The organism is Klebsiella sp. RHBSTW-00484 (assembly GCF_013705725.1).
In the GTDB taxonomy this organism is placed as follows: domain Bacteria; phylum Pseudomonadota; class Gammaproteobacteria; order Enterobacterales; family Enterobacteriaceae; genus Klebsiella.
The window spans coordinates 3,322,864-3,553,549 of record NZ_CP055481.1; the positions used below are offsets into that span (position 1 = coordinate 3,322,864).

Annotated in this window: 220 protein-coding genes, 9 pseudogenes and 1 other annotated feature (2 of these 230 running past the window's edge); of the genes and pseudogenes, 94 read left to right on the forward strand and 135 right to left on the reverse strand. The window is 51.9% G+C overall.

Annotation, left to right across the window (positions count from 1 at the left end; genetic code table 11):
* Positions 1–751, reverse strand: partial view of a LysR substrate-binding domain-containing protein gene (locus tag HV213_RS15835; protein ID WP_112215697.1) — the 5' portion only. 164 nt of this gene lie to the left of the window's left edge; 751 of the gene's 915 nt are visible here — the first part of the coding sequence; the start codon lies at positions 749–751; its stop codon lies off the left edge, out of view.
* Positions 752–1,237: 486 nt separating this feature from the next.
* On the opposite strand from HV213_RS15835, the gene HV213_RS15840 reads away from it, so the two are divergent.
* Genes HV213_RS15840 through HV213_RS15855 form a run of 4 tightly spaced genes read left to right on the forward strand, consistent with a single transcriptional unit; the run spans position 1,238 to position 5,248 of the window.
* Entirely contained in the window at positions 1,238–2,758 is a 1,521-nt protein-coding gene (locus tag HV213_RS15840; protein WP_181482438.1) for an amino acid ABC transporter permease/ATP-binding protein, read from the forward strand.
* 27 nt (positions 2,759–2,785) lie between these two features.
* Positions 2,786–3,658 carry a phytanoyl-CoA dioxygenase family protein gene (locus HV213_RS15845; RefSeq protein ID WP_181482439.1) on the forward strand — a complete coding sequence of 291 codons (873 nt, stop codon included), beginning with the start codon at positions 2,786–2,788 and terminating at the stop codon, positions 3,656–3,658.
* A 23-nt stretch (positions 3,659–3,681) separates the two neighbouring features.
* Positions 3,682–4,512: an ABC transporter substrate-binding protein gene (locus HV213_RS15850; RefSeq protein WP_181482440.1), complete on the forward strand. Its 831-nt coding sequence runs from the start codon at positions 3,682–3,684 to the stop codon at positions 4,510–4,512.
* A 4-nt stretch (positions 4,513–4,516) separates the two neighbouring features.
* On the forward strand, positions 4,517–5,248 hold the full coding sequence (locus HV213_RS15855; RefSeq protein WP_181482441.1) for a class II aldolase and adducin N-terminal domain-containing protein: 732 nt from the start codon (positions 4,517–4,519) through the stop codon (positions 5,246–5,248).
* Between the two features lie 59 nt (positions 5,249–5,307).
* On the opposite strand, the gene HV213_RS15860 is transcribed toward HV213_RS15855, so the two are convergent.
* On the reverse strand, positions 5,308–6,807 hold the full coding sequence (locus HV213_RS15860) for an aldehyde dehydrogenase family protein (protein WP_181482442.1): 1,500 nt from the start codon (positions 6,805–6,807) through the stop codon (positions 5,308–5,310).
* Positions 6,808–7,042: 235 nt separating this feature from the next.
* Between HV213_RS15860 and feaR the strand changes: the two genes are divergently transcribed.
* Positions 7,043–7,951 (forward strand): transcriptional regulator FeaR, encoded by a 909-nt coding sequence (feaR, locus tag HV213_RS15865; protein ID WP_181482443.1) that lies wholly within the window; start codon positions 7,043–7,045, stop codon positions 7,949–7,951.
* Here the strand turns inward: feaR and HV213_RS15870 are convergent, their stop codons facing one another.
* From HV213_RS15870 to HV213_RS15880, 3 genes are read right to left on the reverse strand one after another with little or no spacing between them, the layout of a single operon-like run.
* Positions 7,952–8,275 (reverse strand): YdbL family probable chaperone protein, encoded by a 324-nt coding sequence (locus tag HV213_RS15870; RefSeq protein WP_181486430.1) that lies wholly within the window; start codon positions 8,273–8,275, stop codon positions 7,952–7,954.
* A gap of 7 nt (positions 8,276–8,282) precedes the next feature.
* Positions 8,283–8,468: a YnbE family lipoprotein gene (locus HV213_RS15875; protein ID WP_181482444.1), complete on the reverse strand. Its 186-nt coding sequence runs from the start codon at positions 8,466–8,468 to the stop codon at positions 8,283–8,285.
* Positions 8,468–11,107 (reverse strand): YdbH family protein, encoded by a 2,640-nt coding sequence (locus tag HV213_RS15880; protein WP_181482445.1) that lies wholly within the window; start codon positions 11,105–11,107, stop codon positions 8,468–8,470. Before HV213_RS15880 ends, HV213_RS15875 begins: the two co-directional genes overlap by 1 nt.
* A gap of 195 nt (positions 11,108–11,302) precedes the next feature.
* Here HV213_RS15880 and HV213_RS15885 point away from each other — a divergent pair, with 195 nt between their 5' ends.
* From HV213_RS15885 to hslJ, 3 genes are all read left to right on the forward strand, one after another.
* Positions 11,303–11,803 carry a DedA family protein gene (locus HV213_RS15885; RefSeq protein ID WP_181482446.1) on the forward strand — a complete coding sequence of 167 codons (501 nt, stop codon included), beginning with the start codon at positions 11,303–11,305 and terminating at the stop codon, positions 11,801–11,803.
* A gap of 146 nt (positions 11,804–11,949) precedes the next feature.
* Positions 11,950–12,939, forward strand: coding sequence for a 2-hydroxyacid dehydrogenase (locus tag HV213_RS15890; RefSeq protein WP_181482447.1), 990 nt, complete (start codon positions 11,950–11,952; stop codon positions 12,937–12,939).
* 125 nt (positions 12,940–13,064) lie between these two features.
* Positions 13,065–13,505, forward strand: coding sequence for a heat shock protein HslJ (gene hslJ, locus HV213_RS15895; RefSeq protein ID WP_181482448.1), 441 nt, complete (start codon positions 13,065–13,067; stop codon positions 13,503–13,505).
* Here hslJ and HV213_RS15900 read toward each other — a convergent pair.
* Complete coding sequence (locus HV213_RS15900) at positions 13,502–13,774, reverse strand: putative hemolysin (protein ID WP_110273417.1); 273 nt, start codon at positions 13,772–13,774, stop codon at positions 13,502–13,504. The genes hslJ and HV213_RS15900 overlap by 4 nt on opposite strands.
* Positions 13,775–14,053: 279 nt before the next feature.
* Between HV213_RS15900 and HV213_RS15905 the strand changes: the two genes are divergently transcribed.
* Positions 14,054–15,025, forward strand: a complete 972-nt coding sequence (locus HV213_RS15905; protein WP_181482449.1) for a restriction endonuclease — start codon at positions 14,054–14,056, stop codon at positions 15,023–15,025.
* 101 nt (positions 15,026–15,126) lie between these two features.
* Here HV213_RS15905 and HV213_RS33270 read toward each other — a convergent pair.
* From HV213_RS33270 to HV213_RS15975, 15 genes and pseudogenes are all read right to left on the reverse strand, one after another.
* Positions 15,127–15,276 (reverse strand): annotated as a pseudogene (locus HV213_RS33270) (HNH endonuclease); the annotation flags it as partial.
* Between the two features lie 102 nt (positions 15,277–15,378).
* On the reverse strand, positions 15,379–16,872 hold the full coding sequence (locus HV213_RS15910; RefSeq protein ID WP_181482450.1) for a hypothetical protein: 1,494 nt from the start codon (positions 16,870–16,872) through the stop codon (positions 15,379–15,381).
* Between the two features lie 143 nt (positions 16,873–17,015).
* Positions 17,016–17,375 (reverse strand): hypothetical protein, encoded by a 360-nt coding sequence (locus HV213_RS15915; RefSeq protein WP_442788102.1) that lies wholly within the window; start codon positions 17,373–17,375, stop codon positions 17,016–17,018.
* 73 nt (positions 17,376–17,448) lie between these two features.
* Positions 17,449–17,721, reverse strand: coding sequence for a hypothetical protein (locus tag HV213_RS15920; RefSeq protein ID WP_228288540.1), 273 nt, complete (start codon positions 17,719–17,721; stop codon positions 17,449–17,451).
* 176 nt (positions 17,722–17,897) lie between these two features.
* Positions 17,898–18,503, reverse strand: coding sequence for a hypothetical protein (locus HV213_RS15925; protein WP_181482451.1), 606 nt, complete (start codon positions 18,501–18,503; stop codon positions 17,898–17,900).
* Between the two features lie 88 nt (positions 18,504–18,591).
* Complete coding sequence (locus tag HV213_RS15930) at positions 18,592–19,686, reverse strand: hypothetical protein (protein ID WP_181482452.1); 1,095 nt, start codon at positions 19,684–19,686, stop codon at positions 18,592–18,594.
* Between the two features lie 299 nt (positions 19,687–19,985).
* The gene (locus tag HV213_RS33750) at positions 19,986–20,186 is read right to left on the reverse strand and encodes a hypothetical protein (protein ID WP_442788103.1); all 201 of its coding nucleotides are present in this window, start codon (positions 20,184–20,186) and stop codon (positions 19,986–19,988) included.
* Positions 20,187–20,555: 369 nt separating this feature from the next.
* A complete protein-coding gene (locus HV213_RS15940; protein ID WP_181482453.1) occupies positions 20,556–22,079 on the reverse strand; it encodes a right-handed parallel beta-helix repeat-containing protein in 1,524 nt (507 codons plus the stop codon).
* 30 nt (positions 22,080–22,109) lie between these two features.
* Positions 22,110–22,626: pseudogene (locus HV213_RS15945) on the reverse strand (site-specific DNA-methyltransferase); the annotation flags it as partial.
* A 61-nt stretch (positions 22,627–22,687) separates the two neighbouring features.
* A complete protein-coding gene (locus HV213_RS15950; protein ID WP_181482454.1) occupies positions 22,688–24,352 on the reverse strand; it encodes a hypothetical protein in 1,665 nt (554 codons plus the stop codon).
* A gap of 206 nt (positions 24,353–24,558) precedes the next feature.
* Positions 24,559–25,101 carry a glycoside hydrolase family 108 protein gene (locus HV213_RS15955; RefSeq protein WP_181482455.1) on the reverse strand — a complete coding sequence of 181 codons (543 nt, stop codon included), beginning with the start codon at positions 25,099–25,101 and terminating at the stop codon, positions 24,559–24,561.
* Between the two features lie 7 nt (positions 25,102–25,108).
* Positions 25,109–25,381: a phage holin family protein gene (locus tag HV213_RS15960; RefSeq protein ID WP_181482456.1), complete on the reverse strand. Its 273-nt coding sequence runs from the start codon at positions 25,379–25,381 to the stop codon at positions 25,109–25,111.
* Entirely contained in the window at positions 25,371–25,763 is a 393-nt protein-coding gene (locus tag HV213_RS15965) for a phage holin family protein (RefSeq protein WP_139538035.1), read from the reverse strand. The genes HV213_RS15960 and HV213_RS15965 overlap by 11 nt, the downstream gene beginning before the upstream one ends.
* A gap of 77 nt (positions 25,764–25,840) precedes the next feature.
* Entirely contained in the window at positions 25,841–26,203 is a 363-nt protein-coding gene (locus HV213_RS15970; RefSeq protein WP_181482457.1) for a transcriptional antitermination N peptide, read from the reverse strand.
* Positions 26,204–26,634: 431 nt separating this feature from the next.
* On the reverse strand, positions 26,635–27,336 hold the full coding sequence (locus tag HV213_RS15975; protein WP_181482458.1) for a S24 family peptidase: 702 nt from the start codon (positions 27,334–27,336) through the stop codon (positions 26,635–26,637).
* 454 nt (positions 27,337–27,790) lie between these two features.
* Here HV213_RS15975 and nifJ point away from each other — a divergent pair, with 454 nt between their 5' ends.
* From nifJ to ttcA, 6 genes are all read left to right on the forward strand, one after another.
* Complete coding sequence (gene nifJ, locus HV213_RS15980) at positions 27,791–31,318, forward strand: pyruvate:ferredoxin (flavodoxin) oxidoreductase (protein ID WP_181486432.1); 3,528 nt, start codon at positions 27,791–27,793, stop codon at positions 31,316–31,318.
* 355 nt (positions 31,319–31,673) lie between these two features.
* The gene (gene ompC / locus HV213_RS15985) at positions 31,674–32,780 is read left to right on the forward strand and encodes a porin OmpC (RefSeq protein ID WP_181482459.1); all 1,107 of its coding nucleotides are present in this window, start codon (positions 31,674–31,676) and stop codon (positions 32,778–32,780) included.
* A gap of 155 nt (positions 32,781–32,935) precedes the next feature.
* Entirely contained in the window at positions 32,936–33,148 is a 213-nt protein-coding gene (locus HV213_RS15990; RefSeq protein ID WP_181482460.1) for a KTSC domain-containing protein, read from the forward strand.
* A gap of 82 nt (positions 33,149–33,230) precedes the next feature.
* Positions 33,231–33,665, forward strand: coding sequence for a universal stress protein UspF (gene uspF, locus HV213_RS15995; protein ID WP_110273437.1), 435 nt, complete (start codon positions 33,231–33,233; stop codon positions 33,663–33,665).
* A 319-nt stretch (positions 33,666–33,984) separates the two neighbouring features.
* Complete coding sequence (locus HV213_RS16000; RefSeq protein WP_181482461.1) at positions 33,985–34,275, forward strand: Bor family protein; 291 nt, start codon at positions 33,985–33,987, stop codon at positions 34,273–34,275.
* Between the two features lie 323 nt (positions 34,276–34,598).
* Positions 34,599–35,534, forward strand: coding sequence for a tRNA 2-thiocytidine(32) synthetase TtcA (ttcA, locus tag HV213_RS16005; protein ID WP_112215673.1), 936 nt, complete (start codon positions 34,599–34,601; stop codon positions 35,532–35,534).
* A 43-nt stretch (positions 35,535–35,577) separates the two neighbouring features.
* Here the strand turns inward: ttcA and dbpA are convergent, their stop codons facing one another.
* From dbpA to tnpA, 4 genes are all read right to left on the reverse strand, one after another.
* A complete protein-coding gene (dbpA, locus tag HV213_RS16010) occupies positions 35,578–36,951 on the reverse strand; it encodes an ATP-dependent RNA helicase DbpA (protein WP_181482462.1) in 1,374 nt (457 codons plus the stop codon).
* Between the two features lie 19 nt (positions 36,952–36,970).
* Positions 36,971–37,156, reverse strand: coding sequence for a proline-rich small protein YnaL (ynaL, locus tag HV213_RS33590; RefSeq protein WP_275944289.1), 186 nt, complete (start codon positions 37,154–37,156; stop codon positions 36,971–36,973).
* A gap of 277 nt (positions 37,157–37,433) precedes the next feature.
* Positions 37,434–38,417 carry a zinc transporter ZntB gene (gene zntB, locus HV213_RS16015; protein WP_110273443.1) on the reverse strand — a complete coding sequence of 328 codons (984 nt, stop codon included), beginning with the start codon at positions 38,415–38,417 and terminating at the stop codon, positions 37,434–37,436.
* 216 nt (positions 38,418–38,633) lie between these two features.
* Positions 38,634–39,092 (reverse strand): IS200/IS605-like element IS1541B family transposase, encoded by a 459-nt coding sequence (gene tnpA, locus HV213_RS16020; protein WP_141132629.1) that lies wholly within the window; start codon positions 39,090–39,092, stop codon positions 38,634–38,636.
* Between the two features lie 213 nt (positions 39,093–39,305).
* Here tnpA and HV213_RS16025 point away from each other — a divergent pair, with 213 nt between their 5' ends.
* The 3 genes and pseudogenes from HV213_RS16025 to HV213_RS33275 form a co-directional block, all read left to right on the forward strand.
* Entirely contained in the window at positions 39,306–39,587 is a 282-nt protein-coding gene (locus HV213_RS16025; RefSeq protein WP_181482463.1) for a hypothetical protein, read from the forward strand.
* 175 nt (positions 39,588–39,762) lie between these two features.
* Positions 39,763–40,182, forward strand: a complete 420-nt coding sequence (locus tag HV213_RS16030; RefSeq protein WP_181482464.1) for a DUF3788 domain-containing protein — start codon at positions 39,763–39,765, stop codon at positions 40,180–40,182.
* A gap of 43 nt (positions 40,183–40,225) precedes the next feature.
* A pseudogene (locus HV213_RS33275) lies at positions 40,226–40,350 on the forward strand (hypothetical protein); the annotation flags it as partial.
* Between the two features lie 236 nt (positions 40,351–40,586).
* Here the strand turns inward: HV213_RS33275 and HV213_RS16035 are convergent.
* The gene (locus HV213_RS16035) at positions 40,587–40,985 is read right to left on the reverse strand and encodes a fimbrial protein (protein ID WP_228288541.1); all 399 of its coding nucleotides are present in this window, start codon (positions 40,983–40,985) and stop codon (positions 40,587–40,589) included.
* Here HV213_RS16035 and HV213_RS33280 point away from each other — a divergent pair.
* Positions 40,879–41,226 (forward strand): hypothetical protein, encoded by a 348-nt coding sequence (locus HV213_RS33280; protein WP_228288643.1) that lies wholly within the window; start codon positions 40,879–40,881, stop codon positions 41,224–41,226. The genes HV213_RS16035 and HV213_RS33280 overlap by 107 nt on opposite strands.
* On the opposite strand, the gene fhuE is transcribed toward HV213_RS33280, so the two are convergent.
* A complete protein-coding gene (gene fhuE / locus HV213_RS16045) occupies positions 41,214–43,379 on the reverse strand; it encodes a ferric-rhodotorulic acid/ferric-coprogen receptor FhuE (RefSeq protein ID WP_181482465.1) in 2,166 nt (721 codons plus the stop codon). The two genes, HV213_RS33280 and fhuE, sit on opposite strands and share 13 nt — an antisense overlap.
* A gap of 405 nt (positions 43,380–43,784) precedes the next feature.
* On the opposite strand from fhuE, the gene HV213_RS16050 reads away from it, so the two are divergent.
* From HV213_RS16050 to HV213_RS16060, 3 genes are all read left to right on the forward strand, one after another.
* Positions 43,785–44,873: a YncE family protein gene (locus tag HV213_RS16050; RefSeq protein WP_181482466.1), complete on the forward strand. Its 1,089-nt coding sequence runs from the start codon at positions 43,785–43,787 to the stop codon at positions 44,871–44,873.
* A 78-nt stretch (positions 44,874–44,951) separates the two neighbouring features.
* The gene (locus tag HV213_RS16055; RefSeq protein WP_181482467.1) at positions 44,952–45,695 is read left to right on the forward strand and encodes a DeoR/GlpR family DNA-binding transcription regulator; all 744 of its coding nucleotides are present in this window, start codon (positions 44,952–44,954) and stop codon (positions 45,693–45,695) included.
* Positions 45,688–46,779, forward strand: coding sequence for an oxidoreductase (locus HV213_RS16060; protein WP_181482468.1), 1,092 nt, complete (start codon positions 45,688–45,690; stop codon positions 46,777–46,779). Before HV213_RS16055 ends, HV213_RS16060 begins: the two co-directional genes overlap by 8 nt.
* On the opposite strand, the gene HV213_RS33595 is transcribed toward HV213_RS16060, so the two are convergent.
* Together HV213_RS33595 and umuC are read right to left on the reverse strand one after the other, a co-directional pair.
* The gene (locus tag HV213_RS33595; protein ID WP_275944288.1) at positions 46,771–46,899 is read right to left on the reverse strand and encodes a hypothetical protein; all 129 of its coding nucleotides are present in this window, start codon (positions 46,897–46,899) and stop codon (positions 46,771–46,773) included. The two genes, HV213_RS16060 and HV213_RS33595, sit on opposite strands and share 9 nt — an antisense overlap.
* Before the next feature lie 53 nt (positions 46,900–46,952).
* Positions 46,953–48,089 (reverse strand): annotated as a pseudogene (umuC, locus tag HV213_RS16065) (translesion error-prone DNA polymerase V subunit UmuC); the annotation flags it as partial.
* Between the two features lie 61 nt (positions 48,090–48,150).
* On the opposite strand from umuC, the gene HV213_RS16070 reads away from it, so the two are divergent.
* Both HV213_RS16070 and HV213_RS33285 read left to right on the forward strand, forming a co-directional pair.
* On the forward strand, positions 48,151–49,158 hold the full coding sequence (locus tag HV213_RS16070; RefSeq protein WP_064181645.1) for a tyrosine-type recombinase/integrase: 1,008 nt from the start codon (positions 48,151–48,153) through the stop codon (positions 49,156–49,158).
* Positions 49,142–51,352, forward strand: a complete 2,211-nt coding sequence (locus tag HV213_RS33285) for a tyrosine-type recombinase/integrase (protein ID WP_228288542.1) — start codon at positions 49,142–49,144, stop codon at positions 51,350–51,352. The genes HV213_RS16070 and HV213_RS33285 overlap by 17 nt, the downstream gene beginning before the upstream one ends.
* 39 nt (positions 51,353–51,391) lie before the next feature.
* Here the strand turns inward: HV213_RS33285 and HV213_RS16080 are convergent, their stop codons facing one another.
* Both HV213_RS16080 and HV213_RS16085 read right to left on the reverse strand, forming a co-directional pair.
* Positions 51,392–51,910 carry a hypothetical protein gene (locus tag HV213_RS16080; protein WP_014839975.1) on the reverse strand — a complete coding sequence of 173 codons (519 nt, stop codon included), beginning with the start codon at positions 51,908–51,910 and terminating at the stop codon, positions 51,392–51,394.
* A 7-nt stretch (positions 51,911–51,917) separates the two neighbouring features.
* Positions 51,918–52,778: a WYL domain-containing protein gene (locus HV213_RS16085; protein ID WP_017900684.1), complete on the reverse strand. Its 861-nt coding sequence runs from the start codon at positions 52,776–52,778 to the stop codon at positions 51,918–51,920.
* A gap of 136 nt (positions 52,779–52,914) precedes the next feature.
* Between HV213_RS16085 and HV213_RS16090 the strand changes: the two genes are divergently transcribed.
* Positions 52,915–54,096: a ComEC/Rec2 family competence protein gene (locus tag HV213_RS16090; RefSeq protein ID WP_017900685.1), complete on the forward strand. Its 1,182-nt coding sequence runs from the start codon at positions 52,915–52,917 to the stop codon at positions 54,094–54,096.
* Positions 54,093–56,321 (forward strand): Mov34/MPN/PAD-1 family protein, encoded by a 2,229-nt coding sequence (locus HV213_RS16095; protein WP_014839974.1) that lies wholly within the window; start codon positions 54,093–54,095, stop codon positions 56,319–56,321. The genes HV213_RS16090 and HV213_RS16095 overlap by 4 nt, the downstream gene beginning before the upstream one ends.
* A gap of 44 nt (positions 56,322–56,365) precedes the next feature.
* On the opposite strand, the pseudogene HV213_RS16100 reads toward HV213_RS16095, so the two are convergent.
* Both HV213_RS16100 and umuD read right to left on the reverse strand, forming a co-directional pair.
* Positions 56,366–56,494 (reverse strand): annotated as a pseudogene (locus HV213_RS16100) (Y-family DNA polymerase); the annotation flags it as partial.
* Positions 56,494–56,916 carry a translesion error-prone DNA polymerase V autoproteolytic subunit gene (gene umuD, locus HV213_RS16105; protein ID WP_181482470.1) on the reverse strand — a complete coding sequence of 141 codons (423 nt, stop codon included), beginning with the start codon at positions 56,914–56,916 and terminating at the stop codon, positions 56,494–56,496. The pseudogene HV213_RS16100 and the gene umuD, both read right to left, overlap by 1 nt.
* 288 nt (positions 56,917–57,204) lie before the next feature.
* Between umuD and HV213_RS16110 the strand changes: the two genes are divergently transcribed.
* The 4 genes from HV213_RS16110 (at position 57,205) to HV213_RS16125 (ending at position 58,779) form a co-directional block, all read left to right on the forward strand.
* The gene (locus tag HV213_RS16110; RefSeq protein WP_110273449.1) at positions 57,205–57,399 is read left to right on the forward strand and encodes a hypothetical protein; all 195 of its coding nucleotides are present in this window, start codon (positions 57,205–57,207) and stop codon (positions 57,397–57,399) included.
* 168 nt (positions 57,400–57,567) lie between these two features.
* Positions 57,568–57,759, forward strand: coding sequence for a hypothetical protein (locus HV213_RS16115; RefSeq protein WP_110273450.1), 192 nt, complete (start codon positions 57,568–57,570; stop codon positions 57,757–57,759).
* Positions 57,760–57,928: 169 nt separating this feature from the next.
* Positions 57,929–58,243: a PTS sugar transporter subunit IIB gene (locus HV213_RS16120; RefSeq protein WP_110273451.1), complete on the forward strand. Its 315-nt coding sequence runs from the start codon at positions 57,929–57,931 to the stop codon at positions 58,241–58,243.
* Positions 58,244–58,395: 152 nt separating this feature from the next.
* On the forward strand, positions 58,396–58,779 hold the full coding sequence (locus HV213_RS16125) for a hypothetical protein (RefSeq protein WP_181482471.1): 384 nt from the start codon (positions 58,396–58,398) through the stop codon (positions 58,777–58,779).
* A gap of 50 nt (positions 58,780–58,829) precedes the next feature.
* Here HV213_RS16125 and HV213_RS16130 read toward each other — a convergent pair whose 3' ends face one another.
* From HV213_RS16130 to cspE, 4 genes are all read right to left on the reverse strand, one after another.
* A complete protein-coding gene (locus HV213_RS16130) occupies positions 58,830–59,411 on the reverse strand; it encodes an outer membrane beta-barrel protein (protein WP_181482472.1) in 582 nt (193 codons plus the stop codon).
* 125 nt (positions 59,412–59,536) lie between these two features.
* Positions 59,537–60,166 (reverse strand): winged helix-turn-helix transcriptional regulator, encoded by a 630-nt coding sequence (locus tag HV213_RS16135; protein ID WP_181482473.1) that lies wholly within the window; start codon positions 60,164–60,166, stop codon positions 59,537–59,539.
* Between the two features lie 287 nt (positions 60,167–60,453).
* Positions 60,454–60,642: a cold shock small protein YmcF gene (gene ymcF, locus HV213_RS33290; protein ID WP_142514262.1), complete on the reverse strand. Its 189-nt coding sequence runs from the start codon at positions 60,640–60,642 to the stop codon at positions 60,454–60,456.
* Positions 60,643–61,077: 435 nt separating this feature from the next.
* Entirely contained in the window at positions 61,078–61,293 is a 216-nt protein-coding gene (gene cspE / locus HV213_RS16140) for a transcription antiterminator/RNA stability regulator CspE (protein ID WP_110273456.1), read from the reverse strand.
* A 314-nt stretch (positions 61,294–61,607) separates the two neighbouring features.
* Between cspE and HV213_RS16145 the strand changes: the two genes are divergently transcribed.
* Positions 61,608–62,174: a DJ-1/PfpI family protein gene (locus HV213_RS16145; protein WP_181482474.1), complete on the forward strand. Its 567-nt coding sequence runs from the start codon at positions 61,608–61,610 to the stop codon at positions 62,172–62,174.
* 297 nt (positions 62,175–62,471) lie between these two features.
* Here the strand turns inward: HV213_RS16145 and HV213_RS16150 are convergent, their stop codons facing one another.
* Positions 62,472–64,088 (reverse strand): peptide ABC transporter substrate-binding protein, encoded by a 1,617-nt coding sequence (locus HV213_RS16150; protein WP_181482475.1) that lies wholly within the window; start codon positions 64,086–64,088, stop codon positions 62,472–62,474.
* 188 nt (positions 64,089–64,276) lie between these two features.
* On the opposite strand from HV213_RS16150, the gene mpaA reads away from it, so the two are divergent.
* On the forward strand, positions 64,277–64,990 hold the full coding sequence (mpaA, locus tag HV213_RS16160) for a murein tripeptide amidase MpaA (protein WP_181482477.1): 714 nt from the start codon (positions 64,277–64,279) through the stop codon (positions 64,988–64,990).
* Here the strand turns inward: mpaA and ycjG are convergent.
* The gene (ycjG, locus tag HV213_RS16165; RefSeq protein ID WP_181482478.1) at positions 64,981–65,946 is read right to left on the reverse strand and encodes an L-Ala-D/L-Glu epimerase; all 966 of its coding nucleotides are present in this window, start codon (positions 65,944–65,946) and stop codon (positions 64,981–64,983) included. The genes mpaA and ycjG overlap by 10 nt on opposite strands.
* 101 nt (positions 65,947–66,047) lie before the next feature.
* Here ycjG and tpx point away from each other — a divergent pair, with 101 nt between their 5' ends.
* Positions 66,048–66,554 carry a thiol peroxidase gene (gene tpx / locus HV213_RS16170; RefSeq protein ID WP_139538013.1) on the forward strand — a complete coding sequence of 169 codons (507 nt, stop codon included), beginning with the start codon at positions 66,048–66,050 and terminating at the stop codon, positions 66,552–66,554.
* A gap of 44 nt (positions 66,555–66,598) precedes the next feature.
* Here tpx and HV213_RS16175 read toward each other — a convergent pair whose 3' ends face one another.
* From HV213_RS16175 to HV213_RS16200, 6 genes are all read right to left on the reverse strand, one after another.
* On the reverse strand, positions 66,599–67,654 hold the full coding sequence (locus tag HV213_RS16175; RefSeq protein ID WP_181482479.1) for an AbrB family transcriptional regulator: 1,056 nt from the start codon (positions 67,652–67,654) through the stop codon (positions 66,599–66,601).
* Positions 67,655–67,770: 116 nt separating this feature from the next.
* Complete coding sequence (gene tyrR, locus HV213_RS16180; protein ID WP_181482480.1) at positions 67,771–69,312, reverse strand: transcriptional regulator TyrR; 1,542 nt, start codon at positions 69,310–69,312, stop codon at positions 67,771–67,773.
* A 232-nt stretch (positions 69,313–69,544) separates the two neighbouring features.
* Positions 69,545–72,052: a PEP/pyruvate-binding domain-containing protein gene (locus HV213_RS16185; RefSeq protein ID WP_228288543.1), complete on the reverse strand. Its 2,508-nt coding sequence runs from the start codon at positions 72,050–72,052 to the stop codon at positions 69,545–69,547.
* Positions 72,052–72,951 carry a phosphatase PAP2 family protein gene (locus HV213_RS16190; protein WP_181482481.1) on the reverse strand — a complete coding sequence of 300 codons (900 nt, stop codon included), beginning with the start codon at positions 72,949–72,951 and terminating at the stop codon, positions 72,052–72,054. The genes HV213_RS16185 and HV213_RS16190 overlap by 1 nt, the downstream gene beginning before the upstream one ends.
* Positions 72,948–74,030, reverse strand: coding sequence for a lysophospholipid acyltransferase family protein (locus HV213_RS16195; RefSeq protein ID WP_181482482.1), 1,083 nt, complete (start codon positions 74,028–74,030; stop codon positions 72,948–72,950). Before HV213_RS16195 ends, HV213_RS16190 begins: the two co-directional genes overlap by 4 nt.
* Before the next feature lie 103 nt (positions 74,031–74,133).
* Positions 74,134–75,450, reverse strand: a complete 1,317-nt coding sequence (locus tag HV213_RS16200; RefSeq protein ID WP_181482483.1) for a 6-phospho-beta-glucosidase — start codon at positions 75,448–75,450, stop codon at positions 74,134–74,136.
* A gap of 159 nt (positions 75,451–75,609) precedes the next feature.
* On the opposite strand from HV213_RS16200, the gene HV213_RS16205 reads away from it, so the two are divergent.
* A complete protein-coding gene (locus tag HV213_RS16205; RefSeq protein WP_249415952.1) occupies positions 75,610–76,530 on the forward strand; it encodes a LysR substrate-binding domain-containing protein in 921 nt (306 codons plus the stop codon).
* 192 nt (positions 76,531–76,722) lie between these two features.
* On the opposite strand, the gene HV213_RS16210 is transcribed toward HV213_RS16205, so the two are convergent.
* From HV213_RS16210 to pspA, 7 genes are all read right to left on the reverse strand, one after another.
* Entirely contained in the window at positions 76,723–77,784 is a 1,062-nt protein-coding gene (locus HV213_RS16210) for a YcjF family protein (RefSeq protein ID WP_181482485.1), read from the reverse strand.
* Positions 77,781–79,178 (reverse strand): YcjX family GTP-binding protein, encoded by a 1,398-nt coding sequence (locus tag HV213_RS16215; protein WP_181482486.1) that lies wholly within the window; start codon positions 79,176–79,178, stop codon positions 77,781–77,783. Before HV213_RS16215 ends, HV213_RS16210 begins: the two co-directional genes overlap by 4 nt.
* A gap of 100 nt (positions 79,179–79,278) precedes the next feature.
* Entirely contained in the window at positions 79,279–79,596 is a 318-nt protein-coding gene (pspE, locus tag HV213_RS16220) for a thiosulfate sulfurtransferase PspE (protein WP_181482487.1), read from the reverse strand.
* A gap of 33 nt (positions 79,597–79,629) precedes the next feature.
* Positions 79,630–79,860, reverse strand: a complete 231-nt coding sequence (gene pspD / locus HV213_RS16225) for a phage shock protein PspD (protein ID WP_181486435.1) — start codon at positions 79,858–79,860, stop codon at positions 79,630–79,632.
* 18 nt (positions 79,861–79,878) lie between these two features.
* Complete coding sequence (pspC, locus tag HV213_RS16230) at positions 79,879–80,238, reverse strand: envelope stress response membrane protein PspC (RefSeq protein ID WP_110273476.1); 360 nt, start codon at positions 80,236–80,238, stop codon at positions 79,879–79,881.
* On the reverse strand, positions 80,238–80,462 hold the full coding sequence (gene pspB, locus HV213_RS16235) for an envelope stress response membrane protein PspB (protein WP_110273477.1): 225 nt from the start codon (positions 80,460–80,462) through the stop codon (positions 80,238–80,240). Before pspB ends, pspC begins: the two co-directional genes overlap by 1 nt.
* Positions 80,463–80,513: 51 nt before the next feature.
* A complete protein-coding gene (gene pspA, locus HV213_RS16240) occupies positions 80,514–81,182 on the reverse strand; it encodes a phage shock protein PspA (RefSeq protein ID WP_181482488.1) in 669 nt (222 codons plus the stop codon).
* A gap of 153 nt (positions 81,183–81,335) precedes the next feature.
* Between pspA and pspF the strand changes: the two genes are divergently transcribed.
* From pspF to osmB, 14 genes are all read left to right on the forward strand, one after another.
* Positions 81,336–82,325, forward strand: a complete 990-nt coding sequence (pspF, locus tag HV213_RS16245; RefSeq protein ID WP_181482489.1) for a phage shock protein operon transcriptional activator — start codon at positions 81,336–81,338, stop codon at positions 82,323–82,325.
* A gap of 138 nt (positions 82,326–82,463) precedes the next feature.
* Positions 82,464–82,748: a hypothetical protein gene (locus HV213_RS16250; protein ID WP_181482490.1), complete on the forward strand. Its 285-nt coding sequence runs from the start codon at positions 82,464–82,466 to the stop codon at positions 82,746–82,748.
* Between the two features lie 569 nt (positions 82,749–83,317).
* The gene (gene sapA / locus HV213_RS16255; RefSeq protein WP_181482491.1) at positions 83,318–84,961 is read left to right on the forward strand and encodes an ABC transporter substrate-binding protein SapA; all 1,644 of its coding nucleotides are present in this window, start codon (positions 83,318–83,320) and stop codon (positions 84,959–84,961) included.
* On the forward strand, positions 84,958–85,923 hold the full coding sequence (sapB, locus tag HV213_RS16260) for a putrescine export ABC transporter permease SapB (RefSeq protein WP_181482492.1): 966 nt from the start codon (positions 84,958–84,960) through the stop codon (positions 85,921–85,923). The genes sapA and sapB overlap by 4 nt, the downstream gene beginning before the upstream one ends.
* The gene (gene sapC / locus HV213_RS16265; protein ID WP_181482493.1) at positions 85,910–86,800 is read left to right on the forward strand and encodes a putrescine export ABC transporter permease SapC; all 891 of its coding nucleotides are present in this window, start codon (positions 85,910–85,912) and stop codon (positions 86,798–86,800) included. The genes sapB and sapC overlap by 14 nt, the downstream gene beginning before the upstream one ends.
* Positions 86,800–87,792, forward strand: coding sequence for a putrescine export ABC transporter ATP-binding protein SapD (sapD, locus tag HV213_RS16270; protein ID WP_181482494.1), 993 nt, complete (start codon positions 86,800–86,802; stop codon positions 87,790–87,792). Before sapC ends, sapD begins: the two co-directional genes overlap by 1 nt.
* Position 87,793: 1 nt before the next feature.
* On the forward strand, positions 87,794–88,603 hold the full coding sequence (gene sapF, locus HV213_RS16275) for a putrescine export ABC transporter ATP-binding protein SapF (protein WP_110273484.1): 810 nt from the start codon (positions 87,794–87,796) through the stop codon (positions 88,601–88,603).
* An 18-nt stretch (positions 88,604–88,621) separates the two neighbouring features.
* Positions 88,622–89,164, forward strand: a complete 543-nt coding sequence (locus tag HV213_RS16280) for a HutD/Ves family protein (RefSeq protein WP_181482495.1) — start codon at positions 88,622–88,624, stop codon at positions 89,162–89,164.
* A gap of 211 nt (positions 89,165–89,375) precedes the next feature.
* Positions 89,376–90,164 (forward strand): enoyl-ACP reductase FabI, encoded by a 789-nt coding sequence (fabI, locus tag HV213_RS16285; protein ID WP_112216491.1) that lies wholly within the window; start codon positions 89,376–89,378, stop codon positions 90,162–90,164.
* Positions 90,165–90,347: 183 nt separating this feature from the next.
* Entirely contained in the window at positions 90,348–91,505 is a 1,158-nt protein-coding gene (locus HV213_RS16290; RefSeq protein WP_181482496.1) for a carboxymuconolactone decarboxylase family protein, read from the forward strand.
* A gap of 81 nt (positions 91,506–91,586) precedes the next feature.
* Complete coding sequence (locus tag HV213_RS16295) at positions 91,587–93,521, forward strand: exoribonuclease II (RefSeq protein ID WP_181482497.1); 1,935 nt, start codon at positions 91,587–91,589, stop codon at positions 93,519–93,521.
* A 175-nt stretch (positions 93,522–93,696) separates the two neighbouring features.
* Positions 93,697–93,879 carry a YciZ family protein gene (locus tag HV213_RS16300; protein WP_181482498.1) on the forward strand — a complete coding sequence of 61 codons (183 nt, stop codon included), beginning with the start codon at positions 93,697–93,699 and terminating at the stop codon, positions 93,877–93,879.
* A 74-nt stretch (positions 93,880–93,953) separates the two neighbouring features.
* Positions 93,954–94,703 (forward strand): DNA-binding transcriptional regulator YciT, encoded by a 750-nt coding sequence (yciT, locus tag HV213_RS16305; RefSeq protein WP_181482499.1) that lies wholly within the window; start codon positions 93,954–93,956, stop codon positions 94,701–94,703.
* A gap of 278 nt (positions 94,704–94,981) precedes the next feature.
* Positions 94,982–95,200, forward strand: coding sequence for an osmotically-inducible lipoprotein OsmB (gene osmB, locus HV213_RS16310; RefSeq protein WP_434664125.1), 219 nt, complete (start codon positions 94,982–94,984; stop codon positions 95,198–95,200).
* Between the two features lie 94 nt (positions 95,201–95,294).
* Here osmB and yciH read toward each other — a convergent pair whose 3' ends face one another.
* From yciH to pgpB, 5 genes are all read right to left on the reverse strand, one after another.
* Complete coding sequence (gene yciH, locus HV213_RS16315) at positions 95,295–95,621, reverse strand: stress response translation initiation inhibitor YciH (protein ID WP_110273493.1); 327 nt, start codon at positions 95,619–95,621, stop codon at positions 95,295–95,297.
* Positions 95,621–96,358 carry an orotidine-5'-phosphate decarboxylase gene (gene pyrF, locus HV213_RS16320; RefSeq protein ID WP_181482500.1) on the reverse strand — a complete coding sequence of 246 codons (738 nt, stop codon included), beginning with the start codon at positions 96,356–96,358 and terminating at the stop codon, positions 95,621–95,623. Before pyrF ends, yciH begins: the two co-directional genes overlap by 1 nt.
* A 192-nt stretch (positions 96,359–96,550) precedes the next feature.
* Positions 96,551–97,720, reverse strand: a complete 1,170-nt coding sequence (gene lapB / locus HV213_RS16325) for a lipopolysaccharide assembly protein LapB (protein ID WP_181482501.1) — start codon at positions 97,718–97,720, stop codon at positions 96,551–96,553.
* Between the two features lie 6 nt (positions 97,721–97,726).
* The gene (locus HV213_RS16330; protein WP_110273496.1) at positions 97,727–98,035 is read right to left on the reverse strand and encodes a LapA family protein; all 309 of its coding nucleotides are present in this window, start codon (positions 98,033–98,035) and stop codon (positions 97,727–97,729) included.
* A 135-nt stretch (positions 98,036–98,170) separates the two neighbouring features.
* Positions 98,171–98,938, reverse strand: coding sequence for a phosphatidylglycerophosphatase B (pgpB, locus tag HV213_RS16335; protein ID WP_181482502.1), 768 nt, complete (start codon positions 98,936–98,938; stop codon positions 98,171–98,173).
* A 161-nt stretch (positions 98,939–99,099) separates the two neighbouring features.
* Between pgpB and ribA the strand changes: the two genes are divergently transcribed.
* Positions 99,100–99,690, forward strand: coding sequence for a GTP cyclohydrolase II (ribA, locus tag HV213_RS16340; protein ID WP_110273498.1), 591 nt, complete (start codon positions 99,100–99,102; stop codon positions 99,688–99,690).
* A gap of 60 nt (positions 99,691–99,750) precedes the next feature.
* Here the strand turns inward: ribA and acnA are convergent, their stop codons facing one another.
* The 4 genes from acnA to topA all read right to left on the reverse strand — a co-directional run bounded on the left by acnA (position 99,751) and on the right by topA (position 107,259).
* On the reverse strand, positions 99,751–102,423 hold the full coding sequence (gene acnA / locus HV213_RS16345) for an aconitate hydratase AcnA (RefSeq protein ID WP_181482503.1): 2,673 nt from the start codon (positions 102,421–102,423) through the stop codon (positions 99,751–99,753).
* A 394-nt stretch (positions 102,424–102,817) separates the two neighbouring features.
* Positions 102,818–102,985, reverse strand: a complete 168-nt coding sequence (locus HV213_RS16350) for a YmiA family putative membrane protein (protein WP_110273500.1) — start codon at positions 102,983–102,985, stop codon at positions 102,818–102,820.
* A 370-nt stretch (positions 102,986–103,355) separates the two neighbouring features.
* Positions 103,356–104,330 carry an HTH-type transcriptional regulator CysB gene (gene cysB / locus HV213_RS16355; protein ID WP_181482504.1) on the reverse strand — a complete coding sequence of 325 codons (975 nt, stop codon included), beginning with the start codon at positions 104,328–104,330 and terminating at the stop codon, positions 103,356–103,358.
* A gap of 331 nt (positions 104,331–104,661) precedes the next feature.
* Positions 104,662–107,259, reverse strand: coding sequence for a type I DNA topoisomerase (gene topA / locus HV213_RS16360; protein WP_181482505.1), 2,598 nt, complete (start codon positions 107,257–107,259; stop codon positions 104,662–104,664).
* Positions 107,260–107,671: 412 nt separating this feature from the next.
* Between topA and HV213_RS16365 the strand changes: the two genes are divergently transcribed.
* A complete protein-coding gene (locus HV213_RS16365) occupies positions 107,672–107,923 on the forward strand; it encodes a YciN family protein (protein WP_004101388.1) in 252 nt (83 codons plus the stop codon).
* 56 nt (positions 107,924–107,979) lie between these two features.
* Here HV213_RS16365 and sohB read toward each other — a convergent pair whose 3' ends face one another.
* On the reverse strand, positions 107,980–109,026 hold the full coding sequence (gene sohB / locus HV213_RS16370; RefSeq protein ID WP_110273653.1) for a protease SohB: 1,047 nt from the start codon (positions 109,024–109,026) through the stop codon (positions 107,980–107,982).
* Positions 109,027–109,280: 254 nt separating this feature from the next.
* Here sohB and HV213_RS16375 point away from each other — a divergent pair, with 254 nt between their 5' ends.
* Together HV213_RS16375 and cobO are read left to right on the forward strand one after the other, a co-directional pair.
* Entirely contained in the window at positions 109,281–110,042 is a 762-nt protein-coding gene (locus tag HV213_RS16375) for a YciK family oxidoreductase (protein ID WP_110273503.1), read from the forward strand.
* The gene (cobO, locus tag HV213_RS16380; protein ID WP_181482506.1) at positions 110,039–110,629 is read left to right on the forward strand and encodes a cob(I)yrinic acid a,c-diamide adenosyltransferase; all 591 of its coding nucleotides are present in this window, start codon (positions 110,039–110,041) and stop codon (positions 110,627–110,629) included. Before HV213_RS16375 ends, cobO begins: the two co-directional genes overlap by 4 nt.
* Here cobO and HV213_RS16385 read toward each other — a convergent pair.
* From HV213_RS16385 to rluB, 4 genes are all read right to left on the reverse strand, one after another.
* Positions 110,601–111,575 carry a helix-turn-helix transcriptional regulator gene (locus tag HV213_RS16385; protein WP_181482507.1) on the reverse strand — a complete coding sequence of 325 codons (975 nt, stop codon included), beginning with the start codon at positions 111,573–111,575 and terminating at the stop codon, positions 110,601–110,603. The genes cobO and HV213_RS16385 overlap by 29 nt on opposite strands.
* Positions 111,576–111,598: 23 nt before the next feature.
* On the reverse strand, positions 111,599–113,950 hold the full coding sequence (locus tag HV213_RS16390) for a beta-glucosidase family protein (RefSeq protein ID WP_181482508.1): 2,352 nt from the start codon (positions 113,948–113,950) through the stop codon (positions 111,599–111,601).
* 18 nt (positions 113,951–113,968) lie between these two features.
* A complete protein-coding gene (locus tag HV213_RS16395; protein ID WP_181482509.1) occupies positions 113,969–115,333 on the reverse strand; it encodes an MFS transporter in 1,365 nt (454 codons plus the stop codon).
* Between the two features lie 179 nt (positions 115,334–115,512).
* Positions 115,513–116,400, reverse strand: coding sequence for a 23S rRNA pseudouridine(2605) synthase RluB (rluB, locus tag HV213_RS16400; RefSeq protein WP_110273507.1), 888 nt, complete (start codon positions 116,398–116,400; stop codon positions 115,513–115,515).
* Between the two features lie 537 nt (positions 116,401–116,937).
* On the opposite strand from rluB, the gene HV213_RS16405 reads away from it, so the two are divergent.
* Positions 116,938–117,201: a hypothetical protein gene (locus HV213_RS16405; RefSeq protein ID WP_181482510.1), complete on the forward strand. Its 264-nt coding sequence runs from the start codon at positions 116,938–116,940 to the stop codon at positions 117,199–117,201.
* Between the two features lie 496 nt (positions 117,202–117,697).
* On the opposite strand, the gene HV213_RS16410 is transcribed toward HV213_RS16405, so the two are convergent.
* The 4 genes from HV213_RS16410 to HV213_RS16425 form a co-directional block, all read right to left on the reverse strand.
* Positions 117,698–119,599 (reverse strand): DUF2207 domain-containing protein, encoded by a 1,902-nt coding sequence (locus HV213_RS16410; protein WP_181482511.1) that lies wholly within the window; start codon positions 119,597–119,599, stop codon positions 117,698–117,700.
* Positions 119,600–119,629: 30 nt separating this feature from the next.
* Positions 119,630–120,250 (reverse strand): L-threonylcarbamoyladenylate synthase, encoded by a 621-nt coding sequence (locus HV213_RS16415; protein ID WP_181482512.1) that lies wholly within the window; start codon positions 120,248–120,250, stop codon positions 119,630–119,632.
* A 9-nt stretch (positions 120,251–120,259) separates the two neighbouring features.
* Entirely contained in the window at positions 120,260–121,129 is an 870-nt protein-coding gene (gene rnm, locus HV213_RS16420) for an RNase RNM (protein WP_181482513.1), read from the reverse strand.
* A 66-nt stretch (positions 121,130–121,195) separates the two neighbouring features.
* Complete coding sequence (locus HV213_RS16425; protein ID WP_181482514.1) at positions 121,196–122,473, reverse strand: SEL1-like repeat protein; 1,278 nt, start codon at positions 122,471–122,473, stop codon at positions 121,196–121,198.
* A 163-nt stretch (positions 122,474–122,636) separates the two neighbouring features.
* Positions 122,637–122,732: a sequence feature (Trp leader region), on the forward strand.
* A gap of 35 nt (positions 122,733–122,767) precedes the next feature.
* Here HV213_RS16425 and HV213_RS16430 point away from each other — a divergent pair.
* The 5 genes from HV213_RS16430 to trpA are packed head-to-tail and all read left to right on the forward strand — an operon-like array spanning position 122,768 to position 129,299.
* Positions 122,768–124,330, forward strand: coding sequence for an anthranilate synthase component 1 (locus tag HV213_RS16430; protein WP_181482515.1), 1,563 nt, complete (start codon positions 122,768–122,770; stop codon positions 124,328–124,330).
* Positions 124,330–125,925, forward strand: a complete 1,596-nt coding sequence (trpD, locus tag HV213_RS16435; protein WP_181482516.1) for a bifunctional anthranilate synthase glutamate amidotransferase component TrpG/anthranilate phosphoribosyltransferase TrpD — start codon at positions 124,330–124,332, stop codon at positions 125,923–125,925. Before HV213_RS16430 ends, trpD begins: the two co-directional genes overlap by 1 nt.
* Positions 125,926–125,928: 3 nt before the next feature.
* Positions 125,929–127,287, forward strand: a complete 1,359-nt coding sequence (trpCF, locus tag HV213_RS16440) for a bifunctional indole-3-glycerol-phosphate synthase TrpC/phosphoribosylanthranilate isomerase TrpF (protein WP_181482517.1) — start codon at positions 125,929–125,931, stop codon at positions 127,285–127,287.
* 9 nt (positions 127,288–127,296) lie between these two features.
* Complete coding sequence (trpB, locus tag HV213_RS16445) at positions 127,297–128,490, forward strand: tryptophan synthase subunit beta (protein WP_181482518.1); 1,194 nt, start codon at positions 127,297–127,299, stop codon at positions 128,488–128,490.
* Entirely contained in the window at positions 128,490–129,299 is an 810-nt protein-coding gene (gene trpA, locus HV213_RS16450) for a tryptophan synthase subunit alpha (RefSeq protein ID WP_181482519.1), read from the forward strand. Before trpB ends, trpA begins: the two co-directional genes overlap by 1 nt.
* Before the next feature lie 32 nt (positions 129,300–129,331).
* Here trpA and HV213_RS16455 read toward each other — a convergent pair whose 3' ends face one another.
* On the reverse strand, positions 129,332–129,787 hold the full coding sequence (locus HV213_RS16455) for a MarR family winged helix-turn-helix transcriptional regulator (protein WP_181482520.1): 456 nt from the start codon (positions 129,785–129,787) through the stop codon (positions 129,332–129,334).
* A gap of 74 nt (positions 129,788–129,861) precedes the next feature.
* Here HV213_RS16455 and HV213_RS16460 point away from each other — a divergent pair, with 74 nt between their 5' ends.
* Entirely contained in the window at positions 129,862–130,809 is a 948-nt protein-coding gene (locus tag HV213_RS16460; protein ID WP_181482521.1) for a quinone oxidoreductase family protein, read from the forward strand.
* Between the two features lie 252 nt (positions 130,810–131,061).
* Here HV213_RS16460 and HV213_RS16465 read toward each other — a convergent pair whose 3' ends face one another.
* Positions 131,062–131,934, reverse strand: coding sequence for a helix-turn-helix domain-containing protein (locus HV213_RS16465; RefSeq protein WP_181482522.1), 873 nt, complete (start codon positions 131,932–131,934; stop codon positions 131,062–131,064).
* A gap of 334 nt (positions 131,935–132,268) precedes the next feature.
* Between HV213_RS16465 and HV213_RS16470 the strand changes: the two genes are divergently transcribed.
* A complete protein-coding gene (locus HV213_RS16470) occupies positions 132,269–132,892 on the forward strand; it encodes a helix-turn-helix transcriptional regulator (protein ID WP_181482523.1) in 624 nt (207 codons plus the stop codon).
* Here HV213_RS16470 and HV213_RS33755 read toward each other — a convergent pair.
* Positions 132,882–133,055 carry a small membrane protein gene (locus tag HV213_RS33755; protein ID WP_442788106.1) on the reverse strand — a complete coding sequence of 58 codons (174 nt, stop codon included), beginning with the start codon at positions 133,053–133,055 and terminating at the stop codon, positions 132,882–132,884. The two genes, HV213_RS16470 and HV213_RS33755, sit on opposite strands and share 11 nt — an antisense overlap.
* A gap of 431 nt (positions 133,056–133,486) precedes the next feature.
* Here HV213_RS33755 and HV213_RS16480 point away from each other — a divergent pair, with 431 nt between their 5' ends.
* The gene (locus tag HV213_RS16480; RefSeq protein WP_181482525.1) at positions 133,487–133,732 is read left to right on the forward strand and encodes a YmjA family protein; all 246 of its coding nucleotides are present in this window, start codon (positions 133,487–133,489) and stop codon (positions 133,730–133,732) included.
* 137 nt (positions 133,733–133,869) lie between these two features.
* On the opposite strand, the pseudogene HV213_RS16485 reads toward HV213_RS16480, so the two are convergent.
* A pseudogene (locus HV213_RS16485) lies at positions 133,870–134,004 on the reverse strand (OmpW family outer membrane protein); the annotation flags it as partial.
* Positions 134,005–134,382: 378 nt separating this feature from the next.
* Here HV213_RS16485 and HV213_RS16490 point away from each other — a divergent pair.
* Together HV213_RS16490 and HV213_RS16495 are read left to right on the forward strand one after the other, a co-directional pair.
* Positions 134,383–135,019, forward strand: a pseudogene (locus HV213_RS16490) (SOS response-associated peptidase family protein).
* Between the two features lie 156 nt (positions 135,020–135,175).
* A complete protein-coding gene (locus HV213_RS16495; RefSeq protein WP_181482526.1) occupies positions 135,176–137,893 on the forward strand; it encodes an NB-ARC domain-containing protein in 2,718 nt (905 codons plus the stop codon).
* A 224-nt stretch (positions 137,894–138,117) separates the two neighbouring features.
* On the opposite strand, the pseudogene HV213_RS16500 reads toward HV213_RS16495, so the two are convergent.
* The 27 genes and pseudogenes from HV213_RS16500 to HV213_RS16635 all read right to left on the reverse strand — a co-directional run.
* A pseudogene (locus tag HV213_RS16500) lies at positions 138,118–138,374 on the reverse strand (DUF4113 domain-containing protein); the annotation flags it as partial.
* An 81-nt stretch (positions 138,375–138,455) separates the two neighbouring features.
* The gene (locus HV213_RS33760; protein ID WP_442788107.1) at positions 138,456–152,096 is read right to left on the reverse strand and encodes a carbohydrate binding domain-containing protein; all 13,641 of its coding nucleotides are present in this window, start codon (positions 152,094–152,096) and stop codon (positions 138,456–138,458) included.
* A gap of 63 nt (positions 152,097–152,159) precedes the next feature.
* Positions 152,160–152,750: a tail assembly protein gene (locus tag HV213_RS16515; RefSeq protein WP_181482527.1), complete on the reverse strand. Its 591-nt coding sequence runs from the start codon at positions 152,748–152,750 to the stop codon at positions 152,160–152,162.
* Between the two features lie 57 nt (positions 152,751–152,807).
* A complete protein-coding gene (locus tag HV213_RS16520; protein WP_132467586.1) occupies positions 152,808–153,215 on the reverse strand; it encodes a hypothetical protein in 408 nt (135 codons plus the stop codon).
* 41 nt (positions 153,216–153,256) lie between these two features.
* Positions 153,257–153,967, reverse strand: coding sequence for a C40 family peptidase (locus HV213_RS16525; RefSeq protein ID WP_181482528.1), 711 nt, complete (start codon positions 153,965–153,967; stop codon positions 153,257–153,259).
* A gap of 1 nt (position 153,968) precedes the next feature.
* A complete protein-coding gene (locus HV213_RS16530; RefSeq protein ID WP_181482529.1) occupies positions 153,969–154,724 on the reverse strand; it encodes a phage minor tail protein L in 756 nt (251 codons plus the stop codon).
* On the reverse strand, positions 154,721–155,059 hold the full coding sequence (locus HV213_RS16535) for a phage tail protein (protein ID WP_181482530.1): 339 nt from the start codon (positions 155,057–155,059) through the stop codon (positions 154,721–154,723). Before HV213_RS16535 ends, HV213_RS16530 begins: the two co-directional genes overlap by 4 nt.
* Positions 155,059–158,031 carry a phage tail tape measure protein gene (locus HV213_RS16540; RefSeq protein WP_181482531.1) on the reverse strand — a complete coding sequence of 991 codons (2,973 nt, stop codon included), beginning with the start codon at positions 158,029–158,031 and terminating at the stop codon, positions 155,059–155,061. Before HV213_RS16540 ends, HV213_RS16535 begins: the two co-directional genes overlap by 1 nt.
* Before the next feature lie 223 nt (positions 158,032–158,254).
* Positions 158,255–158,599, reverse strand: coding sequence for a hypothetical protein (locus HV213_RS16545; RefSeq protein WP_181482532.1), 345 nt, complete (start codon positions 158,597–158,599; stop codon positions 158,255–158,257).
* Between the two features lie 60 nt (positions 158,600–158,659).
* Positions 158,660–159,124, reverse strand: coding sequence for a phage tail protein (locus HV213_RS16550; RefSeq protein WP_181482533.1), 465 nt, complete (start codon positions 159,122–159,124; stop codon positions 158,660–158,662).
* A gap of 35 nt (positions 159,125–159,159) precedes the next feature.
* On the reverse strand, positions 159,160–159,564 hold the full coding sequence (locus HV213_RS16555; RefSeq protein WP_327021765.1) for an HK97-gp10 family putative phage morphogenesis protein: 405 nt from the start codon (positions 159,562–159,564) through the stop codon (positions 159,160–159,162).
* Entirely contained in the window at positions 159,561–159,950 is a 390-nt protein-coding gene (locus HV213_RS16560; RefSeq protein ID WP_181482534.1) for a hypothetical protein, read from the reverse strand. The genes HV213_RS16555 and HV213_RS16560 overlap by 4 nt, the downstream gene beginning before the upstream one ends.
* Complete coding sequence (locus HV213_RS16565) at positions 159,931–160,269, reverse strand: phage head completion protein (protein ID WP_181482535.1); 339 nt, start codon at positions 160,267–160,269, stop codon at positions 159,931–159,933. The genes HV213_RS16560 and HV213_RS16565 overlap by 20 nt, the downstream gene beginning before the upstream one ends.
* Positions 160,266–160,583: a head-tail connector protein gene (locus HV213_RS16570; RefSeq protein WP_181482536.1), complete on the reverse strand. Its 318-nt coding sequence runs from the start codon at positions 160,581–160,583 to the stop codon at positions 160,266–160,268. The genes HV213_RS16565 and HV213_RS16570 overlap by 4 nt, the downstream gene beginning before the upstream one ends.
* A complete protein-coding gene (locus HV213_RS33300; protein WP_181482537.1) occupies positions 160,564–161,022 on the reverse strand; it encodes a hypothetical protein in 459 nt (152 codons plus the stop codon). Before HV213_RS33300 ends, HV213_RS16570 begins: the two co-directional genes overlap by 20 nt.
* Before the next feature lie 67 nt (positions 161,023–161,089).
* Positions 161,090–162,376: a phage major capsid protein gene (locus tag HV213_RS16580; protein ID WP_181482538.1), complete on the reverse strand. Its 1,287-nt coding sequence runs from the start codon at positions 162,374–162,376 to the stop codon at positions 161,090–161,092.
* A gap of 72 nt (positions 162,377–162,448) precedes the next feature.
* Positions 162,449–163,369, reverse strand: a complete 921-nt coding sequence (locus HV213_RS16585) for a S49 family peptidase (protein WP_181482539.1) — start codon at positions 163,367–163,369, stop codon at positions 162,449–162,451.
* Between the two features lie 35 nt (positions 163,370–163,404).
* Positions 163,405–164,664: a phage portal protein gene (locus HV213_RS16590; RefSeq protein ID WP_181486439.1), complete on the reverse strand. Its 1,260-nt coding sequence runs from the start codon at positions 164,662–164,664 to the stop codon at positions 163,405–163,407.
* Positions 164,642–164,839, reverse strand: coding sequence for a hypothetical protein (locus HV213_RS16595; RefSeq protein ID WP_181482540.1), 198 nt, complete (start codon positions 164,837–164,839; stop codon positions 164,642–164,644). The genes HV213_RS16590 and HV213_RS16595 overlap by 23 nt, the downstream gene beginning before the upstream one ends.
* Entirely contained in the window at positions 164,833–166,554 is a 1,722-nt protein-coding gene (locus HV213_RS16600; protein ID WP_181482541.1) for a terminase large subunit, read from the reverse strand. The genes HV213_RS16595 and HV213_RS16600 overlap by 7 nt, the downstream gene beginning before the upstream one ends.
* A complete protein-coding gene (locus tag HV213_RS16605; RefSeq protein WP_181482542.1) occupies positions 166,554–166,988 on the reverse strand; it encodes a phage terminase small subunit P27 family in 435 nt (144 codons plus the stop codon). The genes HV213_RS16600 and HV213_RS16605 overlap by 1 nt, the downstream gene beginning before the upstream one ends.
* Before the next feature lie 523 nt (positions 166,989–167,511).
* Positions 167,512–167,955, reverse strand: a complete 444-nt coding sequence (locus tag HV213_RS16610) for a hypothetical protein (protein ID WP_181482543.1) — start codon at positions 167,953–167,955, stop codon at positions 167,512–167,514.
* Positions 167,956–167,957: 2 nt separating this feature from the next.
* On the reverse strand, positions 167,958–168,284 hold the full coding sequence (locus tag HV213_RS16615) for a hypothetical protein (protein WP_228288544.1): 327 nt from the start codon (positions 168,282–168,284) through the stop codon (positions 167,958–167,960).
* Entirely contained in the window at positions 168,245–168,607 is a 363-nt protein-coding gene (locus HV213_RS16620; RefSeq protein ID WP_181482545.1) for an HNH endonuclease, read from the reverse strand. The genes HV213_RS16615 and HV213_RS16620 overlap by 40 nt, the downstream gene beginning before the upstream one ends.
* A 38-nt stretch (positions 168,608–168,645) precedes the next feature.
* Complete coding sequence (locus HV213_RS16625; protein WP_181486440.1) at positions 168,646–169,119, reverse strand: DUF2514 domain-containing protein; 474 nt, start codon at positions 169,117–169,119, stop codon at positions 168,646–168,648.
* Positions 169,120–169,154: 35 nt separating this feature from the next.
* Positions 169,155–169,694 (reverse strand): lysozyme, encoded by a 540-nt coding sequence (locus tag HV213_RS16630; protein ID WP_181482546.1) that lies wholly within the window; start codon positions 169,692–169,694, stop codon positions 169,155–169,157.
* Between the two features lies 1 nt (position 169,695).
* On the reverse strand, positions 169,696–169,944 hold the full coding sequence (locus HV213_RS16635) for a phage holin (protein ID WP_181482547.1): 249 nt from the start codon (positions 169,942–169,944) through the stop codon (positions 169,696–169,698).
* Between the two features lie 808 nt (positions 169,945–170,752).
* Between HV213_RS16635 and HV213_RS16640 the strand changes: the two genes are divergently transcribed.
* Positions 170,753–171,873 (forward strand): IS3 family transposase gene (locus tag HV213_RS16640; protein WP_181482548.1). Its coding sequence is split into 2 segments (ribosomal slippage): positions 170,753–171,011 and positions 171,011–171,873, totalling 1,122 coding nucleotides; the frame shifts between segments, so codons are not numbered across the junction.
* 327 nt (positions 171,874–172,200) lie between these two features.
* On the opposite strand, the gene HV213_RS16645 is transcribed toward HV213_RS16640, so the two are convergent.
* The 4 genes from HV213_RS16645 to HV213_RS16660 form a co-directional block, all read right to left on the reverse strand.
* On the reverse strand, positions 172,201–172,806 hold the full coding sequence (locus tag HV213_RS16645; protein ID WP_181482549.1) for a hypothetical protein: 606 nt from the start codon (positions 172,804–172,806) through the stop codon (positions 172,201–172,203).
* Positions 172,807–172,818: 12 nt separating this feature from the next.
* Positions 172,819–173,856 (reverse strand): DUF968 domain-containing protein, encoded by a 1,038-nt coding sequence (locus tag HV213_RS16650; protein WP_181482550.1) that lies wholly within the window; start codon positions 173,854–173,856, stop codon positions 172,819–172,821.
* A 199-nt stretch (positions 173,857–174,055) separates the two neighbouring features.
* Entirely contained in the window at positions 174,056–174,448 is a 393-nt protein-coding gene (locus HV213_RS16655) for a LexA family protein (RefSeq protein ID WP_181482551.1), read from the reverse strand.
* 342 nt (positions 174,449–174,790) lie between these two features.
* Entirely contained in the window at positions 174,791–175,024 is a 234-nt protein-coding gene (locus HV213_RS16660; protein ID WP_181482552.1) for a DinI-like family protein, read from the reverse strand.
* Positions 175,025–175,344: 320 nt separating this feature from the next.
* Between HV213_RS16660 and HV213_RS16665 the strand changes: the two genes are divergently transcribed.
* Both HV213_RS16665 and HV213_RS16670 read left to right on the forward strand, forming a co-directional pair.
* Positions 175,345–176,736 carry an ATP-binding protein gene (locus HV213_RS16665; protein ID WP_181482553.1) on the forward strand — a complete coding sequence of 464 codons (1,392 nt, stop codon included), beginning with the start codon at positions 175,345–175,347 and terminating at the stop codon, positions 176,734–176,736.
* Positions 176,736–177,725: an O-methyltransferase gene (locus HV213_RS16670; RefSeq protein WP_181482554.1), complete on the forward strand. Its 990-nt coding sequence runs from the start codon at positions 176,736–176,738 to the stop codon at positions 177,723–177,725. Before HV213_RS16665 ends, HV213_RS16670 begins: the two co-directional genes overlap by 1 nt.
* Here HV213_RS16670 and HV213_RS16675 read toward each other — a convergent pair.
* The 9 genes from HV213_RS16675 to HV213_RS16715 all read right to left on the reverse strand — a co-directional run bounded on the left by HV213_RS16675 (position 177,693) and on the right by HV213_RS16715 (position 183,018).
* Positions 177,693–178,847, reverse strand: a complete 1,155-nt coding sequence (locus HV213_RS16675) for a DNA cytosine methyltransferase (RefSeq protein WP_181482555.1) — start codon at positions 178,845–178,847, stop codon at positions 177,693–177,695. The genes HV213_RS16670 and HV213_RS16675 overlap by 33 nt on opposite strands.
* 155 nt (positions 178,848–179,002) lie before the next feature.
* Positions 179,003–179,206, reverse strand: a complete 204-nt coding sequence (locus HV213_RS16680; protein WP_181482556.1) for a hypothetical protein — start codon at positions 179,204–179,206, stop codon at positions 179,003–179,005.
* Positions 179,203–179,469 carry a DUF977 family protein gene (locus HV213_RS16685; protein ID WP_181482557.1) on the reverse strand — a complete coding sequence of 89 codons (267 nt, stop codon included), beginning with the start codon at positions 179,467–179,469 and terminating at the stop codon, positions 179,203–179,205. The genes HV213_RS16680 and HV213_RS16685 overlap by 4 nt, the downstream gene beginning before the upstream one ends.
* The gene (locus HV213_RS16690) at positions 179,462–180,256 is read right to left on the reverse strand and encodes a ParB/RepB/Spo0J family partition protein (protein WP_181482558.1); all 795 of its coding nucleotides are present in this window, start codon (positions 180,254–180,256) and stop codon (positions 179,462–179,464) included. Before HV213_RS16690 ends, HV213_RS16685 begins: the two co-directional genes overlap by 8 nt.
* Before the next feature lie 2 nt (positions 180,257–180,258).
* Positions 180,259–180,699, reverse strand: a complete 441-nt coding sequence (locus HV213_RS16695) for a PerC family transcriptional regulator (RefSeq protein WP_181482559.1) — start codon at positions 180,697–180,699, stop codon at positions 180,259–180,261.
* Positions 180,700–180,712: 13 nt separating this feature from the next.
* Positions 180,713–181,258, reverse strand: a complete 546-nt coding sequence (locus HV213_RS16700) for a replication protein P (protein ID WP_228288546.1) — start codon at positions 181,256–181,258, stop codon at positions 180,713–180,715.
* Positions 181,170–182,189, reverse strand: coding sequence for a DnaT-like ssDNA-binding domain-containing protein (locus HV213_RS16705; protein ID WP_181482561.1), 1,020 nt, complete (start codon positions 182,187–182,189; stop codon positions 181,170–181,172). The genes HV213_RS16700 and HV213_RS16705 overlap by 89 nt, the downstream gene beginning before the upstream one ends.
* A 44-nt stretch (positions 182,190–182,233) precedes the next feature.
* The gene (locus HV213_RS16710) at positions 182,234–182,746 is read right to left on the reverse strand and encodes a toxin YdaT family protein (protein WP_327021766.1); all 513 of its coding nucleotides are present in this window, start codon (positions 182,744–182,746) and stop codon (positions 182,234–182,236) included.
* A gap of 44 nt (positions 182,747–182,790) precedes the next feature.
* Positions 182,791–183,018, reverse strand: a complete 228-nt coding sequence (locus tag HV213_RS16715) for a transcriptional regulator (RefSeq protein WP_181482562.1) — start codon at positions 183,016–183,018, stop codon at positions 182,791–182,793.
* Between the two features lie 121 nt (positions 183,019–183,139).
* On the opposite strand from HV213_RS16715, the gene HV213_RS16720 reads away from it, so the two are divergent.
* A complete protein-coding gene (locus HV213_RS16720; RefSeq protein ID WP_228288548.1) occupies positions 183,140–183,562 on the forward strand; it encodes a helix-turn-helix domain-containing protein in 423 nt (140 codons plus the stop codon).
* 399 nt (positions 183,563–183,961) lie between these two features.
* Here the strand turns inward: HV213_RS16720 and HV213_RS16725 are convergent, their stop codons facing one another.
* Complete coding sequence (locus HV213_RS16725; protein WP_181482563.1) at positions 183,962–184,432, reverse strand: hypothetical protein; 471 nt, start codon at positions 184,430–184,432, stop codon at positions 183,962–183,964.
* Positions 184,433–184,976: 544 nt separating this feature from the next.
* On the opposite strand from HV213_RS16725, the gene HV213_RS33600 reads away from it, so the two are divergent.
* From HV213_RS33600 to HV213_RS16745, 5 genes are all read left to right on the forward strand, one after another.
* Positions 184,977–185,099 (forward strand): hypothetical protein, encoded by a 123-nt coding sequence (locus HV213_RS33600; protein WP_327021767.1) that lies wholly within the window; start codon positions 184,977–184,979, stop codon positions 185,097–185,099.
* Complete coding sequence (locus tag HV213_RS16730) at positions 185,096–185,290, forward strand: DUF1482 family protein (RefSeq protein ID WP_181482564.1); 195 nt, start codon at positions 185,096–185,098, stop codon at positions 185,288–185,290. The genes HV213_RS33600 and HV213_RS16730 overlap by 4 nt, the downstream gene beginning before the upstream one ends.
* Before the next feature lie 174 nt (positions 185,291–185,464).
* Positions 185,465–187,525 (forward strand): 3'-5' exonuclease, encoded by a 2,061-nt coding sequence (locus tag HV213_RS16735; protein WP_181482565.1) that lies wholly within the window; start codon positions 185,465–185,467, stop codon positions 187,523–187,525.
* A gap of 51 nt (positions 187,526–187,576) precedes the next feature.
* Positions 187,577–187,825 (forward strand): excisionase, encoded by a 249-nt coding sequence (locus HV213_RS16740; protein WP_181482566.1) that lies wholly within the window; start codon positions 187,577–187,579, stop codon positions 187,823–187,825.
* Positions 187,803–188,930 carry a phage integrase Arm DNA-binding domain-containing protein gene (locus HV213_RS16745; protein ID WP_181482567.1) on the forward strand — a complete coding sequence of 376 codons (1,128 nt, stop codon included), beginning with the start codon at positions 187,803–187,805 and terminating at the stop codon, positions 188,928–188,930. Before HV213_RS16740 ends, HV213_RS16745 begins: the two co-directional genes overlap by 23 nt.
* Before the next feature lie 45 nt (positions 188,931–188,975).
* Here the strand turns inward: HV213_RS16745 and ompW are convergent, their stop codons facing one another.
* Positions 188,976–189,614: an outer membrane protein OmpW gene (gene ompW, locus HV213_RS16750; RefSeq protein ID WP_181482568.1), complete on the reverse strand. Its 639-nt coding sequence runs from the start codon at positions 189,612–189,614 to the stop codon at positions 188,976–188,978.
* Between the two features lie 313 nt (positions 189,615–189,927).
* On the opposite strand from ompW, the gene HV213_RS16755 reads away from it, so the two are divergent.
* The 4 genes from HV213_RS16755 (at position 189,928) to yciA (ending at position 194,208) form a co-directional block, all read left to right on the forward strand.
* The gene (locus HV213_RS16755) at positions 189,928–190,671 is read left to right on the forward strand and encodes a YciC family protein (protein WP_181482569.1); all 744 of its coding nucleotides are present in this window, start codon (positions 189,928–189,930) and stop codon (positions 190,669–190,671) included.
* 51 nt (positions 190,672–190,722) lie between these two features.
* A complete protein-coding gene (locus HV213_RS16760; protein WP_110273526.1) occupies positions 190,723–191,262 on the forward strand; it encodes a septation protein A in 540 nt (179 codons plus the stop codon).
* 266 nt (positions 191,263–191,528) lie between these two features.
* Entirely contained in the window at positions 191,529–193,709 is a 2,181-nt protein-coding gene (locus HV213_RS16765; RefSeq protein WP_181482570.1) for a TonB-dependent siderophore receptor, read from the forward strand.
* Between the two features lie 100 nt (positions 193,710–193,809).
* Positions 193,810–194,208 (forward strand): acyl-CoA thioester hydrolase YciA, encoded by a 399-nt coding sequence (yciA, locus tag HV213_RS16770; RefSeq protein ID WP_181482571.1) that lies wholly within the window; start codon positions 193,810–193,812, stop codon positions 194,206–194,208.
* A gap of 35 nt (positions 194,209–194,243) precedes the next feature.
* Here the strand turns inward: yciA and HV213_RS16775 are convergent, their stop codons facing one another.
* Positions 194,244–194,780, reverse strand: a complete 537-nt coding sequence (locus HV213_RS16775; protein WP_181482572.1) for a YniB family protein — start codon at positions 194,778–194,780, stop codon at positions 194,244–194,246.
* 274 nt (positions 194,781–195,054) lie between these two features.
* Between HV213_RS16775 and hxpB the strand changes: the two genes are divergently transcribed.
* From hxpB to HV213_RS16795, 4 genes are all read left to right on the forward strand, one after another.
* On the forward strand, positions 195,055–195,723 hold the full coding sequence (gene hxpB, locus HV213_RS16780; protein WP_181482573.1) for a hexitol phosphatase HxpB: 669 nt from the start codon (positions 195,055–195,057) through the stop codon (positions 195,721–195,723).
* Between the two features lie 149 nt (positions 195,724–195,872).
* On the forward strand, positions 195,873–196,634 hold the full coding sequence (kduD, locus tag HV213_RS16785; RefSeq protein WP_181482574.1) for a 2-dehydro-3-deoxy-D-gluconate 5-dehydrogenase KduD: 762 nt from the start codon (positions 195,873–195,875) through the stop codon (positions 196,632–196,634).
* Positions 196,635–196,726: 92 nt separating this feature from the next.
* Entirely contained in the window at positions 196,727–197,317 is a 591-nt protein-coding gene (locus HV213_RS16790) for a metal-dependent hydrolase (protein ID WP_112216774.1), read from the forward strand.
* A gap of 133 nt (positions 197,318–197,450) precedes the next feature.
* Positions 197,451–198,842, forward strand: a complete 1,392-nt coding sequence (locus HV213_RS16795; protein ID WP_181482575.1) for an L-cystine transporter — start codon at positions 197,451–197,453, stop codon at positions 198,840–198,842.
* Between the two features lie 79 nt (positions 198,843–198,921).
* Here the strand turns inward: HV213_RS16795 and cedA are convergent, their stop codons facing one another.
* The gene (gene cedA / locus HV213_RS16800; protein WP_249415954.1) at positions 198,922–199,161 is read right to left on the reverse strand and encodes a cell division activator CedA; all 240 of its coding nucleotides are present in this window, start codon (positions 199,159–199,161) and stop codon (positions 198,922–198,924) included.
* 196 nt (positions 199,162–199,357) lie between these two features.
* On the opposite strand from cedA, the gene katE reads away from it, so the two are divergent.
* The gene (katE, locus tag HV213_RS16805) at positions 199,358–201,616 is read left to right on the forward strand and encodes a catalase HPII (protein WP_181482576.1); all 2,259 of its coding nucleotides are present in this window, start codon (positions 199,358–199,360) and stop codon (positions 201,614–201,616) included.
* A gap of 39 nt (positions 201,617–201,655) precedes the next feature.
* Here the strand turns inward: katE and chbG are convergent, their stop codons facing one another.
* The 8 genes and pseudogenes from chbG to osmE form a co-directional block, all read right to left on the reverse strand.
* Positions 201,656–202,414 (reverse strand): chitin disaccharide deacetylase, encoded by a 759-nt coding sequence (chbG, locus tag HV213_RS16810; protein ID WP_181482577.1) that lies wholly within the window; start codon positions 202,412–202,414, stop codon positions 201,656–201,658.
* Between the two features lie 12 nt (positions 202,415–202,426).
* Positions 202,427–203,773, reverse strand: coding sequence for a 6-phospho-beta-glucosidase (locus tag HV213_RS16815; RefSeq protein ID WP_112216771.1), 1,347 nt, complete (start codon positions 203,771–203,773; stop codon positions 202,427–202,429).
* Between the two features lie 109 nt (positions 203,774–203,882).
* Complete coding sequence (gene chbR, locus HV213_RS16820; protein WP_112216770.1) at positions 203,883–204,707, reverse strand: transcriptional regulator ChbR; 825 nt, start codon at positions 204,705–204,707, stop codon at positions 203,883–203,885.
* A 27-nt stretch (positions 204,708–204,734) separates the two neighbouring features.
* Positions 204,735–205,082, reverse strand: a complete 348-nt coding sequence (gene chbA / locus HV213_RS16825) for a PTS N,N'-diacetylchitobiose transporter subunit IIA (protein ID WP_181482578.1) — start codon at positions 205,080–205,082, stop codon at positions 204,735–204,737.
* A 53-nt stretch (positions 205,083–205,135) separates the two neighbouring features.
* Positions 205,136–206,494 carry a PTS N,N'-diacetylchitobiose transporter subunit IIC gene (chbC, locus tag HV213_RS16830; protein ID WP_181482579.1) on the reverse strand — a complete coding sequence of 453 codons (1,359 nt, stop codon included), beginning with the start codon at positions 206,492–206,494 and terminating at the stop codon, positions 205,136–205,138.
* Positions 206,495–206,506: 12 nt separating this feature from the next.
* Positions 206,507–206,584 (reverse strand): annotated as a pseudogene (locus HV213_RS33765) (hypothetical protein); the annotation flags it as partial.
* A gap of 77 nt (positions 206,585–206,661) precedes the next feature.
* Positions 206,662–206,982 (reverse strand): PTS sugar transporter subunit IIB, encoded by a 321-nt coding sequence (locus HV213_RS16835; RefSeq protein WP_142514216.1) that lies wholly within the window; start codon positions 206,980–206,982, stop codon positions 206,662–206,664.
* 284 nt (positions 206,983–207,266) lie between these two features.
* Entirely contained in the window at positions 207,267–207,605 is a 339-nt protein-coding gene (gene osmE, locus HV213_RS16840; protein ID WP_110273541.1) for an osmotically-inducible lipoprotein OsmE, read from the reverse strand.
* A 230-nt stretch (positions 207,606–207,835) separates the two neighbouring features.
* On the opposite strand from osmE, the gene nadE reads away from it, so the two are divergent.
* Both nadE and cho read left to right on the forward strand, forming a co-directional pair.
* A complete protein-coding gene (gene nadE, locus HV213_RS16845) occupies positions 207,836–208,663 on the forward strand; it encodes an ammonia-dependent NAD(+) synthetase (protein WP_181482580.1) in 828 nt (275 codons plus the stop codon).
* A gap of 230 nt (positions 208,664–208,893) precedes the next feature.
* Positions 208,894–209,754: an excinuclease Cho gene (gene cho, locus HV213_RS16850; RefSeq protein ID WP_181482581.1), complete on the forward strand. Its 861-nt coding sequence runs from the start codon at positions 208,894–208,896 to the stop codon at positions 209,752–209,754.
* Positions 209,755–209,840: 86 nt separating this feature from the next.
* On the opposite strand, the gene HV213_RS16855 is transcribed toward cho, so the two are convergent.
* The 8 genes from HV213_RS16855 to astC all read right to left on the reverse strand — a co-directional run bounded on the left by HV213_RS16855 (position 209,841) and on the right by astC (position 219,605).
* Positions 209,841–211,880: a DUF2207 domain-containing protein gene (locus HV213_RS16855; RefSeq protein WP_181482582.1), complete on the reverse strand. Its 2,040-nt coding sequence runs from the start codon at positions 211,878–211,880 to the stop codon at positions 209,841–209,843.
* A 4-nt stretch (positions 211,881–211,884) separates the two neighbouring features.
* Positions 211,885–212,427, reverse strand: a complete 543-nt coding sequence (locus tag HV213_RS16860) for a LemA family protein (protein ID WP_181482583.1) — start codon at positions 212,425–212,427, stop codon at positions 211,885–211,887.
* Positions 212,428–212,755: 328 nt separating this feature from the next.
* The gene (gene spy, locus HV213_RS16865; protein ID WP_110273546.1) at positions 212,756–213,235 is read right to left on the reverse strand and encodes an ATP-independent periplasmic protein-refolding chaperone Spy; all 480 of its coding nucleotides are present in this window, start codon (positions 213,233–213,235) and stop codon (positions 212,756–212,758) included.
* Positions 213,236–213,584: 349 nt separating this feature from the next.
* Entirely contained in the window at positions 213,585–214,547 is a 963-nt protein-coding gene (astE, locus tag HV213_RS16870; protein ID WP_181482584.1) for a succinylglutamate desuccinylase, read from the reverse strand.
* Positions 214,548–214,556: 9 nt separating this feature from the next.
* Positions 214,557–215,882 carry an N-succinylarginine dihydrolase gene (gene astB / locus HV213_RS16875; protein ID WP_181482585.1) on the reverse strand — a complete coding sequence of 442 codons (1,326 nt, stop codon included), beginning with the start codon at positions 215,880–215,882 and terminating at the stop codon, positions 214,557–214,559.
* Positions 215,879–217,357, reverse strand: a complete 1,479-nt coding sequence (astD, locus tag HV213_RS16880; RefSeq protein WP_181482586.1) for a succinylglutamate-semialdehyde dehydrogenase — start codon at positions 217,355–217,357, stop codon at positions 215,879–215,881. Before astD ends, astB begins: the two co-directional genes overlap by 4 nt.
* A complete protein-coding gene (astA, locus tag HV213_RS16885; RefSeq protein ID WP_181482587.1) occupies positions 217,354–218,388 on the reverse strand; it encodes an arginine N-succinyltransferase in 1,035 nt (344 codons plus the stop codon). The genes astD and astA overlap by 4 nt, the downstream gene beginning before the upstream one ends.
* Positions 218,385–219,605: a succinylornithine/acetylornithine transaminase gene (gene astC / locus HV213_RS16890; RefSeq protein WP_181482588.1), complete on the reverse strand. Its 1,221-nt coding sequence runs from the start codon at positions 219,603–219,605 to the stop codon at positions 218,385–218,387. Before astC ends, astA begins: the two co-directional genes overlap by 4 nt.
* A gap of 444 nt (positions 219,606–220,049) precedes the next feature.
* Between astC and xthA the strand changes: the two genes are divergently transcribed.
* The 9 genes from xthA (at position 220,050) to HV213_RS16935 (ending at position 227,910) form a co-directional block, all read left to right on the forward strand.
* Positions 220,050–220,856, forward strand: coding sequence for an exodeoxyribonuclease III (gene xthA / locus HV213_RS16895; protein WP_181482589.1), 807 nt, complete (start codon positions 220,050–220,052; stop codon positions 220,854–220,856).
* Between the two features lie 183 nt (positions 220,857–221,039).
* Complete coding sequence (locus HV213_RS16900) at positions 221,040–221,705, forward strand: TVP38/TMEM64 family protein (protein WP_181482590.1); 666 nt, start codon at positions 221,040–221,042, stop codon at positions 221,703–221,705.
* Entirely contained in the window at positions 221,692–222,390 is a 699-nt protein-coding gene (locus tag HV213_RS16905; protein WP_181482591.1) for a TVP38/TMEM64 family protein, read from the forward strand. The genes HV213_RS16900 and HV213_RS16905 overlap by 14 nt, the downstream gene beginning before the upstream one ends.
* On the forward strand, positions 222,387–222,938 hold the full coding sequence (locus HV213_RS16910; protein ID WP_181482592.1) for a carboxymuconolactone decarboxylase family protein: 552 nt from the start codon (positions 222,387–222,389) through the stop codon (positions 222,936–222,938). Before HV213_RS16905 ends, HV213_RS16910 begins: the two co-directional genes overlap by 4 nt.
* Before the next feature lie 9 nt (positions 222,939–222,947).
* Positions 222,948–224,108: an ABC transporter substrate-binding protein gene (locus tag HV213_RS16915; RefSeq protein WP_181482593.1), complete on the forward strand. Its 1,161-nt coding sequence runs from the start codon at positions 222,948–222,950 to the stop codon at positions 224,106–224,108.
* Complete coding sequence (locus HV213_RS16920; protein WP_181482594.1) at positions 224,081–225,616, forward strand: ABC transporter permease subunit; 1,536 nt, start codon at positions 224,081–224,083, stop codon at positions 225,614–225,616. The genes HV213_RS16915 and HV213_RS16920 overlap by 28 nt, the downstream gene beginning before the upstream one ends.
* Complete coding sequence (locus HV213_RS16925) at positions 225,616–226,248, forward strand: ATP-binding cassette domain-containing protein (RefSeq protein WP_181482595.1); 633 nt, start codon at positions 225,616–225,618, stop codon at positions 226,246–226,248. Before HV213_RS16920 ends, HV213_RS16925 begins: the two co-directional genes overlap by 1 nt.
* 78 nt (positions 226,249–226,326) lie before the next feature.
* The gene (locus HV213_RS16930; RefSeq protein ID WP_181482596.1) at positions 226,327–227,625 is read left to right on the forward strand and encodes a rhodanese-like domain-containing protein; all 1,299 of its coding nucleotides are present in this window, start codon (positions 226,327–226,329) and stop codon (positions 227,623–227,625) included.
* A 63-nt stretch (positions 227,626–227,688) separates the two neighbouring features.
* Positions 227,689–227,910, forward strand: coding sequence for a hypothetical protein (locus tag HV213_RS16935; RefSeq protein WP_181482597.1), 222 nt, complete (start codon positions 227,689–227,691; stop codon positions 227,908–227,910).
* A gap of 339 nt (positions 227,911–228,249) precedes the next feature.
* Here HV213_RS16935 and HV213_RS16940 read toward each other — a convergent pair whose 3' ends face one another.
* On the reverse strand, positions 228,250–228,921 hold the full coding sequence (locus tag HV213_RS16940) for a CDP-alcohol phosphatidyltransferase family protein (RefSeq protein WP_181482598.1): 672 nt from the start codon (positions 228,919–228,921) through the stop codon (positions 228,250–228,252).
* Between the two features lie 86 nt (positions 228,922–229,007).
* On the opposite strand from HV213_RS16940, the gene HV213_RS16945 reads away from it, so the two are divergent.
* Positions 229,008–229,418: a pyrimidine (deoxy)nucleoside triphosphate diphosphatase gene (locus HV213_RS16945; RefSeq protein WP_181482599.1), complete on the forward strand. Its 411-nt coding sequence runs from the start codon at positions 229,008–229,010 to the stop codon at positions 229,416–229,418.
* Between the two features lie 182 nt (positions 229,419–229,600).
* Positions 229,601–230,686: the 5' portion of an NADP-specific glutamate dehydrogenase gene (gene gdhA / locus HV213_RS16950; RefSeq protein ID WP_181482600.1), read on the forward strand. Its footprint extends 258 nt past the window's final position; only the first 1,086 of its 1,344 coding nucleotides appear in the window; its start codon is at positions 229,601–229,603; its stop codon lies beyond the right edge, outside the window.

Consider the following 230,686-nt stretch of genomic DNA (forward strand, 5'->3'; position numbering starts at 1 on the left):
CGCAAAGCGGGCGGGTAACCAGTACCGAAAAGCCTAATCCCTGCCCGACCATGCAGCGCACCATTTCAATAGATGGCGAACTGTAGGCAACTTCCGGGTGATAACCTTTCTCTTTAAATATCGAGACAAAATAGTTTTTGCTGGGAACCGCATCGAGCAAAATCATCGGTTCCCGGCTTAACTCCTGAAGCGTGACGCATTTTTTCTGCGCCAGCGGATGAGACGCAGGCAACAAAGCATAAGGTTTATGCGGCGCATTCAGCAGCTCTTTATGAATGGAGTGCCCTAATTCCAGATCGTAGACCAGCGCCAGATCGAATCGCCCACGGTGCAGGCCATGCATCAGTTCGTGCTGTTCGCCATCGTAAAGCTGGAGGGTGATTTCGGGATACATTTTTTTAAACCCGGCCACCAGCTTTGGCATATACAACGGCGCAACGGATTCAAAGCAACCCACAGAAATAGTCCCGGAAACCAGCTCTTTATCCGCCCGCGAATTCTGTTCAAACTCATACGACAGCCGCAGTAGCTCTTTGGCTTTATCGTAGAAACGCCGTCCGCCAGAGGTCAGGGAAACGCCCTGCGCATGATGGCGGATAAACAATTGCTGGTCGAAAGTGCTTTCAAGGTTTTTAATCGCAATCGAGATTGATGGCTGAGCAATGTGCAGCTGGCGGGAGGCCTCGGCAATACTCTCCGTTTCCACCACCGTCACGAAATACTTTAGTTGTTTGAGGGTAAATCGGTTCATAGCATCACCATTGATAAAATATTGTCTTACTGCAATCAGGCTTAGTTTTCCGATATGCAACTTGCAAGCCTCGTGCCATACCGATTTTGATTAAAATATTGATTGGCCAGTCGCTAACTCTATTTCTTCGCTTCTTATTTCTCGGGCGATATTTACCGGATTGCACCATAACGTCTCGCGCTGCACCTTATTGGCTCACAACACGCCCCACTATTGCGCAAATTTTCATCTCATGGGAAATTCGGGTTAAAAATAACAGTGATTGTTTTTAAGTTGTTTCAATACTGTTTCGCATTAATTGCGTTGAATTACTTAAGGTTAATATTACTGTATAGTTTTTTTAAACTTAAAGACCAAAAATTTACTAATTGCCTCCAGTGGAATACTGCCAGCATAGTGTCATTGCAATATGAACGCTGGCGACTCCCCATTTTAGAACATTGGAATCGCCTTAATTTCCGTTAATGATGGCGAGTGAAATAGCCCATGACGTTTAACTGGAACTATATGTTAAGCCTGCTCAGCGATGTCGATTTTTGGCAGGCCACCTGGACCGTCATCAAATTAAGTTTGCTGACCTGGGCTTTCAGTATTGTGCTGGGATTTATTCTGGCGCTGGCAAAACAGTCGCCGCGCAAGCTGTTTAATGTGCCTGCCCGCCTCTATATCTGGCTGTTTCGCAGTATGCCGCTGCTGGTGCTGCTGATTTTTGTCTACAACATGCCCCAGGCGCTGCCGTCATTTGCGCCGGTGCTGAATGACCCGTTCTGGGCCGGGCTGCTGGCGATGGTACTTAGCGAGGCCGCCTACATCGCTGAAATCCATCGCGGCGGGCTGCTGTCGATCCCGAAAGGGCAAAGCGAAGCCGCTCGCGCACTCGGACTGCGCTATGCCGGAACCCAGTGGCGGGTGGTGATCCCACAGGCGCTGCGCGTGGCCCTGCCTGCATTGGCCAATGAGTATATTGCCATCGTCAAGCTCAGCTCGCTGGTATCGGTCATATCTCTGACCGAAATCTTAATGGTCGGCCAGCGCCTCTATTCGCAGAATTTCCTGGTGATGGAGACCATGGCGGCGGTGGCGTTTTATTACATCCTGATCGTCACAGTCTTTGATTTCCTGCTCAAACGCCTGGAGACCTGGCTCGATGTCACTCAGCGCAAAACCACGCGCCCGGTGGATGAGGAAATGCAGCGACTGGCGACGGTCCGGCGTCCGGCGATGGCCCGCAGCGTCAGCGTGGCGCAGGAACCCGCGCTACAGGCCTCAAAGCTGCATAAAGCCTATAACAATGTCGAAGTGCTGGGCGCGGTCAGCCTGCAAATTCAGCCCGGTGAGGTAGTTTCCGTTATCGGCCCGTCTGGTTCCGGTAAAACGACGCTGATTCGCCTGCTAAACGGTCTTGAGCAGATCGATAACGGTGAGATCAAAATCAACGGACAACCTTTTATTCACCTGGATCGGCAGGGACAACAGAAGCCGCGTTTTATGGAGAACAGCGAACATCGCCAGAATATCGGCATGGTATTCCAGAGCTTCAACCTGTTCCCCCACCTGACCGTTCTCGGCAACCTGCTGCTGGCGCCGCGCTATCACCATCTGGCCAGCGAAGGCGAGCTGAAACAGCACGCCTGCGAACTGCTGCATAAAGTCGGCATGCTGGAACACGCGTGGAAGTATCCGCATCAGCTTTCCGGCGGCCAGCAGCAGCGGGTAGCGATTGCCCGCGCGCTGATGATGCGCCCGCAAATTATGCTGTTTGATGAACCGACCTCGGCGCTGGATCCGGAAAAAGTTAACGAGGTGCTACAGGTTATCGAATCGCTGGCTCATGAAGGCATCACCATGGTGATCGTCACCCATGAGATGAACTTTGCCTTCAAGGTTTCCGACCGAATTGTGTTTATGGAAAAAGGTCGCGTGGTCTGCGACGACACGCCTGCGGCAATGCGCGACGGCCAACACCCGCGCGTGGATGCCTTCCTGAAAGATGTCTCTTTGGCTTAACGCCTCCGTTCCTCAAAGGAGAAGATTATGATTGCGCAGTGGCAAATCGAACAGTTTCATCAGCAGGGTTTTCTGGTCGTCGAAGAGGTGCTTAACGCAGAGGAGGTCGCCCTGTTGCAAGCCGATTTCGACGCCTGGGTCGAAGAGAGTCGGCAGCATAGCGAAGTCTGGGGGGAAACTCTCGACGGTCGACCGCGTTTCGATCTGGAAAACGATCATGCGGCCCACCACCCTTCGCTGCGCCGGGTAAGTTCGCCCACGGAGATTTCCGCCGCCTTCCGCCACGCCGCGCTAGATTCAAAGATGGCGGCGATTGCCGGTCAGCTTATCGGCGGCAGCGGAACGCGTTTTCATCACAGCAAAATTAACTCCAAACTGCCGCACACCGCAACGCAGGTAAAATGGCATCAGGATTTTCTGTTTACCCCGCACAGTAACGACAACATCATCACCGCCCTGCTAATGGTCAGTGAAGTGACGCCGGAAAATGGCCCGCTCAACGTGGTGCCGGGCAGCCATCAGGGACCGCTGTGGTCCCACTGGCAAAACGCGCGCTTTACCGGCTCGGTGGACCCGCAGGTTGAAGCGGCCCACTGCCAACAGCCGCAAGCCTGTTTTGGGCCATCGGGATCGGTATGTTTTATGCACACTCGCCTGCTCCACGCCTCCAGCCCGAATGAAACCGACCTGCCGCGTACGCTGTTTATCAGCGTGTATGCCGCGGAGGACGCCCTGCCGTATGGCGAAAATCCGCTGCCCAGCATTCATGCCGGGCAGATGGTTGCCGGTGAAGAGAGCGGCCTGGTGCGCAGTACCGTTAATCATTTACGCCTGCCGCAAAAACCGCGCGGCGCATCCTTTTTCGTCCAGCAGGCCGGTACCGATCGCGCCAGCATGTAATTTGCCCACTCCCTGGAGGTTGTATGAAACGTATTAATGCTTTGCGCCCTTCTGCCCTGCTCCTTTGCGCCACCGGTGCCCTGACGTCCTTTAGCGCGCTGGCCTTCCAGCAGCCGGGAAAAATCACCGCGGGTTCGGATATGACCTTTTTCCCGTATGAATATATGGAAAACAACAAACCCGCCGGATTCGACATCGAGTTCCTTGCCGGACTGGCGAAAACCATGGGCCGCGAGGCGGTGAATATTGATACCCGTTTTCCGAATTTAATTCCGGGCTTACAGGGCGGGCGTTTTGATATCACCAACTCGTCGATGTACATCACCGCCGAACGTCTGAAGGTTATCGATATGGTGCCCTATCTGAAGAGCGGCGAAGCGATCCTCGCGCTGAAAGGCAGCGATTATCAGCCGAAAACGCCGGAAGAGTTTTGCGGCCACAAAATTGGTTCCATGGGAGCCACCTCATGGCTGGCGCAATTGCAAAAGCTCTCCACCGATTACTGCGTGAAAAAGGGCCTGAAGCCGATTGCGCTCAGTGAATACACCACCGACCCGCAAACCACTCAGGCGCTGCTGTCGCGGGCGGTAGAGGCGCAAATCACCGATGCGGCGGTGGCGCGCGGTGTCATTGATAAGCTTGGCGATCGGGTGGTTATCTCATCGGAAACCCTGATTTACCCGGTGCTGAACGGTTTTGGGGTGAAAAAAGGCAACAGTGAGGTGAAGACCGCACTGGAAGAAGGCCTGAAGAAATACAGCGCCACACCGGAATACGCTGCGTTGCTGAAGAAATACAACTTCCAGGCGCCGACGCAAGAGGATCTGCAAACCCTGATGCCAAAAGCGGAGTAATTGTATGGCCCGGTCTTATGAAGAACAGACGCGTATCGACCTGGCGGCTACCTTTCGCATCATCGCCCATCTCGGGATGCACGAGGCGGTGGCCAACCACTTTAGCGCGGCCATCTCGGCGGACGGCAAAAAGTTCCTGCTGAACCCGAAGTGGAAACACTTTTCGCGGATCCGCGCCAGCGATCTGCTGCTGCTGGATGCTGATGATGAAACTTGCGCCCATCGGGCGGACGTAGACGCGACGGCGTGGGCGATTCACGGGCAAATCCACCAGCGTCTACCGGAGGTGCGGGTGGTGCTGCACCTGCATCCAGTTTACACCACCAGCGTGGCTTGCCTGGAGGCGCCGCATATCCCGCCGGTTGATCAGAATACGGCGCGCTATTTTAACCGCATTGCCGTCGATACGCTTTATGGCGGCATGGCAGACACCACGGCGGAAGGTGCCCGACTGGCGTCGCTGCTGGCCGATAAGCGCCGACTGCTGATGGGCAACCACGGCGTGCTGGTAACCGCCCCGTCTATTGGCGAGGCATTCGATGATATCTGGACGCTGGAACGCGCCTGCCAGATTCTGGTGACCGCCTGGTCAACGGGGCAGCCGCTGAAGCAACTCTCTGATGAGGTGGCGGAGAAAACCGCTCAGGATTGGGAGGGTATCGCCGACTTTTCACGTCAGCATTTCGAAGAGATGAAGCAGATAATGATCGACGCCGATCCGTCGTTGCTGGACTGACGGCTTATTCCCGGAGAAAGGCGCCCGGTGAGGCGTTAGCCGCCACCGGGGAAAACGGATTAATACCGTACGCAGACCGATTTCGTTTCGCACCAGTCATTCAGCCAGTCCGGGCCAAAATCGCGCCCGGTGCCGGACTGCTTCATGCCGCCAAACGGCAGGTTGGCGTCAATCAACGTATGGCTGTTAACCCACACCGTGCCCGCCTGTAGACGGTCGGTATAGTTCAGCGCCTGCGTCAAATCGCGCGTCCACACGCTGGCGGTCAGGCCAAAATCGCTGTCGTTCGCCAGACGCAGTGCTTCTTCGCCGTCGGCAACGCGCACCAGGTTGACCACCGGGCCAAACACCTCTTCACGAGTGAGGCGCAGGTTAGCATCCGGGTTAATCACCAGCGTCGGCGGTATGTAGAAACCCTGCGCATCCGGGCCAACGTTGCCGCTGATCAATTCCGCGTTCTGCTGGCGGGCTTCGTCGAGATAAGCCGCCACTTTAGCGCAGTGCGCTTTCGATACCACCGGGTTAATCTGGGTAGTTTCCAGCATCCCAGGTCCCACCTGCATCGATTTCACCGCCTGCTCAAAACCACTGACCAGCGTATCGAACAGCGGCGCTTCGATATAAATCCGTGAACTAGCGGCGCAAACTTGCCCTTGGTTGAGGAAGCTGCCGGTCATCAACCCTTCGATCACCCACTGGTGGTCGGCATCTTTGAGCACGATAGCCGGGTTTTTACCACCTAATTCCAGGGTTACGCGGGTCAGGCGGTCGGCGGCCACGCGGGCAATCTGTTTACCGGTGGCAGTCGAGCCGGTAAAGCTCACCTTCGCCACCTGCGGGTGCGAGGTTAACGCCGCGCCACACTCGGCACCGCTGCCGGTGACCACGTTGAACACGCCATCCGGCACGCCCGCTTCCGTTGCCAGTTCCGCCACGCGCAGCAGGGTCAGCGGCGTGGTTTCCGACGGTTTAATGACAATAGAGCAGCCAGCCGCCAGCGCGGGCATCACTTTCCACATGCCAATCATCAGCGGGAAGTTCCACGGCACGATCCCGGCCACCACGCCAACCGGCTCTTTTTTGGTCCACGCCTGATAGCGTGCGCCCTGCGGGAACGGAATCGACACGTCCAGCGTGCGGCCGCTGATCTTGGTGGTCAGCCCAGCGGTGTAGCGCATCCAGTTCAGGGTGCAGCCCACTTCAAAGGCGCGGGAAATGTTGATTGATTTGCCCTGCTCCAGCGTTTCAAGCTGCGCCAGTTCTTCGCCATGCTGTTCAACCAGATCGGCAAAGCGCAGCAATATGCGTTCGCGATCCGCGGGCGTTCGCCCGGCCCAGCAGCGGGAGACAAACGCACGCCACGCAGACATCACCGCGCGGTCGACGTCTGCGGCATTAGCATCCGCCGTGCTGGCGATGGCCTGCCCGGTGGCCGGGTTCCAGACGGTTAAGCGCTTTTCACTCTCTGCCGTCTGCTGCGCCCCATCGAGATACAAACCATGCTGTCTGTCTAAAAACTGCTGCACGCTGGCAAGTAGCGCGACCTGTGATGTGGACATACCCCTTCCTTATTGTTCGCGGATAGTGGTTTCAGTCTAAGTCGGGGTCGCCATTCGCGCTTTTTTCTCTGTGACATTCGCTTGTGCCGCTGTGACAGGCTCCGCAATTAAGCCGATTACGCAGACAGAAAATGTGCCGCAGGTAATAGTTCTTTCATATACTCCGCCTCCGGCCCTTGCCTCCAGAACCATAAATGCAACAATACAAAAACATTATTATTACAAGGGATGCGCGATGAGTACGGCAAATCGTGGGCAGGATTACCAGCATTGGTTAGCAAAAATCAATCAAGTCTGCGGGCAATTCGCCGCCCGTCCGCTGGATGATAATTTTCACGGTGAGATAGACGCCAGCTATGCGGGCAGCCTGAAAGTCAGTACCGTTACCGCTCGCGGCATCAATCTGTACCGTACCCGGCAAGAAATTAAGCGCGACAACGACGCCTGGTTTTATACCGTTTTCCAGCTTTCCGGTCAGGCGACCGTCGAGCAGGATGGCCGTCAGGCGCTACTCGAAACCGGTGATATCACGCTGATTGATGCTTCCCGTCCGTGCTCGATTGTCTGGCAGCAGACCTCGCGTCAGGCCTCCTTGTTATTGCCAAGAACGCTGCTCGAACAGCAACTGCGCGGCAGCGAAATCCGCATTGCCACCCGGCTGGCGAAAAGCCTGCCGATGGTTCAGCTAAGCCAGCGTCTGCTGCGAGAAAGTATGAACAGCCCTGAGCTGTCGGCAAGCGAAAGCGAAGCGGCGCTGGAGGCGATTGTCTGCCTGCTGCGTCCGATGCTGCATCATCAGGAGGCTCAGCCATCGCGGCGCGATAAGCAGTTTCGCAAAATCATGGATTTAATCGATGAGTCAATTCAGGCGGAACACCTGCGCCCGGAGTGGCTGGCCAGCGAAACCGGGATGTCGGTACGCAGTCTGTATCGGCTGTTTGCTGAAAAGGGGCTGGTGGTCGCGCAGTACATTAAGAATCGTCGGCTCGATCTGTGCGCCCGCGCGTTGCAGAACGCACATGATGACGAAAAGCTGGCGGGGATTGGCTACAGCTGGGGTTTCAGCGATCATAGCCACTTTTCCACCGCCTTTAAACAACGCTTCGGCATCTCGCCGGGTGAGTATCGCAAGCGCTGCCGTTAGCTATTTTTTCAGCCATTTGCCGTTAAGGCCCTGCACATATTCCCCCGGTTGCGCCCTGGCGACCAGCTTCTGCCCAGCCATTTTCGCTACCTGATCCACTGGCAGATTGTTGTCATCCGCCAGTTGCTGATAACTTTCGCTGCGGGCAGCATTAATCTGTTTAACCAACGCCAGGGTTTCCTTATCCTGTCGCAGCGGTTCAAGATAGCCGTTGAGGGTTTCGCCTACCCGCCCCTGCTGGCGAGCCTCGTTCAAGGTTAAAGCCAGTGCCTGAGTGCTGAATAACACGAGTGCCAGCGCCGCAGTTAACAGTCTTTTTCTCATCATCGCCTCAGAACAGATCGCTACGCGATTTGAGCAGATTCTCAACATCTTTATCCACCTTGATATGAATTTCATGCTCAATTTTGACATTCATATTGATGGTAATCGGCTCCTTTGACGCCGCAATCTCAATGCGCGGCGTGCAGCCCGCCAGCAGCATGGTCGCCAGAAAAACGGTGAGTAGTTTGATCATTATTGTTGTTCCTTACAGGTGTTACTGTCCTGACAGTGCTGCGCGGGCAGCCTGGCATTTTGTTCAAGCCACGCTTGCAAATTGTCACCAAAACGCAAGCTGCGCCACAGGTCAAAAATATTCTCTTCATGGGAATAGTTTAAGTGCACCGTGTTGCTTTTGCCCTCTACCCGGCTGGTGCCGCTAATCGTCGCCTTCAGCGTCAGTACGCCAAGGTTATCGAGGTTGATGCGCGTCCACGAGGTGGCGACTTCCATATAGCGCAGCCAGTTTATCGCCGCCCCGGCGGAGACGTTGTCGGCCACCAGCGCATCCGCTGTGTCTTTATCCAGGCGCATTGTCATCGGCCCCGGATTATTGAACCAGCCGTCCTTGATTATCCATTTATCGTTATTCAGCCACAGCGGCAGCGCACCGTTAAACGGCCCGGAAACCGCAAACTGCTTCACTTTGATAGCACTAACCAGTTCGCTGCTGGAGATGTTTTGCAAACGCAGCAGCGCCGGATCATGCTGCGGCATCCGCAGCTGCTGCATGGTCAGCTTGCCGCCGAGTATATCGACGCTGACGTTGCTGAGCTGCAACGGGGCGTCTTCGCTCCACGGGTAAGAGCCCTGGAGATCCGCCGTCAGATTACGCGAAGTGAACTGGTTGACGATTTCCCCAATGCGCAGCGATACCGGATGACGGGTACCGAGCTGCCAGGTACCTTCACTAAAGCGGAACGGCAGAACGAAATCGACACCGTTAATCTGGTTATCCGGCATCCAGGCGCTACCGCCTTTCAGGACGCCGTGCCCGCCCGCTTCAAAACCCTGATCGGCGGCGGCAGAGAACGCTACCTGAGCGTACAACTCGCCTTCGCGCAGATTCATTTTCCACTCGGGCGGCACCAGCGGCTGGAAGACGGTTAAAGACTGTTTTGGCCACCACGCCTGTCCACGCAGACGTTCGCCGTCCCAGCGCCCGGTAACGCGCACCGGACCAATGCTTTGCGCATGCAATGAACCGTTGAACTGAAACCAGGTCGGGTCGCGCCCATCGACGTTAAATTTGAGCGTCGAGGGCGGCAGTTCGCTGCCGCCGCTAAAGGTGGTTTTTCCGGCGTCCAGCGACAGCGCCCCGGTCAGTTTCGGGTGCTGTTCATCGCGCAGCCAGTGGATCGGCTCTTCCAGCGTCAAACGCGGCGTGCTGACCAGCATGGAGCCGTATTGCAGCTTATCGAAGCCCGTAGACAAGCTGTTGAGCACGATGGCGCTGTCGGTCCATTCCCCTGCGCCTTTGACATCCCAGCGCGCCTGCATCGGCGTGAAATGGCCCTCGCCCCAATAGCGCCACTGCCAGCGACCGCGGTCGGGCATAAAGTTGTCGGCCTGACCGTCAAGATGCAGGGTAAAATCGCCCATCTCCTGCTCGTGGGCGCGCAGAATGGCCTGCAAGCGACCATCCACGCCCTGTTGGGTCACTTTAACGCCCGCCAGCGGCCAGCGGATCTCATCAATATTGAGCGAATCAATCACTCGCCCGCGCGAACGCAGCAGCGCGCCGGGATGAAAATCGAGCACCGGCGCGGTGAGCGGACCACTCAGCTGTGCGGGCAGTTTGGCATAAAAAATCAGATCGCCGAGCTTGGCTTCACCGGTCAGTTGGAGCGGCATGTCGCTGTTATCCATGCTCAACTTACCGGGACCGATATTCAGCACCGCGTTGCCCTTACCGGCCTGACCCTGAGTCAGCACGTTTAGCCGCCCGCTCACCTGCATCTGCTCGGTACCCTGCTGCCAGTTGCCTACCGACAGCGCGACGCGACCGCTCAGCGCATTACCGGCGTATTCGGTGTGCCAGCGGCCATCGCTGATGGCGATACGATCGGGCGTAATTTCCCACGGCAGGTCAAGCATTGGCTCCACTTCACCGCGCGGCGTAACCAACAGCTGTCCGCGATTCTCTTGCCACTCGAGTTCGGCATCCACCAGCCCGGGCGCTTGCGCAAACTCGAAGGTGCTGAACAGGTGACCATCGACCGGGAAGCCGTCCGGCACCAGCGGCATATGAAACTCGCCCACCAACTTCACCGGGGCCTGATCTTCCACTAAACGCGCGGAAAAGTTGCTGACCGTCAGCGCCTGGCCGCGCAGCCGCGCCTGAACAGAAATCTCTTTTCCGGCATAGCCAATATCCTGCTGCTCTGGCGTCAGCGACATCACCAGCCGCCCTTGCCATTTTTCCCACGGCGACAGGCGCAGGTTTTCAATGGTCAGCCAGCTATAAGGAAGCATCGATTGCCATTCGGCGAGGGTTTTCGGCGCACCGGGAGCGGCTTCGCTCTCCGGCAGCTTGTTCAGACAGGCGCTGTTAATATCCAGCTCAGTGATATGTAAACGCCAGCGGCTGGGACGGGACAACTCGGCATTAGTGACGCGAGCAATTTCGCAGTCGCCCACCAGGTAGCGCAGATCGGGGATACGCAGCGAGGTGCGCGTCAGGCGCGGACTGTCATTCAGAGCGATCCGGGTTCCGGCAGGCAGCCAGATCCCCGCCAGCGTGGGGACCCAATGGGTGAGCGTCAACAACAAAGCCAGCGGTAGCAACACGAGTGCTAATAATAGCGCGATGGCGGCTTTATATTTACCCTTCATGGGCAGCTAATATCCTGATTCAAAATAAGTAAAAGCCGAGAGGCCGTTATTGTGGCACGTTCGACCTGCGAGTTAAAGTTTCCGTCCCGTTTAAGCGTAGTCGCCGTCGCGTGATTCTCCAGCAAGCTATTGAGCCGATGTTTAGTTTTCCCCTGCGACACTGATTAGCATCTGCAATCACAAACGGGCGATCCTGTGGAGTTGATTATCTCGCTGGTGGAGCACGCTCAGCGCCATTATTCATTGGTATTGCTGATGGTTTTCCTGCTGACGTTCACTAAATCCTGCGCCGTTATCTCGCTGCTGATACCGGGCACCTCGGGGCTGCTGCTGTTTGGTACCCTGGCCTCCGCCAGCGTCGGGCATTTCTTGCTAATGTGGCTTAGCGCCAGCCTCGGCGCAATCGGCGGATTCTGGCTCTCGTGGCTGGCAGGACGCCGCTACCGACACCATCTGCATCGCATTCGCTGGCTTAATGCCGAGCGTCTGGCCCGTGGCCAGCTGTTTCTGCGTCGTCACGGCGCATGGGCGGTCTTTTTTGGCCGCTTTATCTCCCCGCTGCGCGCCACCGTCCCGCTGGTGACCGGCGCCAGCGGCACTTCTCACTGGCATTTTCAGCTCGCTAACGTCAGTTCCGGTTTGCTCTGGCCGCTAATGCTGCTGATCCCCGGAGCATTCAGCCTTAATATCTGGTAAAAAACATTACCTTTCAAAGAGATTCCTGAACTTGTCGATATGCTCTAGAATTATCACTATAACCTGATGATTAAACTAATTTTGAGTATTTGTAAGATTATTTTAATTATGCTACCGTGACGGTATTATCACTGGAGAAAAGTCTTATGAAAATCGCTGTGTATAGTACGAAGCAGTACGACAAGAAGTATCTGCAGCATGTTAATGATACATACGGCTTTGAACTTGAATTTTTTGACTTCCTGCTAACCGAAAAGACCGCGAAAACTGCCAACGGCTGCGAAGCGGTATGTATTTTCGTTAACGATGACGGTAGCCGCCCGGTGCTTGAAGAACTTAAAGCTCACGGTGTGAAGTACATCGCCCTGCGCTGCGCCGGGTTCAACAACGTTGACCTCGATGCCGCCAAAGAGTTGGGGCTGCGCGTGGTACGCGTACCGGCCTATTCGCCGGAAGCGGTCGCAGAGCATGCTATCGGCATGATGATGTCGCTGAACCGCCGCATTCACCGCGCCTATCAGCGTACCCGCGACGCTAACTTCTCTCTGGAAGGGCTGACCGGTTTCACCATGCACGGTAAAACCGCAGGGGTTATCGGCACCGGTAAAATCGGCGTCGCCGCGCTGCGCATTCTTAAAGGCTTCGGTATGCGCCTGCTGGCATTTGATCCCTACCCAAGCGCCGCCGCGCTGGATATGGGGGTGGAGTATGTCGATCTTGAGACGCTGTACAGAGAGTCCGATGTTATCTCCCTGCACTGCCCGCTGACGGATGAAAACTATCATCTGCTGAACCACGCCGCTTTTGATCAGATGAAAGATGGCGTGATGATCATCAATACCAGTCGCGGTGCGCTGATCGACTCTCAGGCAGCGATTGACGCCCTGAAGCACCAGAAAATTGGCGCACTGGGGATGGACGTTTATGAGAACGAACGTGACCTGTTCTTTGAAGATAAGTCTAACGACGTTATTCAGGACGATGTTTTCCGCCGTCTCTCCGCATGCCACAACGTGCTGTTTACCGGCCATCAGGCGTTTCTGACCGCAGAAGCGTTGATCAGTATTTCGCAAACTACCCTCGACAACCTGCGCCAGGTGGATGCTGGCGAAACCTGCCCGAACGCGCTGGTCTGATTTTCCTTTCCCTTTTGTGCTCCCCTCTCACGGGGGGCACATTCAGATAATCCCCACAGAAATCGCCTGCGATACAGTTACAATCCCCTTCATTTATTGATGTGATAAATATTTTTGGAGATTAAATGAACAAATTTGCTGCACTGCTGGCGGCGGGAATGTTGCTATCGGGCTGCGTCTATAACAGTAAGGTGTCGACCGGAGCGGAGCAGCTTCAGCACCATCGTTTCGTGCTAACCAGCGTCAACGGGCAGCCGCTGAATGCAGGGGATAAGCCGCTAGAGCTGAGCTTCGGCGAAAAGATGCCGATAACTGGCAAGATGTTCGTTTCAGGTAATATGTGCAACCGTTTCAGCGGCACGGGCAAAGTCTCTGACGGCGCGCTGAAGGTTGAAGAGCTGGCAATGACCCGAATGTTATGCGCGGATCCGCAGTTGAATTCGCTGGATGCTACGCTCGGTAAAATGTTGCGCGAAGGCGCACAGGTCGACCTGACGGAAAATCAGCTCACGCTGGCCACCGCCGATCAAACGCTGGTATACAAACTCGCCGACCTGGTGAATTAATAGTTACCGCAGCTTCCGCCTGCCAGCGCCTGCTCGCTGCAGCGCTTGCCGTTTGGCAATGCGCACATGCCGATAGCGGAGCCATCGAGCTGGCGGGCCACCGATAACGAGCCGCCGACCATCGCGCAGTTTGCCTCACCGCTGCTGCTCATCGCAGCACGCATCCCTGGCGGCACGTGCGCCGCTGTTGCCTGCTGAACAGGTTCATCGTTACTGCTACACGCCGACAGTAACAACGCGGCACATCCGACTAAAAAAGCTGCTCGCATTCTCTCTCCCCTCAGATACATCTGAAAATGAACAAACCCAAGAATAATAGGCAGCACAGCGAGCGGCGTCGAGAGGCAAAGTACGTATTTATGCGCCGTATTAACATTTTCTAGCAATTTTTTTGCGCAAAGGTTGATCTTATCGAGAAAGCCTGCAAGCAATCGACCCCACTAATAAATAGGGGGTATGGTGAAAATACACGTTGAGATATTTCTTAAGTGGCCGACGCGTTGCAAAATGAGCGCATGATTACGCGCACGTAAAAATTCAGGATCGCCATGTTACGCAATTTGTTTAAATCTGAAGCAGATAAAACCAGAGACGAACTTACCACATTCAGGATCTCACTTTTACCTTTTATCAAACAGTATCAGTTGGAAGATCGTTGGCAGGAAGCGTGTGAGGTCGCGTTTCGGGGCGATGATGCCATAACCTGGATCGAAAAAAATAGCCAACTCACGCGTTCAAGCCTCTTTTTTCAACGAGCCAAAGAAGAGATGGTTGCTGGTGCATTTGCCGCTTACTTGCTGGCGCATGCGCTGCCTCCTCTTTATTCATCGCATCTGAATACGCTGAAGCGTAAAGAACGTACGTTGACCGTTACCGACGATTATGGTGTTGAGCACTATGAAAAGTGGTTTAGCGAGCTGGAATACTTCTTCGAACACGTCATTAAATACGACCTGAACCACTGGATTGAACAACACCAGCAGCAGCTTAATCAGCTATGGCCGGACAACAACCCTGCGGAGTCAGTATGGGGGTCTGGTCGCGTGAGCTATCGCGCGTTCACTTTACCCGGGCAGTTCGAACGTATAGTCAGGCGCGAGATCATGCGCGTGGTCGACGAAATGCCCGAACCGCATACGCCAGGCTATAGCCCCTATTTAAGCGGAATCGACTATGAGCATTTTGTTGCCAGCTGTTTTGAAAAAGCAGGTGCCGCCTGCCAGGTGACTCGCGGCAGCGGCGACCACGGTCTGGATATTCTGGTCGATTACCGGGGATGTCGGCTGGCGGTCCAGTGTAAACACTATCAGGGAAAAGTTGGCAATAAAGCGATTCAGGAAGTCTTCGCCGCTAAACAATTCTACGATTGCCTGCTGGCCATGGTGGTCAGCAACAGCGAGTTTACTCCCCATGCCAGACAAGCGGCGCAAAAACTGGATGTGTATCTTTACCATCATGATGAAATAGCCGCGTTTATTCAGATTCTCGATGAGTGGATTGATGCGCCTGACGTTAGCTAACCAGTTTGCGGCTGCTGACTCAGATCGCAAAACTGATCCTACCCGCGAATATTGGATACGGCACTAAGTGAGTAAACTCTCAAATAGAAGTGACTGACAAATAGTTTGTGCGGAACAATATGGTCAACCACTGTTGCAGCTGCCACCCTGCCCTGTTCATGGCACATAACACACAAAGGGTAAGCATGAAGGAAGGTAAGACGTTCACGATCCCATTTGCTGCTATATATAATACGGGGCTCTTTGCTCATACTTTCATCCTGCAAAATGCATCTCAATTATGCTCGGGTCTGAATAATATATTTTCCAACCTGATTTCTTATTAAAACCGCCCTGACATCGGGCGGGATTTTTTATTGTAAATAGCCACGCACAACAAAATTACCTGTATTAGTTGCCTTAGCCTTGAATATCAAATCAAAAGTGCTACCATCGGTTGCCACATTTCCTACGGTAAGCTGGTAGTTTCTTCCAACAGGAGGCGGTAGGGTCGTACTGTTTACATCATCTTCTCCAATTATATCTCCTTTACATTGAATGCCTATGACATTCATTGTAGCGGGACCTGTTCCCCTTGATGTAACAACAGTAACAGTAGCCCCATTTGACGTGCCAGTAGAGGTATGCCTCCAAAGAAGATTAATAGTATTAATATCATTAGAGTCCGTATTCACTCTACGTGTTGAGAAAGATAACCTAACAGGAATATTACCAGCAACGCCTTGTGATTGGACGTGTTGTATATATCTTCTGCCACCACTAATGAGAGCATTACCCTCATTAACAAAATCGTCCAACGACTTACAATCTATCACTCTGCGAGTAGCAGCCTGACTTGATGTCGTATTCTGTACCCCAGCAGTGAATCCTGAAAAATTACATCCGAGAGCATCAAAAGTACTTGAATTAGCAGCGCCGACCCACTGAATTGTATAGGCAGGTGATGCATCAACCATATTACCGCCAGTGTCATCGACTCCCGAAGATGTCTTAACGCCAATCATTTTGACTGTAGAAGATTCGATATAAAAATGGGCACTGTTATTTCCAGTTGCTGTTTTTCCACTTCGTCTTATATCAACATTGCTTAATGTTACATTAGCGTTAGAAATCCTGAAGCCATAACTATATGCTCTATCGCATATTTCATTCAGAACCTGAATTGAAGTACATCCGAAGAAACTCCAGTTATTTCCCTCGTTCCACTCACAGCGGCAATTTAAAAAGGTGTTACTGTCAGCTCCGGTTTCTAAACGAACCCCATCACTCTTGTTGGCATTAATCACACAACCTATGTGGTTTCCATCAACCGTATTATAAATACCTATTGTATTTTGGTTGAACCCACAAAGTTGAAAACTACAACCAAGATATGCACCAGTTTTATTACCAACTTTGGCCCAACGATAAAAACCACACTTAAAAAACCCTACAGTAATTTTACCTCCGGACTGAGATTCTATTGCAGGAGTACTGCGATCAACCCCATCGAAAACAATTTCCTCTGCGAAGCAACTTGTATTCCAGAAAAACATATTCGTAGAGCCGTTTTTTTTACGAATTACTGACCCAACATTATTAAAACTAGCATCACTGGTTACATTATATGGACGCCACCCTATTTTACCTATCATTTTAACACCGAAAGGTATAACAACATCGCCAACGATATAACGTCCTTTAACCGGAGGGACGAAAATAAGACGATAACCTGAGTCAAAGGCTTGTTTGAAAGCTGCACTATGATCTACTGTCCCAGATGGGTTATCTGCTGATACTTTTTCAGCATCAGTCATATAGTCCTGAACACTAACCATTTGATAGATATCATCAATCTCTATAGACATATCTAGTCTCCAAAGAAACCGCCCTACGGGGTGGTTATTTTAATTTTAAAAAAATGTGTCAATTATGAATTGAATTGAATTGAATTGAATTGAATTGAAGAGAGGATACTAACCGCAACTGTTTGCCTTTAACGCTCTTATCTTCAGGATTCTGTTAGTGCTGGTATAACGCTGTCATCAGCCTGCAGAACGCTTTCCGGCAAACGGTCAACCAGAGGAGCATTCTCAAATACTTTGAGACCGTACTGCCCCACCCAGATGGTTTCATTCCCAATGCTGCCAGAAATGAAATCCATCACTTCTGCCAGCAAGTCTTTCACCTGAGCTTCTGTACCGCTACGCCAGTGGCTTTCAATCGCAACAAGAAGAGGATCGGAACCATTCGCGAGACTTTGCTTCCCCACGGAGTACGTTTTCTTTTTCGCTTTATCTGTCAGACAGTGCAGTTGCGTTTTCAGAACTGGCTCTGCAAGTGGGACTGTATCGCGAACCTCGATTGTCATCGTTGCCAGCTTATTACCTGATTCAGCATCGGTGGACGACGCGTAGTAGTTAAATCATCGCGACTGAACATGATTAATGGCTCCGGTTGCGGTTTCTGTTGCTGTTACGCTGGGGACGCGGTGCAATTTCGGCTGGTAGCAGTTCACCTTCCTGCGTTGATGGCTGAGGTAGGGGCTTAGTAACAACTGGTCTTCCTCCTTCTACCTCAAATTTCAGATGAGGCTGTTTCCCCAAAAAGTGATCAAAGCTTAACCCTGTAAATCCAGCGTCAAGCATTGATACGCCCTCAACAACAACGGTGACGAGTTGGCCATCAACGTATTCAATTTTTAAATTATTCATCATGTTCTCTCTGTGGCTGTTTTCATTTTGTGGCATGGCAGCGACGCAGCTCTGGCCCGAGTGGTGTAATACACGTCAAATTCATGTGAATCTTTTCTTACTATCCCCGCTTAAGGATTTTTATCGTAATATCCTCAAGCAGGGATAGATGCCAGTCCCTTAATCGTGTTCAATCAAAATTACGGCACATTGGCACAAACAAGCCGCGAAATATTAAACTCACCAAGAAATTGGCTAAATTCCATTTGTGGGTAAGCAGCAACAGCTCCGGGAGGTGCTACACGTGGAGTAACCGTCGCAGCAATATATCTTGAATTACCTTCAGAATAATTAGGCAATGACTTGTTATCATATACTGTTCTCATGTCAGCATTGTATACAGACTTATCAATACCAATTATATTCCCATCGCTATCAAGCCAGCGAATTCTGGCCACTAATCGCATACGTCCGGTGGCGGATAGAGCCTGAATTGCAGAAAATACATGATATGAACAACCAGGCTGAACAGAGATTTTCTCACAATTTAATACAAGATTGCCGTTCAAGGAAGTGCTATTTACAGTCAACTGATTGCCTTTCCCATCATTCCGGGTAGTAATGACTCCCTCCATAGAGTTATGATATCCAGCAGAAATACTAACAAATTCATTCGCCGATAATGAAGCGCCTACAACCTCATTACTAAAATCCCATCCTCTGTTCAAAATACAATTCCGGGAGGGAACTTGTCTGAATGGGTCTTTCAGATAGTTTGAGACGGTGACTCCTGGATAATCTGTCATAAAAATATCTTCAATGTATGGAGGATACTCATGCCTTAGCTCCAAACCATTCAACAATAATTGTGTAGGGGTATTTGTTAAAGGTCGGCTAGGCGAAGCCTGATACAGCTTTACGGGCTCTCGGAAGTAACAGCGGCTGTTCAATCATAACGATGGTGTTTGATAATGCAGTATCTGGACCACCAAGGAGATATCCGTCCCATGCTTCAATGTGAGTTGAAACAATCCTTATTGATAAATATGTAGCTGACCTACCTAACTTAATAACATCACCATTTGTGAAATCAAAGTTACACAAAGTAAAGCACATATCCATCGCGGGTGTATTGTTATAAATATGGCTCTCAATAGAATGAGATAAAACCACATTGTAAAACTTCATGGTCTCTCCAGAGTTCGTTGATGAGCTATTGGGAGATGACACGTTGATATAATTATACTCTAAATGACAATCACTGAGCATTGTCATATAGGTATCAATAGAGCCAAAACAAACTGCGCAATTGGTATTCTTGACCGCTACATTTCTTATTTTTACATTACGACACGGCGCTTTTCCCTGTACTGTATTTCCAATAAAAATTCCGTTAGGTGACGTAGCATTCTGACCCGGTCCCGTAATGAAGATAGTCCCACCAATTGAAGATAAGTTGTCACCCTTGTAGTGAACTGTATCGACCCCGACCACTGTATTTGTGATACTAATGACATGACCAGAAGTCACTGCGGTTGCATTTAACTCTACATTCCCATAAGCAACTAAAGATACCCATGAAGGCATTGTAATATTTTGGGATAAATAATAACCTCCCGATTTAATTGAAATAATAGGCCTATTTTTAAAGCCATACTTACGAACATAATTATCTACGTAATTAATTGCCTGCATTAAGGGTACAGAAATATCATCTCCAGATTTAATACCTGCAAGCTCGAGATTGAGTGACATCCCTTTAATTACTCTTTTCCAACGTTTTCCTGAAGAAGTGACAATGCACAGCCAGTTATCATCAACTGTGGTTGTATCAGTCAAGTCTGAACGAAACTCCGCACAAGTATTGGTCTGCTCTGTATTCAAAAGATTAGATAGCATTTCACTGCAAATAGTAATTAACTGACTATTGGAACCAGGCTCAATGGTACGCAATGTTTCAATATCAGGGCAAAATTCTAAATTCGTCATACTCTTTCCTGTTAAAGAGAGTTGCTTAAATTTTGACAGTTCAACTGCCAAGTTTTGTTATGAAATAGGATGTCGCGCTTGGTCTGCTTATCCATCACATTGATGTCGTGTTCGGTGAGATAGATAATCCGCACCCAGGCGCAGGCGGTATCGACGACTTCAGGTTTTGCGGGTAAAGTTTTCGCTCAACTCGCGATCAACATCCCTATCAGAGATATGGCTAACAATTGTACATCGCTGGTCCTTTTCGTGACTTCCGTTTTACGTTCTGCTACAGCAATATTAGCAGCGACGTTCTCTTAGGTGTGCTGCCGCTCGACTTTTGCTTCCGCTTTATTGGTGTCACGCATATGACCGAATCCAAATGCACCAGCAATAACTCCGAACACGGCAGTTACCAGGAAGATAATAAATTCATCCCCCATCCGCACCTCATGCCATAACTGTATTTTTCCGGTTAAATATTTAGATTTAACTCCAAATTCTCCAGTATGTTCCATCGAATTCAAGCTTGTATTTTTCCCCGCAGTGGAGTCCATGACTGAGTAGTATAATTTCCGCCATTCTCAATAGAAACAAAATTACACTGGTTATATGAAGCAACAATAAATGGTGTTGATTTTCATATTTTAAGATATTACTCATAACCAGATGAAATGCCATAATTATTTGGCAGTGTTAATACTTACCCAACAGAAGACATATTAATTCTATAACTTTTTATATTGGCGGATAGCCCCTCACTTGAAGTGATAACTTTACTAACAATAGTAGCTATAGCAATTTCATTGCTGATATTGCTCGTTGCAAGCTGAGATGATAATTATCTAATCAAAGGTTAGTACCCCCGATAAGCGGGGGCTTAATTATTAAATATCAGTTAAGGTAACTTTCTTCCACTGATTAGTAGCAACACATACAAAAAGCGTTTTAGTGTCTTTGTCAACTCTCAATTGACCAACAGACCCTACGTCGCTAGTCGTAGCTATACCTTCTCCCATTGTCGTAACAGGAGTTGCACCAACACTGATTTTTCCTGAAAAGAATCCATCCCTGAATTTTCGAGCGCTACTACCAAGATCGACTACACTATCCTGTTTAGGTCTTAGCATTGTGTCGCCGAAAACATAACCTGTTCCAGCATTTGAAGGTGAAGAATCCAGGTTGAGATTATATGTTTTGGCTACTGTGGTGATTCTAGAACCATCATGGTCAAACCAAAAAGTTGGGATAAAATCGGTTATCCCTGAGTTATAGGCAATATGTCCAAAGTAGAATGAATTACCAGTTTGGTTATATGTTGCCAGTCCCAACGATTCAACATCAGAAGATTTGATGTGAAAAATAGATGGAAATATCCCATTTCCATTTTTATCTGCAAAATTTGGAACAAACGGCAAAAACCTAGAATTAGCTGGTAGTCTGCTCGCAGAGTTAGTCATCGGGGTATTAAGCAAGGAGGTCAAATTTTCGAAAACGAAACGACCACCAGTTTTAGTTGACTCGCTAGGGCAATCAAAAGTAAAAGGACTAATCGAATGGAATTTACCGTGAAAATCCCATCGACTTGAACCATCAGACCTAAAGATTAGGTTTGCTTCACCAGTCAGCTTTCCACCATTGTAATCGGTATTGCAATTGATGAGATCAATCGCAATACAACCTGCCCCACCGAAAAATTGCATTTGCCAGTATTGGTTGTACAAATAACAGACACCAGTCTCACCATTGACCTGAACACCAATACCACCATTTGGCATAACTTGGTTTTGGATGTTCTCAAAATTGTTGCCATGAAAACTTGGATCGCCGCCATTACGATAAAACTGGATATTGATTGCATTCCTGAACAATCGACCATTTTTAAAATAGTTAAATTCTGTAAAATGCCCAAGGGCCCCTGAATTCTGAATTCGAATCCCAACCATCAGATTAACAATCAGGAACTCATCAACATGCCCAAAGCAGACGTTATTTATTAGCAGGCCAATACCTTTATACATTGTATCAGCATGAGCATTAATGCATATGTTGCTTAATGCTTTCGATGTATGAGTGCCCGGGGAACCGCGAAAGGAGATACAAACATCATCATCATTAGTTGCCTTGAAGATTATTTGCGATTTATTCCAGTTAGCCCCTCTTAGGCGAATCCCCTCTCTCGTTGTTCTACCTTCACCACCGAGATTGATTTCTTTGGTCACAAGATAGTTACCAGCAGGGACATAAACCTCCTGATATCCAGCCGAAATAGCTGCTGCAATTGCATCAATAAATGCCTGTGAATCGTCGGTTCCTTGTTTTGTAGTAGAGTTATAGTCTGCTTTAGCACCAAACTGTTGAGGTGTAATACAAAAGTCTGAAGCATCATTTTCTAATTGTTTAGTATCCATATGTATCTCCTTAAAACGGCTTAAAAACGATTAATTCAAATCGATTACTATGGGCCTGAAGTACTTTTCAATTTTCCATACTGTCTGCCCAAATCTTTCGATTTCAAGTTCCACGCTAATGCTGCGGCGACCAAGGGATGCTGCAGCCTTCAATGTTGAACTGGATCCCATAACGAAGTCGGCCGCGAGATCACCCGGACGACTGCTGGCCTCGATAATCTGCTGCAGCATGCCAGCAGGCTTTTCGCATGGATGCTTGCTAAGGTAAAACTGAACCAGCTTATGCGTCCAGACATCGGTGTATGACACCGAGACAGAAACCGCAAAATGACGCCGGAGAGATTTATACTTCTCCAACAACTCAGAATATTTTCAATTTAAAGAATGTCAGGTAGCCACCAGTTGATTTTGAAGCTTCTTTAGTTCATTGAACGAATGTTTTTCCTCAGGGATATCCTGAAAAAGCCCCTGCAAATTCAGGTAATCGGCCTCAATTTGGCAATTGCCACTGGCTCACACTAAACCAGTGAGACCCCTGATCTTCTTTCCGATGGAGCAGGTGTTTCTATGGTGCAAAAAAATGTATAAACTGTATCACTACGTTTCTATCAATTCTTAATAAAAAGATAAGCTGGATATTTTTTGCCACCTTCAACGACGACATGGTTTGCAGTATCGTAAAAAAGTTCATAATCAGATCCTGAAACCGTATTTTTCATTTTTGGGAATAAAGAATATGTCGTTTGATCTTGATTGAAGCGACCAAATGTACGGATATAAGAGTTGTTAGTATTGAATGTCCCTCCGGCAGTAATCGCTGCCGTATCGACAAATTGAGTACAGGTAAATCGATATGAATTGGTTTTTGATACCAGGTCAATATCCACACACATCGTTGACGTGATAGTCCATCTGTTAGTTGCACCACGTATGCTACCATGTACACGAACTACGCAAGCAGCATCCGAAGTGTTGTTACCCGATGCCCAAAATCCCTGATATGCATCCGTAGGGTTTATCCAGATATCCCCATCAACAAGCCCATGCCAGCGAGTAGGTGCCCCTGTTGCTGCAGCCCCGCCGTTATCACTTTTAGATTGATGCCGAATGTTCAAACCTTTTATTTTATTTGTACTAGATTGGTTTTCAATATAAAGCCCATGATGCCCACAATTGCTAGTATGAACATCAAGATTAATACCAAACATGTCAGTAGACGCATTGCTAGCGAGATAAACGTAACATCCTATCCATGAAACAGCGTCCACTATCACTCGGCCACTAATAGACGTTGATGTGTTATCAGAAAATCCCCCTCTAATATAAACACCACAGCCGTTAACTACATTTCTGGCGGTCCAGTCAACATGAACAAAGGAGTTCCCAAAAATAACGATAGAATTACTGTAGTCAAGATTCGACCACCCCTTAACTTGCACATTATTATTAAGCGATTCAATTTCTGCAGTGCAATTTACATTTCTATAGCCAAAAACTTCGATAGAAATATTGCTTGAATTGAGAATCTTACACCCCCCGCCATATGCAAGATCTGTAGGAGTAACACGTTTTGCGGCTTGTGCTGCATACTCAACCCTGACAGCTGTTGCATAAACACCATCACAGCTGTCAATATAGACAGGAAACACTGAATTTTTGAAGATACCACCTTTAATTGTTACATCAGCACAGTTATCCAGAATAAGTCCGAAGTCCATACACTGACCAACAGCATAATTAGTCTGTCCAGTCACGCTTCCGTCAACAGTTACTAATGGCCCCAAGGGTATACCACTATCAAAGTTAGCATCTTCGATAATATAAGGACCACCACTCAATCTTAATAAAGCAGTATGATCATCAGTATAGTATGCCCCGGAGTTCAAATTGTTATTTTTATTATTATCATTCCAGGCAGGAACGCGTCTTGTGAGTTTTGCATTATTAAATCTGAAATTACATGCTTCAGTTCGCCGCCATTCCTGACGCTCTGTAAGTGGCATCCATGGATCTGATGCTTTTTTATTCCCGAAGGCATTGAAATAGGTTTTGCTACCGTCAAACACAAATGTACACCCAATCGGGCCAACTTCTAACATGGTTTTTATAGCAAGGTAATCATCAGTAACTCCATCACCAACGGCACCAAACATTTCAGGAGTGAAATAGGTCATCTCATCTTGCGATGCACTATATTTATTAATTCCTGCGAAAGTGTGTTCACTGACCACTTGGTTATCATAATTGTCATTACTGTTTATAATATCACTCATATTAATCCTTTTATTGAAATTTTAAAGAAAAATAGAAAATCATGCATTAACTGTTACAGTTCACTTCAATCTGCGGTCATATGTTCGAGTAAACAAACAACTTATAATTAGATGTATACATTTATTTTCTCCAGGTGACAGTTACGGTACTAATTATAGTAGTAAAATAGTTGAGTTAATCGTATTCAGAGGTTCGTCATTAAATATTACATAGCTATTCTCGCTTTCAACCAGCCATATACAAATGATTCATTGGAATCATACTTTTCAACCAGCTCCAGATAATACTGTCCCTGGCTACAATTCAGTGCTCGAAGTAATACATTCTCTCCCTCTTTCCCTCTGCGGATAAGATAAAGACTCAACGCATTTAAGGTTCTGGGGCCAATAACTCCATCCGATATGAGATCCGGATAGAGCATTCCGCGATGATTAAAAGCATTTAGCCACCGTTGAAGCCACTTGCTTGGTAATGACGGTCCCATGTTGACACCAGCATCACACAACTTTTCAGCGATAGTGGCAGATATGTCAGCAACCTGATCGAACCGGGGCGCAATCCAGTAGTCAGCATTGAGAATATCCAGCGCTCGCTGACGCGTCAGCTTTCGCATATCGCCATCATAGCCATGGGCCCGGGCGGTCACCTGAGTAATTCCCCAGTTTGTCGCCCCACCTTTATCATCCGGATGATTTACATAACCGCCCTCCTTATCCAAAATGGTATTAAAAATATCATCTTTGTTCATACATGCCTCATTTATCAATTAAATGTGCAATATTCCCTTTCGCACGAAATACAGCCATAAAAACGAAAAAGTTGACTACAACAACCAACCAGTGGGTCGACTCATATAAGCCGAACAAATAGCGAAACGGTATGCTGGCATAGGTAATCACGAGTAAATATGCTGTACACGATACCCATGGCCGATATCTCCTGAGCTGTGCACGTCGATAAAACATCAAATTCAGGGTAATAAAAGCGCAGAGAACTGAATTAACCAGCGCAGAAAGATTATTTTCCATTCGGACGCTCATTATTATGCCGGGTTAATATTTTGTACAAATCGGTCAGTTCTTGATTATTCAGAAACGTGAGGATCTTAATAATAAGTGCAGATATCAGCACCGCGCCCAGCGCGTCTAATGGCCTTTCACTATACCCTGTCCAGGATGCCAGTTTCGTCCCGATTAACCCGGCTCCCAGGACACCAACAATAAAGGAAGTCATGAAATAAGCGGCCAATCGAAAGCGGGTAATATTTACCGCAGTTGCCACATAAAATACCGCACCAGCAAAAGCCCCAAAAACAACGCCATAATCAATACCTGTTACCAACCCAAACATACCAGCTCCCATTAATCCACCAGCAACAACTAGCGATGTACCGGAAACAGGATCAGACATTTATCCTCCCTTCTTTCACTGTGAGTGATGATGGTGAATACCGAAGTGCAGAATAATTTTTCATACTTACACTACGGTTACCTCGCCGTTATTTTCTTTCTTTTTTGTAAACCAAGTGCATAGATCGCCCGATGGCAAAGATAATCAGCGGATTCTATATATTTATGCCCGAACTCTTGTTGATAAATAATTGCCGCTCGCTCAATTTGGCGTTTGTATTCTTCGCGTTGCCAGATGACATCCTGAGCAATAAATTTTATAGGCGCAGCGTTATCAATAGAGTCCGGCGTATGATGTACTCCTTTGGCCTGAATCTGAGCGCGACCAGGCGTCGGTCGATGCAGGACGTCTGCAGTGAGGGTTTCAGGATTTTGCAAGTGCGCGCGACGTTCACGGCGTCGGCCTGCTGCAGAACCCTTAAACGCGGTTCGACGGGACATAACGGCCTCCTAAATGATCTTTGGTGGTACGGTCATAGCGGAGACATTCGCTTAAGCGAGCCTTATTGAAAACCCCATCCCAAAGTTCATTATTTGAGGAAACTGGCTTTTCAGCCACGTAGATTCATTACTGAATCGTTGTATCTCATCATCAGGATGATTGAGGTAAATCGTGTTGATGAAATAAAGATACCTTAAGGTTATTTAAAAATAAATACCCTTGGGTATATTTTTCTATTAAAACTTGTAATCGCATGAAAAAAAAGGATTTTTATGCGTAACTCATTTGACGGAGAGTCGTAAAGGAGATGGAAGAGTACAAGTGTTGCCTATGCGATAGCCTAAGCAACCCTGATAGCGGAGCCCGTGGAACATTCTCAACAAGGCTTTGACACGACGCATCTGCACGCCTGACGTGCAGATGGCTGCATTTACACGAAGCGTTTAACGCTGTGGCTATAGATAACGCGGCCGATAATTTTCAGATATTGTTCATGGCTTTCGCCAATCGTCCAGTCGGCATATTTGCTGTTATCTGAATGCACAAGCAGGCCATCGGCAGTGAACTGGAGACGTTTTACCAGCACCGCGCCTTTAAATGAGAAGACATAGATGCCGTCACCTTCGAAGTAATCTTTCGATACATCAATAAAGATGTAATCGCCAGTTTCAATCGTGCCTGACATGCTATCGCCGGATACCGTGATCACTTTGATATGCTCTGCGGGCCGGTTACCAAAAAGCCTGAGCGCGCCGACGGAGTCATAGGTGATACTGCTGACGGTTTCATCAACTTCACTTGAGACAATGCAACCGGGTCCGGCGCTGGCTTGTGCATCCAGAACTTCAATAACGTATTGTATCTGTGGTGAATTTTCCACTCGTTCGCTCACGCTATCAATACTCCCGGTAATACCGTCCATCCATCCACGCGGCAGATTGAATGAAGATTCAATAAGTTCGACCATCTCGTCAGCTATCCTTTTCTTTTGCTTCTTACCTTCGGGGTAGAGCATCCGTGAGACATAAGAAGGCTCCCGACCAATGGTTCGGGCCACATCAACGGCTTTTCCGCCACATAAATTATCGCGGATATAGAGCAGGCGTTGCCGCCGGATTTCGTATTTGTCCATAGAAGCGATTTTAACGTCATTTACCATCAGATGGGCAAAATATAGCAAACACTCATAAAATTACCTACAGGTAATTATCATCAATGTCCACGCTTCATCATCTTCCTGGTGCCGAACGGAAATCGGCAACATTGCTACTTATGGAAAAATGGCGCACTCAATTTTGGTGTAGGGTGTCGTCCATACGCGAGTCTCTATGCTCAAGCTGAACTAATTTATCTAACTTATGGATTTTGTAGCGCCTGGAGATCAAAAAAGCCGGGTTCTTTGGCGTCTATACTAAAACAAGCAGTCGCAAACGGGGTAACACAGCGCTCGTCAAAAATGAATTGATAAGAATCCTGTAAGGTTGCGCTGATGTCGGGTTGCAAGAAAAACATAAGCAAATGCTCAGGGAGTGTCCTTGAGCATAAATTTTATATTTATCAAACATTAAGCAATGTGAGTATTGAATATGATCACTATCGACGGTAATGGCGCGGCCGCCTCAGTCGCGTTTCGCACCAGTGAAGTTATCGCCATCTACCCGATTACGCCCAGCTCCACGATGGCGGAGCAGGCGGACGCCTGGGCTGGCAACGGGCTGAAAAACGTCTGGGGCGACGTTCCCCGCGTCGTCGAAATGCAGTCAGAAGCCGGGGCAATTGGTGCCGTACACGGGGCGCTGCAAACCGGCGCCCTCTCGACCTCTTTTACTTCATCGCAGGGTTTACTGCTGATGATCCCGACGCTGTACAAACTGGCAGGCCAACTGATGCCGTTTGTTCTGCACGTCGCTGCCCGTACCGTGGCAACCCACGCGCTCTCTATCTTCGGCGATCACTCTGATGTAATGGCTGTGCGCCAGACCGGCTGCGCGATGCTCTGCGCCAGCAGCGTCCAGGAAGCGCAGGATTTTGCCCTGATTTCGCATATCGCCACGCTGCAAAGCCGGGTGCCATTTATTCATTTCTTCGATGGTTTTCGCACCTCGCACGAAATCAATAAAATCGCCCCGCTGGCCGACGATACCCTTCGTAGCCTGCTGCCGCAGGATAAAATTGACGAACATCGCCAGCGCGCGCTGAATCCGGAACATCCGGTGATCCGCGGTACCTCCGCTAACCCGGATACTTACTTCCAGTCCCGCGAAGCAACTAACCCGTGGTACGACGCGGTTTACGATCATGTCGAAACCGCCATGAACGATTTCGCCGCCACCACCGGACGCCAGTACAAGCCGTTTGAGTTCTACGGCCATCCGCAGGCAGAACGCGTCATTGTGATCATGGGCTCGGCCATTGGTACCTGTGAAGAAGTGGTTGAAGAACTGCTGAGCCGCGGCGAAAAAGTCGGCGTGCTGAAAGTTCGTCTTTACCGCCCCTTCTCTGCCGCTCATCTGTTGGAAGTCCTGCCGGAAAGCGCCCGCGCCGTGGCGGTACTGGACCGCACTAAGGAGCCTGGGGCTCAGGCGGAACCGCTGTATCTCGACGTGATGACCGCCCTGGCGGAAGCCTTTAACCGCGGCGAGCGCGAAACTCTGCCGCGCACCATCGGCGGTCGTTATGGACTGTCCTCCAAAGAGTTCGGCCCAGAGTGCGTACTGGCGATCTTCAACGAACTGAGCGCCGCCAAACCGAAACCGCGCTTCACCGTCGGCATCTACGACGATGTCACCAACCTTTCCCTGCCGCTGGTGGAAAATACCCTGCCGTCGGAAGCCAAGCTGGAAGCGTTGTTCTACGGTCTCGGCAGCGACGGCAGCGTCTCGGCCACCAAAAATAATATCAAGATTATCGGCAACTCAACGCCGTGGTTCTCGCAGGGCTATTTCGTCTATGACTCAAAAAAGGCCGGCGGCCTGACGGTTTCACACCTGCGCGTTAGCGAGAAGCCGATTCGTTCTTCTTATCTGATTTCACAGGCGGACTTCGTCGGCTGTCATCAGCTCCAGTTTATCGACAAGTATCAGATGGTCGAGCGTCTGAAGCCTGGCGGCATTTTCCTGCTCAACACACCTTACAGCGCTGATGAAGCCTGGTCTCGTCTGCCGCAGGAAGTGCAGGCGACGTTGAATCAGAAAAAAGCACGGTTCTATATTGTCAATGCGGCAAAAATCGCCCGCGAATGCAGCCTCGGCGCGCGTATTAACACCGTTATGCAGATGGCGTTTTTCCATCTGACGCAAATTCTGCCGGGCGATAGCGCGCTGGCGGAATTGCAGGGCGCTATCGCCAAAAGCTACAGCAGCAAAGGTCAGGAACTGGTCGAACGCAACTGGCAGGCGCTGGCGATGGCCCGCGAGTCGCTGGCGGAAGTGCCGTTGCAGCCAGTCGATGGCAACAGCCCGAATCGCCCGCCGGTGGTGTCCGATGCCGCGCCAGACTTTGTCAAAACGGTGACCGCCGCGATGCTGGCCGGACTCGGCGATGCGCTGCCGGTTTCCGCTCTACCACCGGATGGCACCTGGCCGATGGGCACTACCCGTTGGGAAAAACGCAACATCGCCGAAGAGATCCCGATCTGGAAAGAGGAGCTTTGTACTCAGTGTAACCACTGCGTCGCCGCCTGCCCACACTCGGCTATTCGCGCTAAAGTTATCTCCCCGGAAGCGATGGAAAACGCTCCGGCCAGCCTGCACTCTCTGGATGTGAAGTCCCGCGATATGCGCGGGCAGAAATATGTATTGCAGGTGGCGCCGGAAGATTGCACCGGTTGTAATCTCTGCGTCGAAGTGTGCCCGGCAAAAGACCGGCAAAACCCGGAAATCAAGGCCATCAATATGATGTCGCGCCTTGAGCATGTTGAAGAAGAGAAAGTGAATTATGACTACTTCCTCAACCTGCCGGAAATTGACCGCAGCAAGCTGGAACGTATTGATATCCGAACGTCACAGCTGATTAGCCCGCTGTTCGAATACTCCGGGGCCTGCTCCGGCTGCGGCGAAACGCCGTATATCAAACTGCTGACTCAGCTGTACGGCGATCGGATGTTAATCGCCAACGCTACGGGCTGTTCATCTATCTATGGCGGCAACCTGCCCTCCACACCGTACACCACCGATGCCAACGGTCGCGGCCCAGCGTGGGCCAACTCGTTGTTCGAGGATAACGCCGAATTTGGCTTAGGCTTCCGCCTTACCGTCGATCAGCATCGTCAGCGCGTGATGCGTCTGCTATCAGAGTTTTCCGGTAAGCTTCCGGCGGAGCTGAACGACGCGCTGCATGCAGAAGCAACGCCTGAGGTGCGCCGTGAACAGGTTGCCGAACTGCGTAAGGTTCTGGCAAATGAAGCGGGAGCGAAGGAGCTGTTAACCGACGCCGATGCGCTGGTGGAGAAATCAATCTGGCTGATTGGTGGCGACGGCTGGGCCTATGATATCGGCTTTGGCGGTCTCGACCACGTGCTGAGCCTGACCGAAAACGTCAATATTCTGGTGCTCGATACCCAATGCTACTCCAATACCGGCGGCCAGGCCTCGAAGGCTACCCCACTGGGCGCGGTCACTAAGTTTGGTGAGCACGGCAAGCGCAAAGCGCGTAAAGATCTCGGCGTGAGCATGATGATGTACGGCCATGTGTACGTCGCACAGATTTCTCTGGGTGCCCAGCTTAACCAGACGGTAAAAGCGATTCAGGAAGCAGAGGCTTATCCGGGACCGTCGCTGATTATCGCCTACAGTCCTTGCGAGGAGCATGGTTACGATTTGGCCCTGAGCCACGATCAGATGCGTCAACTGACCGCTACCGGATTCTGGCCGCTGTACCGCTTCGACCCGCGTCGCGCCGATGAAGGCAAACTCCCGCTGGCGCTGGATTCTCGGCCACCGTCAGACGCGTTAGCAGAAACGTTGCTTAACGAGCAGCGCTTCCGTCGCCTGAATGCACAGCAGCCGGAAGTGGCGGAGCAGTTGTGGAAGGATGCAACGAAAGATCTGCAAAAACGCTACGACTTCCTCGCGCAGTTGGCCGGTAAGGCGGAAAAACCAGCGACTGAAAGTTAAACCGCGGACGTTTTTTCAGCATATAAAAAAAGCCCGAATATCAATTCGGGCTTGTCATTTAACCGACCAATAAAAGCCATTCTCAGGAACGGACGGCAGCAAAAAAAATTTTGGATAACAATAAAGGCATATAACGGGCGGATAATACGACATTAATATTGATGTGTATAATTTTTATTTTATATATTTCCCATCAAAACATTCACTATAATTATCATCATTTCATTCGTATTATTTGTTTTAGATTTTACTTATATCGTAACAATTGATACTTACCATATATTAATTCGCTCCTTTAGCATGAGTTCACTTCCCTTGAGGAAGCTAAAACAAAAACAGCTAAAGGATTGTCTAAATGAAAAGAAAAGTACTGGCCCTCGTTATCCCGGCATTATTAGCTGCTGGCGCGGCTCATTCCGCTGAGATTTATAATAAAGACGGAAATAAACTGGACCTCTACGGCAAGGTAGACGGTCTGCATTATTTCTCTGATGACTCTTCTAAAAATGGCGATCAGTCTTACGTTCGTCTTGGCTTCAAAGGCGAAACCCAGATTAACGATCAACTGACCGGTTACGGCCAGTGGGAATACAACGTCCAGGCGAACAACACCGAAGGGACTGACAACCAGTCCTGGACCCGTCTGGCGTTTGCTGGTCTGAAATTCGCTAACTACGGTTCATTCGATTACGGCCGTAACTATGGCGTGCTGTACGACGTAGAAGGTTGGACCGATATGCTGCCAGAGTTCGGTGGCGACTCCTACTCTCAGGCTGACAACTTCATGGCTGGCCGCGCCAACGGCGTAGCAACCTACCGTAACAATGACTTCTTCGGTCTGGTTAACGGTCTGAACTTTGCCCTGCAGTATCAGGGTAAAAACGAAAACGCCGGTAGCGGCGAAGGCACCAACAACGGCGACCGCAGCGTGCGCAACGCAAATGGCGACGGCTTTGGTCTGTCTACTTCTTATGATTTCGGTATGGGTATCAGCGCCGCTGCCGCTTACACCTCTTCTGACCGTACCAACGATCAGATGACCCAGACCACTGCTGGTGGCGACAAAGCTGAAGCATGGACGACTGGCCTGAAATATGATGCCAACAACATCTATCTAGCAACCATGTATTCAGAAACTCGCAACATGACTCCGTACGGCAACGGTAACGGCGTCGCGAACAAAACGCAGAACTTTGAAGTGACCGCTCAGTATCAGTTCGACTTCGGTCTGCGCCCGGCTGTTTCTTTCCTGATGTCTAAAGGTAAAGACCTGAGCAATACCGATGGCGACAAAGACCTGGTGAAATATGCTGATGTCGGCGCAACCTATTACTTCAACCGTAATATGTCTACCTACGTTGATTACAAAATCAACCTGCTGGATGAAGACGATAGCTTCTATTCTAACAACGGCATCTCTACTGATGACGTTGTAGCATTGGGCCTGGTTTACCAGTTCTAATGTTAAGGCCCGCTGGTAACGGCGGGCTCTCTCCTTCTCTTGCCCCTCCAACAGCCTCAGTCAAATCAAAACAATATATCTAATGCCTTAAAATAGTCGTCCGATGAATGATATATTGCTATCAAGAACTGCCGTAGCCGTAGAGGACGCCCGTTATGAATCATCAGCCCGTAAAATCTTCCCGAATCACCTCCGTCGCCTACGACGAGTCCTCTGGCATTCTTGAAATACGCTTTCGCGATAACCAAACGCTGCAGTATATCGGTGTCCCGTCGCGTATTTACCGTAATTTCCTGCAAGTTGTTTCTAAAGGTCGTTTTTACGATGGCGTCATCAAAGGTAAATTTACCGAACGCCGCTGCGCCTGATAGTAAAAGTGTGATTGTGGTCAATGTACAATAATCGCCCGGATGGCCTACACTTTTAGTGGTTACTTAAACAGGAGGTTTTATGAACAGAATGATTCTTGTGCCCATCGATATTTCCGATACAGAATTAACTGACCGCGTTATCAAGCATGTTGAAGCAGAAGCCAGAATCGATGATGCCGAGGTGCATTTCCTGACCGTCATTCCCTCCCTGCCCTATTACGCTTCGCTGGGAATGGCCTACACCGCTGAGCTACCTGCGATGGATGACCTGAAAGCGGAATCTGAATCGCGGCTGAAGGAAATTGTGAGTAAGTTTAATATCCCGGAAGACCGCATCCATTTCCACATTACGGAAGGTTCGCCGAAGGATAAAATCCTCGCAATGGCGAAATCGCTACCCGCAGACCTGGTGATTATTTCATCGCATCGCCCGGATATTACTACCTATCTGCTGGGTTCTAACGCTGCCGCTGTCGTGCGCCACGCCGAGTGTTCGGTGCTGGTCGTGCGTTAACCCTCTTAGCCCGCCATTGTGCGGGCTTTTTGTCTTTATTTCACACCCTAAGCCGTGAATTATCGTTATATACCCGTCATACTTCAAGTTGCTTATGTGTTGGCTACGTGCGCTCACCCCAGTCACATAGTTATCTATGCTCCTGGGGACTCCCTCCCTTGCCGCCTTTAAGCAACTCGAATTATTTAGGGTATATATCGGCTGATATTATGACTATTTTTAACGTGCTATTAAATTTAGTAAGTTGTTACTTTCTCTTTTTGCTGTATAAAATCCCTCTCCCACTGGGGGTTTGTTATACAACAATTATAGGGATGATATGAAAAAGTTAATGATGGTAGTTTTAGCCGCAGCCGCTATTTCTGGCTGCGCCCAGCAGAGCTTTACGGTAAATCCTGGCGTTACCATTCAGCCTCAGCAGGTCACCACCCACCACTTCTTTGTTAGCGGAATTGGCCAGGCCAAACAAATCGACGCAGCTAAAGTGTGCGGCGGCGCGGACAAAGTCGTCCGTACCGAAGTTCAACAGACTTTTGTTAATGGCCTGCTGGGTTTCGTGACTCTGGGTATTTATACCCCGCGTGAAGCGCGCGTCTATTGCGCTAAATAATCGCCTGCGGCAGGGATCGTCTGATGCCTGCCGGTTTTACCTATGCCACAAAGCCCTTCTATATTTACTCCCGGCGGATTAAATTGCCTTAAATGTGCTGACATATTCCTCGCTAATCCGTACCATACACGCCACACTTTTTACTCATCATCATTCAGGTTGTAGACGCGCTGGCGATGTTCATTTCGCCCTCAAGCCGCCCTGGCTTACCGCCTTTCTACAACCTAAATGCAAATGAGTAGATGTTAGACCGAATTCATCGTTATCCTCAGCCAACCGCTGTCAGGGTACGTATGCCACACTATGAATTGAGCCACTATTAAATGCTGCAAAATCAAGAAATTAGCAAGAAAGAAAAATACAACATCGACAAGCTGCAAAAGCGCCTGCGTCGCAACGTCGGTGAGGCAATCGCCGATTTCAATATGATTGAGGAAGGCGACCGTATTATGGTCTGCCTTTCCGGTGGCAAAGACAGCTACACCATGCTGGAAATCTTGCGTAATTTGCAAAGAAGCGCGCCGATTTCCTTCTCGCTGGTCGCGGTAAACCTCGATCAAAAACAGCCGGGCTTCCCAGCGCATATCCTGCCGGAATATCTTGAGCAGTTGGGTGTTGAATACAAAATTGTTGAAGAGAACACCTACGGCATCGTTAAAGAAAAAATCCCGGAAGGCAAAACCACCTGCTCGCTGTGCTCTCGTCTGCGCCGCGGTATCCTTTATCGTACTGCCACGGAGCTGGGCGCGACCAAAATCGCCCTGGGCCACCACCGCGACGACATCTTACAAACGCTGTTCCTCAATATGTTCTACGGTGGGAAGATGAAAGGCATGCCGCCGAAGCTGATGAGCGATGATGGCAAGCATATCGTTATCCGCCCGCTGGCCTACTGCCGCGAAAAAGATATCGAGCGCTTCTCTCAGGCGAAAGAGTTCCCGATCATTCCGTGTAACCTGTGCGGTTCACAGCCTAACCTTCAGCGTCAGGTGATTGGTGATATGCTACGCGACTGGGATAAACGCTATCCGGGACGCATCGAAACGATGTTCAGCGCGATGCAAAACGTGGTGCCATCTCACCTCAGCGATACCAACCTTTTCGACTTTAAAGGGATTAACCACGGTTCGGCGGTGGTTGACGGCGGCGATCTGGCATTCGATCGCGAAGAGATCCCGATGCAGCCTGCGGGCTGGCAACCGGAAGAAGACGAAGCACAGCTAGATGAACTGCGTCTGAACGTGGTGGAAGTTAAATAATGACGAGCGTCTCAGGCCGCAGCCTGAGACGCGTTTTTAACGCTTATTTCAGCAGACGAACCCGGCAGGCTTTACCTTTGATTTTACCGTTTTGCAGTTGCTTAAACGCCTTATGCGCCACGCCCTGACGAACGGCAACGTAAACATGCGCCGGATGGACGTTGATTTTACCGATGTCCGCACCATCAAGACCGATATCACCAGTTAACGCTCCCAACACATCGCCCGCGCGCATCTTGGCCTTTTTGCCACCATCAATACATAACGTCGCCATTTCCGCCTGTAGCGGCACAATATTGCTAGTTGCCGGACCGTTCATCCAGTTCAGCTTTATTTGCAGCATTTCCGCGAGAATATTCGCGCGCTGCGCCTCTTCCGGCGCGCAGAGGCTGATTGCCAGGCCACTTTCACCGGCACGGGCAGTACGACCAATGCGATGCACGTGAACTTCCGGGTCCCAGGCCAGTTCGTAGTTCACCACCAGCTCCAGCGACTTGATATCTAATCCGCGAGCGGCAACATCTGTCGCCACCAGCACGCGCGAGCTGCCGTTGGCAAAACGCACCAGCGTCTGGTCACGATCGCGCTGTTCAAGATCGCCATGCAGCGACAATGCACTTTGTCCGGCAGCGTTCAGGGAATCGCAAACAGCCTGACAATCTTTTTTAGTGTTACAGAACACCACGCATGAGGCGGGCTGATGCTGACTCAGTAGCTTTTGCAGCAGCGCGATTTTACCGTGTTGCGAAGTTTCGAAGAACTGTTGTTCGATAGCCGGAATGGCATCAACGGCATCAATTTCAATGGTCTGCGGATTGTTCTGCACACGACCGCTAATCGCCGCGATAGCTTGCGGCCAGGTGGCAGAAAACAGCAACGTCTGGCGCGAAGCCGGAGCAAAGCGGATCACTTCGTCAATAGCGTCGCTAAACCCCATATCCAGCATGCGGTCTGCCTCATCCATCACCAGGGTTTGCAGGGCATCCAGCGACACGGTGCCTTTTTGCAGGTGATCGAGTAAACGCCCCGGAGTGGCAACGATAATATGCGGCGCATGCTGTAGCGAATCACGCTGCGCGCCAAAAGGCTGTCCGCCGCACAAGGTTAAAATTTTAATATTTGGCAGGAAGCGTGCCAGACGGCGCAGTTCACCTGCAACCTGATCCGCCAGTTCACGCGTCGGGCACAGCACCAACGACTGCGTCAGGAACAGCGACGCATCAACGTGCTGGAGTAATCCGAGGCCAAATGCCGCCGTTTTACCGCTGCCGGTTTTCGCCTGCACGCGCACATCTTTACCGGCCAAAATCGCGGGCAAAGCCGCCGCCTGAACCGGAGTCATCGAGAGATATCCCAGTTCATTCAGGTTATCTAGCTGGGCGGCGGGCAAAACATTCAGAGTAGAAAAAGCGGTCACAATTATTTCTCGCATTACATTAAAGGGCGGACAATCTGCTGGCGCGTATCCTCGCAGATCTCCGCTTGCGATGCGACAATTTAATCGGTTCATCGTCAGGCGGAGGATCAGGTAACGGATGCGGTCGCGGTCTGGGATCGGGCACCGGAACCGGATCGTTAGGTTCAGGTGAGCCAGGTATTGAGTTCAGTGGCTGATAACGCATATTGACTCCCGGTTATGGGCGGGTACACCAATTAAGCGTAGAAGCTGACAAACAGAGCGCAAAAAAAAGCCGACTCATTAAAGTCGGCGTCGTACGAATCAATTGTGCTATGCAGTAATTCAAAAAAGGAAGTAAGACAATATGGAGCGCAACGCCCATCGCTTGACGTTGCATTCACCTGCGAGAGAGATATTGCCCTGAATGGGTAGGTGATTTATTGATTTCGCTCAAACATTGCCGGGTTTTCACCATCATCATTATGAAAAAAGGCGATTCTTTACAGCCATTTACTACGATGCAACCACCATGTAACACCACCAATGAGAACAACTAACATTATGCAAAAAATAGAAAAACCCATATGCCAGCTGTTGCCTGGAATACCGCCGAGGTTGACGCCAAACAGCCCGGTTAAAAAGGTGCTGGGTAGAAAGACCATCGCCATCAGCGACATCGTGTAGGTTCTGCGCGATAGCGACTCCTGCATAATCTGCGCTATCTCATCGCTCATAATCGCCGTGCGAGCAATGCAGCTATCAATCTCATCAAGCCCGCGTCCCAGGCGCTCGGCAATATCCTGCATCCGCCGCCGCTGGTCATCGGTTAGCCACGGCAGACGTTCGCTGGCAAGCCTTGCATAGACATCCCGCTGCGGTGCCATATAGCGGCGCATGACGATAAGCTGTTTACGCAACAGCGCCAGAAAACCGCGCGGCGGCACCTGCTGATCCAGGAGGTCATCTTCCAGATCGATAATGCGGTCGTGAAGCTGCTCGATAAACTCGCTCGCGTGATCGGTCAGAGCATCGCAAACGTCTACCAGCCAGCTGCCGCCGTCTGTCGGACCATTACCCTCACGTAAATCGCCAAGCACATCGTCCAGCGCCAGGACTTTACGCTGCCGGGTCGAGACGATTAAACGCTCATCCATATAAAGGCGCATTGCCACCAGCTGGTCTGGCCGCTCATCGGTACTGCCGTTGATACAACGCAGCGTGATCAGCGCCCCATCACCAATCCGCGTAACCCGGGGACGAGTGCTCTCCCCGGATAGCGCATCACGTACGTTATTGGGCAGCAGCGGCGTTGAGGCCAGCCATTCCGCACTATCAACATGGGTATAATTGAGATGCAGCCAGCAAGGATGCTCTTTATCGATGGTGTCGCTGTCGGCCAGCGGTTTAACGCCGCCCTGCCCGTCGAATACCCATGCAAAAACGGCATCCGGCACGTTCAGTTCCGATCCCTTAATGGCGTCCACTGGACCTCCGTAAACTCATGCACATTTCCGTAGTCTAGCCTTACACTACGGTTACGCAAGAGTTAATCAAGGCATGCTGCTGAATTCGCTGGTAAAACGGAGGGGAGAAATAAATATCCTCCGGCATAGCCGGAGGTTTTTCATATGCGCCTATAAGGCTCTGTTGCCAGCCGCGCCCTAACAGGCGCATCGCGATCTGACATTTGCATTTATGGATTACTTACGGCCCGTAAACGGGCTGCCCGGATAGGGGATCGAGAGTTGCTCACCCATTTTATCCTCTTCCAACTGGTGCTTTATGTATTCTTGTATCCTGGCTGTATTTTTCCCAACCGTATCAACGTAATACCCTCGGCACCAGAATTCCCTGTTACGGTATTTGAACTTCAAATCGCCAAACTGCTCATAAAGCATCAGGCTGCTCTTTCCCTTCAGGTATCCCATAAAGCCCGACACACTCATTTTGGGCGGGATTTCCAAAAGCATATGGATGTGATCCACACAGCATTCTGCTTCCAAAATATTCACGTTTTTCCATTCGCACAGCTTTCTTAAGATACTGCCTATCGCTTTGCGCTTTTCCCCGTAGAACACCTTTCTTCGGTACTTCGGCGCAAAAACTATGTGATATTTACAGTTCCATCGCGTGTGCGCTAAGCTCTTTTCGTCCCTCATTGGGACCCCCTTTTGATTTCTTGTTGAACGTTTGCAGTTGCCAGACCGCAAACTGTTTTAACAAATCAAAAGGGGTTTTTATAACTGGCTCAAAGCTGAAAGCTTTACAGAACCTCCAGCCTAGCTGGAGGTTTTCTGTGCACAAAAAAGAACCCGCCGTCGGCGGGTTGTGGATGTGCTTTGCGATACTGTGGGAGACGGCATTTCGCCGACGTGATGGAAATATACAGGGCTTGCCCCAGCGCGGCGAACCTGCGTGGTTACGCACAGCGCGTTAATGCCAACTTTGAACAGCACCAGGCCAATGAAGCAATGATCGAGACATACAACCGTATTGAAACCGGCAAGCTGGAAATCACCGATGTACGCGTGGAGAAACTGAAGCACATTCCACGCTCCGGAATTATTGTCGAAGGCTACTCGGCCGCGCGGGAGGCAACAGGCGGACAGTACGATCCGTTCCTGTGGTATCGGAAATTGTGGGTATCGACTTAGTTCGTATTTAATACATTACTTAAATAAAGGTTAAACGAGGCTTTCGTTTGAGAATTTTCGTCTATTACATTTGTGTTAGTCTGCACAAGGAATATCTACATTATTATATACAACGCATGGCCTGATTCCACTTATCGCCTCCGTTAAAAATGGAGGATCACCGAGGTAATAAATTATGAAAAAAGAAATCCCCTCACAAAAAGAATTGCATAGCTTGTTAGGTAAGGAGCGGTTTGAAACATGGAATGCCGTATGTTCTGCCATTGATTCCATGTATGAAATGGATAAACTCTGGAACGATGGTGGTAATAAATGGGACTATGAATACAAATATCGCAGGGGTGGTAAAACTCTGTGCGCCCTTTATGCACGCGATAATTGCTTTGGGGTTCTGATTATTTTCGGCAAGGATGAAAGAGCTAAGTTTGAGGCATCACACAGCCAGTATTCTGATGCGGTTCAGAGCATTTACAATGCGGCGACAACCTACCATGATGGAAAGTGGATGATGGTCGAAATGAAAGACGATTTATTGCTTGATGAAGTAATGAACTTATTGAGAATAAAGAGAAAACCTAACAAGAAGCAATCATAAGGCTTAGTTGGTTTCAGCGTCAGTAACCTAATGAAAAAATAAATCGGCAAAGCGTCGAGCCGGGCTGAAATATCGCAATGCTTATCAGTCGCGTCACACATACGCATGCTGGCCATTAACCGCCGAGCCCACCCAAACTTTGTAGCAAGCCAAATGGGGCATGCTAATTTAAAATCAAAGAATACCCAGTCTGTGGCTGAACCCGGCCTATACAGAAATGAGGACTGAACACCCTGCGCCCGTCAACGGGACGGTTCTTGCGATACTATCGCTGCTGATCTGGCAAGGTGCTGCAACAATCTTACCTTTGATATTCAACGCAACCGAATCGCCCCCGAAAGCTGTAGCGGAAATAAATGTCAGGCCCGGGAGAAAATATTTAAACTTAGTTATCATTTCTCCTCCTACTGATAAGTCATATCCAGCGTTGCCGTGGCATTTGCCTCGCCTGCTTTCACCAGCGATTTAGTCTGGTAATAGCGCGCCATAATCGGGAAGCTTTCCAGTCCGCCTGGTGACTGTTTTAACATCAGTCGATTGTTTAACTGTATCGGGGCATTATTATAAAGCAGCTGCACTGCGACGTTATCTCCCCCTTGCCCGGTTAATGCCAATACGCTGGCATCAGGGTTTTGTACGCCGTTAAGCTCAACGTTAATATTGACACCCGGATTGCAGTTAAGCCCTAAACTCTGCGTGTCCGTATGCGAAGGTGTAAACCCAGCTGCAGAGCCAAATTCTGCGGCACTGACGGAACCCAGATCAAAATTCAATACCTGGCTCGAAATAGAGCAACTGAGCACATTTACTTGTGAGTCGGAATCAGCTCCTTATGTTTTTGGTTTAAGTAATCAGCTTGCGGCTGCTGACTATCTTTATATGCAAACGATGGAGCCTTCCCGCATTGCCTGCCTGTCTTATTTACAGCAAACGCAATTATTGCCGAAAGCGATTTATTTTACCCAACCGCTTTTAAACGCCCAACCTGGTTACCCACCTTTGCAGATAGTCAGTATCGGCTGGGCAAATTTTCAAAACGTGTAGTTCATACTCACTGAAACGTTACGGGGTTCGCCATAAACCGCCGAATCATCCAGATACGAGTAATATTCACGATCGAACAAGTTATTAACGTTCGCCTGCACGGTCAGTTGCTTCGTTAACTGGTATTGCGCAAACAGGTTAACCAGCGGATAGCTGCCCTGATACAAACGCTGCGTTTCACCATCCGGGCCGGTCACATCCTTATAAACCCGATTTTGCCAGGTTGCACCGCCGCCGACGGTCAGCTTTGGCAGCACCGGAACACGGTAGCGGGTAAACAGTTTGAGCTGTGTTTGAGGAGCGAAACTGTTGTAGCGGCCGCTGCTATCAGTAGCGACGTAGCGAGTGGCGCTGAAGGTCATTTGCATGTTGTCCGTCACCGCGCCATTAACTTCAAACTCCGCCCCCTTACTCACCGCGCCTTTTGTCGCGCGATAAGCCTGTTCGCTGGAGCCATTGACAAAGACCCCGCTGATGGCTTCCGACGCGTTCTCCTGCTCGATGCGGAAAATGGCGAAGTTGGTGGTTAATCGGCTATCCATCCAGTCGGCTTTTAGCCCGGTTTCGTAGTTCTTGCCGGTGATTGGCGACAGCCATGCCCCATCAGCGGATCGTTTAGTTTGTGGCGAGAATATTGACGTATAGCTGGCGTAGGCCGACAGGCTTTCCGTGATGTCGTAGACCATGCCGCCGTATGGCGTCATGTTGTATTTGCGCATATCGCCACTGCTGCCGTTAGCGCTGTACTGCGTATAGCGAGCGCCAAGAATGAGCGACAGCGGATCGGCCAGAGAGAAACGCGCGGCGGTATAGGCTGATTTCTGCCGCACAATATCATCGGCATTAAGATACCAGTCCCCCCATTCCGGCTGAGCGACGCTGCCGTTCCAGTTGTTATTAAAGATGCCCATCTGGTCGCTATCCATCGGCCCATCCTGGCTATAGCTCGCGTTGTGCTGTCGGCTGTAGCTGGCCCCGGCCATAAGCTGATGCTGGCGGCCAAATAAATTAAACGGCCCGCTGGCGTAGGTATCAAAAGAGTCAAGGGTCCGTTTGCCGCGGTCTTTACTGCCCCAGCCGGTGGTACCTTCACCGGTGGTCGCATCGGGGTTACCCATCACGTACAGCAAGGTGTCGTTAAACGTCTGCTCGCCATGAGTACCGTTGAAACGCAATGACCAGCCGTTATCCCAGTCGTGGGTCAGATTGGCAAACACCTTGCGCGATTCGACAGCGTAGCGCGTCCAGTCGGCTGCCGTATTGGTGCTACGATCGTAATGGGTGCGCGAGCCGTCGCTATACAGGCTCGGTAGCCCGCCCCACGTTGGATTACCGGTATTGGTTTTTTGATAATCCCAGCCCAGCGACAACGTTGTCCTGTCCGTTAAATCTGCATCCACGACGCCGTAAAGAAACTTTTTAGTCTTATGATAGCGATCCAGCCAGCTATCCTGATCCTGATAACCAGCAATCACCCGTCCGCGTACGCTGCCGTCGGCGTTGAGTGGTGTCGAGAAATCGCCGACATAGCGCTGCTTGTTCCAGCTCCCGTAACTGGCGCTGACGTTGCCGGTTACAGTTTTGCTGTCGGCTTTTTTGCGCACCATATTCACCGTCGCGCCGGGATCGCCCGCTCCGGTCATCAGCCCGGTTGCGCCACGTACAATTTCAATACGATCGTAAATAGCGGTATCTTCCGCCGCATCGCCGTAATTCCACGCATCGCCCAGCGAGGTGGGGATATCATCGTAGGAGAAACTGGTGATTTCAAAGCCGCGGGAGTAGTAATACGAACGTTCGCTGTCGATTTCCTGCGATGACACACCGGTAGCGTTGGTCAGTACATCATCGATAGTTTGCAGGTTTTGATCCTTCATACGCTGCTGGGTAACGATGCTGACAGACTGCGGCACATCACGCGGTGCCAGCAGCATTTTGGTGCCCGCACGCGTGGTTTTAGCGGCGTAATCCTGCGGGTCATCCGCGGTATTTTCAGTACTGCCGTACACCACCATATTCTGCTGAGTATTTTCTGCTGCCTGAGCAGGGTGAATAAACGCGTGTACGGCCAACGCCAGCAGCGAAACGGTAAACGGTTTTACTATTTTGTTTATGGATGCGTGCCCTGAACTTCCCTTGCCATTGAGAAACATAACTTTTTTCCATCAGGAATTATTCTTGTGAATGCAGCTGTTGCGCCGGCAGCGCTGATGAAATAGCCCTCTATTCCATGAGGTTTAGCGCCACAAATAACGTGAAACAGCAACAATTGAGAATGGAAATGATAATTATTTGTTTTATTAAACTCATAGTGTTTTGTAAGTTAACTGTAAGGAAATGTATACTTGCATTAAATCAATGTATTAGCCTCTCCCTACCCCGCATTCCCACTCACTACCGCTGAAAAATACCCATCCAGGGTCTTAGAAATCAGCGATCTCCCCTCTCCCGCTCCGTTAGCCAATTTGCTCAACCCAAACAAATGATTATGATTCTCATTCTTGTTTTAGCGACGTTGCTCTGCCTTAGAGCACGTAAACCCAATGATGGAGTTCAGAATGAAATCGTTGTTCAGCCCGCATAAAACCACGCTTTCCGCTGCGCTGGTTACGGCATTGACCCTGACCACGTTGCATGCCATGGCAGAGACATCGCCACCAGCCACTGCCGCCGTCCACCAGAAAACCACATCACCTCTGGTCCAGCGTCAACTGGGGGATGGTTTATATGAGTTGGCTCTGATACCCGGGCAAAATGCCCTGTTTGTTGCCAGCGCTCAGGGGTTCAAAGACGTTAACGGCGGCATGCTCTACCGACTTGACCCGACAACGCTGACCACCACGGTCGAGACCCATACCGATCTCAAAAACTTTGGTATGGCGGTCGATGATAACGGTCAGGTTTTCTACACCACTAACTCGCTGGACGGCGGCGTGTCAAAAGTGGATGCCCATAGTGGGAAAGTACTGCAACGCCTGATGTTCGAGGGCAAGGACAAAGATGGAGATCCCGTTGGCGCGCGGGAAGTTCTGTTTCACGACAATCAACTCTACATCGGCCGCGTGACCGATCCCGGCTACATTTCCGTGGTTGATGCAAAAACCATGACCCTGAAAACCCAGATTGAAAAAGCCGGCAAATGGGTGACCGGAATCATCTACTCTCCGCTAACCAAACGCATCTATGCGGCTAACGGCGGCGGCGAAATTCTGGTGATTAATCCGGCCACCAATAAAATTGAAAAACGCTGGACGCCGGGCGACGGCAAAGAGTACCTGTTCCTCAACATGGCGGAAGATCCGGCGACTGGCCGCCTGTTCGTGACTGACGATTCAAAAGCGAAAACGACGCTGGTGTTTGATGAGCGAACGGGCAAAGTGATTAAACGTCTTGAGGGCGATGCGCTGGGGATCAAATTCAACGCCAAACGCAATGAAATTTATATCAGCCAGCGCGAGTCGAAAAAGGTATTACAGCTCGACGCCACCAGCTATGCGCTGAAAAATACATGGTCTTTCGATAGCCATCCGAACAGCCTGCTGATTTCTCCTGACGGCAACACGCTTTACGTCACCATCAAGCAGGATTTCAACGAGGATAACACCACCAAAGGCCCTGACAGCGTGGCGCGCATTGCGCTGAACTAACCCCCGCATCATCCGATTTCTTTTGCCGCAAAATACTGTATTATGCGAGATATTGCAGTATTTTGCGGAATTTAAAAGATGCATAAAACGGCCAGGCAAAAATACCTGCTTGATATTCTTAGCGAAAAGGGTGAAGTCACTATCAGCGAGCTGGTAGATAAACTGCAGGTTTCTGCGGATACCCTGCGCCGCGACCTTACCGACCTCGAAAAACAGGGTCTCGCACAGAAGAATCACGGCGGCGCTATCGCCCTGAATCTCTCGTTGATGAATCGCCAAAGCAGAAACGCTCTGCTCGCGGATACCAAACAGCGCTTGGGCAAAATGGTGGCCGAGAAGATCCCCAGCGGATCGACTCTGTTTCTTGACGCAGGCAGCACGGTACTGGCCGTTGCGAGCCAGGTAACCGGCCCCATGACGGTCATTACCCACTCTCTGGACATTGCCCAGCACTTCAGCGATCGCCCGGATATTCAGCTTATTCTGCTGGGTGGCAAATGGGATATGCAGCAGCGCTTGTTCGCCGGTCACGCCACCCTGTCGCTGCTCGAACGCTATCGTGCGGATATCGCCATTCTTGGCGCCTGCGCGCTTCATGCCGAACTTGGCCTGAGCGCCAGCCAGGAAGCCGATGCCCAGGTGAAGCGCGCCATGCTGGCGGCCAGCGCTGAACACTGGCTGGTCGCCGACCATATGAAACTGAACCACTGCGAACCCTGGCTGGTCGCTGAACTCACCGATATCCATCAGCTCTTTCTCGACCGTCCGTGGAAAGAGTTGAAGGATAACGGCTCAATACACCTCAACATCGCTGATGCTTAATGACGCGGAGACGCTTATGAATAACGCTAAGAACATCAATATCGCCCTGATTGGCTATGGTTTTGTCAGCAAAACCTTCCATGCGCCGCTGATCCAATCCGTTGACGGCCTGAATCTGGCGATTGTCGCTTCCCGCGATGAAGAAAAAGTGAAGCGCGATTTGCCGAATGTGACCGTAATTGCCTCACCTGAAGAGGCGATTCAGCATCCGGATATCGATCTGGTGGTCATTGCCTCCCCAAACGCGACCCATGCCCCGCTCGCCCGGCTGGCCTTAAACTCTGGCAAGCACGTGGTGGTAGACAAACCGTTTACGCTCGATATGCAGGAAGCCCGCGAGCTGATTGCGCTTGCGCAAGAGAAACAGCGAGTGCTGTCGGTGTTCCATAACCGCCGCTGGGACAGTGATTATCTCGGCGTTAAGCAGGTTATTGAGCAGGGACTTATCGGTAAGGTTAAACATTTTGAATCGCATTTCGACCGCTTCCGCCCGGAAGTCCGTGTTCGCTGGCGCGAGCAGAATGTGCCGGGCAGCGGCCTGTGGTTTGATTTAGGCCCGCATATGATTGACCAGGCGCTGCAGCTGTTTGGCCTGCCGCAATCCGTGCAGGGGAATATCGCTATCCTGCGCGATGGTGCGCAAATTAACGATTGGGCGCATGTGGTGCTGAATTATCCGCAGCATAAAGTGATTCTGCACTGCAGCATGCTGGTGGCCGGCGGCGTATCGCGCTTTACCATTCATGGCGATAAAGGCAGCGTGGTCAAACAAAAAGCGGACCAGCAGGAGAGTCAATTACTGGCAGGTGTGGTTCCTGGCAGCGAAGATTGGGGTCATGACGACGATAGTCTGGTGGTTTACGATGCCGATCTCCAAACCCAGGAAATCAGTACACCGCAGGGCGACCAGCGCCAGTACTATATTCACGTCCGTGATGCGCTGACCGGGAAAATCAACAACCCGGTATCACCATTAGAAGCGCTCGCCGTGATGGCAGTACTGGAAGCCGCGGTGCAATCTGCCGAGAGCGGAATGACGCAAACTTTAGCGCTGACCGCCGATGAGCTGGCTGGCCTAAAATAAGCCAGGTTCTGTGACCAGAGAAATCGCCGGGCAGGCAATAAAAACCACAGCCAGCACGGACCGGTAGCCAGGACAGGTGCGCAGCAGCGCCTCCGGGAAACCGCCACGCCGTGTCGACATTATGCCCCGTCGTTACAGGCGCTTCAGCGCCGTCTTCGGGGAATCTATCCGGTCTACAGTTTCACCCGCATCAGATCGCTAAAACGGGTGGTGTAGGCCGGAGAAAGCATGTTTCGTTTCATCTCCCAAGCACGCTCTATTCCCTGCGCGGCAAACCAGAGATGCCCTTTTCCTCGTTGGTTAACGTGATCGAGTACCGTCATGAGCTGTTCGCTATTGGCTCGCGGCCGATAGTCATCAAACAAGCTCAACTGAGCCACCCCCTGGCTAAAGAAGTCGCCCAGCATTACGCCACACTTTTGAAACCGATACCCCTCCCGCCAGATGGTATCCAGACACTTTATCGCCGCAGCGACGATATCCCGGCTATCCTGCGTTGGGATCTGGATTTTGGTCCCGGCATCTTTACCGTAATAGACTTCATTACCTGCAAACGGGCTGGTTTTAATAAAGGCGGAAACATAGCGGCAATATTGATGATCTGCACGGAGCTTCTCGGCGGCGCGAACCGCATGGCTGCATATTGCTTCACGCATCGGTTCATATTCGCTCACCTTTTGGCTAAACGAACGCGAGCAGATGATTTGCTGCCTCGTCGGCATAAACTCTTCTGGTTCAAGACAAGGCTCGCCGCACAACTCTCGCACTGTGCGCTCCAGCACGACGCTGAAATGTTTTCTGATAAGCGACGCGGGCGTTTCAGCAAGCTGAAGCGCCGTTTTAATGCCCATATCATTGAGCTTTTTCGCTATTCGTCGACCAACGCCCCAGATCTCGCTGACCTCAACCTGAGCCAGCAGTTTTCGCTGCCTGGCCAACAAAGAGAGATCAACCACGCCTCCAGTTTGCGGCCATCTTTTCGCTGCATAATTAGCCAGCTTAGCCAGTGTTTTAGTCGGCCCAATTCCCACACCTACCGTCAAGCCAGTGCACTGGAGTAATGTCGTTCGCACGTGGCGACCAAATGCCTCGAGTTCCCCAGGACGATTAAGCCCGGTGAGATTCACAAATGCTTCATCAATGGAATATTGGTGAACTGATGGAGCCAGCTCTTCAAGAAGGGTCATTACACGGTGCGACATATCGCCATACAATGCGTAGTTACTGCTAAATGCCGCGATCTGGTAACGCTCAAACTGAGATTTTACTTTGAAATACGGCGCGCCCATGGGGACTTCAAGCCGTTTAGCTTATATGTTATTTGGAATTGACTATCCTTAGGTTGTGCTTTCTGACTCGGAAGGAAAGTGTATGCGTGCATCGTTGCTGGCATCTTTACCTTACATGATGGCTGAGCCTACAGCTTTTCGCTGGTTATGCTTACAGGAAAGTTTGCTGAAGGCGCCAAATACGGTTGAAGCTTATGCCCGTGGGATCGATGATTGGCTGCGTTTTTGTCGCCAGAATGATGTGAGCCCTACAGAAGCCAGCCGGGAGATCCTGGCTTTGTATGTTCGTCATCTTAATATCTCCCGCAATCTGGCGGCTGCCAGCCTTCGTCATCGACTCACTATCGTTCGATTATATTGTGACTACCTGCGAGAAGAAGGATTAATAGTACTGAACCCCGTAATGAGAGGCAGCTGGCATCCTGGCGGAGGTGGGCGCAGGGGGTTCATTCAGGCACAGCGACGCCTGCCATGGATACCGAGTGACCGTGACTGGGAAAACTTACTTATCGCGGCCCGCCAGACCACAATACGTAATCGTTTTATGCTATCTCTTGCGTACGACTGTGCCCTGCGCCGGGAAGAGTTGTGCTCCGTTGCTACCGGCGATATTGACCCTTCTCGTCGCTTGCTAACAGTTCGGGCTGAAACGACAAAAACTAAGCGAGGTCGGGTTGTGCCCTATTCTGTCGTAACCGGAGAGTTATATTTCCTCTGGTTAGCAGAACGGCGACAATTAAATACTTCCCGTGGCCCACTGTTTCTTTCTTATTCCTGTCGCAACAGAACTGCGCCAATAACCCGGTGGACCTGGTCCAAGATCGTAAGGTCGTTGGCAATGCAGGCGGGGCTACCCCAATTGAGTACGCATACCTTCAGACATCTATGTCTGACCGATCTCGCCAGAGCTGACTGGGATATTCATGAGATCGCTACGTTTGCCGGCCATCAGAGTATCCAGTCAACGTTACTTTATATCCATCTTAGTGCGCGTGATCTTACGGAAAAATTTAACGCAGGTATGGCGTCGATACATGAACATCGGTTACACAATTTAAAGGGGGACAATACGGATGGCAATGAAAACTGAATATGATGCGCCAGCCCCTTTTGACTACGAAGAATGGCAACCTGATCCTGACTGGGATTGTTCTCCCAAATTACAGCCGATTGAACGAGATACTTTGATAAACCTGGCTCAGTATGTTGTTGGACGTCATAAACAAAACTGGTCGAACTGTGTAAGACAAAGGCTTTCTCGCCTGATAATTCCACTCAGAGCAGCATTAAAGTGGATGAATGCCGCATCCACAACAACCAATTCTGCAATTCATGACATCATTCTGGAAATGCACCGGCTGGAAAAAAACTACTGGTCATGGACCCAGGACGACTGGCTCGAAGTGCTGTGCAGCAGTGAAGAGGTATTTCGCAAAAAATATGGCAGCTGTGGTAATTGTCGACAGTATATCCTCGCGATTGCTTGGTTACTGTGCGGATTTAATCGACTTGAGGCGGCTGGCTGCTTTTATCATTATCGGCTTTCTGTCAAAGTTTTTGGCCGCCCGGCGACAGAGGCGGCGGTAAACAAGCTTCAGGAGAACATGCAGCGCCTCGGCTTTGTCGCTGCTGACAATAACATTCGTAATGCGCTACTGCTGTCTATGCTTTGTCAGCGGCAGGTTGATCCTGAAAAATTGGAACTGGAAACACTTAAGCGAGTAATAACTTACGGGCCTGTTTATATGCGTCGCTCTGCGGCCACCTTGTCAAGGATATTTGCTGCGATGGGGCTGTTCCCCGCGGGCATTGACCATCGTATTCTTGAGCGCAGACGGCCTCACGGGGAATATCGTGCAACCAGTAACGTTCCGGAAGAATGGTTGCGATGGTGTGAACGCTGGCGTAAAACCGCTATTAAAGCACCATCATCTGAACTCAGTACATGGTACCGCATCCTGCAGTGTGGGCGCTGGCTGAAAGCCACTCACCCTGATATACATTCTCCTGCAGACTGGAGCCGGGACATCGCACTTGAATACGTAGCTGCAGTGTGTCAAATGAAAATAGGCCAGTGGTCTGAACCGCGCCATATGTATCAGAATCGAATAGGCCAGTTAATGACAGCCTCTGCACGGGCGGGGATTTTACAGGCTATCAGAGTTTTTTTTCGAGACCTTCAGGAATGGGGGCTTATTATCGTCCGATTTGATCCTGTCAGAACGTTCCGTTTACCCCGCGCTATCCGGGCCAGTATTGGCCCTGCACCAAGAGTCGTTGCTGATGATATATGGAGTAAACTTGTCTGGGCAGGGTTGAACCTGCAGGAGCAGGATCTGCATTATGGTGAACAACTTTACTATCGCTACCCATTTTCTATGGTTCGTGCATTATGTGTTCTCTGGCTGTTTGGTGGGTTGCGTCGTGATGAAATTTTGCGGATGCGAACAGGCTGTATACGCTGGCAAAATGATGAACATCAGGGCGGCTCTCGGATATGTTTGCTGGATGTCCCCGTGAACAAAACCAGCACGGCCTTCACCAAACCTGTTGATCCAATCGTAGGGGAATACATTGATTGCTGGGAAAAAGAACGAAATATACAACCAGACCAACTTGATTTAAAAACGGGTGAACTTGTCAGTTATCTTTTTATGCATAAAGCTGCTCGGATTAGCCAGACTTATATTAATAAATCCTTAATTCCGATGCTTTGTCGGAAAGCTGGTGTTCCAAACGAAGATATCAGGGGGACTATCACTAGCCACAGAGCGCGGGCAACTATAGCCAGCCAGCTGTTTAATGCCCGGGAACCACTAGGATTATTTGAGTTACAGCGCTGGCTCGGACATTCCTCTCCCAGTTCGACACAGCATTATATCGATATCACACCGACAAAACTGGCAGGGTCTCTGTCTAAAGCAGGATACTTTGAGCGAAACCGTCGTATGGTTTCGGTGCTGATCGATCAGGATGCAATTTCGTCCGGACAAATGCAGAAAGGAGAACCATGGCGATATTATGACCTTGGGCACGGATTGTGTAGTTATGACTTTTTTGAACAGTGCCCACACCGTATGGCTTGTGCAAAATGTTCGTTCTACCTGCCTAAATCATCATCAGAAGCGCAATATATAGAGGGGCGTCAGAATTTACTCAAAATGATGCAGGAGATCCCGTTGACGGATGATGAACAGGCAGCAGTAAATAATGATATTGGTGCGATAGACAAATTATTAGAGAAATTAAAAAACATTGAAACACCAGACAAGCAAAAAAGATAAAATAGCGAAAAAATATCCCGGTTAATTTGAATATCCAAGTTATTCTTTTTTATCTAAGTCTTTTACCTCATGATTAGTTGCACTTCTTGTTTTTTCAATCCCCCACACGGCCTTTGCAACTTCCTCAATTTTCGCGACAAACTTATCGACATTAAAGCCTGCAATAAACGCCAATGCAAAGAAACCCATTTCACTGGACCCTGCATTGGAGCTAGATTCCAGAACTAACAATCCTGCTTTAAGAAATAAGTAACTGATTGCACCTGCAATTGTACTGGTAAGTGGGCGGATGAAATACCATACATGCCAATCTGGATCCCATTGTTTTCTAATGCATTTATTGATGTAAATTGCACGAAAACAATATAAACAACCACCAATATAGGCAATGGTGCCACACATCAGTGGCACCCTTAATGGTGCGTAAGGTGCAGGCAACCACCCCAGAGACATAGCCCCAATAGCGTATGTTGCCAGACATAACAGAATAAAAAGGTAGGTGATTATTATCGCAATCATCCATTCCTTATTGTTTTTATTAATACCAGTTACATTCATGTTAACTTTATCCTATAGAATCTTCAGGTTTTTCTATTCTTAGCATGATGATTTGCTGCTTATCATCTATTGAAGAATCGATTTTCACATCCAAATTTAACCGACGGTTAAGATAATATAATTGTGCTTGACGTATCCGAATTTTCGCCTCGCCATGCACCATTTGGTAATCATGCTCAATAGATAGCCGTCTATTCGTATCGTAGTTAGGATTTGGACCTATCACCACATCAATAAATGTATTCCAGTCAACATCTTGTGGAATTGATGTCGGTGGGGAAACAAATTCAATAATATTAAAGAATCTGCCAAGGACAAAATCTTTAAACATTGCAGATTTAAAACAATAGGCGCGAATATGCCACCGATGACCATCATGTGCAAATGCAGTTGGGTATAACATACGAACCGCTGGTTCATTAGTCATCGAACGATAATCAACAACCAAAGCCTGTTCTCTTTGCATGGCCCGGATTAAATCAATCAATATTTCAGGTTGTACTTTCCTAGCCGGAAGAGGAAGGCTGGCAACCGGAGGGGCCCATCCAATGAAACTATCACAAGGATCCACTATTCCATTTTCTCGCCCTAATAGTTCATTCAGGTAATGATTACTGTCAAAACTTGAAAAAACAGGTTTGAAATCTGGGGTAGTTACATAAGCCTTCTGAGTTCGATCATACACCATGTTTCTTGGTGCAATCTCTTGATATTTAGCCAAATCTAATGAAGCCTGCGGCACAGAAATTCTGAAAAATGTAGTGATATCTGCACGGTTAAGTCGACCTTCCCACAGTAGGCGAAAATCGATGAATTCAAGTCGTCTCTCTTGGCCCCAATGACCAGTTCGCACCATTTTATCAATCATTTATCAATCATTTCCTGTGCTTACAATTTGAGTCTAAAAAATATACGTATAGTTACTAGACTCGAATAATTACTAGATGTATCTTAGCAACAGATGTTCTTAACCTCAATCTTTCGTATCCCTGAAGGAGATGTCGATGGCAGCAAAAGTTACTTTTTTCCAGGTCGGCAACGGTGATATGACACTGGTGCGTTTGGCTGATACCCCGGGTACATCCATTCTGACTGATGTACATATCCGTTCTGCTGCTGATGACCCCAAAGATGACACACCTGATGTTGCCTCGGCGCTACGTAACAGATTGAAGTACGATAATAACGATCGCCCTTTTGTTGACGTCTTTATGCTGAGTCATCCGGATCAGGACCATTGTGGGGGGCTACGTAAACATTTTTGGCTGGGCCGTCCTGAAGACTATCCAGATGACCATCTGAAACGTTCAGAAAAACGCATAATCATCCGAGAGTTGTGGTCATCACCATTGATTTTTCGACGTCGTTCGAAAAATCACACACTTTGCGAAGATGCTCAGGCATTTAATACGGAAGCTCGGCGCCGTGTAAAATACTGGCGGGAACATGGTTACGCATTTAGCGGTAATCGCATTCTTATCATGGGTGAAGATATTAACGGTAAAACGGATGATCTGAGTGCCATTCTTATTAAAGCTGGTGATACATTCACCAGAATTGACGGGCAAGTTTCAGACGTTTTCTCTGCACAGCTTCTGGCACCCGCACCACATGAAGATGATGAAAATCTGGAAGAAGCCCTTTCTAAAAATGAATCCAGTATCATTATGAATATGAAAATACTGCCTTCCGCATATTCTCGTAATCCTATGCACTTTTTACTCGGTGGGGATGCAGAAGTTCTCATCTGGGAGCGATTATGGAATCGTTACAAAAGCAATCCTGAGGTGCTGGAGTATGATCTTCTCCTCACACCACATCATTGTTCGTGGCATTCACTTTCCTATTATAGCTGGTCACAATGGGGAGAAGATGCTCTGGTTTGCGATGCGGCCCGTAATGCTTTAGGGCAAGCGCGTTCTGGAGCGACAATAGTTTCCAGCAGCAAACAGATACTTGATGACGATTATGATCCTCCGTGTATTCGAGCTAAACGTGAGTACGATGATATTCTGGATAATGTTGATGGTTGGTTCAGTTGCACGGGCGACCTTAAAGATAAAACTGTTCTTGAGTTTGAAGTGGCACGAGATGGAAAATTGATTCCCGCTATTGTTGGTGCAGTTTCTGCTGCGACAAGCGCTGCTACGGCAGCCGCACCCCGGGCAGGTGTAATAAACCAATGATCGAATATTTCGAATTGGGTAAACGCCTCGATTCATCGGGGCGTGATAGCCTATATCCGCAAACAATCTCATTGCTTACAGCATGCGAACAGCATCCCTATATAACTGTTCGAGAATTACGTTTATCTGAGCAAAACAATGACCGCTCGGAATACCTAGTCATTGATGTTGCTGATGGTACAGTAACTTCTGGCAATAAGGCCGGCATTCGTCGTAAAGAACGATTAGCTATTGAGATAAACCCTAAGTTCACTATCCCGATCCTAGTTCATGCATTGCGTAAAGATTTTCCTGTTTTATCTCATCAACATGCAGGTGTACCAGACTCTCCAAAAATTCTTTGCCTTTATGATGTATCTTGGAACGCCGTCGAACGCAACTGGACACCTGAAAGATTTATTGAGCGAATATTTTGGTGGCTCAGAGAATCAGCTGAACAACGTTTGCATCGAGAAGACCAACCTCTTGAGCAACTTTTTTATATGAGCCCCTATCAACTTATTTTACCAGCGAATTATCTTGATTATAATCATGCCGCAGCTCATAAACTCAGCCTCCAGATGGTCAGCAATGGTAAGCCGATAATTTTAAGGGCTGTACCTGAACATTCTAATCAGGGCATCAGACCATTTCGCTTATTAACCATTGCCGTCCCACCAGTTGAAGCCTCATTAGTTGCTTCATATCCTGACAATCTGAAAAAACTGGAAGAGCAGCTTCAATCCTGGGGAAGTGAACTTCTCCAGCCACTCGCTGATGCTGTTTATGATGCTATACCTGATACAGGTCTTCGCCCTAGCTCTGGTGAAAAGGAAGGTTTGCTAATTCTGCTATGGGTTCCTCGTTTAAGGGATGGTAAAACAGAACGTACTGATGTTATGGGCTATATCGTGGAACGCTCACTCTACGAACTTGCCAGCGTATTAGACATACTTGCCCCCAGGAATGAGCGGGGAATACAGCACCGTTTCCGACTACTTGGTGGCGTAAGAGGTACACAATGGCAACAGTTACCACTGTTACCTGTCGAAATACGTTCTGCTATGAATGCTGCACGAGCAAGAGACATTTCTGCTGTTGATTCTGATAATGCATCTTTCTATGGTGTTCTGGCTGGCGTTGGGGCTCTTGGCGGCACATTAGCTGATATCTGGATACGAATCGGCTGGGGACACTGGACATTTATCGATCCTGACAAACTCCTTCCACATAATCTGCCCCGCCATATTGGGGTTGATGATCATATTGGATACCCTAAAACTGATATTCTTCGGCACCTCGCAGGTAGTATTTATCCACATGAACCTCTCCCCGGAGCGATCAATAAAAGTATTCTTGATGACGATCATGATATTGCCAGAGCTGTGAATGAGGCTCACTTAGTTGTGGATGTCAGTACCACCTTTGAGGTGCCTAGGACCCTAGCGTTAAAAGATGATATACCCAGAACAGTTAGTCTGTTTCTGACACCATCAGGCAAGGCCAGCGTGATGTTAATAGAGGATACAGACAGACAGTGCCGAATTGATGCAATTGAGGGGCAATACTACCGGGCAATTTTGAGCAGCGAGTGGGGAAACACTCACCTACAGCACAATTATGGTGATCGTTGGGTCGGTGGTGGATGTAGGGATATTTCTGTACGTATGTCTAACGAATGTATTCACGTTCATGCTGGTATCCTGTCGCGCCAACTACGGCAGACCGTCCTTAAGGATGATGCTCGATTATGTATCTGGGTGTCTGATGAAAATTCAGGTGCAGTGAGCGCTCATGAAATTGAGCTTTACCCTGTGGTATCTGTAATTGCTGGCGAATGGATTGTTAGATACGATCAAGGCTTAGAACAAAAACTGAGACATACCCGTTTACAGGCCCTACCGAATGAAACCGGGGGCGCTATTGTGGGCATAACTGATTTTAAGAACAAGACTATTATTCTGGTTGATGTGTTCCCAGAACCTATCGACAGTAAATCCTCACCAGCCTTCTTTGTCCGAGGAGAAGAGGGACAAAAGGAAGCATTAGAACGGGTTCAGCAGCTGACCGCTCGTGTTGTCGATTATGTTGGTGAATGGCACTCCCATCCTCAAGGATTTTCAGCGAAAGCCAGTAATGAAGATGATAATTTAATCAAAAAGTTACATCAAAAAATGAGTGTGGAAGGTTTACCTGCTGTGATGCTGATTGTTGCGGAAAACGATATCAACATTATAGTCAGATGAAGTTCGCTTCATCTGCATCACAGTGTTACTTGCAATTCCACATAATCGCTATTTCGGGCAATCACACAGCCATCATTATTGCTTAATACCACCACCGGACGCCCGCGCAAATCGGGGCGAAAGGCCATTTCACAGCTGGCGTAAAATGAATTCACATCTACCAGGGCAAACATTAGCGAAACCGATTAATGCTGAACGTGACGACGCCAAAAATCTCCAGCTCTTCACCACCATCGTGTAGTTCAATCGGAGGAAAATCAGGGTTCATCGGCATCAATTGCATCACGGGATGCGTGCAGAGGCGTTTGACCGTGTACTCACCGGCCAACGAGGCAATGATGATATCGCCATGCGTTGCTTTCAGGCTGCGATCCACCACCAGTAGCGAACCCTCATAAATACCGGCATCAACCATCGACATGCCTGTCGCCATCACAAAATAGGTCGCCGCAGGATGGCTGATACAAAGCTCGTTGAGATCAATCCCCTTCTCAATATAATCCTGCGCCGGACTGGGAAACCCACACGGGACAAGATCGCTAAACAACGGAATTGATATGACCTGACGCAATTCAACTGGCTTGTAGAACATCATGATAAACTCACCTGCACATACTGTATTTATATACAGTATCAATACTTCAATGGCGTTAATCAAGCCACATGCAGGGCATTAACGCGAACACATTGAAGTTGTGGAGAATTTAGCATCCGTACGCTAATCATATCGTCGATATTGTGTAGGGGCCCCTATACGTATTCCCGATGGTTTTTTATTGCTCTCTGGAAATTTCGGTCAATTGGGAGGAGGATAGAATCCGCCAATCGGCTCTTTGCTCACAAATTGTGGCGATCCATCCGACATACTGAACGGGAGATTCTTATGTATTACACGTTAGGAGACACCACTCTCCACTTTTATCGCTATCAGTGCCGCTTCTACGTCGCTCATTGGGACGGTGGCCATGTGATGACAGAGAAGTTCAAGCCGTTCATTGCCTCGATCACGGAGAAGACGGGCATTGATGCAAAGAACGTTGAGGCAGTCGCACGAGACTACTTCACTAACGTTGATTAAGATTGCACTGGCTACCATCGCTATCGGGTCTCCTGAAGCGATGGTGATCGTGTTACGTAAGGCCGAAAAACTTACCTCGCAGAAATAAAACGCCAGTGTCGCATGATTGTAAAACTTAGGCCGTAAGATGAAGCCCGGACGCCACCAGCGCTAAAACGAGGTGAAGAGATGGGAATAGTCAAAGCCAGTGATTTGGAACAGGCAAAGCAGCTTCTGCAATCCAGTGAAACCATTAAAATCGAACTGGATTTTGAACTCGACTCTGATGAGTTTTTTAATTTTGCCATTGAGCACTGCACCAATGGAGCAAAGCTCACGCGCGTTGACGATCGCTTCGTGATTTCACGCAAAAAAAAGTAACCCAATAACCATACCCGATCGTTCACAACATCACAGAAGCTTTTGTTTCTGGCTTCTGTGATAGTGAAGATGCTGTCTAATAAATTAGTATTAGAATATTGACGTATCGCGCATTTTCATCAGCCATGGAGGAATAATGTAGCTTCGGTATCTCACCGAGGATTAAATTGTGAAAAAGTTATTAATATGTTGCCTGTTCGGCGAAACGGCAGGAATTATTGCCAGAAAAATGCAAAAAATAGCCGATACTCAGGGTTTAGATCTTTTAATCAGTGCCGTTGGTGTTGAGAATTTCTTTAGCGTAGCACCTGCCTATGACGGCGTTTTGATCGCTCCGCATATTCAATATAAGATCCCAGAATTCATGAACTCATTGAATTCGGAACAAGAAATTGCAGTGATCGAAAGTTTGCCTTACGCATCATTTGATGGTGAGAAAATCCTCACGTTCGCAATGAGTACGATTCCTCAATCACTAACATAATGTGGTTTAGTATGCGCTATGCAGAACCCGTGAAATCACGGGTTCCTTCCACAACCCGCATGCTCATAATTTTAAATTAAACAAATAAACTCTCGCAGAGTTCCAGGTAAAAAAGATAATAAGCACGACCATTATTTATACCAGGAAATACCATGCGTAAGCTCTCCCTTGTTATGCTGGCTACAATGCTAACTGCCTGTAGTTCACAGCCTCCCAAAACCTTAACTAAAATAGATGCGTTACACATCCCCGTCGTGCAAAACAATCCACTAGCCAGCGACCCGGTTGCCACAACGATGCTGCATCAGAAAAATAAGCAAATTATTGATAATGTATCATTCAGTTTAAAAACAGATTATCTGTTAGATGTGAAAACTAACGATATTTTTGATGTCCATAGCCAGACGTATCGGGTTTATGCTTCGCTGACAAAATTGGATCAAATGCGCTTAATGAATAACTACTATCTGAAAGAGCAGAATATCGCTGGGTTACAGAAGATGAACGACTCTCTGCAATCACTCACTCAGGGATAAAAAAGAGCCCCCTTATTAGCAATAAGGGGGCTCTTTCCAGGCCGTTGAATTTACTGACCAAATCGATAGCTAACGCCAGCCATCACGGAGCTCACATCGCTGCTCATGCCAATCTGGTTTTCGTTGCCCACATTGTTAACCCACTGATACTCCAGACGCCCCGACCAATTGTTGTTAAAGGCATACTCAGTACCAATCGCCACCACCGGACGCACGCCGGTATCAAAACGGTTATGGCCATTCACGTCAGACTCCGCGCGATAACCCATCAACCCTGCGCGGCCATAGAGGTCCCAATCGCTGGTCAGGCCGTAACTGGCTTTCAATGAGAGCTGCAATCCCTGACTTTTCATCTGCGAACCGGATGCACCATGGCGACCGTTGATCCCCATATTACCTAAATAATCATACCCACCTTCTACCGCCAGCCACGGGTTAATCTGATAACCGGTAAACACACCGCCGCCGACGTTATCACGGTCTACATCGACAGAGTGATCGGAGCTTGAGTCACCATAATGCGACCAGCCAAATTTAGAACCCGCATACCAGGTTCCCTCCTGCGCAGCAGCAAAAGCAGTGGTCGCGGTAAAAGCATTAGCAATAATTAACGTAATAAGCGTCTTTTTCATAAAAATCCTGGTGTCGACCCGTTGTCGAATAAGTGAGATACTTAAGAATTAAGTGGGTCTACAATAGAATATTAATGCGGCAATGATAACCGCTTTATTATTTAATTTTGGACAAATCAACCAACCTAAAAACGCTCAGGTAAATTATTCAATTCAATCAAATAACCACCGCGTTTAAAAACGATATAGTTACCACTTTTTAACGCAGAAAGCACATTTAATACACTACTTCGGGATAAATGTGTGCGTTCCTGAATATAATCCAGAATAGATACGCGCATTCGAGTTTCCTCCGGGAGCAGGCTCATTTCTATTAAATGATTGCGAATGACGGCATAGGTTCGTTGCTGTACCACTAAGGCATCACGATAAAAAAGATAGGCCGTATGATACGACAACAATGAGGCGACATCTTCCCATACGCCGTGCTGACGAAAGGCCTCCATCGCTTTTTGCGCATCGACGCGCAGGATTGTCGATTCAGTTTCCGCCCGCAGTTGATGGCCGCGCACCGGCTGGATCATTTCAGCGATGCCAAACAGATGTGGGTTGTAAACGGTGACAATTAGCAGACCGTCTGATGCCCTGAGTATCGAAAGTTCGCCTTCCTGAAAAAGGTACAACTGAGGTTGATTTTTGTGCGTCCAGGTAATGCGTTTTCGCGGCACTACTTTCATTTTTTCGGCAATCGGCTCCAGCAGTGCCGTCAAGCGTTGGATACTCTCTTCCGGGCGAACAGGTGGTAAAATGTGCATAGAAATACCTGATAAGTTTCAGTCAGCACAATTATAGAACGTCATAATGTTTTCGTAAAAATTGCGCAACTCAGTATTTACTCATATCAGGACACACTAAAAAACCACGATTGTATTTAAATTTAAACAAACCCAAAAGCCAGGCGCAGGCAATTCGACCATAAAAAACACAAATAAATACAAAAAGTTACACTTTGGCGAGGGGTCGATTGGTGTCTTAAAAGGAATCGAGACGGAAAAAGATATGACACTATAGACGTCAAAAGGCCCCTTCCGGGGCCGATTCGTTATTTCCTTAACTCCAGCGATGCTGAGTTTTTAGAAATATGTATGGCGATGTTATCGAGTGTAATCATTGAAGATTTACAAAAGATACATTTCGCGCCAAACGGATTTGTTGCAGACACATCGTAAGCCGATGTTCTGTACTGTGACCCATGACAGCATGGGCACCTGAAATGAATGTGGTCAGTCATGATGTTAGCCTCTATTTGCTACAACATTCACTACCGCAGGGACATTTAGCCATATTCAACTGAAAACGCTTTCCTGGTTTTCAATGACAACGCAAAAAGCATTGTTCTGAATGGTCGATAATAACAAAGACATCATTGTCATTAATTCTTAAAGATAAACCCGAAACTCTTCGGATTAAAATCTATACTGCACCAGCGATCTTTTGGATGTTGTTTGTTTTTTAATGTGCCTTCGGCACGTAACGTTAAGTAAAATTTAATACAAAAATATTAAGTGTATTCGGGATGTCGTATCTCTCATACACTTTCGATCATTTTAAATGGATACACTGGAACCGTCTGCTTCAATATACCCTTTACTACTATCTTGTAAACCTGTCTACTCGGGCTTAGACCGTCATCGTTGTCGCAGGTTCAAAAGATTTTAGAAAATTATTAATCGCGCAAAATGACATTTGCAGCAGCAGGACCTTTGGCGCCATTCTCGATAGAGAAATCAACTTTCTGCCCTTCAAATAAGGTTTTGAAACCATCACCCTGAAGTGCAGAAAAATGTACAAAGACATCCTTACTGCCATCCAGTGGAGAAATAAAACCAAAACCTTTGCTTTCGTTAAACCATTTTACTAAACCAGTCATCTTCTCAGACATAAATATTACCTCAATAATCAGCGCCTTACGGCGAAAAAGTTCGCATCACAGAATTTAATTAATAACGATAAGGAGGCTCGAAAAAAGGATTATCTATGGATAACGCTTGAGATGAGAACTGCTTTACTAAACCGCTTTATTTTTAGGTCTGTGTACCAAACCAACCACCTATTGATCGCACAGATAACAATTGATAGCAAGCTTTATTTTTATAGAGACTCTGTTCAGCTGGCAATATTGCGCCAACTACGGTTCGCATTCCCTCTTCTACCAGGCTATATCTTAGACACCTATTTCACACGGGAGTGGTTGTGATGAGTAAGAAAATTCTAATGCTGGTCGGCGATTATGCTGAGGACTACGAAACGATGGTGCCATTTCAGGCATTGCAGATGATTGGTCATCAGGTTGATGCAGTCTGCCCTGACAAAATCACAGGCGACTACATTATGACCGCAATCCATGATTTTGACGGTGCCCAGACTTATAGCGAGAAGCCTGGTCATCGTTTTATTCTCAACGCCGATTTCAGCGCAGCGAAGGAACAGGATTATGACGCTCTGCTGATCCCCGGTGGACGCGCGCCTGAATACCTACGATTGAATGATGAAGTACTCAAACTGGTACAGTCGTTTGATGCTGCACGTAAACCGATTGCCGCAGTTTGCCACGGACCCCAACTGCTGGCCGCAGCAGGGATACTAAAAGGACGCACCTGCAGCGCCTACCCAGCCTGTGCACCGGAAGTACACCTCAGCGGTGGTCATTATGCCGACATCGGCATCGATCAGGCGCACGTCGATGGCAATTTGGTCACCGCCCCTGCCTGGCCAGCGCACCCGCAATGGCTGGCGAAATTTGCCGAATTGTTGCAGCAGTAACGGCTGCAGTCCTCCTGATGAATAAAACGAACGTGGCCAGGTGACGCCAAGAGATAATCAGAAAAGACAGGCTGGCGCTGAAAACAGCGCCAGTTGCGGGTTTTGCGGTGGTGCACTTATCAGTGCTTCAGATTGCTGACAAAGTGCACCTGGCTGGAATTGCCCGGTGGCGGCTGGCGCCTTACCGGGCCTACGAAAAATTCACAATTTATTGATATTGTGGGTTTTGTAGGCCGGGCAAGGCGTCAGCCGCCGCCCGGCAGAAACGCGAGCACAATCTTTAAACCTGGTTTGTCATCAGTGCTTCTCAATATACATCGTGCGGCTATACGCCACGTCTTCCGGGTTGGTTATCGGATATCCTTTCAACCACGGTTTAATCAGACGCCCGTTGGTGTATTGATAAATCGGCGCGATAGGCGCTTTCGCCATAATGATTTTTTCCGCAGCGTTGTAATCATCGTTGCGCGCTTTTTCCGAGTTTTCCAGCGCTGCCTGTGTCAGAATTTTGTCATAGGCCGGATCGTTAAAGCGCGAAATATTGCCGCTGTGGGTTGAGGTCAGTAGCGACAGGAAAGTCGACGGTTCATTGTAATCCCCTACCCACGAAGCGCGGATCACATCGAAATTCCCGGTATTTCGACTGTCTATATAGGTCTTCCACTCCTGATTTTGCAGCTTCACATCAACACCAAGGTTTTTCTTCCACATCGACGCCACCGCGATAGCGATTTTCTGATGATTTTCCGAGGTGTTATACAGCAGAGTCAGCTTCAGCGGACGGTTTGGGCCGTAGCCCGCCGCCTGCAGCAGCGCTTTCGCCTGAGCATTCAGCTCGGCCTGACTCATGCTCTCAATTTGCACCGGCTGCGGAGTAAAGCCTGCGGTGACATCCGGGGTAAAGCGCCAGGCCGGTTTCTCGCCGGTTCCCAGAATTTTCTCTGCCATCAGACGACGGTCAATCGTCATGCTCAGCGCCAGGCGCACGCGCTCATCGGCAGTTGGCCCCTTCTGCGTGTTAAACGCATAGTAATAAGTCCCCAACTGCGGCGGGGTATAGACCTGTCCCGGGATGTCCTTCAGCAGCTTCTGATACAGGTTTTTCGGGAATGACTCAGTGATATCGATATCGCCCGCCAGATAGCGCTTGGTCGCCGCCGACTCCTGGTTGATCGGCATAAACGTAACCTGCTGAATGACCGTTTTGGCGTTATCCCAATAGTGCGTATTGGGAACCACCACCAGCTTTTCATTCACCACGCGATCTTTTAAAACATACGCGCCGTTACCGACCAGATTACCCGGGCGCGTCCAGTTATCACCGCTTTCCACATTGGCTTTCTGCACAGGATAAAAGGCGAAACTGGCCGCCAGATTGCTGAACCACGGCAGCGGTTTATCCAGCTGCACGCGCAGGGTCCGCGCATCCACCGCGGTGACACCGAGGCTATCCGGCGCGGCTTTACCATCAATAATATTTTGCGCGTTGCTGATGCCCGCCAGTGCGGCAAACCACGCGAACGGCGAAGTCGTTTTTGGGTCCACCAGCCGCCGCCAGCTATAGACAAAATCCTCTGCCGTCACCGGCGTGCCGTCGGACCAGCGGGCGTTGTCACGCAGGGTGAAGGTCCAGACGCGGTTATCATTGCTCTGCCAGCGAGTCGCCACGCCAGGAATCAGGTTGCCTTTCGCGTCCTGATTGACTAAACCTTCAAAGAGATCGCGGATCACCTGAATTTCTGGCAGGCCCACGGCTTTAGCGGGATCTAATGTGGCGGGTTCATCTTTAATGTGCCGCACCAGCATCTGTTTTTCAGCTAATACGGTGCCCGGAGGGACATCCGCCGCCCAGGCAAGAGAAGAGACGCTGGCTAACCACAGCGCGCCGCATGTCAATGTGACAGGATACTTCATAAGATCCCCTTTAAAATAAAAAAACCAGAGCTGGTAGTGCGATAATTATTTGTTTCATCACCTGAAATTGCAAACTGCTTGTGATAGAAAATTGACATATATGCTGATTTCTCGATCGCAGGAAACTATTTGATTCCGGGACGGTTTTACACAACACTGCTCAAAATAACCTGATAACAGGATGCCCTATGCCCGTTTCTCGTCCCCGCCCTCAACGCGGCGCTTTTCCGCCAGGAACCCAGCGCTACGGCCAGTCTCATCTCGGCGCACCGCTGCTGTGGTTCCCTGCACCGCTGGCCGATAGCCGCAGCGGTTTAATTCTTGCCGGCACCCACGGCGATGAGAACTCATCAATCGTCACCCTCTCCTGCGCGTTACGCACGCTCAAACCGGAGCTGCGCCGTCATCACGTGGTGCTGGCGGTAAATCCCGACGGCTGTCAGCTAGGGTTACGTGCCAACGCACGTGGAATCGACCTGAACCGAAATTTTCCGGCGGCGAACTGGAAGGAAGGGGAAACGGTTTATCGCTGGAACAGCGCGGCAGAGCAGCGTGATGTGGTTCTGCTCACTGGCGAAAAGCCCGGTTCAGAGCCAGAAACCCAGGCGCTGTGCCAGCTGATCCACCAGACCCATCCCGCCTGGGTCGTTTCATTTCACGATCCGCTAGCCTGCATTGAAGATCCCGGCCACAGCGAGCTGGGACGCTGGCTCGCCAATGCCTTTACTCTGCCGCTGGTGGGCAGCGTCGGCTATGAAACGCCCGGCTCCTTTGGCAGCTGGTGCGCCGATATCGGCCTGCCGTGCATTACCGCCGAATTTCCGCCGATATCCGCCGACGAGGCCACGGATAAATACCTGTCGGCAATGATTAACCTGCTGCACTGGCACCCTCAAAGATGAAGTACGCCGGTGCTGAAATGCAGCGCCGGCTCAACATCGACCGCCAGCCAGGTTGGGCCATCAAGATCGGCAAAACGGGCCAGCGGCACCAGCGGCAACGCGGCGCTAATGGCTCGCGAGGTACACAGCATGCAGCCCAGCATCCGCGCAAATCCCTGTCGCTCCGCCTCCTCCGCCAACAGCAACGCTTCGGTCAGACCGCCGGTCTTATCGAGTTTAATATTGACCATTTCGTAGCGACCGCGTAACGCCGCGAGGCTGTCGCGGGTATGGCAGCTTTCATCAGCACAAACAGGCAACGGATGAATAAAATTCTCCAGCGCCGCATCGTCCCCCGCCGGAAGCGGCTGCTCCAGCATCGCCACGCCGATATCCGCCAGAAGTTGACAACGCTCAGCCAGACCATCGCTACGCCAGGCTTCGTTGGCATCAACAATTAACGTCGCCTGCGGCACCGCTTCGCGAATCGCTATCAGCCGTTCGCTAATCAGATGATCATCAAGCTTCACTTTCAGCAACGTGGCCCCTTTCTGCCACAGCGCCGCCGCGCTGGCTGCCATCTGCTCTGGCGTACCAATGACCACCGTTTGCGCGGTGACCACCCGGTTAGGCAGCATGACGCCTGACTGCTGAGCAATGCTCTTACCCGCACTGCGCGCTTGCCAATCCCAGAGCGCGCAATCGACGGCATTACGCGCGGCTCCCGGGGGGAGCAGACTTTGAATCTGTTCACGCGAGATGCCGCATTCAATCTGTTCGCCAATCGTCATAATCTGCGCCATCACCGAGGCGATGCTCTCGCCGTAGCGGGGGTAAGGCGTGCATTCCCCCACGCCTTTCACGCCATTTTCTTCGATCTCCACTACCACCACTTTGGCCTCGCTGCGGCTGCCGCGGGCGATCACAAAAGGAGTATGTAACGGCCAGGCTTCTTCATAGACTCGCAGATTTCGCATTCCCTGAACCTCGCAGGTAAATATTAAAAGGATTTGCCGTGCTGATGACTGATGTCATACACTAGCCAGAACGTTAACTATATGTAAACAGGAAGATAACCATGTCACAAACCGTGCATTTCCAGGGCAACCCCGTTTCTGTTCAAGGCACCATTCCGCAGGCAGGCGCTAAAGCGCAGCCGTTTACGCTGGTCGCCAAAGATCTCTCTGACGTCGCGCTGAGCCAGTTCGCAGGCAAACGTAAAGTGCTGAACATTTTCCCAAGCATCGATACCGGCGTTTGCGCGGCATCGGTACGTAAGTTTAACCAACTGGCGTCTGAACTGGACAACACCGTAGTGCTGTGCATCTCCGCCGACCTGCCGTTCGCCCAGTCTCGCTTCTGCGGCGCTGAAGGCCTGAACAACGTTGTCACGCTGTCCACCCTGCGCGGCGCGCAGTTCCTGGCCGACTACGGTGTCGCTATCTCCGCAGGCCCGCTGGCCGGTCTGGCGGCGCGCGCTGTGGTCGTCATTGATGAAAACGACCAGGTTGTTTACAGCCAACTGGTGAATGAAATCACCGAAGAGCCGGACTACGACGCCGCTCTGGCCGCGCTGAAAGCGTAATAACACAGCTAAGCACCCTGAGCCCTCGTTGATCGGGGGCTTTTTTATTCCCGCGCCGCATAGCGGGAGATAAAACGTGCAATCGCCGGACCGGTCAGCAAGATGGTGAACAGACGCAGCGTCTGCATCGCCATAATAAAAGACATATCCGCCCGCGTACCTGCAGCAATAATCGCCACCGTATCCAGCCCGCCGGGACTGGTTGCCAGATAAGCAGTCATAAAATCCAGCGGCAGAACCTGCGTTAATCCAAAAGCCATCAGCGCACACAGCAGAATCAAGCCAATAATCGACGCCAGGATCTGCGGTAAGGTTTTCAGCGCCAGCAAGAAAATCTGTTTATTAAACTTTAGACCAACGCTCCAGCCAATGGCGGCATAGGCCAACGCCAACAGCCATTCCGGGAGTTCGAGTACCAGCCAGCCTTCTCCCTGCACCAGCGCGCCGAGCAACATCGGAAAGAGCATCGCCCCCGACGGAAAGCGCAACCGCAGACCCAGCCACCCTGCCGCCGCGGTCAATAATAGCGTGAGCGGAAGCTGCCAGCTTATCGGCGGAAACCAGATAACCTGCTGAGTCATCTCCTGAGCATCGCCGCCGAGAGCGACGCGAACGACCAGCGCCGCAGCCCCGGCGACGAACAGCACCCGCAGGTACTGCATCAACGCCACCAGCCGGACATCGGCACCGTAATCCTGAGCCATAACCACCATCGCCGACGCGCCGCCCGGCGAGCTTCCCCACGCGCCGGTGGCACCAGGTAACGCGCTATAACGCACCAACAGCCATCCCGCCAGCGCGCTAATGGCGAGCGTAGAAAAAAGAATCAGCAGCACCAGCGCCCAGTTTGCCAACAGAACGCCGAAGATCGAGGGCGTGAGGCTGCGGGCAATCATGCAGCCAATAATCGCCTGGGCAGCAATAAAAAACGGGCGGGGTACGCGAATTTCTGCGCCGCGAAGGCTAAGAGTAATCCCGGCAATCATCGGCCCCAGCAACAGCGCGGCGGGGAGATGAAACCAGAACAGAACAAAGGAGAGCGCACCGGAGAGCGCCAGCAATTTCATCCACTGAAAGAAGTGACTACGCGAAATCCACATGCGTATTCCTGAGAGAAAAAGAGTAAAAGTGGAGTATATACAAGATAATGCTACGGGAAGAACCCCTCCCTTTTCTGGAAATGCAAACCGGCTGCACAAGCAGCCGGTGGCAATGATTACTCGTCGTTTTTCTTCTGGCTCAAGCCATATTCGCGCAGTTTATTGGCGATCGCGGTGTGCGAAACGCCAAGGCGTTTGGCCAGTTTACGCGTGCTGGGGAAGTTGCGATAAAGCTGGGTGAGCACAGAGCGTTCAAAGCGGCGAGTGATGTCATCCAGCGAACCTTCCATCGCTTCTTCGCCCACAGGCAAGGAGGCCACATCGTGATCCGGTAACAGGATATCCTGCGGACGCAGTTCAAAACCGTCCAGCTGCGTCAGCGCGCGATAAACCGCGTTCTTGAGCTGGCGCACGTTGCCCGGCCAGCTATAGCGCGTCAATACGCTATTCAAATCCGCAGAGAGTTTAGGACGCGGGATCCCCTGCTCATCGGCAAAGCGCGCCACGAACAGTTCGGTCAACGGCATGATATCCTGCGGGCAGTCGCGCAGCGGCGGCAGATACAGGGTCAGAACGTTGAGACGATAATAGAGATCTTCACGGAATAGTCCTTTCTGTACCAGCTCCACCAGGTTTTTCTGGGTGGCGCAGATCACCCGCACATCGACATGAACCTCATGATCTTCACCAACCCGGCGGAAGGTACCATCGTTGAGAAAACGCAACAGTTTGGTCTGCATTCTCGGCGACATCTCACCGATTTCATCCAGCAGCACCGAGCCGCCGTTAGCCTGCTCGAAGAAGCCTTTTTTACCCTGAATCGCATCGCCAAACAGCTCGCTTTCCACCGCGTCTTCCGGAATAGAGCCGCAGTTCAGCGCCAGATAGGGTTTTCCTGCGCGCGGGCTGGCCAGATGGCAGGCTTGAGCCAGCAGATCTTTACCGGTGCCGGTATCGCCAACAATCAGCAGCGGCGCACTAAGCATTGCCAGCTTGCGGGCCTGCTCCACGACATGGCGCATTTTTGGACCAACGGCGAGGATCTGACTAAAGGCGCTGGTATCCTGAATGGTCATGGTTTGCAGCTGGCGGCCCATACGGACCGTCGAACGCAGCATTGCCACCGCACCGGTGAGCACTCGCTCGCCGTGCTCACCTTCCAGATAGACCGGGGTGATTTCCAGCAGGAAATTCTGTCCGTTAACCACAACATGCTCAGCATGCGATTCCTGCGGGCTATTTTCCAGCCAGCGCTGCACGTTAAAATCAGTGATCAATTGCGCGACCGGATGGCTGCGTAGCTTATCCTGGCTCTGGGCAAACAGCTGGCAGCTGGCCGGATTAGCCAGTTCAACTTTCCCCCTGGTGTCCAGAGACAGCACCGGTTCCGGCATCGCCACCAGCAGTGCGCTAAGTGCGAGATGTTCACGTTCTGATGGCATCCACGGCACGGTACGCACATCTGTCACTCCAGCAATACGGCGAATTTCCGCCATCAGGCTGCTGAAGTTGGCAAACTCCAGTTCGGCGAAATTGAGATAAATTCGGCCAATAGGGTCGATATCGATACCGCGCAGATCGATACCACGCAGCACCAATAAATCGAGTAATTCACGGGTCAGACCAAGACGGTCTTCACAAAAGACTTCAAGACGCATAGGAGTTTTCACCCTAAAAAGGCCAATGACGGATGAATAATAGGACAGTTATTTGCTGGCGTGAAGATAGCTGTCAACAATTATTGACAGCATGGCGGAAAAATGGCCTTTCTGCCGTAAAGTTATACGTTCAGAGCGGACACATGACCAGAATCGTTCAGACGAGTCATCAGCCCTCAAACCGGCAAGGTACCTTATGCTGGTTTGAGGGCAGCATCATCGAACCGCTCCGTTAACGCAAAATATCGACCACTCCCGTCCTTCCGTTCACCCTGACCCGCATTCCATTCTCCAGCAGCGTCATGACCCCGCGCACGCTCATCACTGCCGGAAGCTGCAGCTCCCGCGCGGTGACCGCCCCATGTGACAACGGTCCGCCGCTTTCGGTGATCACTCCGCTCGCGCGGTAAAACAGCGAGGTCCACGCAGGATTAGTCGTGCGAGCCACCAGAATCGCGCCTTTTGGAAAAGCAGCAAACTCCTCCGGCCCATGAACCAGAAAGACCTCACCTTCCACCTCGCCAGGGCTGCCAGCCATCCCCTGTAATCCCTCACCCTGCCGCAATTCGCGGATCGCATCATCTTCGCCAAGATTCCATGACGGACTACGCTGTTTCGCCGCCTGCCAGGCAGACTTATTGGCGTGCACCTGCGCGGCCAGATCTTCGAAAGCGTTCTGCGCCACCGCAGCGTCAAGATCGGCGAATGACGCGAAATAGAGATCATCCGCTTCTTGCAGAATACCCGCAGCCGTCAGCCGCTCCCCCATCTCGCGCACACCGCTGCGGAACGGCAGCGTAAGACGCGTGGTCTGATAATGCTCAAGGTCGTCCAGCCAGGTATAAACGCGCGCCAGGCGAGTCACCTCTTCAACAAAGTAGCGCAGATCTTCCGGCACCTGAGCCAGCCATGCGTGCTGCGCCGCTGAGGCAGCCAGCTTGCCGTTAAGCGCCTGCGCCGCCAAATCATCGTCCGGCAGCTCCACCAGCATTTTCAGCTGATCCAATACAATATGCGGCGCTTCAAGCCAGGTCGGATAATAAGCGTCGAAATCCAGCTCGCGATGGCCGTGGCGTTGCAGGAACTGGTTGAAGTCAGTATCAAACGCAGGATACGCGCTAAGACGTGAAACAAGCGCCAGCGACGGGGTATCGGCGAACTCCCGCAGCAGCTCTGGCTCGTTACGAACCTGCCGCGATAGCGCCCACAGCTCAGCGTTAACTTGCCCGGTTTTAGTCTCGGCGACCGACAGCAACAGATCGAACATCGATTTGGCTTCTGCCGCAGGCATCGACATTTGCAGGATCTGGTAGAGCACGGCATACAAGGTGCGCTGGGTCAGGGAAATAGCAATATTTGGCAGGAAGTAACGTTTACCCGCATCGCGTACCCGCAGCAGATAATCCCAGCACTGCGCCAGCGTGTAGCTCGCCAACGGCTCGCGCATCAATGCGCCGATTTCCAGCAGATAAGTATCCAGATCGCGCATCCAGCGGATCGGCAACTCCTGCACCCAGGCATAGCGCTTTGCCAGCGTCGGCAGAGCCGCTCGCAGTTGCTCCAGCGAACTGATGCCGCCGGGCATTCTGCCAGCATACAGTTCCACCGCATTCTGGTTGCCATAGACATAGCACTCTTTTACCGCGAACCATTTACCCCCAAAACCAGGCAAGCCCATCAGGGAAAAAGAGAAGTTGAGCGATTCATGGAAACCTTCCTCTACCAGATCCCAGGTCAACGGCGTTACCGCATTAGGAAAGCGTTCAGCGGATTCATCGCGCGTCCAGCGTTCCGGCACGAACGTGACCGGACGGGATTGCAGCAGATAGAACGACGCACCGGAAAATGCCCATTCAATATCCTGGGGAAAACCAAAAAACGCCTGCGCCTGCCGGGCGACGCTCGCCACCGTCAGACATTGTTCATCGCTAAGCGAACTCTGCGATTGCCGGGATGCGGGCAGGACCACATCGTGTACGCCCTGGCTGTCTTTCAGCAAAATCGTCGTTTTTTGTCCGATACTACGTTCCGTGACTTCTCCCTGCGGCATGGCAACGCGGTATTCATCCACCTCCCGCTCGCCGCCGACGACGCTCTCGCCTAATCCAAAGCAAGCGTTAATCAACACTTGCTCCAGCTCCCCGCGTACCGGATCGATGGAAAAGGCCACACCGGCCGCATCGCTTTCCGTCATCTCCACCATCTGCTGGATCACCACCGCCATCGCGGCGTCGAGGTGAACGAGTTGCAGATGCGCGCGATAGCGCATGGCGTGTTCATGCCATAACGAAACGTAGCATTCGCGCACCGCGTTGAGGATCGCATCAGCGCCGCGCATATTGAGCAAGGTATCGTGCTGTCCGGCGAAAGCCGCGCCGGGCAGATCTTCAAACGTCGCTGAAGAGCGCACAGCAACGTTCCAGTCCTTCGCCCCAAGCGCGTCCAGCCGTTGCGTTACCGCCACGCGTAGCGCTTGTGGCAAAGCTTGTCGACGAATGAGCGCCTGAATTTCGCGGCTGCATATGCCGAAATCGTCATATTGTTGCAGTAGAGTCTGGATTTGCTCTCTTAGCGGTGCCAGAAACAGCTGATAAGCAGAAGCCGACACAATCAGACCGGGCGGCACCGGCAGGCCCCCTGCGGTCAGACGCGCGAGGTTGGCGCCCTTCCCCCCGCTCAGCGCCAGTTCGCTGGCGTGCGGATCGTGAAAGGTAAAAATCATCGAGTCTTCCGTTAGCATTATGCTTTCCTTATCATGTTGTTACGGCGGGAGAAGCCGCAGCGGCGCAGCCATACCAGCACCAGAAACGCCAGCAGAGCACCAAAAATCAGATCGATACCGTAGTGATAGCGCAGATAGAGCGTCGCCAGGATCAACCCCACCACCAGCGGCGACAGCAACAGCGCGCAAAGATAGCGACGCTGTAAAAGCAGATAACCAAACACATAGAGGCTAATCCCGCAGTGCAGGCTGGGAAAAACGTCCATACCCGTTCCACCACTCGCCACCAGCGAAACCAGCAGCGCGGTCAGCGCGCCGCCTTGCGGCGGATAGGAAAAAACGTCCGGAAAGGCAAGATAAGGCCCGGCGGCAGGCACCAGTAAATAGCCGATAAATCCAAAGAGATACATCAGCATCAGACCATAGAAGAAACCACGGCTGGCAAGTTCATGGCGACGGAAAGCGCAAAACAGCACCGGCAGCAGAATAATGAAATAGAATGAGAGATAGCACAGGCTCATTACCTCACTTAACCAGACCCTCTCCCAGCCGAGCAGCCGTTCAGTCAATCCGCTACCGAATAGCCAACGATCGGCCGCCAGCAGCCAGGCGTCCATTGAGCGCGGCATCGCCAGCTGAATCGCCTTAAACAGAGGGAAAACCAGCCAGCTGGCGGCAAACTGCAGTACGCCAATCCAGCTGCGCCAGCGCGACGACGACGAACGCATTGATTGCAGCAACAGCAGCCAAACCATCACGCTGGCGATTACCGGCGCAATAAATTGGGGGTCACGCAGTTGCCAGGCGGAAAAAATCCCCAACCCGGAAATCAAGGCGATCAGGGCTAAATAGATCCCATACCCCGGACGGTTCCGGGGAGCCAAACCGACAAAATGGGCATTCTTTATCAGGCTCAAACGTTTTCCTCCCCCCAAACAGAACGTTGCCGCCACCCCAGGTAAGCCGCTGTATAAAGCAGCCACAGCCAGGGAAAGAGAATACCCAGCACAATCAAACAGGGCAGCCACAGCAGCGCGACGGCAAAACCGCTCGCCAGACGAAAAAAGGCCACCGTATTGCGCCCGTCGGCCTGTCTGCCAACCCACCAGGCGCAGAGCAGAACCGGAAAAAGTACCAGCACAAACGGCAGTTGCAGCGCGCAGGCCCAAATGTTTCTTTGCCGATGCCGCTTATCAGATGGTTTTTCAGCATGCGTTCCGCTTGCCGCTCGTTTAAAAGCCAACGCCCAGGATTCGCTATGCCGCCACTGGTGGGCATAGCCTTCGGCGTCCGCCATGGTCGCCTCGCTGTCGCAGTTGACCGAAACCTGATTCAACGCATTACTCACACATTCAGTGATTTCCGTTTCCCAGGCCTCCTGGGATTTATCCTCCCGAGCGGGAAATACCAGCGCTTCGCCAACCAGCAGCTCAACCCGCGAACCAAAGCGATCCGGAGCCTGATAGAAACTCCCTACCGGGATCACCCGAAAGCGCTGGCCTTCCTGCAACAGTCGGCGAATGATTTTCACCGTTCCCGGCTGATAAGGCTGTGGTGCATAGCTCCATTCGCTGGTGCCTTCCGGAAAGATCACCAGGCTGCCGCCCTGCTTGATATGAGCAATGGCGTGCAGCACCGGGTTTCCCGCCTGCGTCCGGCTAAAACCGTAGCGAGCACGATCCTTGTCGCGCACAACCGGAATGCCGGTAAATAGCAGGCGCAAAAAACGCGATCTCAGCAGCTGAACGGAGGCAAGAAACTGGCCATGCGGCAACAGCGGGCTAACCACCCAACCGTCGGTGGCCCCGTTACGGTGGCTGGCAAGCAGAATCGTGGGAATATCATCGTCCAGCGGTAAAACACGGTGGCCACGCTCGTCAATAAAGTCGATCGAAGCGTAGTAGAAATGGCTCAATAGCCTGGCGATAAAGCGATACCAGCGCGGTAGCGCTCTGCCCGGAGTGAAGAGCAGCCAGGGAAGATTACGTTTATCCATAACGTGCGGTTGTCATCATGTCCTTGTTTAACATTTCCGCACAATAATCGCTTCGCTGGGGGATTACAATAAGCAGTTTGGGGGCATCATCGCCCCCTCAGAATTACTGTGGATGAAATGCGGGCATCAGCTTCCGGTTATGTTCGATAACCTCATCCAGCGCCTGTTCAAGCTTCTCACCGCTGACGATCAGCGGGTTCAGCACCAGCGCGCGCCAGGCGGTATGCCGGTTACCCGTTATCGCCGCTTCGATGGTCAGCCGCTCGAAAGACTTCATCAGTTGCAGCAGGCGCAGCGTATCTTCCGGGAATGACGCCACGTTCAGCGGCTGCGGGCCGGATGCGGTAATCAGCGAACTCACCTCGACCGCGCAGTCGTCCGGCAGGCCGTTAATCGCGCCATTGTTACGCGTGTTAACGTGCATAATAATGCGCTTGTCATTATAAATACCGTTCATCAATTCACAGGCGGCTTCAGAATAATATTGCCCACCGCGCCCCTCCAGCGCCTTCGGTTTTACCGCCAGATTCGGGTCGCTGTATTGGGTGAAAAGCTCTTTTTCCAGCAACTTCACCACCTCGCCGCGAGTCCCTTCACCATCGGCCTCGGTCAGCTCCTGGCGCAGCATGTCATCCTTCATATAGTAATAACGCAGGTAGGCGCAGGGGATCATCCCCAGCCCTTGCAGCAAATGCTGCGGCCAGCGGAACGGCGGAATATTGCGCGGCACCAGCGGATCGTTACCTGCGCTAATCTGCGCAATGGCTTCCGGCAGCCACTCTTTGCCTTTATGCAGAATCTGCCGCACGAAGATGAAATGGTTCAGGCCCGCAACCTGCATGATGAAATCATTTTCGTTGGCGCAATTAAGCAGCTGTGCGACGCCCTTTTGCATAATCACCGGCACGTTGCACAGGCCCACGGCTTTAATTTTGCTATGACGCAGCACCGCTTCCGTCACCATGCCCGACGGGTTGGTAAAGTTCAGTAGCCAGGCGTCCGGGCACAGGCGTTCCATATCTGCCGCAATCTCCAGAGCAATCGGGATTGTCCGGCAGGCATTGGCAAAACCGCCCAGCCCGTTGGTCTCCTGGCCAATCAAGCCATATTTTAACGAGATGCGCTCGTCGCTGATGCGCGCATCCAGGCACCCGGCACGGAACTGCGAGCAGACAAAATCCGCGCCCTGCAAGGCGCTTTCGCGGTCAAGCGTCGCCACCACTTCAATAGACAAACCCGCTTTGGCAATCATTCGCCGCGCCAGCCCGGCGATAATTTCAACCTTTTCTTTGCCGTCTTCAATATCGACCAGCCACAGCGCCTTAACCGGCATCTCAGCGTGCCGTTTAAGTAAACCTTCGATCAGTTCCGGGGTATAGCTGGAACCGCCGCCAATCACCACAATTTTGAGTCCTGACATGGTATATCTCCATTTGATATAGGGTATAACTATTTAAAACCGTCATAACTGGCGGAACAAACGAAATAAAATGGCTCATGCATGAATATGATTAATGCATAACGGAGAATGACCATGCTGGAGCAACAAAGCATCCTGGCGCTACTACAAACCTTCGAAGTGACCGCGCGCCACCTTAGCTTTACCCTTGCAGCACACGAAATGAACCTCACCCAGGGAGCGGTGAGCCACCGAATTCGCAAACTGGAGATGCACATCGGCTTTCGCCTGTTTATCCGGCTAACGCGTAAGCTGGCGCTAACCGAAGAAGGCAAGCGCCTGCTGACCACGCTAAGCCACTCGCTGCGCGCTATTAATGATGAAATCGAAGATATTCGCGAACAGGATCTGCGCGGGACGCTGCATGTTGGCATCGCACCGACGCTGGCGCATTTGTGGTTGATGCCGCGCCTGTCGCGCTTTCAGGCGCAGTGGCCGGGGTTGAACTTACAGTTTCGCGTGCGGGCCGGAGTGATGGACTTTAACGAAGAGCGTGTGGACCTGGCTATTTACTACGGCGCGACCCAGTATCCCGATCTGTATCAAGAGCGGTTGATGAGTGAGAACCTGCTCCCGGTGTGCTCGCCGGAATATCAGCGTCAACATCAGCCGCTGAGCGCAGGAGCATCGTCGGGAGTGCTCTGGATCCACGCGTCTGAATCGACGGATGTCCAGGATCAGTTCAGCGAGTGGCGATTATGGTGTCAGCAAACGGGGGCGAATTTACCTTTTGAGGGGCGTTATTACGCCGTGAATAACCACTCCATCGCGATTCAGATGGCGGAGAACGGTTTAGGGGTGATGATGGGCCGTCAGACGCTGATTCAACCTCTGCTCGACAGCGGTAAGCTGGTGGCATTGAGCGAGGAAAAGGTGCCCTCGCCGTTTGGATATGACCTGATTTGCCCGCAAGAGAACCGCTCGCGCCCGCGTTTTCTCGCCTTTAGTGAGTGGTTACAAGATGAGTGTGGTCAGGATCAATCCCCGGTAACGCAGTTGTATGACCGGGATACAAACCAACAGCAGTCTGCTGGACGGTAGCCCGGACAGGTGCGCCAGCACCGCCTCCGGGAAACAACGCGCAATGCTGCCTCTGATTCTCTCCCCGGTGGCGGCTAGCGCCTTACCGGGGCTACGGATTCACAGCTATCTGCGGGTTGGTAGCCCGGACAGATGCGCAGCATCGCCTCCGGGAAAACAGCCGTCTGCGGGCCGGGAAGCCCGCAAAAACCGCTATTTCTCCGGACTGTTTTTACTCTTCTGTAAGGTATCTTTCAGTTGACCAATCAGCTCGCGGCGAAAATCGCCCAGCCGCGGCTTATCATCGGCGATCCATGGCAGCGGGCGACAGAGTTCCATCGCTTTAATCCCCAGCCGCGCGGTCAGCAGTCCGGCGCCAATGCCCTGGGCCGCGCGCGCCGACAGCCTGGCGGCCAGATCCTGCGACATCCAGTCCATCCCCACTTCCCGCACCAGCTCGCTGGCTCCGGCAAAAGCGATATTCAGCAGCACCAGACGGAACAGGCGCAGACGGCTGTAGTAGCCCAGCTCAATGCCGTACAGCGTGGCGATGCGGTTGATCAGACGTAAGTTACGCCAGGCGATAAACGCCATATCCACCAGCGCCAGCGGGCTGACGGCAATCATCAACGTCGACTCCGCCGCCGAGCGGCTGATTTCGCGCCGAGCCTGAGCATCGAGCACTGGCTGCACGATCTGCGCATACAGGCTGACCACTTCGCGATCGTTCTGCGTCTCATGGATCGCCGCATACCAGCGCTGTAGCGCCGGATGCGATTGATCCAGCCCCGCCTGCTGCGCGAGTTTTTCACAAAACGTACGCCCTTTGCCAACTGCATGGCTGTGCATCAAATCCCGCGCCTCATCGCGTTCGTGCGCTCGTTGACGCAGACGCCGCAGACGCCGCCATTCAGTCGCCACTGAACCGACGCCAGCGCCAATAATCAGCGCCCCGGCAGCGCAACCGCCAAGCGCGATCCAGTCCTGCGTCTGCCAGGCGGTCATTGTCCACTGCACGCCCTGCGCGACTACGCTCACGCCGAAAATAGTCAACCCGGCGCTGACCATTTTCCGCCACAGGCTACGTTTGGGCCGCAGAACTGATTCAACAACTGCCTCCGCCGCCCCCTCTTCTTCTTCCACGACATCAAGGCGCGCCGGAGCAAACTTCCCGGCATCCACGTCATCAAAAGCGCGGGCGGATTTGAGAATTTGCGCCTTTTCCGCCTCCAGCGGGCCGTCGAAATCGATACGCGGCTTTAACGGTTCGGTCATCGCAACTTATCTCCAATTAAAAATTCCAGCGCCGCATCGAGGCGAATATGCGGCAGCGGCTTATCAACATCCATCACCTGCGGACGGAAGTTTTCAAACTGAAAGCCCTGTTTCTCCCAGAATGCCTGGCCCGGCAGACGTGCGGGCACCTCGCCGGGATAGACGGTCAGCGGCTGGCCGTCGCTCAACCGGTTACCCCGCAGCGCGGGGATCTTTTCGCCGTTCACCTCGATAAGCCCGCTCTGGGTCGCCTGAATAGACGCCAACCCCAGGCAATCCATACTGATCCCCTCGAACGCCGCGTTTTGCCAGGCGTCCTGAATCAGCTGTTGCAGCAGCGACACCATATTACTGTGCTGATCGACGGTCACGTGATCGGCTTTGGTGGCCGCAAACAGCAGCTTATCGATAACTGGCGAGAACAAGCGGCGGAACAGCGTGCGCTGGCCATAGTGAAAACTTTGCATCAGCTGCGTCAGCGCCAGGCGCATATCGTTGAACGCCTGTGGCCCGCTATTGAGCGGTTGCAGGCAGTCCACCAGCACAATTTGCCGATCGAAGCGCAGAAAATGGTCTTTATAGAAACCTTTGACGACTTTCTCGCAGTAGTATTTAAAGCGCTCGCGCAACATCCCGGCATTGGTGTGTTTGTCCGCCTGAGCCAGCCTGGCCTCCCCAGTCGCATCAACATCCGGCCAGGGGAAAAATTGCAGCGCAGGCGCGCCGGCCATTTCGCCGGGCAGCACAAAGCGCCCGGGCTGAATAAAGTGCATCCCTTCGCGTTTACAGGTGTGCAGATAATCGGTCCACGCGCTGGCAATCTCCGCCAGGCGGGTTTCATCGGCCGGAGCCAGCGGGTCCAGCCCTTCACAAAGCTGCCGCCAACGCGTCGACCATTCTGCCCTCTGCCCTTGCAATAGCCCGGTCATCTGTCGTGACCAGGTGAGATAGTCCTGGGCCAGCATTGGCAGGTCCAGCAGCCACTCGCCGGGATAATCGACGATTTCCAGATACAGCGTTGAGGTCTCTTTAAAGTGGCGTAACAACGAATCGTTGGAACGATAGCGCAGCGCCAGGCGGATTTCGCTGACGCCGCGAGTGGGCGTAGGCCAGACCGGCGGCTGACCATACAGCTGGGCCAGCCCTTCGTCATAGGTGAAACGCGGAATGCCAAAGTCCCGCTGCGGTACGCGCTTGACGCCCAGCAGACGCTCTTCTCTGACCGCGCTAAGTAGCGGTAGACGCGCCCCGGTGTGAATATTCAGCAGTTGGTTGACCAGCGCGGTGATAAAAGCGGTCTTTCCGCTGCGGCTAAGGCCGGTAACGGCCAGACGGAGATGCCGATCAACCCCACGATTAACCAGCGCATTGAATTCAGTTTTGAGTCGCTTCATCGCCATCCTGTTGTGCCTGAAGAACGAGAGAGAATAATATGGGGGCTATACGGATAATTATCAATGGCTTGCATTAGCCCCACGACCGCGGGGCTGAAGATTACTTACTGGCGCTTTTTGGCATATCTATCTGATTAAGGCCACCCGCATTAACTACCTGAGTGTAGCCCATCTCAGTCAGCATCTGCTGGGCCTGACCCGACTGTCGCCCGACGTTGCAATAGACTTTAATGGTATCGTTTTTATCCGGAACTTCACTCGCAATCCGCGTTTTTATATCAGCCAGCGGGATGTTAATCGCCCCTTCGACGTGTTCTTTTTGATACTGCTGCGGAACGCGAACATCGATCCAATGCTCCGCCGCAGACACCGGTAAGGCGACGGCAAGAGCTAAACCCAGAAGTAGTTTTCGTAGCATTTTATCATCCTGATATGTTGAGTTTTTAGGCACTCATAACATACGCCATCCGCGACGTTTAGAAAACCGTTGTGCAGCTCGACTAAGCATGGGTTCAAGAACAAGTAGCAGCAGCATTTTTAGCGGCCGACGGGCGACGGATTTAACCGCCCAACCAGCAACGCCGGCCGGGCCATAACGCAGCGCGGTCAGCAGAACCAGCTTGCCCGCGAATTTCAGACCTGGTTTCACTTTTTGCCCTGCCTGCTGCCATTTCATGTTCATCATTAACCTCACGTTCAATTACAGCTGGCGAAAACGACTGCGCAGCGAAAAGGTATCGGAGGTGACGTAACGTTCCATTTCACGTAAACGACGCTCCCCCGCCGCCAGTTCCTTATCTGCGGCAGCCAACAGTTCTCCACTGCTCGGCATTTTTTCACCATTCAGTTCGCTTTCCGGCATCGGATCCAACACGAATGAGAGAATAATGTAGGCCACGACCACAAACAGGAACAGGCCAAAAATCATTGCCAGCACGGTAATCAGGCGCACCAGCTTCACCGGCACGTCCAGATACTCCGCGATACCGGCGCAAACCCCTTTCACCATGCCGTGCTGCGGAATGCGCCACAGTTTTTTACTCAAATCCAGTCCGCCCATTATTGGTCTCTCCAGTTCGGATGCTCAGCATCAAGAATGGCTTCCAGCGCCTGAATACGCTCGCGCATCCGCTTAGCGTCATCGGTCAGTTGCAACAGACGTTGCTGTTCGTTCTGCGATAAGCTGCCGCTGGCGGTGCGATTGTTGTAGTGCAGCCAGAGCCAGACCGGCAAAACAAACAACACAAACAACGTCAAAGGGATGGCGAGAAAAAGCATGCTCATGTCGACTCCTTGCAGGTGGCAGCGGCACATCTCGGTGCCGCCCAAAAACGATTACTGGTTATTTTGATTCATTTTGGCTTTCAGCGCCGCCAGTTGCTCGCTGATTTCATCATCCGCTTTCAGGTCGGCGAACTGCTGATCCAGCGATTTGTCTTTGCCAAAACGATGGCTTTCCGCTTCGGCTTCCATATGATCGATACGGCGTTCAAACGATTCAAAACGCGCCATCGCCTCATCAATCTTGCCGCTATCCAGCTGACGACGAACGTCGCGGGAAGAGTTGGCAGCCTGATGACGCAGCATCAACGCCTGCTGACGTGCGCGGGTTTCGCTCAGTTTGTTTTCCAGCTCGCCGATCTCTTTTTTCATCCGCGTCAGGGTTTCATCAACCAGCTGCGCTTCATGTTCAAGGCTACCAATAAGATCGGTCAGCTTCTGTTTTTCGATCAGCGCGGAACGGGCCAGGTCGTCTTTCTCTTTACGTAACGCCAGCTCAGCTTTGTCCTGCCATTCACCCTGCTGGGCGACGGCCTGCTCAATACGACGACTCAGCTGTTTCTTTTCAGCCAGCGCGCGCGCCGAAGTCGAACGGACTTCAACCAGCGTGTCCTCCATCTCCTGAATCATCAGTCGAACCAGCTTCTGCGGGTCTTCTGCTTTCTCCAGCAGGGAGTTGATGTTGGCGTTCACGATGTCGGCAAAACGAGAAAAAATACCCATAATTTCAATCCTCATAGTTCTTGGTGTCAGGCATCGGCCTGTGCAATGACTAATACAAATGCCGTGCCAACTTTTTATCTTATTGATTTTAAAAGATGAGGTTGTTATCTGCGCAGTGGATTGCTAAAGTGACTTGGTGAATCACACTACTAAATGGCGAAATTCATCATGGCGGAATACAAGGACAACCTGCTCGGCGAAGCCAACAGCTTTCTTGAGGTGCTGGAGCAGGTCTCACGGCTGGCACCGCTGGATAAACCAGTGCTGGTGATTGGCGAGCGCGGTACCGGCAAAGAGCTTATCGCCAGCCGCCTGCACTTTCTCTCTTCCCGCTGGCAGGGGCCGTTTATCTCGCTGAATTGCGCCGCGCTCAATGAAAACCTGCTCGACTCCGAGCTGTTCGGCCACGAGGCCGGGGCGTTTACCGGCGCCAGCAAGCGCCATCCGGGGCGTTTTGAACGTGCTGATGGCGGCACCCTGTTTCTTGATGAACTGGCAACCGCGCCGATGCTGGTGCAGGAAAAACTGCTGCGGGTGATTGAATATGGCGAGCTGGAGCGCGTTGGCGGCAGCCAGCCGCTGCAGGTTAACGTTCGCCTGGTGTGCGCAACCAATGCCGACCTGCCGCTGATGGTAGAAGAAGGACTATTTCGCGCCGACCTTCTCGACAGGCTGGCCTTCGATGTGGTGCAACTTCCGCCGCTGCGCGAGCGGCACAGCGATATCATGCTGCTCGCCAGGCAGTTTGCTATCCAGATGTGCCGCGAACTCGGGCTGCCGCTGTTTCCCGGCTTTAGCGAGCGGGCGACGGAAACGCTGCAAAACTACCGCTGGCCCGGAAATATTCGCGAATTGAAAAACGTGGTTGAGCGCTCGGTCTACCGCCACGGCAGCAGCGACAGCGAGCTGGATAACATCATCATTAACCCCTTTCACCAACGGCAAACCTCACCGGTCGTCGCAGAAAAAGATAGCGCCGGGCCAGCGCTGCCGCTCGATTTGCGTTCTTTCCAGCATGAGCAAGAAAAAAAACTGCTGGAGATGAGCCTGGAGCAGGCAAAGTACAATCAGAAACAGGCAGCGGAATTGCTTGGTCTCACCTATCACCAGCTACGGGCATTGCTTAAGAAACACCAGCTCTGAACTATACACAGGAGCAGAAATTCTGCCCTCTAAAAGTGACAGCGTCACCAAACAATCAGTTAATTATTTGTAACTAGCAAGATACTTCAATGTGAATTATCATCTGCACCATGACCATTCAACGGACTGAAAATACAGATGATTCCGGTTAATTCCTTGACGCTTAGCCGCTATGCCGCGCACGTCAGCTTGATCCATACTATGAAAGGCCATAAGGCCCCTGCGCTGTCGGTGATGATGATCTTTTCAGACCTGTGCATCCGGTCAACCGAGGATTCCTATCGCCAGCAAGGCTGGGAAATTACGCAGAAAAAAAGTGGTCTGGTATTGCGAACCTATGTTGCCACCCATCACGACGGTGATAAGTTTGAAATTACCCCCAAAGATTATATCGCGCGATATAACCAACTCCTTCCGCTGTAGCCCTCCCTGTCCAGCCGCTGTGGAAACACGGCTAACTGGAGAAACCCCCAATAAAAAGATACCATGTCGCAAATATAGAGGGGTCTGGTGCGAGTAAGTACCACGGCAATTGTGAATAATCGTCCTCTCAAAGTGCCTGGACGTGCAGTCCTCGATTAAGAACCTATCCCATTAGGGCTATCTTATTTGCCAGTTTGGCCCTGGGCAGTGCTCAGAACCCTCACGTACTACGTGTACGCTCCGGTTCTTGCGCGCTGTCCGTGTCCAAACTGCCTGCAACGATTACGCCTACTGGGATAGGCTCTAAACCTTCTGAACCCTTTGTAAAGCATCACGATCGTTCCCGTTTGCCTGATGACAGGCTTTACGTGTTTAGCGAAATTGCGGGATATAAAACGCGTTGCGGTTTACGAGGTATACTCGAAGTTAATACGCGGTATGAATTTGAATCAGTTGGCTAAATAACCGACACAGCCGTCGCTCACATTATCCCATGAGCAATTAAGGTGGTGGTAAATGTTATTTAATATTAATAAGATAGAGCCTTGCTCTATAATCAAAAAGATACTATGCGCCTGAAATTGTCATCTCTCCTGGCAGCAGTCTCTATGCTGTGCGGGCAGGCCTTTGCCGCGCCAGCGCTGCCTGCTCACGCCGATATCCGTGATAGCGGCTTTGTTTATTGCGTCAGCGGTCAGGTCAATACTTTTAATCCGCAAAAGGTCAGCAGCGGACTGATTGTCGACACGCTAGCCGCCCAGCTCTACGACCGCCTGCTTGATGTCGACCCTTATACTTACCGTCTGGTGCCTGAGCTAGCGGAAAGCTGGGAGGTACTGGATAACGGCGCGACCTACCGTTTCCATCTGCGCAACAACGTGCCATTCCAGACCACAGCCTGGTTCAAACCCACCCGCAACTTCAATGCCGACGACGTTATTTTCACCTTCGGACGCATTTTTAACCGCGACCATCCATGGCATAACGTCAACGGTAGCAGCTTCCCTTATTTCGACAGCCTGCAGTTCGCCGACAGCGTTGAAAGCGTGCGTAAGCTGGATAATCAGACCGTCGAGTTTCGCCTGAAACGCCCGGACGCCTCGTTCCTTTGGCACCTGGCGACCCACTACGCCTCGGTCATGTCGGCGGAATATGCCGCGAAGCTGGCGCAGGGCGATCGTCAGGAGCTGATTGACCGCCAGCCGGTCGGCACCGGTCCGTTCCAGTTGGAAGAGTATCGTAGCGGTCAGTACATCCGGCTACAGCGCCATTCAGCCTACTGGCGCGGCACGCCGTTGATGCCGCAGGTTGTCGTCGACCTCGGTTCTGGCGGGACAGGTCGCCTGTCGAAATTGCTCACCGGCGAGTGCGACGTGCTGGCCTGGCCCGCCGCCAGCCAGCTCTCAATATTGCGTGACGATCCGCGACTGCGTTTGACCCTGCGTCCAGGGATGAATATCGCCTGGCTGGCGTTTAACACTGCGAAACCACCGCTCGATAACCCGGAAGTTCGTCATGCGCTGGCGCTGGCGATTAATAACCAGCGTCTGATGCAATCGATCTACTACGGCACGGCGGAAACCGCAGCGTCGATGCTGCCACGCGCCTCCTGGGCCTACGATAATGACGCCAAGATTACCGAATACAATCCAACGAAAGCGCGCGCCCAACTGAAAGCGCTGGGGCTGGAAAAGCTAACCCTCAAACTGTGGGTACCAACCAGTTCGCAAGCCTGGAACCCCAGCCCGCTGAAAACCGCCGAGCTTATTCAGGCGGATATGGCGCAGATTGGCGTAAAGGTGATTATCGTGCCGGTTGAAGGTCGCTTCCAGGAGGCAAGATTGATGGATATGAACCACGATCTAACGCTCTCTGGCTGGGCAACGGACAGCAACGATCCGGACAGTTTTTTCCGCCCGCTGCTGAGCTGTGCGGCGATTACCTCGCAAACCAACTACGCTCACTGGTGTAACCGCGAGTTCGATGAAGTGCTGCAAAAAGCGCTGACCTCGCAGCAGCTGGCATCGCGTATTGAAGCCTATAAAGAGGCGCAGCACATTCTCGCCAACGAACTGCCAGTATTGCCGTTGGCTTCTTCGCTGCGTTTACAGGCTTACCGTTACGATATGAGAGGACTGGTGCTGAGCCCGTTTGGCAATGCTTCCTTTGCGGGCGTCTCGCGCGAGAAAGAAGACGAGGTGAAAAAACCATGATTATTTTTACCCTGCGCCGCTTCCTGCTGCTGCTGATTACGCTCTTTCTGCTAACCTTCGTCGGCTTTAGTCTGAGCTATTTCACGCCGCACGCCCCGCTACAGGGCGCTTCGCTGTGGAACGCCTGGTTATTCTGGTTTGAAGGGGTACTGCACTGGGATTTCGGCGTCTCCAGCATCAACGGTCAACTGATCTCCGAGCAGCTCAAAGAGGTTTTCCCGGCCACCATGGAGCTGTGCATCCTCGCCTTCGGCTTCGCGCTGTTGGTCGGCATTCCCGTCGGTATGCTGGCAGGAATTATGCGTAATAAATGGCCGGACACCCTGATTAGCGCCCTGGCGCTGATGGGCTTTTCTATTCCGGTCTTCTGGCTGGCGCTGCTGCTGACCCTGTTCTTCTCCCTGACATTAGGCTGGCTCCCGGTGTCAGGGCGCTTCGACCTGCTGTATGAAGTCAAAACAGTCACCGGTTTTGCGCTGATTGACGCCTGGCTTTCTGATTCGCCGTGGCGTCATGAAATGATCGTCAGCGCTGCGCGTCATATGGTGCTGCCAGTGCTCACCCTGGCGGTGGCGCCGACTACCGAAGTGATCCGCCTGATGCGTATCAGCACCAGCGAAGTCTACGACACGAACTATGTCAAAGCCGCTGCGACTCGCGGCGTTTCACGGCGCACCATTTTACACCGTCACGTGCTGCACAACGCCCTGCCGCCAGTGATCCCGCGTCTGGGATTACAGTTTTCCACCATGCTGACGCTGGCGATGATTACCGAAATGGTCTTTAGCTGGCCGGGTCTTGGCCGCTGGCTGATCAACGCCATTCGTCAACAGGATTACGCGGCGATTTCGGCGGGGGTGATGGTCATTGGCGCGCTAGTGATCATTGTGAACGTGATATCCGATATTTTGGGTGCTATGGCTAACCCACTGAAACATAAGGAATGGTATGCCCTACGATAGCGTTTATCTGGAGAAGCGCCCGCCCGGCGCGCTGCGCACCGTATGGCGAAAATTTTATGGCGATACCACCGCGATGGTGGGTCTGTACGGCTGCGCGGCGTTAGTGCTGTTATGCGTTTTCGGCAGTTGGTTCGCCCCGTACGGCATCGACCAGCAGTTTCTCGGCTATCAGCTCTTGCCGCCGTCGTGGTCGCGCTACGGAGAAGTTTCGTTCTTCCTCGGCACAGACGATCTCGGTCGCGACGTCCTTAGCCGCTTGTTGAGCGGCGCGGCGCCAACGGTGGGCGGCGCGTTTGTGGTGACCCTTGGCGCAACCCTGCTGGGTCTGGTGCTTGGCGTGATTGCTGGCTCTACCCATGGTCTGCGCTCGGCCATCATGAACCATATCCTCGACACTCTGCTGTCGATCCCATCCCTGCTGTTGGCGATTATCGTCGTCGCCTTTGCCGGGCCGCACCTCAGCCACGCCATGTTCGCCGTCTGGCTGGCGCTGCTGCCGCGTATGGTACGTTCGGTTTACAGTATGGTGCATGACGAGCTGGAAAAAGAGTACGTCATCGCCGCCCGCCTCGACGGCGCGTCGACGCTAAACATTTTATGGTTTGCGGTGCTGCCGAATATTACCTCCGGCCTGGTCACTGAGATTACCCGCGCGCTGTCGATGGCCATTCTGGATATCGCTGCGCTGGGCTTCCTCGACCTCGGCGCTCAGCTCCCCTCTCCGGAATGGGGAGCAATGCTCGGCGACGCGCTGGAGCTGATTTACGTCGCGCCGTGGACGGTGATGCTTCCGGGGGCGGCAATCATGCTAAGCGTCCTGCTGGTTAACCTGCTGGGCGATGGGATCCGCCGCGCAATCATCGCCGGGGTGGAATAATGCCGTTACTTGATATCCGTAATTTAACCATCGAGTTCAAGACCAACGAAGGCTGGGTCAAAGCCGTCGATCGCGTCAGTTTGACCCTCGCTGAGGGCGAAATCCGCGGTCTGGTCGGAGAATCTGGGTCGGGAAAAAGCTTAATCGCCAAAGCGATTTGCGGCGTCACAAAAGATAACTGGCGGGTGACCGCTGACCGTATGCGCTTCGATGATATCGACCTGCTGCGCCTCTCGAACCGAGAGCGCCGCAAGCTGGTGGGCCACAACGTATCGATGATTTTTCAGGAGCCGCAATCCTGTCTTGATCCTTCTGAACGTATCGGCCAACAACTGAAGCAAAACATCCCCGGCTGGACCTTTAAAGGTCGCTGGTGGCAGCGCCTGGGCTGGCGTAAACGTCGCGTCATCGAGCTGTTACACCGCGTAGGGATTAAAGATCATAAAGACGCCATGCGCAGCTTTCCCTACGAACTCACTGACGGTGAGTGCCAGAAGGTGATGATTGCTATCGCGCTGGCAAACCAGCCGCGGTTGCTGATCGCCGATGAGCCAACCAACGCCATGGAACCGACGACCCAGGCGCAAATCATCCGCCTGCTGACGCGGCTCAATCAGAACAACAACACCACCATTTTGCTGATCAGCCATGATATGCAGATGCTGAGTAAATGGGCGGACAAAATTAACGTCATGTACTGCGGGCAGACGGTAGAGAGCGCTCCCAGCGAAGAGCTGGTGACCATCCCTCATCACCCGTATACCCAGGCGCTGATTCGCGCAATCCCGGATTTCGGTAGCGCCTTGCCGCATAAGAGCAGGCTCAACACCATGCCGGGGGCGATCCCATTGCTTGAACAATTACCGATAGGCTGCCGCCTCGGCCCGCGTTGCCCCTATGCCCAGCGTGAATGCATCGAAACGCCCCGGCTGGTGGGCGTGCGTAACCATCTCTACGCCTGTCATTTCCCGCTGAACATGGAGAAAGAGTGAAATGGTCGAAACATTGCTTGAAGTGCGCAATCTGAGTAAGACCTTTCGCTACCGTACCGGCTGGTTTCATCGACAAACCGTGGACGCGGTCAAGCCGCTGAGCTTTACCCTGCGTGAACGCCAAACCCTGGCAATTATTGGCGAGAACGGCTCAGGGAAATCGACGCTGGCGAAAATGCTTGCCGGAATGGTCGAGCCCAGCACCGGCGAACTGCTGATTGATGACCATCAACTGGAATTCGGCGATTACTCTTATCGTAGCCAACAGATTCGCATGATCTTTCAGGACCCGTCGACTTCACTCAACCCACGGCAGCGAATTTCTCAAATTCTCGATTTTCCGCTGCGTCTGAATACTGACCTCGAGCCTGAAGCACGACAAAAACAGATTATCGAAACGCTCCGTATGGTCGGGTTGCTGCCGGACCATGTGAGTTACTATCCGCATATGCTGGCGCCAGGGCAAAAACAGCGCCTCGGTCTGGCCCGCGCGCTAATTCTGCGCCCGAAGGTGATTATTTGCGATGAGGCACTGGCGTCGCTGGATATGTCGATGCGTTCACAGTTAATCAATCTAATGCTGGAGTTACAGGAAAAACAGGGTATCTCCTATATCTACGTCACCCAGCATCTGGGGATGATGAAACATATCAGCGATCAGGTTTTAGTGATGCATCAGGGGGAAGTGGTCGAACGTGGCAGCACCGCAGATGTACTGGCCTCGCCGCTGCATGACCTGACCAAACGTCTTATCGCCGGGCATTTTGGCGAGGCGCTAACTGCCGACGCCTGGCGTAAAGACGGCAAATAATCCGAGGCGCACGTTACGATGATTATTCCGGTTCAGTTTTCCTCTTTACCCGTGACGCCGTGGAAAAACGGCGGCGGCGAAACTCGCGAAATTGTCAGTCTCCCCTCACCTGATGCGCCTTTTATCTGGCGCGCCAGTATTGCCACCCTGAGTAATGATGGGCCGTTTTCCCTCTTTCCTGAGGTTGACCGGGTGATTACCCTTCTTGAAGGGCAGCCGCTGTGGCTGCATGGCGACAACATCGCGCAGCGCCTTGAATTATGGCAACCGTGGGCTTTTGCCGGAGAATGGCCCCTCGTCAGCGAGGGCATTTCCGGACGCGGCCTCGATTTCAATATCATGACCCAGCGCTCGCGCGCCGCCGCTCAGGTCACGGTAGTCGCAGCGCAACAGCAGCCCGGCGCGGAAGGTATCGCCTGGGTGCTGCAAGGTCGCTGGCAGCTGGCTGGCAAGACCTGTACAGCCGGTTCAGGGATCTGGTGGCACGGTGAGTCGCCGGGAGAGCTGCTCCCGCAATCTGCGGATGCCCGGCTTTTACTGGCCGAGATTGAACGCCGCTAACAACGGATGTCTGTCATATCAGAGGGTATACTCTCTTGTATGCACGGTAACCCTTACGTGATAAGGCGTAAGGGACGACAGAAAAATATCGTGACACAAGGGGTCGTCAGTGGGATATAATTCCCGGCTAAATTTGAGTTATTTTGAAATAACAACGCTAACCAAATGATTGTTATAGTAAAAATACGCAATAACGATAAGGATTAAAGCTATGGGTTTTCTTTCCGGTAAGCGCATTCTGTTGACTGGCCTTGCCAGCAAACTGTCCATCGCCTACGGTATTGCGCAAGCAATGCACCGTGAAGGGGCTGAACTGGCGTTCACCTATCAGAACGAAAAACTGAAAGGTCGTGTGGAAGAATTTGCTGCGGCACTGGGTTCCAACATCGTACTGCCGTGCGACGTGGCTGAAGATGAGAGCATTGAATCTCTGTTCACCGAGCTGGAAAAAGTATGGCCGAAGTTCGACGGTTTCGTGCACTCCATCGGCTTCGCTCCGGCGGATCAGTTGGACGGCGATTATGTTAACGCGGTCACTCGTGAAGGCTTCAAAATCGCCCACGATATCAGCGCCTACAGTTTTGTGGCGATGGCTAAAGCCTGCCGCGGCATGCTGAACCCAGGCTCCGCCCTGCTGACGCTGTCCTACCTGGGCGCAGAGCGCGCGATCCCGAACTACAACGTAATGGGTCTGGCGAAAGCGTCCCTCGAAGCTAACGTTCGTTATATGGCGAACGCTATGGGTCCGGAAGGCGTTCGCGTTAACGCCATCTCAGCTGGTCCTATCCGTACTCTGGCGGCATCTGGTATTAAAGATTTCCGTAAGATGCTGGCGCACTGCGAAGCGGTCACCCCGATCCGTCGCACCGTCACCACTGAAGACGTGGGTAACAGCGCAGCATTCCTGTGCTCCGACCTGTCTGCGGGCATCTCCGGTGAAGTCGTTCACGTTGACGGTGGTTTCAGCATCGCTGCAATGAACGAGCTGGAACTGAAATAAGTTCTTTGCCCTCCTCGCGTCCGTGAGGAGGGTGCTTTCCCCCCGCGCTTTCCTTCTGTTATTCCAATCCGCTATTTGTTAGCACGTATCAATATTTTCTCCCGCTCCAGGGTTAAGCCAGGATAGTTCAGCATAGCGCAACCGCGAAACGGTGGTTTGCCACATACCGAACAAGGATCCCCCATGGAGCAACGCCGCGTTAACGGCAAAAACCACTGGTATCATGAGACCCAGTCAACAATCTGCCCAGTGGATGTATTGCCGCTCGTCCCTGAAGCCGCCCATGTCGAAGATCGCTTTCTACTCGACCTGACTCTGCCCGAAGATCTTTTCCAGGCGCATGCGCGTTGGATAGCACCTGCCCGTCAGTTGGCCGATGCCCTCTTCCCGACCTCAGTTATTGTTAGTCGCTTGCAAACATTTAATGCCTATGACCGGCTAAGTACCGCGCTGACCGTGGCACAGGTTTACGGTGTACAGCGCCTGTGCAACCACTATGCCGCCCGCCTGGCACCGCTTCCCGGCCCGGACTCTTCGCGAGAGAGCAACCGTCGTCTGGCACAGATCACACAATATGCGCGCCAGCTTGCCAGTTCGCCGTCGGTCATTAATGCGCTGTCTCGCAGCCAACTGGATGAAGTGGGCTTGACCAACCGCGATATTATTCTGATCAATCAAATTATAGGTTTTGTCGGCTTTCAGGCCCGCGCTATCGCCGCGTTGCAGGCGGCGCTGGGATATCCGGTGCGCTGGATCCCCGGCATGCCGCAGCAGGAAGATGCACCAGAAGAGCCGTTTACCGCGCTTAACGTTGAGTGGCAGCCAGATCTCGACGATTCAGATTTACGCTATGCCAGTGATGAGCGTCAATCGCTGTTAGCTGACTGGCAGAAACATCCGGGTTTGTTCGAACTGGCATCGCTGCTGGCAACCCAAGAGCCGCCGCTTGATGTGCTGGAACAAATCCTGTCGCATCTCAGCGATGCGCAACAGTTTGTCAGTCAGGTGGCACTGATAACCGCACGCATTAACGGTAGCACCAGCTGTTTTAACGCCTGGGTCGCACGATGTCCGGATTTGCCAGACCTTATTGAGGCTTTGCGTGGCCATGAGGCAGACGCTCAGGCATGGGGGCAGCAACATCCCCAGGAGCGCGTCATTTTACAGGCCGTCCAGCTTTTGACCCGAGCCCCAGACCGCTTCAGCGCCGCCCAGTTAACTCCCCTTATTGAATACGGACTCTCTCGCACTTCGGCTATCGACCTTCTTGCCTGGTGCGGGCTGTGCGGTTGGATGAATCGACTGAAAATCGCCCTCGGGAATGTGTGTCAGCAGACGTAAAATGCTGAAACAGCGCTTGCTGAGGCAGGCATATTCGCGTAAAAATGTCAGCCGCTCTTTTAGCCACGAAAATAAGAAATTATGTTTCAGGACAACCCGCTGCTAGCGCAGCTTAAACAGCAACTGCATTCCCAGACTCCGCGCGTTGAAGGGGTCGTTAAGGGGACGGAAAAAGGCTTTGGCTTCCTGGAAGTCGACTCGCAGAAAAGCTATTTCATTCCGCCGCCGCAAATGAAAAAAGTGATGCACGGCGACCGTATTATTGCCGTGGTCAATACTGAAAAAGAACGCGAAAGCGCTGAGCCGGAAGAGCTGGTTGAGCCTTTTCTGACGCGTTTTGTCGGTAAAGTTCATAAGAAAGATGACCGTCTTTCCATCGTTCCTGATCATCCGCTGCTGAAAGACGCCATTCCCTGCCGTGCCGCTCGCGGCGTTGAGCATGATTTTAAAGAGGGTGACTGGGCCGTTGCTGAAATGCGCCGTCATCCACTGAAAGGCGATCGCGGCTTCTATGCCGAGCTGACCCAGTTCATCACCTATGGCGATGACCATTTTGTACCGTGGTGGGTTACCCTCGCGCGCCACAATCTGGAAAAAGAAGCGCCGGATGGCGTAGCAACTGAAATGCTCGACGAAGGTCTGGAGCGCCGCGACCTAACGGCTCTGACTTTTGTGACCATCGACAGCGCCAGCACCGAAGATATGGACGATGCCCTGTACGCAGAGCTTGCCGCGGACGGTAAACTGCACCTGACCGTCGCTATCGCCGATCCGACCGCCTGGATTGCTGAAGGCAGCAAGCTGGACAACGCGGCGAAAATTCGTGCCTTTACCAACTATCTGCCGGGGTTCAATATCCCAATGCTGCCGCGCGAGCTGTCTGACGACCTGTGTTCCCTGCGCGCCAACGAAGTTCGTCCGGTTCTGGCCTGCCGTATGATTCTGGCCGATGACGGTACCATTGAAGACAATATCGAATTCTTCACTGCCACCATCATGTCCAAAGCGAAACTGGCTTACGATGATGTTTCCGACTGGCTGGAAAATAACGGCAGCTGGCAGCCAGAGAGCGATGCCATCGCGCAGCAAATCAAACTGCTGCAGGATGTCTGCCTACGCCGTAGCGAATGGCGTAAAACCCACGCGCTGGTGTTTAAAGACCGCCCGGACTACCGCTTTGTGCTGGGTGAGAAAGGTGAAGTGCTGGATATCGTTGCCGAACCACGTCGTATCGCCAACCGCATTGTTGAAGAGTCGATGATTGCCGCCAATATCTGCGCTGCCCGCGTGCTGCGCGATAAACTCGGTTTCGGCGTCTATAACGTCCATACCGGTTTTGATCCGGCAAACACCGAGCAACTGGCTGCGCTGCTGAAGACGCACGATGTGCACGTTGACCCGGTGGAAGTACTGACGCTCGAAGGCTTCTGCAAGCTGCGTCGCGAGCTGGACGCACAGCCGTCTGGCTTCCTCGACAGCCGCATTCGTCGCTTCCAGTCGTTCGCGGAAATTAGCACCGAGCCGGGACCTCATTTCGGTCTGGGCCTCGAAGCTTACGCGACCTGGACCTCTCCGATCCGTAAGTACGGCGACATGATCAACCATCGTCTGCTGAAAGCGGTTATCAAAGGGGAAACCATTGCGCGTCCACAGGATGACGTTGCGGTACAGATGGCGGACCGCCGTCGTCTTAACCGCATGGCAGAGCGCGATGTCGGAGACTGGCTATACGCCCGTTATCTGAGCCCAAAAGCCGGAACCGATACGCGTTTTGCAGCTGAAATCATTGATGTCAGCCGCGGTGGAATGCGCGTGCGTCTGGTCGATAACGGTGCTGTCGCCTTTATCCCTGCTCCCTTCCTGCACGCCGTTCGCGATGAACTGGTTTGCAGCCAGGAAAATGGTACCGTGCAGATTAAAGGTGAAGTCGTCTACAAAGTGACCGACGTAATCGACGTCACGATTGCCGAAGTTCGCATGGAAACCCGCAGCGTGATTGCGCGTCCTGCCGCCTGATAGACTGCTCTGTGCGGCTCCCGTTCGGAGCCGCATCCTGGCCCTTCCCGTTGTTTTCCTGCGCGTTTTCCGCTAATAACAGTAGATGAGTTAGGTTGTGAGTTTTTTTCGCTTCTCTTTTTCATCCGTTTTTAGCATCATTGATTTTATTCACATTTGTAACCAGGATTACGCCATGCCAGATCTGAATGCCCGCCTGCTCGCCCAACGTATTGATACCGTGCTGGATATCCTGGTTGCCGGAGATTATCACTCCGCCATTCATAACCTGGAAATTCTAAAAGCTGAACTGCAGGCGCTTTCTAGTGACGAACAGGAAGCCAAACCCGGCCAAACTAAAGCGCCGTGGGAAATCTAAAAACCTTTATCGCCGCGGTCGGCCGTTCAGCGCCGATTGTCAGCCTCAAATAGCCCTTTAACTGTGATGTTGCTATGAACGCCCGACAACAAAGTATTTTGCAAATGGTCATTGATAAAGGCCGTATGAGCGTGTCCGATCTCGCGAAGATGACCGGTGTCTCTGAAGTCACTATTCGCCAGGATTTAAATTTGCTGGAAAAGCAGAGCTATCTGCGACGTACCCATGGTTTCGCTGTTCCTCTGGATAGCGAAGATGTGGAAACCCGCATGATGACCAACTTTTCTATCAAACGAGAGCTGGCTACGCGAGCCGCTAAGCTTGTCTCTTCCGGCGAGACGGTGTTTATCGAAAACGGCAGCTGCAACGCCCTGCTTGCCCGTACGCTTGCCGAGCGTGGCGATATCACCATCATCACCGTCAGTAGCTATATCGCTCACCTGCTTAAAGAGACGCCCGGAGAAGTCATTCTACTGGGGGGGATTTACCAAAAACGCAGCGAAAGTATGGTTGGTCCACTGACGCGGCAGTTCATTCAACAAGTTCACTTCAGCAAGGCCTTTATTGGTATCGATGGCTGGCAGGCTGAAACCGGGTTTACCGGCCGGGATATGATGCGCGCCGATGTCGTCAATGCGGTGCTGGAAAAAGGCTGTGAAGCGATTGTGCTAAGCGACAGCTCGAAGTTCAGCGTTGTTCACCCCTATCCGCTAGGCCCTGTAGAACGATTTAATCGCATTATTACCGACGACAACCTAAACGATGCCGTTCGCGATCGGCTGGCTGCGTGCGGGTTAATCGTCGATATCGTTAATCACTCCTAATTCCCTATTTCGCTGCAACTCCTCACTCTGCCGGGTAAATACCCGGCTCATGCTTCGTCTGAGACTTTTCTGACACCTGAATTAAGACTTTTTACCTCCCTGAAAATTTTATAGAAAGTAAAATTAATGTTAGCGATATAACAGGAAGTGACTATCACCTGCGTGATTAGAGTAACACCTGCGCAACTTAGCTTCATGGAATACCCCTTAAGCAGGAGTAACAAGCTATGCTTATAGGAAGTTGTATCCGTGAATAGATTATTCAGGAGAAAATTATGATGACTTCAATGAACAAAAAAATGGCCGCTGCGGTCCTGGCAATAACAGTTGCAATGTCTCTGAGCGCTTGTTCTAACTGGTCTAAACGCGATCGTAACACCGCTATCGGTGCGGGTGCCGGTGCAATCGGTGGTGCAGTGTTAACTGACGGTAGCACCCTGGGTACGCTGGGCGGCGCGGCAGTCGGCGGTATTATTGGCCACCAGGTTGGTAAATAATATTTATTGGATTAAAGAGAACAAAAATAAATTAACTGACTAGTACAGCAGCAAAATTTAAGGCCGCGATATTTATCGCGGCCTTATTTATTGATTAACCGCCAGCAAGCTTAACCTTCATACCTTTCGCTTCCAGAAGCGATTTGAGTAAATCACGCTTATCGCCCTGAATCTCAATCACGCCATCCTTCACTGAACCGCCGCAGCCACATTTCTTTTTCAGTTCAGCAGCCAACTTAGCCAGCGCCTCGTCGTTTTCATCGATACCTGTAATCAAGCACACACCTTTGCCTTTGCGACCGCTGGTCTGGCGCTGAATGCGCACAATGCCATCACCTTTCGCACGCTCTTGTACCTGTTTGGGCTCATCGATACGCCCGCTGTCCGTCGAATACACCAGACGACTGTTGGAATCGCTCATCACGCCCCCTTGTTCAATGATGCATTAATACTGCTTAGGGTGGCGGCCGGATCGGCAGACTGAGTCACCGGGCGACCAATGACCATATAATCAACACCAGCGGCCAGCGCCTGTTCCGGCGTCATGATCCTCCGCTGATCGCCTGCATCGCTGCCTTGCGGACGAATGCCTGGCGTCACCAGCTTAAATGCCTGACCTAGTTCCTGTTTGAAGCGCACCGCTTCCTGCGCTGAACAAACAACGCCATCCAGACCACAGTTCTGGGTCAGCGCCGCCAGCTTCGCGGCATAATCGGCCGGGGAAAGCGTAATGCCCAGATCCTGTAGGTCGCTGGCTTCCATACTGGTTAATACGGTCACCGCGATCAGCAGCGGCGCATCATTACCAAATGGTAGCAAGGCTTCACGTGCGGCGGTCATCATGCGAGCGCCGCCGGAGGCATGAACGTTGACCATCCAGACGCCGAGTTCTGCCGCAGCAGCGACCGCCCGAGCCGTGGTATTTGGAATATCGTGAAATTTCAGGTCGAGGAAAACCTCAAAACCACGCTGGTGCAGACAGCGGACAAACTGCGGCCCCAGCAGAGTAAACATCTCTTTGCCAACCTTCAGGCGGCAGTCGCGTGGGTCGATGCGGTCGACAAATGCCAGCGCTTTATCACGGTTATCATAATCGAGAGCAACAACAATGGGAGAGGATGTGACAACGCGGGAAGAAGATGTAGCAGTAGACGTCATGACCGGACCTTAATTGTTGATGGGCGCCAGTGTGGCGCAAAAAAGGTAAACGGGCAGCATTCTACCTGCGATGAGGCGAAAATGACAGGTTGTATTTCCCGCCCTGCCAGGCGGGTTTACTTCCGATGCCAAAGGAAATGGAGAATAAAAACGCCTTAGTATGTTGTAACTAAAATGCGGATTTTTTTTAATCTACTGCCCATCAAGGCCGCGAATTGGCTTAATTGTTGCCCATGAGCGACAGGATGGACAGTGCCAGTACAGGGTATGGGCGGTAAAACCACATTTCTGGCAGCGGTATCGCGGCTTACTGCGAACCTGTTCACCGACCATCTGGCGTAAAACGCCCAGGCTCTCTTTCGCTCGCCCCTCTTCAGCCTCGTTGATATGGTAGTCAATCAGCTTATGGAACACGCGCATCGTTGGATGACGCTCCAGCTGACGCGTGACGTAGTTTTGCGCCGACTCCATACCTTCCCGCTGTTCAAGGATTTGCGCCAGCATTAAGTCAGCGGTCGCCCCGGTATTTTCTTCTGCACAGCGGCGCAAAAACGCTTCCCACTCATCAGTTTTGCCCAACTGCTGGTAACAGGTTTGCAGCATATCTAACGTTTCGCCGACCAGTTCTTTGTCCTGCTCGATGACGCGCTCCAGGCTCTCTACCGCTTTGGCATAATCGCCCTTTTCCATCCATACCCGGCCCATCATAATGGAGACACGAGCGCTATTACGATCGGCAGCAGCACCTTTTTTCAGTAACGTCATGGCCTTATCCAGATCGTTACCCGCCATTTGCTGTAAGGCAAGCTCACACCAAAAATTGGCAATTTCGCCGCGATGTTTATCTTTGCCCAGCTTAACCAGACGTTCTGCCATTTCGATAGCGGACTGCCAGTCGCTGGTTGCCTGATAAATTTGCAGCAGCTGTTGCAAGGCACCAAGACGAAAATCGGTTTCATCCACCAGCTGTTTAAACATGCTTTCCGCACGGTCATACAGACCAGCGGCCATGTAGTCGCGACCGAGTTGCTGTACGGCCAGCAGTCGCTGGTCATACGTCAACGAAGCGCTTTCCATCAGGCTTTGGTGAATGCGAATGGCCCGGTCAACCTCGCCGCGGGAGCGGAACAGGTTACCAAGCGTCAGGTGGGCTTCAACGGTACCGGTATCCTCTTTCAGCATATCGAGGAACAGATCAACGGCTTTATCCTGCTGATTGCTCAGCAGGAAGTTGACCCCCGCCACATAATCACGTGACAGACGGCTCGCATCGTCCTGTTTGGACTGTTGTGCACTTCTGCGCCCCATATACCAACCGTAGGCAGCGGCAACGGGCAAAAGCAGAAACAACAACTCCAACATAAATGATTATTCCTTCACCGCGGGAACACCAGCTTGCGCAGGCGTAGCGCTGGTTGGCGCGATCTGGTGTTCCAGACGCTTGATTCTACGTTCAGCACGCGCCAGCGAGACGCGAACGCGCAGCCAGAAAAGGCCGCAAATCAGCCAACCAATAGCAAAACCAGCAGCAAACAGGACGGCCAGCAATGTCGAAATCCGGAATTCACCCTGCGCGAGCAAATAATTGAATGTGACTACCTGGTCATTTTGCGCACCCAGCGTCACTGAAATGACAAAGATCGCTAACACCAGTAAGAAAATGAGTAAATATTTCACATTACTTCCCGTTATGTGGGTTGCGCGAAAAAATCCCGCGTTCAGCCCTATAAAGTATCATTTTCGCCGCAGCGGTGAAATGGAAATGCACAACGCCAGTACAGGATATGCGGCCTGATGGCGGTAAAATCAACATTACTCCGGGGCTGCAGCCCTTTTTTTAATGTCCTGAGCCTCTTCTCCCGGCGGCGATAGCGGACCACAAAACCGTTGCGTAAGCCAGGTCGCCAGGGTAACCAGCAGCCAGGAAATCACGGTTGCCACGATCAAGTCCAGCGGCCAGTGCATACCAAGCGCCAGGCGGCTGCCCATCACCGCAGTTGCCCATGTTAGCAGTAGCGCCAGAGTGACCCAACGACGCCGCGGCCACAGCAAACCAACACCGAGTAATGCCCAACTGGCGGCAAACATCGTGTGACCGGATGGGAAAGCGAATCCAGTCTCTTTCTGCCAGTGCTTACGCAGAAATTTAGGAATTTGCTGCTCTTGCGCTAACTGCTCATGCACCAGTTTAGCGCGATCTTTACGTTTCAATGCGTAGAATTGATTCACTGGCACTTGTTGCGTCTTTTCCAGCCAAATGACGAAGGGCCGAGGCTCCTGCACGCGATCTTTAATCCACGATTTCATGCCCTGCCCGATCAAAATTGCAGCCGCCAGAATCAGAAACAGCACGATTGCCGCCCGTAGACGAAAACGCAGGCACCACAGGAACCAGCCGCACAGGATAACATGGGTAATGACGCCCCAGGGTTGAGTTACCGTTTCGGTCACCCAATACAACAGCTTCATCACCCCTTCCGGCAACCCTGGATGCCATTTCCAGCCGGAAATCCAGACTACAACAGGCATGACTAATAACAACGCCGCGCCAACGGCGGTTCGTCTGGCAATCAACAGCATCTCGTCTCCTTATCATTGACCTGGATATCATAACGGAAAGTGGTTCGTTTGTGCGCTTTGCACGCAAGCAGCCGTGCGCAATTAGGAGAACGTCACGCCGTTGTGGCAAAATAGCGGCAAACAGAAGCACAGTCAGGTGCTGATAGAATCTGGAGAATCACATGCAGCTTAAACGTGTGGCAGAAGCCAAACTGCCAACCCCATGGGGCGATTTTCTCATGGTGGGTTTTGAAGAACTGGCTACCGGGCAGGATCATGTTGCCCTGGTTTTTGGCGATATCTCGGGGCAGATCCCCGTTCTGGCTCGCGTACATTCAGAGTGCTTAACGGGCGATGCCCTTTTTAGTCTGCGTTGTGATTGCGGGTTTCAGCTAGAAGCGGCATTGTCGCACATTGCCGAAGAGGGCCGCGGCATCCTGCTATATCACCGTCAGGAAGGGCGCAATATTGGACTGCTGAACAAAATCCGCGCCTATGCTTTACAAGATCAGGGTTATGACACGGTCGAAGCTAACCATCAGCTCGGTTTTGCCGCCGATGAGCGCGACTTCACGCTGTGCGCCGATATGTTTAAGTTGCTCAACGTCGATCAAGTGCGTCTGTTAACCAACAATCCGAAGAAGGTCGAAATTCTGACCGAAGCAGGAATCAACATTGTTGAACGCGTACCGCTGATCGTGGGTCGTAACCCGAAAAACGCGCACTATCTGGATACGAAAGCCGCCAAAATGGGGCACTTGCTCAATAAATAATCCGGGCAGAAAGATTCAGGGCCAGCATACGCTGGCCCTCTTTGTTTAAAGCATCGTGGTTTATAGCATATTGCGAATGACATAATGCAGAATGCCATCGTTCTGGTAGTACGTCAGCTCAGTGGCGGTATCGATACGACAGCGGCAGTCTATAACGTCCAATTTGCCATCTGCTCGGGTTAGGGTCACCGGAACGGTCATCCCCGGCTGCAGTGATTGCAGGTTGCTGATATCGAGCCGCTCCTCGCCAGTGAGTCCCAGCGTTTTACGCGTAACTCCCTGCGGGAATTCTAACGGCAATATCCCCATCCCAATCAGGTTCGAGCGGTGGATACGCTCGAAAGATTCGGCAATAACCACCCTGACGCCAAGTAGACGCGGTCCTTTCGCTGCCCAGTCGCGGCTGGAGCCTGAGCCATACTCTTTCCCGGCGATCACCGCCAGCGGCGTGCCTTCATCTTTGTACAACATTGCCGCATCATAAATCGCGACAGGTTCACTATCGGGAAGATGGCGCGTCATCCCTCCTTCCACTCCGGGCACCATTTCGTTGCGAATACGGATATTGGCAAACGTACCGCGCATCATCACTTCGTGGTTTCCGCGTCGCGAACCGTAGGAGTTAAAATCGGTGCGTTCAACGCCATGATTTTGCAGATAGCGACCCGCCGGGCTGTCGGCTTTAATACTGCCTGCGGGAGAGATGTGGTCAGTCGTCACTGAGTCGCCCAGCATCGCAAGAATACGCGCGCCATGAATGTCTTCTACCGGTTTGGGTTCAACGCCCATGTCATCAAAGAACGGCGACAGGCGAATATAGGTTGAGTCATCCTGCCAGTCGTAGGTATCAGAGCGATCGACTTTTATCGACCGCCATTCGGGCGTCCCTTCAAACACCTCGGCGTACTCCTTATGGAACATCTCCGTCGAAACCTGCTCAACCGCACGCGCGACTTCTGCTCCACTTGGCCAGATATCTTTCAGATACACAGGCTGACCGTCTTTGCCGATGCCCAACGGATCGCGGGTCAGGTCGAGGTTCATATTACCCGCCAGCGCGTAAGCTACAACCAGAGGTGGCGAGGCCAGCCAGTTAGTTTTCACCAGCGGATGAATTCGCCCTTCAAAGTTACGGTTACCGGAAAGCACGGCCCCGACGGTCAAATCGCCCTGTTTGATTGCGCGCTCAATCGGATCCGGCAACGGCCCGGAGTTACCGATACAGGTAGTACAACCATACCCCACCAGGTTAAAGCCCAACTCATCAAGATATGGCGTCAACTTTGCGTGGGCCAAATAGTCGGAGACCACTTTCGAACCCGGCGCCAGCGAGGCCTTCACCCACGGCTGCGGCTTGAGTCCCCGCTCGACAGCATTTTTTGCCAGCAGGCCAGCGGCCATCAGCACGCTGGGGTTAGAAGTGTTGGTACATGAGGTAATCGCGGCAATCGCCACCGCACCATCCGGCAGCGAATATTGCTGTCCGTTCAACGTATAGTCGATGGGCCGTTTGTCTTTCTGCGCATGGTTAACTTCCAGCTCGGCGCTGGCGGCAAAAGCTTTAGGGACATCACCCAGAGCAACGCGATCCTGCGGGCGCTTCGGCCCTGCCAGGCTAGCTTCTACGGTCCCCATATCCAGCGCCAGAGAGCTGGTGAAGACCGGTTCGTCCCCTGGCTGTCGCCACATCCCCTGCGCTTTCGCATAGGCTTCCACCAGCGCCACCTGCTCTTCGCTGCGCCCGGTCAGGCGCATATAGCTCAGCGTGACGGCATCAATAGGGAAGAAACCGCATGTCGCGCCGTACTCCGGCGACATATTAGCGATGGTGGCACGGTCTGCCAGAGGTAATGAATCAAGTCCATCGCCGTAGAACTCGACAAATTTACCCACTACGCCGTGTTTGCGCAGCATTTGCGTCACGGTTAGCACCAGGTCGGTGGCGGTGATACCTTCACGCAGCTTGCCGCTCAGCTTGAAACCGACAACATCCGGGATCAGCATGGAAACAGGCTGCCCCAGCATCGCGGCCTCCGCTTCGATGCCGCCAACGCCCCACCCCAGTACGCCGAGGCCATTGATCATCGTAGTATGCGAGTCGGTCCCGACCAGGGTATCCGGGTACGCCACCCATTCGCCGTTTTGCTCTTCACTCCATACCGCCTTGCCAAGATACTCAAGGTTAACCTGGTGGCAAATCCCGGTGCCCGGCGGCACCACGCTGAAGCGGCTGAACGCCTGCTGTCCCCAGCGCAAAAATACGTAGCGTTCGTGGTTACGCTCCATCTCAAGACGGACGTTCTCTTCAAATGCATCATCATCGCCAAAGCGGTCTACCGTCACCGAGTGGTCAATGACCAGATCGACGGGAGAGAGCGGATTCACTTTGGCGGTATCGCCTCCCAGGCGTTTTACCGCTTCACGCATCGCTGCCAGATCCACCACTGCGGGAACACCGGTAAAATCCTGCATCAGCACACGCGCTGGTCGGTAGGCGATCTCTCGATCAGCATGAGCATTTTTCAGCCATCCGGCCAGGGCGTGAATGTCTTCGGCGGTCACCGAATCACCGTCCTGCCAGCGCAGAAGGTTCTCCAGTAGTACTTTGAGCGATTTAGGTAAACGTGATAGATCGCCCAATTCTTTGGCGGCCAGCGGTATGCTGTAGTAATGCCAGGTCTTATCATTAACCTGTAAGGTTTCCTTGCTGGCGGCTCGTAGGGTTGACGACATAGCTCCTCCTTAACATAGGGATAGCAAGCCCTGATCCTCCTCAGGGACATTATTAAAGATAACACATCTTTGACGTAACATTTTGATAACAACCCAAATTGCTAAAATCGATGAAACGCATCAAAACAGAAATTTTGAATAATGGGTGCTAAAAATATTGAGAAGGTTTGAATGAGGTGCGTTTTATTACTGCGGAGTTGTATTAGTACACGAGTACAAAAGAAGAACTAATCGCCACTATTTTGACGATTAGTTCAGCAGAGTAAATTTATAGAGAGAGACCAAAAAGACAAAAAATATATACTCCTTATGACTGTTATTTTATCGAATGGAAATAGTTCTCAAATCCAGTTTGTCATAAAAAAGACACAATTAATTTGACTGGAAATGTGCTCTAGTTAAGTAACCACACGTTGCAGACAACCAGAGCAATGACGCTCCAGAACATCGCAAGCCCAAGGATAACGGCGCTCCAGGCCTTACTTCTCAAAACCGGATCTATCTCAGTCTTGTCACGTTCCTGTGACATCGCATACTTCATATAATCGATATCACTAATCATTTTTTCACCACCAATCGTTAATAACAACTAAGTACAGATAAATCTTAATTATGGATTCAGTATTAATCCAGTGAATTTGCCTCTCGGAAGATAAATTTCATCAATACTTTGATCGTGACGGGTATATTTGCAAATGTGGTAGGATGAGTTAGCAAAAATTGTGATTCAGACGAGGTTTAGATATTCAATTATAGGCCATCATAGGATTTGGCATCCCCTTGAGGATGCCATTATTATTTATACCCGTCATACTTCAAGTTGCAGGTGTGTTGACTGCGCTCGTTCACCCGAATCACTTACCAGAGTAAGCTCATCGGGATTCACTCCCTTGCCGCCTTCCTGCAACTCGAATTATTTAGGGTATATACGCTTATTTTTCCGGTAACTTAATATCTTTGAACATCGCTTCAATATCTTCATTTGAACGCAATGCCACAGCGGTATCGACGACATCACGCGTCAGATGCGGGGCGAAACGTTGAATAAAATCATACATATAGCTTCGCAGGAAGGTACTGCGACGGAAGCCGATTTTAGTCGTGCTGTGGCTGAAAATATCGTTGGCATCAAGTTTGACCAGATCCGGATCGGAGACAGGATCTACCGCCATGCTAGCAATAACCCCTACCCCAAGGCCCAGGCGCACGTAAGTTTTTATTACATCAGCATCGGTTGCGGTAAAGACAATGCGTGGCGTCAACCCGGCACGGTTAAAAGCAGTGTCCAGCTCGGAACGACCGGTAAACCCGAAGGTGTAGGTCACCAGCGGATACTGCGCCAGTTCCTCGATAGATACCGAACCTCGGGAAGCCAGCGGGTGCTCCGGCGTCACAACCACGGAGCGGTTCCAGTGATAGCATGGCAGCATGACTAAATCATCATAGAGATGTAGCGCTTCTGTGGCGATCGCAAAATCTGCATTCCCTTTCGACACCGCCTCGGCTATTTGCGTTGGCGAGCCCTGGTGCATATGCAGCGAGACACGCGGATAGCGCTCGATAAACCCTTTAATTACGCCAGGAAGCGCATAGCGAGCCTGAGTATGAGTGGTCGCAACGTACAGCGAACCTTTATCAGGCCAGGTGTGCTCACCCGCCACAGCCTTTATCGCATCCACTTTCGATAAGACTTCACGAGCAATGCGGATGATCTCCTGCCCGGCGGGAGTCACCTGAGTTAAATGTTTGCCGCTGCGGGCGAAAATCTGAATTCCCAGCTCATCTTCCAGCATGCGGACCTGCTTGCTGATGCCTGGCTGTGAGGTATACAGCCCTTCGGCAGTAGAGGAGACGTTCAGATTATGGTTAACAACCTCAACGATGTAGCGGAGCTGCTGTAGTTTCATGGCTGATATCCGATAACGCGTAAAATGAACCCGCTTAATACATTTTACGTTCAGGCGACTTCCTGGCAGGCAAGCAATACCCTACCATCCCTGCGACTCGCCATGCTGGCGCCACAACGCATCCTGAAAACGATGATGTATAAGACGATTTGATAATAAAAAAGAGATTAGCTATAACCACTATATCATTTATATCTACAGTGTATAGATACTAACGAAAAATAATAAGCCGGTTATAAGGCGGGGAAAATACAGGATTAAATGTTGTAGATCAGTGACCTGTGATGTTAAAGAAGGGCCGCGATGCGGCCCTTCTTAGCGGTCATAGCGCTTACTTCTTCGCTTCAGTCCATTTGCCATCAATATAGAAGGCTGACCAGCCGGTCGCTTTACCGTCTTTCTCTGAAGCAACGTACTGTTGCTTAGTCTTACGGCTAAAACGCACCATTGTTTTGTTGCCTTCCGGATCCTGCTGCGGCGCATCGGCCAGATAACGCAGTTTCTCAGCCAGACGATCGCGGAAGCGATACAGCTCCTCCACTAACGGCGCGCGAGTTTCACGCGATTTAGGGAAGGTGTTCGCAGCCAGGAAAACACCTGCTGCGCCATCACGCAACACAAAGTAAGCGTCTGATTTCTCGCACGGGAGTTCTGGCAGCGGAACCGGATCTTCTTTCGGCGGTGCAACTTCCCCGTTACGCAGGATCTTACGCGTATTTTTACACTCATCGTTGGTACAAGCCATGTACTTACCAAAACGCCCCATCTTCAGGTGCATTTCGGAACCACATTTTTCACACTCAACGATCGGACCATCATAGCCCTTGATGCGGAACTCGCCCTCTTCGATCTCGTAGCCATCGCAGGTCGGGTTATTACCGCAGACGTGCAGTTTACGTTTCGGATCGATGAGGTAGCTGTCCATCGCCGTGCCGCATTTCTGGCAGCGACGTTTGGCGCGCAACGCGTTGGTTTCGGCGTCATCACCTTCCAGCACGTTCAGCACTTCGTTTTCTGGCACCAGGTTGATGGTAGTCTTGCAGCGCTCTTTCGGCGACAGCGCATAGCCTGAGCAACCAAGGAAAACGCCGGTCGTCGCGGTACGGATGCCCATCTGACGGCTACAGGTCGGACAGTCGATGCTGGTCAGCACCATCTGGTTCGGCTGCATACCGCCCTCTTCAGGGGCTTTTTCTGCTTTTTCCAGCTGGTTGGTGAAGTCGCCGAAGAAGCTATCGAGCACCTTCTTCCACTCGGCTTCGTGGTTAGCCACCTGGTCAAGACTGTTTTCCATCTGTGCGGTAAAGTCGTAGTTCATCAGCTCGCGGAAGTTGGCTTCCAGACGATCGGTAACGATCTCACCCATTTTCTCTGCGTAGAAACGACGGTTTTCACTGCGCACATAACCGCGATCCTGAATGGTCGAAATGATCGACGCATAGGTGGACGGACGGCCGATACCGCGTTTTTCCAGCTCTTTAACCAAAGAAGCTTCGCTAAAGCGCGCAGGCGGTTTGGTAAAGTGCTGTGCCGGGAGCAGTTCAACCAGGCTTAAGCTATCGCCCTGTTTAACCACCGGCAAAACCCTGTCTTCATCGCCTTTACGCAGCGCTGGCATCACTTTCGTCCAGCCATCAAAGCGCAGCGTACGACCGCGCGCCTTGAGCTTAAAATCACCCGCTTTTACGGTCAGCGTGGTGGAGTCGTATTGCGCAGGCGTCATCTGACAGGCGACAAACTGACGCCAGATCAGTTGATACAGTTTCTGCGCATCCGCTTCCATATCTTTCAACGATTCCGCCACCACGTTCACGTCGGAAGGACGAATCGCTTCGTGCGCTTCCTGCGAATTCTCTTTGCTGGTGTACTGATTGGCGTTTTCCGGCAGGTATTTCTTGCCGAAATTATCGCCAATATAATCACGAACCATATTTACTGCATCCTGACTCAGGTTGGTGGAGTCAGTACGCATGTAGGTGATGTAGCCCGCTTCATACAAACGCTGCGCCATCATCATGGTTTTCTTCACCCCGAAGCCCAGACGCGTGCTGGCCGCTTGCTGCAGAGTGGAGGTAATAAATGGTGCGCCAGGCTTGCTGCTGGTTGGCTTGTCTTCGCGCTCAAGGACGCTATAACCCGCTTTTTCCAGCAGGCTGACCGCCGCCATGGTTTCGTCACGATTGACCGGACGGAATGGCTTGTCGGCTTTATGCGTTACCTGCAACGCCAGAGCGTCGCCACCAGGCGTGGTGGTGTTGGCGTCAATTTCCCAGAACTCTTCCGGAACAAACGCTTTAATTTCGCGTTCACGCTCAACAACCAGACGTACGGCAACGGACTGAACGCGGCCTGCGGACAGACCACGAGCAATTTTTTTCCACAACAGTGGAGACACCATGTAACCCACAACGCGGTCCATAAAACGACGCGCCTGCTGGGCGTTAACACGGTCAATATTCAGTTCGCCCGGCTTTTCAAAAGCCTGACGGATAGCATTTTTGGTGATCTCATTGAACACCACGCGACTATAGCGCTGCTCATCACCACCGATAACTTCCCGCAGGTGCCATGCAATGGCTTCCCCTTCGCGGTCAAGGTCGGTTGCGAGGTAGATGTGGTCGGCTTTTTCTGCCAACTGCTTGAGTTCCGCGACGACCTTTTCTTTACCCGGAAGTATTTCATAGTGCGCATCCCAGTCATGCCACGGGTCCACGCCCATACGATTGACCAGAGCACCACGTTCATCCTTCTTAGGCTTTTTAGCCCCTTTGGTGGCGGTAGAGTCGGCGCTCTTTTTGGAAGCTGAGCCACTGGTCGGCAAATCGCGGATATGACCGACGCTGGATTTCACCACGTAGTCATTACCCAGATACTTATTGATCGTTTTGGCTTTTGCCGGGGACTCAACGATAACGAGAGCTTTACCCATATTCACCTTTACCTAATTTGATTCATCCAGGAATACATCGCACATTGATTCACCATCCACTGGCGACACGTCACAACCTAATGTTGCGTCGTTGTCGATGGATATCAACCCTTTGCATTGGTTTCACATCCATAAAACCAGATTGCTGAGTTTGCTGGCTTTATCTTGCCAGGCGACATAGCACGAATAATTTTTGGCCGAATGTCAAGCAAATCTGCTGCCAGATCGCTGAAAGCGTCACACTGTACCTGATAAAATTCGTTACGCAACTTTATTAGCATGCAAAAGCAAATCCCGCCACTAAACTGATGTTTATTAGGCCCTCTGCGGTTCCCCCAACAAGATTAATGGAAAATTTGCCCCTCGCCGCCGCGCGGCGTAGACTACCGGCGAAGAACCACAGGAGGCATTTATGCAAGGTACAACCCAACCCATCGATCGCCAGACGCTGCTTGAAAAAGCCAATAAACTCATTCGCGAACATGAGGATACGTTAGCCGGGATCGAGGCTACCGACGTCGTTCAGCGTAACGGCGTGCTGGTGTTCAGCGGCGAGTTTTATCTTGATGAGCAGGGTCTGCCAACGGCAAAAAGTACGGCGGTATTTAATATGTTCAAATACCTCGCACATGAGCTGTCTGATAAATATCACCTGGCAGATTAACCATTACCTGCCGGGCTAATGCGACAACGCGAGGCTTGAGCCTCGCGTTGTTTTGTTTACATCAGCGGTTTTTGCCCGCGCTGCCACCATCGTAGCAGCAGTTTGTCAGCACTTTCAGCCGCGCTGCCGGTAAAGCGGTCGAGCATCTTCTTACGTTGTTGATAACGCACGCTGATGACCTCGTGCTTATCCATCAGTCCCAGCAGCAGTTCATCACTGGTTTCCACCTCGTCCACCAGGCCTTTTTCCAGCGCCTGAGTACCGTACCAATGTTCGCCGGTCGCCACCTGCTCAATATCCAACGAGGGACGCATCTGGTGAACAAAATCTTTGAACAGCCGATGCGTATCGTTCAGGTCTTCGCGGAATTTCTGTCGCCCTTCTTCGGTATTTTCGCCCAGCATCGTCAGGGTACGTTTGTACTGTCCGGCCGTATGCAGTTCAATGTCGATATCTTTGTTTTTCAGGAAGCGATTGATGTTAGGGATCTGCGCCACGACGCCAATAGAACCAAGGATGGCAAACGGCGCAGAGACGATTTTATTCGCCACGCAGGCCATCATGTAGCCACCGCTGGCCGCTACTTTATCTACCGCTACCGTTAACGGGATCTGTTTATCACGAAGGCGCTGCAGCTGCGAAGCGGCAAGACCATAGCCATGCACCACGCCGCCGGGGCTTTCCAGGCGAATAACCACCTGATCCCGCGCTTTCGCCGCTGCCAGCACCGCGGTAATTTCTTCACGCAGGCTGCTGACTTCGTGAGCATCCATACTGCCTTTAAAATCCAGCACCCAAACGCGCGGCTTGCCTTCTGGCTCTGCTGTGCCCAACTTCGCGCGCGCCTTTGCCGCTTTTGCTTCCTGCTTAAGCTTTTTCTTTTGCCCTTTGTGCCACAGTTTTTGCTGTGGGCCGTCGAGCAACGAAACCGCCAGCTCTTCCTTCATCTCCTTATATTGCTCGCTAAGATTGGTCACCCGGAGCTCACCGCGCTGCCTTTTGCGCTGAGTCAGGTTAACAATAATGGCGACGACAACCGCAATAGCGACAACAATGGTCGCGATTTTGGCCAAAAACAGGCCATATTGAGCAAGTAATTCCACGTTTTCACCTTGTGTAAAGCACTGACGTTGACGCACAGTGTACATCAGCCATCTGCGAGAAGTCTTTGTGCTTTGCGTCGCATGCGAGGCGCATTCCTGTTTTTTTCAGCGACGATGAAATCGTTGCAAGATATTAATTCCGCGAAGACTTTCCGTTTCGCTGATTGCAATAGCAGGCACTTTCAGGCATAAAGCGCAAAAGTAAGATACCGAATAGCCAGCGCGATCGTCAGCAGATCGCCCGAGGAGTCGCCGTGCATTATCAACCGCAACGTCACCTGTTACAGGACCGCATCATCCTGGTTACCGGCGCCAGCGACGGCATTGGCCGTGAAGCCGCCCTGACCTATGCCCGCTACAGCGCCAGCGTGATCCTGGTTGGCCGTAATGAAGAGAAGCTGCGTCGCGTCGCACAAGAGATTCAGCAAGCAGGAGGTATTCCTGCCCCATGGTTCACGCTTGACCTGTTGACCTGCACGCCGCAGGAGTGCCAGCAGTTGGCGCAGAAGATTGCTATTCACTACCCGCGTCTCGACGGCGTCCTGCACAACGCGGGTCTGCTGGGCGATATCTGCCCAATGGATGAACAAAAGCCGGATGTATGGCAGCAGGTTATGCAGGTGAACGTAAATGGCACCTTTATGCTCACTCAGGCATTGCTTCCTTTATTACTCAAATCTGAGTCCGGTTCTCTGGTCTTCACCTCCTCTAGCGTGGGTCGTCAGGGGCGAGCGAACTGGGGTGCTTATGCGGCGTCCAAATTTGCCACCGAAGGCATGATGCAGGTGCTGGCTGAGGAGTACCAAAGCCGCCATCTGCGGGTTAACTGCATCAATCCTGGCGGCACGCGCACCAAAATGCGCGCCAATGCTTTCCCAACCGAAGATCCGCAAAAATTGAAAACGCCTGCCGATATCATGCCGGTTTATCTGTGGCTGATGGGCGACGACAGCCGTCGCAAGACGGGAATGACTTTTGACGCCCAACCGGGCCGCAAACCAGGAATCGCACAATGAGTGATGAACGTTACCGTGAGCGCCAGCAGCGGGTAAAAGATAAGGTCGATGCCCGCGTGGCGTCAGCCCAGGAAGAACGTGGCATTGTGATTGTGTTTACCGGCAACGGTAAAGGCAAAACTACCGCCGCTTTTGGCACCGTTACCCGCGCCGTCGGGCATGGCAAAAAGGCCAGTGTTGTGCAATTTATTAAAGGCACCTGGCCGAACGGCGAGCGCAATCTGCTTGAACCGCACGGCGTTGAATTTCAGGTGATGGCCACCGGCTTCACCTGGAATACTCAGGATCGCGAAAGCGATACAGCCGCCTGCCTCGCCGTCTGGGAACATGGGCGCAGAATGCTGGCCGATGAAAGCCTGGATCTCGTTTTACTGGACGAGCTAACCTACATGGTGGCCTATGACTACCTGCCGCTGGAAGACGTGCTGACTGCTCTGCGCAACCGCCCTGCGCATCAAACGGTCATTATTACTGGTCGCGGTTGCCATCGTGAAATTACCGAACTGGCCGATACCGTCAGCGAATTGCGTCCTGTTAAGCACGCGTTTGATGCCGGAATTAAGGCGCAGATGGGGATCGATTACTAAGCGTCAGTCGTTCAAGTAACGCATAATTAAGCGGCAGGCACAGGCAATCTTCCCCCATCGCCAGTTCGCTTTCGAGAATGTTTTGCCGCGAGACAAAGCGTTTACGATATTCGGTCGGCGTCACCCCACAGTATTTATTAAATGCGGCAATCAGGTATTTATGCTCCTGAAAGCCGCAGCTGTGGCTGATATCGGTGATTGGCGTGCGGGTGTCGCGCAGTAGGGTGCGGGCTTTATTCAGCCGAACCAGCGTCAAATACTCTTTGAAATTATGCCGACTGACCTTTTTAAACAGCCGCGAAAACCATGAGTAGCTCATCCCGCTATGGCTGGCGACTTCGCTCAGGGTCAGCGGTTGGTCAAAATGCTGATTAATAAAATCAATGCCTTTCTTGATCATCGCCTCTTCACGCAGCGTACTTTCCGCATGTTGCGTCGGCTTCCCGGCGGTCACTATCGCATCTAATAACAGATAAATCGCCGCGATGCGTTGAAACGGCGGGTGGTTATCAATCAACCGCTCCAGTAATGCCACCAGGCGTCGATGTACGTCGTTGTCAGTTGACGAATAAACCTGCCCGGAAGTGCACCAACTCAGCAGTGGAGAAGGATGTAGCTCATCAAACAGGCCGGGAGAAAACTGTACGGTCACCAGTTGGCTTCCCGTCTCCTCCGCGCTAAGCGAGTGCACTTCTTCAGCGTTGATATACAGCATATCCCCCTGCGCCAGCTCCACGCTTTGCTGCCCCACGGAGACCGTAAAGCGCCCCGCCAGCACGGTAATCAGCTCCGGAGCCGGATGCCAGTGAGGTTCGCAGTAACGCACCTCGGCGGCAAACACGTTCAGCTTCTCTGCGTCAAAAGCAATCAGCTCATAGCCGCTGTTTACCGTCTGCCGTCCGGTTTGCATCACTGCGCGAGAATGAGTGACTGAAAAAGGGAACATGCGCAATCTCCTATGGTTAGCCGTTAATTACGCCCCGCCAGCACGGCATTGAGCTCATCACGATCGATATCCAATGCCAAGAATTCAGTCAACGCGATCAGCAACCCGCAGAACAGATCCGGAGCCAGTCGAATCAGCTTTTCACGCACCTGATCCACCGGCAACAGGCTCTTATCAGCGATCAGATTCACCACGCGGGCAAAGGCCTCCGGCTGTTGGATCAGCTGCTGGAGCGAATTATCATCGCGTAGAGGCACATAGCGCTGCGGGCAGTCCACTGTCATTTCTGCACAGAGCGGCAGGTCGCGGGATGAGCTACCAACGCGGAGCTTCCAGAGACCCGGCGTCACTACCCAGTCGCCAAGGCCTGGGTGGTAACAGGCCAGCTCGGCAACAGGCAGTTGCAGGCTCACGCGACGAGTTTCCCCTGCGGCCAGTTCAACTTTACTGAACGCCTTCAATGCTTGCACTTCACGAATCAGTTCCCCGTCAGGCGCACTTACATATAGCTGAACAACCTCTTTACCGGCGAATGCTCCGCAGTTGGTCAGATCAAACGAAACGGTGAGGGTCTCATTTTCCCCTAATCGGGAGGCTGAGAGCACGATATTATCGTAAACAAATCGGGTATAGCTTAAGCCAAAGCCGAACGGAAACAGCGGCGTCAGGCGGCGTTTATCGTAGTAACGATAGCCGACAAAAAGCCCTTCTCCGTAGTGATGACGTAGATTCTCTCCCGGATAGTGCAGCCATGCGGGGGTCTCTTCCAGCGAATTGGGAACCGTCACGGTTAATTTACCGCACGGGTTACGCTGGCCGAAGAGAATTTCCGCCACCGCGCGGCCCATGCCCTGCCCGGCGAAGAAAGTTTCCAGCAGCGCTTTACACTCGCCAAGCCATGGCATGACGACCGCATCGCTGTTGGCCAGCACCACCACCACATTTGGCTGGACCGCCGCCACTTCCCGGATCAGTCGCTCATGAACCGGCAGAATATTCAGGTCCTGACGATCGCCATTCTCGCCATCTTCACCGACAGCGGTGCTGACAAAGATCACCGCCACATCCGCCTCCTGCGCAACGGCGCGGGCCTGCGCCAAAGCCTGTTCATCACAGCGCAGATCGTCCGGGGCACCCACCGCCCAGGAGACGCTAAAATCATCCCCGGCGAGGTCAAAAATTTCATCCAGCGGACGATCCAGCAGATAGGGTACGGTGGTTGCGCATCCGGAGCCCTGAATCACCGGCTCCTGCGCCGGCTTACCCAGCACCGCGATGCGTGGCGTCTTCCCTGAGCGCAGCGGCAGCAGATCATCTTCATTTTTCAGCAAGACGATAGATTCGGCTGCCAGTTGTTGCGCCAGCGCATGGTGCGCCGGAAAATCAGCGCGCGTTTGCGGACGACGATGACGCTGGACTTTATCCAGCAGCGCCAACATTCGCTGACAAGCGCGATCCACGACTGCCATCGGCACCTCGCCTGATTCAATCGCCGCCAGCAACGTTTGTTTATCGCGTCGGGTTTCCGGCATCGCAAGGTCGTTGCCCGCCATCAGTGAGGCCGGACGGTCCTTAATCCCGTACCAGTCGGACATCACCAGGCCGTCATATCCCCACTCATCGCGTAGCACCTGGGTGAGCAAAAACGGGTCCTGGGACGTCTGCACCCCGTTAAGGCGATTGTAAGAGGACATCACCGTCCACGGCTGGGATTTCTTAATCGCGCGCTGGAAACCCGCCAGATAGATTTCGCGCAGCGCCCGCTCTTCAATAATCGAGTCCATTTCCGTGCGGCGGTACTCCGAGTTATTCGCTGCAAAGTGCTTCAGGCTGGCACCAACGCCCTCCTGTTGCAGGCCGTTAATCAGCGCCGCGGCGATGTCGCCGCTGACTACCGGGTCTTCGGCGTAATATTCATAGCCGCGGCCCGCCAGCGGAGTGCGACGAATGTTGATGCCCGGGCCAAGCAGGATCCCAACGCCCATCTGCTGACACTCTGTCCCCAGCGCTTGCCCCATCTGATGAACCAGCTCCACATCCCAACTACAGGCCAGGCTAGAGCCATTCGGAAAGCAGGTTGCCGGAAGCGAGGCGCTGAAAAGCGCTTCACTGCCCCCCTTCGCTGCAGACTCTTCTGCGCTGGCCTGGTCTGCGGTCTGGGTGATGACCGAGATAAAGTCATCCATGCTCCACTTTTCACGGCCATCAATTTGCGCACTGCTGTAACGAACGCCGTAAGTACCGTCCGTCATGACGATATCTGCAATACCATGCTGTGGTAGAGAAGCCGTGCGCCACAGGCCGCTACCGGTCAACAGCGCCACTTTGTCTTCCACGCTCATCGCGGCGAGGGTCGTGTTAAAATCGTTATTCATCTCTCTGGCTCCCTGAGGTTAAAGCGCGTTCTGTTGTTTACGCAGGCTGATTTTTTGCACAATATCGCGATAGGTTTTTTCATCCAGCGAATAGCAGGCGACAAATATTGCGCTTAGCGCAAACATCGCACCGGGAAATATCGTCATCAAAATATTAATACCATTGATTGCGCTGCTCGAAATATTGCCAGCATCATAATGATAATAATCCAGCATCCACCCTGCGCAGCCGCCGCCAATCGCCATCGATATTTTGGTGATAAAATTAAAGAAGCCATAAATTGCGCCTTCAGTCCGCACACCATGATGCCACTCAGCATATTCAACGGTATCGGCAATCATTGACCACATGGAAACAAACCCCATCCCTAACGTAATACTGTACAAGCATACCCCAGTCATGATCAGCCAGATATTGTCGCCGGCAATAAAATATTGCATTAGCACACCGAAGATACCAATCAGCAGCGCAACCAGCGTCATTTTCTTCTTACCGATCAGCGCAATGACTTTTTCCGAAATAACGGTACCTACGATATAGGCCGCTGACTGAATCATAAAGAAGGTTGAGGTAAATCCTTCATTACCGATAATATATTTAATAAAGTAGATCGCTATTGCCATCCATACGGTATAGGCAATATAGAAAAAGACGGTAAACAGCGACAGGTTAATCAGCGGTGTGTTACCTGCCACCGCGCGGAGCATTTCCCTTAACGTCGGCGCAGGCGTCTCCTCTTCTTCACCTACCCGTTCTGTAGTCATTCCAAAGCAGGCAAGGAACAAGAAAGTCGCCAGCAGAGCGAAGCAAGAGACCGCAAAAACGTAGCCCAACTGCTTATCGTCAAACGGTGAAATCAGCATATCCGCGGTAGTTGAAACAATCAGATAGCCGACAATCGCCAATACAAAGCGGTATACCGAGAGCGATGAGCGGGACGCTTCATGCTGAGTCAAACGGTTGGTTAACGCTGAGTATGGCGTGTTCACCGCCGTATATGCCAGACAGTAAATAGTATAAGAGATCAACGCAAAATAGAATTTCGCCTCGCCACCAAAAGGCACAAAACACAATACGGTTAAAAAACCGAGCGGTATTGATCCATATAATAACCATGGACGTAATTTGCCGTAGCGGCTATGCGTTTTATCGATAGCAAAACCAATCAAGATATTAAAAATGGCATCAATAACGCGAGCAATAACAAAAATCAAACTCGCCTGCGCTGCGCTAATGCCGTAAATGTTAGTATAGAAATATAATAAGAAAAGTGAAACAAAGCCGAATGATAAATTAGAGGAAAAGTCACCAAAGCCGTAGCCTATTTTTTCTTTCACGCCGATAACCACATAGCTTGCCGATAGTTTTCCTGCTGTATCCATTTTTGGCTACCCGTTTATGTAATCAGTGGCGTCAGTATATGGCGTTGGCTGGCACAGCGCTTTGCGTTATTTGTCCGGGGAATTCCCGTTTTTTGTCTTTATGCAGAAGTGTGAAAGATATCACAGGCGGGAGAAAATAAAGCGAAAATTCCGGCGGTTACCCGCCGGAACGAAAGTCATTAACCGTTACCGTTATTACGGCTGCTGGAGCGACGGCTATTATTGTTATTGCCGACCTGGCTGTGGCGCTTGACCGCACGGCGAATTTGGTTCGCTTTCATGCGACGACGATCTTTCTCGACCGCCACTTTTGAGGTGGTTTCCGGCGTCAACTCCACCAGCTCACGCAGGTAGTTGGTTTGCGCCAGATCCAGCTCGGTATAGCCGCCGCGAGGCAGGCCTTTCGGCAGCGGAATATCACCATAACGAACGCGGATCAGACGGCTAACCTGTACGCCAACGGCTTCCCACAAGCGGCGAACTTCACGGTTACGCCCTTCGGTCAGCGTCACGTTGTACCACTGGTTAATCCCTTCACCACCGGTGAATTTGATGGTTTTAAACGCCGCCGGACCGTCTTCCAGCTGTACGCCACGAGACAGTTGACGAAGTTTATCTTCATCAACCTGACCAAACACGCGCACGGCGTATTCGCGTTCAACTTCACGGCTCGGATGCATCAGGCGATTTGCCAGTTCACCGTCGGTGGTGAACAGCAGCAGACCGCAGGTATTTACATCCAGACGCCCCACGGCAATCCAGCGCGCGCCGCGCAGTTTTGGCAGACGATCGAATACCGTCGGACGCCCTTCAGGGTCGTTACGGGTACACAGCTCGCCTTCTGGCTTGTAGTACGCCAGCACGCGACAGATTTGTTCCGCAGACTCTTTCACCGAAATCAGGTGACCATCGATACGAATTTTTAAACCAGGGACAATTTCAACGCGATCGCCGAGAGTTGCGATTTTGCCATCGACGCTGACGCGGCCAGCTTCAATTTTAGATTCAATTTCACGGCGGGAGCCGTGGCCAGCGCGGGCCAGCACTTTTTGTAATTTCTCGCTCATTGAGCATCCTTAAGGTGTCGCCTTCCCAGGCGTCTGGTATACTTCGAAAAACATGACGCTATCAAAATTATGATCTAACGCCATGTTCTGTATATATATTTTGCATCCAGGCATATCATGTTCTGCGTCGTTTTAACGGCCACAATTGAGACATGCCCTCTCGCGTGGGCGAACATGGTACACGAACTTGAAGATGAATGCTTCTTTGCGTTTCATGTGGCCGCGCTTTTCCACCAGGATACAAACAATCCTTATGAATTATGATTCATGCTGACGGATTTTCCTGTGGCCGGAAAGGCCGGTCATCAGGCTTTCGGGACACAGAGGCGTTGAAGTTCATCATTGCGGGTCAGTGCCTGCTCGGTTGCGGCCCTGTTTCATCAATAACACTAATGATTGTATTGCCATTTATAATTTTTAGGATTATTCTCAATTCACATTTCGTTTTATCCCCTTTTGGATTCATTATTCAATTAAAAACAAAAAGTCTGGAATGAGCTCAAATACCCGGTCTAATTTTAAAAATGAGTTTTGAAAATGAAAAACATTGAACATCTCAAACTTCGTGATGTGTGTTACGCCAAAATAAGAACATGCAATAACGATGAAATGATAATCAAAATTTCCGACATAAACATGGTGGTTGCACAAGGTGATATTTGCATTCTTTCATTAAGAAATATGCCATCACCGGTAAAACTAAGAAACAAACTCTCTGAAATTGAATCGTTGCTCAACATGACTCAGCATACCGTCATTCCTTGCGTTGACTCAGCCCACGCTGGTTCAGACGATACATAATCACAATAAAGTCACAATCTATACCCTAAATAATTCGAGTTGCAGGACAAGGCACTTGTGCCTTGAACAGCGCTTGCGCTGGCCCCGAAGGGGCGAGGCCATAGGCCGAGTAACGCGGCAAGGAAGTGGCAAATTCGTCGGGAACGAATTTGACCAGCCGAAGGCTGGCCTCCGGTGAGAGGCAGGAGCCTCTCATTAATCCCCAGGAGCTTACTGAAGTAAGTGACTGGGGTGAACTGACGCAGCCAACACATATGCAACTTGAAGTATGATGGGTATATACATTTAATCATGAAAGGGCTTAAGGCCCCTGTCATTTCATAAAAAATCACGGTTCAGGTTAATTTTAAACCCACTGCTACTGCGTCATAAAAACACACATAATATTTAATCACGCACCTATTATAATTTATAGTTTTCATTATTAACCTGTCGATAAAAATACACACATTCCATTCAAGTAAGAAAAGACAGCTTCAGCGTACCAGGGCAAATATTACCATCCGCCCCCGCCGCCACCGCCCGCACCGCCACCGGAAAATCCCCCACCGCTGCTGCTGTTGCGAAAAGCGCTGGTATAGGCCCCGGAACTCAGGTGCGTCTGCAAGGAGAGCAGCGCCCCGGTCCTGGCAATTTCCGGGGCCACAATCGCTGCAGCCAGAGACGGGGTCAGGCGGTCAGCCCACTCGCTACCCAACCCTGCGGCCACCGCCCAGCTCAGCAACGAAATATCGAGACAACGCGATTCGCCTTTGCGTCGTCGACCACTGTGCGTCGCCGCTTCCAGTCTTTGCAGATAGTGGATCACACCCTCGGCCAGGGCAAAGCGCTGTTGCCCTGATTGCGTAAGCTGCGGCAGAAAGCTAAAGCCCAGCGCGGTGATGTAGCCTGTCAGGCACCAGGCGCTGAAATATCCGGCGGGCATATACCAGTGAAAAAGCGAATAGCCCATTTTCGCCCATAAAAAGAGAAAAATCAGGCCGCCGCCGATAAGCGGTAAAATCAACGTCGCCAATAAACTCTTGCTAATCGCCTTGCCGCCATCATGTGCATCCAGTAAAAACACGCTGCTAAACAGAAGCGGGATAAAATAGAAAAAGCCAATAAACCCATCGGTCATCAGCGTCATAGACGTCCAGCCAGAGCTCTGCACATTAGCCAGGACCAGAGTGGCAAACATCGCCGCCATGCCGCACAGCAGGAAGCTAGAAGGGCGATACCAGGCTCCCTTATGCTGCTGACGATAGTGTTTCTCCATCCGCGTAAAAGCCTTACGCAACGTTCTATTGTAGCGCCCCTTGAGCACCACCTTATCGCCCTTGCGGAACAACAGTTCCATCAATAGCTGCTCTTCCTGGGTCGGTATATCGCTTTTTCTGCTCGCCCCCGAGTGAACCCTCACCAGGCATTGCTGCGTTTGGTCACCCGACACGCTCTCCAGCGCCACCCGCCCCTTCACAATCAGGTTGGTCACATCAGCGCAAAAGCCTTTATCGTCGTAGGTCTGCTTGGCCGCCATGCGCAGATAACCGGGCGAAAACTCCGTGAACATTGACGTCAGCTCCGGCACGTCAACCGGGGTAAAGCGAGGTCTGCGTAGCCATAAAAACAGAAAATAGACTGCCATTAATCCACAAGGGATCCACACGACCAACGACGATAGCGTGGGGATAAAAAGATGCGGGAGAAGATGAGTCGCCCGCGGCTCTGCGGCATCAGGCAACAGCGCCCGAGGCCAGCGATAGAGTACGGTAAAATCCTGCTGGTAGAAGGGTTCGCGGGACTCAATGTGCCCGTCCGGCAGAAGGTGACCATTTTTTAACCTTTCGCCATAATCGCCGGTAAAAAAGTCGATATGCTTAAACGGATCCCCTTGAGCATCCGCCAGCTGCAGCGCGAAGCGAACCTGGTATATTTCGAACGACCAGCTATCGCCGGTGACGTTCCAGATAAGCATGTCATCATCGCCATCGCGAATAAACGCGTTGCTGACCTGATAGTGCACCTGGTAGCGATAGTCGCCTTCCGGCAGAAGAGTCTGTTCATCCCCCACGACGATTCTCATGGTCCCCCTGTGCCAGCGAAGCTGCCAGGGTTCAGGTTTGCCGTCACGGGTCACGCCGATAACATGATACGTCAACAGGGCCGCGTTGCCGTCCGGTCGCACCCACATGCGCGGAAGATCGCGGAAAAAACCGTGTTTGATCTGCCTGTTGCGCGCCTGAAAGTGAAGGTTCTCACGCACATCCAGCACGCCGTCCGGGCGCATGGTGGCCTGAACGTCAAACAGCGCAATAGCTTCTTGCCAGGGAGATAAAACGTCTGAACGCGCATGGCTGAACGGAGCGCAGAACAGCCACAGCAAAAGAAAAAACCGACACGTCGATGTCCATTTCATGACTATTCCTTCCGTGGAACAATTGGGAGATTACAAGAACGGCTTCACATCGCCTACGCCTTCACGCACCACCACCGGCGCGTCTTCGGTAAGATCGATAACCGTAGTCGGCTGTTGACCCAGGTAACCGCCGTGAATAATCAGATCCACCTGTTTCTCAAGGCGATCTTTGATCTCTTCCGGGTCAGATTCGGTAAACTCGCTTCCCGGCAGCATCAGTGAGGTTGAGAGCATCGGCTCGCCGAGGGTTTCCAGCAGCATCTGCGCAATCGGGTTCGACGGCACGCGCATACCGATAGTTTTACGCTTTTCCTGCAGCAAACGACGCGGCACCTCTTTGGTCCCTTTGAGGATGAAGGTGTAGTTACCCGGCGTGTTGTTTTTAATCAACCGGAACGCCACGTTATCAACGAATGAATAGGTCGACAGCTCGGATAGATCGCGGCACATCAGGGTAAAGTTATGGCCGTTTGGCAAATCACGGATACGACAAATCCGCTCCATCGCACCTTTATCTTCGATTTTGCAGCCTAATGCGTAACCAGAGTCGGTCGGATATACGATAACCCCGCCTTTACGCACAATTTCCACCGCCTGGTTAATCAACCGTACCTGCGGGTTATCCGGATGGATATAAAAAAACTGGCTCATACTTCCCTCTCAATTTTGTTCTACGGCCACTTCCCAACTGCGCCAGATCCCTTCTACGCCAGCGGGTAGCCAAAGTTTACGGCCCAGCTCGATCCACGGACAGGGCTGATGGAAATCAGACCCCTGGGAGGCGAGAAGGCCAAACTGCACGGCGTAAGCAGCAAGCTGTGCGCGCTCATGCGGCGCCTGCTGGCATTGAGCGACTTCCATCGCATCGCCGCCCTGCTCACTAAAATGGGCTAACAATCTTTTCAGCCACTTGGCAGAGAGGTCGTAGCGCCCAGGATGGGCAATAACCGCTTTGCCGCCAGAATGATGAATGACATCAATCGCTTGTTTTATTGTACACCACTGTGGCGGAACGTAACCGGTTTTCCCACGCGCGAGATATTTCTTAAAGACGTCAGCAATGTTGTTCGCATAACCCCCTTCGACCAGAAAACGGGCGAAATGGCCGCGCGTCACCGCCCCGCCGTCGGCCAGTTTCAGCGCCCCTTCCCAGGCACCGGGGATCCGTGCTTTATCCAGCCGTTCTGCAATCAGCTGAGCCCGCAGCTGGCGGCGTGCTTTCTGTTCATCAAGTAACGCGGTCATCGCCGGATGGGCAATATCAATATTCAGCCCGACAATATGAATCTCGTGGTTTTCCCACAGCGTGGAAATCTCCACGCCATTTATCAACGTTAGCGGTAAACCTGCACGTTCAATTTCCGCTTTGGCGGCGGGGATCGCCGCCACGGTATCATGATCGGTAATCGCCAGGGTGCCGACACGCATCAGGTGGGCGCGATGAACAAGTTCTTGTGGAGTCAATCGCCCGTCAGAGGCGATGGTGTGGCTGTGCAGGTCGTAAATCACTGCGTAGTTAGTGTCGCTCAAAAGCGGCTCCCGATAAAAGAAAAACCGCTTATCTTAGCAGTAGAAACGCTGCCCCAATAGATTTGATTACTGGGAACGGCAATCCTGATACCAATCCTGCCGCTCTTGCGCATTCATACTTCGCCAGAACGTAAGAAAACGCGTCGCTTTATCCATCCCGTTATCCGCCAGATATTGTAATCGCGCCTCAGCGTCTTGCTCCCGTTGCCAGCACAGTCTCTTCCACGCCAAATCAAACTGCAATTCAGCCTCGCCGACCGGCCCCAGCAAACGACTCCAGCGCTGTATCTGCGGCTTATCCTGGGCATACTGCGCCTGTTGTTTCATCCAGATAAGCGCAGGAATATCCCCGCCGAGCGCCGCTTTTTCATATAACTTACGAGCTTTCTCCTGGTCCTGCGGTACCGCGTGGCCTAATTGATAAATTGCCGCCAGAAGGCGCATTGACTCTGGTTGCGTACTGCGCGTCAGCGTCGCAATTCGCGACTCAGGGTAATTTGGCGAATAGAGTAAAGTGGCAGACTTATCATGCCATGCGATGGCGCCCAGCGGTGCCTGCGCATCCGGGTCACGGGTATAAAAATAGGTGGTACCGTCCGGGTACGTCACGGTAGCGTGGTATTTCTTTGTCCAGGCTTTCGGGTCGGTATCCAGCCGGGTCGCGATCTTCACCCGATAATCCGTAGCCATTGTGGGTGATACGTTAATAGAGACAGATTTCCCACTGGCGAAATTAATCTCTGACTCAACCCTATAAGCGCTAAACCACTCTGTCGTTTTGCGATCGCTGGAAGCCAGATACTCTTCATGGGTTATCCGATCGTTATGCGTTCTCTCAACCGTCAGCGGATAAATTACTGGCGTAAATATGAAGTTGCTCTTTTTATAATCACTCTCTTTATGACTGAACGAGTAAATGTAGTAGCGGTGATCTTTGTCTGGCGGCTCGCCTCCGCCTGCCATCACGGTGAACGTCATTTTGAGCTTATCCAGACGCCAACGACACTTCCCCATTTCGCTGGTGGGGAGCTCCATCTGGTAGTTCTGCTTTTGCGCCATCGCGCTAAAGGTTTTATGAATACCAGACCAGCTATTACGCGCCTTCCATTGTGGATCGGTAATATCCCCTCCGGGGAAGATCAGCTCCTTATGGCTACACTGTGAAGACACATAGCTGGCGTCAATCTGCAGCGCCGTATCAACCGGGAGCTCACCACGCAGCGTGACACTGGGGTCGCCTGGCTTCATACCGATCTGGCTTACTGGCGTATCGCTACAACCCAAAAGCAGCATAGATAGCGCCAGCACCGGTGATACCCCGTGACGCAATGCACTTCCTGACATATATTCATCCCTGTTTTTTTGTTTGCGAATCGCAGCATAATCGTTTTTACCTTCCACAACCAACAGCTGTAAAAAGAGTTGACAATTCGCATTCGAACTAGTTAACTAGTACGCAAGTTCACATGAAGGGGTATCAACGATGAAAACGCAATTTATCACTCTGCACGGCTGGTGGCGTAGCTCCTGTTTTCGGGCGGCGTGATCGCGTTTTGCACTCAGCATACAGATACCCTGCCCGCCAATGAGCGGGCTTTTTATTGGACAAATTATTATACCGAACAGGCGAGAACAATAATGCAAACATCAAAACCGGCACTCGAGCTTCTCACCAGCGACGCCATCTATCGGGAAAACCCGACGGCGTTATTCCACCAGCTATGCGGTGCGCGACCGGCCACCCTGCTGCTGGAATCCGCGGATATCGACAGTAAGGATGATTTAAAGAGCCTGCTGCTGGTGGATAGCGCGCTGCGCATTACCGCGCTAGGTGACACTGTCACTATTCAGGCACTCTCCGCTAACGGCACGGCGCTGCTGGATTTGCTGGATAACACTCTGCCCTCGGGTATTGATAATCAGCGCCAGCCAAATGGGCGGGTGTTAACATTCCCTCCTGTCAGCGCACTGCTTGATGAAGACGCCCGCTTATGTTCATTATCGGTATTTGACACTTTCCGCCTGTTGCAAGAGCTGGTTACCGTGCCGCAGGACGAGCGCGAAGCCATGTTCTTCGGCGGACTGTTTGCTTATGACCTCGTCGCCGGCTTCGAAAACCTGCCGCCGCTGGAAAGCGATACCGCCTGCCCGGATTACTGTTTCTATCTGGCGGAAACGCTGCTGGTTATCGACCATCAGACCAAAAACACCCGCATCCAGGCGAGCCTGTTCACCCCGCTGGAAAGTGAAAAACAGCGTCTGCTACAGCGCATCGCCCAGCTTCGTCAGCAATTGAATGAGCCGCCCGCGCCGCTGCCGGTGACAACCGTTGCCGAAATGCGCTGCGACTGCGATCAGAGTGATGAAGAGTACGGTGCCGTAGTACGTAAAATGCAGCGCGCCATCCGCGCGGGTGAAATTTTCCAGGTGGTGCCATCGCGCCGTTTCTCGCTGCCCTGCCCGTCGCCCCTCGGCGCTTACGATGTGCTGAAGAAGAGTAACCCCAGCCCGTATATGTTCTTTATGCAGGATAACGATTTCACCCTGTTCGGCGCATCGCCGGAAAGCTCGCTGAAATATGACGCCGTCAGCCGCCAGATTGAGATCTACCCGATTGCCGGAACCCGTCCGCGCGGTCGCCGTACCGACGGTTCGCTGGACCGCGATCTCGACAGCCGCATTGAGCTGGAGATGCGCACCGATCACAAAGAGCTTTCCGAACACCTGATGCTGGTTGACCTGGCGCGTAACGACCTCGCCCGCATCTGCACGCCGGGCAGCCGCTACGTGGCCGACTTAACCAAAGTCGACCGCTACTCCTTTGTGATGCACCTCGTCTCCCGCGTGGTTGGCGAGCTGCGCAACGATCTCGACGTGCTCCACGCCTATCGCGCCTGTATGAATATGGGCACGTTGAGCGGTGCGCCTAAAGTGCGCGCAATGCAGCTTATCGCCGCCGCTGAAGGCAAACGTCGCGGCAGCTACGGCGGCGCGGTGGGTTACTTTACCGCCCACGGCGACCTCGATACCTGCATCGTGATTCGTTCTGCTTACGTGCAGGATGGCATCGCCACGGTACAGGCCGGTGCCGGTATCGTGCTCGACTCTGTTCCCCAATCTGAAGCGGATGAAACCCGTAATAAAGCTCGCGCGGTGCTGCGCGCTATCGCCCAGGCCCATCACGCGAAGGAGATTTTCTAATGGCCGACATTCTGCTGCTCGATAATATCGATTCATTTACCTATAACCTGGCAGACCAACTGCGTTCGAACGGCCATAACGTGGTGATTTACCGCAACTCAGTCCCGGCGCAGGCGCTGATTGAGCGCATCGGCACCATGAAAAACCCGGTATTGATGCTCTCTCCCGGTCCGGGCACACCGAGCGAAGCAGGCTGCATGCCGGAACTGCTGACCCGACTGCGTGGTAAGCTGCCGATTATCGGCATCTGCCTCGGTCATCAGGCCATTGTCGAAGCTTACGGCGGTTACGTCGGGCAGGCTGGTGAAATCCTCCACGGTAAAGCATCAAGCATTGAACATGATGGTCAGGCGATGTTTGCCGGGTTGACTAACCCACTGCCGGTTGCGCGCTACCACTCGCTGGTCGGCAGCAATATCCCGGCTGGGTTGACGATCAACGCCAACTTTAACGGCATGGTGATGGCGGTGCGCCACGATGCAGATCGCGTCTGCGGTTTCCAGTTCCATCCTGAGTCGATTCTGACCACCCAGGGCGCACGCCTGCTGGAACAAACGCTGGCATGGGCGTTGCAGAAGCTGGAGCAGACCAACACTATCCAGCCAATTCTGGAAAAACTGTATCAGGCCGAGACCCTGAGCCAGCAGGAGAGCCATCAGCTGTTCTCCGCAGTGGTGCGCGGCGAAGTCAAGCCCGAGCAGCTGGCAGCTGCGCTGGTCAGTATGAAAGTGCGCGGTGAGCATCCGCAGGAAATTGCCGGAGCCGCTACCGCGCTGCTGGAAAACGCCGCGCCGTTCCCGCGCCCGGATTATCTGTTTGCCGATATCGTTGGTACCGGCGGCGACGGCAGCAACAGCATCAATATTTCGACCGCCAGCGCCTTTGTTGCCGCAGCCTGTGGCCTGAAAGTAGCGAAACATGGCAATCGCAGCGTATCAAGTAAATCAGGCTCATCTGACCTGCTGGCGGCCTTCGGTATTAATCTCGATATGAATGCCGATAAATCCCGCCAGGCGCTGGATGAGATGGGCGTCTGTTTCCTGTTCGCACCGAAGTATCACACCGGATTCCGTCATGCGATGCCGGTCCGTCAGCAGCTCAAGACCCGCACCCTGTTTAACGTGCTGGGGCCGCTGATCAACCCGGCACACCCGCCGCTGGCGCTGATTGGCGTTTATAGCCCGGAACTGGTGCTACCGATTGCGGAAACCTTGCGCGTACTGGGGTATCAGCGTGCAGCCGTGGTCCACAGCGGCGGCATGGATGAAGTGTCGCTCCACGCGCCGACGGTGGTCGCTGAACTGAACAACGGCGAAATCAAGAGCTATCAGCTGACCGCCGCCGACTTTGGCCTGACGCCTTACCATCAGGAACAGTTGGCTGGCGGCACGCCGGAAGAAAACCGTGACATTCTGACACGCTTACTACAAGGTAAAGGTGAAGCCGCTCACGAAGCCGCCGTCGCCGCCAACGTCGCCATGTTGATGCGTTTACATGGGCACGAAGATCTGAAGGCCAACGCACAGCACGTCATCGAGGTCCTGCGCAGCGGAGCGGCCTATGACAAAGTGACCGCATTAGCGGCAAGAGGGTAAATAATGCAGACCGTTTTAGCAAAAATCGTGGCCGACAAAGCGATTTGGGTAGAAGCCCGCAAACAACAACAACCGTTAGCCAGTTTTCAAAATGACGTCGTGCCGACGCAGCGCAATTTTTACGATGCCCTTGCCGGTACCCGCACCGCGTTTATTCTCGAGTGCAAAAAGGCCTCGCCGTCAAAAGGTTTGATTCGCGAAGATTTTGACCCGGCAACCATCGCCGGGGTCTACAAACATTACGCGTCAGCAATTTCGGTGCTGTGCGACGAGAAATATTTCCAGGGTAGCTTCGATTTTCTGCCGATTGTCAGCAAAATCGCACCACAGCCGATTCTGTGTAAGGATTTCACCATCGATCCTTACCAGATTTACCTGGCGCGCTACTATCAGGCCGATGCCTGCCTGCTGATGCTCTCAGTGCTTGATGATGAACAATATCGTCAGCTTGCCGCCGTCGCGCACAGCCTGAATATGGGCGTGTTGACCGAAGTCAGTAATGAAGAAGAGCTGGAACGCGCCATCGCGCTGAAGGCCAAAGTGGTCGGTATCAACAACCGCGACCTGCGCGATATGTCGATTGACCTCAACCGCACCCGCACGCTGGCACCACGACTCGGCCATGACGTCACGGTGATCAGCGAATCCGGCATTCATACCTATGCCGAAGTGCGTGAACTGAGCCACTTCGCCAATGGCTTCCTGATTGGCTCAGCGCTGATGGAACACGACGATCTGAACACCGCAGTGAAACGCGTGCTGCTCGGCGAAAATAAAGTCTGTGGCCTCACCCGTGCGCAGGATGCTCAGGTAGCGTATGAATCCGGCGCCGTATACGGCGGGCTGATTTTCGTCCCCACCTCGCCGCGAGCGGTAAATGAAGCCCAGGCGAAAGCGGTTATTGATAGCGCTCCCCTGAGCTACGTCGGCGTATTTCGCAATGCGCCGGTGGCAGAGGTTACCGCCCGCGTTGAAAGCCTGAACTTAGCCGCCGTCCAGTTGCATGGTGGTGAAGACCAGAGCTATATCGATGCCCTGCGCGCTGCTCTGCCGGGCAAGGTGCAAATCTGGAAAGCCCTCAGCGTTGGCGAAACGCTGCCGCAACGTAATCTGAACCATGTCGATAAATACGTTTTCGATAACGGTCAGGGCGGCACCGGCCAGCGTTTCGACTGGTCTTTGCTGCAAGGTCAGGACCTGCGTAACGTGCTGTTAGCAGGCGGCCTCGGCGCCGATAACTGTGTAGAAGCCGCCAAAAGCGGTTGTGCCGGACTCGATTTTAATTCAGGCGTGGAGTCACAGCCGGGTATTAAAGATGCCAGCAAACTGGCCTCGGTGTTTCAAACGCTGCGCGCATATTAAGGAGCAACAATGAGTACTTTACTGAACCCCTATTTTGGCGAATTCGGCGGGATGTACGTTCCGCAGATCCTGATGCCCGCCCTGCGCCAGCTTGAAGAAGCGTTCGTTAGCGCGCAGAAAGACCCGGCATTTCAGGCCGAATTTACCGACCTGCTGAAAAACTACGCCGGTCGCCCGACCGCGCTGACCAAATGCCGTAACCTCACTGAAGGTACCCGTACCACGCTGTATCTGAAGCGTGAAGACCTGCTGCACGGCGGCGCGCATAAAACCAACCAGGTGCTCGGTCAGGCGCTGTTGGCGAAACGGATGGGCAAAACGGAAATTATTGCCGAAACCGGCGCGGGTCAGCACGGCGTAGCCTCTGCCCTCGCCAGCGCCCTACTCGGCCTCAAATGCCGCATTTATATGGGCGCAAAAGATATCGAGCGCCAGTCACCGAACGTCTTCCGTATGCGCCTGATGGGTGCAGAAGTGATCCCGGTACATAGCGGCTCATCAACGCTGAAAGATGCCTGTAACGAAGCCCTGCGCGACTGGTCCGGCAGCTATGAGACCGCGCACTATATGCTCGGCACCGCAGCCGGTCCGCACCCGTTCCCAACCATCGTACGTGAGTTCCAGCGCATGATTGGCGAAGAGACCAAAGTGCAAATTCTTGAAAAAGAAGGTCGCCTGCCGGATGCGGTTATCGCCTGCGTCGGCGGTGGCTCTAACGCTATCGGCATGTTTGCTGACTTTATCGACGAAACCACTGTTGGCCTGATTGGCGTGGAACCGGCGGGTCACGGGATCGAATCCGGCGAGCACGGCGCACCGCTGAAACATGGTCGCGTGGGTATCTACTTCGGTATGAAGTCGCCGATGATGCAAACAGAAGACGGCCAGATCGAAGAGTCTTACTCTCTCTCCGCCGGATTAGACTTCCCGTCGGTCGGCCCGCAGCATGCGTATCTGAACAGCATTGGCCGCGCCGATTATGTATCAATTACCGATGATGAGGCGCTGGATGCCTTTAAAGAACTTTCTCGTCATGAAGGGATTATCCCGGCGCTGGAGTCGTCCCACGCTCTGGCGCACGCGCTGAAAATGATGCGTGAGAACCCGGAAAAAGAGCAGCTGCTGGTGGTTAACCTCTCCGGTCGCGGCGATAAAGACATCTTCACCGTACACGATATTCTGAAAGCGCGAGGGGAAATCTGATGGAACGTTACGAGACGCTGTTTGCACAACTGAAAGCTCGCCAGGAAGGTGCGTTTGTTCCCTTCGTCACCCTCGGCGACCCTAATCCGGAACAATCGCTGAAAATTATCGATACGCTGATTGAGGCGGGTGCCGATGCGCTGGAGCTGGGTATTCCGTTCTCCGACCCGCTGGCGGACGGCCCGACCATTCAGGACGCGACCTTGCGCGCATTTGCCGCAGGCGTTACACCAGCACAGTGTTTTGAAATGCTGGCGGCGGTTCGCCAGAAGCACCCGACCATCCCGATCGGCCTGCTGATGTACGCAAATTTGGTGTTCAGCCCTGGCATTGATGAATTCTATGCCGCATGCGAACGCGCGGGCGTTGATTCAGTATTGGTTGCCGATGTGCCGGTTGAAGAGTCCGCACCGTTCCGCCAGGCCGCATTGCGCCATAATATCGCGCCAATTTTCATCTGCCCGCCGAATGCCGATGACGACCTGCTGCGCCAGATTGCTTCCTACGGTCGCGGCTATACCTATCTGCTGTCTCGTGCGGGCGTGACCGGAGCGGAAAACCGCGCCGCGCTGCCGCTGCATCATTTGATTGAAAAACTGGCCGAATATAACGCCGCGCCACCGCTGCAGGGCTTTGGTATCTCCGCGCCGGAACAGGTCACCGCCGCGATTGATGCTGGCGCTGCCGGGGCGATTTCCGGTTCTGCAATCGTCAAAATCATTGAGCGTAACGTTAACGACCCGCAGACTATGCTGTCTGAACTGAAGACCTTTGTGCAGAACCTCAAAGCCGCCACCAAAGCGGCCTAAGCACGCCTGCCGCCCGGCACTGCGCCGGGCGGTTATTTCTGCTGTAAGCTGTCCGCGTACTTGCGCGTCAGACGAAACAGCGCCATCACATCCTCTTGCGCCCATCCCGCCAGCACCTGATTCATCAGCCGCGTTCTTGCAACCGAGATACGTTCGATCATTGCCTGACCCGCTTCGCTAAGCGTGACTTCGCTAATTCGCCGGTCTTTGGTGTTTGGCTGCTTTCGCGCCAGCTCCTGCGCTTCCAGCTTCTTCACCTGCCGACTGACGGTGGTGTAATCGCGCCCAAGGCTATCCGCCAGTTCAACGACCCCCACCGGGCCCCTGCGCCCTATCGCCACCAGCAGCGGAAAGAGGGTCTGATCAAGCTGAACTCCAGCAGCCTGCAGTATCTGCTCATCGCGCACCGGCTGGTTCATCACGCTGATGATGTCGAGCAGCGAACCGTGAAACTCGCTGATGTCGTAATTATTATGTGCATATTGCATATATTATTTAACCGGGTATAGTGCCGTTAACTGATATGTGCATTTTACACATAATTATCCCGGGAGAGAATAGTATGAAAGCAGCCGTCGTTTTTGACCTGCAACAAGGCCCGATTTGGGCCGATTTTAGCGACCCACAGCCCACTGAACATGAGGCGTTGGTCAAAGTGCGCGCCTGCGCTATCAGCCATGTCGTGAAAAGCCGGGCCTCCGGCAAACATTATAGTTTTGATGGCCGCCTGCCTTTCGGCGTCGGGATTGATGGCACCGGAACATTGCCTGACGGTCAGCGAGTTTATTTCGCCTTCCCCACCGCGCCATGGGGCAGCATGGCACAGTGGGCACCGGTCGCGCTAAATCACTGCCTGCCGCTGCCGGATGATCTGGACGACGTTACCGCCGCCGCAATGGCTAATCCAGGCATGTCCGCATGGGCGGCGCTGGTCAAGCGCGCGGATCTCAAGGCCGGAGAAACTGTACTTATCAACGGTGCGACCGGTAGCGCCGGACAGCTGGCGGTACAAGTCGCCCGCTTTCTGGGGGCTAAAAAGGTGATTGCCACCGGGCGCAACGCGTTAAAGCTCGCCTCCCTCGGTGCCGATAAAATAGTCAACTTAAGCGAAGATGATGCCACCGTACGGTCGCAGTTTGCGGAGCTGGCAGCGCAGCAGATTGATGTCGTCGTCGATTACCTGTGGGGTCACAGTGCTGAACTGTTGCTCCCTGCGCTGGCAAAGCATAGTCCAGGGAAGGCGCCGGTACGCTTTGTTCAGGTCGGTTCACTCGCCGCCGCCGATATCACGCTCAGCGGCGCGGTATTACGCTCTACACCGTTGCAACTGATGGGCAGCGGAATTGGCAGCCTGTCGATGCCGCAACTGCTGGCGGCAACCGGGGAAATGCTGCAGGCCGCAATCGCCGGGAGATTTACCATTGCCACCACTGCGCGGCGGCTTCAGGACGTTGCCACGGCCTGGCCACAGGATGACAGCCAGAAACGCACAGTTTTTATCGTCGATTAAAAAAAATCACTTCCGCACAAAAGTTGGGGTTGATATCTTAAATGAGAAGCATTATCTTTCTCATTACCGAATAGTTGAGTAAACAACTCAGGTATTCGGTACGACATTGCTCACATTGCTTCCAGTATTTTTGCCCGCACTTGTGCGGGCTTTTTTTATGGTAGCCGACACACCTTGCGCACCAGTTGTCTTAACCAGCACCTCTGCTAATGACGAGATTACCATTGGTAAAACAGCGTCAACTCGCCCTTTTCAGATGCTCGGTGCTAACGAGATATACTCGACAGGGACATAATACTTTAGGGTGTAAACAGGCCACTCGTTTTCAAACAAAGCACCTTTCGGAGAGATAAAATGTTCGATATCACAGCCTTCACGTCGATATAGCCCTAACTCCGGGAGGAACTTCATATATACGTTATTTGAAAGAAAGGTAAAATCCGACCATGAGCCATTAAAGTCGAATCTAAGATACAACCCCCCCTTGACGACTTTCACATCTCGAAACAGAGTGTTCCGCTGAGTCAAAGGCGCACCGATAAACCCATTCACCCTGATTTTAAAGTCATTATCCATTGAGGGGGAAAAATCAGAAAGGATGTAAAGATTCTCTTCCCCACAGGATACTCTTCCAGCTACTTTTCGCCTGGTGATCTCTTTCCTTGAAGAGATATCGCTTGTAGGACATATCAAATAGTTAAATCCATATCCGGTAAACGTTTGTTCCTCAAGAATACACAGGTAAGGTGTTGTTAACCCACCCCTCTCAGATACTATTCTCTGAAATAATAAGGTCATATCCCAAAATTTTGAAGCCCTGTACTCTCTGGGTTGAAGACCGAAAGTCTTTTTAAACTCCCGAGAAAATGTTTGATGGGAGTCATAATTCAATAGATATGCGATCGATGATATAGATTGTCGGGTTAGCTTTAATTTCCCCGCAGCAAGCGTCATTCTACGCATTCTGATATATTTCCCAACAGGTAGCCCGCCGTACTCCTGGAAAACATTGTACACAGAACGACGAGAACACCCTATTCCATAAGCAATATCATCAATGGAGGGGTTAATAGCAAGCCGGGCCTCAATCCATTCCACCATGTTATTAAATATCACATTCTTCATCTCTATTGACAATATCTTTATTAAATCATCACGTAGCGCTATTTTATCAGTACCCCAACGGCAATACTAAGCTTTTTGTGCACGATAAAAATAAATAAAAAATTATTAAATAAAAAAACCATGAAATTTTAAACACCACATTGAAAAATAAGACTTTTCTCATAAAAAATATCAGAAATCTCATTTTATTTACAGATATTGATTTTCTTAAGCGCCTGCAATATCTTAATTAAATATTTTAACTCCAATATCTTACTGAGAGCATGGGTATTGATGCTGCTCTCTCTATTTTAATTTGAGATATGTATTTTGATAACCGTGTGAATCTAAAAATATGATTAATGTTTTAATTAATACTAAAAATACCTACACCAACCATGCCATCAGACAGTTGCTACAGGAAACTATTGCTTCAGGGGAATCGCTCACCTTTGAAGACGACTACACCCAAGATTCCATCGTGCAGGCTCACATAATATTCACTGAAATGGAGCCAGGGGAAATATTCCTATGCCATGATGAATTAAAATATACAAATGGCAAAACTTTGCTATGCATTCTTCAGGAACGAAAAATTGAATGCATCAGAAAGGAACTGCCTAATTGCATTAAGGAGAGTTTGTTTTTATATAAGTCCGACTCAATTCCCACCATTAGAAATAAAATCAAATCAGGTATTGACAGGGTGGTCACATCTAAGAATGAAGAGCATCCCTCAAATGAGGCTATGCGCTGTATTAACTGCCCATGTAAATCGATTACCCAAGCCCAGTCAAAAGTTGTTCATGCCCTCAGCCTTGGGCTTAATCAACTGGAAATAGCGCAGGAATTAAAAATTAACTATAAAACAGTTTTTTCTCATAAAAAAAATGTCATGCATGACTTTAAAATACAAAGTAACAAAGAACTCAATAGATTCCTAAGCGTACTTATGAAAAGAAAAAAATTTATGTCTTAGGGCCGCGATCGCCAGAGGTATAAAAGCAACGAAACACCGCGCGCCGCCTTCTGATTTCATTAAAATAAGCCATCCCGTTATATACAGAAACAAACAAAAGCAGTATGGAAACTAGTAGTAGAAATAAATTACTCATTATGCACCATGAATTGAAAAAACACATATAAGGACATGGGCATCATAGTGCATGATGAATTATTAAAACAAGTCGGTTTGTTTTATTTAAGAATATATGGCATGGTGACAAGATATTTCTCATCCAAAGTTATCACCTGACTATTTAATTAATAAAATCATGTAGTTACATGCTCTTTAATCATGCCATTTATATCTATGAATTACCCTTCCCTCTTTAAAGGGAATAACCTTTCGTACAGGGTTTGATGTAAGTAAACACGTAAAATGTTAGATGAGGTACCACTACTTAGTACTCACACGATAGCGTGACACGGTAACGTCCTCTGCTCGTTAGTCTCACCGAAGGCAATTTTTCGTTTTCCAGGCCGCCTACAAGATTAAATGACACAGCAATGATATTATTCAGGCCTAAGAGGTAGGCAGCAACTGACATTAGTGTTAAATCTGGAGCAACTGATGAACGATGAAGTACCACTGAAATATTATGACATTGCCGATGAGTATTCGACCGAATCCGCAGAGCCAGTGAGCGAATCAGAACGTGAGTCATTGGCTCGCTATTTTCAATTGTTGATCACACGCTTGATGAACAACGAAGAAATCAGTGAGGAAGCACAGGGAGAAATGGCCATTCAAGCGGGGATCAATGAGCAGCGTATTGATGATATCGCGACGTTCCTCAATAAATGGGGCAATGAGTAGATCTTGTTAAAACGATGTACGTAGGCCAATGTATCCTTTCATAGTAAGTCACTATCAAGCCAAACCATTCGCGGTATGATTGTTACAGAATAAAAAAGTAAGAGCTGGTCATACAGCGACCAGCTCTGCCGAAAACTTTAGAACCGGTAGCCCGCGGAGAACATAAACACCCACGGATCCAGGCGCACGCTGTCGTGCTGGCGAGCCTCGCCCAGTTTATAGCTCGCGGTGGTGTCTATATCCATGTACCACACCGACACACCACCAAGAAAAGAGTAATGGTATGTTTTTTAAAAGAAAACTCTTGTATTAACATGTCAAAATAAGGTTTTTTTGTGCACCTTTAACATGTTGATTTGCCTGAAAATAAAAATTGTTTTGCAGAACGATATTTTTGCTTGAAATGCGACAATTCCTCATCAATAGACCGGTTTTCAAGACCGGAGAAGAAAGTATGTATATCAATAACATGGCGTAATTGAGTGGTATATCTAATGTTCCAACATACCTTTATTTTCTATAAGTTAGCCACTTTTACGGGAGTGCTATATGAACACTTTACTCACCCTTCATGCTCTATACTTTCTGTATGTGAACAGGAGGTAACGATGTGTGGACGCTTTACCCAATCACAAACGCGAGAAGAATAACTGGCTTACCTAGCAGATGAGGCCGAGCGGGATATAGATGCAGGCTTTGACCCCAAACCAATCGGCCGGTAGAACGTGGCGCCAGGGACAAATGTTTTGCTCCTGAGCGAACGTGATGAACAACCGCATCTCAACCCATATCACTGGGGTATGCGCCGGGATAGTGGGATAAAGCACCGCTGATTAATGCCCGGGTTGAGACCGCAGCCACCAGCAGGATGTTCAAACCACTTTGGCAGCACGGTCGAGCGATCTGCTTTGCCGATGGCTGGCTTGAATGGAAGCGTGAAAGCGAAAAGAAACAGCCTTTCTTTATCCACCGCAAAGACGGCAAACCCATATTCATGGCGGCGATTAATCCGAGGGATTTTTGATAATGACTGAAGCAGCCGATCAGAGCCTAGTAGATATTCATGACCGCCGACCACGAGTGTTAGTACCGGAGGCAGCCAGGGAATGGATGAGGCAGGAAATCGGAGGGAAAGAGGCGGAGGAGATAATTGCAGATGGTGCGTTACCAGCAGACCATTTCACATGGCCCCCCGTTTCCCGTACGGTGGGTAACGTTAAGAATCAGAGGGCGAGCTATCAAAAGCCTATAGCTTGTCCACACTGTGCCATAAGCGAAAGTTGCTGATTCCGAAATGATGATTGATAGGTGTAGGTCCCACCTTCTATTGCACTTGTGCTGAGAGGATAGTTTAATCATAAATGTGACCATTTAAAAAGTCGTCACATCACAGCGGTCAATTTTAATAATTAGGTTTTTAACGATATTTATCATGGAGTTAGAATGAGCAATAGGAATTTCGCTACTAGGATGTCATGCTTTTCCTTAGTTTCTGCAATTGAAACAGATCTTCGTTCGGTGATAATCGGTGAATTGCCCGAATGTTATTCGGAGTATTTACCTACCGATGTTGTTAAAGTAGCTAAAGAAAGGTATTTAGAACATAAAAAAGAAGTTTTCTCTAAAGATGTCGATCTTTTAGAGTTGTTGGACTTTATAGATTTTTATGACTTAAGTAAAATCTTACATAAAATTACTGACATTCAGACATTTTCAACAAAAGAAGACCTGAAAAGCATAGCGTTTAATTTAGAAAAATTAAGTGCATGTAGAAACAGAATTTGTCACTCTAGACCTTTAGAACCAAATGACTTTTCAAGTTTACTTGATTTTTCTAATGAGCTTAAAAATGTAGGTAATGTATATGACTGGAAAAATATACATATCGCATTAAAAAACCTAAACAATCCGTCTTTTGCTTTGTCCTTAGAAATCCCTTCATTTTGGAGAGTCAATACAAAAAATATTAGCAATAATCTTCCTTTGCCTGAATTTGATGATACTGGGTTCATAGGAAGAGATAAAGATAGAAAATCCATAACTAAACTATTAAATTCCAACACAAAAATAATTTCAATTGTTGGGGAAGGCGGTGTTGGTAAAACTGCTTTAGCACAACGTTGTTTGTATGACATATTAGAGCTTTGTGAACTTGATGATAATAAAGAACCTTCTTTCGATATCATTGTATGGGTATCGTTGAAAACCAATCGATTAACTTCTAATGGTAGTGGTCAAATTAAGAATGCCATTACCAATTGTAGCGGATTGTTCCAAGATATAGCGCTTAACCTTTCCGGTGTGTCTAACTCGTCAATGGAGCAAGATTTAGAAGAAATACTCGAATACATGGAGCAATTCAAGGTATTACTTTGTATTGATAATATGGAAACCATTTCAAGCTCAGAGGTTAGAAACTTTTTAGCTGAAATACCGAACAACTCCAAAGTACTAATAACCACCAGAATTGGACTTGGTGAAATTGAATACCGATATAAATTAGACAAGTTAGATGATAAACCATCAGTCGAACTGATGCGTAATATGTCTAGACTCCTTAATTTAGATAAACTTTACAAAAAAAAATCAGATGCATTAAGCGATCTTTGTCGGATATTGTACAACAACCCTCTTTTGATAAAATGGTATGTTCTGGCTGTTGCTGCTGGAAGTAGTAATTCAGAGTTAATTAATAAAAAAACCACTAACTTTCAAGATGCTCTTGCATTTTGCTTTGAAAATCTTTATGACAAACTTGGTGATGTTGAGAAAGAAGCAATATCAGTCATAGCCTGTATTAGAAAACCTGTTTCTGCTGTTGAATTAAGATTTTACCTTAGTGATATCAACGAAATAAAAATTGAAGAGGCACTTCACCAACTGCATAACTCAAGTATGTTAATTTCCTCTGAAGATAAAAAGTCACAAGGAGGACAAGTTTATAGTCTCACCGGAGTGGCTGAAGAGTATATAAATAGTATAAGGCCAGTTTCTACTGAAACCTATAAAAAAGTTAAAGACAAAAGGAAAGAGCTTCAGGTGATTGTGGATGAAGCAAATGTACAAAAAAACCACTACAATTATGATTTAAACGTGATTTATTGGACGACTAAAGATGAAAAAATATGTTCAATATATTTAAAAAAAGCGTTAAGCGAAGCTAGGAAAGGGGATTTTGCAAGTGCTTTAAGCAATGTTAATCAAGCCAAACAACTTATGCCTGGTTTTTCAGAATGCAATCGAATTCATAGTTTCCTTCTCAAGGATACTTCACCATTTCTTGCCGAAACGGAAATGGAAGCAGCTATAGATCTTAACCCTCTTTCAGTGATCTCAAGATATGCGTATGCACAATTTTTAATTTCTGAGGATGAATTTGAAAGAGCAAATGAGCAAATTGATGAAGCCTTGAAAATAGATAGTGAAGATATTGCTTTAAAAACATGCAAGGCATGGATTCTGACTCTTATGGGAGATTATAAAAACGCTTCTTCGCTATATGAGGAATTAATCCCATTACAATCATCTAGGCATCGCAAGTTTCGAATTAGCACATATGATCAAGCTAGTTCATGTTACCGAAGGATGACTGAGATCCTTTTCAAAGATCATGATTATTTAGAAGCCAAAAAAAGCTTACAACGCTCCATGGAAATAATTGAGCAAGCCGTCAACTCTGGTGATTATGACCATGGAACTATCAATAAGCTTATGGACATATTAGATAGCGCCCTTATTTTTAGCAATAAGACAGATGACAAGTCAATTATAGAAGATATAATTTCCTTTATCGCGGCAAATAGTGAAACGTTAAATGTACGTTCGATTCAAGCATTAAGAAAAGGCCTTGAGATATTTATTAAAAGTTGTGATTCAAAAACTGAAAAAGAAATAGATAAAATATTAAACTCTTTAATATCAGGAAGCAAAGAAATATCATCAGAGCGTGTTTTAGGAACGATTGAGAATACTGTATCTACAGGTAGAGGGGTTTCATATGGTTTTTTAACAGATATTGACAATGTTAAATATTTTTTCCCAAGAAGTGAACTGGTGCCTAAAGATCTACTCGATATTGAATCATCACAGATGAATGTAACTTTTATTCCCGGAGAGTCAGAAAGGGGGAAATGTGCATTTAGCATTCGGAAAAGAGATTAAAAAATAAGTCATTACTAATTTTTTAACTTGCTAGTATTCCCAGTCATTCTTTGATGAGATGACTGGGTTACGAAATTGTCAACAAATTTAAGTATCTAACCATCATACACCGCTTATAACTCATACTAACGTATATCAAGTGTAAATACGTCTGTTCCTCGCTCTAAGCGGACTCCGTTAGCAGTAGAACCAGCAATAGTACAATACCATATTAATGGACTGAATCACCTGACTTTGAGCAAGTTACTGTATCTCGTCGTATAACGAGGCGATAGCATTTCTCGTTTCTCTGCCAAGCTGTTTGGATCCCCTGTCCTGCAAAATATAAAGTTCCCCTTCCGTCCTTCGCATTGAGATGGTCAAGAGCTTTCATCAGTTTCTCACTGTTATGCCGAGGAGCGTTATCGTCAAACAAGTTTAGTTGGGCCACGCCCTGACTGTAGAAATCGCCCATCATCACACCTGCTTTCTGGTACCTGTGTCTAGATCACGCTCTAACTCCCAGAGCTACGACTCATCTTTCTATTCATCAAGGGGCCAGATGGCCCCTTTTTCTATCCTCCTAGTCACTTGATGCACCGCGAATAATATTGGAATTTCGGGAAGCAAATGCGTGGAAGCGGGACAAAATAGCGCCTTTCATACTGCCGTTGCGGTCCAGATAATATCCGTAACGCACGACAGTCTGGCCAGTACCTGCGGGAACAACGAAGTCCATAGACTGGACCTTCATCGAGTCGCCTTCTTGCGCATACAAAATGCCGTCAATACTGATTGCACACGTCATAGCGCCACCACCTGATGTCGCGCCGGCGGTGCGCATCAGGATGCAATAGCCCGGTTCAGCGGAAAAATCACCTGAACCTGAAATATTGATTTTGTCATCCTGACGTAACGCTCCAACCAGTTGAACTCGCTGTGCGAATGGCTGACGATCTACGACCATCAGGTCATACCATACCCATGTTGCCTTAGGGATGGAACGTGATCGATGCTGGGCGATATTGATACCATACGCACCAACATCACCGACAATCTTCGCCGCCTGAACTGTTCCCAGAACATTGCAGTTTTCACGGATGGTGACGTTATTAAATTCACCACCATCTGCATAGACGGTGCCGCGAAACCTCCCGTTATTGAACAGGCAGGCTCCATCTTTGGAGACGAGCCAGCCTGTCGAACCATCAGCCCAGTTATAGTTACTGGAACAAATGAAATCGCCAATTTTCGCGTTATCAATAGAGCCATTTTTAATACGGGCCGAATCAATGTAGAGCTCGTTACCCTCAGCAATCATCACCGGCACAGCGGATTTGCTGTTGCGGTTGAACAGTGAGAACCGATCAGCGTATAGGATCATGTCGCTGGTATCGCCATCACTCCCCAGCACGATACCCGCACCGACTTTCTTCCCGTTGTTGGTCTCAACCTTGATGCTGTACATCGAGTTGAGCTTGCCGTTCGTGTCAGCCAACGTCTGCCCATGCGCCTGCACCGTAGATGACAGGTTGCCCACTGTACTGTTCAGGCTGGTCAGACTGGTGGCCGCAGACTCAATTTTGCCTTCAGCCTGCGTGACTCGTGTCGACAACGAGTTAACCGCACCGACGTCCGCCTTATTCCCCAGACTGTTCTGCAGACTGGTGATCGACTGGCCCTGAGAGGTAATTTTCCCCTCATCATTCGTAACCCGGGTCGTCAACGCGCTGATCGCCGATGCGTTCACGTTGTTGGCAACTTCATCGGTTACATCAAGACAAAATGCATCATCGAGATAGAGATAGCCGGCTGACAAACTGGAACGAATTGAAACAATCAGCGAGGCATCTGCTGCAGGTTTATAATCGGCACTAATCTGCGTCCATGATGTACCGACATTGGAACCAGATAGCGGGATGTCTTTCACAAGCCCGCTGGCATTTCGGATGCTCACTTTCGTGTTATCCGGATTGCTGACAGCAAAGTCACCCGATTTTCGCGCCCAGACGCCTACACGATAAGTCCGGCCGCCCACCATATTCACGGTTTGATCACAGGCAGTTGAACCACTGGCGGTTTTGGTTGCCTGGATGATCAATTTCCCGCTTTTCGGATTCTGCGCAGCTAGCGTAGTCCATCCATCATTCGACCAGCCATCAAACCCGCGCTCAAATGAATTATTCGCCAGCATGTTCGTCGGCATAGATTTAGCCGCATCGGCATCCTGCTGTACCGCTGAAATGCTGTTATTCAGGCTAGTGATTGACTGGCCCTGGCTTTCGAGTTTGTTCTCCGCCTGCGTGACCCGGTTCGTTAGCGTGTTGACCGCCGAAGCATCCGCTTTTTTCGCAATCTCCGTATTCGCAGACGACAGGCTACCCTGCAGGCTGGTGATCGACTGGCCCTGGCTGGCCAGCGTATTCCCCTGCTGCGTCACGGTGTTCTGCAGCGCCTGCAGCGCGGTGGCATCGGCTTTCTTACTGACGTTGGTATTCGTCGTCGACAGGTCGTTCTGCAGCTTCGTGAGCGACTGCCCCTGGCTGGAGAGGGTCCCTTCAGCGTTGCTGACACGGCTAGTCAGGCCACTTATCGCACCAGCGTTGGCAGCAATTTTCGCTTCGTCGGTAATATCCACGACATAAAAATCGTCGACGTACATTTCGCCGGCTGACAACGACGCCCAGATCGCCGCTTCAACTGTTGCATCAGCTGCGGCCGTCCAGCTGCCGTTGACTTCTACCCATGTTGCCCCCGTCGGCAAATCTGCCGTGATAAAGTTGGCACCATAGATAATCGAACCGCTGGTATCGCCAATTCGCAGCTTGTGATAGGACTGATCCGCTGTGGCCGCCGCAGTGTTACGACGGGCAAAAACACCGACCCGATAGGTCCGGCCGGCTTTGACATCGATGCGCTGAGCAATGGTCGATTTACCAACGCCACAACGTGCAATCATGCCGCCACTATGCGGTGATGCGGCCGAACTGAATGTCGCTGGCCCGGATATCGTCCAGCTTTTGCTGCCTAACTCAAAACCACTGTTTACGAGCATGTTGCCCGCTACGGCGGCGCCAGCGGCCGCATCATTCTGCAGCGCGGCCACATCGTTCTGTGTCGCGCTGAGGCTGTTGTTCAGCTGCGTCAGGCTGCTGCCCTGGCTGGTCAGCGTGTTCCCCTGCTGCGTCACCGTGTTCTGCAGCGCCGACAGCGCGCTCGCGTCCGCCTTTTTACTGACGTTCGCGTTCGTCGTCGACAGGTCGCCGTTCAACTTCGTGATAGCGCTGTTCGCAGCGGTGATGTCCTTGCCCTGCTGCGTCACCGTGTTCTGCAGCGTCTGCAGTGCGCTCGCGTCCGCCTTTTTGCTGACGTTCGCGTTCGTCGTCGACAGGCCGTTTTCCAGCGCCGTGGTCCGGTTCCCGATGCTGCTTAACGTATCGCCCTGCTGGCTGACTTTCGTCGTCAAGGATTCAACCGCAGACGCCGTGGCGTCCGCTGTCGCCTGAGCGTTAGCCGCTGCCGTTATGTTGCGGCAATGCCAGTCCGTGACATACCAAATCGTGCTGAACGGTGCGCTCTGGGAAATTTGCAGGAACGGGCGGAAAAATCCTTTCGCGGCAACCGCCGCGGTTACGGTCCAGCGCCAGGTGGTACGAACCCACGTAGCGCCGGCTGCAGCTGAAACGGAACCACCAGAGTTTGCAGCCGCGATCCCGCCAGCGGGTGATCCCGATGAACCAACGTACAGATTGAACGCTGCCGTGCCCGTACCGCATGCCACCAGAGCCGAAAACTCGATAACATCACCGGCAGTTGCCACGATGTTGTTCATGTTTGGAATGTGATCGCGGCTGGCCAGCCGCGTAGCGTACTTAAACGGGCACCCTGCCGGCACACCCTCGGCGTCCGTGGACACAACGTTATAACCCATCTGGTTATAGGCCGGGTCAAACGTCGGGTTGGGGATCAAATCATCCCCTGCCGCTTTTGCTGCAGTAATCGCGGCTGTCAGCGAGGTGATGTTGCTGTTCGCCGCCGTCATCCCGCTTTCCGTTTTCTCAACGCGGCCGGTCAGCGATGTCAGCGCGCTCTGATCCGCCTTTTTGCTCACGTCGTTGTTAGTGCTGGCCAGGTCATTCTGCAGCTTCGTAATCGACTGGCTCTGACTGGCCAGCTTGCCCTCCGCCGAATCCACCCGGCTGGTCAGGTCACTGACTGCCGACGCGTTCGCTTTTTTCGCCACGCCATTTGACGAAAAAACGTCAACGTTGCGGAGATACAGGCGGGCACTGGTTGCCGGCGCCCAGCTGCCGGCCGCGAATCGCAGATAGACAAAATTACCGGCGAAATTATCCGGGATCGTCAGCGCGATACTTTTCGTCTTCCAGCTGGTCGTCACGCTACCCAGCCAGGATGCCTGCGATGCCAGCCACGTTATTGGATTGCCTAAATCGGTAATAACCCCGACCGTATCCGCCGATACGCTCGTGATGGCCTCGGAGGATTTCATTTCGAACGACAGCGTCAGCGTGGTGCCGGCTTCAACCGGGATTCGTGTCGTGTTAGCAACGCGAATGGACCCGGTGGTCGTCCGCAACGCCTTCTCGCCCGCATCATAGGTAAACGCCGATCCGGTTCCGGAATCATCCCAGAACGAGGCATCCACGTTCAGCCCACCATTGCTGATCAGGCTACCCTCGGCCAGCGAGTTTTTCAGCATCGTCAGCTGAGCGCCCTGGGCGGTAATTGTCCCTTCGGCATCGGTAACGCGGTTGGTCAGCGCTGTGACCGCGGTCCCATCCGCCTTTTTCGCAATGTTCGCATTCGCCGATGACAAACCACCCTGCAGACTGGTGATCGCCTGTCCCTGGCTGTCCAGCGTGCCCCCTTGCTGCGTCACGGTGTTCTGCAACGTCTGCAGGGCGGTGGCGTCCGCCTTTTTCGCAATGTTGCCGTTGGCCGTGGACAGATCATTCTTCAGTTGGGTAATCGACTGGCCCTGGCTGGTCAGCGTATTGCCCTGCTGGGTTACTGTCGTCTGCAACTGACTAATCGCGCCAGTATTTGCCTCGGTATTGATACGTTCGGTGACATCAATGACATAAAAATCGTCGAAATAACGATTACCTGCTGTCAGATAGTTGTTCAATGTGACAGGAAGGCTGGCGGTCTCCGTGGCTTTCCACACCTTGCTGAACTTAGTCCAGTCGGTGCCGGCGCCGGTATAGGGGATCTCAAGCACCGGATTACCCGCGCTGTTACCGATCCGCAGCTTATTGTTGCCGGCACCATTATCCGTTGTGCCGGCGACCTGTTTAACCCACACGCCGACGTCATAGGTGCGGTCTTTGACAAAATCGATGTTCTGCCCCGGCACCACACTGCCCGTATCAATTTTCAGTGCTCGGGCGCCGGAGTGCGGCGCCTGGACTTCCACCACCGTGCTCTTCGCTGAGATGCCAATATAACCGTCGGTGCCGCGCTCAAACGACGGGTTAACGATCAGGTTGCCCGGCATTTTCCCGGACGCATCGGCGTCGGCCTGCACGCTATTCAGGGTGTTATTCAGGCTGGTGATGCTTTCGCTTTGGCTTGAAAGTTTTCCTTCCGCCTCTGTTACGCGGCTTGTCAGATTGCTGACCGCGCCCGCGTCCGCCTTTTTACTGACGTTCGCATTTGTCGTCGACAGATCACTATTCAGCTTCGTGATGGCGCTGTTCGCGGCGGTGATGTCCTTGCCCTGCTGCGTCACGGTGTTCTGCAGCGTCTGAACGGTGCTGGCATCCGCCTTTTTCGCAATCTCCGTATTCGCAGATGACAGGCTACCCTGCAGGCTGGTGATCGACTGGCCCTGGCTGGCCAGCGTATTCCCCTGCTGGGTCACCGTGTTCTGCAGCGTCTGCAACGCGCTCGCATCCGCCTTTTTGTCGACGTTGGTGTTCGTCGTCGACAGGTCGTTCTGCAGCTTTGTAAGCGACTGGCTCTGGCTGGTGATGGCCCCTTCCGCGTTGCTTACCCGACTTGTCAGACCGCTGATTGCGCCAGCGTTGGCCGTAATGTTCGTTTCGTCGGTAACATCGACGAGATACAAATCATCAAAATACTGCTCGCCGGCACTCGCAGAGGTTCGAATAGAAATCTCAAATCGCGCATCACTCGATGGTGCATAGGTACGGCTAAACTCGGTCCAGATATTCCCCGTATCCATGCCAGAGATCTTGAACTGCAGGTCGGTGATGATAGAGCCATCTGTGCGGCCAATGCGCAGCTTGTTGTTACTCTGGTTCGAGATAACAGTACCTGCTTTGCAGCGGGCAAAAACGCCCAGCTTATAGGTGCGCCCGGCTTTCATATCTACCAGTTGACCAACGGCTGTATCACCGGTAGTGGTGCGCAGAATTTTAGCGCCACTGCGCGGTGCAGCAGCATCAACGACCGCATAATTTCCGGACAACGTTGTCCAGCTGGCCAGGCCTCGCTCGAAACCACTGTTTACGAGCATGTTACCCGGTACGGCTGCGCCGGCGGCCGCATCATTCTGCAGCGCGGCCACGTCGTTCTGTGTCGCGCTGAGGCTGTTGTTCAGCTGCGTCAGGCTACTGCCCTGGCTGGTTAGTGTGTTCCCCTGCTGCGTCACCGTGTTCTGCAGCGCCGACAGCGCGCTCGCGTCCGCCTTTTTACTGACGTTCGCGTTCGTCGTGGACAGGTCGCCGTTCAACTTCGTGATGGCGCTGTTCGCGGAGGTGATGTCCTTGCCCTGCTGCGTCACCGTGTTCTGCAGCGTCTGCAGTGCGCTCGCGTCCGCCTTTTTGCTGACGTTCGCGTTCGTCGTCGACAGGCCGTTTTCCAGCGCCGTGGTCCGGTTCCCGATGCTGCTTAACGTATCACCCTGCTGGCTGACTTTCGTCGTTAGTGAATCAACCGCAGACGCCGTGGCGTCCGCTGTCGCCTGAGCGTTAGCCGCTGCCGTTATGTTGCGGCAGTTCCAGTCCGTTACATACCAGGTCGTACCGAACGGACTGCTCTGGCTAATCTGCAGAAACGGTTTAAAGTATCCGCCACGATCAAGCATCGCTTGATTCACCGTCACCTGCCATTTAGTTCGGCGCCATGTCACTCCGTTAGAAGCTGTTACACCGCCACCAGAGGTGTACGCGGAATAGCCGCCAGATGGGCCACCCGATGTACCGATGTAGAATTGAAATGACGCCGTACCGCCCGCTTTGACCGCTACCAGCGCGTTAATGTCGAAAACGTCCCCCAGCTTAGCCGGCCAGGAATTAATGCCCGGGATATGATCGCGCGCTGAGATTTTTGCCGCATATTTAAATGGGCATCCTGCCGGAACGTCTGGATCGTCTGCTGTGTTTACAACTGTATAGCCCATCTGGTGATAGGCCGGGTCAAACGTCGGGTTGGGGATCAAATCATCCCCTGCCGCTTTCGCTGCAGTAATCGCGGCGGTCAGCGAGGTGATGTTGCTGTTCGCCGCCGTCATCCCGCTTTCCGTTTTCTCAACGCGGCCGGTCAGCGATGTCAGCGCGCTCTGATCCGCCTTTTTGCTCACGTCGTTGTTAGTGCTGGCCAGGTCATTCTGCAGCCTCGTAATCGACTGTCCCTGGCTGGTCAGCGTCCCTTCCGCCGAATCCACCCGGCTGGTCAGGTCACTGACTGCCGACGCGTTCGCTTTTTTCGCCACGCCGTTTGACGAAAAAACGTCAACGTTGCGGAGATACAGGCGGGCACTGGTTGCCGGCGCCCAGCTGCCGGCCGCGAATCGCAGATAGACAAAATTCCCGATGAAATTATCCGGGATCGTCAGCGCGATACTTTTCGTCTGCCAGCTGGTCGTCACGCCACCCAGCCACGGCGACACCGAGACCAGCCAGCCCGTTGGATTACCCAGATCAGTGATAACCCCGACAGTGTCCGACGACACGCTCGTGATGGCCTCGGAGGATTTCATCTCGAACGACAACATCAGCGTGGTGCCGGCTTCAACCGGGATTCGTGTCGTGTTAGCAACGCGAATGGACCCGGTGGTCGTCCGCAGCGCCTTCTCGCCCGCATCATATGTGAACGCGGAGCCAGGTCCGGAGTTATCCCAGAATGAGGCATCCACGTTCAGCCCGCCATTGCTGATCAGGCTGCCCTCGGCCAGCGAATTTTTCAGCATCGTCAGCTGAGCGCCCAGGGCGGTGATCCCCCCTTCAGCTTCAGTCACGCGGTTGGTCAGCGCTGTGACCGCTCTCCCATCCGCCTTTTTCGCGATGTTCGCATTCGCCGATGACAAACCACCCTGCAGACTGGTGATCGCCTGTCCCTGGCTGTCCAGCGTGCCCCCCTGCTGCGTCACGGTGTTCTGCAGCGTCTGCAGGGCGGTGGCATCTGCCTTTTTCGCAATGTTGCCGTTGGCCGTGGACAGATCATTCTTCAGCTGGGTAATCGACTGGCCCTGGCTGATCAGCGTATTGCCCTGCTGGGTTACTGTCGTCTGCAACTGACTAATCGCGCCAGTATTTGCCTCGGTATTGATACGATCGGTGACATCAATGACATAAAGGTCGTCAAAATAACGATTACCGGCTGTCAGATAGTTGTTCAGCGTGACGGGAAGACTTCCGGTCTCCGTGGCTTTCCACACCTTGCTGAATTTTGTCCAGCCGGTGCCGGCGCCGGTATACGGGATCTCAAGCACCGGATTACCCGCGCTGTTACCGATCCGCAGCTTATTGTTGCCGGCGCCATTATCCGTTGTGCCGGCGACCTGTTTAACCCACACGCCGACGTCATAGGTGCGGTCTTTGACAAAATCGATGTTCTGCCCCGGCGCCACACTGCCCGTATCAATTTTCAGTGCTCGGGCGCCGGAGTGCGGCGCCTGGACTTCCACCACCGTGCTCTTCGCTGAGATGCCAATATAACCGTCTGTGCCGCGCTCAAACGACGGGTTAACGATCAGGTTGCCCGGCATTTTCCCGGACGCATCGGCGTCGGCCTGCACGCTATTCAGGGTGTTATTCAGGCTGGTAATGCTTTCGCTTTGGCTTGAAAGTTTTCCTTCAGCCTCTGTTACGCGGCTTGTCAGATTGCTGACAGCTCCGGCATCCGCTTTACCCGCCAGGGAGTTTTGCAGGGATGTAATAGCACTCCCCTGGCTGGTCAGCGTGCCCCCTTGCTGCGTGACGGTGTTCTGCAGCGACTGCAGGGCGCTGGCATCAGCTTTCCCGGAGATGCTGTTATTCAGTTGAGTGATCTGCTGACCCTGAGACGTGATTTTTCCTTCTGCCGACTCCACCCGGCTCGTCAGCGCACTGGTGGCGCTGGCATTCGCCGCGATCGCTTTCTCATCCGTGATATCGATAAAGAACGCATCATCGAGATAGAGATAGCCCGCACTCAGGGATGTTCTCAGGGAGAAGACCATCGTTGAATCAACCGTGGCCCTATGCTCGCCAGTGAACAACGTCCATCCACCTGCTATGTCCGCAGCGGGCATCATCACATCTACAACTGGCCCGGTAGAATTGCGCAGGCTGAGTTTCGTATTGCTGGGATTGCTGATCGCAAAGTCTGCTGATTTGCGTACCCATGCACCAAAACGGTAGCTCCGCCCGGCCCTTAACGTCACGTCCTGGTCGCATGCCGTTCCGTTGTTGGTCGTTTTACCTGCCTGCAGGATCAGTTTCCCGGATTTCGGATTCTGCGCGGCCAGCGTCGTCCAGCCGTCATTGCGCCAGCCATCAAAACCACGCTCAAACGAGCCATTTACCAGTTGGTTCGTCGGCTGGTTTTTACCCGCATCAGCATCCAGCTGCGCGCTTGTAACGCTGTTGTCCAGCTGCGTAATGCTGGCGCTCTGAGAAGTGATACTCCTCTCTGCAGCATCGACACGGTTCGTCAGGCTGCTGACCGCTGCGGCATCCGCTTTTTTGCCCAGCGTGTCATTAGTGACGGACAGATCGTTTTGCAGTTTAGTGATGGCGCTGCCCTGGCTGGTCAGCGTATTGCCCTGCTGGCTGACCGTAGATTGCAGGCCTGTAATGGCAGTGCTGTTCGCGGCCACACCGGACTCTGCCTTCCCAATCCGGTTCGTCAGCGATGTCAGGGTACTACCCTGGCTGGTCAGCGTGGTTCCCTGCTGCTCGACTTTCTGCGTCAGCGACTGCAGAGCGCTCGCGTCCGCCTTCTTGCCGAGGCTGGTTTCCAGCCCGCTGATTTTGCTGGCCTGGGCGCTCTGCACAGTTGAAATGGAGCTGAGCTCCTCCGCTACCGACGCCTTGTTTTCATTAAACTGCGTTTGCAGCGACTCACGCGCCGTGACCTCCGCCGCATCAGCGGTGATACGTGCGTTCATCTCCTGGTACAGCAGGCCTGAGCGCAGATCCGCCAGGCTGTTGCTGTCCGTTGAACCCCGAATTTGCGCGGCAAGCGTCGAGCGTTTTTGCGCTTCCGCTTCATCCGCGTTAGTACGCGCGGTTTCCTCATCCCTCAGTGCAGCGGTACTGGCGGCCGGGGCCGGGCGTCCGACCGATATCCAGTGGATCAGGAAATAATTATCTGCGTTCTGGCTCTGGGCCAGATCGAGACGGAATCGGCGGATAGTGCCGGAGGCATTCCAGTTAATATCCGAGATGGCCACCACGCTGATACCGTCAGCATCAAACTCCTGATCAGGGATACTGACGACGCGGGAGTCATTCCAGCCCGTTTCATCAACACCTATCCAGTAAAGCCGGCCTCTCCACGTTGGATTGCCCACACGTTTAATACGCAGCATAACGGTGCGATAAGACGACGCTGGGATGGCCTGGCCGTTAGGCGAACGACAGGAAGCATTGCTGTTTGACGCCTTCAGCCAGCCATCATCCGTGATTTGCATCGGTATCTGACCGCCATCATCTTCGGTCCAGCCCTCGTTATCCTTATCGAAATAGAAAATATTGAACGAGTCAAATTGCTGGCCGCTGCCGGCGGAGATTTCAGAAATCTGCCGCGCGAGAGAGTCGTCGCCATCCTGCATGATGGTCTGCAGGTGATCGATGGCCGCAACACGATCATTGCGCTCATTCAGCAGTTGGTCAGCTGCCTGCGCGGCTTTCGCATTCACATCTGCGATACGATCTGCTGTTTCCTGCCTGACCGCCTTATCCCAGCCCGTATTCGCCTGCGCGATGCTTTGTTTGAGGCCATTTTCGGCAGTCTGAATCTGTTTTTTCAGCGCTTCATCACCGGCGGTGACCGCTTTATTCACGTCATCAATCTGCTGATTAACGCCTGCTATCTGATGATTAACGTCAGCGTTAATACTGCTCACAGCATCAGTTATCGTCTGATTTACCCCGGCAATCTGCTGCTCGATGCCGGCATTGATATCTGAAACCGTATCATCAATATTTTTATTAACGCTGGTGATTTTCTCATCCAGTGATTTGCTGACAGCAGTGATCTGATCGTTAGCCGCATCGATAGCCTTGTTGGCAGCACCGATGCTTTGGTTAACTGTCGAAATATTGTCATCGAGTGTCTGATTTACGGTATCGATGTTCTCCTTTATCGACTTGTTGACCGCGTCAATCTGGCTATCAACCTCCTTATTGATAGCCGTAACGGTCTCTTCAATATTCTGGTTAACGGCCGAAACCTGCTGCTCCATATCCTCACGGATAACGTCGGCGGTTTCCGTCAGTTGCTGATGCGTCTCCTCTATATCACGCTGGACCTCCTCCCATGCCGGCGTTTGTTTGATTGCATCAGTCAGCTGGTCGTAATACGCGCCGATATCATCGCTGGCCATGCCCTGCACCCAGGCAGTCCACGGGCTTTCATTGCCGAGGCGGTCCACAATTCTCGCCCGGTACCAGAACATGGCCGCGATCTGCAGCCCCATTTGCTGGTACGTTTTTCCCGGATACGCAACATCAGAGAGCGCCATCGCCCCGTTGCCGTTCGGGTTTGGACTGTATTGCAGCTCAGTTTTTTGGGTGTCGCCGGTGCCCGCAGGGAACTCCCAGTTCAGCTGCACGCCATGCAGTAACGAGGTCGTTGTCAGGGCGATCGGCGCCGACGGCAGACCAATTTTACCGGTCAGCGTTTTCTCTTCCGAATACGCCCAGCCGCTGGAAACCTCAGCGGCATTAATCGCCCAGACGCGCACCAGGTAGCGACCCGCATAAATGCCGGTGATCTCGAACGAGGTGGTCGAGCTGCGCGGCACTTTTATCCAGTTGCCGTCATTTCGGCGCCACTGTGCCTCATACGAAATCGCGTCTTTAACCGCGCTCCACTGCGCCTGCATCGTTTCGACGCTGATACCCTGATTCACCACAGAATACGAGCTGATAACGATATTTTCCGGCGGCGACTGATTCCCCGGGGGGATAACACTAATCGGGCGCTGATCGATAATCGCGCCATTGTCGATACGTGGGAATTTATCCGGGTCGTGGGCCACGCCGGTGATGGTATACGTGGCGTTGTTGTTGTCCTTGACCCCGATAACGCGGTACTGCTGCGCAACCAGGTCTGCATACTCGACGATCCAGACGCACTCCGATTCCGGAGTCTCGCTGTATGCCGTCGTGACTGTAACCTGCCGGCGGCCGTTGACCGACTGTATGGTCCTGGCCTGAGAGATACCGGACGGCAGGTTCAGCTGCAGCCGATCGTCAGCTTTTGCGTCAATATCACGGTCGAGCGTGATCACCCGGCCGTTAACCCCGCTGATACGGCCGCCATTGACTCTCCCGGCCAGCAGTTCGTCGGCCAGCGCAATGATGTAGCCCGGCTGCGGGATTTTGCCATCGAGACCGACATCGATCTCAACCAGGCGGTCCTTATTGTTGGTCAGGATTCCCCATAGCCCCTTACGGTGTGCCTCGCTCTGGCGGGTACACCCGATGGCTGTCACCTCAAGCTGGTTAAAGCTGTACCGGCTGACCAGCTCCGGAACGAATGCCGGCTCCATCGCGTCAGAGTAGGCGTTAGCCGGATCTGACCAGGATACCAGGGCGTTGGTATAGCGGGCCTTACTGGTGCTGCTGGAGTAGCGGGGCTTACCAATAATGTTCGCCCGGGTGTAGTTGAAATCGACATCGCGGGGCATATCTGCCTGCACGACAATCTGCTCACCACTCCAGCAGATCATCCCACGGAAAATGGCGGCAAAATCGCGCAGCACGGTGTACGCGTCGTTGCGTTCTTGCACATAGACGTTACAGAGATAGCGAGGCTCCATGCCATCGCCGCCCCTGCCGTCAGGGATCAGCTGGTCGCAATACTGCGCAATCTGATACAGCGTCCATTTCGAGATATTGGTGCTGGTCAGGCGGTTGCCGAGTCCAAAACGGTCCTCCACAACAATATCGTAATAAATCCAGGCCGGGTTATCCGTCCAGGCCCACTTAAACCCACCGGTCCAGACGTCGGTATATTCACGGGTCTCCGGGTTGTAGTTGTCAGGAACGCGGACAACGCGCCCACGCGGCTCACAGGAAATCTGCGGGATAGAGCCATTGAACAGCTTTGAATCGAACTCGAGATAAAGCAGCGCCGTGTGGGGGTAACGCAACTTCGCGTCAATCACCTCGGTGTAGCTCTGCAGCGTCATGACATCGCCAATTTTTACGCTATTGGCGTCGGGCGTAATTTTCCGCAGGCGCAGGGTCCAGGTGCTGCCCGCCCGGGGCAGATCGATGCGGTGGCTCCGCTCATAACCGGAGGTCGTCTTGCCTGTGACCGCGGTCTCAAGAACAGTCTGCCAGACTCCACCATCCGTCTGCATGTCCAGCGCATATTTGACGGTATTTCCCACCACATCGCCATCGTCTTCCTGTTTCATCAGGGACGGCCATTTCAGGCGGACGCGAACAGCGGATAATTGGGTATTCGTAAATGTGTGGGTCCAGGCTATAGAGCTGGAAACTTCCGTCCCGACGCTTATTTCATTTTCTGTTCCGGGAATACCATGAATATAAGTCTGAGCCTGCGTGCCTGGGCGAAAATCCCACACAACACCCGGGAAGTTTTCCGAGCCATCGGCATTTTCAAGAGGGGTTCCATCAAGATAAATATCTTTTCCCGTTAAACCGCCAGCGAATTCCCCCTCGCCTAACGCAATCAGTATTTTGGCTTTTGCTACAGACTGTAAATCGTCTGGCTGTTCCGTCGGTGTCCGCTGCTTTGAGCTGCCACCCTTGCGCCCTTTAATTATGCTGTTTGCCATATTACGCCCATAAAAAAAGCCACCCGAAGGTGGCCTGAATTGGATGGTTTATTTAATAAATATTTATTGCTGGTCTTCGACGTAAATCCCGGCGGATATAATCGCCCCGCCAATTCGCCGTTTGCCGTACAGCAAGCCGACCGGATAGCCCTGCGATGCTGTATTTGTCACGCCGCCAAAGGCGTAGCTGGCCTTGTTATCAGGTGACTCTTTACGGGCCAGGCCCGCTGGCTGTGGGGATAGCATTTGGACTACGCCGCCGAGCATTAATGATGCTCCCGTGCCATAAAACCACGGTGCAGCTGCGGCAGCAGGAGTAAAACTTAATACAACCCCCACAACAACAAGAACGGCTCCCAGGATAGTTTGAAGGACACCGGATTTTTTACTCCCGATAACCACTGGTACGATACGGATTATCTCCCCAGTAACGGGGAAACCTAAATCATCGATACCAATATTTTTCTCATCTTTAAATACTGCATAGGCTAATCCGCGCTCCTCGCTGGATATCATGAATTTTTCGAACCCTGGTATTGTTTTTGCCAGCGCAACACCTGCTTCATGGGTAGTGGAAATAAGCCGTTGATGAACCTTACCAAATTTTTTACCAAGTGTTCCACTCAATTCAATGCGCGTCATAACCTCTTGCATAAAATACTCCAAATAAAAAAGGCCGTTAATACGGCCCTTTGATTTCACATTAGGATATTATTTAACTTGCCACATCCTGTACTGTCCCCAGAAACCTACTTCAGTTAAATATTCTTGGGGTGTGCCATCCGCCACTAAATCAAGGGTTTTTCTCATCCCCATGCTTAAAACATTGCACTCATTACTCACGCGTAGCTTATGAGGCCCATTAGCCAAATAAGCTGTAACGAATTGATTTTGTCTTAAAAGAGCAACATCTTTACCATCAATAGCAACAAGAAATTTGCACATGCCTCCACTACCACCACCGATGAACTGCTTATTCCTCGTTACCGTAACCTTTGTTTGCTGTGTATCACTTTTAGGTGTAACCATTTCTTGGTTTAAAATCTTTTCTGCCTGCCCATATGGACGCGCACATCCAGCCAGAGTCAAAACGGCCAATGCCAGAGTGATTTTTTTCATTCCCCATATCCTTTTGCTTTTAGTTCAAATCCCGCAAAAGACTAACATAGAGAGTGGTACCGAACGATTTTCATCGTCCTGTCGAGATAGTATCCGCCATACGGTACCCGCTGACTAAGATGACCATAGAGGTGGTGCAGCAACATGTTCCCCTCCAGCAAAATCCCGGCGTGGTTCCATTTGTCAGCCTGCACCTGCATGATCACCATGTCACCTGGCTGCGGCGGGCCATCAAACTCACGGAACCCACATTCATACCAGCAGTTCTGGTAGAAATTGTCCGGGAACTCATTTTCCCACCAGTGATAGTCGACGCGGTAATCGTGCAGCTCGATGCCGTGGGTCTGCCGGAAATAGCGCATCACCAGACCCCAGCAGTCATAATGGCCAAGCACGAACGGGCGCTCGAGGAGCGGCAATTCGCCGCGGGGGAGAATGGTACGGAGATCTCCCTCTGGCCAGCTGATAATGTGCCACGGCAGCTGCGTGGCATCGCACTGCGCTTTGTCCAGTTCGCTGGGTTGCGGCGTTGCATCCGGATGGCTGTGAACAATACCGATGATCGTTCCCCAATCCTCAACCGCTGCATAATCCTCCGGCGCCAGAACGAAATTATCGTTCGCCTCGCTGGCCAGGTTCCGGCAGGGGAAATAACGCTCCACCCGCCCCTTCTGGGCAATCAGCCCGCACGCCTCGCGCGGGTAATCGGCCGCTGCATGCGTCTGAATGGCCTTAATCGTTTTCTGGCGCATATCAGCTCCTGATCAGCGACGTGCCCGGGAACCCACCGAACGGCAGCTCGTTGTTTTTACCAAATCGCAGTTTGCAGCCCGTCAGCGTGCCATTGCAGACGTCCTGCGATGGGTCATCGACCGGTTTGTTATTTTTGTCGAAATAACGCGTGCCGGCATAATCGCAGCCATCGCCGCTACGGTATTTATTGCGGATACACCAGGCGCAAATCGAGTGATATTGCCGGGTTGGAATCATCATCCCCTGCAGGTCCATCGGGCTGGCCAGCGCGAACTCCACCGCTTCGTCAGTTTCGAGGTTTTTGGCATCAATAAAATACAGCTGGCGCTTTTCCTGCGTCGGGTCCGCCGTCGCATTCCCGTCCGCAAAGTTCCGCACATCCAGATATTGCTTCTGCGTATCATGGATAGTAACCCGCGCCTGCGCCATGTCGTCGTAATACAAACACAGCGCGGAAATAGACCCGTCGATGTTACCCACCCGCAGCGTCGGCTGTGCATCACTCCCCGTGGTGGAGGATTCGATCCCCTCCAGCTCACATGGCCAGGCTTTATATTCCGTACCTTGCCACCAGATGCTTTTGGCTGGCAGCTTCGCTTCATCGTCGCCGGCAGCGATTATTTCCGCAGCCGAGTGAGGTACGTTATACCCGTGAAAATATAAAACCTCGCCCATGTTGAACGCGCGGCCGTCGATTTCAAACAGCCGGATAGAATCACCCGGCTCCAGCTTCTGATAATCTGCGTTAAGACTCATGGTTTAAATCCCTGAATAAATGTTGCTGACAGGGAGTAGTTCCCCCCGCCCATAGGCACTGGTTTGTATTGCGTGCAGCGGAAAAGCCCGACATCTTCGAGCGGCGGCGTCCACTGAAAAGATTTCGTACCACCATGACGGTCCAGGAACTGTTTTATCGCTCGAATATAGTCTTCAGTACCGACAAAATTCAGTTCCCATTGCTGCTCACGATTATTGAGACCATCCCCCGATGTCTGCGTATAACCGTCACCAAATTTCGCCTCTCTGACACGGAAATCGACGGTTTCCGTGGGATTAACCCTGGGACTCCAGGTGAATATCTCAATGGCCATTAACGTTGTCCTTTTACGGCGTTCCAGATAGCGCCACCCGCGCGCATGTCTTTCGCCATGAGCTCTCTGTATTTCTTCTCAACAAACGCCCCAATTTGCTGACCAAACTGCTCAAAACCAGACGTGGATTTAGAGGACGCCTGATCGCCGGAAATGGTGATCCAAACTTTCGGGCCCTCTGACGCGCCGGCGTTCTGACCGCCACCCACAGCGCGTACCCCGAGCGAGCCGTCGCCTGCGCGGGTCAGTGGCATAATTGCCTCCGGCCCCGCCTCCCCAAACACGCCCGCGCCTTTAGCGAAAGCGAATAACTGAGGGGAGTCGTAGACCTGATTTCGGTATGAGCTGAGGGATGGCGAGTCATAAACGCCGCCTTTGGCGTTGAAGGTTAGCCCGGAAGCCGCTGAATCATAAGCCCCGGATGGCGTACTTCCACCGCCGCCGGCTGCGCCACCAATAATGGAACCTGCGGCGCCAAGAATGCTCTGGAGCGCGCTGGAAAGGGCTATTCGTGAGGCTATTTTTGCCAGGTCGGAAAGGACAGAGGCCGTGAAACTTTTAAAACTGGATTTCCCCGTGACGGCAAACGACGCGAGCGACCCTGCCATGTCATCGAATGCCCCCGTGGTAAAGCTGGCCACCTGGCTGTTCGCATCACGGGCATTATCTATCCAGTTGAGCGTTCCTCGCCGGAAACCGGCACTGTAATCCTGTTCAGCCACCAGGCGGTCCTGGGCGCTTTGCTCAACGATCTGCAGCTCCCGCTGCTTCACCGACTCCAGATCGGCCAGTCGAGCCTGATATTCAGTGGACGTTTTATCCGTGAAATCTTTTTCAAGAGCCAGCCGACGCTGGTTAAACCGGTTAATAATGGCATTACGGGCCTCGGTATCGCTTGCCTCCTGTTCTGACAGGCTGTACTTCTCAAGATTCAGGGCAGCCTCGCGCTGCATAGCCTGAGCCTCTTCAGCCCATTTCCGGCTTTCAGCCTGGTATTTCAGCGAGGTTTTCCGTAGAGCTGCTTCCTTCTCCAGCTGAATATTCGACTGAAGCTGCGCACGGATTTGCTCCTGCATGGCCACCAGGCTTTGCTGGCTTTTCGTGAGGTGATTTCCCTTGAGGCTGGAAACCTTCTCATCAAATGCGACCAGCTGCCGTTCTGATTCGGTCAGCGTATCAGTTGTCTGTACCTGCTCTTTCAGTACGGCATTGCGCTGCTGCGCCTGTACCAGCAACCGTTGACCTTCAGTCTCGCTGTTGCCTGATTTTTTGGGCTTATCTTTCTTCGTCGACTTGTCGTACTCGTCGTTAATCCCTTTCAGGATACGCTGGTACTCCTTAGACCCCGACGCATAGATACTGCTATTCAGCCGCTTAATCGCCGCCGCCCGCTTGTCTGCCGCAGTAGTCCCGGCATCCATGTAGCTTTTAAGACCCGCAGTATTCTTTATGCGCTCATTCTGCGCTGCAGCTGTAGCTCCCGCGATATCACCGGCCAGCTGGCCAGCCATGCTCCTTAACGTTCGCTGGACGTCCTGCGTTTTATCAATCGCACCACCGAGCGCGATGACTGCCTGCTCTCCGGCTGTCCCCCATGTGTTCCCGAGGTTTTTTACCGTTTCAGCGGTCTTATCGACATCAACACCCAACTCGGCCAGACGATTTTTCTCGGCCTGTATCGCCGCCTCAATCAGTAACTGGCTTGCCTGCGCCGTGCTTCCTCTATCCTTCAGCGCCATGACTTGCTGAACGATCGAATCTTTCAGGACCACACCGGATGCCGTCAGCTTATGCATAGCTGAAACAGGATCATCCTTTAATCCGGAAAGATGGTTAACCAGCTCCTGAGCATCGCCGCCCGCCTTCTCATACGCATTGGCCAGCGTGGCAACATCATTCAGCAGCCGACCACTAAACCCGGCTTTTGCCGCAGCAGAAACGGCATTGACTGACGTCTCCGTATTCCCCAGTTCACCACTCAGTTTTTTAAGGTCCGCAGCAGTGACCAGCGAGGACGTTTTAAGATCCAATGCTGCAGCGTTCAGCTTTTTGGTCTGCTCTTCCGCCTTTTTAAACTCGGTATAAATCAGCGTACCGCCGGCAGCGAGTACGGACAGACCAATACCAACCGGCCCGCCCAGCAGGCTCATCGCAGAACTGAGCGCCCGGCTACTGGTGGCCGCGATGCGTTGCCTTAGCGATAGCTCTGTATTGGCCACGGCTGCAGCTTCAGTTGCCGCAGTCAACGCGACTTTTCCGCCCGTCTCAGCAGCATCTGCAGTCGCAACAGCAGCCTTAGCCGCCTTCAGCTTATCCAGCCCACTGGCCTCCAGCCGGTTGGCTTCAATAATGGCGCGCTCGTTTTTCAGGTGTTGATCCTGATAACTGACGTTTAACCCATAGAGCTTGTTAACCTCAGTCTGTTTCGCATAATACTCATCCAGAGCGATCGCTTGCTCTCGCTGGGCCTGCGCTGCGGCTATCGTTTTTTCAGCAATGGTAACTTTGTTAAGCGCGGCCTGCCGTTCTGCCTGCGCGGCCTCAATCTGCGATTTTGCCGCCGATGCCAGTTCTGCTGCCGCATTACGGGCTGCATCCTGTTGTGTCTTCCAACCCCCTGCAGAACCATCTAACTGCCCCTTTAGTGAATGGACCGCCGGGATCAGCGCGTTAATTATGCTACTGCTGGCGACATTACTTCCGGCGGCAACTTCATGGAGGACAAAGTTCAGTTGACCGGCACCTTTGGTGGCACCAGAAAACTGATCATCATTTGCCCCCTGGACGCCGATTTTTTTCGCCGCGTCGACTGTTTTGGCTATCGCATTTGCCAGCTCATTGGCCTGCTCTGTCGCCTGCTTATTAAATTTTTTACTGGCCTGCCCTGCGCTCTGATATGCCTCGGTAATTTGTGACCGAAACGCGGCGGAATTGAGATGCAGGGCAACCGACAAACTAGCTACGTCACTCATTGACCCAGAATCCTCATAACATCAGCACATTGCTGATCTGTAACTGATACGGCAGGGCTGTCAGACGGTTCCTGGGCTGGAGTCTGGATGGGGTTGCTTGTCAGGGAGAGCCAGGCTTGCCAGTGAAGAAGAATATTGGCAGGGAGGTTGGCGATTTTTCGTGGATCATACTCCCCCAGGCGAGCGGCCAACGAAAAGACCGTCATCAACATGGGGGAGTTGATCAGTTTTTTTTCGCCTCCTCCAGCGTGCCGTAGCTGAAACGCTGAACCTTAGACAACGCCTCGGAGATTGACCCATAGGATCGAGATTTCATCAGCTCAACCGGAGACGGTAGCCCTTGTTCGGGAACGCCATCTTTATCGACCAGGGCGCTCAATATTAGTGCTGACGCCTCCAGCATCAATCCACGCGTTTCGCCCGGGCCTGTTAGTTGTTCCGCCTTTTCTTCAAAATCAGCCAGCTCACTGGCGGTCAGGCGACGAACATAGAACTCACCACCAAAAATATTCAGAGGGAATGCATCGCTATCGGGAGCCAGCAGGCGAGATTTAACGTCGGTTTTCATTCATTGTTTTCCACAAAAAAGCCACCCAAAGGTGGCTGTCAGTTATTGGTAAAATACGGCTTATGCGCCGCCGTCGGCGACTGTGCCCCAGGTGATTTGGTTCTGTTTACCTTGAACGGTGATCTGAATGACGTCACTCGCCGGCGCGCTGATTTCGTTCATCTGCCAGCCGGACAGCGCCAGCAGCGCCGTCGACGTTCGCCCGTTCGGCAGCTCAACATAAAGCTGAATGGTTTTGCGCGCCGCTGCAGCGTTAAGCAGCGCAGCAAAGTCGGTATTTTTGGGATCATCGATAAAACCCAGCGACCTTTCCGGTCCATCCGGCAGATCGGAAACAGACTGCTTTTGTTTATCTTTCAGCGTCGTGCAATCCACAAAACCACCCACCTGCCCCATCGCTCCCAAGGCTTTACAGTTATCCAGCGCTTTCATCGCTGCCACTGCATCACCAGGTCCCCCAAACTTAACGATGGAGCCCGCCGGCAACATCGCATATTCAGGCGATGCTTTTTTCTCATCAGCCATGATTTTTCTCTCTTTTTATTAATTGATAGCTGTCGCTACCCGTTTTGAATACCGTGGCGAATTTCCACGACCAGCACGCTGAGCACTTTCTGAAGGTTGTAATCCAGCGCAGGCCGAATAAAGGGTTCTGCCACCTGTTTGACAGTGCCAAACTCCTGCGCCACCGCCTTCATATGGTGCTCTTTGCTGGGCCCAACCCGGAGCGTTATAACTGTGCTTCGGTACTTTGCCGATCCTTTTCTCGATCTGATTTTGATGGTGTCACGCATATGCTCTTCAGGGGACGCTTCGTCAAAGCCGGCATGCTGCTTCATATCCTCTTCGACGACCTTTAACGCCTCACGGCCAGCATCGCGTAAAACCTTCGTTGCGACTTTTTCCCCCAGCGCGGTAAGTTGTCGCTCCAGCTCATCCAGCCCCTTCACTTCCATTCGAATCACGATGAATCCTCCATGTGATGAATAATGAAATCGCGGATCAGGCGGTACTGGATGCGCCGGTTCGTCAGCGTAGTCTTGTCCTGCCGGATGCCGCCGCGTTCAACGTACTGAACCGGGACATTTTCCAGCCGGCCGTGGACGAGTTTTTTCCATTCAGACCAGATTTTGCTGTCCAGCTGCAGGAGGTTGGTGTAGTCGTCAATCCGGTAAATCGTCACCTGAAAACGCGCTGAAATCAGTCCGGTCCGCAGTGTTCCCGTGTACATCTCCGGGTCTGAAATTCGTTGAAACGTTACTCCCTCCTGCTCGCTATCCGGCAACAGCAGCGGGTAAGCATTCAGGCCGGTAATACTCTCCAGGGCGGTTTTAATTGCCAGCTCTATCATGGCGCCCGTCCGCCTCCCCCGTAATGATGATCCGGTCCGTTTTTCGGTCGATATTCCGGACGGTGTAAACCAATTCTTTCGTCGTGATTTTCCAGTCCAAATCGACCAAAACTCCCGGATAAACCGTAAACAAACGGGTTTCCACCACCTGCTCCTGATCCTGCGTTCGCACCTTTCGGCCCGATACCAGCTCGGTCTTCGCCCAGGCTTTGCCTGCCTCGACCAGTGTCTCCGGTAGCGGTTCGCCCAGCGGCCCCCGTCCAGACTGGACATAGCTGATTGCAATACGACAGTTCATTTCTCCCGGTTTCAGGCTCATACGGTGTGCTCCTGCAGGGGAAAAAGCAGATGCCTTACTGCGGCAGTTTCCAGCCACTGGCCCGTGTGGCCATTCAGATACGCATCGCTGACCAGATACTGCACGGCCAGCTTGATATCCTCATCGGCAACGAATCCCCGGGTCGTCTCCGGGAGCGCCTGCAGCTCCGCATCGCTGGCAACCAGCTTGCAGTAGTAATCTCGCTCGATACTCCGCAGCGCGGCGGTGACCATTTTCGTGAGCATGCCGTCATGCTCGGTGAAATCCAGTTCCAGACGGAGCTGGGTTTTCACATCAGCCAATGTCAGTATCAAAGTCGTTATCTCCCGGTTTCGGTGCCATTGCGCGTTTGGCATCTTTCGGCCATACCGCAATGCCGCGAGAAACAAGCTCTTCTGCATATTTACTATCAAAACAAGCGATATCACCACGCGAATAACGGCTATACGGGCCGAGGAACACAACGGCTTTACGTTCTGGCACTTTTACCTCCGCTGGGGCCTGCGGTTCACTTTGACTATTACTGGTGCCGGTATTTTCCGGGCCATCCACGGGCGCTCCGGCATCGGTATCGCTCCCCGATGTATTTTCCCCGCCTTCGGCACCGCTACCACCGTCGACGCCAACTGTGGCGTCACCGGTATTACGGCTGGCCACTTCAGCGACAGTCCCACTCGTGCCGGAAGCATCCAGGGATGCATCAGTCGTTGTCGCATCTTTGCCTGCTGCGGATTTCGTTGTTTTACCTGCCATTTATTACCTCCTGCCTCTGAAACAGAAAAGCCCGCATATGCGGGCCTTATTGACGGATACGGTACGGCTAGAACAAAACGCCGGTACCCAGCACCAGACCTTCCGGGTGACGGAAGCCGATGTCGTGCTCAGTTACAACGCGGATCAGAGACTGATTACGCGCAAAGGCAGAAACCAGGTTGCCTTCGGCATCTTTGTACGTCGCCTCTTTGGAGAAATCGACCTTCATGGCACCGTCTTCACCGATGACAACATCGTTGAAGTCCGCGAAATAAATTTCTGATTCTTTACCGCTGTCACCCAGGTTAACCGGGATCGCGCTGGTGCGTTCAATCGGGTGGCCTTTCAACATACCCTGTGCCATTTCCGGGTAGACTTTGTTACCGTTGCCATCACGCAGGCCAAACAGTTTCATGTAGGTGCGGTTCGACATACCCCAGCCACAACGGATCATCAGGCTATTGCCATCCATAGCCATCAAAATAACTTTATCCAGGTACTCATCAACCGTATTCAGGTTGACTTCCGCTGCTGCTTCCCAGGGCAACAGACGATTCCACTGCGTTGCGCGGGCTTTCATACCCGTCGGGGTATCGCCGGTTCCATCATCACGCATAAACGCTTTATCTTCACGAACAGAGATAGCGGTCAGAATGTCCTGCAGAACCAGTTGTTCAACATTAAAACCGGCACGGCCAATCAGCTGGTTCGAAATCGGTACCAGCGCGATCATGGTTTTTGCATTCAGTTTTACATCGTCGAATTTTGATTCAGACGCCTTAGCATCCTTCCCTTCACCGGTATAGCTGGCAGTTGCACCGCCAGCGGAACGCGGTAAAGACAAATTTCCGTTCGGCAGTGGGATCGAGCGAGCCCCCAGCTTACGTACAATAGTGCGATCGCTCAGCAGCTCGATCACTTCGTTTTGCATATTTTCCGGGATAAGTGCGCCGCCAGAACCCGATACGGTTGAGATGGCCATCGATACAGTCTGGTCATTCAGTTCTTCGGCGGCGAACGTAGCCGCATCACGCAGATCGCCCTTCGCTGCAGCAATCGACATGACCATGCGGGTCATTCCGGCGCCGACGTATTGCTTCGGTTCTGCTTTGACAACGATGGCCGGGCCATGTTGGGTCGCTTTAACCGGCTTCGCAACGACCGCGGCCGCACGTTCTGCGGCTTCCAGACGTTCCATTTTGGCGCTGATATCGGCGAACTGCTGCTGCAGGCCACCAAATTCTGTCAGCTGCTCCGGTGTCAGCGTACCGCCGCTCGCCTCAATGGTCGCCAGGGCCTGAACTTGTTCGTTGATACCCGCACGCTGACGACGCAATTCTTCAATCTGTGGCATTTTATTTCTCTCTTTCTTCGACATAAAAAAAGCAGCCCGGAGGCTGCTTAGAGGTGACGCGCTTGCGTCGGGTTACATTTGGGCTTGAATATCCATCGCTGCTGCCCGGAATTGAATGGAGCTGGTTTTCTGAGGAGTCTTGTACTTCGCCGCAATGGCGTTAATCGCCGACTGCGGGTCAGAAACTTCATCGGCCAGACCCGCTGAAACGGCCCCGGAGCCAGAGAAAATCCCAGCCTGCGTATTAATTACCGCCTGCTGCTCGATACCGCGATACCCAGCCACCGAGCCAGTAAACGTTTCGTACATCTCGTCGATCATCCCCTGGAACATGCCCAGCGCCTCTTCACTCAGCGGCTCATGCTGGGTGCCGTTATTTTTGTTATCACCCCTGAAGATAGTGGTGAACGTCAGCCCCATTTTTTCTTCCAGCTTCGACGTATCCAGGTGCTCCATAATCACACCGATAGACCCCACGCCACTGGTCTGGCTGACGATGATTTTGCTGCAGGCCGACGCGATGAAATACGCTGCAGAATAGGCGTTGTAGTTAACAATCGCCGTAATGGGTTTCGTTTCGCGAGATTGATAAATGAAGTCGGCCAGCTCCTTGCACCCCACTGCTGCGCCGCCGCCGGAGTTAATATCCAGCACGATTTCGCTAATCGACGGATCGTTTAACGCCATACTCAGCTGGCTGCGGATCCGCTCATAGCTGGTTAGCTCGGTGCAGGCCTGCGTAATCTGCCCACGACGTGGTACCAGCAATCCGTGGACAGGAATAACCGCTACTCCACCGGCTGGCTGTACCTGCTCCGCTGCGGAAGCGTTATCCGGATTCAGTGCTAACTGGATACTGCTATCGTCGACCGTTCCCTGAATGCGGGGGATCAGCACCGCTTTCACAGAATCCATCGCCTGCCGCGACACGTAATGCGGCACGCCAAAGACCATTTCCGCCAGGTGCGGATAGTTAATCAGTTTGGTTGTCATGATTTTTACCAGATAAGCCCGCTCTGCAGTGGTATTCAGGATCTGGCCAGAATGGCTTTAATTTCCGTCATCTGCTTCGCGGTTGGCTTTTTATCGCCAGGAATGATTTGAGCGCTATCGACCATGTTCAGCGGCGTGAGGTATTTATCACCACCGGCTATCGGCGGCAGGTTTTCCATCCGCCGGATATCATTGGTCGATAACCAGCCCCACTGGCGTCCCAGCGCATAGGACTCATAGCGTGATTTCTGGTCGCCGCGCAGTAACCCGGAGACATTGAATTCTATATACAGATCACGTCGCTCGCTGGGCAGCAGCAGGTCACGCTGCAGCGCACCTTCGTGGCGTTTCAGCCAGGCCAGCAGCGTATACATCACGAATTGCAGCCCCTGATGCTCGATGTTGTTGTTGGTCGCTTTCGCCAGCATTTGCACCATATGTGGTGGGATTTTGTAGAGACGGCAAACCTCCTCCACACCCCACTGGCGCGACTGTAGCAGCTGTGCCTTCTCGTTATCCTGCGAGAGTGACTTGTAGCTCATCCCCTCCTGCAGCAGGGCAACGGAAAACATGTTATGGATGCCAGAATAGCGATCGGTCCATTTCGCCAGGAGCTGATCAATCTTCTCCTGACTCTTGATGGCCACTGCTTCTTTTGGTCGCTCAATAACACCGCTCATCGTCGTACCGCGCCGGAATACCGCCGAAGCATGCTCTTCAACCGCCAGGTTCAACCCGAGTACGTCGGCGTTCGTCTGAATAGGCGAGCTACCGATATAGCCGTCCAGTGAAAATACTTTCACATGGTGCATCATGCGCATCGGCAGGGTTTCTCCGATTTCGGGGATTTCGTAATACGGCATCCCGTCCGGCCCCTTCAGGACAATCACCTTTTTCGGGTTAATCGGGATCAGCTCTTTCGGATAGCCTTTTCCATCGCGGTCGATGATCGAGTAGCAATTTCCCTCCAGCCCCAGCAACCCCTGCTGTTGCTCGAAATATTCGAACGACGTGTCTTTTTTGTTGGGCTGGGAATGGATCAGATCGTATATCGGGTGGTCTGTCGCGCGCTGGCGACCACCATTTTTATCTCGCCGGTAGAGTTCGACCGGCAGCTGCGCGACGGACTCCGCCAGGAGCGTGACACAGGCCCGAATAGCAGAAAGCCCAAGCGCTGTCTCCGGCGTAATCATGACACCCGCTTTACTCTGACTTGAACTGACGCCGCCCAACTTTGCTTCCCAGAAACCACCGCGCGACCGCTGTTTCCCTCTAAACATCTGGGGAATAAACATCATCTCCCCCATTTTTAGCGTGAACAGACACCGTTCTGGCGATTAAAAACGACCAGACCAGGCAGATAATGCCTCCTGTGATCAGTCCCGCTGCGGGAGAAACCAGCCAGGCACCAACGGACATCAATACAGCACCGGCGAGGCCGATAATGAAACTCAGAATTGTGATCAACACACTATATCTTCCTCATCGTATACAGACTTGATGACTGCGCTGTTCAACATGGCGCGCCCTATCCCCATCATTAAACCAACTGCTCCATCAATCTTGTTTTGTTTCCCCTCTTTTGTTGGGCGAACAATATCGTCGCTGCCCGGTAAATATCGTCCTACAACGTTCTGGATACACCAGTTCATGATGGGGTTTCCATCATGGTGGAATCGACCCGATGCCAGTGCAGCTTCAATCTCTCTCATTGGGTCGCTCATATGGGTGAAGTTCTGTCTGATTTCGACGGGCTCTAGTCCCTCTTCCTCAAGCAGATGGCGTAAGGAAGTGGCACCATAAGGATCGATCGGGCACTGGGCAATTTTCACGTTCTGACGTAATTGCAGGATTGATTCGAAAATCAGCCGATAATCAACTTCTGCTCCATCGGTTGGAATTAAAACGCCCTGCCCCACAAAGGACTGATAACGTTCTGAGGTATGTTTAAGTTTGGGATCGACAGAATAAATGGTGTCTTCAGGCACCCAGAACATTGACCCGACACAATAGAAATGGGTAATACCTTCAATATCACGACGAAAAACAGGTATGACGGCGTTAAGATCGACCTTTGACGCAAGGTCAATCCCCAGCCAGCATTCTTCATCGGCAAAATCAGACAATTTAAGACTTTTATCAGCGGCAGCCATCCATTTCTGCAAATCGTAAAAGACAGTTTTTGCACTCACCCAGCGATTAAAATGCTTGGTCAGAATCTTGTTAGTCTGACTGGGGTTCGAAATCGCCAGTAACTGTTTTGCGCGAAGAAAGTTTTCTTTTACCGATATTCCATAATTGGGATTGGCTTTGATTAGCGATTCCGGCTTAGTCCAGTCATCATCCTCATCAAGACCATAGATTATACCGAAAATACCCTCATTCTCTTCGCCCTTGCGTGTCTTGCGTAGGATCTCCACCACCTGTTCGCGCTTCTCATAGCACGGCGAGGTAATGTCATAACCCGCAGTTGTGATGATGAGTGTAATGGGTTGCTCGCGAGCCCCCATCCCGGTTGTCATTGTGGTATATAGGGCGTCGGTAATATGTTCATGATATTCGTCGATAATGGCGCATGACGGCGAATCACCGTCACCTGGATCGCCAATTACCGGTGCAAAAATGGAACCATCAGGGCGAGTCATTTTTTTCGCCCAGGGCTTTATAGAAAACTTCTGCCTTAATGCGGGCAGTTTTTTCACCATTAACAGCGCCGGAGCAAACACTTTCCAGGCCTGCTTTTCGGTCGTGGCGCCGCAATACACTTCTGCACCATGTTCACCATCAGCGCAGAACATATAATTACCCACTGCTGCAGCCAGCGCGGATTTTCCATTTTTCCTCGGCACCTCAATGTAAATTTCATTGAAGCGCCGAAGACCGGATTTTTTGTGGATCCAGCCAAAGGGCACGCCAAGCGAAAACTTTTGCCAGGGTTCAAAATCTATTCTGAGTTTTCGGCGGGCCCATTCCCCCGCTGTATGTGGCATTTTTTGGGAAAAGCGGAGAAATCGCTCCGCCTTATTTTTATCGAACCGATAGGGCCAGTTCGGATCCTTCGCGCGATCCAGGTCATCAAGATGTCGCTGGCAGGCAAGAATAGTTAACTGACATGCCAGAATCTTCCCGCCAACGATATCCCTTGCATACTGGTTCGCCGCATTGACGTTCGGATATGTGGCCATCAGTCAAACTCGTCAAATTCATTCCCGTCATCGTCCGGATCATTTCTGCCGCTGGTCATTCGGATACGGCTGAGCGGATCTAACCCCAGTAGCGAGCCCAGACGGGCAATCTGGGAAACAGAGTCATTTCTGACGTTCACGGCAGGGTGTTTTTTTAATCCTCCCATTTCACTTTCAGTTGTTAGCCCTTGAGCCAGTAATTTTTCGGCTTCGAGCATCAGATGGAAGGCGTTGCAATAGGCCAGGAGTAAAGGCGCATCTTCAAGTTCAAAAACGCCTCTTTCGATCAGGATTTTGCTTTGGGTCTTCCATATTCGTATCGCTGCCTCCCCCATTAACTCAGTCGGAGGCGCAATTCGTGTCAATTTGCTTTTTTGCCCGGTGGGTAAAACTGGTTTTCTCCCCCCTCCAGACGATCGAATTCCACCAGCCATAACTCCTCTTTTGATAGGTGAAACCTGCCGGAAAAAAGATCCTTATTTCTGGCGTGTAAAAATGTCCTTCAAGCGGCAGTCCTGGAGCGCGAGAGGGGTTGAGGATTTGATCCCCCCCACCCCTAAAATGACATTGATTCTCATTTATAATTTATGCAAATGATAATGGCTATCATTATTAACCCAAGAAATAATTACAAGTTAAATGATTTCAATTTGAAACTAATCACACCCGCCGCCATCGTGGTACCGGTTCAGTCGAGAGTAAAGTCGTCATTCAGGTTGCGGCGACGGCCACTGCTGGCATTGTGCGGGCATGCATTCGAGTTATGCCCGGACCGGCCACAATAACTGCAGCGCAGATTGGCGCGACGCGATGAACCTCCCCATGTTTTCGGGCAGTTGGCGTATGTATGGAGCGGTGAGCCGCAATAGGTGCAGCGGATGTAAGCCATCATTACCTCCATTTAAAGACTCAGCATTATCACAGGCGCTCTATGAACGCCTGTTGTAATGCCTGCCGTCAGGATTCAGTTGGCGCTGGTGCTGCTGCGCCACCATCAGCCTGTAATACGCTCTCAGGCAGACGCTCGGCCAGCGCCCTGTTCTCGAAAACCTTCAGCCCGTACTGGCCGACCCAGGTCGTTTCCTGCCCGACACTGCCCGAGATAAATTCCATGACCTCTGCCAGCAGGTCTTTAACAAGCGTTTCCGGGCCCGTCCGCCAGTATTGCTCAATCGCAATCAGCAGGGGATCAGAGCCATTGGCAATGCTTTGCTTGCCTACGGAGTACGTTTTCTTTTTTGCCTTGTCGGTCACGCACTGCAACTGCGTCATCAGGACCAGATCGGCAATAGGACTGGTATCACGGACCTCGACGGTCATCGTAGCCAGCTTGTTCCCCGATTCGGAATCAGTAGACGATGCGTAATACATCGAGATGGTCAAATCATCACGACTGAACATAATTAATGGCTCCGGTTACGATTGCGGTTTTTGCTGCGAGGTGAGCGGGCGTGCGGTGCATTAGGTGGTGATGCGGCCAGTAGTTCTCCTTCTTTCTCTTGCCCCGCTGATTGCGGCTGAACGGGATCCAGTCCATTGGGGGATTCACCGCCTACCTCAAATTTAAGATGTGGTTCTTTACCCAGGAAGTGACTGAAGTTCAGGCCCGATAATCCTACATTGAGCATCGACACACCCTCGACCTCAACGGTGACGAGCTGTCCATCAACGTATTCAATTTTAAGATTCTTCATCGTGTTCTCTCTGTTGCGGTTTTCTTTCTGTGGCATGGCCAGCACAACGATTCTAGGTTGGAATCGTCATCGGTACCGCCGTGAGCTTTCGGGAGGATGTGGTCGACGCTAGCGGCTTTCGTGGCGATGCCGTGGCGCCGACAGTTCTGGCAAAGGTGTTTGTCTCGCTGGAATATTCTTGGGCGGATGATCTCCCAGACTCGGCCATAACCGCGCTCCTGCCGGCTCTTTCCTGGTTGGTAGTTTCGCCAGCCTTCACCGGCATGTTCCTGCTGGTGGACTTCACAGTAACCGCTGGCGTTGTTTGTAATAGCAGCGCACCCTTTATGACGGCAAGGGCGCTTTGCTCGTGGCGGCATGAATCCTCTCTTATCCTCAGAAGAGGATATTCATTTATTTATCCTTTAGTGGGGATAGAATCCTTCACCGATTGATAAATTTGCTCGCATACTATTCCGGCTGCGTAGCGTTCGTCAGCGATTGCAGCATACCGTCGAGCTTCTTCTGCAATGTCTCCAAGCATGTTGGCAAGCACTCCCGCGGTGGCGTCAGTTGTTTTGCTTCTGACGGTAGCGGCAAGACTTGCGGTGTGGCTTGCGGCGTCCAGGCGGGTGGCAAGGTTTTTTGCCTGCTGGCGCAGCTGATTAACAGTGCCAGAGAGATTAGCGACAGCAGCGTGTGCTGCAGCGGTTTTGACTTGAGCATCTTTTATGGCCTCATCGCGGGCGATCAGACGCCCCTGTTCAATAATCCGCGCCGCGGTTTGCGCGTTCACATCCTGCGCCAATTCGGCACTATCACGTTCCGCCCACTGCTTTTCCCATGCCCGATCGCTCCAGGCTGAACCAGCGATAAAGGAGCCGGCTAGCATCACAACCGCAATCGTGGGTTTTAGGTAGTTTGAATTCACTGGCCTAACCCCCAGCACGTCAGCGCACTTTCCTGATCTCTCCTTTCGACCTGACCGTAACAGCCATTCTTCTGGCCTTTGGTCAGGCGGCAATCACGGCCACCGTCTTTGATCCACCAGCGAATGGCTTCGCATGCGCCCTTACGATCATCGGCATTTATGCGCTTATAGAATGTGGAGGGGAAACATTTACCGGGGCCGATGTTGTAAGGACAAAATGATGCGATACCCACTTTCTGCGGAGCGGTAAGCGAAACCTTAATATTCCGGTTTACCCAAGCCAGAGCCTTGTCCCGCTCGATGGCGTTTACCTGCTTACACAGCTCCTCGGTTGCTCTTTGTCCCTTAACGACGGACTTGCCATCGATGACCGTAACCCCGTGGCACAATGACCACACACCGCCGGGATCAACTACTGCCACCAGCGCATTACCTTCTTTCTCGCTAATGAATTGATCAAACAGCACCGGTGCTGATGCGCCAGCAGCAATCAGCGCCAGCATTGCCGCACTGAGTTTTGTTTTCAGATTGGCCATGTTAGCTATCCTGCGGTGGTTGACCACCGTATCCACGGTCGAGGGACTGCTGATACATCTTCGTCCAGCGGCGCTTGTAATACAGATTGGTCAGGTATGTCGCGACGCCGATTATCACACCGCTGGCCAGTGCAATAAAATTCCAGTCCAGCCCGTGAAACCAGTCATAGGTTTGTGCCAATCCGGTACATATCAGGCTGCCTGACGTGCAGTACGAGGCCGCCGAAAATATTTTGTCAGGCATTTTCATAGTCTCTCACCTCCGATATACGGATGGCGCTGTGTGTTTGAAAGGGGTCGGCTCCACGAGCTGGATTAGCAAGAACGCCTCCAGTTCATTCCCCGCGAACCTTATGTGATATGGAATGGCCGTCAGATGGATTTACGACAAAACACAGAGTGAGTGACGTTCTGGCGGCACAAATGAAAAAGGCCACGCAAATGCGCAGCCCTGTGGTTTGGGTGTTAATTTACAATTGGTAGATGAGCCGATAAACTTCCAGAGCCGGGATGTAAAGCTGCAGCCCTGCCATTAATCAACTCATATCACCGCTTTTTTTGGTGGCCCGCATTCTGAGCGGGCTTTTTTTTCGCCCAAAGAGAAGGCCCACCGAAGCGGGCCTTCCAGCTATCATTATTTTTATATTGGGTGTGGTGCTGAGTGCCTCTCAGTAAGCCTTTGGTCAGCTACCATGACTTGCGGTCCGAGTGAATCATAAGGATTCCATTTAAGCTGTTTCCGCCCCTCCGCACAGGGGGATTCACCACGCGCTTTAATTAACCAGCCATTTCAGCACATGTCAACATCTTGCGTTCTGCACTTCAGCACCGGTCAATTTGCTATTCAATAACTCTCTTGGCTGTTGTGTAGATTTTCGTCAAATAAAGATCCTTTGTCTGTTCATTATGAATCTGAAGCATAAACTGCAAGGTCTGCTCTGTTATTGGCTGACCGCTTTCTTTAAGCATTACTATGGCTCTGCCCAGTGACCTGCTCCCCGTTGATTAGTACACCCCGATGTTAGTAATGTCTTCATAAGCCACATGAGGACACCCCCATGAAGAAGCGTTTTTCCGACCAACAGATCATCAGTATTCTCCGCGAGGCTGAAGCCGGGGTATCCGCCCGGGAACTCTGCCGCAAGCACGCTATTTCCGATGCCACGTTTTACACCTGGCGTAAAAAGTATGGCGGCATGGAGGTGCCCGAGGTTAAGCGCCTGAAGTCGCTTGAGGAAGAGAACGCACGACTCAAGAAGCTGCTGGCCGAAGCCATGCTGGATAAGGAGGCGCTTCAGGTGGCCCTGGGCCGAAAGTACTGACGACAGACCAGAAGCGCGAAGCCGTGGTGTTGATGTGTGATGCGACCGGTCTGTCGCAACGTCGTGCCTGCAGGCTGACAGGTTTGTCCCTGTCGACCTGCCGTTACGAAGCGCAGCGTCCGGCATCGGATGCGCATTTATCCGGGCGCATCACCGAACTGGCGCTGGAGCGCAGGCGTTTTGGTTACCGCCGCATCTGGCAGCTGCTGCGCCGCGAAGGGCTTCATGTTAATCACAAGCGAGTATACCGGCTCTACCATCTGAGTGGACTCGGCGTAAAACGCAGACGTCGTCGTAAAGGGCTGGCAACAGAACGTCTGCCGCTGCTCCGCCCGGCAGCGCCGAATCTGACCTGGTCGATGGATTTTGTCATGGATGCGCTGGCCACCGGTCGCAGGATCAAGTGCCTGACCTGCGTGGATGACTTCACGAAGGAGTGCCTGACGGTCACCGTTGCCTTCGGGATTTCAGGCGTGCAGGTCACGCGTATTCTGGACAGCATTGCGCTGTTTCGTGGCTATCCGGCGACGATAAGAACCGATCAGGGCCCGGAGTTTACCTGCCGCGCGCTCGATCAATGGGCCTTTGAGCATGGCGTGGAGCTACGGCTCATTCAGCCCGGCAAGCCGACACAGAACGGATTTATTGAGAGTTTTAACGGACGCTTTCGCGATGAATGCCTGAATGAACACTGGTTCAGCAACGTCAGCCATGCCAGGAAAACCATCAGTGAATGGCGTCAGGATTATAACGAGTGCCGCCCGCACTCCACGCTGAATTATCAGACGCCGTCTGAGTTTGCGGCGGGCTGGAGAAAGGGTAATTCTGATAGTGAAGGATCCGACATTACTAAGTGAGCGTTGTATCTAATCCTGGGGGCAGGTCACTAGAGCCCTAACTGGATTGCAGAAAAAACAAAGCCCCGGCGAATACCAAGGCTTGTTAGTTTTCATTTGCAATACGACGATGTGACAGGGGTACTGATGCAATGCATCTCGCGAATACCCCTGTCGTATCGCCGGAAAGCAAAAACCCCGCGCTGGCGGGGTTCTCGTTATAATCAAATTGTCGCTTTTTACCGCTGCCAAGTGGCGCAGCTCTGCCAAGCATGAATGGATTATCTAAATTTCTGGCCCGTTTTCAATACCAACCCCGAAAAATAGCACTAATAGCTAAAATCACTCTTACTCCTCTTCCGCCAATAGTTTACGGGATGACAAAAAGACCTTCGCTCTGAATATCTCCAAACACCAGCGCACGCGCTTCCTTGCCTCACCATCAGTGAGCCACGGCGCAACAGTCCTAACCTCCCTGGTGATATCAGAGATTTTCTTTCGTGTGGTGTAATAGTGAAGTCCTACAACATAAACCGGATCGTTTGTTTCAAATGCCTGAAGAACTGATTCCTCAACAAAATCGACATCATCATTATGCAAAGCAGTATCAATGACACTGACAGGTATCTGTGGCCATAAAATCGCGTGGGCACGCTTCAACGCCTGTGGTCCCTGAAACCCCTCAGACCTGGCCTGAGTCAGCGCTACAGTAAAGCGTTCCAGTGCTTTATCTGACCAGCGCCCACCCCTCAGGACATTCCAGCAGGCATGCTCTCTTGGCATCCGGGGAGAAGTACCGCCTCGTATACCTTCCCCCCATGTTGTAAGAAGCGATTTAATCCAGGATGACTGAATGCCATTCAGTAACATACATTTGCCCAGCCAGCTTTTGCGCGGGGCGGCAGCGATGGTTTCTAATCCTGCATTGTGCAGGCGGCGCTGACGTGGTGTCATTCTGTCTTCTCCTTACGCCAGAACGCCGAGCGCATAAGCCCGGTCCAGCAATTTAATAATCAGCACCGGCTGGGTACCGTATTCACGTTCGAATGCCCGTGGATTTTCATGCAGCTGTCGGTGATGTTTTCGGCAAAGCGGGATTGTAAAAATATCGTGGGCTTTTGTACCAACGCCGCCCTGCCCCCAGCCAATAAGGTGATGGGCATCATCAGCAGGCTGGCCGCAGCACATACATGGCTGAGTTTTTACCCACGCGAGAAAATGAAGTGATTCCCAGCGGATTCGCTTAGGCCGCGCAAAAAAAGTTGCTGGCGCTTCAGGGACAACCTTCACACTTAAAACAGGCCTTGGCGGTGATGGGGTCAATGCAGTAGAGGCTGGCGGTAATGATGTCACTCGCTCAGCAAGAATGCTGGTGGCCGGTATGGACGGAACAATATCGCTTTCTTTATATACAGACAGGAATGGCTCATCAGGTAACCGTAACCCACGCTGCGCCAGCGTCTCCGTAATAGCATCAGCTATACCAGACTGAACTGCCCACCAGCACAACTCTGCGATTGAAAGAGAGCGCTCTTTGTTATAACCGAGCCCGATCAGCACAGTGTCTATTACCCAGTCTGCCACATTGCGAAGCGCCAGCGCCCCGAGCTCTGGAGTCGCCTGCTCCCGCAGCTTATTGTCACAGTGCCAGCACACCAGCAGCGCGCCAGGCGGGTGCCGCATCGTTACCATCTCGTTATGGTGATATTCGGAATGAGGGTACTGGCACTTCTTCACCCGAAGCAACAGCCACCGTTCCAACGCCGGCAATCCACCAGCAGCAAGAATCACACGTTCATCGGAAAAGAACACATGCAGGCTGGAATCCTCTGCTAACGGTTGCCGGGCGTCTGGGACACAACCAGATGGCATTGAATCCATTTCCGCCGGCGGCATTTCAACCAGCACACGTCCCTTGCCGAAAATCCTCATTAGCTCACTCCCAGGCTTCAGGAGTACGATGCCAAGATGCCGGGCAATATCTACGTTTAGCAACGCCCGCATCAGTCCCTCCACATTTTCTGTAAGAAGGTTTTGTCCGCGCGGGGCTCCTTTTCTGACTCGGGTAAAAACACGCTAACCTCCCACAATACAAAATCACGGGATAGGCACTTCTCTACCTGGTAGTTCGCCTTTCGGTAGCGCGCCACCAGCTCCAGTGCCTGCGACTCCGTCAAACCTGTGTGCTGAAACCAGCTTCGCTTCATAGCTGGGCCTCATACAGTCGGATGAACTCAATGGCACGTTCGCGTGCCCCCGGTTCGTTATGAACCATTTCCTGCAGCAGTTGCACGGCGAGCGATGGCTCTTTATGACCGACGATAGAAATACCGCGGGACATATTAGGGGCGATGGTGATGACCCCTTTTCTGCGCAATGCGCGAAGGTGTTCAGCGGCCGCGTTCGGAGACGCAGCGCCAATCAGATCTGACAGCTCTCTGGCCGTAGGCGGGTAACCGTGTTTTGTGATGAACGCAACGAGGAGATCAAACACCTCCTGCTGGCGTGGGGTCAGTTTCTGGAATGACGAAAAACCAGCGTTGTCGTTATGACTGCCGGTCTGATTTGATTCTGGTTTTGCGATGGTATGCGCCATGGTTTCTCTCCGTGGCGCAGCAGGTATAGGTTGTTCAGGCCTATGACGGGAGTGTAACAGAACCCGGCGGAACCTGGTAACCAACTCCAGACTTCGCCTTTTCTATCATTTGCGCAAATAACGAGAGAGTCCCCACTATCTCATCTTGCTGTAGTGGCATAAACGAAATTGTATCACCACGACGGTACATCAAAGCGCGATCACATACCGGAAACGACCTGAGGCGGGCAACGATAACCCCATCATCGCACCTAATTACTACATAGCCGGTGTTCGGCATTTTTTGTTTTTCGCCCACTACAAAATCCTCTCAAAAAACCCGGTCAATCGCCGCGCTGAAACTCAATAAAACCAGTCGTCGGCGCTTTCCCACGTTTCCTGTAGGATCTCTTCTATCGTTTCTCTATCGCCGTCAATACCGCCCAAAACACTCAATCCGTCAGCCCCTGCGCGACGAACTGATAATTTGCATTTCTCGTATTTTTGGCTTAACCGCCGCAGCAATTCCACTTCCAGCGCAAGCTCAACACCATCAGGCAGTGGCTTCTTGCGGTCGATTGTGATTTCAACTCTCATAGTAACCTCGATATCGATATACTGTATGAATAAACAGTATATCGATAAGCACGAATTTTCAACCCTTTGCAGGTAAGTTTCGTTAGGGCAATGCAACAGGCATCTGAAGTTTTTGCAGCATGTTGTCCCCTACGCTGTTTTTTTGTTCAAATAGCTGAAATTATGTATTATACCCTCAAAAAACCAAACTATTTTAGCAAAAACAATTAGTTAGTTATCTTGCACTTTCTTTAGTAACTCGTTGACTTCACATGAGAAGTGCTTAAAATCAAAAATTTACACTTATGCATTTATTTTGCGACGCACATAGCGAGAAAATTATGACTGAAAAAACAACGCCAACAGCAGACTTTAGTCCTAGTAAAAGATTTTTTGTAAGCATGCTGACTAGGGATATTGAACTTAACGATGCCATTCTTGATCTCCTCGACAATTGTGTAGATGGAGCTTTGCGTACTAAAAAAGACCAACAAAATGTATTGAAGCCATATAAAGGTTTTTATGCAAAACTTACAATCAATAAAGATGAATTTATAATCGAAGACAATTGTGGAGGCATCCCTAAAAGCTTCCGAGAATATGCTTTTAAAATGGGGCGCCCTCATCAAAAAGAAGAAGAAAATGAAGGTACAGTTGGTGTTTATGGTATAGGAATGAAAAGAGCCATATTTAAAATGGGTAGAGATTGCTCGATACAATCTAATAATCCAGATGGAGCATTCTCTGTGGGTATAACACCTGATTGGATAGATGGTGATGGCTGGAAAATACCTATGCACGAGAGCGATTTTGATAAAAGCGCACCAACTGGCACAACTATAAAAATAAAAAAACTTCATTCTAATGTGGCACAAAAATTTAGCGAAAGCACATATCTTAGCGATCTATTCTTGCAAATAAAACATTCATTATCTTTCATCATTCAAAAAGGATTTAACATTGAATTAAATGGTATTGTCGTTGAACACAACCCTATAAATATTATAACCGACAACACACAAATCGAGCCATATATATATAAAGCTAAAATAGATGATGTTGATGTTGACTTGATTGTTGGATTCTATAAAAATTTAGAAGATGAAAATGATGATGCGTTAGAAAAAAGAAGCTCTGATGACGCGGGTTGGACTATCATTTGCAATGACCGCGTTGTGTTATATTGTGATAAAACCCATCTAACTGGATGGGGCTTTGCGAATGTACCAAGGTTCCATACACAATTTATAGCAATTTCAGGTGTTGTTCGATTTACTAGTAAGAATCCTGAAAAACTACCAATAACAACTACAAAACGAGGTGTTGACCTTAGCTCCACGTTGTACAATGACGTACGTAATAAAATGATTGAAGGTATGATGCATTTCATTCGCTTTACCAACCAATGGAAAGGCGAACACCTTGAAGAAGGGAAGAAACTGCTTAAATCAGCTCAATTATATGAAGCTCAAACTCTATTTGAAGTTGATCCGGAGTCAGTCGCTGAAGAAAAGAAAAATAACTGGTCAAATCCTAATAGAAACAAAAATGAATGGCGATATACACCGAAACTACCTACACCAGTGAAAAAAAACACGACTGTACGAATAATCTTTACACGAGAAAAAGAAGACGTAAAAATTTTATCTAGATACTTCTTTGGGCATGATGATGCAAGCCCTTCTGATGTAGGGATGGAGTGCTTTGATTCCGTGATTGAAGAGGTGAAGTGATGTCTGGACAATATATCCCCTATCATCTAAGACATAATAAATCAATTGATAGAGAAATTTTCCTTGAAAGCCTAAGTCTATTAGCCAAAAGATTAAATATTCAAGAATATACATATATAGGTTTTGGCGGTCCAATGCTTGAGGATTTTAGGATCATGCATAACCGAGTAGCCCTCTCTGATATGATTTCGCTCGAAGAACAGGCGTCAACTCATATCAGACAGAAATATAATCTACCTTATAATTGTATTGATTGTAAACTAATATCAGCTCACGACTTTATCCTTGATTATAATTTTTCTAAACCTTCAATAACTTGGTTAGATTATGCATCTCCCAAAGGAATACAAAATGACCTAGATGATATTCAACTTCTAAGTACTAAAGTAAGTTCACTCGACATTTTGAAGGTCACCTTTCCCATAAACCCCGGTTCTTACTATCAGCGGAGGGTTGGAGAAAGTCTAGATGATTTTAAAGAAGCTTTCATACAGTCATTAAAATCATTCCTTGGGAAGAAGTACCTTGACTTCAACCTTCAAATACTGAATACAGATCTCTCGGACAGTAAAATTAAAGCTCTCTTGACACGAATTATTACGAACGCATTTAGATCAGCAATCGAACGAGGACTTTCTGGACGTAAGGATAAACTTCAATACTATCCATTATCATTAAATCAATATAATGATGGTAGCCACACAATGTTGACAATCTCAGGATTCTTCGCCTCGGAACCAGAATATTCTGAGTTGTCCGAAGCATGTAACTTTTCTACTTGGAAATTTTTCTCTGCCAATTGGGAAGACGTTCAAGAAATAGCCATACCAACGCTAACAATTAAGGAAAAAATAAATTTAGATAGTAAACTGCCTGATCAAGAAGCCTACCAGGCAGCTGCTGAAGAGTTTTCGTTAAATGAAAACGAAAGAGATAACTATTTTAAATATTATAGATTATACCCTAACTTCCAAAGAATTATGGTTTAAATATTCGGGCTGTACTCCGTTATTATTCAATTCGTTGTACAGCCCCTTTAATATGTATTCGGCAACTAATGGTGACACACTGTTCCCTATTTGTCTGAAACTATGCCATTTGGTTCTGTGGAAACGAAACCAATCTGGAAAACCTTGTAATCTTGCAGCTTCTCTAGGAGTAATCACCCTTGCATAATGAGGATGAATAGGTCTAACTGCTTGAAAACTACCTTTATCACTTGCAGTTCCAGCCCTTAGTGTTGGACAAAAACCATCTGGATCTAATCGGGTAGACCTAGAAATTTTATCTGTCTCCCCAAAAGATAAGGCACCATAGCGATCTTGGACTACTGAGCTGTGTAGTGTTCCTGTACATCCAGATATTATATTCTTTTTTAACTTAGCGATTGATTCCTTATCGCCAACATTAGGTGGTATTTGCCCCCAAAGTTTTTCGTAAAAAACACCTTTTCTATCTTTTAGAATCGGCCTCCAACTCTCAGATTCAGATTGCCAGGTAGCATCGATGATGTCTGGTAATCCATGCAAAGCATCTTTTACAGTAACTTGAGTAACCATTTTAGGCATAAACATTTCATATGACATATCAAGTTTTAACGTTTTTCTTACACCGATGAAAAAATATCTAGTCCGTACAGTTGGAGCACCGTAGTCGGATGCTTTTACCTTGATGGGCTCGAGAATATTATAATCATCGCTTACCATACTAAACGCTTTGTTTCTAATTTCGGAATACTTATCTTGCATAATACCTGGGACATTTTCTGCCAAAAAAAATAATGGCTGCAACTCTGAAACCAGACGATAAAAGTGCATATAGAGTTGATTCCTACTATCATCAGGATTTCCTTTCCCGATAGAACTAAATCCTTGGCACGGTGGGCCACCAATAATGCCATCTATAGAAATATCATCTTTAAGAAGTCCCTTAATTATATCCGCATTTAGCAAAGAAACATCTTCTTGGATGTGCAAGCTAGTAGGGAAATTAATTGCATGAGTTTCTATTGCATGCGGATCAATTTCAACAGCCATTTTAACATCAAACCCAGCACGAGCAGCTCCAAGGCTTAGCCCTCCGACACCAGAAAATAAATCTATTACATTCATACAGTTAAAACTTCTCTTAAAGATTTTTCAGTATTCTAACACAACTATTCTTTTTGGTTTAACCCTATGAGATAGCTTGATGTATGTTTATCCTTTCCCAACAGGGCATCTCATAATTTTTAACCTTTCGATGGCATTTGGCCCTCATTGTTCTATCATTTGTTGGTCTCTGCGATCGGTTTAATTAAGTCCAGCAGAAGCTGACGGCGCATTTGCTCCGCAAAACGACGTTTTTCGGTGCCTTTGTGATAGCACTCGGTTTTCCCAACGACCCACACCGATGGGGTTTCATGCAGAAGCTTTTGCTGTGGGCCATCTTTCGTTATCACGGTACCGGTATGGGTTTTAACGATGCTCATTTGGTTACTCCTGAGTTCTTCCGATAACTAAATCTGTTGAGGTCAAAATCGATGGTTGCCCGTTGGTCTCGGAATAATCCAAGTCGCCCATAGCGAATGACCTTTCCGGAATTCGCAGCAGCACGGAAATGTTTACCAACTGAGTCACGGCACATATGAAGCTCGGAGCAGGCCTCTTTCACCGTCAGTCGGCCTTTCGTCAGTGTCAACTCGATAATTTTCTGAACGCTCGCCTGTTGTTGTTCACGCGATTTGTTAGCCATGGTTAGGCTCCTCCCCCAACACCCAACGCAGCGCGTCGGCGTAATCGCCGCTGGCGCCTTCAAGGGCTTTTGTAATTTCCTTGCGGGTTTTTAGCCTCAGCTTTTCGCCCCCGAGAATCTGGCGCTGCCGGCGCGATTTCTCATGTCCCGAAACTCCCTCTGCTACCGCTTCAAGCTGCTTGACTGTCTCCCGCTGCTGCTCTGGAGGCATATCGACGAGCTGGCGCGCTTGCGTGACCGTTACTTTCCCGGATTCAACAGCAGCCTGAACGGCGTGTGTGGCATCCAGGAGCGCTACGGTCGACTGGACGGTTTTAACGCTACAGCCGAAAAGCAAAGCAATATCACTTTCGTCATGCCCGTATTCCATCTGCTGAACCATTTTTTTAGCCCGACCCAGGGGGGTATCTGGCTGAGTTATCTCGTTTTCACTGACCATATATTTGGCCATTTGAATTGCAGATCCGCGCTTAGCAATACCAGGGACCGGCCAAGGCTCCAGCCCTTCTCGCTTACGCCTGGTGTTTGCCTCTGTGGCGTTCTTCACTCGCTGCCGCCCTGCCACCACGCTCGTTTTTCCAGACTCTGGGTCTTTCCACACGATAATGGGTTCGATTACACCGAGTTCCATGATGTTGAGGATCACCGATTCATTCAGCGGTAGGTGTACCCGCTCGTCATATAGCGGGTGTGATGTATCGGTTACCAAATGCAGATTTTCCGGTTCGAAAAACAGAACGTTGCTTTTGCCGCTAGCGCCGTATGCGTCGATTGAATTTTTAGCCATGATCAGCACCTCCGCGCGTTACGCAGACAACGACTGCGCAGCCGGGCAATAAACCATAATTCGTTCGCTGTGGCAGTCATTCCCAGAATATGCGTGTACACCGTTGCAGCGCGCCGCCAGAGTTTTTTTTCTTCCAGCTGCTTCGCCAGAACTACTGCCGTATTCACCTGCTGAACGTCAACAGTTTCTGCACGCGGAGCCAATTCAGGCAGTACAACTTCCGGCACTTCCACGCCCGGTTTTACCCAATACACGTACTGGGTTCCATTGTGGAAACGGATCAATTTGCCAGCCTCGGTCAGTTTCCGAAGAATTGCGCCGGCAGTGCTGGATTGTAAATCCAACGCTTCGCAAACGTCCTGCAGGACGCAGTCAGGCGTAAGGTTGACAATGGCCAGCGCCATCTGTGACTTGGTTACTCGGTCTTTCTTTTTTTTGGTCATGGTCAAAACTCGCTTACTTGGTTAAACCAGCCGCTTTGCGGCGCTTGTACTCTTCCATCAAAACCTGTGCTGGCGTCGGCCCTGCTGGATGCATCGGTGCTGCCAACTGCCGACGAATCGGGGGAATCGAAAACCCGTTACCCAGGTGTTTGGTCCATTTCGTGAGTAAGCTTTCTGCCATTTTTTTCAGCTCTCCCTCCGTCAGGCTCCGCTCAACTCCGGTTCTGCGCATCTCAATGCAAATGTGATACAGAACATCCTGTTTCCATGGGTATTTGTCGCTTCCGGAGTAGCGGTAAGACTCGTTTCTCCAGCGTTTGTACTCCGCCATCACTGCCTCGGATGTCAGATTGAACGGGTTAGCACCGCTGGCAGACACCAGTGCAACGAACTCAGCAAGATCCGGCGGCCATGTGTTGCCTGCGGCGCAGCGCTCCATGCACTGTCGGCAGACCAGTGTGATCTGGGCTTCACTCATCGACCCAATCTGAGCTGCCCAGAGTTCTGATGGTTCCTCCCCGTTCTTCAGGATCCATCGGTTCGAAAAGATTTCGCCCATCACTTCCCATAGGCGCCACGCCGTTTCGACGTCCATCTGATCCGGTAACTTGCAACCGTTGCTCACGGGCGGCTCGAATCTGCTGAACAGCTCTTGATGCTGCTGGTTCTGCTCGTACTCCCACATGATCTTTACCCCCGTTAACTGGTTTAATTTGTCGCACTTCTGCACGGTTAAGATGCCGGGCAAGTTTTTGCTCCCACTGCACCAGGTGAAATACTTTGCCTTCTGCCTGCCAGTAGGAGATGAAACTGCTCAATTCTGCCGGCAGGTTTAACCCTGGTTTTAATGGCATTCCCCAGAGCGTCGCTTGCCTCGGAAAATCAGCTGATGGTTTCCACCCCTGGTACATCGCAAATTTTCCAAACGGCTGAGCATCTCCGAAATAAACACCAGGCTGATTTGGATAGTCGGGAAAATCTGGTCTGACCATTCCGCTATCTGTGGGGGTTATATCTTTTGGTTCCTCTGGTAGATTCCGGATCCCGTTTTTGGGATCGTTTGATGGAAAAAACGGGATCGTTTGGTTGTTTTGTGTACTTGAAACAATCCCGTTTTCGGGTGCCTTTTCTTCTATAACGACCCCGTTTTCGGGTATGTTTGAACGAACCCGTTTTTGGTAATCTTCCCGTTTTTGGGTGTGTTCAATTTCGGCAACGCTTTCTTCCACACCGCAAAGGCGGTATACCGGTATTTGCTTTGTCCGCCCACGTCGCTCACCTGTATCTTCAATAAGCCCAATCGAAACCAGATATTGCAGGCTTGACTGAACCGTTTTCTTATCCAGCTCAGTTGCTTCAGCCAGTGCAGGAATGGATGGAAAAGCACAGAGATCAGCCCCGCACATATCGGCCAGCCAGGTCAGAACTGCTTTTGCAGAGGACTTCCCGGTCTTGACTTTTTTGGCCCATCGCATTGCGTCAATGCTCATGAAGCCCCCCTATTTTCTGTACGGTACTCATTGTCAAAACTCGATTAAAAAAACTGTGGCGCTACGGCGCTAAGGCTCGCCAGTAGTGGTCCCGCCGCATCTGCAGGAAGCATGTTAAAAAGCGCAATTGCCGCCTCCCTAATTTCCCGCTCCAGCTTCTGCAAAGGAGCGCCGAGCAGCTTCGCCTGATGCGCCTCACTGCATTCTTTTATCGCGGCGGCCACCAACTCACTCTCAGTTAAGCCGCGTTTCAGATTATGTTTACGCGCGATCTCTATCGGCATCGCATCAGCAATGGCCGGCGCCAGTTGCATCACGTAACTAGTGTACTTTTCCGATGAGCTCTCATTTTTCAGATAGCGGTAAAGGTTCTGCTTGTTGACACTGACCCCCCTTCCGTTCTGCTTTTCCCACTGTTCGGCCACCAGCTGCGTAATGGTTTCCTGTGCGCGGCCGGGTAAAGTTGATTCCCATTCCTGGATGGCTTCGAAAATAGTTCTGCACTTCATACTGTCCCGGCGCCTCGGCGAATACTGATTTTCAGATTTCAGTTGCACGGAAACATGCGAGTTATGATTTTAAAAAGTGATAGGTTGCATGGTTACGCCTCTTCGTTCGGCATCCCATCAGTGGGATTCGGGTACAAATCGGGGCGAAGTTCATGGGGGGTAACTTGCCATTCCACCGCTTTACTCACTTTGAGCACCAACTCACCGGGTACTTTGTTCTTGAACCAACCGTTTACGGTTTGTGCGCGTCGCTTCATACGCCTCCCCAGCTCTGCCTGACTGCAGATGTTTAAAAGTTTTTTTTGAATAGATGTTTTCATCGGTTCATCTCGTTGATCGGTATCGATGAACAACAATAAATCAAATTATTTCGATATCGTCAAATTATTTCGATAGTAAGACATACAGAAAAAATCTGTATAATTGACGATAACTATCTGAATGGATAAAGAGATGAACTTCGGAAAGCGCTTGCAAAGGGCAATAAATGATCTCGGAATATCCCAGGCGGAACTGGCTCGCAGACTGGGTGTAAAAGCTCAATCTGTGAATGGCTGGTGTAATTCAGATATCCTTCCTAGATCTGAAGTTTTGAGACTACTACCATCGGTAACGGGTTACCCGCTCTCGTGGTTTTTTATGGAAGACGACGAAACACCGGAAGAACATGACCCCATGGCTACCCACAGCCAAATAAAACCGGCTTCCATCCTGCAAGAAAAGTTACTTACCGTATTCGAGCAGCTGCCTACGGATGTGGAAAAAGAAAAAATAATCACGATGATAGAAATGCGGCTTCAGGAACTTGATGATTTCGCACAAGCGTATTTGCAAAAACGAAATCTGATCCCGCCAACCAAATAACAACGAGTTAGCCTCCCCTCCTCTATGTGGGTCTCTTCAGATCTGCAGCTTTTTTTGCCCATATCTATCAATTTAATTTGACACATATCGATTGAATCGATAATACTAGTCCCATCACAACACGTCATCGAGGCAGGACGCCCACGAAGTAGCTGCCGGCGGCATACGAAACACCGGATGAGATGACCAGAGAGTGTACTGTGCGGTGAGCCAGTATTAGTTCTCACCACGAGTTTTCGAGTTTGTAGGGAATGTGCGTGACGACCAACACGTTACTGACCCACCAGCAAAGTACGCACAATCAATGCGCAGCAGGTTTAAACGTTCCGCTGGCCCGCGATACAGGCAAAAAAAAGCGCCCTACTGGACGCTTGGCTCTTTAACAATCTCTTTGGTGATTCAATCATCCTTTGGCAAGTCACCGGCGAGCCAGGACATAATTTTTTCGACAGGACTAAGTCGAATCGCTTTCGCCTCAGAATAACGCCCAAAGGATATGAGGGTTCGTTTATGGGCGGCATCCCTGAACAGTCCAAGAGTAGGATTATCTCCTTCTTCTGCCCTGAGATAGGCAACATGAAGCTCTTCATCAGAATAACTGGCAGGCAAATTAATCAGCTGCTTCATTTTTCTAGACTGGACTTCACATAACATGGACACCCTCCCTGGCTGCCACACAAAGCTGATAACCGATATCGCTGCAACCACTGCACCGAAAAGGGGAATACTTCCATAAGCAGCAAAAATAGCTGACCCGAGCATGATTTGAATAAATGTCAGCATGCGATCCATACGATTAAAAAACGTTGCTTGCATCGTCTCTATATAAAACGAGTAGCGAATATTGAATATCGTTGTCTCTCGGGTCATGCACACCTCTTACTCTTTAGGTTGTGGCTCAGGCTGCCTTTCTGAAGGTCGGTATGGTACCTGTCCATCAGGCATTGGACGCCCTGAATCACCAAATTGGTTAATAAGCATTTTACCCTCCATGGGGTCGGTATTAATGGAGTTCTTCACGTGTGAGGTGGAGTTCGTGTGCCGGACACGGGTAAGAATCCGGCAATTCGATGTTAACACATGACTAACTAACCAAATTACATGTGGATTAAGTTGATTTTGCAATGCGGTGAATGCGGCTATGCGCACGCGGCTCAGTTAAAGCAGTACCGCCTTGTTTCCCAGGTGGGGTGGAAAAGAAGCTGTCGGCAGTAGTTGTTAACTGGCTACCGTCACCGGGAGGCACCCGGCGCCGCATTGCAAAGCCTGACTAATGGTTAGTCAACAAGTACCGTTTGCCGCGTTAAGGCAGGGCTGAAATGAGTAAAAACAGCATCCGCTTTATGGTCATTTCGCTGGTTATCGGGCTCATCTTTTGGGCTTCAGTTTCAAAACCAATTACGGAGTTTGTCACATGGTTGATTTCGCTCGTGTAGCAACAGGCCGCCAGGCGGTACGCCTTAACTGGATCACCGCAAGAGTTCGCCAACTCTGCTACTTCCTCGCGCAGAAAGGGGATCCTGAGGTAAACGCATGAACACCCTGTTTGCCTTAGTTATCAGCGTCTGCGCGCTGACCGGTGAATGCTCTGATGTTCTGATCGGCGTGTATAACTCGGAAAAAATTTGCGTGGATGCCGCAACAGAACAGCACGTTAAAGGCCAGTGCTTGCCCTACAAGCAGGCATTCGCCGCGGCTGACGACCAACAGCCGGCTGTAAGTTTTTAAATCGAGTTTTAATCAATGACTACGGCCTCATAAAGCACAAAACCCGCGCAAGGCGGGTTCAGTACCCGGTCAGCCGACCAAAGCTTTCCGGAATCGAGTTTTGACCAATGACCACCACCAAGGCGGCTGCCATCAGCTGCCGGGTATCTTACAATCCAATGGAGCCCAGACGCAATGAGCAACTATGCGTACCTCATCAAAGCTAAAGCAAAATCAGCTGATGCTAAAAGCCTGTTTTGCTGGTTCTCGGCAAAATCCGACTCACGCGCCGATCGTGAAATACTGAATATTCTCGAAGACGCCGGAATATCTGTTGGCCGCGGTGCTGACCACCAGCTGCCGATCCGCACTAACTGGTTTATCGTTGACGACCTACCAGAAGAAAACGTGCTGGATGATACCTGGTGCGACCGCTACGAACTCGGCGGAGAAGATGGGATCTCCTGGGGCAAAATTGCCGCACCAGAACCTGATGGACATGTCGAAAATCCGGCTCCGCTAGACCATGCAGGCGATGCAGGCGATGCAGGCGATGCAGGCGATGCAGGCGATGAGAACGCGGTATATTCACTCGCGACAATGCCTTTTCGCACTCAGTTACTGGCTCAATTCGTAGCCGATGACCGTCATACCTACCACATCAGCATTCCGGAGCGTAATCGGCTGTCAATTCTGGAAATGGATGTCGATAACAATGCGGTGCAGGATCTGATTCTTGCGGCGGAGAACGTGCCGGAGATCAAATCATACGATATGCCGGGGCTTTGGAAATTTACCAGCGCGATGAAGTCTGTATTCCCTACAGAAAAACGCCATGAGCTGGGTAAGCAGGTTCAGTTTGCAAAATTATGGTTTCAGACGTCCCACCTTGATCGCGGCATCCTCACAAAAGAATGGACGCGCGGTAATTTCATCACAACGGTTAATCGCACTCCATCTGGAGCAAACGCCGGCGGCGGTAATACAACTGATCGACGCACCGAGCTAACGGTTTTGGGGCTGGAATATGAAATAGCCCTCGGACTCATTGCGCGCGGCAAAGAGTTCGATATCTACAATGTTCCGATGGAAATAGATATTCAGGCTAATTCAATTATGAACAAGTTTGATAACAAAGAGTTTCTGGCAACCCGCGAATTATTTATGTCCATACCTGGTGGGCGAGATTACTCACGTGCCTGCAATATCGCAACGGTAAAAACCACACCTGTGGGTCTGTGGCAAGATCGTGTTGCTCACCGGGAACACCTTAACCACATAATGACAGAAACAGACCACGCGCATCCTGACGAGCTGATTGTGGATATTGCCTGTGGGCGATCCTCGATGCCTATGCCATCAAACATAGCCAAAACTTCCAACCACAGGAAAGAAGAGATCTCAGCTGATGAGGCAAAAGATGTAAAACCGAAAAAGAAAACGTACGAAGAACTGCATGAAGATCATCAAAAATTAAAAAAAAATATTACTCCAAAAAATATCCCTGTCCCGGAGACCACCAGCCATGTGCAGATGGAAGAAACTGGCAGTGATGAAGCCGCGGATCATTATGAAATGCCAGAGAGCAAAGCGGCAGCTGGGCATGCTTCGTGCGACGCTGAGCCTGGCGGCGCGTCAGCTGCCGTAAATATTGAGATCGGCCATCATAATTGTGATGAAGAATTGTCCGCTGATTTTGTTCACATCATGGTGGATATGGAAACCATGGGCAAAAAATCTAATGCCCCTATCGTCTCCATCGGCGCCGTATTATTTGATCCGGCTACAGGGATTCTCGGCGAAAAATTTTACAAAGTTGTCAGCCTGGAATCTTCGGTTTCGTGGGGTGCTGAGATCGACCCCTCAACAGTTATATGGTGGTTAAAACAATCCCCTGAAGCGCGTTCGGCTATAGCCAATGATGACGCCCTAAAGTTGGATGATGCCCTGCTCATGTTCACTGACTTCGTCCTGGAGAACGTCACGGGCGGCCGTAAAAAAGCGCAGGTGTGGGGGAATGGTTCCACATTCGATAACACGATTTTGCGTTCGTCATTTGATCTCGCCTGCCTCGATTGTCCGTGGGACTACTGGAATGACCGCGACGTCAGAACGATGGTTGAACTCGGCAAAGCCATTGGCTTCGATCCCAAAACCTCTATCCCATTTGAGGGCGACCGTCATAACGCATTAGCGGATGCCAAGCACCAGGCCCGGTACGTTTCTGCCATCTGGCAACGACTGATTAAAAACTGATTTTCTAAATTCAGTAGATGGCCCTTAAATGGGCCATTATTAGGAGGATAAATGTCGAGGTTAGTTCTTCTTTCTGTATGGGCTGAACACGAATTCGGAGATCCGGTTCCTGCACCGTCAACACTGAACAAGTACGCGAAGAATGGAATGATATCCCCACAACCACAGAAGGTTGGGAAAAGCTGGCGGGTGGAATTGGATGCTCGCTTTGTTGGAATGACAACAGCACCTGAGGTGAAAAAACAAGATCACCCGTTGTTGAGGAGAATTCTTGAAGATGGGCAGACCACGGAAACATAATGTAACTATACCAGGACTTTCCCCTTATTTTGATTCCCGGACAAAAAAGGTTTACTGGCGTTATAAACATCCTGTTACAGGGAAATTCCATGGCTTAGGCACTGACGAAAGAGTTGCTAAAGAAATTGCAATAGAAGCTAACAGCCGCCTAGCTGAACAGCAGATGAGGAATATTCTTAAGATAAAAAGTGAGGTGAATAAACGCATTGGTGGTTCAGCAACAGTATCTGAGTTCGCCTTTCGTTATTTAAAGATCCAGCAAGAAAGATATGATCGAGGTGAAATAAAACTCAACACGCTAAAACAGAAGTACTCACCTATAAAAGTTTTTGAACAACAACTTGGTATGAAACCTCTCGACCAAATTACTGTAAAGGATATTGTGGGCATCCTGGAAGAATATAAGGAAAAAGGTCATAACCGTATGGGACAAATATTTAGGAAGATCGCTATTGATGTCTTTGCAGAAGCCCAGCAGGTTGGCGACGTTCCCGTCGGATTCAACCCGGCAGAAGCTGCAAAAAAACCTCACGTCAAAATTACGCGCCAACGATTAACTTTTGAAGAGTGGAAGTTAATTTATACTGCGGCGAAGAAAGAACATTATTTTCTTCAGAAAGGGATGCTTCTTGCCGTGGTAACTGGTCAACGGTTGTCAGATATTTGCAACATGAAATTTACCGACATTGAAGATAATCATCTACTTGTCGAACAGACTAAAACAGGTGCAAAAATCGCGATACCGCTCGCCCTGCGATGTCGCCAACTTGATATCAGTCTGGGTGAAGTGATTTCTCTGTGTAGGGATCAGGTGCTTAGCCAGTATTTACTTCACCATCACCACGCCAAAGGAAAGGCAAAGCGTGGGGGGAAGGTACAGCCGGCAACTTTAACAGTGGCATTTAGTAAGGCAAGAGACGAAGTGGAATATGCGTGGGATAAAAATGGAACACCTCCCAGTTTTCATGAGCAACGATCATTATCTGAACGTCTTTACCGGGAACAGGGTGTAAACACTCAGATCCTGCTCGGTCATACGAGCAAAACAATGACCGACAGGTACAATGATTCACGCGGAAAAGAATGGAAAAAACTGGTCATATAATGACCAGTTTTGCAGAAGAGTTTTGCTGGGGTTTTGCAGAAGAATTCAGAACCGGTATCCCGCAGAGAACATAAACACCCACGGATCCAGGCGGGTACTGACTTTCTGGTCCACGCCGCCGGCTTTGAATTTCACATCGGTGTCGATATCCATGTACCACACCGACATGTTAATCAGCCAGTCACGGTTGATCAGGTAATCCATACCGACCTGACCCGCAGCACCCCAGGAATCTTTCAGGCTCAAATCGGAAATCCCCTGATTTTTACCATTGTCGTTCACACCTTCGTCAAAGAAGGTGGTGTAGTTGATACCCACGCCAACGTATGGACGCAGCTTGCTGCTGGAATCGCCAAAGTACCACTGCGCCATTAAGGTCGGCGGTAAATGGTGAACGGTGGCAATATTACCGGTTGCAGCGGTGCCAATCTTATGACGGAACGGCGTCGCGGCCAGCAGCTCAACCCCGATATTATCGGTTGCCATATAGGTAAAGGTCAGGCCAAGCTGTGTGTTATTGCTGACGCTAAAGCCCCCTAAGCTTCCCAATGTACCGCCCGCCCCTTCCGTTGGCCTTACCGTTGCCGAACCTGCGCGAAGAAAAAATTCACCAGCTTCATGCGCCCAGACGCTGCTGCTGGAAAGAGTGCTCAAAATAACAAATGCCGCTGCTAACTTTTTCATATCCACTTCCTCATTATGGTTATTCAGCGCAAGAATATACCTACAATGAAGTATGTTTGATCCAACACAGATCACACAAAGTCGGAAAATTTAACATTTATTGATCCAGATTAATTTTCACTTTTTTCATATAACTAGCGATAAACATACTGTATCAATTTTCTGTTTTTACTGGAGCTAAGGCGATGGACCGCTGATTGTGCCTTCTATTTACAAAGATATACTTAGCGCGCAGGAGCAGAGACTGCTACCCAGGCACGATTTGCGGTACAATCGCCGGCTAGTTAACACCTGCAAGACTCAAGGAGAATGCATGTCTATCACGGCGCAGTCCGTCTACCGTGACACCGGAAACTTTTTCCGTAATCAGTTCGTCACTATTTTGCTGATTGCATTGTTGTGCGCGCTTATTACGGTAGTACTTGGCCATGCCTTTTCACCCAGTGAAGAGCAATTATCGATTCTGAGCGAAGGCGATAGCCTGACGGGTAGCGTCGGGTTGTTCGAGCTGGTGCAAAGTATGACGCCGGAACAGCAGCAGGTCCTGCTACGAGCTTCGGCAGCCTCTACATTCTCTGGACTGGTGGGCAATGCGATCCTTGCGGGCGGCGTTCTGCTGATGATTCAGATGATCTCCGCAGGTCAACGCGTCAGTGCCTTACGTGCGATTGGTGCTTCTGCGCCAGTGCTGCCAAAGCTGCTGCTGCTGATCCTGCTCACGACTTTTGTTGTGCAAATGGGGATGATGCTGGTGGTGGTGCCTGGCGTGCTGCTAGCGATCGTCTTTTCATTCGCGCCAATTATGCTGGTACAGGACAAAATGGGTGTTTTCAGCGCCCTGCGCAGCAGTATGCGTCTGGCATGGGCCAATATTCGCCTGGTTGCACCCGCGATAATCGGCTGGCTGCTGGCGAAAACCCTACTTCTGCTGTTTGCATCCAGCTTCGCCGTACTGACGCCAAACGTTGGCGCAATCGTTATAAATACCATCAGCAACCTGATCTCCGCATTGTTGCTGATCTATTTATTCCGCTTGTATATGCTTATTCGCAACTAACTTAATCCGGGTCGGGCGCTCCCGGCCCATTCTGAACGACGGAATCGATGTATGAAGCAGTTTCTGGATTTTTTACCGCTGGTAGTCTTCTTCGCATTCTACAAGCTCTACGATATCTACGCCGCAACGACCGCGCTGATTATCGCCACCGCCATCGTGCTGATTTATAGCTGGGTGCGCTATCGCAAAGTCGAAAAAATGGCGCTGATTACCTTTGTCCTGGTCGCATTTTTCGGTGGCCTGACCATTTTCTTCCATAACGATGAGTTTATAAAATGGAAGGTCACGGTCATCTACGTTCTGTTCGCTGGCGCGCTGTTGTTTAGCCAATGGGTGATGAAAAAGCCGCTGATCCAGCGCATGCTGGGTAAAGAGCTGACGTTACCGCAGCAGGTTTGGTCGCGTCTGAATCTGGCCTGGGCGGTATTCTTCATCCTTTGCGGGTTAGCGAATATCTACATCGCCTTCTGGTTGCCGCAAAATATCTGGGTCAACTTTAAAGTCTTCGGTTTAACCGCTATGACGCTGGTGTTCACCTTGCTAAGCGGCGTTTACATCTATCGCCATATGCCGCAGGACGACAATCACTAAGTTCGCTTCGGCACGCAGTCCTGCGTGCCGTTTCTCTTCGCTTTCCCTCGCCTTCACAGAAACAATTCGTATTGTAAGGTATCTCGTCCAGAGAACGCCTTGAGTCACCATGTAGTCTGCCGTTCCCTCACGATATCTACCAGATGCTGGAAAGTTGCGGCAATTGTGAGGATTTCATGGAGATTGGCCCCTCGCAATTGTAATGATAATAATTATCATTGATATTCTCGATCTCAATTTTTCATGACTTGATATGGATATTTAAAATGAGACCGCAGAAAAATCACATCGCCACTCCCCTGGCCCTGGCCATCGCTGGTTTGCTTAGCCCAGGGGCTTTCGCCGAAGAGGCTGAATTGGATACCGAAACGATGGTGGTTCGGGGAACCGCGGAAGAAGCGCTAAAGCAGCAGCCGGGCGTCTCGATCATCACCGCGGAAGATATCGCTAAAGATCCGCCGGTTAACGACCTGTCTGAAATCATTCGTAAAATGCCCGGCGTTAACCTGACCGGCAACAGCGCCAGCGGCAGCCGCGGCAACAACCGACAGATTGATATTCGCGGCATGGGGCCGGAAAACACGCTGATTCTTATCGATGGTGTGCCCGTCAGTTCGAGAAACTCGGTGCGCTATAGCTGGCGCGGCGAGCGCGATACCCGCGGCGACAGCAACTGGGTTCCGCCGGAAATGGTCGAGCGTATCGAAGTTCTGCGCGGCCCCGCGGCTGCTCGCTACGGCTCTGGCGCTGCAGGCGGCGTGGTCAATATCATCACCAAGCGCCCGACCAACGACTGGCATGGCTCGCTCTCGCTCTATACCAATCAGCCGGAAAATAATAAAGAAGGTTCCACCAACCGGGCTAACTTTAACCTTAACGGACCGCTGGCCGGGGATGCCCTGACGATGCGTCTGTACGGTAATATCAACAAAACCGAACCAGACGCCTGGGATATTAACCATGCGCAAAATGACTCTTATGCCGCAGGCCGCGAAGGCGTGCGCAATAAAGATATTAACGCCCTGCTGTCATGGAAAGTGACGCCGCAGCAGATTGTCGATTTCAGCTATGCCTACAGCCGCCAGGGCAACATCTACGCCGGTGATACGCAATACAGCAACGGCAACGTTAGCCCAAACGGACTAGTCGACTCACTGTATGGTCAGGAAACGAACCGCATGTATCGCCAGACCTGGGGCCTGACCTATAACGGTATCTGGGATTGGGGCCAGTCTAAAGCGGGCGTCTATTACGAAAAAACCAACAACACCCGCCTGCAGGAGGGCTCTACCGGCCGCGTAGAGGGGATGATCAATAGCGATGAATACGCCACCAGCCGCCTGGAATCATGGCGTTCAACCGGCGAACTCAATATTCCATTCAACTGGCTGGCTGAGCAGACGCTTACGCTGGGTATGGAGTGGAATCGCGATGATTTGAACGATCCGGCGTCGATGCAGGCCACCAGCGTGACCGAAGAAGTCCCCGGCACTTCCGGCAACCCGTCTGAGCGCAGCACGAAAAATAGCGCCACCCTCACCGGTCTCTATCTCGAAGACAATATTGAAGCGACGCCGGGCACCAATATTATCCCCGGACTGCGTTTTGACTATCACAACGATTTCGGCAGCAACTGGAGCCCGAGCCTGAACCTGTCGCAGGATCTGGGCGATATGTTTAAGGTCAAAGCAGGTATTGCCCGGGTATTTAAAGCACCGAACCTGTATCAGTCCAGCGATGGCTATTTGCTGCGCACGAACGGTAACGGCTGCCCGACCAACCTCACCGGGAATGGTTGTTATCTGCTGGGTAACCCAAACCTTGATCCGGAAATCAGTATCAACAAAGAGGTCGGCCTTGAATTTAACTTAAATGGCTACAATGCCGGTATCACCTGGTTCCGTAACGATTACAAAAACAAAATCGTCTCCGGCGCCGACGTGTTGGGCTATACCTCTGATGGGAATTATATTCTCCAGTGGCAAAACGGCGGTAAAGCGGTCGTCGAAGGTCTTGAAGGGACCCTGCTGGTGCCGGTGATTGCCGATACGCTGAACTGGCGCACCAACGCCACCTATATGATCAAATCGGAAAACAAAGATACCGGCAACCCGCTGTCCGTCATTCCGAAATATACCATCAACACCATGCTCGACTGGCAGGTTAACAGCAAGCTCTCAGCCAACGTGAACTGGACCATGTACGGTCGGCAGAAACCGCGCGAATATGCGGAAATTCGTAACGAGACGGGCGTACTGGCGACCAACGAAGTCGGTTCCTATTCTGTCGTCGGAATTGGCGGTAACTATCAGCTGATGAAAGATTTACGCCTGAATGCCGGGATCAGCAACCTGTTCGATAAGCAGCTTTATCGCGAAAACTCGGGCGCGTCGACCTACAACGAACCGGGTCGTGCGTACTACGCTGGCGTCACGCTCTCCTTCTAAACCTCTACGCCCGCATTAGCGGGCGTCTCCCCCTATTCTCTCCACGCCCTTTTCATAGTAGCATCGCGCCTGATCATCTTTGACGAGTACAGAGTAGAGAATGACGACAACAGATCTCGCGCCGAAGGGCGAATTGGTTTTACGCACCCTGGCGATGCCAGCGGATACCAACGCCAACGGCGATATTTTTGGCGGCTGGCTAATGTCGCAAATGGATATCGGCGGCGCCATTATGGCGAAAGAAATTGCCCATGGTCGCGTGGTGACCGTACGCGTCGACGGCATGACCTTTTTACGTCCGGTCGCGGTCGGCGATGTGGTGTGTTGCTACGCCGACTGCGTGAAGCGCGGCAATACCTCGGTAACTATCAATATGGAAGTGTGGGTGAAAAAAGTGTCGTCTGAGCCAATCGGCCAACGCTACAAGGCAACCGAAGCGCTGTTTATCTATGTTGCGGTGGATAACCAGGGCAAACCGCGCGCGCTGCCTGCCCAATAATGCAGATAGCCCGGCAAACTCGCCGGGCTATCTGTTTACAGGAAACCGAGTAAAGAAAAGAAGAAGTAGCCGATCACGAGGGTAATCACCGGCAGCACGTACAGCGGGAAATACTGCACCAGAATAGTATGACGCGGCACCACCACACGTTCGGCGATCTGCTCGCGCGTCAGCCCTTCCGTCCCTTTGGCCTGCTCAAGAATCAGCTGATCCTCAACCCCCTCACGCAGAAACTTAGCCTGACGGCTCATCCGCGCGCCGGATGCCTGCAGCGCCATCCCGACAAAGATCAGGATATAGATAATCCAGAAGCCGATATTCATGCCGTGCTTAAAGTCCGGAAGCGGCGAGTTGTACCAAAAGAAATTCAGGAACGGCGTATTGAAGCGCACCATCTCGATCATCACGTGCGCAAAATCCATCATCACCGCATCAATCCCCGGCTTTTTCTCGCTGTGCTCGTACATAAACTTCAGCACCGAAATCAGCGTCGAGATAACTGCCGGAATAAACACCACCCACCCCAAAATACGTTTAAGTACTGCAATGCGTCCAGCTTGTTGATACGTCATGGGTTCCCCTTGTTAAGACGCTCTAGCCACTCTAAGAACCTATCTCAGGCTATTTCACTTGCCACTTTGGACCAGGGCAGTGCTCAAAATCCTCACGTACTTCATGTACGCTCCGGTTTCTGCGCGCTGTCCGTGTCCAAATTGGCTGCGCCAATAACGCCTGGTGGTATACGCTCTAAGTCTACCTTCGTCGGCGAATTTCGCCCAATAATGCGCGGTATGATATACCATGAGTGCCAATTCGTTATCTACTTACGCTACAGGAGAGGGACTTATGTCAGCCAGGCGACAGATTCATGCCGCGATTTTTGATATGGATGGATTACTGATTGATTCCGAACCGCTATGGGATAAGGCAGAGCTGGAGGTGATTGCAAGCCTCGGAGTGGATATTAGCCGCCGCAGTGAAATGCCCGATATTCTGGGGCTACGCATCGATTTAGTCGTCGACCTGTGGTTTGCCCAGCAGCCGTGGAAAGGCCCGGATCGCGCCGAAGTGACCGCGCGAATTATCAACCGCGCTATCCAACTGGTTGAAGAAGCACGTCCGCTCCTGCCCGGCGCGCGGGAAGCGGTGGCGATGTGTAAAGCGCAGGGACTGAAAATCGGCCTGGCCTCAGCATCACCGCTGCGGATGCTGGAAAAAGTCCTCACCATGTTTGAGCTGCGCGACCAGTTTGATGCACTCGCTTCCGCCGAAATGCTGCCGTTCAGCAAACCGCATCCGCAGGTTTATCTGAACTGTGCGGAAAAACTTGGCGTCAGCCCTCTGAACTGCGTGGCGCTGGAAGATTCTGTCAACGGCATGATTGCCAGCAAAGCGGCGCGGATGCGCTCTATTGTCGTGCCTGAAGAAGAGAATAGCCGCGATCCTCGCTTTGTGCTGGCCGATGTGAAGCTAACGAGCCTGCAATCCCTCACCCTGACCGACCTGCTCGGCTAAGCCCTCCAGTGATAATGGGATAGCAATCTTATCCCATTATCACAAAATTAAAACACCGTTTCATTTTTAATTGTTTTTTCCTCCTCCGCCCTCTATGCTTGTCCTCAATGGCGTTATTTAACGCATGAAATCAGAATACAGAGGTGCATATGGTACTGAACGCCTTTGACCTTACGGGTAAGGTCGCTATCGTAACGGGTTGTGATACCGGACTCGGCCAGGGCATGACGCTGGGCCTTGCGCAAGCCGGGTGCGATATCGTCGGGGTCAATCGTAGAATTCCCCATGAAACGGCGGAAAAGGTTCAGGCGTTGGGCCGACGCTTCACCGCTATCCAGGCCGATTTGAGTCACCAGGATGAGATTGGCTCGATTGTCACTCAGGCCGTTGCTGCGATGGGCAGAGTCGATATTCTGGTCAACAACGCTGGCACAATCCGCCGCACCGATGCGCTCGATTTTTCAGAAAAAGATTGGGATGACGTCCTGAATCTGAATCTGAAATCGGTCTTTTTTCTTTCGCAAGCGGTCGCCCGGCAGTTTATTCAGCAAGGCGATGGCGGAAAAATCATTAACATCGCTTCAATGCTCTCCTTTCAGGGCGGCATTCGGGTTCCTTCATATACCGCCTCAAAAAGCGGTGTTCTCGGCATTACTCGCCTGATGGCTAATGAATGGGCGGGACACCGCATCAACGTTAACGCCATCGCGCCGGGATATATGGCGACCAACAACACTCAGCAATTACGTGACGATGCCGAGCGCAGTAAAGAGATCCTCGACCGCATTCCTGCCGGGCGCTGGGGCGTTCCGGATGACCTGCAAGGGCCGGTGGTATTCCTCGCCTCTAAGGCAGCAGATTACGTCAGTGGCTATACTCTGGCGGTTGACGGAGGCTGGCTGGCACGTTGATGATTTTGTGACATAGAGTTACACCGTCACCTCTTCCGCACACTGTATAAAAACCCTATACTGTATGAATTGACAGTTTAGGGTTTCTTATCATGACGGCGGAAGGTCACCTTCTCTTTTCTATCGCCTGTGCGGTATTTGCGAAAAACGCGGAATTAACCCCCGTGCTGGCCCAGGGGGACTGGTGGCATATTGTCCCTTCCGCAATTTTGACCTGCCTGCTGCCCGACATCGATCACCCTAAGTCATTTCTCGGGCAGCGTTTACGCTGGATTTCAAAACCGATAGCCCGCGCCTTTGGTCATCGCGGCTTCACCCATAGCCTGCTGGTAGTCTTCGGCGCTCTTGCGCTGTTCTCGTTAAAAGTGCCCGATGGCTGGATAATCCCGGCGGACGCTGTCCAGGGGCTGGTGCTGGGCTATCTCAGCCATATCCTTGCCGACATGCTGACTCCTGCGGGAGTGCCGCTGCTTTGGCCCTGCCGCTGGCGCTTTCGCTTACCTATCCTCGCGCCGCGTAAAGGCAACCAGCTAGAGCGCGCGCTGTGTATGGCGCTCTTCATCTATGCGGTGTGGATGCCGCAGACTTTTGCCGATAATAGCGCCGTGCGCTGGTCATCGAGCATGATTAACACGCTGCAAACCACCTTTAATCGATTTATTAGTCACCAGGCAGGACAATAAATAAGCAAACTATCTATTTTGTTATAATCAATTCCATTTGGATATAAGTAACGAATAACGCCTTCTGCTACCCTTGCCGTCATAAGAGTTGGTTATTGACCAACCCGGTAAAAAAGATATCAGGAGAACGGGGATGAATTTTCCATTAATAGCGAACGTTATCGTGTTCGCGGTTTTGCTGTTGGCGCTTGCTCAAACCCGCCACAAACAGTGGAGCCTCGCTAAAAAAGTACTGGTCGGTCTGGTTATCGGCGTTATTTTCGGCCTGGCGCTGCAATTTATCTATGGTTCCGACAGCCAGGTGCTGAAGGATTCTATCCAGTGGTTCAATATCGTCGGCAACGGCTATGTTCAGCTACTGCAAATGATCGTTATGCCGCTGGTCTTCGCCTCTATCCTGAGCGCGGTCGCCCGTCTGCATAACGCTTCACAGCTGGGTAAAATCAGCTTTTTGAGCATTGGTACTCTGCTTTTCACCACGCTGATTGCAGCACTGGTCGGTGTTTTGGTCACCAATCTGTTTGGCCTGACCGCTGAAGGGCTGGTGCAAGGCAGCGCGGAAACCGCTCGTCTTAACGCCATTCAGAGCAACTATGCCGGTAAAGTGGCGGACCTGAGCGTCCCGCAAATGGTGCTCTCTTTCATACCAAAAAACCCGTTTGCTGACCTGACCGGCGCGAACCCAACGTCGATTATCAGTGTGGTTATCTTCGCGGCATTCCTTGGCGTCGCAGCGCTGAAGTTGCTGAAAGATGACATTGCCAAAGGCCAGCGCGTGCTCACCGCCATCGACACGCTGCAAAGCTGGGTTATGAAGTTAGTCCGTCTGGTTATGCAGTTAACGCCGTATGGCGTGCTGGCGCTGATGACCAAAGTGGTTGCGGGCTCTAACCTGCAGGACATCATCAAGCTCGGCAGCTTCGTTATCGCCTCGTATCTCGGCCTGGGCATTATGTTCGTGGTGCACGGCCTGCTGCTGGCAGTGAACGGCGTGAGCCCGCTGAAGTACTTCCGCAAAGTGTGGCCGGTGCTGACCTTCGCCTTCACCAGTCGTTCCAGTGCGGCTTCTATTCCGCTGAACGTCGAAGCGCAAACTCGCCGTCTCGGCGTACCGGAATCTATCGCCAGCTTCTCAGCATCATTCGGCGCGACCATTGGTCAGAACGGTTGTGCGGGTCTTTACCCGGCGATGCTGGCAGTCATGGTCGCTCCGACCGTCGGTATCAACCCGTTCGATCCGCTATGGATTGCCACCCTGGTGGGCATTGTCACCGTCAGTTCCGCAGGCGTTGCGGGCGTTGGCGGCGGCGCAACTTTTGCCGCGCTGATCGTCCTGCCGGCAATGGGTCTGCCAGTGACGCTGGTGGCGCTGTTAATTTCAGTTGAACCACTGATTGATATGGGTCGTACCGCGCTGAACGTCAGCGGTTCAATGACCGCCGGTACCCTGACCAGTCAGTGGCTGCGTCAAACCGACAAAACCATTCTTGATAGCGAAGAGGATGCCGAACTGGCCCACCGCTAATCTGAGAGGGCCGTAAAGCCTTCAGAGATAAAAAAACCGCTGATGATCTCAGCGGTTTTTTTTGTTTTAGCTCGCGCCCTCAGGCATCTATCTCGCCTTCCTGCCTCATCTGCTCCGCCCAGCGCTGCGCCGCTTCCGGCACGTTAAACGGCGGTGAACGGCGAAAATGTTCGTCCACCAGCACAAAGGCGACGTACTTATTGCGCAGCACCCAGACATCGCGAAACCCGTCCATTTTGACGGCGTGTTCCGGCGGCGCTGGCTCCACTCGAGGCACGTAGCTAATGACCTGACGATTTTGTTGGCGATGTGGTTTCATCACAAATAGATTCACTAAACAAAGCGGGAAACATAAACCCCTATCATAGCTGAAAGCGCCCCCTTTCGTCGCCCCCTGCTTATTATCCTTAAAAGGTAAAAGTCCTGGAATAAAATCTGATGGAACAGATGTTCTATAGTTAGAAGGGTTTTGGTTCAGCAACGACCATTTTCAGTAATGAAAACAGGAGCGAGCAATGTCAGATAAACACCATAAACCACAAACCCACCAGTCACCGGTTCACGATGACCGGGAAGCGAAGCCAGGTCTCGATTCTTTAGCACCCAATGACCAGAACTGGCGACCCACGCCGCACCCCACAGCTCCGGGTGAAGTACCGACCGCGCCTGGCAGTATAAAAGCCCCGGATACGCATAGCGATAAGCTTGACGCGCTGGATGATCATCGTAAAGGCGGCGAGGATTTTGCGCTCACCACCAACCAGGGCGTACGTATCGCTGACGATCAAAACTCGCTGCGTGCGGGCAAACGTGGCCCCACGCTGCTGGAAGATTTTATCCTGCGCGAGAAAATTACCCATTTTGACCATGAACGCATCCCCGAGAGGATCGTCCACGCCCGAGGCTCCGCAGCGCACGGCTACTTTCAGCCCTATAGCAACCTGAGCGACATCACCAAAGCCGATTTTCTCTCCGACCCGGAGAAGAAAACCCCGGTTTTCGTGCGCTTTTCTACCGTCCAGGGCGGTGCAGGGTCCGCCGATACGGTGCGCGACATCCGCGGTTTCGCCACCAAGTTCTATACCGACGAGGGCATTTTTGATCTGGTCGGCAATAACACCCCCATCTTCTTTATCCAGGACGCGCTCAAATTCCCTGATTTCGTCCATGCGGTAAAACCGGAACCTCACTGGGCCGTCCCGCAAGGGCAAAGTGCACATGACACCTTTTGGGACTACGTATCACTACAGCCAGAAACGCTGCACAACGTAATGTGGGCGATGTCCGATCGCGGTTTACCCCGCAGCTATCGCACGATGGAAGGGTTCGGTATCCATACCTTCCGCCTGATAAATGCCGAAGGCAAAGCAACCTTTGTACGTTTTCACTGGAAACCAGTAGCGGGCAAGGCCTCTCTGGTGTGGGATGAGTCGCAGAAGCTGACAGGTCGCGATCCTGATTTCCATCGTCGCGATTTATGGGAAGCCATTGAAGCGGGAGATTTCCCCGAGTATGAACTGGGGCTACAGCTCATCCCCGAGGAGGATGAGTTTGCCTATGACTTCGATCTGCTGGACCCCACCAAGCTTATCCCGGAAGCGCTGGTCCCTGTTCAACGGGTCGGGAAAATGGTCCTCAATCGTAACCCGGATAATTTCTTTGCCGAAAATGAACAGGCTGCGTTTCATCCCGGGCACATCGTGCCGGGGATAGATTTCAGCAACGATCCGCTGCTGCAGGGCCGTTTATTTTCCTATACCGATACGCAGATTAGCCGCCTTGGCGGGCCTAATTTCCATGAGATTCCTATTAATAAGCCCACCTGCCCGTATCATAATTTCCAGCGCGACGGTATGCATCGCATGGATATTGATACCAACCCGGCAAACTATGAACCTAACTCAATCAACGATAACTGGCCCCGCGAGACGCCGCCAGCCGCTAAACGCGGAGGATTCGAATCCTACGCCGAGCGGGTAGACGGCGAAAAAATTCGCCAGCGCAGCCCGTCGTTCGGCGAATACTACTCTCAGCCTCTACTGTTTTGGCGCAGCCAGACGCCACTTGAGCAGCAGCATATTATCGACGGTTTTAGCTTCGAACTGAGCAAAGTCGTCAGAGAGTGGATCCGCGAGAGGGTTGTCGAACAACTGGCGCATATCGACCTGCAGCTGGCTCAGGCTGTGGGTAAAAATCTCGGTATCGAACTCACTGACGACCAGCGTAGCATCACGCCGCCGCCGGATGTTAATGGTTTGAAAAAGGACCCTACGCTAAGCCTGTATGCCATTCCCAGCGGCGATGTAAAAGGCCGCGTGGTGGCGGTGTTACTTAACGATCGTCCGGTCGCCAAAGAGCTGTTGGTGCTGCTGAAAGCGCTCAAGGCCAAGGGAGTGCATGCCAAACTGCTCTATTCACGAATGGGTAAAGTGAAGGCTGATGATGGCACCACGTTGCCGGTTGCCGGGACCTTTGCCGGTTCGCCGTCATTAACCGTAGATGCGGTCATCGTTCCCGGCGGCGATCTGCAAAGCCTGAGCAACAACGGCGACTTCCACTATTACCTGCTGGAGGCCTACAAACATCTGAAGCCGATTCTACTGGCAGGCGATGCCAGACCGTGTAAAACGTCGCTTCAGGTCGCCAGCAAGGGCGAAGAAGGGATCGTGGAGACAAATGCGATAGATGGCAAATCCATGGATGAACTGATCACCCTGATGGCGGCGCATCGGGTGTGGTCAAGAAGCGCTAAAATCGCCGCAATTCCTGCATAAAAAACAAGGCCCAGCATAAATGCCGGGCCTCTTTACCGGTCACACGTCGCGATAGGTTCCGAGCCGATAGCCGTGTTCGGCTATCGCGTACTTCAGCGAATCAGACGTCAGCACGTCCAGCTCGGTCAGACGCGGGTAACAATAAGCGCTGCCCATAATGGTGTTATCGACAAAAGCCGGGTGGCACATCACTTCCAGCGACTTTTCATCACGCTGGATGGATGCTTCCAGAGTTTGCAGAAACAGCCCTTCACAAACGGCTTCACCATAAAATTCACTGGCAAATCCATCGCTGCTGCGCGCTGCATCCTGCTCCAGCCCGGAAAGGGTCGCCAGTTGGCGGTCGATGCGCATCGCCACGCCCTTCTCACGTGCAAACGCCGCCACGATGGGGTAGATCTGCGCAATCATATGCACATGGTGATGGCTATCAATATGCGTCGGCTCATAACCAAACAGCTCGACAAACCGGCGATACTGGCACTCCAGCTCGTGCGCGATTTCATCCAGCGGCAGGCTATCCTCTTCCGCCATCTGCCAAATCCACTTACCCAGTCGCCCTTCGCGGGTTAAGCCCGGCATCGCCGACAACGGCTCGCCAAGCGTCAGGACAAAGTGCATTCCGACCGCCAGCTCCGGTACGCAGCGGCTGAGCTGGGCGGCGTGGCTAATCGCCGCGCCGTTGACCAGTGCCGTCGTGGAGGTGACCAGACCATTTTTGCAAGCTTCGACAATACCGTAGTTCTGCCCCTTGCTGAGGCCAAAATCATCGGCATTCACGATCAACACGCGTTCCATGAGCCGCTCCCTTTACTGTTTCAGTTTTTCGATAGTCGCCGCAAAGTTTGGCAGCCATTGCTCGTGCGCGAGGATCATCTCCCGCGCCAGCTTCTCGGCATCGCGATCGGAGTGGATCAGCGGGCTCAGGTTAAGCGCCAACAGGACATCATCCAGCTTGCCGCTGATTGCCGCTTCGCTGGCCGCCACTTCAAAACCCTTAATGGTGTAAATCAGCCCCAGCACTTTCTCATCGAAATGCGTGATGCGCGGTGTCGGCTTCGCACCATCACGGCCCAGCGTGCAGGTCATTTCCACCGCCCAGTCGGCCGGGATGTTATCAATGTGGCCATGATGCGGCACGTTCACGTAGTGTTCGGCCTGCTTATCATTGTAGATGGCGTTGATCACTTCACAGGCTGCGTCTGAGTAGTATGCCCCGCCGCGCTGCTCCAGCTCTTTCGGTTTGATGTTCAGATCCGGATTTTTATACAGCTCGAACAGCTGTTTCTCAACTTTCTGCACAACCTGTGCGCGCGCACCGCCTTTATAGTACTCGCCCATTTCAATCGCCAGCATCTCTTTTGGCTTGAAGTAGTAGAGCAAATAGGAGCACGGAATCAGGCGCAGTGAGCGAATCAGCCCTTCGCTAAACGGCAGATCAAAGATATTTTTTACTGAGTTCGCGGTCAGACGACCGGAAGCCACGCCGTCCAGCAGCTCGTCAAAGCGCGAAACGCCGTTAACAAGCACGTCGCGAACAAACACCAGGTGATTCAGACCAAACAGATCGATGTTCAGCTCGTCGCTCGGACTCAGCTTCAGCACGTCGGTGATAAACATTTTCATGCCGATCGGAATATTGCACACGCCGATAAAGCGCTTAAAGCCGGTGTGGCGATAGACCGCTTCGGTCACCATACCTGCCGGGTTGGTAAAGTTAATCACCCAGGCGTTCGGGCAGACTTCCTGCACATCTTTTACGATGTCAAAAATGACCGGAATAGTGCGCAGGCCTTTAAACAGACCGCCCGCACCGTTGGTTTCCTGGCCTAAATAACCATGGCTCAGCGGAATGCGTTCGTCTTTCTCACGCGCCTTCAGTTGGCCAACGCGCAGTTGAGTGGTCACGAAATCCGCCCCTTCCAGCGCCGCGCGGCGATCGAGGGTTTTATAGACTTTCATCGGCACGCCGGCTTTTTCCACCATGCGCTGGCACAGGGCGTGGATAATATCGAGCTTTTCCTGCCCTTCTGCGACGTCCACCAGCCACAGTTCGGTAATTGGCAGTTCATGATAACGTTTCAGGAACCCTTCCAGTAATTCCGGGGTATAGCTGCTGCCGCCACCGATAGTCACGACTTTCAATTTCTGGCTCATTATTTTCTCCCTTGTGGACTACGCATGTACGTACCCCACTCTCCGTTTAAATACGGACAGTTAACTTGAATATTTAGGGTATAGACCGCGCGGAATATTCCGCGCCCGCTTAATTAATACTGGTGAGATGCTTCCGATAACTGCTGGGGGTAAATGAAGTCAGCTTTTTGAATGTTTTAATAAACAAACTTGGGCTACTATACCCCGACTCATAGGCAATATCGGTCACCGAGTAGTTGGTTATCTCTAACTGTTTCTTGGCGAAGTTGATACGAATATCATTAATTATCTGCATCGGCGTTTTTGCATAATAACGTTGGGTCGCGCGGGTTAAGTACTCCTGAGTTTTCCCGGAGAGCTCAACCATATTTTCCAGTGCGCACTCGCCAAACTTAAGATTATCGTGCATCCCCTCGACGGCATTTTTCAACCATTGCGGAATCACATCTTCCACGGGTTCCTCGCGGTAATGCCGTAAACGATTAAGGGTGTAAAACGAGACCAGTTCGATAAATTCGTCAAATTCAGTTTCACGAAAATTCAGCGATGCAATAACCGACTCAATGTAACTGAGAAAAGTACTTTTGACGCCGTAGACCTGAGAAGCAACCACACCAAACGGTATCAGCGGCAGATAGTGTTTCTCAAAGAAACTTTTGCTAATGCCGACGTTAAGAATGCGTGTCGCGCCAAATTCATAAAAACTCTGGTGATGCGACCCCATCGGGATGAAGACAAAATCCCCGCGCTCCAGCAGCACCCGCTTACCATTAATGACCTGATAATAGCGGCCGGTTAAAACGATGGTGTACTCGTAATAATCATGCTGGTGAAGCCCGCTCACGCTCTCCGTTTTGTTATAAATGACCACATGAAAGTTTTTGCCGTTGAACAGTTGTTGCTCCCGGGCGGTACTGATTTCAGTGGTCATCATCTTTGGTTGCCTCATCGTGTCGATGACCTATTGTACCTTCTCGTGCAGCTCAATCAATTCGGCAACCAACTCACGAGCCAGCATTGAGGTCATTAGATGATCCTGCGCATGAACCAGCACCAGGCTCACCTTCACTTTACCTTCGCCTTCATCGCTCTCAATCAGTTGCGTTTGCACCAGATGCGCTTCGCTCAGGGCCACCCTTGATTGCTCCATCATGGCTTTCGCTGCCTCGAAGTCGCCTTTCTTTGCCTGCTTCAGTGCGCCGTAGGCCAGACTGCGTGCTTGCCCGGAGTTGATAATCAGCCCCATCACCACCTCTTCGAGGTCGTTTATCGGCGTGTCTTCTGCTGCGATATTATCCAGATCAAACATAATCATTCCCTCGTTGCTCAGGCGGTACGGGAAACCTCCCGTACCGCTCGATATTAGAATTTCAGTGCGTTAGCGATATCTTCTTCGCTCTCTTCCTGCTCAATGACGCCCTGCGCTTTGTTGGAAATTATCACAAACGGCAGGTAGACCAGCGTGGCTATACCCAGGTTGAACAGTGCGAGTAACAGTGCAGCAACGCTGCCGTTAGTGTTAAAGAAGGCACCCAAACCGGTCGGCATGGTCCACGGCGCGATGTTGGTAATCGGCGGGATGATGCCCAGGGTGTAAGCGGTCATGGTGATAGCCGCCAGCAGAGGCTGAATCAGAATGAACGGGATAAACATCACCGGGTTCATAATAATCGGCAGACCGAACAGGATTGGCTCGTTAATCTGGAAGATGCCTGACGGCAGCGCCAACTTCGCAACCTGACGATGATCCTCACGACGTGAAGCGATGAAGATAGCGATGATTAAGCCCAGAGTCGCACCGGTACCGCCAAGGAAGATGTAGGAATCAAGCATCGGCTTGGCCCACATATGGAAGCTCTTACCTGCGGCCAGCGCGGCTTCGACAGAACCATACTGCTGATAGGTCGCGATATTTTCCAGCGCCCACGGCGTCATGATTCCGCTATCCAGCGCCGACAGCGCCAGCGAACCGTGTACACCGAAGAACCACAGCAGTGAGGTGAAAATCACATACGCCCAGCCAACGACGGCACCCATTGAGGCCAGCGGCGTGGAGATGGTATCCATGATGATCTGGTGGAAGTTCGTGCCCCAGTGGGTCAGAGCCCAGGAGATAATCCCCATGATCGACAGTATAATAAAGGCCGGAATGACCGCCGAGAATGAGCGGGAAACCGAAGCCGGTACGCTGGACGGCAGCGTAATGACCCAATTACGATGAACGATGAAGGTGAACATCTCGGCAACGACCAAACCGATCACGATACCGGAAATAATATTAGCGCCGCCTAACCAGTTAGCGCCAACGGCGTAGGCCTCACCCACGCTATAAGGCGTAACGGTCATAAATGCCGCGACGGCCAGTAAGCCTGCCGCCATCGGGTCCACTTTACGCTCTTCAGCTAATGCGGAACCGATAAAGAAAGGCGCCATCAGCGACATAATACCCAGCGTACCGTTATAAACGTTACCGCCGATAGCTTTAAAACCGTTAAGGGTTTCAATTGTAGAAGCATCCAGACGAATGCCCATTGAATAAAAGAAAGAGCCGTCGCCAAAGCTCAGAAATACGTTGTTAATTAGAACAAACATTGCCCCAGCTAGCGTCAATGGCATTAACTTAATAAAGCCGTTCTTAATTGCATTGACGTGAGGTTGTCTTCCTATTCTGACGGCAAAAGGAAGGAGTACCTTTTCAAGCGAATCAATCACTTTACTCATAATAAATACCCTTTAAGGCCGTAATATAATTATTACGGCGATGATGGATGAAATTACTCTTTGACGGGAAAATAAACTCTCGATACTCCGGACAGTAAAGTGGCTAAAACCACCCCTACGAAGTTGTTAGCATTGCTATCCGAAATATGTCGAGTTTTAAAATAAAATTATTGTGCAGCAGCTTTCTTAATGGCCGCAACGGCCGCTTTCAAAACACCTAAACCATCAATCTTACCGTATAAAACCGAGTCAATGACTTCCACAGGTTTATTTGGCAGTAAACGTTGAATATCTGGCAGCATATAAGATATCTGCGGACCTAATAGAACGACATCGGCTTCAGGCCCTTTTTCACCGGCCAGCGTTTCCGGGAATGCTTCAATAACGACCGGCACTTCGTATTTCTCGGCCTGAGCGCGCATTTTAGAAACCAGCAGCGATGTAGACATCCCGGCGGAACAAAATAGGTAGATATGTTTCTTTTCCATGAACGCTTCCTCAATGTGTGTGACCTGCGCTCTCTGCATCCTGATGCCTGAGAGCCGGGTAAGACATGTTTTCTTTCAATTAGTATTGTTTATGCATTGAGTATACGGCATCACCCGGAACCAGGATAATTCCTCCTTGAACAAAATTGTCTCTCATTGACCTTACGTTTTGACTACCCTCACATTTCCCTCAAATAATTCGCGCAATTAAATAAGCATGACAAATCATAAAAAAGCCCGACCACTGGTCGGGCTTACGTAGAAATCAGCAATACGGCGGTATCTTACTTGCTGTTGCGCGGATCCGTGTCGTACTCTGCGCAGGTCTGATAGCCAGAATTGATAACGTGTCCCGTATCGTCTAAGGCAACAAAATAGGTTTCAATTTTACCATCGCGTTGACCCAGGATGTATGTCTGGCAGGTACCACGCGCATGAATCATGGTGACTTCAGATGAAGGTTTACCGGCAATTTGCGTTACCTGAGCACGGGTCATACCTTTTTTGACGTCTTTAACCACCGGCTGCGTGAACTGATCTTTGGTACGGTCATAGGCCGTACACCCTGCCAGCATAGTCAATACTGCTGCTGCGCCCAGAAATCCTGCAAAATTCTTGTTCATATACCATCCTCTTTTTTTTGGCGTGTTAATAAGCCTGGAATAAATATCGTTATTTTTCAAGCCGAAGGTGGAAATGAGCAAAAATTAAGAGCTTTCCAATAATAAAAGCTATGTCCTTGAGGTTGCATGCTTTTGCGTCACTCAAAACTGTGATCCTTGTCGTTTTACCGTCAAAGAGGTAGCTTAAACCCTTGCTGATTGCCAAACAGATTCACTTCCCGGAGGGCGCGATGACGCTACAACAAGAAATTATTCAGGCACTGGGCGCAAAACCCCAGATCGATGTCGAAGGCGAGATACGCCGCAGCGTAGACTTTCTCAAGTCTTACCTGCAAACGTATCCTTTTATTAAATCACTGGTTCTTGGCATCAGCGGCGGACAGGACTCAACGCTGACCGGCAAACTGTGCCAGATGGCCATCAACGAGCTGCGAGCCGAAACGGGCGATAGTACCCTGCAATTTATTGCCGTCCGTTTGCCCTACGGCGTGCAGGCGGATGAGCAGGATTGCCAGGATGCCATCGCCTTTATTCAGCCGGATCACGTATTAACGGTCAATATTAAAGGCGCTGTGCTGGCCAGCGAACAGGCACTGCGTGAAACGGGCATCGAACTTAGCGACTTTGTTCGCGGCAATGAAAAAGCCCGTGAACGTATGAAGGCGCAGTACAGTATTGCGGGGATGACCCACGGCGTGGTGGTCGGGACCGACCATGCTGCGGAAGCGATTACTGGATTCTTCACCAAATACGGCGACGGCGGTACCGACATTAACCCCATTTTCCGCCTCAACAAACGTCAGGGCAAACAGCTACTGGCGCAGTTAGGCTGTCCGGAACATCTGTATAAAAAGCTACCGACCGCCGATCTTGAAGACGATCGCCCCTCCCTGCCCGACGAAGTGGCGCTGGGCGTGACCTACGACAACATTGACGACTATCTGGAAGGCAAAACATTGGACGAGAAAATCGCCAAAACCATCGAAGGCTGGTATCTGAAAACCGAACATAAACGTCGGCCGCCGATTACCGTATTCGACGACTTCTGGAAAAAGTAGCGCCCCTCTCCTTTCACCCCGGCTCAGGTCGGGGTTGTTTTTTTACCCTTCTCTGCTTTTCTTGCAACTGCTATACCCTAAATAATTCAAGTTGCAGGAAGACGGCAAGTGAGCGAATCCCCGGGAGCTTACACTGGTAAGTGACTGGGGTGAACGAATGCAGCCAACACACATGCAACTTGAAGTATGACGGGTATATACTGGATAAATAAACAGCACCAGGAGTGATAGTGGCAAGAAGGCAATCCGCACCGCGTCTCGAATTTGAAGCGGCAGCAATTTATGAATATCCCGAGCACCTGCGTTCATGGCTTGAAGCGCTGCCAAAGCAGCCAGGGGTGTACCTGTTTCACGGTGAAAGCGAGACTCTGCCGCTTTATATCGGGAAAAGCGTCAATATCCGCAGTCGGGTGCTGTCTCACCTGCGCACGCCGAACGAAGCCGCAATGCTACGCCAGGCACGGCGTATTACCTGGCAACGCACGGCGGGCGAACTCGGCGCTTTATTATTAGAAGCGCAGCTCATCAAAGAGCAGCAGCCTTTGTTCAATAAACGCCTGCGGCAAAACCGCCAGCTGTGTTCGTTACGTCTGACGGACTCCCGCCCGCAGGTGGTCTACGCGAGCGAACTGGATTTCTCACAGCAAAACGATCTCTATGGTCTGTTTGCAAACCGCCGCACAGCGCTCCAGGCGCTGCAAAAAATCGCCGATGAACATCGCCTCTGTTACGGACTTATGGGGCTGGAACCGCTCAACCGTGGCCGCGCCTGCTTTCGTTCCGCGCTGGGCCGCTGCGCGGGTGCCTGCTGTGGTAAAGAAAGCACAGACGCGCACCATCAACGGCTACTGGAAAATATGCAAAAAATGCAGCTGGTATGCTGGCCGTGGCCCGGCGCGGTCGCTCTGGAAGAAAGCAGTGGTGACATGACGCAATATCACATCATTCATAACTGGCTGTGGCTGGGTGCCGTCGATTCTCTATCACAAGCGTCAGCGTTAACGCGCCTGTCGGCCAAATTTGATCATGACGGTTATAAAATATTGTGCAAACTGCTGCTCAGCGGCAGCTATAAGCTTCATCCGCTATGAGCGGAGTTTAAGCCCCGGTTTTATACCCGTCATACTTCAAGCAACTCGAATTATTTTGGGTATAGACCGGGGCTATTTCCCCGCAATTACCAACCGCCACCGCCTCCGCCGCCCGAACCACCGCCGGACGAGCCGCCGCCGGAAGATCCCGAACCGCTGTAGCTCGAGCCTGATGAGCCAGATCCTGAACTGCTGCTGGGCGTTGGCATCGAAGACGTTCGGCAGGACTCGCTGAAGTGACTTACGCTCCCCCAGTCGGCGCTGGCAAACGCCGCCGACATTGCGCCGGTACTGCTCAGATAGTGCGCAAAGGTATCGGCCCAGGTTTTCCCCACCCCGAGCGCCAGCGCAACCGGCAGCAGCTCTTCAAAGTGGGTAATCATCTGTGCGGGCGGATAGATAATCTGATAACGATGCTTTTCAGCGGTGCCGAGATACAGTTTCAACCCTTTGGCGATAGCTAACTCATCCAGCCCCTGCTGCGTATAACGAGGCGTTTTCCAGCCGACAAAAATGCATAGCACGATCGCGGCCAGCAGTGCGCCGATATAACCGGCAGGAAGCTGGGTTACAGGCAATATCCCGAAGAGAAAAAGCCCTCCCCCCAGTGTCGCGAACGGTCCAAAGATGACAGCAAAAAATAGCAGACCCGCCCCCCAGGCGCGCCACATTTCCCGCGGATGGCATAAAAAGCGCAGCAGAAAAGTTAACATCGTTGCGCCGATCAGCATAAAGAGCGCCGCCGGGATGGTGAGCAGCGCGACCTCAACGTTAACCCAGATACCGCAAATCACCGGCATCAGCAGTGCAATATAGATGCAGCGTCGCAGCGGTTGCGCCCACTTGCAAAACAGTTTAGGGCGCAGCGCTTCACAGCGCTTATCCTGCCGATCGCGGCCATTCTGCATCGACTTCTGATGGGCCACGCTGAGGTCGATATTCTTTCTTTTACCTTTAAATAGCGTGCTTAATAGCTGCAGGTCATCGCTGTTTAAGCGGCTATTCCCCTCAACGGGCAAACGAGTCAGCACCTGTTTTCCGCCCGAGTCTGAAAGCCAGGGACTATGGGATTGATTTTCGTCCCCCTTCACCGCCATCCCGCGCTTCGCTACCAGCCCCAAAAGGTCGCTACTAAAAGCAATATCATCATATTTACGCCGGATGAGAAAACGCAGATAGCCCGGCGACATCCCGGCAGGCAGCGAAAATAGCGGCACGACCGGCGGCATTCTCAACCCGGCTTTAGTTACGTGTTTCCGCCACCAGAGGCCGTAGTACAACACCATAAGCAGCAACGGCAGCCATATCACGCTGGTCTTCAGAGTAGGAATGAGCAGATGTACCAGCGGCAACGCGGCTTCCGGCGCCGGAGCGGCAGCAAGAATCGCCCGCGGCCAGGTATAGACAACGGTCAGCCCTTCCCCTTTTGCCAGCGGTCGCAGGGTGCGCACGCTGCCGTCGGGCAGAACCTCTGCATTGTGCTCCTTGGCCCCTGCGAATCCGGTGTACACGTCAATAGAGCGCAGCCTGGCGTCTTTGGAATCTACATTGAGATTATCGGAGGCGTCCGGCAGTTCCAGGCGAAAGCTGGCCTTGCTAATGGGCCAGGCCCAGTCGTTTCCCGTCACGTTCCAGTAAAGCTCATCCCACTCGGGGAAGCGGCTGAAATGATTGAAGATGTGATAACGAATTTCGTAGTTATAGATGCCCGGCTTGAGGATGCGTTCACCGCTACCAATGCGCACAGTCAGGGTCTTTGCCGCCTCATCCAGACTAAACGGCTCAGACACGCCGTCGCGCGACACCGATTCGATCGCATAGTAAACACGAAATATTTTGCCGTCCTGACGGTTCCAGGTCAGAGGCAGCGTGCGGAAAATCCCCCTACGGATCTCTTTCCCCAGCGCAAGCACTTTGATGTTTTCACGCATCTCCATGCTGCCATCCGGGTTAAAACGCGCCCGGGAGTCGAAAGAAAGGATATGTTCATACGCCGGGATCGCGCCAGGCGGAAGCTGCGAGGCATCTTTGAGAACTATCAGGTTATCTGAAGCGTATATGGCATGACTGGCCAGAAACAGCAGCAGCCCGAAAACGCGCAGCAGGCGGGTGGACAAATTGAACATGCAATCACTCCATCCGAGGCGCTTTGGCCTCTTCGGGAGAGTCCAGCTCAAAAAACACTTCTGTTTTAAAATTAAATAGCCGCGCCAGCAGCAGGCTGGGGAAAGACTCCACCAGAATATTGAAATCGCGCACCGTACCGTTGAAGTAGCGGCGAGCCATTTGCAGTTGCTCTTCTATTTCGCTGAGGGATTGCTGTAAGGAGAGAAAGTTTTCGCTGGCTCTGAGCTCAGGATAAGCTTCGCCGAGCGCAAATATGCGCCCCAGCGTACCCGCGTAACTGCGCTCGTTATCCGCTATCTGACGAGTATTGCCCACCAGTTCGCCACGCTGGCGGGATATCTCTTCCAGCAGTTCCTTTTCATGCTGCGCATAGCGTTTCACCAGGCTTAGCAGATTAGGCGCCAGGTCGTGACGACGTTTGAGCTGTACGGCAATGCCGCTCCAGGCCTCATCTTTGAAACGCCGCAGGGAGATAAAGCGGTTATAGGTCATGACGACCCAGACGAGTACTACAACGATAATGGCCAGACCGATATACATTTCCATATGTTAAATCCATAAAATAGCAGGCAGCATAAATATTTTGCATATACCCGCAATGATACCAAGGGTATCTATCCTGACACACTCGACCCTGTGGGGTAAATCGGGTTTCTCTATCAGGCTATTTGTTTAGTTAACTGGCTATATAAAAGGCGGCAAGGGAGTGAGTCCCCAGGAGCATAGATAACTATGTGACTGGGGTGAGTGAGCGTAGCCAACACATAAGCAATTTGAAGTATGACGGGTATATATAAAGAAAAAACCGCCGGCCCTGCCCAAAGCCTGTTGGCATTATTGGGCAAGACCGGCGGTCTTAAGTCAGCGCGCTGAGTTATTCAGCTGGTGCAGGCATTTTACCTTCAGGCGCTTTACGTTCTGTCAGATGCTTCTCAAAATTGGCATTAAACTGTTTTTTCTGTTCCGGCGTCAGAATGTTGTAAATCTTGTTCTGGGTTTCCAGACGGGCCAGCGCCATCTCTTTGTGCTGGGCTTCCATCTTATCAATCTGCGCTTCCGCCTTTGCTTTATCGAAGGTGTCGCTGGCGACCAGTTCATGCATCGCGCGGCGTTCATCCAGAGACGGACGCTTCATATTTTCACGCTGGCCTTTCATGATGTCGCGAATTTGCGTTTTCTGCGCATCGGTCAGGTTCAGACCTTTGAACATCATTTCGTGTGGGCCGCCTTTGCCTTTATGATGCATCATCGGCTTGCTGTCGGTTGGAGTGGCGGTAGCGTCTGCCGCGTGAGCCAGGTTAGCCGCGCCCAGAGCCAGAGTAGAGGCAACAAACAGTGCAGTAATCTTCTTCATAGTTCAATCCTTACTTTGCGTTATTCTTACGGCGCGTTGCCGTGTTGACGAGATAAAATTTACGACGTTTATCGTCAATTAGTCAGAGCAAGCGTAAAACAATGAAAGTGTAAAAAACATTTTCTCGCCAATTGTGGAGAAAATATGAAAGATAAGGAGATAATTGCAAGGATAAATAATTAACAGGCTGTTTTATAGAGAAATTATGGAGATTATAAATCAGCAAAGATTAAAAACAAAGCATTTAACCAGGAATAATCTGCAATCAATCTTCAGCGCACAAAAAAATAAGATTAAGGCGGAAAACCAATTACGCAATACCCCGCCGCCCGACCGGACGACGGAATATCTAGAACCGCTCCAGCATCAGTCCGGCCCGCTGGCCAAAAGCAACACCAGGGTTGGGAAACAGCACATATTCCTGCGCTTTTTCCACCACGTAGCGGATATCGCCATCTTCGGCCAACAGCGTACCGGCGGTGAACGACGTGAAGTTGAGCGTCTGCGCCGACATATGCAGTTGAAACAGTTCGCTGCTGCGGGTAATTTGCTGTACCACCCGATAACGCAACGGCGTTTGCCCTTCCTCCGCCGTCATATCGCCCGCCAGCAGACGTGCCAACGCATGTTGAGTCATGGCAAACTGGCTCAGATCGTTGTCGCCAAACGGTAACGCCTTGCCTAACTCCAGCGTGCAGGAAAGCGCACCAAAACGTTCACAGCTGAAATGGGTAAAGGTGCCGCCCGGTTGCTGATGAAACACCAGCGCTTCCAGGCCCGCCGCGCCCAGCCAGCGCAGAAAATCGTCATCCCACGGTTTATCCCGCGCCGGAAGCACGCCAAATCGAGGGTGGAGCGAACCGCGAATGGCAGTGTGTAAATCCAGATGCCAGCGATCCCCCGGAATTTCGGTATAAAACCGGGCCACCGTATGTTCTAACTGCCTGGCGCGAGCGGTTTCATCACTGGGACTAAACGCTCGCCAGCGCTCGCCAAACATACGGTTAATATCACTGTGCACATAGCGCTTGTTCGCTCGCAAAGCCGGTGGATTACCGAGGATCACCAGCAGCCGCCAGCGTAGCGGTAGCTCCCCGCAAAATAGCTGACGCAGCAGTAAATCGGTGATTTCAACCGGCGCGGTTTCATTACCATGAAGCCCGGCTGACAGCACCAGCGAACGATCGCAGGATTCATGGGGGATAAGCTGCAAAATACCGCAGTCAAGCCAGTGCCAGCGAAAGTGCGCAGTTTGGCCATGAAAATGGTGGGGCAAACGCCCCGCCAGGGTTAATGCCAGAAAGTCATCCATAACGCCTCCTTATTGCTGGAACGGATAGACCGAGCCGAGGCGCAGGATTTGGGTTAAGCGATCCAGCGCCTCACGCCCTTCGCGCAGCAACTGCGGGTCGGCAAGATCCGCCTGAGTCAGACGATCGCGGTAGTAGCGGTCCACCCAGTCATTAAGCGTCACGAACAGCCTGTCGTTCATCATGACCGCCGGATTGACGGCCTTCAGCTCGCTTTCGTTTAGTACCACCCGCAAGCGCAGGCAGGCGGGGCCACCGCCGTTGGCCATGCTTTCGCGCAGATCGTAGACCTGTAGCTCGTCAATGGGGTTATCCTCAGCCACCAGCTGGTTAAGATAGCGCCAGACACCTTCGTGTTCTTGCGCCTCCTGCGGCAGAATAAGCCGCATTCCGCCTTGCGCTTTACTCAGCAGTTGGCTGTTGAACAGATAGGTTGCCACCGCGTCTTCGACCGAGACCTGGCTTGCCGGTACGACGAGAGGCGTAAATCCAGGAACCTGCTGCGCCAGCTGTTGCAGCAGCTGCGGCTGATCAACAAACGCCTGCTCGTGGCAGAACAACACCTGCTGATTGCTCACCGCGATGACGTCATTATGAAAAACGCCTTTATCGATCACCGCCGGATTTTGCCGGGCGAAAATCACCTGTCGGGGATTGACCTGATTGAGGCGAGCGACGGCCTGGCTGGCCTCCAGCGTCTGCCGCGCCGGGTAGCGCTGCGGGTTGCTTTCGCCCCCTTGCTGGCGACCATAAATAAACAGCTGCACGCCCGGCGCGCCATATTCGCCGCCGAGGCGATTATGGTTTGCCGCCCCCTCGTCGCCGAACAGCGAGACCTGAGGCAGCGCGCCGTGTACCGCAAAGTGCTGTTCATCAGGGAAAATAGCCCGCAGCAGCGCTTCGGTGGTCGGCGCTTCGCTGGCGCGGTGGAATTTATCATTCAGATTGGCGACGGTCAGATGCACCCGCCCGTCCAGAGAATCAGCGGACGGCGAGACCGTGGCGGCGTTCGCCACCCACATCGATGAGGCGGAGCTGACCGCTGACAATAGATCGGGGGTCTGGCAGGCCGCTTTTTCCAACACCTGCTCATCGCTGCCGGTAAAACCAATCTGGCGCAGCAGCGGCAAATTTGGTCGCTCCTGCGGCGGGATCAGCGCCTGCGGATAGCCCGCGTCGGCAAGGGCCTTCATCTTCTTTAGCCCCTGCTTCGCTGCCAGCTGCGGGTTCGATATCCGATAGCGATGTTTGGTCGAAGCCTCGTTACCAAAAGATAATCCCGCATAGTGGTGGGTCAGGCCTGCAAGCCCGTCAAAGTTAACCTCCCAGGCTTTCATTGGGTGGGCTCCTGCTGGAAATCCAGCCCTGGGCTTAGCGTTGCCGGTAGCGACAAATCCGGTGACTCCAGGCTCGCCATCGGCCAGGCGCAATAGTCTGCAGCATACCAGGCGCCAGGTCGATGGTTGCCGGAGGCGCCGGTCCCCCCGAACGGCGCGGTGCTGGCGGCTCCGGTCAGCGGTTTGTTCCAGTTAACAATCCCGGCCCGCGCCTCCAGCAGCAGACGGTCAAACTTCTCGCGTTCAGCAGAGATTAGCCCGCACGAGAGCCCAAAGCGGGTCGCGTTGGCAAGGGTAATCGCCTCGTCAAAGTCGTCATAGCGCCAGACACAAAGCAGCGGGCCGAACACCTCTTCATCAGCCACCTGCGCCACCTCGCTCATCTCGATGATGCCGGGCGTCAGCAGGGACGTTCCGGCCTGCAGCAAGCGCGGCTCCAGCAGCGTCTTGCCACCGTTTGCCACATGCGCCAGCCACGCCTGATGGACCTTTTGCGCCGCCTGCGCTGAAATTACCCCACCGAGGAACGGCTGTGGGTCAGCATCCCACGCATCGGGGATGAGTCTTTGTGACACTGTCACAAGTCGTTGCAGAAACGCATCGCCCGCCTCACCGCGTTTAACCAGCAGACGACGCGCGCAGGTACAGCGCTGTCCGGCGGTAATAAACGCCGACTGGATCGTCAGATGGACAGCGGCGTCGATATCCTGCGGCTCATCGACAATTAGCGGATTATTGCCGCCCATTTCGAGGGCGAGAATTTTTTCCGGCTGGCCCGCCAACTGTTTGTGCAGTTGGAAACCAGTATGCGAGCTGCCAGTAAACAGCAGGCCGTCGATATCCGCCTGCCCGCTCAGGGCCTCGCCGGTTTCACGCCCCCCCTGGAGCAGGTTAAGCACGCCCGCTGGCAGGCCCGCCTCGGCCCACAGCCTCACCACCGCCTCACCGCTCTGCGGGGTCAGCTCGCTGGGTTTAAAAACCACGGTATTGCCCGCCAGCAGCGCCGGAACAATATGCCCGTTAGGCAGATGTCCGGGAAAATTATAGGGGCCAAACACTGCCAGTACGCCATGCGGACGGTGGCGCAGCGTCGCGGCTCCGTCGGCCATCGCGGTCTGCGCTTCTCCCGTACGGCTATGATAAGCACTCACTGAAATAGCCACCTTATTGATCATCGCAGTGATTTCCGTTGCCGCTTCCCAGCGCGGCTTGCCAGTCTCCTGAGCAATGATCGCCGTTAATTCCGTCTTGTTAGCCTCCAGCAGCGCGGCAAACTTTTCCGCTATCGTCCGACGCGCAGCGAAGGGCTGACGCGCCCAGGCCGGAAACGCCTGACGGGCAGCGCTCACCGCCAGCGTAACCTGCTCGGTATCCGCGTCATTACCCTGCCACAGCAGCGCCTGGCTCACCGGATTGTTTTTCGTTCGGGCCGGGCCGCGACCGCTTTGCCAGTCGCCATTAATCCATAAACTCATGATTTTTTCTCCTCGGGGCACAGGCGAACCAGTCTGACCGGGTCGCCGACGTGGCATTTCAGGGCATCGAGTTCGCGCGCGCTGAGCATCAGGCAGTCGGAATCCGGGTCTGCGTGAACTAACATGGCGCGAAACTGCTGATATTGCTCATTGGCGACCAGGCACACTGGCCACTCTCCGGGCGCTGGCTCTCCTTCTGCGACGGTAACCAGCCGACTTTTGCGGATAGCCCTGACGCGGTTAATTTCACACTCCAGCGTCGGACCGCCGTCGAAGATATCGACGTAATTAAGATAGCGGAAGCCCTCTTTCTCCAGCACCGCACGGGCCGGGGCCGTTTGCGGATGGACCTCGCCGATCACCGCGCGCGCCTCATCGGATAGAAAGTCGATGTACAGCGGATGCTTCGGCATCAGCGCGGCAATAAATGCCTTTTGTCCGGTGCCGCACAGGTAATCAGCGCGGGAAAATTCCATCGCAAAGAAACGTTTGCCGAGGCTTTCCCAGAACGGCGAATAGCCATGCTCATCGATAACCCCACGCATCTCCGCCACCACTTTTTCGTTGAAGCGCTCGCGGAACGCGGCCATAAACAAAAAGCGCGATTTCGACAGCAGGTAGCCGTTGCCCTCTTTGCGCCATTTCGGGTCGAGAAACAGCGTGCACAGTTCGCTGCTGCCGGTGTGGTCGTTACTGAGAAACAGCGTCGGCAAGGCGTTATAGACGTTAAGCTCTTTCGAAGCATGGACCTGGGTCCCGACGCGGTAGTTGTACCAGGGATCGTTCAACCCCACCGCCACCTCAATAGCGCAAATCCCCGCCACCGCGCCGCTGGTGCAATCCTCAAGTACGAACACATAGCCCTGTTCGCTTTTCGGCAGCTCACCGCGCCAGGTCATCTGCGAGCGCTCAATCCGCGCAGCGAGCGTCGCCTCATCAGCCGGAAGCGACGTCAGGCCGCCGCCGGTCTCGCCCGCCAGGGTCATCAACCCCGGCAGATCGCCTTTTTCAACAGGACGGATCACCATCATGATGAGACCCCCGCAAGAAAGTGTTTGCAGGCCAGCTCAAAGCGATCCAGCCCGCTGTTAACCTCTTCTTCACTGACAATTAGCGCGGGCGCAAAGCGCACCACGTTCGCACCAGCAATCAGGATCATCAGCCCATCTTCCGCCGCCTGGTTGCTGATAGCCTTTGCCTTCCCGGCATATTCCTCTTTCAACACGCAGCCAATCAGCAGCCCCAGACCACGGATCTCTTTAAACAGGCCGTAACGCGCGTTAATGGCGTTGAGTCGTTCACTGAACCACTGATGGCGCTGCTTAACGCCGTTGAGCACGGCTGGGGTATTGACGATGGATAACACCTCTCCAGCCACCGCGCTGGCCAGCGGGTTGCCGCCGTAGGTGGTCCCGTGGGTACCGACGGTCATTACGCTCGCGCAATGCTCCGTAGCCAGCAGCGCGCCAATCGGAAAACCACCGCCCAGCGCTTTAGCGGTCGAAAGCACGTCCGGCGTGACACCATAGTGCATATAGGCGTACAGCTCACCTGTGCGCCCGACGCCAGTCTGCACTTCATCGAAGATCAGCAGTGCGTTATGCGCATCGCATAGCTTGCGCAGACCGCGCAGGAAATGGGGATCGGCTGGCACTACGCCGCCTTCCCCCTGCATTGGCTCGACAATCACCGCGCAGGTATCGTCATTAATCAGCGCTTTTGCCGAATCAAGATCGTTGTATATGGCGTGTTGAATTTGCGGCGGCAACGGCGCGAAGTCCTGCGAATAGGCGGGCTGGCCGCCAGCGGAAACGGTGAACAATGTGCGGCCATGGAAGGCATTTTTGAACGCGACAATGCCGCTTTTCTGGCTACCGAAATGGTCGTGAGCGTATTTACGCGCCAGCTTGAGCGCCGCTTCGTTGGCTTCAGCCCCCGAGTTACAGAAAAAGACCCGGTCGGCAAAGGTGGCGTCAATCAGCTGTTTAGCCAGGCGCAATACCGGCTCATTGGTATAGCCGTTGCCGGTATGCCAGAATTTCCCCGCCTGTTCGTTCAGCGCCTTCACCAGTTGCGGATTCGCATGACCGAGGGCGTTCACCGCAATGCCGCCCGCAAAATCGATATACTCCTTCCCCTGCTGATCCCACAGGCGTGAACCTTCGCCGCGTACCGGAATAAAAGCCGCTGGCGCGTAAACAGGCATCATCCATTCATCAAAGTGGCTACGCGTAATTGACTGAGACATATCGACCTCTTCCGGTAAATAAAAAGTTTAAATAATGTTAATAAATATGGTTATCACGGTGTAAATGTAGATTGCACGGTTCGTGCCAGCCAGAGGAAAAAATGCATAAATCGAGGTCAACAACGAAATATCAACAAGTTACAAAAGTCACCTATTCACATAAAATGCATAAAAAGTGAATAAAAATGTCATGCGAGCCTTTTACAGTGGAAAAAAAAGAAAGATTATGCAGAGGGGAGATATAATTCTGTAATTGTGATCCTCTACGAAATTTATCGGCAATATTCGCCCTTTTTTGGCGCATCGCGTTCCAGAATGGTGCACAGTTTGTGCAAACGGGCTACCGACCACAGCAATTGGCAGAATAAACCGCCTTTGCGCAGCCAGACCGGCGAATTTCTGCTACCATCCCTGCACTATTCACCTTGCACAGTGGCAGCGACTATGAAATTTGTCTCCTTTAATATCAACGGCCTGCGTGCCCGCCCGCATCAGCTGGCCGCCATCATCGACAAACACCAGCCCGACGTCATCGGCCTGCAGGAAACCAAAGTTCACGACGATATGTTTCCGCTTGAAGACGTGGCGAAGCTTGGCTACAACGTTTTTTATCATGGGCAGAAAGGCCATTACGGCGTTGCGCTACTGACCAAAGAAACGCCTGTCTCCGTGCGTCGCGGTTTCCCAAACGACGGTGAAGAGGCCCAGCGCCGCATTATCATGGCAGAAGTCCCTTCCCCATTTGGCAACGTCACGGTCATTAACGGCTACTTCCCGCAGGGTGAAAGCCGCGATCATGAAACCAAATTCCCGGCGAAAGCGGCGTTTTATCAAAATCTGCAAAACTACCTGGATACCGAGCTGAACAAAGAAAATCCGGTGTTGATCATGGGCGATATGAATATCAGCCCTACCGATTTGGATATCGGTATCGGCGAAGAGAACCGCAAGCGCTGGCTGCGTACCGGCAAATGCTCGTTCCTGCCGGAAGAGCGTGAATGGATGGAGCGCCTGTTGGGCTGGGGTCTGGTCGATACATACCGCCATGCCAACCCGCAGGACAACGAGCATTTCTCGTGGTTCGATTACCGCTCGAAGGGCTTTGATGACAACCGCGGCCTGCGTATCGACCTGCTGCTGGCCAGTTCACCGCTGGCGCAGCGTTGTGTCGAAACCGGCATTGACTATGAGATTCGTGGCATGGAAAAACCGTCCGACCATGCGCCGGTTTGGGCAACCTTCAAACCGTAAATCTCTCCCTGCATCAGGCTCTCTGCCCCGGAGAGCCTGAGCCATATCAAAAAAGCCGCGGTAATAGATTGTGAACGGCGGCAATCTATTATACTGTCGCGCGCACTTTTACCGCCCGTTCAATACAGGAGAACCCAATGCAAAAGAAGCCGTCATAAAGCAGAATATAAGCTGCTTTTTGTTGTGGTCGTATTGTGCATTGTCGCCTGTATTATCCAGCAGTCGGGTCTTACCGAACTGATGACTCATTTTCATCATCTGCGCGAGGTTATCCTTCAGAGCGGAACCTTCGGCTATACGCTCTATATTTTGCTGTTTATTATCGCAACCTTGTGTTTGATGCCAGGAAGTATTTTGGTTATTGCCGGGGGGATTATTTTTGGCCCGCTGCTGGGCACCGTACTCTCGCTGCTGGCCGCGACCGCCGCCTCTTCGCTATCGTTTCTGTTTGCCCGCTGGCTGGGCCGCGAGCTGCTGTTAAAATATGTCGGACGGACGGCGGTATTTCAGGCAATCGAAAAAGGTATCGCTCGTAGCGGAACCGATTTTTTAATTCTGACGCGGCTGATACCGCTATTCCCATATAATATTCAAAATTACGCCTATGGCCTGACGGCTATTCCGTTCTGGTCATTTACCTTTATTTCCGCCATCACTACTTTACCCGGCATATTTATATATACGCTGATGGCCAGCGAGCTTCTCCGCGACGGTATTACGCTCCTCTTTGTGCTTAAACTGACTCTCGCAGGTCTGGCCTTATTTGCCCTGATACAAGCGGCGAAAAGATACGCCCGCTACCGGCGAATCGATACCGAACAACGACAGGCTGACAATGAAAAATTATAACGCGTACTATCGGGCGGCGATCGGCATCGTGCTGATCGTCGCCCTGCTGGCCTGGTGGCTGGTACCTGGCGTAAATACGTTTATGCAGCACAGCCTCGCGGCCTTTGCGACCCTCGATCAGCAGGCGATTGAGCGCTTTATCGACTCCTGGGGTCCACAGGCAGCGCTCGTTTCCTTCGCACTGATGGTTCTGCAAGCGATCATTGCCCCGCTTCCCGCCTTTCTGATCACCTTCGCCAACGCGTCGCTGTTCGGCGCCTTTTGGGGTGGCGTGCTCTCATGGGTGAGTTCCATGACCGGCGCGGCGCTATGCTTTTTTATCGCCCGGGTATTGGGCCGCGAGGTGGTGGAGAAACTCACCGGCAAAAGCGTGTTGCAGAGTATGGATGGCTTTTTTACCCGCTACGGCAAACACACCATCTTAATTTGCCGCCTGCTGCCGTTCGTCCCTTTCGACCCGGTGAGCTACGCCGCCGGGCTCACATCGATACGTTTTCGCCACTTTATGCTGGCCACCGGTGTCGGCCAACTACCCGCGACAATTGTCTACTCCTGGGCCGGTAGCCTGCTCACCGGCGGCACCTTCTGGCTGGTGACCGGTTTATCGATTCTATTTGCGCTGGCGATTGTGGTGGTCGTCGCAAAAGCCCTCTATCTTGAACAGCAAAAGAGGAGTTCACGTTGAGCTTACCGCCCCTGAAGTCAATTCCCCTTATCTTACGCCCGCAGGCCTGGCTGCACCGCCGCCACTACGGCGAAGTGCTCAGCCCTATCCGCTGGTGGGGGCGCATTCCGCTGGTGTTTTACCTGGTGTCGATGTTCGTCGGCTATCTGGAGCGCAAACGCTCGCCCCTCGACCCGGTACTGCGATCGCTGGTCAGCGCCCGCATTGCGCAACTCTGCTTGTGCGAGTTTTGTATTGATATTACCAATATGAAGCTGGCGGAACGCACCGGCAGCAGCGACAAGCTACTGGCGGTCGCCAACTGGCAAAACAGCGCATTGTTCAGCGAGCGCGAGCGCCTGGCGCTGGAGTATGCCGAAGCCGCCAGCATGACGCCTCCGGTCGTCGACGATGCGCTGCGCAGTAAAATGGCCGCGCAATTTGATGCCCAGGCGCTGACCGAACTCACGGCGCTTATCGGTTTACAGAACCTGTCGGCGCGCTTTAACTCGGCGATGGCGATCCCCGCACAGGGGCTATGCCAGATCCCAACCGATTCAAAACCATAAGGAGTGGTTATGCGCAGTTTGTTGATCCTGGCTTTACTATTGCTCTCTCCATTGACCGCCAGCGCTAACTGGCAATCCACACAACAAGAAGCCCGCGGTCAGACGGTATGGTTTAACGCCTGGGGTGGAGATCCGGCGGTCAACCGCTATCTCGATTGGGTCAGCGGCGAAGTAAAGCGTGATTACGCCATCGACCTGCGCATCGTGCATATCGCCGACGCCGCTGACGCGGTTAAACGCATCCAGACCGAAGCCCGGGCCGGGCGCAGTCAAGGTGGCTCCATCGATCTGCTTTGGGTCAACGGCGAAAACTTCCGCACTCTGAAAAGCGCAAATCTACTGCAAACTCAATGGGCGGAAACGCTGCCCAACTGGCGCTTTGTCGATACGCAAAAACCGGTACGTGAAGATTTCTCGATTCCCACCGACGGCGCGGAATCACCGTGGGGCGGCGCGCAGCTCACCTTTATCGCCCGCCGCTCACAGACGCCTGATGCCCCCAGGAATGCGCAGGAACTGCTGACGTTCGCCGGCGCTCATCCCGACAGCGTCACCTATCCGCGCCCGCCAGATTTCACCGGCACCGCTTTTCTCGAACAACTGCTGCTGACGCTGACCCAACAACCTGATGCCCTGAGCCAGCCGCCGCAGGAGGCCTCCTTCGCCGCCGTGACCGCGCCCCTGTGGCAGTATCTCGACCAGCTTCACCCTCTACTGTGGCGTCAGGGCCGCGACTTCCCGGCCTCGCCCGCCCGTATGGATACGATGCTGACGAGCGGTACGCTTAAGCTTTCATTGACCTTCAACCCGCTTCACGCGCAGCAAAAAGCAACCAGCGGCGAACTACCAGAGGACAGCTACGGATTTGGCTTTACGAAAGGCATGCTTGGTAACGTCCACTTTGTGGCGATCCCAGCCAACGCACGCGCCACGGCGGGTGCAAAAGTGGTCGCCAATTTCCTGCTCTCGCCCGAAGCGCAACTGCGCAAAGCTGACCCGGCAATATGGGGCGACCCCAGCGTGCTGGATCCGGCGAGTTTAACGGATACTCAGCGCCAGGCCTTTAACGCCGTTGTGCCGCAGAATATGCCGCCGATGCTGGGCGAACCGCACGCTGCCTGGGTTGATGCGCTGGAGCAGGAATGGCTGCGCCGCTACGGTACGCACTAACGCTGCTAACCTGGGGAGCGGTGGCGCTGATCTATTTGCCGCTGCTCCCGGCGGCTTTACTGATGACGCTGCCAGCGCTGCGCCTCGCCTGCTGGCAGACGCTATTTGCCGATCCACAGTTCACTCAGGCGCTAACGGCGACTCTGGTTTCAACGCTGCTGTCGGTTGGCGGCGCGCTGCTTATCACCGCCACTGTTGTTGCGGCACTATGGCCATCGACTGGCTGGCAACGGCTGGTGAGAAGGCTTCCGCTGCTGCTGGCGGTGCCCCACATCGCTTTCGCCACCGCTGCCCTGCTGCTGTTTGCCGAGGGCGGCTGGCTCTATCGCCTCTGCCCCTTTTTATCCCCCACGGTCGACCGCTACGGCATCGGTCTGGGCCTGACGATGGCGGTTAAAGAGAGCGGTTTTCTGTTGTGGGTGGTTTATGGCCTGTTGGGTGAGAAGCGTCTGGCCGGGCAGGCCACGGTATTAAAAAGCCTCGGTTATGGTCGCTGGCAGTGTCTGAAATGGCTGATTTTACCGGCGCTGCTTCCGTCGCTGTCGATAGTGCTGCTGGCGACCACCGCCTGGAGCCTTTCGCTGGTGGACGTCGCGCTGGTGATCGGCCCCGGCAACCCGCCGACGCTGGCGGTGCTGGCATGGCAATGGCTAAACCAGGGCGATGATGCACAGCAGGCTAAAGGTGCTATCGCCAGCCTGGTCTTGCTGTTGATCCTCACCGTTATGGCGACCGGGGCATATGGCGCGTGGCGTCTCTGGCGTCGGCGGATACCGCGCGTTGAGGGAATGCGTCAACCGCAGCCAAGAGCGCTGGCGGGGAAAACGTTCGCCATTTTCCTGCCACTGTGCGGCGTGGTCTGCGCTCTGTTTCTCGCGGCCGTCGCGCAAAATACCCAGCCGGTCAGCGAGAGCGTCAGCAATAGTTTATGGTTGGGGCTATGCTCAGCGCTTATCGGAGCGGTGATTTGCCTGCTGTGGCTGGAGCTTGGCCCCTCCCGCGTCAGTGGATGGATTTGGCTACCGCTGGTTTTGCCCGCGTTACCGCTGGCGGACGGGCAATATCAGCTGGCGCTGTATGCATGGCTGGACGGCGAGTGGCTCACCGTTTTGTGGGGACATCTGCTGTGGGTGGTGCCGTGGATGCTGTTTATCCTGCGCCCGGCGTGGCGTAGTCTCGACCCGCGCACGGTACTGGTTGCGCGCACTCTCGGCTGGCAACGGGGGCGCATCTTCTGGCTGGTCACGCTGCCCTCGCTAACGCGCCCTTTGTTGACCGCGCTGGCGGTCGGCTTTTCAGTGAGCATTGCGCAATATCTGCCGACCCTGTGGCTGGGGGCCGGGCGAATTCCAACGCTCACCAGCGAAGCCGTGGCTCTGAGCAGCGGCGGCGATACGCCAACCCTCGCCGCCCAGGCGTTATGGCAGCTTCTCTTACCGGCGATCTTCTTTGCCCTCACCGCCCTGCTGGCCTGGCTGACGGGCCGCTATCGACAAGGATTACGCTAATGTTGACCGTCAAAAACTTAACCCTGGCGCTCGATAAACAGTCGCTGCTGCGCAATGTGGATTTTTCAGTGGTTCCCGGTGAAGTCCTGACGCTGATGGGGCCGTCCGGTAGCGGAAAGTCGACCCTGTTTGCCTGGATGGTGGGTGTGCTGGCGGAGAATTTCCGCGCCTCCGGCGAGCTGTGGCTGGATAACCAGCGCTGCGATAATTTGCCAACCGAGCGGCGGCGCATCGGTATTTTGTTTCAGGACGCGCTGCTGTTCGACCACTTCAGCGTCGGGCAAAACCTGCTGCTGGCGCTTCCTGCGGAAATCAAAGGAGCACAGCGCAAAGTTCAGGTGGAACAGACGCTGGAGCGCGCCGGGCTGGCGGGTTTCTATTCCCGCGATCCGGCGACGCTTTCCGGCGGCCAGCGCGCGCGGGTTAGCCTGCTGCGCGCCCTGCTGGCACAACCACGGGCGCTGCTGCTGGATGAGCCGTTTAATCGCCTCGACGTTGACCTGCGCACCGACTTTCGCCAGTGGGTATTCGACGAACTGGCGCGTCTGGCGATCCCTGCGGTGCTGGTCACTCATGACAGCCAGGATACTCCCATCGGGGGGCGCTGTTTGCATATGAGTCTCTGGCAATGAAAGCCTGCGCTATCGCAAAGAATTATCCACTGAAAGCGCGGAGAATTACCGCTCAATTTTCTACTGTCGGGCATTTCGATGAAACGTGTTTCTCAATTGACCGCACTCGCCCTGCTGATGGGGCTTGCTGCTACTTCCACTCTCGCCGCTGAAACCATGCCAACGCTCACGCTTTCCACCCTGCAACAGCAGAATGGCGTCACCATTGATACCCGTCTCAGCGCTTTCTATAACGGTTGGCCGCAAAACGCCAACGGCACGCAAGGCCATGAGCCGCAGGCGCTGAATCTTTCCGCCAACTGGCTTAGCGCCATGAGCGACGAGCAGATCCGCGATTGGGCTAAGCAACATAATTTACAGGCGGCAACGCCGATTGCGCTGTACGGCAATGCGGACGACAACGCCAAAGTGGCAGCACGGCTTCAGGCCGCCGGATTTACCCATCTCAGCGCGCTCGGCGATGCCCTGAGCCAGGCAGATCGTCTGCAAAAACTGCCACATTTTGAGCAACTGGTTTATCCGCAATGGCTGCACGATCTCCAGCAAGGCAAAAAGGTGACTGCCGCCCCTGCCGGGCAATGGAAGGTGATTGAAGCCGCCTGGGGCGCGCCGAAGTTTTATTTGCTCAACCATATTCCAGGTGCCGGTTATATCGACACCAACGAGGTTGAAAGCGAGCCGCTGTGGAATAAAGTCTCCGACGAGCAGCTTAAAGCGATGCTGGCAAAACACGGTATTCGCCATGACACCACGGTGATTCTGTACGGTCGGGACGTATATGCCGCAGCCCGCGTGGCGCAGATCATGCTGTACGCTGGGGTAAAAGATGTGCGCCTGCTCGATGGCGGCTGGAAAACCTGGTCCGATGCCGGGCTGCCGGTTGAACGCGGAACGCCGCCGAAACAGAAATCCGAGCCGGACTTCGGCACGACTATTCCGGGTCAGCCACAGCTGATGCTCAATACCGAACAGGCTCGAGCCCTGCTGCATCGTCAGGACGCTTCGCTGGTAAGCATTCGTTCCTGGCCGGAGTTTATTGGCACCACCAGCGGCTACAGCTACATCAAGCCGATGGGTGAGATTGCCGGTGCCCGCTGGGGCCACGCCGGAAGCGACTCTACCCATATGGAGGATTTCCATAATCCGGACGGCACCATGCGCAGCGCCGATGATATCGCCGCGATGTGGAAATCATGGAATATTCTGCCGAGCCAGCAGGTCTCTTTCTACTGCGGCACCGGCTGGCGCGCCTCAGAAACGTTTATGTACGCCCGGGCAATGGGCTGGCAAAACGTCTCGGTGTACGACGGCGGCTGGTACGAATGGAGCAGTAATCCGAAAAACCCGATTGCGACTGGCGATCGTAAACCAGAGTGATATCGTGGCTTTGATGCCGGGCGATGGATTTGCCCGGCACGTTAATGATAAAGGATTACAAAATTGACCATTAATACCAATCATATCGAAAATCTTATTCTGACATTCATGGTGGTTTTACCCATTGTGGCCACTGTCGCTGTTGCATGGCAAACCTGGTATAAACATAAGTCTGATCCCGACACTTTCGGCAAACACTGGCGCGTATGGCGCAATGCGATCCTGACGATAATTATTAGCGCTGTGGTGGGTTTTGGCCTGGTGTTAGCCAGCCTTACAAACTAATTCACTCCTGATTCGCTTTACCACCAGCGCGGTTATTTTCTTGTGGGCGCTGATTATCTTTTAGAGTCGTATAAGTTTTGCTGCCGGGTGCTGAATTCACCCGGCGCGATATATGGTCAAGGACGACGAAATTGAACTATACCGGAAATGTTTTTAATCTTTTTCTGACATGCATAGTGGTTTGGCCCACAGTGATCATTATTGTTGCGGCACGGAAAACATGGCTTAAATACGCATCCTCCCCCGACGCGTTCGACAAATACAGTCGTATATGGCGCTATGCGATCCTGACGATAATTATCAGCGCTGGGGTAGGTTTTGGCCTGGTATTAGGCAGCATTATAAGTTAATTACCTTCGGGTTTACCTTACCGCGAGCGCTATCATTTTCTTTTTGGCGCTGATTTTCTTTTAGAGTCAGATAACCGCTCCACACCCGCGTAAAGGTCGTCAGCCAGCACAGGGCGCCAAAAATCCACGCCAGCCAGGCAAACCATTCCGGAAACAGGCAGCCCAGCACAAACAGCGCAATGGTCTCCGTCCCCTCGGTCAAACCGCCAATGTAATAAAACGATTTATGGGCATAGCCTGGATTATCTATCTGATGCTTCGCCGCCAGCGCGGCAAAGGCCAGAAAGCTGCTGCCGGTACCGATAAAAGCAAACAACAGCCAGCCGCCCGCCAGCGCGTTTTGCGTCGGGTCGGCGAGGATAAAGCCAAACGGCACCAGCGCGTAAAACAGGAAATCGAGCGAAATATCCAGAAAGCCGCCCGCGTCGGTCAGCCCACGCCGCCGGGCCAGCGCACCGTCTAAACCGTCCAGCAGGCGGTTGAATACTATCGCCGCCAGCGCCGCCTGATACCAGCCCAGCGCCAGAAACGGCAGCGCCAGCACGCCAATCGCAAAGCCAAACAACGTCAGGCCATCGGGGGAAATCGCGGGACGGTCCAGCAATGCGGCCGTGGCGTTGAGCAAAGGTTTCAGTCGAGGATGCAAATGGCGGTCAAGCACGGAGTCTCTCCAGCGGGTTTAGGGTTGTTTGAACGGCACGAAGGCGGTGATAATAGGCCATTATCCCGCACAGAACGATGATTCACATGCTAAAAACCATTGATGTTGTTGCCGCCATTATCGAACGTGACGGGCAAATTTTGCTGGCGCAGCGACCAGCGCAGGCCGATCAGCCTGGGATGTGGGAATTTGCCGGTGGTAAAGTCGAGCCAGGCGAAACACAAGCTCAGGCGCTGACCCGTGAGCTTCAGGAAGAACTCAGGATCGTCGCCCAACCGCAATGCTATATCGCCAGCCATCAGCGCGAAGTCTCCGCCCGCCTGATTCACCTTCACGCCTGGTGGGTCCCGCATTTTAGCGGCGAGCCAACAGCCCACTACCACAGCCAGCTACGCTGGTGCTCGCCGCAGGAAGCCTTAACCTTCAATCTTGCGCCAGCCGATATCCCCCTGCTGGAAGCCTTTATCGCCCAACGCGCATCTCTCCTTTCCCGCTAATTTTGTCAGGCTATTGTCATCGTTTTTGATTATGACCAAAGCCTAATTATAAATTTTGCTTTCTGGGCAATTTTTCCTTGCTTAACTAACGATTCCCGGTGGTATAGTCGGAAAATCGGCCTTTTCAAGAGCCGAACCATAATAAATAAATGCAATCACAATCATAAGGGGAACTTATATCAATGGATCAGACGTGCACTCTGGAAGGATTTCTCACCCGCGTTCAACAGCGCGATCCAAATCAAACTGAATTTGCTCAGGCAGTCCGCGAGGTGATGACCACCCTGTGGCCTTTCCTTGAGGAAAATCCGCGCTATCGTCAGCTGAATTTGCTTGAACGTCTGGTTGAACCAGAGCGTGCTATCCAGTTCCGCGTTGTTTGGGTTGATGACCGTAATCAGGTTCAGGTTAACCGCGCCTGGCGCGTGCAGTTCAACTCCGCCATCGGCCCGTACAAGGGCGGTATGCGTTTCCACCCATCGGTAAACCTGTCGATTCTGAAATTCCTCGGTTTTGAACAAACCTTCAAAAACGCCCTGACCACCCTGCCTATGGGCGGCGGTAAAGGCGGTAGCGACTTCGATCCTAAAGGCAAGAGCGACGGCGAAGTGATGCGTTTCTGCCAGGCGCTGATGACCGAACTGTATCGTCATTTAGGTCCGGATACCGACGTCCCTGCCGGCGATATCGGCGTAGGCGGTCGTGAAGTGGGCTTTATGGCCGGGATGATGCGCAAGCTCTCCAACAACAGCGCCTGTGTGTTCACCGGTAAAGGCCTCTCCTTCGGCGGCAGCCTGATTCGTCCGGAAGCAACCGGTTACGGCCTGATCTACTTCACCGAAGCGATGCTTAAGCGTCACGGTTTAGGCTTCGAAGGCGCTCGCGTCGCGGTTTCCGGCTCAGGTAACGTGGCGCAATACGCCATCGAGAAAGCGATGGAGCTTGGCGCGCGGGTAATTACGGCTTCCGACTCTAACGGTACCGTGGTTGACGAAGCTGGTTTCACCAAAGAAAAACTGGCCCGCCTGATCGACATTAAAGAGCGCAGCCACGGTCGCGTAGCCGATTACGCCCGCGAGTTCGGCCTGACCTATCTTGAAGGCAAGCAGCCGTGGGGCGTACAGGCGGATATCGCGCTGCCTTGCGCAACGCAGAACGAGCTGGACGTCGATGCCGCCCGTCAGCTGATTGCTAACGGCGTGAAGGCCGTCGCGGAAGGCGCCAACATGCCAACCACTATCGCGGCAACCGACCTGTTCCTCGACGCG

What these genes read in the sequence shown, in the direction of transcription:
- hslJ (WP_181482448.1), top strand. Translation starts at nt 13,065, where the DNA reads ATGAACAAATTTGCTGCACTGCTGGCGGCGGGAATGTTGCTATCGGGC.
- HV213_RS16560 (WP_181482534.1), bottom strand. Translation starts at nt 159,950, where the DNA reads ATGATAGAGCTGGCAATTAAAACCGCCCTGGAGAGTATTACCGGCCTG.
- uspF (WP_110273437.1), top strand. Translation starts at nt 33,231, where the DNA reads ATGAACAGAATGATTCTTGTGCCCATCGATATTTCCGATACAGAATTA.
- HV213_RS15990 (WP_181482460.1), top strand. Translation starts at nt 32,936, where the DNA reads ATGAATCATCAGCCCGTAAAATCTTCCCGAATCACCTCCGTCGCCTAC.
- ycjG (WP_181482478.1), bottom strand. Translation starts at nt 65,946, where the DNA reads ATGCGAAATCTGCGAGTCTATGAAGAAGCCTGGCCGTTACATACTCCT.
- HV213_RS16110 (WP_110273449.1), top strand. Translation starts at nt 57,205, where the DNA reads ATGTATTACACGTTAGGAGACACCACTCTCCACTTTTATCGCTATCAG.
- HV213_RS15880 (WP_181482445.1), bottom strand. Translation starts at nt 11,107, where the DNA reads ATGAAGGGTAAATATAAAGCCGCCATCGCGCTATTATTAGCACTCGTG.
- kduD (WP_181482574.1), top strand. Translation starts at nt 195,873, where the DNA reads ATGGTACTGAACGCCTTTGACCTTACGGGTAAGGTCGCTATCGTAACG.
- HV213_RS33285 (WP_228288542.1), top strand. Translation starts at nt 49,142, where the DNA reads ATGGCAATGAAAACTGAATATGATGCGCCAGCCCCTTTTGACTACGAA.
- HV213_RS16795 (WP_181482575.1), top strand. Translation starts at nt 197,451, where the DNA reads ATGAATTTTCCATTAATAGCGAACGTTATCGTGTTCGCGGTTTTGCTG.
- astC (WP_181482588.1), bottom strand. Translation starts at nt 219,605, where the DNA reads ATGTCTCAGTCAATTACGCGTAGCCACTTTGATGAATGGATGATGCCT.
- katE (WP_181482576.1), top strand. Translation starts at nt 199,358, where the DNA reads ATGTCAGATAAACACCATAAACCACAAACCCACCAGTCACCGGTTCAC.
- tyrR (WP_181482480.1), bottom strand. Translation starts at nt 69,312, where the DNA reads ATGCGTCTTGAAGTCTTTTGTGAAGACCGTCTTGGTCTGACCCGTGAA.
- mpaA (WP_181482477.1), top strand. Translation starts at nt 64,277, where the DNA reads ATGCCCGTTTCTCGTCCCCGCCCTCAACGCGGCGCTTTTCCGCCAGGA.
- HV213_RS16655 (WP_181482551.1), bottom strand. Translation starts at nt 174,448, where the DNA reads ATGGCGCATACCATCGCAAAACCAGAATCAAATCAGACCGGCAGTCAT.
- HV213_RS16650 (WP_181482550.1), bottom strand. Translation starts at nt 173,856, where the DNA reads ATGCGGGCGTTGCTAAACGTAGATATTGCCCGGCATCTTGGCATCGTA.
- HV213_RS16295 (WP_181482497.1), top strand. Translation starts at nt 91,587, where the DNA reads ATGTTTCAGGACAACCCGCTGCTAGCGCAGCTTAAACAGCAACTGCAT.
- HV213_RS16250 (WP_181482490.1), top strand. Translation starts at nt 82,464, where the DNA reads ATGATTCCGGTTAATTCCTTGACGCTTAGCCGCTATGCCGCGCACGTC.
- HV213_RS16070 (WP_064181645.1), top strand. Translation starts at nt 48,151, where the DNA reads ATGCGTGCATCGTTGCTGGCATCTTTACCTTACATGATGGCTGAGCCT.
- HV213_RS16715 (WP_181482562.1), bottom strand. Translation starts at nt 183,018, where the DNA reads ATGAAAACATCTATTCAAAAAAAACTTTTAAACATCTGCAGTCAGGCA.
- HV213_RS16740 (WP_181482566.1), top strand. Translation starts at nt 187,577, where the DNA reads ATGTCGAGGTTAGTTCTTCTTTCTGTATGGGCTGAACACGAATTCGGA.
- osmB (WP_434664125.1), top strand. Translation starts at nt 94,982, where the DNA reads ATGACTTCAATGAACAAAAAAATGGCCGCTGCGGTCCTGGCAATAACA.
- HV213_RS16855 (WP_181482582.1), bottom strand. Translation starts at nt 211,880, where the DNA reads ATGTTCAATTTGTCCACCCGCCTGCTGCGCGTTTTCGGGCTGCTGCTG.
- HV213_RS16615 (WP_228288544.1), bottom strand. Translation starts at nt 168,284, where the DNA reads ATGCCACAGAAAGAAAACCGCAACAGAGAGAACACGATGAAGAATCTT.
- HV213_RS16535 (WP_181482530.1), bottom strand. Translation starts at nt 155,059, where the DNA reads ATGGCCATTGAGATATTCACCTGGAGTCCCAGGGTTAATCCCACGGAA.
- trpD (WP_181482516.1), top strand. Translation starts at nt 124,330, where the DNA reads ATGGCCGACATTCTGCTGCTCGATAATATCGATTCATTTACCTATAAC.
- HV213_RS16645 (WP_181482549.1), bottom strand. Translation starts at nt 172,806, where the DNA reads ATGACACCACGTCAGCGCCGCCTGCACAATGCAGGATTAGAAACCATC.
- HV213_RS16405 (WP_181482510.1), top strand. Translation starts at nt 116,938, where the DNA reads ATGAAAAACATTGAACATCTCAAACTTCGTGATGTGTGTTACGCCAAA.
- HV213_RS16760 (WP_110273526.1), top strand. Translation starts at nt 190,723, where the DNA reads ATGAAGCAGTTTCTGGATTTTTTACCGCTGGTAGTCTTCTTCGCATTC.
- HV213_RS33600 (WP_327021767.1), top strand. Translation starts at nt 184,977, where the DNA reads ATGGTTGATTTCGCTCGTGTAGCAACAGGCCGCCAGGCGGTACGCCTT.
- HV213_RS16590 (WP_181486439.1), bottom strand. Translation starts at nt 164,664, where the DNA reads ATGTTTATTCCCCAGATGTTTAGAGGGAAACAGCGGTCGCGCGGTGGT.
- HV213_RS16680 (WP_181482556.1), bottom strand. Translation starts at nt 179,206, where the DNA reads ATGAGCATCGTTAAAACCCATACCGGTACCGTGATAACGAAAGATGGC.
- xthA (WP_181482589.1), top strand. Translation starts at nt 220,050, where the DNA reads ATGAAATTTGTCTCCTTTAATATCAACGGCCTGCGTGCCCGCCCGCAT.
- HV213_RS16430 (WP_181482515.1), top strand. Translation starts at nt 122,768, where the DNA reads ATGCAAACATCAAAACCGGCACTCGAGCTTCTCACCAGCGACGCCATC.
- tpx (WP_139538013.1), top strand. Translation starts at nt 66,048, where the DNA reads ATGTCACAAACCGTGCATTTCCAGGGCAACCCCGTTTCTGTTCAAGGC.
- cobO (WP_181482506.1), top strand. Translation starts at nt 110,039, where the DNA reads ATGAGTGATGAACGTTACCGTGAGCGCCAGCAGCGGGTAAAAGATAAG.
- pgpB (WP_181482502.1), bottom strand. Translation starts at nt 98,938, where the DNA reads ATGCTGTTGATTGCCAGACGAACCGCCGTTGGCGCGGCGTTGTTATTA.
- HV213_RS16755 (WP_181482569.1), top strand. Translation starts at nt 189,928, where the DNA reads ATGTCTATCACGGCGCAGTCCGTCTACCGTGACACCGGAAACTTTTTC.
- HV213_RS15875 (WP_181482444.1), bottom strand. Translation starts at nt 8,468, where the DNA reads ATGATCAAACTACTCACCGTTTTTCTGGCGACCATGCTGCTGGCGGGC.
- ynaL (WP_275944289.1), bottom strand. Translation starts at nt 37,156, where the DNA reads ATGCGTTATCAGCCACTGAACTCAATACCTGGCTCACCTGAACCTAAC.
- HV213_RS16695 (WP_181482559.1), bottom strand. Translation starts at nt 180,699, where the DNA reads ATGACCAAAAAAAAGAAAGACCGAGTAACCAAGTCACAGATGGCGCTG.
- HV213_RS16815 (WP_112216771.1), bottom strand. Translation starts at nt 203,773, where the DNA reads ATGAGCCAGAAATTGAAAGTCGTGACTATCGGTGGCGGCAGCAGCTAT.
- yciT (WP_181482499.1), top strand. Translation starts at nt 93,954, where the DNA reads ATGAACGCCCGACAACAAAGTATTTTGCAAATGGTCATTGATAAAGGC.
- HV213_RS16050 (WP_181482466.1), top strand. Translation starts at nt 43,785, where the DNA reads ATGAAATCGTTGTTCAGCCCGCATAAAACCACGCTTTCCGCTGCGCTG.
- HV213_RS16515 (WP_181482527.1), bottom strand. Translation starts at nt 152,750, where the DNA reads ATGCAAGAGGTTATGACGCGCATTGAATTGAGTGGAACACTTGGTAAA.
- HV213_RS16565 (WP_181482535.1), bottom strand. Translation starts at nt 160,269, where the DNA reads ATGAGCCTGAAACCGGGAGAAATGAACTGTCGTATTGCAATCAGCTAT.
- sapA (WP_181482491.1), top strand. Translation starts at nt 83,318, where the DNA reads ATGCGCCTGAAATTGTCATCTCTCCTGGCAGCAGTCTCTATGCTGTGC.
- osmE (WP_110273541.1), bottom strand. Translation starts at nt 207,605, where the DNA reads ATGAACAAGAATTTTGCAGGATTTCTGGGCGCAGCAGCAGTATTGACT.
- pspF (WP_181482489.1), top strand. Translation starts at nt 81,336, where the DNA reads ATGGCGAAATTCATCATGGCGGAATACAAGGACAACCTGCTCGGCGAA.
- HV213_RS15890 (WP_181482447.1), top strand. Translation starts at nt 11,950, where the DNA reads ATGAAAATCGCTGTGTATAGTACGAAGCAGTACGACAAGAAGTATCTG.
- sapB (WP_181482492.1), top strand. Translation starts at nt 84,958, where the DNA reads ATGATTATTTTTACCCTGCGCCGCTTCCTGCTGCTGCTGATTACGCTC.
- yciH (WP_110273493.1), bottom strand. Translation starts at nt 95,621, where the DNA reads ATGAGCGATTCCAACAGTCGTCTGGTGTATTCGACGGACAGCGGGCGT.
- HV213_RS16350 (WP_110273500.1), bottom strand. Translation starts at nt 102,985, where the DNA reads ATGATTAGTGATATCGATTATATGAAGTATGCGATGTCACAGGAACGT.
- nadE (WP_181482580.1), top strand. Translation starts at nt 207,836, where the DNA reads ATGACGCTACAACAAGAAATTATTCAGGCACTGGGCGCAAAACCCCAG.
- HV213_RS16150 (WP_181482475.1), bottom strand. Translation starts at nt 64,088, where the DNA reads ATGAAGTATCCTGTCACATTGACATGCGGCGCGCTGTGGTTAGCCAGC.
- HV213_RS16300 (WP_181482498.1), top strand. Translation starts at nt 93,697, where the DNA reads ATGCCAGATCTGAATGCCCGCCTGCTCGCCCAACGTATTGATACCGTG.
- fabI (WP_112216491.1), top strand. Translation starts at nt 89,376, where the DNA reads ATGGGTTTTCTTTCCGGTAAGCGCATTCTGTTGACTGGCCTTGCCAGC.
- HV213_RS15955 (WP_181482455.1), bottom strand. Translation starts at nt 25,101, where the DNA reads ATGAACAAAGATGATATTTTTAATACCATTTTGGATAAGGAGGGCGGT.
- HV213_RS16520 (WP_132467586.1), bottom strand. Translation starts at nt 153,215, where the DNA reads ATGAAAAAAATCACTCTGGCATTGGCCGTTTTGACTCTGGCTGGATGT.
- chbG (WP_181482577.1), bottom strand. Translation starts at nt 202,414, where the DNA reads ATGGAACGCGTGTTGATCGTGAATGCCGATGATTTTGGCCTCAGCAAG.
- trpA (WP_181482519.1), top strand. Translation starts at nt 128,490, where the DNA reads ATGGAACGTTACGAGACGCTGTTTGCACAACTGAAAGCTCGCCAGGAA.
- astD (WP_181482586.1), bottom strand. Translation starts at nt 217,357, where the DNA reads ATGAGTTTATGGATTAATGGCGACTGGCAAAGCGGTCGCGGCCCGGCC.
- HV213_RS16920 (WP_181482594.1), top strand. Translation starts at nt 224,081, where the DNA reads ATGGCTGCGCCGCTACGGTACGCACTAACGCTGCTAACCTGGGGAGCG.
- umuD (WP_181482470.1), bottom strand. Translation starts at nt 56,916, where the DNA reads ATGATGTTCTACAAGCCAGTTGAATTGCGTCAGGTCATATCAATTCCG.
- HV213_RS33755 (WP_442788106.1), bottom strand. Translation starts at nt 133,055, where the DNA reads ATGTGTTTTTTCAATTCATGGTGCATAATGAGTAATTTATTTCTACTA.
- HV213_RS16730 (WP_181482564.1), top strand. Translation starts at nt 185,096, where the DNA reads ATGAACACCCTGTTTGCCTTAGTTATCAGCGTCTGCGCGCTGACCGGT.
- HV213_RS15845 (WP_181482439.1), top strand. Translation starts at nt 2,786, where the DNA reads ATGATTGCGCAGTGGCAAATCGAACAGTTTCATCAGCAGGGTTTTCTG.
- HV213_RS16130 (WP_181482472.1), bottom strand. Translation starts at nt 59,411, where the DNA reads ATGAAAAAGACGCTTATTACGTTAATTATTGCTAATGCTTTTACCGCG.
- HV213_RS16720 (WP_228288548.1), top strand. Translation starts at nt 183,140, where the DNA reads ATGGATAAAGAGATGAACTTCGGAAAGCGCTTGCAAAGGGCAATAAAT.
- HV213_RS33300 (WP_181482537.1), bottom strand. Translation starts at nt 161,022, where the DNA reads ATGGCAGGTAAAACAACGAAATCCGCAGCAGGCAAAGATGCGACAACG.
- astB (WP_181482585.1), bottom strand. Translation starts at nt 215,882, where the DNA reads ATGAAAGCCTGGGAGGTTAACTTTGACGGGCTTGCAGGCCTGACCCAC.
- HV213_RS16085 (WP_017900684.1), bottom strand. Translation starts at nt 52,778, where the DNA reads ATGATTGATAAAATGGTGCGAACTGGTCATTGGGGCCAAGAGAGACGA.
- acnA (WP_181482503.1), bottom strand. Translation starts at nt 102,423, where the DNA reads ATGTCGTCAACCCTACGAGCCGCCAGCAAGGAAACCTTACAGGTTAAT.
- HV213_RS16905 (WP_181482591.1), top strand. Translation starts at nt 221,692, where the DNA reads ATGAAAAATTATAACGCGTACTATCGGGCGGCGATCGGCATCGTGCTG.
- HV213_RS15870 (WP_181486430.1), bottom strand. Translation starts at nt 8,275, where the DNA reads ATGAGAAAAAGACTGTTAACTGCGGCGCTGGCACTCGTGTTATTCAGC.
- sapF (WP_110273484.1), top strand. Translation starts at nt 87,794, where the DNA reads ATGGTCGAAACATTGCTTGAAGTGCGCAATCTGAGTAAGACCTTTCGC.
- spy (WP_110273546.1), bottom strand. Translation starts at nt 213,235, where the DNA reads ATGAAGAAGATTACTGCACTGTTTGTTGCCTCTACTCTGGCTCTGGGC.
- HV213_RS16675 (WP_181482555.1), bottom strand. Translation starts at nt 178,847, where the DNA reads ATGAATGTAATAGATTTATTTTCTGGTGTCGGAGGGCTAAGCCTTGGA.
- HV213_RS16610 (WP_181482543.1), bottom strand. Translation starts at nt 167,955, where the DNA reads ATGTTCAGTCGTGATGATTTGACCATCTCGATGTATTACGCATCGTCT.
- HV213_RS16600 (WP_181482541.1), bottom strand. Translation starts at nt 166,554, where the DNA reads ATGGCCACATATCCGAACGTCAATGCGGCGAACCAGTATGCAAGGGAT.
- cysB (WP_181482504.1), bottom strand. Translation starts at nt 104,330, where the DNA reads ATGAAACTACAGCAGCTCCGCTACATCGTTGAGGTTGTTAACCATAAT.
- HV213_RS16725 (WP_181482563.1), bottom strand. Translation starts at nt 184,432, where the DNA reads ATGACCCGAGAGACAACGATATTCAATATTCGCTACTCGTTTTATATA.
- topA (WP_181482505.1), bottom strand. Translation starts at nt 107,259, where the DNA reads ATGGGTAAAGCTCTCGTTATCGTTGAGTCCCCGGCAAAAGCCAAAACG.
- trpCF (WP_181482517.1), top strand. Translation starts at nt 125,929, where the DNA reads ATGCAGACCGTTTTAGCAAAAATCGTGGCCGACAAAGCGATTTGGGTA.
- HV213_RS15860 (WP_181482442.1), bottom strand. Translation starts at nt 6,807, where the DNA reads ATGTCCACATCACAGGTCGCGCTACTTGCCAGCGTGCAGCAGTTTTTA.
- feaR (WP_181482443.1), top strand. Translation starts at nt 7,043, where the DNA reads ATGAGTACGGCAAATCGTGGGCAGGATTACCAGCATTGGTTAGCAAAA.
- HV213_RS16540 (WP_181482531.1), bottom strand. Translation starts at nt 158,031, where the DNA reads ATGAGTGACGTAGCTAGTTTGTCGGTTGCCCTGCATCTCAATTCCGCC.
- HV213_RS16915 (WP_181482593.1), top strand. Translation starts at nt 222,948, where the DNA reads ATGCGCAGTTTGTTGATCCTGGCTTTACTATTGCTCTCTCCATTGACC.
- ttcA (WP_112215673.1), top strand. Translation starts at nt 34,599, where the DNA reads ATGCTGCAAAATCAAGAAATTAGCAAGAAAGAAAAATACAACATCGAC.
- trpB (WP_181482518.1), top strand. Translation starts at nt 127,297, where the DNA reads ATGAGTACTTTACTGAACCCCTATTTTGGCGAATTCGGCGGGATGTAC.
- HV213_RS15850 (WP_181482440.1), top strand. Translation starts at nt 3,682, where the DNA reads ATGAAACGTATTAATGCTTTGCGCCCTTCTGCCCTGCTCCTTTGCGCC.
- pspB (WP_110273477.1), bottom strand. Translation starts at nt 80,462, where the DNA reads ATGAGCATGCTTTTTCTCGCCATCCCTTTGACGTTGTTTGTGTTGTTT.
- HV213_RS15930 (WP_181482452.1), bottom strand. Translation starts at nt 19,686, where the DNA reads ATGACGAATTTAGAATTTTGCCCTGATATTGAAACATTGCGTACCATT.
- HV213_RS15855 (WP_181482441.1), top strand. Translation starts at nt 4,517, where the DNA reads ATGGCCCGGTCTTATGAAGAACAGACGCGTATCGACCTGGCGGCTACC.
- HV213_RS16125 (WP_181482471.1), top strand. Translation starts at nt 58,396, where the DNA reads ATGCGTAAGCTCTCCCTTGTTATGCTGGCTACAATGCTAACTGCCTGT.
- HV213_RS16385 (WP_181482507.1), bottom strand. Translation starts at nt 111,575, where the DNA reads ATGTTCCCTTTTTCAGTCACTCATTCTCGCGCAGTGATGCAAACCGGA.
- HV213_RS16215 (WP_181482486.1), bottom strand. Translation starts at nt 79,178, where the DNA reads ATGAAGCGACTCAAAACTGAATTCAATGCGCTGGTTAATCGTGGGGTT.
- HV213_RS16945 (WP_181482599.1), top strand. Translation starts at nt 229,008, where the DNA reads ATGCTAAAAACCATTGATGTTGTTGCCGCCATTATCGAACGTGACGGG.
- HV213_RS16705 (WP_181482561.1), bottom strand. Translation starts at nt 182,189, where the DNA reads ATGAGCATTGACGCAATGCGATGGGCCAAAAAAGTCAAGACCGGGAAG.
- chbC (WP_181482579.1), bottom strand. Translation starts at nt 206,494, where the DNA reads ATGAGTAAAGTGATTGATTCGCTTGAAAAGGTACTCCTTCCTTTTGCC.
- HV213_RS16685 (WP_181482557.1), bottom strand. Translation starts at nt 179,469, where the DNA reads ATGGCTAACAAATCGCGTGAACAACAACAGGCGAGCGTTCAGAAAATT.
- pyrF (WP_181482500.1), bottom strand. Translation starts at nt 96,358, where the DNA reads ATGACGTCTACTGCTACATCTTCTTCCCGCGTTGTCACATCCTCTCCC.
- HV213_RS16000 (WP_181482461.1), top strand. Translation starts at nt 33,985, where the DNA reads ATGAAAAAGTTAATGATGGTAGTTTTAGCCGCAGCCGCTATTTCTGGC.
- HV213_RS16480 (WP_181482525.1), top strand. Translation starts at nt 133,487, where the DNA reads ATGAACGATGAAGTACCACTGAAATATTATGACATTGCCGATGAGTAT.
- HV213_RS16630 (WP_181482546.1), bottom strand. Translation starts at nt 169,694, where the DNA reads ATGGCCAATCTGAAAACAAAACTCAGTGCGGCAATGCTGGCGCTGATT.
- HV213_RS16470 (WP_181482523.1), top strand. Translation starts at nt 132,269, where the DNA reads ATGATTAATGTTTTAATTAATACTAAAAATACCTACACCAACCATGCC.
- HV213_RS16060 (WP_181482468.1), top strand. Translation starts at nt 45,688, where the DNA reads ATGCTTAATGACGCGGAGACGCTTATGAATAACGCTAAGAACATCAAT.
- HV213_RS16195 (WP_181482482.1), bottom strand. Translation starts at nt 74,030, where the DNA reads ATGGATAAACGTAATCTTCCCTGGCTGCTCTTCACTCCGGGCAGAGCG.
- HV213_RS16425 (WP_181482514.1), bottom strand. Translation starts at nt 122,473, where the DNA reads ATGTCAGGAAGTGCATTGCGTCACGGGGTATCACCGGTGCTGGCGCTA.
- pspA (WP_181482488.1), bottom strand. Translation starts at nt 81,182, where the DNA reads ATGGGTATTTTTTCTCGTTTTGCCGACATCGTGAACGCCAACATCAAC.
- HV213_RS16670 (WP_181482554.1), top strand. Translation starts at nt 176,736, where the DNA reads ATGTCTGGACAATATATCCCCTATCATCTAAGACATAATAAATCAATT.
- HV213_RS16745 (WP_181482567.1), top strand. Translation starts at nt 187,803, where the DNA reads ATGGGCAGACCACGGAAACATAATGTAACTATACCAGGACTTTCCCCT.
- HV213_RS16455 (WP_181482520.1), bottom strand. Translation starts at nt 129,787, where the DNA reads ATGCAATATGCACATAATAATTACGACATCAGCGAGTTTCACGGTTCG.
- HV213_RS16145 (WP_181482474.1), top strand. Translation starts at nt 61,608, where the DNA reads ATGAGTAAGAAAATTCTAATGCTGGTCGGCGATTATGCTGAGGACTAC.
- yciA (WP_181482571.1), top strand. Translation starts at nt 193,810, where the DNA reads ATGACGACAACAGATCTCGCGCCGAAGGGCGAATTGGTTTTACGCACC.
- chbA (WP_181482578.1), bottom strand. Translation starts at nt 205,082, where the DNA reads ATGTTTGATCTGGATAATATCGCAGCAGAAGACACGCCGATAAACGAC.
- HV213_RS16665 (WP_181482553.1), top strand. Translation starts at nt 175,345, where the DNA reads ATGACTGAAAAAACAACGCCAACAGCAGACTTTAGTCCTAGTAAAAGA.
- HV213_RS16210 (WP_181482485.1), bottom strand. Translation starts at nt 77,784, where the DNA reads ATGACCGAACCGTTAAAGCCGCGTATCGATTTCGACGGCCCGCTGGAG.
- ompW (WP_181482568.1), bottom strand. Translation starts at nt 189,614, where the DNA reads ATGAAAAAGTTAGCAGCGGCATTTGTTATTTTGAGCACTCTTTCCAGC.
- tnpA (WP_141132629.1), bottom strand. Translation starts at nt 39,092, where the DNA reads ATGAGGGACGAAAAGAGCTTAGCGCACACGCGATGGAACTGTAAATAT.
- HV213_RS15905 (WP_181482449.1), top strand. Translation starts at nt 14,054, where the DNA reads ATGTTACGCAATTTGTTTAAATCTGAAGCAGATAAAACCAGAGACGAA.
- sapC (WP_181482493.1), top strand. Translation starts at nt 85,910, where the DNA reads ATGCCCTACGATAGCGTTTATCTGGAGAAGCGCCCGCCCGGCGCGCTG.
- HV213_RS16495 (WP_181482526.1), top strand. Translation starts at nt 135,176, where the DNA reads ATGAGCAATAGGAATTTCGCTACTAGGATGTCATGCTTTTCCTTAGTT.
- sapD (WP_181482494.1), top strand. Translation starts at nt 86,800, where the DNA reads ATGCCGTTACTTGATATCCGTAATTTAACCATCGAGTTCAAGACCAAC.
- HV213_RS16055 (WP_181482467.1), top strand. Translation starts at nt 44,952, where the DNA reads ATGCATAAAACGGCCAGGCAAAAATACCTGCTTGATATTCTTAGCGAA.
- HV213_RS16605 (WP_181482542.1), bottom strand. Translation starts at nt 166,988, where the DNA reads ATGGCTGGTGGAATTCGATCGTCTGGAGGGGGGAGAAAACCAGTTTTA.
- HV213_RS16700 (WP_228288546.1), bottom strand. Translation starts at nt 181,258, where the DNA reads ATGGGCGAAATCTTTTCGAACCGATGGATCCTGAAGAACGGGGAGGAA.
- HV213_RS16620 (WP_181482545.1), bottom strand. Translation starts at nt 168,607, where the DNA reads ATGCCGCCACGAGCAAAGCGCCCTTGCCGTCATAAAGGGTGCGCTGCT.
- HV213_RS16625 (WP_181486440.1), bottom strand. Translation starts at nt 169,119, where the DNA reads ATGCTAGCCGGCTCCTTTATCGCTGGTTCAGCCTGGAGCGATCGGGCA.
- HV213_RS15925 (WP_181482451.1), bottom strand. Translation starts at nt 18,503, where the DNA reads ATGACAGATTATCCAGGAGTCACCGTCTCAAACTATCTGAAAGACCCA.
- pspC (WP_110273476.1), bottom strand. Translation starts at nt 80,238, where the DNA reads ATGGGCGGACTGGATTTGAGTAAAAAACTGTGGCGCATTCCGCAGCAC.
- HV213_RS16550 (WP_181482533.1), bottom strand. Translation starts at nt 159,124, where the DNA reads ATGGCTGATGAGAAAAAAGCATCGCCTGAATATGCGATGTTGCCGGCG.
- HV213_RS16635 (WP_181482547.1), bottom strand. Translation starts at nt 169,944, where the DNA reads ATGAAAATGCCTGACAAAATATTTTCGGCGGCCTCGTACTGCACGTCA.
- HV213_RS16090 (WP_017900685.1), top strand. Translation starts at nt 52,915, where the DNA reads ATGGCAGCAAAAGTTACTTTTTTCCAGGTCGGCAACGGTGATATGACA.
- cedA (WP_249415954.1), bottom strand. Translation starts at nt 199,161, where the DNA reads ATGAAACCACATCGCCAACAAAATCGTCAGGTCATTAGCTACGTGCCT.
- pspE (WP_181482487.1), bottom strand. Translation starts at nt 79,596, where the DNA reads ATGCTACGAAAACTACTTCTGGGTTTAGCTCTTGCCGTCGCCTTACCG.
- HV213_RS16860 (WP_181482583.1), bottom strand. Translation starts at nt 212,427, where the DNA reads ATGGAAATGTATATCGGTCTGGCCATTATCGTTGTAGTACTCGTCTGG.
- HV213_RS16790 (WP_112216774.1), top strand. Translation starts at nt 196,727, where the DNA reads ATGACGGCGGAAGGTCACCTTCTCTTTTCTATCGCCTGTGCGGTATTT.
- HV213_RS16525 (WP_181482528.1), bottom strand. Translation starts at nt 153,967, where the DNA reads ATGCGCCAGAAAACGATTAAGGCCATTCAGACGCATGCAGCGGCCGAT.
- HV213_RS33750 (WP_442788103.1), bottom strand. Translation starts at nt 20,186, where the DNA reads ATGGAACATACTGGAGAATTTGGAGTTAAATCTAAATATTTAACCGGA.
- HV213_RS16465 (WP_181482522.1), bottom strand. Translation starts at nt 131,934, where the DNA reads ATGAAGAATGTGATATTTAATAACATGGTGGAATGGATTGAGGCCCGG.
- HV213_RS16690 (WP_181482558.1), bottom strand. Translation starts at nt 180,256, where the DNA reads ATGGCTAAAAATTCAATCGACGCATACGGCGCTAGCGGCAAAAGCAAC.
- HV213_RS16930 (WP_181482596.1), top strand. Translation starts at nt 226,327, where the DNA reads ATGAAACGTGTTTCTCAATTGACCGCACTCGCCCTGCTGATGGGGCTT.
- HV213_RS15840 (WP_181482438.1), top strand. Translation starts at nt 1,238, where the DNA reads ATGACGTTTAACTGGAACTATATGTTAAGCCTGCTCAGCGATGTCGAT.
- fhuE (WP_181482465.1), bottom strand. Translation starts at nt 43,379, where the DNA reads ATGTTTCTCAATGGCAAGGGAAGTTCAGGGCACGCATCCATAAACAAA.
- HV213_RS15920 (WP_228288540.1), bottom strand. Translation starts at nt 17,721, where the DNA reads ATGATGAATAATTTAAAAATTGAATACGTTGATGGCCAACTCGTCACC.
- HV213_RS16660 (WP_181482552.1), bottom strand. Translation starts at nt 175,024, where the DNA reads ATGAGAGTTGAAATCACAATCGACCGCAAGAAGCCACTGCCTGATGGT.
- HV213_RS16585 (WP_181482539.1), bottom strand. Translation starts at nt 163,369, where the DNA reads ATGACAACCAAACTGATTAACTATCCGCACCTGGCGGAAATGGTCTTT.
- HV213_RS15950 (WP_181482454.1), bottom strand. Translation starts at nt 24,352, where the DNA reads ATGAGTGATATTATAAACAGTAATGACAATTATGATAACCAAGTGGTC.
- HV213_RS16835 (WP_142514216.1), bottom strand. Translation starts at nt 206,982, where the DNA reads ATGGAAAAGAAACATATCTACCTATTTTGTTCCGCCGGGATGTCTACA.
- HV213_RS16460 (WP_181482521.1), top strand. Translation starts at nt 129,862, where the DNA reads ATGAAAGCAGCCGTCGTTTTTGACCTGCAACAAGGCCCGATTTGGGCC.
- HV213_RS16395 (WP_181482509.1), bottom strand. Translation starts at nt 115,333, where the DNA reads ATGGATACAGCAGGAAAACTATCGGCAAGCTATGTGGTTATCGGCGTG.
- HV213_RS33760 (WP_442788107.1), bottom strand. Translation starts at nt 152,096, where the DNA reads ATGGCAAACAGCATAATTAAAGGGCGCAAGGGTGGCAGCTCAAAGCAG.
- hxpB (WP_181482573.1), top strand. Translation starts at nt 195,055, where the DNA reads ATGTCAGCCAGGCGACAGATTCATGCCGCGATTTTTGATATGGATGGA.
- HV213_RS16580 (WP_181482538.1), bottom strand. Translation starts at nt 162,376, where the DNA reads ATGCCACAGATTGAAGAATTGCGTCGTCAGCGTGCGGGTATCAACGAA.
- chbR (WP_112216770.1), bottom strand. Translation starts at nt 204,707, where the DNA reads ATGATGACCACTGAAATCAGTACCGCCCGGGAGCAACAACTGTTCAAC.
- HV213_RS15960 (WP_181482456.1), bottom strand. Translation starts at nt 25,381, where the DNA reads ATGGAAAATAATCTTTCTGCGCTGGTTAATTCAGTTCTCTGCGCTTTT.
- astE (WP_181482584.1), bottom strand. Translation starts at nt 214,547, where the DNA reads ATGGATGACTTTCTGGCATTAACCCTGGCGGGGCGTTTGCCCCACCAT.
- HV213_RS16095 (WP_014839974.1), top strand. Translation starts at nt 54,093, where the DNA reads ATGATCGAATATTTCGAATTGGGTAAACGCCTCGATTCATCGGGGCGT.
- rluB (WP_110273507.1), bottom strand. Translation starts at nt 116,400, where the DNA reads ATGAGCGAGAAATTACAAAAAGTGCTGGCCCGCGCTGGCCACGGCTCC.
- HV213_RS16390 (WP_181482508.1), bottom strand. Translation starts at nt 113,950, where the DNA reads ATGAATAACGATTTTAACACGACCCTCGCCGCGATGAGCGTGGAAGAC.
- HV213_RS16735 (WP_181482565.1), top strand. Translation starts at nt 185,465, where the DNA reads ATGAGCAACTATGCGTACCTCATCAAAGCTAAAGCAAAATCAGCTGAT.
- HV213_RS15970 (WP_181482457.1), bottom strand. Translation starts at nt 26,203, where the DNA reads ATGTCCCGTCGAACCGCGTTTAAGGGTTCTGCAGCAGGCCGACGCCGT.
- HV213_RS16775 (WP_181482572.1), bottom strand. Translation starts at nt 194,780, where the DNA reads ATGACGTATCAACAAGCTGGACGCATTGCAGTACTTAAACGTATTTTG.
- ymcF (WP_142514262.1), bottom strand. Translation starts at nt 60,642, where the DNA reads ATGACTGACCACATTCATTTCAGGTGCCCATGCTGTCATGGGTCACAG.
- cspE (WP_110273456.1), bottom strand. Translation starts at nt 61,293, where the DNA reads ATGTCTGAGAAGATGACTGGTTTAGTAAAATGGTTTAACGAAAGCAAA.
- ribA (WP_110273498.1), top strand. Translation starts at nt 99,100, where the DNA reads ATGCAGCTTAAACGTGTGGCAGAAGCCAAACTGCCAACCCCATGGGGC.
- HV213_RS16175 (WP_181482479.1), bottom strand. Translation starts at nt 67,654, where the DNA reads ATGTGGATTTCGCGTAGTCACTTCTTTCAGTGGATGAAATTGCTGGCG.
- HV213_RS16080 (WP_014839975.1), bottom strand. Translation starts at nt 51,910, where the DNA reads ATGAATGTAACTGGTATTAATAAAAACAATAAGGAATGGATGATTGCG.
- HV213_RS16185 (WP_228288543.1), bottom strand. Translation starts at nt 72,052, where the DNA reads ATGCTAACGGAAGACTCGATGATTTTTACCTTTCACGATCCGCACGCC.
- HV213_RS16410 (WP_181482511.1), bottom strand. Translation starts at nt 119,599, where the DNA reads ATGAAATGGACATCGACGTGTCGGTTTTTTCTTTTGCTGTGGCTGTTC.
- HV213_RS16115 (WP_110273450.1), top strand. Translation starts at nt 57,568, where the DNA reads ATGGGAATAGTCAAAGCCAGTGATTTGGAACAGGCAAAGCAGCTTCTG.
- HV213_RS15910 (WP_181482450.1), bottom strand. Translation starts at nt 16,872, where the DNA reads ATGTCTATAGAGATTGATGATATCTATCAAATGGTTAGTGTTCAGGAC.
- HV213_RS15940 (WP_181482453.1), bottom strand. Translation starts at nt 22,079, where the DNA reads ATGGATACTAAACAATTAGAAAATGATGCTTCAGACTTTTGTATTACA.
- HV213_RS16415 (WP_181482512.1), bottom strand. Translation starts at nt 120,250, where the DNA reads ATGAGCCAGTTTTTTTATATCCATCCGGATAACCCGCAGGTACGGTTG.
- HV213_RS16765 (WP_181482570.1), top strand. Translation starts at nt 191,529, where the DNA reads ATGAGACCGCAGAAAAATCACATCGCCACTCCCCTGGCCCTGGCCATC.
- HV213_RS16280 (WP_181482495.1), top strand. Translation starts at nt 88,622, where the DNA reads ATGATTATTCCGGTTCAGTTTTCCTCTTTACCCGTGACGCCGTGGAAA.
- HV213_RS16135 (WP_181482473.1), bottom strand. Translation starts at nt 60,166, where the DNA reads ATGCACATTTTACCACCTGTTCGCCCGGAAGAGAGTATCCAACGCTTG.
- nifJ (WP_181486432.1), top strand. Translation starts at nt 27,791, where the DNA reads ATGATCACTATCGACGGTAATGGCGCGGCCGCCTCAGTCGCGTTTCGC.
- HV213_RS15975 (WP_181482458.1), bottom strand. Translation starts at nt 27,336, where the DNA reads ATGGACAAATACGAAATCCGGCGGCAACGCCTGCTCTATATCCGCGAT.
- HV213_RS16200 (WP_181482483.1), bottom strand. Translation starts at nt 75,450, where the DNA reads ATGTCAGGACTCAAAATTGTGGTGATTGGCGGCGGTTCCAGCTATACC.
- HV213_RS33595 (WP_275944288.1), bottom strand. Translation starts at nt 46,899, where the DNA reads ATGTCGACACGGCGTGGCGGTTTCCCGGAGGCGCTGCTGCGCACCTGT.
- HV213_RS16365 (WP_004101388.1), top strand. Translation starts at nt 107,672, where the DNA reads ATGCAAGGTACAACCCAACCCATCGATCGCCAGACGCTGCTTGAAAAA.
- HV213_RS15965 (WP_139538035.1), bottom strand. Translation starts at nt 25,763, where the DNA reads ATGTCTGATCCTGTTTCCGGTACATCGCTAGTTGTTGCTGGTGGATTA.
- HV213_RS15900 (WP_110273417.1), bottom strand. Translation starts at nt 13,774, where the DNA reads ATGCGAGCAGCTTTTTTAGTCGGATGTGCCGCGTTGTTACTGTCGGCG.
- HV213_RS15915 (WP_442788102.1), bottom strand. Translation starts at nt 17,375, where the DNA reads ATGACAATCGAGGTTCGCGATACAGTCCCACTTGCAGAGCCAGTTCTG.
- HV213_RS16925 (WP_181482595.1), top strand. Translation starts at nt 225,616, where the DNA reads ATGTTGACCGTCAAAAACTTAACCCTGGCGCTCGATAAACAGTCGCTG.
- HV213_RS16530 (WP_181482529.1), bottom strand. Translation starts at nt 154,724, where the DNA reads ATGAGTCTTAACGCAGATTATCAGAAGCTGGAGCCGGGTGATTCTATC.
- HV213_RS16545 (WP_181482532.1), bottom strand. Translation starts at nt 158,599, where the DNA reads ATGAAAACCGACGTTAAATCTCGCCTGCTGGCTCCCGATAGCGATGCA.
- ompC (WP_181482459.1), top strand. Translation starts at nt 31,674, where the DNA reads ATGAAAAGAAAAGTACTGGCCCTCGTTATCCCGGCATTATTAGCTGCT.
- HV213_RS16290 (WP_181482496.1), top strand. Translation starts at nt 90,348, where the DNA reads ATGGAGCAACGCCGCGTTAACGGCAAAAACCACTGGTATCATGAGACC.
- HV213_RS16030 (WP_181482464.1), top strand. Translation starts at nt 39,763, where the DNA reads ATGAAAAAAGAAATCCCCTCACAAAAAGAATTGCATAGCTTGTTAGGT.
- pspD (WP_181486435.1), bottom strand. Translation starts at nt 79,860, where the DNA reads ATGAACATGAAATGGCAGCAGGCAGGGCAAAAAGTGAAACCAGGTCTG.
- astA (WP_181482587.1), bottom strand. Translation starts at nt 218,388, where the DNA reads ATGATGGTGATCCGTCCTGTTGAAAAAGGCGATCTGCCGGGGTTGATG.
- lapB (WP_181482501.1), bottom strand. Translation starts at nt 97,720, where the DNA reads ATGTTGGAGTTGTTGTTTCTGCTTTTGCCCGTTGCCGCTGCCTACGGT.